This is a genomic window from Streptomyces sp. NBC_01450 (assembly GCF_036227505.1).
Classification (GTDB): Bacteria; Actinomycetota; Actinomycetes; order Streptomycetales; family Streptomycetaceae; genus Streptomyces.
Map to the genome: position 1 here is coordinate 2,744,674 of NZ_CP109480.1, position 230,686 is coordinate 2,975,359.

Below are 230,686 nucleotides of genomic sequence, written 5' to 3' on the forward strand. Positions count from 1 at the left end.
CCGCCATGAGCCGCTGCACCTGCTCCGCGACGAGCTCCGGGCCGGTTCCAAGGGGCATGTCCTCCGTGGGCCGACCACACCCCTGAATGGAGATCGGTCTCGAAGTCGTGCCGCTTCGGCCGGCCGGACCGTGCAGCGCGGCCGGCCCCGGAGTCGGATCCGCTGGTCAAGACCCTCGGATGCCGGAATGCCGGGGGAGGCGGGCACGGAGCCGGCCTCCCCCGCGCGGTCAGGAGCGAGGTGCGCGACGGTCCCGCCGCTGCTCGAGCTCCTCCGCGCTGACCGGGATGAGCATCGGCTGGCCGGGGGCGCAGAACATCGTCACGACGAACGCGGACTCGGCGTCGGCGAGGTTGTTGCCGTCCTGGTAGTGGATGACGTCGCCGCCCGGCTCCCAGAAGGTCTCGCCGGCCTTGAGGACGCGCGCCGGCTCACCCTCCAGTTCGAAGACCATCTCGCCCTTGAGGACATAGCCGTAGGCAGGGCCGGAGTGGCGGTGCGGCGGGGCGCCCTCACAGCCCGGCGGGAGGGTGACCAGGAGCGTCATCGCCTCGGCGCCCTCGGGTATCTGCGGTGCGCCGGGCACGGACCCGATCATGTCGATCTGGGGCGGCGGTGTGGTCGCGTTGGGGTTCTCGATGTGGTGGGAGTGTTCGGCGCTCACGGACTTCCTCATCGTTTGCGGTCGGTCGATTCTTCTTACATCAGTGAAGACAGAGTGGAGTCGCAATGTGTGACAGTCCTCGCCCTGTCGGACGGCGACGCCGACGGGGCGGCCGCACCTTTCTCGCGGCCGCCTATGATGCAGATCTCGCACCGACTCCCGCACTCTCCAGGAGATCGGGACCGGACCTACCCTGTTCGCCGATTCCTGAGCGGCTTACGATCACCCTGCACCTCGCCTCCGCTCCGTTGTAACGAAAGAACACCCCGGCCGGTCGAGCGTAAGAGGCATGGGCAGAATGTGAGTTGTGGAATCCGGCCGACGCAGGCAACTTCAGAGGGGGGAAGATCTCATACGTCGGCCGGACAGTATGGTGAGCAATGAGCCATCACCTCTCGGTACTGCGTCGCTCGCCCATGGTTGACGACATGTAATGGCGATCTGTGGACGCTTCGCCGTCCTCGGACGCGATAACTTCGTACATCCTGGGCGCCTCGTTCGCCGGGCACGCACACTCATGATCCAAGGATCATCAACTCCCCGTCGACACAGGGCAGTCAGGCTGGTCAGCGAGGTCGCAGAAGACCGCCCGATCCCGCCGCGGCCGGGCTCAAAACCAGGTCGCACAAGGAGTAGTCACACGCAATGTCAGCGAGTGGTCGAGGTCCTGGCTCTTCACGGTCGCCCGCAACCCGGTCATCGAGAGGTAGTTCACCAGACCTGCTTCCTCAGGCCGACCGTCGAGGAAGTCTCGCGGGCAATCGGCATTCCGCCCAGCACCGTGCGGCATGGTTCCCTCGGATTCACGAACGGCGTAGTGGCAGGTGAAAAGAGCCTTCCAGAAGCTCTTCTGCTCACAGCGCCGCTCGCGCATCCACGGGTAAGAAAAATCACCCCGAAAGTCAAGGAAACAAGTGAAGCCACGTTCCTTTGGTATCTCTCGTCGGCGCACGGTCGCGCTCGGCGCCGTAGTCGCCTCGGGCGCACTCGCCTTCGCGATGGCGTCGTCCGTGCCGGCATCCGCGGCGCCCCGGCACGTCGGATCGCTCGACTACGTCGCCCTGGGTGACTCCTACGCCGCCGCTCCGGGCGTCCCGGAGCAGATAGACCCCGCGTGCGCCCGCTCCAACAGCAACTACCCACACCTGGTGGCCGCGCGGAACAAGGCGGTTCTGACCGACGTGAGTTGTTCCGGGGCGACCACGGCGGACCTGGCCCTCGCCACGGGCACGGCTCCCGCCCCGTACGACGCCCTGTCCCGTAAGACCGACCTGGTGACCGTGACCATCGGCGGCAACGACATCGGTTTCACCTCCGTGCTCGGCCACTGCGCGAGCGTCGTCTCGAGCAACCCGGCCGGGAGCCCCTGCCGCGACGACCTCACTCAGGGCGGTACCGACCAGGTCGAGCAGAGCATCGCGGCCACGGCATCGAAGATCTCCCGGGTGATCGCCGAGATTCACCGCCGGGCCCCGCACGCCAGGGTGGCCATGGTGGGCTACCCCTCGCTCTTCCCGGACAGCGGAGTGGGTTGCACGAGTGCCAGTGTGCCCTTCGCCGCTGGCGACTTCGCCTACCTCCGGGACAAGACGAAGTCCCTCAACTCCATGATCGCTCATCAGGCCAAGCGCGGCGGAGCCACGTACGTGGACACGTACACGCCCACCATCGGCCACGACATGTGCCGGCCCGTCGGCGAGCGTTGGATCGAGAGCCTCGCTCCCCAGACGCCGGCGGCTCCCGCCCACCCGAACGCGCTGGGCGAGCAGGCGATGGCGACGGCCGTGACCAACGCGCTCGCCAAGTGCGGCGGAGCCCACCGCGCCTGACCCTCCCCCTCCTGGGTGTGAGAGCCGCGGCACGCCACCCGTCACCACCTCCGATGGTCCGCCTTCGCGGGCCATCGGAGTGAGCGGGTAGGTGCGGCGGGGTCACAAGCTCGGAAGCACCGCGCCCCCGGGCAGGCGACATCGCCTGCCCGGGGGCGCGGCCGTGCGGCCTGAAGAGTGTTACGAGGTACGGTCCTTGACGATGTGTACGCGCACCGGAATCGGCGGGACCCAGTACGGGGTGTCGCCGCGGAGGATCAAGGAAGCCGTCCAGTCACCGGGCCGGCCCATCTTGCCCGCCAGCAGCGTCACCGTGAACGAAGCGCTCTGCCCCGGCCGCAGTGTGAGCCGGTGCGGGGTCTCCGACAGCCAGGGCACGTCCGACTCGGTCTGGTCGTACCCCGGAAGCAGTGCCGCGGTGGCCGTCGGAATGTACCAGCGGGTGTCGGTGGTGCCGCCCACCCGATACAGGCCGAGTGCGCCGCCACCCCGGTAGACCGCGGTGGGGGCGTCGGGCAGCGCGCTCCAGGTGTTCGTGCCCGGGTCGTAGGCGTAGCCCTTCGGCGTGGCCACGCGGGCGGCGCCGACCAGTGTGGCGCCGCCGGACACCAGCAGCCGTCCGTCGGCGGCGGCGTAGGTGCTGCCGGCGAGCCCCATCGGCATGTCGGCCAGAGGCTGCCAGCTGTTGGACGCCGGGTCGTAGACGTAGGAGGCTGTGGTGGGGGCATAGTCGGGTCCGGAGCCGCCCGCGCAGTACAGCCTGCCGTTGATCGCGCCGCATGAGGCCCAGCCGATCGACTGGGGGTAGTCGGCGGCCCTGGACCACTTGCCGGAGCCCGGGTCGAAGACGTACACGCTGTTCGAGCACCCGGTGTTGGTGCATCCGCCGACCGCGTAGAGCCGCCCGTCGAGTACGGAGCTCGCCGCCCCGAAGCGCCCCTTGGGCATGCTGGGGCCCTTGGTCCAGGTGTTGTGGGCGGGGTCGTACACCTGCATGGTGCGGCTCACCGCCTCACCGGGTCCCTGGCCTCCCACGGTGTACAGCCGGCCGCCGATGAGGCCGTGAGCGGTGGCCATGCGGGCTTCGGGGGCACTGGTGCCGCGCGTCCAGGTGTGCGCCGACGGGTTGTAGACGTAGAGGCCGGCGACGGGTTCGTAGCCGTCCGACGATCCGAAAACGGAGTAGATCTTGCCCCGGTAGCTCTCCACCGCGTTGTCCATCACGACGACGGGCAGGTCGGGCAGCCCGCGCCAGGTGGTGCCCGGGGTGCCGGTGCCAGGTCTGGTTCCCGTGCGCTCGCCGATGCGCAGCGTCGCGGGAGCGGTGCCGGTGTTCCGTACGGTCACCTTCCGCACCACCGTGCCGTGCGGAGCGGTGGTCGCCGCGATCCGGGTGGTGCCGGCCGACAGGCGCCCGGCCTTGAGGACGAACGAGCCCTTGGTGACGTGGTTCTCAGCCGCGGCGACCGTGTGGGAAGCCGAACTGTAGGAAGGCTTGGACGCCACGAAGGTGTGACGGGCGCCGCCCCGGACGAACAGCCGGTAGAGGCCGTCGCCGACCCGCGGGTCACCGGTGGTGGCCACCGTCGGCGCCGAGGGCCCGCTCGTGGTACCCGTGCGCACCACGGCGCCCACCAGCCCGCGTCCGGTGTTGGCGTCGGTGACGGTGCCCGTGAGCACACCGCCGCGGACGGGCGTGACGACCCGCTCGGCGACCGTCACGTCGTCTACGGCCCAGAGCTTGCCCGGACCGGTGTAGTGGAAGCGCACCTGCACCGCGGCCTTCCCTGCATAGGCGGTCAACGGGATCTCCACCCGGTCGAACGACCAGGCGTCGTCCATGTGCCAGACCGTGGTCCAGGTCTTGCCGCCGTCGGCGGTGACCTGCACATCCCCGGTCTGTTCGGCGGATCCCTCGTAGTCGTTGCTGAACGCCAGCTCGGGGACTCCCTCGTGACGGAGGTCGTAGACCGGGCTGACCAGCAGGGTGTCGAGTGCCGTGTCCCAGCCGACGTGGTCGTTGTCGGCGACGGCGAAGCCGCCGGAACCTCCGGTGTTGTTGCCCCGGCCGCCCGGATCGTCGAATGCCCAGCCGTGCCCGGTGCCCGCGACGTCGACCACGCTCCAGCCCTTCGGAGCCTGGGCCGCGGAGTCGAAGGACTGGGTGTCCAGGGTGTTCACCTTCAGGGTGTAGGCCGGGTTGCCGCCCGCCCAGGTGTCGACAGGCAGCGCCAGCCCGAGGCTCTGGTCCGCGTCCTTCACCGCCACCTTCCGTACGAGGGACTGGTAGTGGGTGTCGTCACTGACGACCCGCAGGGTGTAGGTGTGGTTCTCGGGCAGGTCCAGGCGGTACGCCCCCGTGTAGGCGTCGGACCACACGGGCGCACCCGGCACCCCCTCCACAGTGATCTTCGCGTGGAGCGGCCAGCCGTGACCCGAGCCGTCGGTGACGGTGCCCGAGACACGGTGGACGGCGAGCTTGCGCAGTCCGAAGTCCCGGTTCACGGCGCCGCCGTCGATGATCTGGACGTCCGCCGCCTCGCCCGACGCATAGCCGTAGACGGTGACTTGGACGTCGTGGCTGCCCGCCGGCAGGGGCAGGGTGTAGCGGCCCTGGCTGTCGGTGGTCGCCGTGTAGACGCCCGCTGTCACCTCGGCCGCGGCGACCGGTGCGCCCGTGGCGGTGTCGGTGACCGTTCCCGAGAGCGTGCCGTGCGCTCCCATGCGGAAGCTTGACAGTCCGTCAGGGGTGCCGAGACCGGTGGGCCCGTCGTAGCCGGTGCCCGCGGTGCACAGATACGCCGGTGAGCACTTCCCGTTCGAACCCGTTGTCACATCGTGAAGTCCCGAGCCACCACCGGCGTACGGGTAGGCATCGGGGTATGTCCCGGCGACCGGGGTGCCGGCGTTCGCGTACACGCCCGCGATGATCGGTGCCGAGGCGCTGGTGCCGCCGGCCACGCCCCAGCCGCCGGACTCTCCGTAGCTGTCGTAGACGGCGACACCCGTGGCCGGGTCGGCCACGGCGGAGACATCGGCGACGGTACGCCCGGGGCAGCCGGTGTCCTTCTGGAAGGCCGGCTTGGGCTCGTACAGGGAGCAGCCGGAACCGGTGCCGCCACCGTCGTGGCTCCACACCGACTCGGACCAGCCGCGGGAAGCGGTGGAGTCCTTGGTGAGCGTGGTGCCGCCGACCGCCGTGACGTGCGGGGACGCCGCGGGATAGGAGACGCCGTAGCGGCTGTCGCCGGAGGAGGCGACGATCGCGACGCCCGGGTGGTCGTAGTGCGCGTCCGCCGACGACTCCGCGGGGTCCTCGGGGTAGAAGGCGTAGTTGGTGCCGTAGGAGTTGGAGACGTATGTGGCGCCGAGCGCCACCGCCTGGTCCACGGCGGACCCGAGATCGTCGGCGGTGGGCTCGTCGGCCTCGACCAGCAGGATCCGCGCGTTGGGGGCGACAGCGGAGACCATGTCCAGGTCGAGCGAGATCTCCGTGGCCCAGCCGGGGTCCGGGGCGGGATAAGTGGTTCCGCCGCGCTGGTCGACCTTGGTGAAGCAGCCGTCGGCGGTGGTGCAGGCGGGCAGCCCGTACTGTGCGCGGTAGACGGCTAGGTCGGCCTCGGCGTTCGGATTGTCGTAGGCGTCGACGATGGCGATGGTCTTGCCCGCCCCGCCGTTCGCGGGCAGACCGTAGGCGCTGAGCAGGTCGGCCGGACCGAATCCCTCAGGGGCGTCCTCGGCGGCCCGCAGACCCTTGTGCGCCTTGACATCAGTGCGCAGCAGGCCGAAGCAGGTGAGCTCGTGCGGCTTGGCCGGGCCGCAGAGCGGCGCGACATGGCCGGGCGGCTCATGGGTGGACGAAGACGGCTTCGCGGCCTTCTCAGGGACGTCGGCCTGGGCCTGGTCCTGGGCGCCGAGCACCGTCAGTAGGACGGCACTCAGCAGAGCGGCACCGACGGCCGACCCTCTCCGTCGGCGTGGCACGGGTCTGTGCGATATGGACAACACACCACTCCTTTGAACTTCTTGAAGGCAGAGGCTCACACCGCTCCCGACAGGTGAGTTGCGGATCCATCCGGAAAAGTTCACGGAGCCCACCGCTTTTTGATCCGACTTCTGGCCCTGCTCGCCCCCGTGCCCGCCGCCGAGCCCGCGCCGAACGCCATCGCGTCCTCGCCTTCCACGGCGGCACCCGCAGACCCGCCTCCCGAGCGTGACAGTCACCCGCGTGGCGCTCTCCGCCGGCCTGAACAATTCCGACAATTGAGGCACACGCTGACGATCCGCAGAACGGGAGTCCCCTCCATGACGCAGCTCGACCTCACCGGCTCGACCGCACTGGTGACCGGTTCCACGCAAGGCATCGGCGAGGCCATCGTCATCGGGCTGGCCCGGGCGGGCGCACGCGTGGCGGTGAACGGGCGGACCCCGGCGACCGTCACCGCGGCCGTCGAGCACATCCGCGCCACCGTGCCGGGCGCCGACGTCGTGCCCGTCGTGGCGGACGCCGCCTCCGACGACGGCGCCCAGCACATCAAGGACGCCCTGGAGAACGTCGACATCCTGGTCAACAACCTCGGCATCTTCGGCGCACGGCCCGCTCTGGAGATCACCGACGACGAATGGCGGCACTACTTCGAGGTGAACGTGCTCGCCGCTGTCCGGCTCACCCGCATGTACCTGCCCGGCATGATCGACCGCGGCTTCGGACGCGTCCAGTACATCGCCAGCGACTCCGCCGTCGTCACACCCGTCGAGATGATCCACTACGGAATGACCAAGACCGCGCTCCTCGCCGTCTCACGTGGCTTCGCCAAGCAGGCTTCCGGCAGCGGGGTGACCGTCAACTCCGTTCTCGCCGGGCCCACTCACACCAAGGGTGTGGAGGAATTCGTCTACCAACTCGTCGACGCCGGCCTCCCCTGGGACGAAGCCCAGCGCGCCTTCATGCGGGAGCACCGGCCGCAGTCCCTGCTCGAGAGGCTCATCGAGCCGGAAGAGATCGCCAACATGGTCGTCTACCTCAGCTCACCCCTGGCCTCCGCGACCACCGGTGGCGCCCTCCGCGTCGACGGCGGCTACATCGACTCCATCACCCCGTAGAGCCCCCATAGAGCCCCCGTAGAACCCGTCTCGCGCTACACGCGGGCCAGTGGGTTGGGCAGCGGCAGATAGCGGGCGTCGGCGCCGTCCGCGCCCGTCCAGCGGAGCAGGAGGTTCGTCTTGCCGGGGAGCCAGGGCGCGGCGAGCAGCTCCGTGATCTCGGCCGTGATCCCGGGGAGGCCGTGCCGGGTCAGCTCGGTCCGTACGGCGGGCCACGGATCCCAGCCCGGGTGGTCCTCGGCCAGCAGCGCGGCGAGTTCCGTCACGTTGTTGACGATCAGGCAGTAGACCAGCCGCTCCCATCCCGCCGCCCGGTCCACGTCCTGGAGCAGCTTCACTCCCTCCGCGTCCCGGAACAGAGCCTGTACGGGGATTCCGTCGGCGTCCACCGCGACCAGGGTGTTCTGCAGGTGCGCCTCGATGACGACACCGTGGCGCGCGAAGGCCTCGAGGACCGGCGGCACGACCTGACGCAGATACGCCGTCCACCAGGCGGACGGGTCGGTGAGACCGTCGAGGGGGCTGCCCTCGAAGCCCTCGACGAGTGCGGCGGCCAGGAGCGGGGTCGCGCCGGGGACGACGTGCTCGCGCAGGCCGTCGCGGACGAGGACGGCGAGTTCCTCGAAGGCGAAGTCGGCGGTGCGGTAGCTGCGGTCGCTCAGCCAGGCGGCGCCCGCGTCGGTCCGCCCGCCCGGGCTCGTGGTCGCGAAGGCGGCGGTTGTGGCCTCGTCCGTGCGGCGCAGTTTCAGCAGGTCGTGGCGCCACAGTCGACGGATGTCGTTGGTGATGCGCACGTCGAGGCTGAACTTGACGAAGACGTCGTCCTCGGGGGCGTACAGCGTGCGGATGGCGGCCGTCGGCCACAGCGGGCGCGCGGTGCGGCCCAGGCGGATCAGCCGGCCGTCCGCGAAGGCCTCCTGGATCTCCGGGCGGGCGCCGACCAGGTCGAGCTGCCAGGGGTGGGCCAAGAGCAGCCGGTAGCCCTCCGGGGCCGGTCCGAAGTCGTCGAGCGCCGAGGTGTCGCCCTCCTCGACGACCGCGTCCTCGCGCACGCCGAGCAGTTCCACCGGGAAGCCGGCGTACGCCTCGGGCGCGTACGGCAGCCAGTCGGCGACGGGGCCGCCACCGCGCGCCTTGGGAGCGGGGTGGTACGGGTGCCCGGTGATCAGGGACTGCTCGGAGCGGAGGTACGGGTCCGTGGGCGGCGTCGCGCGCAGTCGGGCGGCGAGCAGAGCGGCCACCGCGTCCCGGCTGTCGATCATCTCGGCGGGCAGCTCGGGGTTGGACAGACCGGTGAAGCCGCGCAGTTCCTCGCCGGTGAGCTTGACCAGCTCGGCGTGGGTGAGCCGGTGCCAGGACCCGTCGGCGTACACCTCGGGCGCCGCGGGCCGGCGCCTCCCCCGCACCCGCAGCAGCCGCCCACTGGAACGGAGCCGGAACACACCGGAGCCCTCGGCGGCCCGGCCGGGGTCCTCGGCGGGTTCCCCCACCTCCCGCAGCAGACAATTGAGCAGCGGCGCGGCGGCGTACGCGTCGGCGGCCTCTTCTATTTCACTGTCGCCCCTGACGAGCGGGGGGAGCATGGGGGGCATGGAGTCCACGCGATCCATTCATTCCATACGGTGCACTGGTGATCAGTATGTCTGTCGGCGCGGGCGACCGCGACGCACAGTCCCCGTACCCAAGGAGCCCGACCGTGCACCGTCCCCCCACGCCCGACGCCGAGGCAGCGCTCGCCGACGAGCTGAGCGCCGTACGCCCCGCCCTCTCGGCGCCGTACGCGGCCGGGCTCCCCGGCGCCCGGGCGGCCGTGCTGACACGTCTGTGGCGTGCGCTGGCGTATGAGCCGATGCCGTGGATCGCGCGCCGGGAGCCGGGGGCCGACGGGCTCACGCTCCACCTCGCCGACGGCCGGCGGCTGCACGGCCCGCGCCCGGACCCGTACGCGAGCGCCGCGTACGTCACCGAGGTCCGGCTGGACGACACGGCGTACGACCGTCCGGCGCTGCTCATGACGGCGCTCGCCGTCCCCCACGCCGCGGACTTCGCGGCCGAACTCGACCACAGCGTCGCCTCGTTGGCCCTCTCGCGCGCCGGCCAGCCCGCCACCGACCGGGAGCCCCTGACCGGCTGGGAGTGGGAGCAGCGAGTGGTCGACGGGCACCCGTACCACCCCAACTGCCGTTCGCGTCCCGGCTTCTCCGTGGCCGAGCAGCTCGCGTACGGGCCGGAGCACCGGCCGGTGGTGGAACTGGGCCTGGTGGCCGTCGACGACTGTCTCGTCCGGGGCGAGTGGCCCAAGTGGCTGCGGGACGAGGACCGTTTCCTGATCCCGGTCCACCCCTGGCAGACGGCGCACGTGCTGCGTACCGCGCCCCAGGACGTCGTCTCCGCGCACCCGTTGATGTCGCTGCGCACCCTCGCCCTGCCCGACGGGCCGCACGTCAAGACCGCGCTGAGTGCCCGGCTGACCTCGTCCGTGCGGGACATCTCGGTCTACTCGATCGAGACGTCGGCGACGGTGTCGGCGTTCGCGGAGGACATGGCGGCCCGCACGGACGGCCTGCTGCACGTCACCCGCACCCTGGGCGCCGTCACGGCTCGCTCCCCCGAGCTGGCGGCGGTGCTGCGCGAGTCCCCCGACGCGTACGCGAACCCGGGCGAGCGCGTCCTGCCGGTGGCCGCCCTCGTGACCACCGGACTGCCCCGATCGGCCGGCTGGCTGGCCGACTTCACCCGCCTCGCGCTCACCGTCTGTCTGCGGCTGCTCGACCAGGGGGTGGCGCTGGAGGCGCACGGCCAGAACCTCCTGGTCGTGCTGTCCGCCACCGGCGCCCCGGTCCGGCTCGTCTACCGCGATCTGGCCGACATCCGCGTGAGCCCGGCCCGGCTGGCCCGGCACGGCATCCCGGCGCCCGCACTGTCCGGACGGATCGTCACGGACGACGAGACCACCCTGCGCCGCAAGATGTTCGGCTCGCTGATCGGCGGCACGCTGGGCGCGACAGCGGGATCCTCGGTGGCGCTGCGGGAGGCCCTGGCGACGGCCGTACGGGACCTGCCGCGCACCCCGGACCTGACAGCGCTGCTCGAAGAACCGCTGCCGACCAAGGCATTGACCCTGATGCGGCTGTCTCCGGAGACCCCCGGGGACAGTTGGGCACGGCTTCCCAACCCGTTCACCGCGTCCTAGCCCTGGGTTCACCGTCCCCGGTTCGGAGTTCATCGTTCGAAGATCGTTTTGAAGCCCGGCACCTTTGATCAATAGGATCCGTCGATGATCACAAGACAACGGCTGGCGGCAGGAGTCTGCGCCCTGCTCGCCGCCCTGACGGCCGGGATCGCCTTCCCGACCGGAGCGGTCGCCGACGAAACGGCGGAGCAGGCCGCTCCCAAGGTCGAACTCGTGCTGGACGTCAGCGGTTCGATGCGGGCGCGCGACATCGACGGCGGGTCGCGCATGTCCGCGGCGAAGCAGGCGTTCAACGAGGTGCTCGACGCGACACCCGAGGAGGTCCAGCTCGGTATACGGACCCTCGGCGCCAACTACCGAGGCAACGACCGCAAGACAGGCTGCAAGGACACCGCCCAGCTCTACCCGGTGGGCACGCTCGACCGCACCGAGGCCAAGACCGCCGTCGCGACGCTCACGCCCACCGGCTGGACGCCGATCGGTCCCGCGCTGCTCAAGGCGGCCGACGACCTCGACGGCGGCAAGGGCACCCGGCGGATCGTGCTCATCAGCGACGGCGAGGACACCTGCCAGCCGCTCGACCCGTGCGAGGTGGCCCGCGAGATCGCCGCCAAGGGCATCGGGCTCACCATCGACACCCTCGGGCTCGTGCCCGACGCCAAGACCCGCGACCAGCTCAGCTGCATCGCGGACGCGACCGGCGGCACGTACACCTCGGTCCAGCACAAGGAAGAACTCACCGACCGCGTCGGTCAGTTGGTCGAGCGCGCCGCCGACCCGGTGGTGACCCCGGTCGCCGTGGAGGGCACCACCGCCTGCACGAGCGCCCCGGCGCTGAAGTCCGGGCTGTACACGGACCGTGAGGAGTTCGGGCAGCACCGCTTCTACCGCGTGGACGTCAAGCCCGGCCAGGAGCTGCGCGCCTCGGTGAGCGTCGCGGCCGACCGCGAGGTCAACCCCGACTACGGGGTGTTGCTGCGCGCGGTCACCGTGCACGGACGTGAGATCGTGCGCGGCGAGGCGGCGGGCAACGGCCGTACCGACGTCATCTCGACGGGTCTGCGCTATCCGAAGGCCGAGAGCGACGACGAGAACGCCCCCGCCGAGACCGTGTGTCTGCAGGTGTCCAACTCCTTCTCGGCGGCGAGCGGCGTGAAGACCACACCGGGCATGCCGGTGGAGCTGACGGTCGACGTCGTGGACGGGCCGGACCAGGCGAGCGACGTGGCCTCCTTCGGCCTCGGCCGCGGCTGGTGGCTGCTCGGCGCCCTCGTGCTCACCGGCTTCCTGGCGGGTGTGCTGTGGGGCTGGATCTCGCGCCTGCGGATCGCGGTCTGGAGGACCAACTGATGCGTATCAGAAGAGGTTTGAGCGCTGCCCTGCTGCTGCTCGGGATCGCCGCGGCGCCCGCCGCGGCCGACTCCTCGCCCTCCGCGAGTCCGTCGGACGGCAGCAGCGCGCCCACCCAGGCCGGTACGTCGTTCCGTACGGCGACCGAGATCAAGCAGGGCCAGCAGGCCACCGCCAGCGGGTCCACGGGCGACTACCTGTACTGGTCGTTCCCCGCGGACGCCGGGCAGCGGCCCACCGTGAAGGCGACGGTGAAGCTGCCGGAGGCCTCCACGCGGCACGCCGGCCAGACCTGGCAGCTCGACGTCTACGACGGACTGCGGCGCCGCCAGGCCTGCCAGTACGGGGCACAGACACGGACGGCGGCGCAGGACGCGGCCACCGTGGAGCTGGCCTGCACCCTGCGCACGGTCCGTTCCTGGTCGGAGACCTGGGCCAACGACCCACTGCCGGGCACGTACTACGTCCGGCTGACCGTCACCGGGCTCCAGGCCTCCGACCTGGGTCTGCCCGTCGACGCCGAGGTCGAGGTCGGCTCCAAGGACATCGGCGGTGCGGCGGCGGTGGACGGTTCGCTGGCGAAGCCGCTGGTGCCGGGCATCGCGACGAGCGCCGAGAAGTCCGACTCCGACTCCGGTTCGTCGACGGCCGCGCTGTCGTCCATCGAGCCCGACGACGGCTGGGCCTCCGGCTGGTGGTCCGACCGCTGGGTGTGGACCGCGATCGGCGGCATCCTCGCGGCGCTCGCGGGTATCGGCGGGTATGCGCTGACCCGGGGGTCGGGACGGCCTTCCCGGGTGCCGCCGGGTGTCTAGGCACACGTAGGCACACGTAGGCACACGTGACGGAGCCATGACGGCTCCTGATGGCGAAGGCCCGCCGTGCCCCCTCGGCACGGCGGGCCTCGTCCCCCGTCCGCGCACCGGCGTCACTCCCCGCGCAGCACCTTCGCGAGGGTGCTCTCCCCCGTGACCTCGATCCGTCCAGCGCGTACCGCATCCGGCACGGTCGAGATCCCGCGGCTCACCTCCGTGCAGGTCTCGGTGTCGAGGCGCAGCCGCACGTCCGGCTCCTGCGGGGCAGGCCCGTCCCCGTACACGGGCCCCTCCTCGGCGCCCAGCCACACATGGAACTCCCCCTCGTCCAGCCGGACTTCGACGAGCCCTTCGCCGCCCTCCCCCGCCAGGCCCCGCAGCAGCGGCAGCGCGAACCAGTGCGCCCGTACGGCGTCCGTGGCCCCGCGCTCGCCCAGCGAGGGCGCCCCCCACTCGCTCAGCGCCTGCAGCACGGGCAGCAACTCCCGGCCCCGGCCGGTGAGTTCGTAGACGTACGCGGCACCCGGCGGCGGCAGCCGGCGCCGGGTCGTCAGTCCGTCGCGTTCCATGTCCTTGAGCCGGGAGGCGAGGACGTCCGTGCTCACTCCCGGCAGATCCGCGTGCAGATCGGTGTAGCGGCGCGGGCCGCCGAGCAGCTCGCGGACGATCAGGAGGGTCCAGCGGTCACCGACGGCGTCGAGCGCGCGGGCCGCGGAACAGTACTGGTCGTAGCTTCGGCGAGGTGACATGCGACGCAGTCTAGACATGTTGTTGGACTTTCCAAGCACTCACTTGGTAAAACCAAGCAACACCACGAACCGGAGGACACGCATGGAGTTCCGGCAGTCGAGCAAGCTCAGCGAGGTCTGTTACGAGATCCGCGGCCCGGTGATCGAGCAGGCCGACGCACTGGAGGCGGCGGGCCACAGCGTGCTGCGTCTCAACACCGGAAACCCCGCGGCCTTCGGTTTCGAGGCGCCGGAGGAGATCCTCCAGGACATGATCCGGATGCTGCCGCAGGCGCACGGCTACACCGACTCGCGCGGCATCCTCTCCGCCCGCCGCGCCGTCGCCCAGCGCTACCAGGAACGAGGCCTGGAGGTCGACGTGGACGACGTCTTCCTCGGCAACGGCGTCTCCGAACTGGTCTCCATGGCGGTCCAGGCGCTGGTCGAGGACGGCGACGAAGTCCTCATCCCCGCCCCGGACTTCCCCCTCTGGACGGCCGTCACGACCCTCGCGGGCGGCAAGGCGGTCCACTACCTCTGCGACGAACAGTCCGACTGGTACCCGGACCTGGCCGACATGGAGTCGAAGATCACCGACCGCACCCGCGCGGTCGTCATCATCAACCCCAACAACCCGACCGGCGCGGTCTATCCCCAGGAGGTCATCGAGGGCATTCTCGACCTCGCCCGCCGGCACGGCCTGATGGTCTTCGCGGACGAGATCTACGACCAGATCCTGTACGACGACGCGGTCCACCACTCGGCCGCGGCGCTCGCCCCCGACCTGGTGGTCCTCACCTTCTGCGGCCTGTCCAAGACGTATCGCGTGGCGGGCTTCCGCTCGGGCTGGCTGGTGGTGACGGGCCCCAAGCAGCACGCCCGCAACTATCTGGAAGGCCTGACCATGCTGGCCTCCATGCGGCTGTGCCCCAACGCGCCCGCCCAGTACGCCATCCAGGCCGCGCTCGGCGGCCGCCAGTCCATCCACGAGCTGACCGCGCCCGGCGGCCGCCTCTATGAACAGCGCAACCGGGTCTGGGAGAAGCTCAACGAGATCCCGGGCGTCTCCTGCGTCAAGCCCAAGGGCGCGCTGTACGCCTTCCCGCGCATCGACCCCGAGGTCCACAAGATCCACGACGACGAGAAGTTCGTCCTGGACCTCCTCCTCCGCGAGAAGATCCAGGTCGTCCAGGGCACCGGCTTCAACTGGCCCCGCCCCGACCACTTCCGCATCCTCACCCTCCCGCACGCCGACGACCTGGACGCGGCGATCAGCCGGATCGGGCGGTTCCTGGGCGGGTATCGGCAGTAGAGCCGCCGTATGGCGCACTCCGACCTGCGGGCCGCCGGGGGCGATGACACCGTACGGAAGGAGTGACAGGACCGGAGAAGGGTGTCTGCGATGGGTGACCTGCTCCTCGTGCGGCACGGCGAGACCGAGTGGTCCCTGTCCGGGCGGCACACCGGGTCGACCGACATCCCGCTGACGGAGAACGGTCGCGAGCAGGCCGAGCGGCTGGCCCCGCTGATCGCCTCGCACCGCATCGCGGCGGCGTTCGTGAGCCCGATGCGGCGGGCCCTGGAGACGGCGCGGCTGGCCGGGGTCGAGGGGGCGCGGGTGGACGCGGACCTGTGCGAGTGGGACTACGGCGGGTACGAAGGCGTCACGACCGTGGCGATCCACCGGACCCGGCCCGACTGGTTCCTGTTCGACGACGGTGTCGCGCCGGGGCCGCCGGAGCATCCCGGGGAGAGCCCGGAGCAGATCGGAGCACGGGCGGAGCGGATGCTCGCCAAGGTCGACGCGGCGCTCGCCGAGGCGGAGGGCAGTGTCGTCCTCTTCTCCCACGGGCACTTTCTGCGGGTGCTGACCGCGCGGCGGCTGGGGCTGCGGGCTTCGGACGGCGCGTTGTTCCAGCTCGCCACCGGGACGGTGAGCCGGCTGAGCACCGAGCATCGGCGGCATGTCGTCGCGGGCTGGAATGTCAGACCCCCGTCGTAGTCTTCGACTGCGCGCTCGGCCACCGACAACCGGCGGCTGACGCACGGAGAGGGGAACCGTCATGACACGACCGCCGACCGTCGCGCAGCGGCGGGTCATCGATGCGGCGGATCCGGTGACCGGGCGGTTGAAGGGGACGGACGCACAGCTCACCGCGCTGGTGAAGCGGGGGCTGGCCTTCCGGCATCCGCGGCCGCCGCACGACCACTTTCTGACGCCCGCCGGGCACCGGACACGGGAGACGCCCGAGCCGCCGACGGCCCCTGAGACTCCCGCCGCCCCCTCCGACTCGGGCGTGTTCGCCGCGCGGATCGGTGGCGAGGAGGGCCCCGCCGGCGGACCCTCTCGGCTGCGGGAGGTGCACAGTGCCTGGCAAGGGCTGCTGGAGCTGCGGCGGATGACCAGCCGGGACGGGGCCGTGGACCGTCCGTGCGGGTGGGAGCGTACGCATCTGGTGCAGGCCGCCGCGCTCGCCCTGGAGGCCGCCGGGCACCGCCCCGCGGCGGCGGAAGGGCCCGGCTATCGGGTGCGGGCGACTCCGCAGCCGGAGGCCGTCGCCGTGCGCGAGCCGGACGCCGAGGCACTGCGGGCCTGTGCGGCCACGCTGGAGAAGGCGGGCTGGCAGGTCGGCGAGCACACGGAGCCGCGTACGGGAGCGCGGTATGTGCTCGCCTCACCCCGGCGGGCCTGACGGCCCTTCTCCGCGACCGCCGGCGGCATGATCCGTCGGACAGGCTCTAGGCGTCCAGAAGCTCCGGGCTGTGCTGGGCGTCGTAGGCCGCGCGTGACTCGGCGATCGTGACGCGGTGCCGCTCGGCCCAGTCCGTCAGCGACAGCAGGGTGGCATGCAACTCGTGGGCCACCGGGGTGAGTTCGTACTCGACCTTGGGCGGGACCGTCGGGTGGACGGTCCGGGTGAGAAGTCCGTCGCGCTCCAGATTGCGCAGCGTCAGGGTGAGCATGCGGCGGCTGATGCCGTCGATGCTGCGCTCCAGTTCGGTGAAGCGGATCGGGCCGTGTGCCGCGGCCACGATGATCTGCACACTCCATTTCCCGGCGACCCTGTCAAGAACCTCGCGGACCGGGCACGCCTGCGCGTGCACGACCTGCGGGGTAACACCGGTGTTCCCTTGGGACATTGAGTTGCCTCCTTATGCCGATCTCCATGGTTACTCACGATGTACCCCGTTACAAGTCGTGCACCTATGGAAACACATCGCCTACCTGGAGGTCGTCGTCATGCCGTCCCGGACCGAGTCACCGGCCGAGCCGCCGCTCCCCCGAACGTACTCCCGCTGGTCCTCGCTCGTGGTCCTGTGCGCGGGCACCCTGATGACGGTCCTGGACGGGAACATCGTCACCGTCGCGATGCCCGCGATCCAGCGTGATCTGGGGTTCTCGGGGCCCGGGCTCGCCTGGGTGGTGAACGCGTATCTGATCCCGTTCGGCGGACTGCTGCTGCTCGTGGGCCGGCTCGGTGACCTCGTGGGGCGCAGGCGGATGTTCACCGCCGGGCTCGCGGTGTTCACGGCGGCGTCCGTGCTGTGCGGGCTCGCCACCGGCCGGGGCCTGCTGGTCACGGCCCGCGCGCTGCAGGGTGTCGGCGGGGCGATGACCTCGGCCGTCGTCCTCGGCATGCTGGTCGCGCTCTTCCCCGAACCGCGTGAACAGGCCCGAGCCATCGCGGTGTTCAGCGCTGTCGGCGCGGCGGGCGGAGCGCTCGGCACGTTCCTCGGCGGGGCGCTGACCCAGACGGTCGGCTGGCACTGGATCTTTCTGATCAACCTGCCGATCGGAGTGGTGGCGTGGGTCGCCGCGATCCGGATCCTCGCCCCGGAGGAGGGCGCCGGGCTCGGCAAGGGCGCCGACTATCAGGGCGCGGCGCTGGTCACGGGTGCGCTGATGCTGACGGTGTACACGATCGTCGGTGCCGGCGACCGGGCTGTGGGTACCACGCTCACCCTGGCCGTGGTCGCTCTCGGCCTCTACGTCGGCTTCGTCCTGCGTCAGGCGCGGGCCGCGCGTCCGCTGCTGCGGTTGCGGCTCTTCCGCTCCCGCGCCCTGAGCGGTGCGAACGGGGTGCAGATCATGATGGTCGCGGGCATGTTCGGCTTCCAGTACATCGGCGCGCTCTACCTCCAACGCGTCCTCGGGTACAGCGAGTTGGCCACCGGCACCGCGTTCCTTCCGGCGCCGATCGCGATCGGGGTGCTGATGCTGACCTTGTCCGCGAGGACGATCGCCCGGTTCGGACCGTACCGCGTACTGCTCGCCGGGCTCGTTCTCATCACCGGCGGCATGGCCCTGCTGAGCCGGGTCCCGGCCGACGGCTCGTACGTCGCCGACGTACTGCCGGCGATGCTGCTGCTCGCCGTCGGCTTCGCGGCCGCGATGCCCGCGGTGACGGGGCTCGCCATGACGGGCACCCGGGAGGAGGACGCGGGGCTGGCCTCCGGGCTCTTCAACACCACGCAGGTGGTGGGTGGTTCGCTGGGGCTGGCCGTGCTGACGACGTTGGCGGCGAGTCGTACGGAGCGTCTGACCGGCGGGGGCGAGGGGGCCGTGGCGGCCACGGCGGAGGGTTACCGGCTGGCGTTCACGGTGGCCGCGGGGATCGCGATGGTGGCCCTGGTCCTGGCGGCGGCGATCCTGCGGCCGGAACGGGGACACGTCCCGCACGTCTCCACCGCTAGGCCCGAGCCCTCGATGACGCGCCTTTCCCCTCGTGACCGGTCCTGACCAGGACTGCCGGCCCAGCCCCTGCCCCAGGGGCACCCGGCAGCCATGGAGGGAGCGCCAACTCGGTCCCGTTGCACGGGTGTACGCCGACTGCAATCTCTGGTAGGAAACTTTCCTAACAGTAAGTGGACGCAACACTCCCCTCATCGGAGGTACCGTGCACACCCCCCACACAGGTCCCCAGCTCCACACCTCACGGCGCACACTGCTCACCCTGATCGGAGCCTCGCTGGTGGCAGGCCCGCTCCTCGCGACCCAGTCCCAGGCCGCCGCGGCCGGCGGTCTGGACGACCCGGCGAAGAAGGAGATCGCCATGAAGCTGGTCTCCAGCGCGGAGAACTCCTCACTGGACTGGAAGGCTCAGTACAAGTACATCGAGGACATCGGTGACGGGCGCGGCTACACGGCCGGCATCATCGGCTTCTGCTCGGGCACCGGCGACATGCTGGACCTGGTCGAGCTGTACACGCAGCGCAAGCCGGGCAATGTCCTCGCCAAGTACCTGCCCGCCCTGCGCCAGGTGAACGGCAGCGACTCGCACCAGGGCCTCGACCCCGGCTTCCCCGCCGACTGGCGCAAGGCCGCCCAGGACTCGGCGTTCCAGCAGGCCCAGAACGACGAGCGGGACCGGGTCTACTTCAACCCCGCCGTCGCCCAGGGCAAGACCGACGGCATCGGTGTCCTCGGCCAGTTCGCCTACTACGACGCCATCGTGATGCACGGCGACGGCACCGACAGCACCAGCTTCAGCAACATCCGCAGGCGCGCCCTGGCCAAGGCCAAGCCGCCGGCCCAGGGCGGCAACGAGGTGACGTATCTGAACGCCTTCCTCGACGCGCGCGTCTGGGCGATGAAGCAGGAGGAGGCCCACTCCGACACCACCCGGGTCGACACCGAGCAGCGGGTGTTCCTGCAGAAGCGGAACCTGAATCTGGATCCGCCACTGGACTGGAAGGTGTACGGGGACAGTTACCACATCGGCTGAGACCGAGACCCGGCCCCCGGGGTGCGGAGCCGGATCCGGTCCGCTACGCGCCCGTCGGCGCGGGGCCGGGACCGGTGTGCCGGTGCGCGATCTCCTCGCCCGGCTCCGTCGGGGCCGGGACCTCGTCGTCGTCCCGGCTGTCGTCCCGGCTGCGGATGCGCGTCATCGCGACCACCATGACGGAAGCCGTTCGAAGAGAGCGGAGACCGTTCCGGGGCGCGCACGTCCATGCACGCCCCGGAGACGGCCGCCATGGACCCCGCTCGGGTCCACGGCTACCGGCCGAGGGCCGTCCCCCTCGGCCGGAGATCAAGTGCCGGACGGGTCCAAGTGCCTTACGGCCCAAGGAGATCGCGTACGGCGGTCAGGCCTGCGCGGTGATCCGCGCGAGGCGCTGTGCCTCTTCCCGCGTGGCGCGGGCGATGGCGTCCTCGTCGACGTGCAGGAGCCGGCTGTTCTCCACCACCGGCTCGCCGTTGACGAGTGAGAGCGTGACCGGGGCCGCCGCGCCGAAGACCAGCGCGGTGACCGGGTCGGCGATCGAGGCGTGCGCGAGGGTGTCCAGCTTCCACAGCACGAGGTCGGCGAGTTTGCCCGGCTCCAGGGAGCCGATCTCCGCCGCCCTGCCCAGGACCTGGGCGCCGCCGTAGGTGCCCAGGCGCAGCGCCTGACGGGCGTTCAGGGCGGCTTCCCGGTGGGCGCCGAGGCGGTTGATGAGGAGGGCGTTGCGCAGTTCGGTGTGGAGTTCGCCGGACTCGTTCGAGGCGGTGCCGTCGACGCCGAGGCCGACCGGGACGCCGGCCGCGAGCATGTCGGGGACGCGGGCGATACCGGCCGCGAGGCGGGCGTTGGACGAGGGACAGTGGGCGACACCGGTCTTCGTACGGGCGAAGGCGGCGATGTCGGAGTCGTTCATGTGGACGCAGTGCGCCATCCACACGTCCTCGCCGAGCCAGCCGGTGGACTCGAAGTACTCGGTCGGGCCCATGCCGAACAGTTCCTTGCAGAACTGCTCCTCCTCCACGGTCTCCGAGCCGTGCGTGTGCAGCCGTACGCCCTTGCGGCGGGCCAACTCCGCGCCCTGTCGCATGAGTTCGGTGGAGACGGAGAAGGGCGAGCAGGGCGCGACGGCCACCTGGGTCATGGCGCCGAAGGAGGGGTCGTGGTGTTCGTCGACGGTCGCCTCGGTGGCGGCGAGGGCGCCTTCGAGGGTCTCGACGGCGAAGTCAGGCGGCAACCCGCCGTCCTTCTCGCTGCGGTCCATGGAGCCCCGGGCGAGGGTGAAGCGGACGCCCATCTCGCGGGCGGCCCGGATGATGGCGCCGGACAGGTCGCCGGAGCCCTCCGGGAAGACGTAGTGGTGGTCCATGGCGGCGGTGACACCGCCGCGGGCCATCATGGCGAGGGAGCCCTGCGCGGCGGCGGACACCATCGGCTCGTCGATGCGCGCCCAGGTCGGGTAGAGCGCGACGAGCCAGTTGAAGAGGTTGTGGTCGGTGGCCAGGCCCCGGGTGATCCACTGGTAGAAGTGGTGGTGGGTGTTGACCAGGCCGGGGGTCACCAGGTGGCCCGTGGCGTCGATACGGCGTACGACGTTCTCCAGGCCCTCCGGGGCCCTGCCCGCGCCGAGCGACTCGATGCGGTTGCCCGCGACGACGACATGCCCCGACGCGTACTCGGTGTCGCCCGCGTCCACCGTCGCGATCGCACAGTTCTCGATGACGATGCGCCGGTCTTCCGCCGATGCTGCCATGGTGCGTCCTTCTTCGTTTCGAGGGGTGGGCACGGCAGGACCCTGGGAGGTTTGAGTGCCGCGGCTGTCGACGCCACGGGTGCCGAAGGAGGGGACCTTCGCCAAGGCCTCAGGTGGGTTCGGAGGTTGGCTCGGAAGGTGGCTCAGCAGGTGGCTCAGAGGTTGGTGAGGTCCACCGGGATGTGCGGCTCGCAGCCGTCGCGCAGGATGGTGGCCTCGATCAGTCCGTAGGGGCGGTCGGCCGCGAAGTACACCTCATTGTCGTTCTCGAGCCCGAACGGCCCCAGGTCGACGAGGAAGTGGTGCTTGTTGGGGAGCGAGAAGCGGACCTCGTCGATCTCGCCGCGGTTGTCGATGATCCGCGAGCCCATCTGGTAGAGGGTCTGCTGCAGCGACAGGGAGTAGGTCTCCGCGAAGGCCTGGAGCATGTGCTTCCTGACCTGGTCGTAGGACTTCTCCCAGTCGGGCATCTTCTGCTCGTCGCCGGTCCAGTTGAAGCGCCAGCGGGCGGAGACCTGGGTGGCCAGGATGCGGTCGTACGCCTCGGGGAGCGTCGTGTACTTGTCCTTGGCATAGCCCCAGAACTCGGAGTTCGTCGAGTTCATCACGACGAGGTCCTTCAGCCCCGAGATGACCTCCCACGACGAGCCGTCATAGGTGATCTGGGTGACCCGGGTCTCCTGGCCCTTGCGTACGAAGGAGTGCCTGACGTCGTCGGCGCCGATGGACCCGGAGCCGGCGTCGGAGGTCTCGATGCGCCCCCAGGCGTACTCCTCGACGCGGATGCGCGCCGTCCCGATCGGCTCCTGCGAGGTCACGAAGTGCCGGGCGAGGTGGATGCCGAACTGTTCGGCGGACTCGATGCCGTACTCCTTGGCGAAGGCGTACACCGTGTTCTTGGTGGTGTCCGTCGGCAGGACGTTCGCGTTGGAGCCCGAGTAGTGGACCTCGTCCATGTCGCCGCTCAGCGCCACGGACACGTTCAGGTCCTTGATGTGGTGCGTGCCGCCGTCGCGGGTGATCCTCACGACGCGGTTCTCGGCCTTGCCGTACTGGTTCTGCCCCAGGATCACAGGGCGGCCGCTTCGGGAATTGTCGGTCATGTCTGCTAGCTCCCTCGGTAAACGGAGTAGCCGAACGGGTTGAGCAGCAGCGGTACGTGGTGGTGCTCGCCCGGCCTGACGGCGAAGGTGATCGTCACCTCGGGGAAGAACACTCCGCTCGCACCGCTGTCCCGATTCGCGGGGGCGTCCTGCTGCGCATCGGCTTGCTTCTTCTCGAAGTACGCCTCGACCTCGAAGTCGAGCCGTACGTGGGTCGTCCCCTCCGGCAGCGCCGGGAGGTCCTTGCACCGCCCGTCCGCGTCGGTCGCGGAGCCGCCGAGCTCCCGCCAGTCCGCCGTGCGGCCGCCGCGGGCCGCGAGCCTGACGGCGACGCCCTCGGCGGGGCGTCCGACGCTGGTGTCCAGGATGTGCGTGGACACGGATGCGGTGGTGTCGGTGCTCATGCGTTCTCCTCCTCCACGAGACGGGTCAGCCGGATGCGGTTGATCTTGCCCAGTTCGGAGCGGACGATCTCCCGCTCCCGCTCGGGCGATTTGCCGATCCGTTCCTTGACCGCGTCGCGCATCTGCTCACCGGTCCGGCCGGTGGCGCAGATCAGGAAGACATGGCCGAACCTCTCCTGGTACGCCAGGTTCAGTTCGAGCATCTCCTCCTTGAGCTGTGCGGAGGCGCCGGCCATGCCGCGCTGCTCCCTGGAGGAGGTCGGGTCCCCGGGCTTCGGCCGCCCGATCGGCGGGTGCCCTGCCATCGCCTCCGCCAGATCCGCGGCGGTCAGCTCGGCCATCGCGGCGTCGCTCGCGGCGAAGAGGTCGTCGGGGGTGGCGTACGGGCGGCGGGCGAGCAGGGCGCGCACCCAGGCCGTCGAGGCGCACGCCTCGTGGAGGGCGGCGTGGGCCGCGGGCTCCTCCAGGGCGTTGAACCGGGCGAGGCCGCCGGGTGTCGTACTCGAAGTCACGGGATGCCTCCGTGGCCTTGTGCTGGACGGGCTGCGGCCAGCTAACGCCTTCGAGAACACCACGTCAACACTTTGTTGAAAAATCGAGGTTACAACCGCCCCGCGCTCAGGCCTGCTTCTCCCGGTTCAGGTAGTTGTAGACGGTGAAGCGGCTGACACCCAGCGCGCTCGCCACCGTCTCCACCCCGTGCCGCACCGAGAAGGCGCCGCGGGCCTCCAGCACCCGCACGACCTCCTGCTTGGTCTTGCGGTCGAGGTCGGCCAGCGGCTTGCCGTGCTTGCGCTCCAGGGCGGCCAGGATGTGATCGAGCGAGTCGGCCAGCTGCGGCAGCCGTACGGCGACCACGTCCGCACCCTCCCAGGAGAGCACGACATCGTCGGGGCCGGCCTGGTCGGGCGCCACCATCTCGCCCCCCATGGCGTCGACCAGCGGCTTGACCGCCGCGACGAAGGGGTCGTCCCCGATACCGGTCACTTATCCCCCTCCCCGACCACGTTCACCTGCAGCGAGACCCTGGTGGCGCCCGCCTCCAGAGCCCGGCGCAGCAGTGCGTCGACCGCGGAGAGCACCGCGTCCGCGCCCCCCTCGGCGGTGTTGCCGAACGGGCCGACGTCCACGGCGTCCAGTTCGGCCGCCTCGATGACCTCACGGGCGACCAGCGCGTGCCGGGGCGCCTCGTCTAGGTCGAAGGGCTCGGTCGTGAACTCCACTCTCAATCGCACTGTTCCCCCAGAATGCGCCTCTGACCTGCACTTTTACCCGGACTGGGACGGAGTCGCTTCGTCCGCCACGAGGCGACCCTAACCGACCAGGACATCGCTCCGCCCCGCACGTCGCCAAGCCGCTCGCTCAGCCGTCGCAGTGCGCGGCGGCCACGGGGAGCGTGGTGACGGAGTCGCTGTCGTGGGAATCGGTGATCCGGACGAACCGGTAGCACTGCTGCTGTCCGGCGGCGTGCACGAGGGCGATGACGGTGACGGTGGTACCCCGGCGGGTCACGGTGGTCACGTCGTAGGCGTAGTGGTCGGCGGCGCTGCCGACCGGTGCGAGGAGTTGTTGGACCCGCGCGCGGGTGGCGGCCGGTCGGACGAGGGTGCGCAGGGCGTTCTGGGCGGCCTGGGCCGCGTCGGTGACCGGCTGCCGCCGCGCGCAGTCCGCGTCGGGCCGAGCGGTGACGGCGGCCCGCCAGGTGCCCGTGTCGCGCCGGAAGACCAAGGCGTAGCAGCGGGTCTCCGACTCCGTGCTGACGGCTCCCCACAGGGCGGGGCGCACCTCGTACACGCTGGAGAACGGTGTGACGGCGGTCAGCCTGCCCGTGGCCCGGTCGAATACGAGGTCCGGCGCCAGCGTGCCCCGGCCGGGGCCGGGGTCTCTCCCTTCGCGCAGCATGATGTCCTGCGCGGCCGTGCCGCTGACGGATGCCCGCGCCGCGGTCAGCGCCCGGACGGTCACCGACGCGGCCTGCCGGGCCTGCTGCTCCACCGCGGCCCGTGCTTCCGTACGGCGGTCCGCGTTGCCGGTGCCGGCCCGGTGGAACGCGTACGCCGTCCAGGCGAGGACGGCTGCGAGGACGAGGATCAAGGCGGCCAGTACGGCCAGGCAGCCGCCGGTCACGGCGCGGGCGCCCCGCCCCGTGACCGGCGTGGAACTGGAGGTGCGTATCACTGGCCGCCCGTGTATCCGATGTCGGCGAGGGTCTGGTCCATCACCGCGGAGTAGGCGGTGGTACCCCGGTCCTTGGGGTGGAACGACTCCAGGCTGGCGCAGATACCGGTGAGCGGAATGCACGGAATCGGATTGGCCGGATCGCCCGAGTGATAGTCGCCGTCGCCGTTCGGTCCGGCCACGATGCGGTTGATCCACTCGTCGCTGCCACAGATGCCATGGCCGTGGAAGGCGCTGATCGGGTCGGCGAACGCCACCTTGACCCCCTGGTTCTTCAGCTCGGCGACCTTGGCGGCCTGCTTGTCCCGCAGCTCGTCGGCGAGGGCGTTCAGCGTGTCGAAGTCGGCCGTCAGACAGGGATCGTCGGCGACGAGGTGAGGGTAGCCCATGAGGACGATCTGGGCGTGGGGAGCCTTCTGGCTGATCTCGTCGAGGAGTCTCCCGGTCGCGTCGACAGCCGTGTTCATCTTGGCCGTGTAGTCGTCCTTGTCGCACACGCCGACGAGATAGCACTTGGTGATGGCGTCGGTGAAGTTGCCGCCGTCGTTGCCGCCGATGGTGAGCATGACCAAGGTGGTGTCGTCGCTGAGGACGCCGGAGTCGATCTGTGCGATCTCGTGGAACTGGCCCTGAGTCTGCGGCTTGCTCGGGTCGTCCCAGGCGGAGGGGTGCACGTCCGCGTCGTTCTGCGTGATGTCCTTGCCCCGCACGTTCCAGGTGGACGCGCCGGAGCAACTGACGTTCTGCAGGTCGGCGACCGTGGAGTGGGCGTCGGAGAGGTCACCGAGGGATGTGGCCTGGAACGGCAGGAGGAGCTTGCGGCTCCAGCCGTTGGCGCCGCGTCGGCAGGCGTTCCACCCGGTGGTGCCGTGGGAGGTGTCGGACTCGCTGGAGTAGTCTCCCGAGCCCTCGCCCGAGGTGTAGGAGTCGCCCATGGCGACGACCATGTGCTGCGGCTTGCCCGGGAGCTTCTGGAAGGCGACCGAGGTGAACGCCACGTCATCGTCGCCGATGCCGTCGTCGGCGGTGTTCGAGAGCTCCACCTGGGGCGTCCCGGTGAAGTGATAGACGCCGAGTTCGGCCCAGGTGTTCGCGCCGTAGTGGGTGTTGAGATAACGGTCCCGGTCGCCGCCGTCCACCCCGTGGATGACGTAGTGGGCCTGCTGGGTACGGGCGCCGGTGTCGGGCACCTGCACGAACACCCGGGCCCAGCCGTCCAGGTTCTGGCCGAGGGTCCACGTCCCCTTGACCGTCATGAGCCCGTCGACCTTGTTCCCGTTGGAGTCGACCCCGTCCCCGAGGTGGGCTTCATTACGGGTGTGGGCGTACCAGAAGTGGCCGCCGTATCCGCCGCCTATCTGGTACAGGTCCCCCTTCGCCTCGTACTGCCCGAGACCGGGACCGGACGTGCCGTTGGAGTTGAACGTGAACGCGAAGCTCCCGTCGTCGGTGCCGGTCGAACCGCATGAACTGTAGGTGTTCGTGTTGTCGGGTACGGAGTTCACGAGCAGCGTGCCCGCGGGCAGACCCTCGTTGGTGCAGATCGGGGTGCCGTGCTGGAGCCGGGTGCCGCGGCCCGGTTCGGCGACCAGACTCAGGTACTTGATGTTCTCGAAGCCGCAGGTGGTGGCGCAGTCGCTCTTCCAGGTGACGTTGGACTCGTGCCACCAGTACTGGGTGTAGCAGGCCGCGTCGGGGCAGTCGGGCGGGTTGGCGGAGTCGCAGTTGTTCTTGGAGTTGCAGAACGTGTCGAGCGACGGCGTGGCGTGCGCACGGTTGTACTTCGCGCTGCCTGGGACGGTGTAGAGATCGGCCGTGCCGTTCCAGTAGGCGGGGCGGAATCCGGCGGACGAGAAACCGGACTCGCCCGGCCAGTCCTGCCGGCCGGAGGTGGCGTAGGAGTAGCCGGTGTCGATGGACCAGGAGGCCCAGCCCAGCGTCTTCTCCTCGTACGGCCAGTTCTGCGGATGCGCGGCGTCCTTGGCGGCGGTCGGGTCGATGTCGGTGTTCATGAAGGCCGACCGGGACGGGGGATACACGGGGTTGGCGGGGTTGTTGTACCAGCCCAGGCCCCAGTTGCCGTTGGTGCCCTCGTCCGCCTTCTTGTTGAAGCCGAGGTTGTAGTTCCACAGGGCGGCGAACCAGTTCTCGGGCTTGGCCGGGTTGTCGTTGTTGACGGTGATCGTCTGTCCCGACTCGTGGAGCTCGTTCCACTTGTCCGCGAGGATGTACAGCGAGGCGGCGACGTTCACGGTGTAGTCCAGGGCGACCGCGCGCTGGGTGGTCGCGGGCAGCGCGGTCTCGCCGGCCTTCTCGTGCCCCGCGAGCCGCATGCCGTCGGTGACCTGGCCGACGCCGTAACCGCAGTCGGACTTCGCCCAGTTGATCTGCCAGTAGCCGGCGGGGTCGTCGCCCGAGTGACCGTAGAAACCGGTGTAGGAGGCCAGCGGGTTGCCCATCTGGCCGGGGATCGAGCCCGGTTCGGCCTGCCACAGGTTCGATTCCTGCGCCATCACGCCGAGCAGCACGTTCGCCGGGATACGGCCGCCGCCGGTCAGCGAGGGGATGGGGAAGAGGCCCTGAGGGTCGATGGTGCCCAGCCCGATCTGGTCGCGCCAGCCGCCCTGGGTGATCCAGTTCGAGCGCAGATCGCCGCGTACGGCCATGTCGACGGCCCACTCGACCTGGTTCGGGGTGGGCTGCAGGGCCTGGGAGTCGACGTCGTTGCGGGGAACCGAGCACCAGCGGTCGGTGTCGACCGGGTCGTGGGCCCGGGAGTCGGTGTCGGTGGTGGTGAGGGGGGTGGAGGCGGCGGCGCCGGTGAGTGCGGGGGACACGGAGGTGCTTCCCCCGGCGGCGGTGGGCTCCGCCACCGACTGGGTGAGCTTGGCCTCGGTCGTGGTGGCCGTGGATGTCACGGTGGTCGGCTCGTCGCCGCCCATGGTGTCCGGCGCGCCCTCCACGGTGCCCTCCGGCCCCGGGCTGCTCTTCGTGAAGTTCTGGCCCGCGTCCTTGATCCGCGCCAGGCCGCGGCGGACGCCGGGGGTGAGCACGGGGTCGACCGCGAGGCGTCCCAGGGTGGAGACGTCCGTCTCCGCGGGCGCGTCGAGGAGTGTGACGTCCGTGTCCTTCAGGTCGGTGGCGGACGGTTCGCCGGTGAGGAACACCCGGCCCTCGGCACCCTGGCGCAGGTCCACGTCGCCGAGCTTGCCGGAGGCGATCACGGAGGGCTCGCCGCTCCCGGGCCAGAGTTTGGCGTGCGCGGTGGAGTCGCCCTTGTGGTCGAGGAAGGCGACGTGCCCGTTCGCGGTGGGCCGGATGTCGAACGGGACGCTGTCGGCGGTGGCGAGCGTCGTCACCTTGCCCGCCCTGTCGATGTGGACCAGGGCGTGCCCGCGTCCGCCGATCGAGCCGTCCTTGACCGGTATCGCGCCGGTGATCTCACCCGCCGTCGCCGCCGAACCGATCGTCCTGCCCGCCGTGTTGACGGTCACTACCCGGGTCTTCGTCTTCGCCGGGTCGTTCATGCCGCGGAAGGCGGTGAACGCGGCCGTGTGCTTGACCGTGTTGCAGGACGGGTCGAAGTAGGCGAGCGAAGCGGTGAACGGCAGTTTCACCACCTGGCCGGTGGTGGTGTCGACGATGGCGGCGAACGCGCCGCCCTGCATCAGGTCGGGCTCGTTCGTGAACGAGCGGGGCGCGTACACGGCGGCGATGTGATCGGCGTCCATCACGCACTGGTTGCCGATCCACGTGTCCGCCGACACCGTCGGCTCCGACAACGAGGCGACCGTCTTCCACGCGTAGGCCTTCGCGGAGTCGGCCACCAGGATCTTCAAGCCGTCGGTGTCGGCCGCGCTCGTGACCGCCCGGTCCTTGGACGTCTTCCAGCCTGTGCCGAGCTTCTTGCCCGGATTGTCGACCTGGGAGGGTGGCGCGGACGGGGTGGATGGTTCGGGGGTCGGTGCGGGTTGCGCCTCGGCGGCGAGTGCCGGCGCGGCCGCCGGTATCAGGCCGGTGACCACTAATGCGGCAGCCGTCAAAGCGATGGATGTGCGTGCCCTAGGTCTCAGTCTCAAGAGTTCTCCAAGGTCCGAAAGAGCGGTTCTCCGCACGAACTCCGCGGCCGCTCCGGCACAGGTGATGCCCGTTCAGGAGTGGAAAGGCGCGGCGGGCTGGACAGGGGTGGCGCGCCAGGCCGGGTAGGGGGCTGTCAAACGAACGGTGTGACGGGGTGGTTGGGGCTACTGACGTGCCGGCCGAGATCCCGGCCCGCTCCGGTACGCAGGCTTTTCGGGTCCGGCGGGGGTATGGCTCGGAGGTATTCGGGACGGTCCGGGCGCGGGGCGGTGGGGGCTTCCCGGGCTATTCGCTGGACGGCGCCGACACGGGTGGAGATGAGCATGTCCGCGCCGTCCATCGGCGGACCCCACAGCTGGTTGGCGGTACCGCGCGGGACGATCGCCGAGAGCGGCACACAAGCGCCTCTGCCGCAGCTGGGGTTCTGCCACCTGGAGGGATCCGGTAGAGGTGGCCACGACCTGGATCTGGCTGCCTACGCCAGTACTGGCGGCGGGGACGGAACCGACCTGCCGTTCCTTGCCGAGCCGCACGGGCCACAGCACGCCGACGTGCTCGACATCGTTGAGACGTTCGCCTGCTGGTCGGCGTCGTCGGGAAACGCGCCTGTCTCCATCTGCTGCGTCCTGCTGCGTCTCAACGTCGTGTCTCTCTCTACTGAAAAATCACAGATGACTTTCCGATAGCGAACCGCGTCAGCATAAACGGGGGTCAAGTTCCAACGGAAGACATGGATCGACGTCGGCGTCCGGTGAACCCGAGGGCCGTTCACCGATGGTGGCAGCGCATGTCGGACCGTAGGGGAAGTTGGGGGTTTCTGTGTCGGTCTCACTCTCCGTCCGATCTCACTCCCCGTACTGCAAGTGATGCGAATCACGCGGCTTTTCAAGGGAGTTGATGAAATCACCAAGCGAATTCCTTGGCCTCCCCTTGAGGAAGGCTTGGTTGTTCTTGACCGGGGACGGCGGCGCGTTGCACGGCGCCTCGGTGAATTCACCTCCGGCGCATGAGATTTCCCTTAATTCCTTTCGCGAAGCATGCTTCACACCTGAACGAAGACACCTCCCGTCCCGTTCACCCACCCTCGCCCGGACATGATCCGGCTCCCGATCGCCGCGCAGGCGCCCGCCAGGCGACGAGAGCAGGTGAAGGGTGTTTCCGCAGGTCGGCATGGATCGGCGACAACCCCCTCTTGACAAGCCTCGACACCCGACGGCAGTCTTCCATTAAGCAGAAATCAACTTCCGCAATGTGGAATTCAAAGTGGTCTCGATACGGAAGGGAGCGCCGAGCCACATGCCGGGTTCTGAATGGGGCACAGCCTCCGAGCAGCGCTTCAACGTCAACCTGTCGATCCTCTTCACGGAACTCCCGCTCCTGGAGCGCCCCGCGGCAGCGGCCGCCGCGGGCTTCACCGCGGTCGAGCTGTGGTGGCCCTGGGTCGACTCCCCCACCCCCGAGCGGTCCGAACTCGACGCCCTGAGGAAGGCGATCGAGGACGCGGGCGTCCAGCTCACGGGGCTGAACTTCTACGCCGGACAACTGCCCGGACCGGACCGGGGCGCACTGTCGATCCCCGGCGCGGAGTCGGAGAGGTTCCGCGCCAACATCGACGTGGTGACCGACTTCGCGCGGTCAGTGAACTGCAAGGCCCTCAACGCCCTGTACGGCAACCGCGTCGAGGGCGTGGACCCGGCCGAGCAGGACGCGCTCGCGCTGGAGAACCTGGTCCTCGCGGCCCGGGCCGCCGACCGGATCGGCGCGATCCTCCTGATCGAGACCCTCAACGGGCCCGAGTCACCCCTCTATCCCCTGGTGAGCGCCCCGGCGGGAGTCGCCGTCGTCGACAGGGTCAACGAGGCGACCGGACTCGGCAACGCCAGGTTCCTCATGGACCTGTACCACCTGTCCATGAACGGCGAGGACCTGCCGTCGGTGATCGAGCGGTACGCCGCGAAGACCGGCCACGTGCAGATCGCCGACAACCCCGGCCGCGGCGCCCCGGGCACCGGGACCCTCCCCCTGGAGGAGCTGCTCGGCCGACTGAGGAAGGCCGGTTACGAGGGCTGGGTCGGCCTGGAGTACAAGCCGGGCGAGCGTCCGAGCGCGGAGGCCTTCGACTGGCTGCCCGCCGAGGCCCGAGCCGCTCGCTGAGCGGCAACTCATCGACGTATCACAGCAGGACGTATCGCAGCAGGACGTATCACAGCAGTCAGAGAGGCACCCTGATGAGCAGCACCCCCGCAGATTCCTCCCACCCGACCCGCCCCTCGATCGCGTGGATCGGCCTCGGCATCATGGGCTCCCCCATGTCGGAGAACCTGGTCAAGGCCGGGTACGACGTCACCGGCTTCACGCTGGAGCAGGACAAGCTGGAGCGCCTGGCCGCGGCGGGCGGTACGGCCGCCGGTTCGATCGCCGAAGCTGTGCGGGACGCCGACGTGGTGATCACGATGGTGCCCGCCTCCCCGCAGGTCGAGGCCATCGCGTACGGCCCCGACGGCATCCTGGAGAACGTGAGGTCCGGCGCGCTGCTGATCGACATGTCGTCGATCACCCCGCAGACCTCCGTGGACCTCGCGAAGGCGGCCGCCGCGAAGGGGATCCGGGTTCTGGACGCGCCCGTGTCCGGGGGTGAGGCCGGAGCCATCGAGGCCGTGCTGTCGATCATGGTCGGCGGCGAGCAGGCCGACTTCGACGAGGCCGGGCCGATCTTCGAGGCGCTCGGCAGGACCATCGTGCTCTGCGGTCCGCACGGCTCCGGCCAGACCGTGAAGGCCGCGAACCAGCTGATCGTCGCCGTGAACATCCAGGCGTGCGCCGAGGCCGTCGTCTTCCTGGAGAAGTCCGGCGTGGACCTGAAGGCCGCGCTCGACGTCCTGGGCGGTGGCCTGGCCGGCTCCACCGTGCTGACGCGGAAGAAGGACAACTTCCTGAACCGCGACTTCAAGCCGGGCTTCCGCATCGACCTGCACCACAAGGACATGGGCATCGTCACGGACGCCGCCCGCACGGTCGGCGCCGCGCTGCCGGTGGGCTCCCTGGTCGCCCAGCTCGTCGCCTCACTGCGCGCCCAGGGCGACGGCGGCCTGGACCACTCGGCCCTGCTGCGTTCCGTGGACCGCCTCTCAGGCGCCCGGCTCTGAAACAGAGAACGCGGCACGGTCACATCGGGCGCGAGCCCACCCGCTCAGCGCGGCTCTGAGACTTCCGGGCGGTGTCGTCGCTGACACCTGCCCTGTCGCGCCCAAGCGGTGGCACCGCCCGGAACCCACTTCAACGAACTGTTGACGCCCTGGGCGGCGCGGAAGCGGTCCGCGCCGCCCGAAGACCGCCCCCGGACGGCGTCACCGGGCCAGACGGGAGGTCGGCCCGGTGACGCTCGGCCCGCGTGTCACCGGCGATCCCGAAGAGGGTGGTCGCCGGTGACCCGCGGGCACGACGAGGACCGCGGCGGATGCGAGCCAGTGCGGTGGTGAAGGTACCGGGACCCCCTTCTCGACCTGAGGGAAGGCCGGCCCCGGTTCCGTCGCGGCCGCCGCGGTCCCCGTCACACACCAGGCGAGGCGCCGGGTACGGACTCCGTACCCGGCGCCTCGGCGTGCCCCCCGGGGTGCGGAGTACGCCCGAGCACAGCAGCCTGAAGGCATGGACTATCCCACCATCGTCGTGCACGCCCCGGCTCTGGACGGCTCGCGAAGGGTCACCACGGGGGACGAGACACTCGGTGTCGCCTACCACCTCGACGACGTCGTCGAGATCCTGCGACGGGCCGAGGTCGACCTGGACGAGATCGAGGTCGACAAGACCGACATCATCGACTGGCAGGGCGGCGGCCCCGACCACTGGCCGGGATTCGAGGAGCTCGAGCTCCCTGAGGACTGAGAGCACGCCTCGGACACGTACTCCAGTGGACGTACGCCGGCTACGCAATCCTCAAATCCAGCTCTGAACACCGTCCCAGGGGCTTCAACTCACCCCGGTGACGGGAACATTCTCGGCACACGGGGCCCGCCGGCACGGGGGCGGCGGGCCCCGTAACGGGGACACGGGGGAACATCACGGGGGAACACACAGGGGCGGCTCACCCGAACGGTGAACCGCCCCTGGTACGTGAGGGATGCGCACCTCAGACCTTCAGCGTCCTGATGGACGTGGGCGCGTGGCCCGGCTCGGTCGCGATCTCCTCGAACTCCACGACGTTGCCGATGTCGTTCGTCGTGGACATCGAGATGTTGGTGACGCGCTCCAGGATCGCCTCGACGACGACCGGCACCCGGTACTCGGCGGCGAGCTTCTTGGCCTGCTCGAAGGCGGCGCCCAGCTCGGCCGGGTCGGTGACGCGGATCGCCTTGCAGCCCAGGCCCTCGACGACCTTGACGTGGTCGACACCGTAGACGCCGAGCTCGGGCGAGTTGATGTTCTCGAACTCCAGCTTGACCTGGAAGTCGATGTCGAAGGCCCGCTGCGCCTGGCGGATCAGGCCCAGGTAGGAGTTGTTGACCAGGACATGGACGTACGGGATCCGGTGCTGGGCGCCGACGGCCAGTTCCTCGATCATGAACTGGAAGTCGTAATCGCCGGAGAGTGCGACGACAAAGGCCTCCGGGTCGGCCTTGGCGACACCCAGCGCGGCCGGGATCGTCCAGCCGAGCGGGCCCGCCTGGCCGCAGTTGATCCAGTGCCGGGGCCGGTACACGTGCAGCATCTGGGCGCCCGCGATCTGCGAGAGGCCGATGGTGGAGACGTACCGGGTCTCCGGGCCGAAGGCCTTGTTCATCTCCTCGTAGACGCGCTGCGGCTTGATCGGGATGTCGTCGAAGTGCGTACGGCGCTGGAGGGTCGCCCTGCGCTCCTGGGCGGAGGCGGCCCACGCGGAGCGGTCCGGCAGCCGGCCCTCGGCCCTGAGTTCCTTCGCCACCCGGACGAACAGTTCGAGCGCGGCCTTCGCGTCGGAGGCGATGCCGTAGTCCGGGGCGAAGATCCTGCCGATCTGGGTGGGCTCGATGTCGACGTGGACGAAGGTGCGGCCCGCCGTGTAGACGTCCAGCCTGCCGGTGTGGCGGTTGGCCCAGCGGTTGCCGATGCCGAGGACGAAGTCGGACTCCAGGAAGGTCGCGTTGCCGTAGCGGTGCGAGGTCTGCAGGCCCACCATGCCGGCGTTCAGCTCGTGGTCGTCGGGCAGGACGCCCCAGCCCATCAGGGTCGGGACGACCGGGACGCCAGTCAACTCGGCGAATTCCACGAGGAGTTCACAGGCGTCGGCGTTGATGACACCGCCACCGGCGACGATCAGCGGCCGCTCGGACCCGTTCAGCAGCCCGATCGCCTTCTCGATCTGGGCGCGGGTGGCGGCGGGCTTGTACGCCTGGAGCGGCTCGTACGTCTCCGGGTCGAACTCCATCTCGGTGAGCTGGACGTCGACGGGCAGGTCGATGAGGACCGGGCCCGGACGGCCGGAGCGCATGAGGTGGAAGGCCTGCTGGAAGACGCCGGGGACCTGGGCCGCCTCCAGGACGGTGACCGCCATCTTGGTCACCGGCTTCGCGATCGAGGCGATGTCGACGGCCTGGAAGTCCTCTTTGTGGATCACGGCGGTCGGCGCCTGGCCCGTGATGCACAGGATCGGGATCGAGTCGCCGAGGGCGGAGTAGAGGCCGGTGATCATGTCGGTGCCGGCGGGTCCCGACGTACCGACGCAGACGCCGATATTGCCCGGGTGGGTACGGGTGTAGCCCTCCGCCATGTGCGAGGCGCCCTCGACATGGCGGGCGAGGGTGTGGCTGATCCCCCCGGAGGCCTCGAGGGCCGCGTAGAAGGGGTTGATCGCCGCGCCCGGAACGCCGAACGCGTTGCTGACGCCCTCGCGCTTGAGGATCTCGACTGCCGCGCGGGCAGCGGTCATACGAGCCATGGAGTACTCCTGCTTCGGCTGTCGGATGCGTGCTCCCGTCGCGCCCCGCGGAGAGCCGGCGATTCCTAGTGATTCCCGTTGATTCCGCATTGCGGAAATTAACTTCTACCATCTGGAATTAATGTAGGTGGCGTGCCGAAGAGCGTCAAGGGTGCGCACCCGGCTGGATCCGCCGGAAGGAGGGTGGGGTTGTCGGAGCGTTTCGCTGCCGCGGGCCCCCTGCCTGGAGGACGATGGACGGGCTGTCCCGACGTGACGTCCTGGAGTGGGCCATGGCCGAGAGCGTGCCGGTGCGGTGTCCGGCCTGCCGTCGCGAGCATCTCTTTGCCGCGCCGTCGTACCCGTGCGTGTGCGGCGCTCCCGTCACGCCCCCGCTCGACCGCCTCGCCGATCCCGCCCCGGTCACCCACCGCACCTGGGACGAGGACTGGGTCACGGTCCCCTGCGACACCTGCGGCCGCGCGGACCAGTGGCCCCATCCGGAACTGGGCTGCCCCTGCGGAGCGATGCTGCGCATTCCGGTACGAGGGGTACGGCGCCCCCTGCGCGCGGAGATCACGCCGGGCACCGGCGTCCCCGCGGACCTGGAGCCGGACCCGGAACCCGAGACGGCGCCGCACACCCCCGCGCAGCCGCCCTCCGGTACGGCAGCTGCCACGGCGGGAAGCCCCGTCATCCCCGACCACGTCCCGCTCCCCCGCACCACCCCGACACCGCGCCCGGTGTTCCAGCCGGTCACGATCCGCACCGCCCGGGACGCCGTGACAGCGGCCGCGCTGTATCTGCGGTGGCTCGGCTACCGCGACATCCGCCGGGCGGACCAGCGCCCCCCGTCGGGCATCGGACTGGCCGCCCGGGGCATGCTGGCGCAGGTGGACCCCACCGTCCGCCCGGCCTCACTGCGCGATGTCGAGTGCCTGTGGCTGACGGCCATGTCGGAGTCCACGGGCTGCGTCTACTTCTCCCTGGCCGGCTACGCGGAGGGCGCCCGCCGCCGCGCCGACGCCCTCGGGATCCCCCTCTTCGTCCTCGACCTCACGGGCACTCCCCAGCCGGTGAACACCCACGCCGACGAACTGGTCGCCACCGGGGCCTGAACCCCGGTGCGGCCAGGCCCTACTCGGCGTACGTCTGGCGCAGTTCGATCTTGCGGACCTTCCCCGACACCGTCATCGGGAAGGACTCCAGGACCTGAAGGCGGCTGGGGACCTTGTAGTGGGCCAACCGGCCCTCGCAGAAGGCGCGCAGTTCCTCCAGCGTCAGGGGGTCGGCCGGGTCGCGCGGGATGACACAGGCCAGCACCTCCTCGCCGTAGCGCTCATGGGGCACCCCGACCACCTGGACGTCGGCGATCTTCGGGTGGGCGTAGAGGAACTCCTCGATCTCGCGCGGGTAGATGTTCTCGCCACCGCGGATGATCATGTCCTTGATGCGGCCGACGATCTCGACATACCCGTCCTCACGCATCACGGCGAGGTCGCCCGTGTGCATCCAGCGCCCCGCGTCGATGGCCTCGGCGGTCTTCTCGGACTCGTTCCAGTAGCCGAGCATCACGCTGTAGCCGCGGGTGCACAGCTCTCCGGCGGTGCCGCGCGGCCGCGTCACCCCGTCCACCGGGTCGACGACCTTCACCTCCAGGTGCGGGAGCACCCGGCCGACGGTGCCGGTGCGGTGCTCCAGGTCGTCGTCCATGCGGGTCTGCAGGGACACGGGGGAGGTCTCGGTCATGCCGTAGCAGATGGAGACCTCCGCCATGTGCATCTCGGCGACCACCCGTTTCATCACCTCGACCGGGCACGGCGAGCCCGCCATGATGCCGGTGCGCAGCGAGGACAGGTCGTACGCCGCGAAGCCGGGGAGGTTCAACTCCGCGATGAACATGGTCGGTACGCCGTACAGCGAGGTGCAGCGCTCGTCCTGGACCGCGCGCAGCGTCGCCGCCGGATCGAAGGAGGGCGCGGGGATGACCATGCACGCGCCGTGCGAGGTCGCCGCGAGGTTGCCCATCACCATGCCGAAGCAGTGGTAGAAGGGCACGGGGATGCAGATCCGGTCCTGCTCGCCGTAGGCGATCAACTCACCCACGAAATAGCCGTTGTTGAGGATGTTGTGGTGGGAGAGGGTCGCCCCCTTGGGGAAGCCCGTCGTGCCGGAGGTGTACTGGATGTTGATGGGGTCGTCGCAGGACAACTCGCCCGCGCGCGAACGGAGTTCCTCGGCCCGACCGGGAGTCCCGCGCCCGATCAGGGCGTCCCAACTCGGGTCGCCGATGTAGACGGCCTCCCGCAACTGCGCACATCTGCCGCGCACTTCCTCGACCATCGCCCGGTAGTCGCTGGTCTTGTGGCTCAGGGAGGCGAAGAGCAGCGAGACGCCGGCCTGCTGGAGGACGTACTCGACCTCATGGGTGCGGTAGGCGGGGTTGATGTTCACCATGACCGCGCCGATGCGGGCGGTGGCGTACTGGACGAGCACCCACTCCGGGCAGTTGACCGCCCAGATGCCCACCCGGTCGCCCTTGGCGACCCCACTGGCGAGCAGCGCGTACGCCAACTGGTTCACGTCAGAGGCGAATTGGGCGTACGTCCAGCGCCGCCCGGACGGCACGTCGACGAGCGCCTCCCGGTCCGGCCAGGCCGCGACCGCCCGGTCCAGGTTGGCCCCGATGGTGTCGCCGAGCAGGGTCGTCGCACCGGTCCCGTGCGCGTAGGAAAGTGCGCTCACCGGAAGTCCTCCTCGCGGTACTCGGCGTCGGAGCCCGCGGCCGTGGCCTCGCGCAGCTCGATCCGGCGGATCTTGCCGGAGATGGTCTTGGGGAGTGTGCCGAACTCCAGACGGCGGATGCGCTTGTACGGCGCGAGCACCGTGCGCGAGTGCTCGAAGAGCACCTTCGCCAGATCCGGGCCGGGTTCGTGGCCCGCCGCGAGGACGACGTACGCCTTGGGGACGGCGAGCCGCAGCTCGTCGGGGGCCGGGACGACGGCCGCCTCCGCCACCGCCTCGTGCTCCAGCAGGGCGCTCTCCAGCTCGAAGGGCGAGATCTTGTAGTCGGAGGCCTTGAACACGTCGTCGGCGCGGCCGACGTAGGTGATGTATCCGTCCTCGTCCCGGGCGCCGATGTCACCGGTGCGGTAGTAGCCGCCCGCCATCGCCTCCGCCGTACGGTCGGCGTCGCCGTGGTAGCCGGTCATCACGCCCACCGGCCGCTCCGACAGATCGAGCGCGATCTCCCCCTCCGCCGCCCCGGGCGCGCCCGAGACCGGGTCGAGGAGTTCGACGCGGAAGCCGGGGCTGGGCCGTCCCATGGAGCCCGTCTTGAGCTGCTGGCCGGGGCTGTTGGAGACCTGGACGGCCGTCTCGGTCTGTCCGAAGCCGTCCCGGATGGTGACGCCCCAGGCGCGCCGCACCTGCTCGATGACCTCCGGGTTCAGCGGCTCACCGGCGGCGACGGCCTCGCGCGGCGGGGTGCGCAGCTGCGTGAGATCGGCCTGGATGAGCATCCGCCACACCGTGGGCGGGGCGCAGAAGGTGGTGACGCCCGCCCGGTCCATCTCCGCCATCAGCCGGCCCGCGTCGAAGCGCGTGTAGTTGTAGAGGAAGACGGTCGCCTCCGCGTTCCAGGGCGCGAAGAGGTTGGACCAGGCGTGCTTGGCCCAGCCGGGCGAGGAGATGTTCAGATGCACGTCGCCGGGCTCGAGCCCGATCCAGTACATCGTCGCCAGATGACCGATCGGGTAGGAGGTGTGGGTGTGCTCGACGAGCTTGGGGTGGGCGGTGGTGCCAGAGGTGAAGTAGAGCATCAGGGGGTCGTCCGCGTGGGTGACACCCTCGGGTTCGAAGTTCGCGTCGGCCGCGTACGCCTCCTCGTACGACTGCCAGCCGGGCCGCGCTCCTCCCACCGTGATCCGGGTGTAGCGACCGGGCACGTCGTCGAACTTCTCCGCGTCCTCGGCGCGCACGACCACATGCCGGACGCGGCCGCGCTCGACACGGTCGCGCAGGTCGGCGGGGCCCAGCAGGGTGGTCGCGGGGATGACCACGGCGCGCAGCTTCATCGCGGCGAGGGCCGTCTCCCACAACTCGACCTGGTTGCCGAGCATGACCAGGACACGGTCCTCGGCGCGTACACCCTGCGTGCGCAGCCAGTTGGCGACCCGGTTCGAGCGCTCGGAGAGCGCGGCGAAGGAGAACTCGGCGCGCTCGCCGTCCTCTTCGACGATGTGCAGGGCGGTGCGGTCGTTGCCCTGTGCGATGACGTCGAACCAGTCGAGCGCCCAGTTGAAGGACTCCGGGCGGGGCCACTCGAAGCCCTCGTACGCCGTGGCGTAGTCCGCACGGTGCTCCAACAGGAAGTCCCGCGCGGCGCGGAACTCGTCCGTCGCGCCGTTCGTCACCGTCATGTGTCCTCCTCGTTGCCGCACAGCCGCCTTCGACACAGGCCCTAGCATCGTGTATTCCGTGATGGAGGTCTCACCAGCCCCGAACGGGGGTACGCCGCGACGAAGGGGCGAACACGTGGCAGCAGACACGGCCGAGGCGGTGGAGATGCGCGGCGCGCTGGTACGACTGCGGCGCGCCACGGGACTGCCGGTCGCCTTCGGCGGCCTCGTCGAATCCGGTCGCGCCCAGGTACGTATCAGCGAACTCAGCGGTACGGCGACGCCCGCGCTCAGCGCCCTCGCCGTGTCCTCGGGCAACGGCCTGGGCGGCAAGGCGGTCGCGCTGGCCCGGCCCTGCGCGGTGACGGACTACTCCACCTCGCGGCAGATCAGCCACGAGTACGACGTGGCGGTCGCCACGGAGGGCCTGTGCTCCGTGATCGCCGTACCCGTCGTCGTACACCGCCGGGTGCGCGGGGTGTTGTACGGCGCCCTGCGGACGGCCCGGCCCCTGGGTGACCGCACACTCGGCGCGGCGGTGGCGGCGGCCCGGGATGTGGAGCAGGCGCTGGTCGTACGGGACGAGGCGCAGGGGCTGCTGAGCGTCGCCCGGGAGCCCGAACCGGCGGCCGGGAGCCCCGCGTGGGAAGAGGTCCGCGAGGCGCACGGGGCGCTGCGGGCGCTGGCGCCGCGCATCGTGGACCCGGCGCTGCGGGCCGAACTGCTCGACGTGTGCGGGCGGCTGGCCGGTGCGGCGGCGTCCGACGCCCGGTCGCCTCACGTCGGCCTCGCCCCGCGCGAGGTGGACGTTCTCGCCTGCGTCGCGGCCGGGGCCACCAACGGGGGTGCCGCCGAGCGGTTGGGGCTGCGGCCGGAGACGGTCAAGGGGTATCTGCGCTCGGCCATGCGCAAGCTTGGCGCGCACACTCGGCTGGAGGCGGTGGTCGCCGCGCGGCGTGCCGGATTGCTGCCGTAGCTTTCCGACCGCCCCGGCTTCGGCCGCTCTGCGGCCTTTTCCCCGTCGCCCCACGACGGTTTCCCACCCGACCGCCCCTTTTGACCGCTTCGCGGACCCCGATATCGACCGCCCCGCGGCCCCCATCTGGCGCTTTTCATTCAAGCGGGGGCACACTGAAATACCCCATGCGAACGCCCTGTTATTTCCCTCACCACCCTGAGACTCCGAAATTCAAAGAGTCGTTGCCTAATATTGGCTAGGACACGACATGCGAGGGGAGCGGTGACCGTGCGAGGGGACTTCAAGGAGCCTGCGAGACCCCGCCCCGACCTGGTCATCGGCCGGGAGGAGCTCTTCGCCGGCGCGCGCGAGCAGCTCTCCGGCGGAGGCAGTGTGCTGGTGCACGGCCCCGCGGGAATAGGAAAGTCCACCGTCCTGCGTGCGTTGGCCGCGGAATGCGCCGAATCGGCACGCACCGTGTTGCGCTGCTCGGCGACCGAGTCCGAATCCCATCTGCCCTTCCTCGCTCTGGCCGACCTCCTCGGCCTGGTGGTGGACGAGGTCTCCGACCGACTGCCCGCCCCGCAGCGCACCGCCCTGGAATCGGCCCTCACCGGCCGCGGGGAATCGACCCTGCAACGGGACGGCCTCGCCCTGCGCCTGGCGGTCCTCTCCGTGCTCCGCGCCCTGGCCGCCCAGGGCCCGGTCCTGATCGTCGCCGACGACCTCCAGTGGCTGGATCCGGCCAGCGCCGAACTGCTCGGCTTCGCCGCCCGCAGGCTCGGCGAGATGCCTGTGCGGATGCTGTGCGCGGTGCGCACCGACACCGAGCCACGGGACCAACAGCACGACCGCTATCTACGCGCGTCCCCGCCGGACACCCTCGCCGTGCGGCTCAACCCGCTCTCCCGCGCGCAGGTCGCCGAACTCCTCGGCCACCGCGGCTACACCGGCCTGCCCCGCACGACCGTCCGCGACATCCACCGCACCAGCGGCGGCAACCCGCTCTTCGCGCTGGAGCTCGGCCGCGCGCTCGCCGAGAATCCCGCCCGGCCGAGCCCCGGCGAACCGCTGCCCGTGCCGACCTCGTTGCGCGCGCTCGTCCTCAGCCGTCTGGAGATGCTCTCCGCCGAGGCCCGCCGCACCCTGCTCGTCGCGAGCGCGGGCGCCCGCCCCACGCTGGCGCTGCTGCACGCCGCCGGGCGTGAGAACGCCGAGGCGGAGACCGCGCACGCCGCCTCGCTCGGGCTGCTGGCGACCGAGCGTGAGACACCGGGCATCCGGTTCGCGCATCCGATGATCTCGGCCGCCCTGTACGCGGAGGCTAGCGCCCAGGAGCGGCGCGCCGCCCATGCCGCGCTCTCCACCGCGGCCTCCGACCCCATCGAGCGGGCCCGGCATCTCGCCCTGGCCACCACCGGTACCGATCCGCAGGTCGCCGCCCGGCTCGGGGAGGCGGCGGCCGCGGCCAGGGACCGGGGTGCGCCCTCGGTCGCCGCCGGGCTCGGACTGCTGGCGGCCCGGCACACTCCCCCGGAGACCGTGCCCGGCCCGGACGAGCGGCGGTTGCAGGCCGCCGAGGACGCGCTGACCGCCGGGGAGTCGGACCTCGCGCGGGACATCGCCCGCGAGGTGCTCAGCCGGGTGACCGCGCCCGCGGACCGCGTCCGCGCCTGGATGGTCGTGATCGACGCGGCGGGGCAGGCCATGGCCGAGATAGACGCGGTCTTCCCGCAGGCGCTCGCGGACGCGGGCGAGGACCCGCGACTGCTCGCGCTCGTGCGCTACCAACTCGCCTGGCGGGCCCTGCTGGTGGAGGGCGAGATGGCCAAGGGCCGCGAGGAGGCCGCGATCGCCGCGCAGCTCGCCGCCCGCGCCGGCGACCGGCCCACCGAACTCCTCGCGCTGGGCTTCCAGGCCCAGATGGAGACCCTGATGGGCCACCCGGGCGCACCCGCCACCATCCAGCGGGCGATGCGCGAGCCGCAGGACCCCCGGGTGGCCTGCGACCACAACGGCGCCGGCGCCGCCCGCTTCCGCTGGCTGATCATGGGCGACCAGCTCGCCGAGGCCCGCACCACGATCACCGCCCTGCTGCGTGAGGTGCGGCGGCGCGGGATGGTCGAGAGCGAGGTGCACTTCCTGCGCGGGCTCGCCGAGACCGAACTGCGCTCCGGGCACTGCGGGCGGGCGCTCGACCTGGCCCGGGAGAGCCTGCGGCTGGCCCGCGACACGGGCATCGGCGAGGCGGCCACCGCCATGTTCACCTCGCTCGCCGAGGCCGCGGGCGGCGATGTGGACCGGGCGCTGGCGCTGGCCCGGGAGGCCGTGGACCGCGCCGAGGAGGACGGCGACCTGGTCTATCTCTCGCGTGCCCTGGGCGCCCTCGGGCACGCCCAGCTGGTGGCGGGGGACTCGCTCGCGGTGGTGCAGTCCCTGCGGCGGGTACGGGAGCTGGAGGAGCGGCTCGGGGTCACGGACCCGGCCCGGGGGCGCTGGCACGGCGACCTCGCCGAGGCGCTGGTGCGGATCGGTGAGCCGGTCGAGGCGCAGGACGTCATCGACGCCACGCGGGTACGGGCGCTACGGCTCGGGCGGGAGAGCGTGCTCGCCGTGCTCGACCGGGCGGAGGCGCTGGTGCGGGCCGCGCGCGGCGAACAGGGGCCCGCGATACGTCAGCTGACGGCCGCTCAGGACCGGCTGGGCAAGCTGGGCTACGGCCTGGAGGAGGCCCGGGCCGCGTACGCCCTCGCGGGGCTGCGTACCCACCGGCCGGGGCCGACCTCCTACGACGAGGCGACCCGGTTGTTCCGCCGCTGCCGGGCGCTGCCGTGGCTGCGCCAGGTGGAGTCCGCGAGCGCGACCGGTCCGGCGGCGGCGACGGCCACGACGCCGTTGGCCCCCGCCGCGCTCGACAGTCTCGCCGCGACGGAGCGTCAGGTCGCGGCGCTGGTCATGGAGGGCGCCACCAATCGGGAGATCGCCGCGCGGCTGTTCATCAGCGTGAAGACCGTCGAGGCGACGCTCACTCGGGTGTACCGGAAGCTGGGGATTCGCTCGCGGGTGGACATCGTTCGGCTGGCTGCGGGGCGCCGGAGCGGGTGAATTTCGGTGCGGACACGGGGGACGACGGTTCCCCGCGCCCTGAAGAGGCGCGGGGAACCGCGCGACCGGTCCACGCTCACCCGCAGCCGAGGGTTCGGCGGACAGGTCCTTAAACCCCGCGTACCTCGAGCAAGGGTTTTCCCTCCCGCAACTCGCCTAGGGGCTTCCCCTCTTGGATGCGGAACGTTCCGCCTTCTAGCGTGAGCGTCGTGCCGCTCGCTCGGGCATACGGCGTCAGCCCACAGTCGCCGTGCCTCACCCCCCACACCCGCGCGTCCCCCCACCGGCAACTTCTGAGGAGATCCATGTTCGGGCTCAACCGCGCCAAGAAGACCGCCGCCCTCTGTACGGCGACCGCTGCCGCTGCCGCGACCGCTCTCCTGTGCGCACCCGGCGCCGTCGCCGCCCCCCAGCCGATCGTCGGCGGCACGACGACCACCACCACCGCGTACCCGTTCATGATGCAGATCACGGACGCCTCGCAGAACCAGTTCTGCGGTGGCACCCTGGTCGCGGCCAACAAGGTCGTCACCGCCGCCCACTGCATGGTCGGCGAGACCACGAGCAGCGTCCGCGTCGTCGGCGGCAGAACGTACCTCAACGGCACGAACGGCACCGTCAGCAAGGTCAGCAAGATCTGGATCAACCCCGACTACACCGACGCCACCAACGGCGACGACGTGGCCGTACTGACCCTGTCGACGTCGATGTCGTACACCCCGGCGTCCTACGTCGCCTCCACGGACACCGGCGTGTACGCGACGGGCGCCACCGCCCGCATCATCGGCTGGGGCACCACCTCGGAGAACGGCAGCTCCTCCAACCAGCTGCGCACCGCGACCGTTCCGATCGTGTCCAACACCAGCTGCGCCAGCTCCTACGGTTCCGACTTCGTCGCCAGCGACATGGTCTGCGCCGGATACACCTCCGGCGGCGTCGACACCTGCCAGGGCGACAGCGGCGGCCCGCTGCTCATCGGCGGCGTCCTGGCGGGCATCACGTCCTGGGGCGAGGGCTGCGCGGAGGCCGGCTACCCGGGCGTCTACACCCGCCTGACGACCTTCTCGAACCTGGTGAAGACGCAGATCAACTCGTAATCACCGTTCAGCGGACTCCGATGACTGTTCGTCAGCCACCGGCGCCGCGAGCTCCCTCGGTCTCCTGAGCATCCCTCAGGTGAAAGCCAGGGGGCGTTGCGAGCCTCCACGAGCGGCCCGCAACGCCCCCTATCCATTTCCTCCCCCGTTCTTCCCCTTACTTGTCGGCGGCCAGCTTCCCCGCACTGCCCCAACTGCCCGCCGGCACCTCGTGGACGAGTCGCCGCCGTTCCATGTCGGGACGGCAGCGATCAGGCGGGCGCTCGCGCACGGTCGGCGCACGGCGGTGATGACGGCGCTCGGCAATGTCGTCGAGCAGTTCGTGGACCACTCGGCGGGACGAGTCCCCGCGCAGATGCTGACGCTCGGTCTGATCCCGATCTCCATCGGGCTGGTCACCGACACGTTGTGGGGGCTGACGGCCTCCGCGGCCCGCTCCTGGTTCGCCGGCTCGGACCGTCGGCTGTCGCTGATCGGGGGTGCGGGCGGCTGCACCCTGATCGGGCTCGGGGTGACGGTGGCGGTGACGGGCCGCGCGGACTGAGTCCTCCGGTGACGTGACTTACGCGGCCACGGTCCCGAAGCGGATGTCGTACGACGTCGACGCGCCGGACACCGTCCGGAGCAGCCTCTCGGCCTCCTCCGTCACCTCGTCCCGCTGGGCCTTCGTGAGCCGGCCCAAGGTCTCGATGGTGAGCACCTCCCCCTCCTGCCGCCACAGGCCTGCCAGGAATCCGTCGACGAGCAGCGTGCAGTACGCCTGATTGCCCGCCCAGGTACGCCCCTTGAGGCCGGCGGGCACCACCCGGGAGCGGTCGGCGTGCGAGAGGAGCAGGTTGTCGAACTCCGGCAGGAAACGGGGTGGGGCCGGGGTGTCGGCGTCGGGGCGGGGCGCGTCGGGCAGGTCGAAGAGCTCGACGCCGTTCGCGTCGCGGAAGGTGAGAAGCCGCGGGCGCAGGCGTTCGAAGGCCTCGCGCAGCCGGGTCAGCCCCGCCCAGGTCTGCATGTCCTTGACGGAGGCGGGCCCGAACGCGGCGAGGTAGCGCAGCACGGCCGCGTCGGGGCCGGGGGACGGCTCGGTGGGGCGGCCCAGCCAGTGTTCGGCGGTGGTGAGCGCGACCTGGCCTCTTCGGCCCCACAGGCCGCGCGGGGTGACCTGCACGAGCGGCAGCCGGCAGCGGGCGGCGACCGAGAGCGCGAACGGGTCGGCGTCCGGCCAGTGGACGAGCAGTTCCTCGCGCAGCTGCTTCATCGTGCGCGGCTCGGTCTCCACCAGCTCCCGGCTGATCGCGGCGAGCCGGTCGAGGTCGACCCCCGCGAGTCCCTTGCGGAAGTGGTTCAACTCCCGGTCGCGGGCTCCCTGCACCAGCGGTCGCAGGGTGAGGGCGTCGTCGGCGGTGTGGGTGTGGATGGTGGAGCGCAGGGTCACGATGCGGACAACGGCCCGGTCCTCCATGGCCGTCGACAGCTCCTCGGGCCGGAACCCCTCCAGCCGGGCGGCGAGAGCGTAGTACGGCGGCTTCACGTTCTGCGCCTGAAGACCTACGAGGTGCCGGACGGCGTCCGTGGCACTGCGACCGGCGGACCGGCGCAGGAGGAGCTGACGGGCGAGGGTCGCGCGGTTGAGAGCGCGCGGGTCGAGCACGGGTGCGAGTGCCGGTCCCGGTACCGGTCCCGGTGCGGGTCCGGGAGCGGGTGCGGCGGGGTGGCCGCCGCCGCTCGTCTTCGTCGTCATGGTGTGCACGCTAACGAGCAATGCGGACACCTTCGGTCCGCGATCCACGGATCCCTCCCCACGGACGCCCGGACGACAAGCCCTCTTCCGCCCGCGACATTTGACCCGTATATCCTTCTCCGTGATCACAGCGACGTACCCGCGACATGGGAGGCAGCCGCAATGTCCGAGCGACGCCCCCGTCCGGCCGCCAGGAACGGCAAGAAGTCCGTCTGGCGGCGCGCCCTGAACGCGCCGGCCGCGACCGGCCCGACGCCCCCGGCGCCGCGCGCCGACCCGCCGGAGCCGGAACCCGCCGACGCCGACAGCGTCGTACAGGCGGCCCTGTACCGCGACGGGGTACGGGTCTCGACCCCCGCCTCCCTCGCCGACACCTTCCGAGAGCTGCGCGACCAGCCGTCCGGGATGGCATGGATCGGCCTGGCCCGTCCCACGGAGGCCGAACTCCTTTCCCTGGCCGCCGAGTTCGACCTGCATCCGCTCGCCGTCGAGGACGCGATGGAGGCACACCAGCGTCCGAAGCTGGAGCGCTACGGCGACACACTCTTCGTCGTCCTGCGCGCCGCGCGCTATCTGGACGCGCCGGAGGAGGTCGACTTCGGCGAGCTGCACGTGTTCGTGGGCCCCGACTTCGTGATCACCGTCAGGCACGGCGCGGCGCCGGACCTGTCGGCGGTGCGTCGTCGCATGGAGGACTCCCCGGAGCTGCTGAAGCTGGGCCCCGAAGCCGTCCTCTACGCGATCCTCGACTCGGTCGTCGACGGCTACGTCCCCGTCGTCTCCGGCGTCCAGAACGACATCGACGAGATCGAGACCGAGGTCTTCCGCGGCGACCCCGAGGTGTCCCGCCGCATCTACGAACTCTCCCGAGAAATGGTCGAGTTCCAGCGCGCGACCCGCCCCCTGGTGGGCATGCTGCACGCCCTGATGGCGGGTTTCGCCAAGTACGGCACCGACGAGGAACTCCAGCGCTACCTCCGCGACGTCGCCGACCACGTCACCCACACCAGCGAACGCGTCGACGGCTTCCGCCAGGCCCTCACCGACATCCTCACCGTCAACGCCACCCTCGTCACCCAGCAACAGAACGCCGAGATGCGAGCGCTGGCGGAGGCGGGCTTCGAACAGAACGAGGAGATCAAAAAGATCTCTTCATGGGCGGCTATTCTGTTCGCTCCGACGCTGGTCGGGACGATCTACGGGATGAACTTCGAGCACATGCCTGAGCTTGGGTGGACCTTCGGATACCCCTTCGCGATCGGTCTAATGGGGGTTGTTTGTGCCGGTTTGTACGTGATTTTCAAGCGGCGGGACTGGCTCTAGCCCCTCGCGCCACGCCCAGTTCCTGTTCACACTCTGCTCACGCATCTACTGCGGATCGAGCGAGGATCAGCCGTGGGGAGTCCCTGGGGAGAAGTGATGCGGGTGATCTCCTCGCCCTGTCATGACCGAGCCTCTGACCTGGCCTTTTAAGAACTTGTCGGCGCTGGGGAGAATCCGGGGAGAATCGAATGGCACTCTGCCCTTCCGTTCGGCGCAACGAAACCGCTTGGCTTCCCTGTTCGCCAGTCTCTGCCGAGCCGACTGACCCTGCGACACATCACATTCAGTGACACCAATGCCCGCCTCGACGCCCGCATCATGGGACGTATCACGACCACCAGGTCCTCACGAACACACCGCTCGGCGGAACCCTCCACGTCATGGTCAAGGACGGCGAATGGGCCTTCGGCTCCCTCCGCACCCACGAAGCCGTCTCGGTCGTCGCCCTCATTATGTTTTCCGCGGTCCTGCAAGAGGGCCGCTGGCCTCCGGGCCCGGCATGACTGTTGCCCCCTGCCGAAGGCATGACCTTGGTGGGTGGTGTCACCGGGCCGGGAGGTGCCGTCGGAGACGCTGATGAGTGCCTCTGTGTGTCAAGCGGCCGCGGCGAAGGTCGTGTGGCGGTCGCGCTTGAGGGGGCGGTAGACAACGTTCGAGAGGCGTCGTTTGAGGGCCTGCGGGCCTCCGCAGGCGGTCTTGCCTTCGGTGATTTTCCGCAGGTAGTAGTCCTGACCACGGCCGCCCTCACGAATCTGGCAAACCGCGATGATGTGCAGTACGGAGTTCAACGCGCGGTTACCTCCGGTGTTGAGGCGGTGGCGGGTGTTCTTGTCGCTGGAGGCGTCCAGGGGTGCTGTGCCGGTGTAGCTGGCGAAGTGGTGCTCAGTGGGAAAGCGTGTGACGTCGCCAACGTGTCCAAGGAGCTTGGCGGCGAGCACTGCGCAGGGTGGCCATGATCCACGGCGCAGTCCCGGTGCGTACGCGTGAGGCGTCCTCCGCATAGGTCACGTCCCGGACTTGGTGCAGGGCTTCCACCGACCGGTGTTCCTTTATGAGTTGGGCCAGTTGCCTGCTCGGGCGTGAGGCTCGTGACGGCGTAGACGGTCTTCTTCTCGACCTTGCCGGTCTTGCGGTGGGTGCGGCGGCGCTTGATCTCCATCGCCTGCACGGCGTGCGGGAACAGCAGGCCACAGCGGACGGTGCACTCCTTTCTTCTGATTGCCCTTCACCACCCGGGACGTAGTGGCCGCCCGGGGCGACGATCGTCTTGGCGTGGCCGTGCTGGGTGTGCATCGCGTCGGCGGTGACCACGATGCCGCGCAGGTGGACGGCGGCACCGTCGAGGCAGGAGCCGCGCACGGTCTTGCCATCCCGGGCCGGTCCGACCAGCGTGTCGCCGGGCTCCTCGACCGGGTCGGTGCAATAGCGGGCCGGCCAGACGCCGATCGCGTAGTCGACCTCGTTACCGTCCAGGCGGGCCGGCAGCCGCCCCAGAGTGGAAGCGTTCGGCGTGGCCCGGTGTGGCCCGAGCGCCGCGCGCAGGTCCGGTCCCCCGTCGGTGGTGAAGCGGGCGGTCTGAGTCAGGGAGCGTGCCCTGCCGACCACGGCGACCAGGCACAGTGCGAGCAGCGTGCCCAGCCGGTAGCCGCGGCCGCGCACCAGGCGACGATCGGGAACTGCGCTCAACACCACAAACAACGTGACCAGTTCCGACTCGGCGGCGGGCAGGAACGGCGGGTCGGCGTCCTCACAGTGGCGGACGAGGACGCCGATCAGGGAAGATGACACGCAGACGCGGCTCCAGCTCTTGATCTTCGGCCTCAGCAACCTTGATCATCTGGCGCCGCGTCCGCTGCTTCCAACCAGGCGAACCACCTGTCAGGCAGCACAACCAGGTGATCTGCTCATCTCGCCGAACGAGAACGCATCAGCCCTGGCAACGGGGGCCGCTGTCAACTCTCTTTGCGGGGCGCCCGGAAGTAGGAGGCAGTATTCGCAGTTCTCGCGCCGCTGAGATCGGACCGTCCGCGCATTGCATGGGACCCGCTGGAACCGTATCGGCGGGGTTACCATCGACCCCTGGTATTCAGTTACGTCTTGTCGGCTTCTGTCGGCCAGTCGGCACGACTCGGCGGCCTGACCAGACAGGCAATCACGGAATCCGCCGATTCATTCACCAGGAGAATCATCCTCCATCCATTGCCACGCGCGGCGAGTATTCCAACGGATTCCTTGGCCTCGTTCAACGCGTCAAAGAACTGGCGCCAGCCGAAATTTGCCTCGCGAAATTCTTTGATCGAATCGTGCCGATCGTGATATGTGGACCTGAACATAGCGGCCGATCCAATTCCAATGGGAACACTCTCGTCGAGGCCGTCGAGGATCGCCTCAAGAGTCTCACGAGGAACCATCCTTACGGCTTCGCAGCCAGACTTGCGAACGACTTCGCTTATTTTCCCTCTTGTAACTTCGAGCAACATGGCGGATTCCTCTTATTTAACTTCCCCCGGCGCCGGGCCAGACAGCGCGCGGAGTCCCGCGCATTTCCCCCTGGATGATGACCTCGAACTCGCCCCTAAGATCCGAATCTCCCCAAGGCTCATCGTTCGGGTGGACATGGAATCTGCCAGGAGGAACGGATCCCTTGAGGACAACTCCATTTCCGCCGCCCTTTGTAGCCGCTCTAATGGCAGCTGCTTCGGAGGTGGTCCAGCTCGTGTATTCGCTATCGGTGTGACCCAGATGGTGCAACTCAGGACTGGAGGTACCGCCACGCGGTCGAGCGATCCCCTCGACTGCGTCGTCGAAAGCAGGGTTCAGCTCGCCGGTCTCGCCGCTAATCTCCGCCACTCCTCGATAAACAGTGGTGCCGCCATTGCAGTTGTGTACGAGGACCGGCGTAGCCCCCGCCAGCACATAGTACGTGTGCTACGCAGACCCTCCCTATCTGCGTTTTCGCAGATCAGCGGCGGTTTCGGGTTCCGCTGGTGTCCGTGACTGTGCCCTGTAGTCCGTGCTTGTTGCCGTCAGCGCTGCCGTCAGAGGTGTAGACCGCTGGTCGGCTATGGCAGGAGTGTCAGCACGGGGACGTGGGCGGGCTTCACGACGCTGAAGTGCCGCCGGTCGAGAGTGGCCACCCGGTCCACGTCGAAGCGTTCGGCTACCGCGATGACCGAGGCGTCGACTCCGCCGAGCGGGAAGTCGGCGTACTGGAGGACCAGCTCACCCATGCGCGTCAGGTCGGTGGGAGTGAGGTGGACCAGCTCGAATGTTCCCCGTGCGACCTCGGCGAGGAACGCCGCTTCGACCTGGGGCCAGCGCTCCAGCAGCCAGCAGACCTCGGTCATGACCGGACTGGGCAGCAGACGGCGGCCGGTCAGCGACGTCAGCAGGGAGGCGCACTCCGGGTGACGCCGGTCGGCCGCGTTGAACGCCGCAGCCAGGGGTCCGGTGTCCAGGACCGTGGCAATCACGCCGAGTCGCCGAAGCGCTCGCGCATCCGCTCGCGGATGTAGTCGTCGTGCTGTTCAGCCAGATCCTCTGGGCCATTCACGCTGCCGATCAGGGCCAGCAGCCCGGCCGGGACCGACTCCTCGGCCTCGTTCGCATCGACTGCCGGCAGCGACTGGGCAACCTGTGACAGTTCCTCATCCTGGGTGACGAGCAGGCGCAGGCGTCTCACCTGGGTCGGGGTGAGCCGGTCCACCAGGTGGTGCATGTCCTCGTAGTCGTATGCAGCGGTCACGCCAGCAGTGTAGGACGGCCCCGCGGCCTCGGACAGCTGGATCGGCAGAGGTTCACCCCCGCCGGCGTGCGGGCAGTCGCCCGGGGATTGCCAGGAATTTGGTCGATGTCCCCGCGTGTGTTCCTGTCTGGCGCTTCCCCCGGCGGCCCGTTCGCCGGGGAGGGCGGTCCTCGGGCGTCGGGGCGGTGCCGGTGCCTCCGCCAGTGCGGCAGCGCGGAGGCCGGGTGGGGAGGGGTCCGCTGAGAAGGCGGGTCGCTGGGGGTATCGCTCCCCGCTGGAGGCGGTGCCGGCCACCGCCCTCGGTGAGCCCGGCGACGGATGTTGAAGGTCGGCCCCCTGGCTGGCCCTGTGCCTGCGATCCGGCCGTAGGACGGTCGTAGGCGACAACTTGCTGTGCGACGCGCAAGGGCTCACGCCCACAACTTGCTCCCGGAGGCACCAGGTTGGGCCCAGCTCGCGCCTGGGTCCGGCCGTCTGCCAGCACCTCGCGCGGGCGTCGGCTGCTCGCCCGATGGTGGGCCGGTCGGTGATATTCGGCCGGTTCAGACGGGCGGGGCCCGCTTGAACCTCGTAGAGAAAATCTGAACGCACGCCCCCGGGCCACCCGGCACGGCGGGTCAGTGGGCCCGCTTGCCGCCGCCCGTCTCCAGGGCTTCGACGCGGCCCCGGAGATCGGCGATCTGCTGAGCGGCCTCGGTCAGCGCTCGTTCCAGCTCCTCGACGCGGGCCGTCGTCCCGCCGATGGGTGCGGTCGCCTCCGGGCCGTCGAGGTCGTCGGGGTCATCGTGGTGGGCGACGAAGGCGCCCTTCCCGGGGCGGGAGACCGCCCACCCCTCCTGCTTCAGCAGAACCATGGCCTTCTGCACGGTCAGGCTCGCCGCCCCGAACTCCCGCATCAACACGGCCTGTGTCGGCAGCGCGTCTCCCGGCCGCAGCCCACCAGAGCGGATCCGCTCACGCAGAATCTCGGCGATCACCTCGAACGTCAGCGGCACCCTGCTGCCCGCCGGCCTCCGCCCGCGCCGCCCCACCACCACGCCGGTCACCCCGCTTTCCACGCCCTCTACCAGCACAATCCGGCCCGTCCAAACCGGGAAACCGGCCCCACACTACCCGCGTCCCACCACCCACCAGAAAGGAATCAGGAGGGATGCACTTGAATGCGCCGGTGAGGCGATGTTAACGTCACGCACCCGCCGGTGATCACCACCGCGCCCCGCCGACCAGACCCCTGGTCCGGCCCCCGCGCCCAACTTCGAGGCGCCCCCGTTCCCCTGTGAGCCGATCACTTCGGCCTGCCCACGCCGCACCGTTCCGCTTCCGCGCTCCCGCCGAAAGGCCCCTTCCCGCATGCCCGCACACCTCCAACTCCCATACTCCACAACCATTCCAGCCGCCTCGCATCCCTCGCCATCGGCGTTGACGACACCGACCTGGCCAGCGGCCGTCACCGCTTCTGCGGCGACAGGACGGTCGGCGCTGGAGCGCCGCGCCAGGCTCACCGCCAAGCTGGCGAAGCTCGCCGCCACCGGCCAACTCGCACCCCTCGCACGACAGATCAGCACGCTCGGCGGCTGCGCGCACCCGATCCGCCTCACCGGGCACCGCACCCGACTCGACAGCACGACCGGTGAGATTTTCGATCACTTCGACTCCGGCCGACTTCCGGCGGGCGAACTGCTGGTCCGCTGCGGCAACCGCCGCGCCACCCGCTGCCCCGGCTGCTCCACCGTCTACCGCTACGACACCTACCAACTCATCGCCGCCGGCCTGCGTGGCGGCAAGACCGTCCCCACCAGCGTCGCCGCGCACCCGCGCGTGTTCGCCACCCTCACCGCACCCGGCTTCGGCCCCGTCCACAACCAGCCCGACACCGGCCGCTGCCACTGCGGCCAGGTCCACCCCGACGACGACCCGCTCCTCGGCACCCCGCTCGACCCCGAGCACTACGACTACACCGGCGCGATCCTGTGGAACGCGCACGCCCCGGCCCTGTGGGCACGCTTCACCACCCACCTGCGACGGGAGATCGCCAAGGCCGCCGGGCTCACGCAGCGGGTCCTGCGCGATCACGCCACGCTCTCGTACGCCAAGGTCGCCGAGTACCAGAAACGGGGCCAGGTCCACTTCCACGCCGTCATCCGACTCGACGGACCCACCGGCCCCGGCAGCGCCCCGCCCGCCTGGGCCACCGTCCAACTCCTCGACCATGCCGTCCGCGCCGCCGCCACACGCACCCGCGTCGCGCATGACTGCCAGCCGCAGCAGCCTGCCGGGCACGCGCCCGGGGCCGGGGAGGTCGGCCAGGGCGATCGGCCGGTGTTCCGGTTCGGGCGGCAGACCGACGTCCGCGCGATCCGCGGCACGGACTTCACCGGTGACAGCCCGGTCACCGAGCGGCACGTCGCCGCCTACATCGCCAAGTACGCCACCAAGGGCGCCGAGACCACCACCGGCACCCTCGACCGCCGCCTCCGGCTCCTCGCCGAACTCGCCACCCACGACATCACCGACCACGCCCGCCGCCTGATCCACACCGCCTGGCACCTCGCCACCCAACCCCAGCACGCCCACCTCCGCCTGCGCCAATGGGCCCACATGCTCGGCTTCCGCGGCCACTTCTCCACCCGCACCCGCCACTACTCCACCGCCCTCGCCCACCTCCGCGCCGAACGCACCGCCTGGCGAACCGGTCAACCCGACCCCCAGACCCCAGCCCCAGCATCGGCTGAGACGCGGGCCGGTCAGACGGGCGGCAGTCCGGTCGGTGACCGCGCAGGACACACCACTGGCCTGGCCCCCGGTCTCCGCAACATCGCCGGTCAGCGCGTGGACTCGGACACGACGCTGGTCATCTCCCACTGGCAGTACGCCGGAACCGGCCTTCTGCCCGAACTCGAACACCTCGCCGACCTCCTGGCCACGACGCGGCAGACCCGACCCGAGCAACCGACCCGACCCCGGCGCTCGGACCGCTCCGGTGACCGCGCCGCTCACCCGGTCGGTCACTCCACCGATCGGCTGACCAGTGCCGTCCGGGCGGGGGCCGTCGCGTGACCGCCAGCACGGAACTCCTCACCGTCCCCCAGGTCATGGAACGCCTCCAACTCGGCCGCACCGCCGTCTACGACCTCATCCGCACCCGGCAACTCGCCTCCATCACCCTCGGCCGCGCCCGCCGCATCCCCACCCACGCCCTCACCGACTTCATCCACACCCGCCTCGACCAGGAAGCCGCCGCCTGATGACCACACCCCGCGACACCCCCGCCTCCCGCCGCACCCGTGCCAACGGCGACGGAACCGTCTACCAGCGCAAGGACAGCCGCTGGGAAGCCGCCGGATACGTACTCGCCCCCGGCAACACCCGCCGCCGCATCCGCGTCTACGGCAGCTCGCGCACGGAGGCGCTGGCCAAGCTCACCGAGAAGATCGCCAACAGCAACCGCGGCCTCGCCGCACCCTCCGCGCAGGGCAGCCTGGCTGCGCATCTGACGTACTGGCTGGAGGCCGTCGCCGTACACCAACTCCGCGAGAACACCCACACCCGCTACACCGCCTGCGTGAACAACTACCTCATCCCTGGCCTCGGACGGAAGAAGCTCGCCAAGCTCACCGCCAAGGACGTCCGCACCTGGCTCAACCAGCTCCGCACCACCTGCCAGTGCTGCACGCGCGGCCTCGATGGGGGCCGTAATGAACCCCGTTGCTGCGCCGCCGGGACGTGCTGCTCCAAACGGCTCTCCCCACTGACGCTGGCGTATATCCACTCCGTGCTCAAGTCCGCTTTGGAGCACGCCGTCCGAGAAGAGGAGATCCCCCGCAACGTCGCCCGCAACGTCCGCACCGGCACCCCACGGCCCCGACGCATCGAACCCCTCACCGCCGAGGAAGCCCGCCAGTTCCTCACCGCCGCCCAAGGCCACCGGCTGCATGCCCTGTTCGAACTCGCCCTCCACACCGGACTCCGCAAGGGCGAACTCCTCGGCCTGCACTGGGAAGACCTCGACCTTGACGCGGGCACCGCCGCGATCCGCCGAACCTTGCAGCGCAAGGCCGCAGGCGGGCTCACCACGCTGCCCACCAAGACCCGGGCCTCCGAACGCCGCATCGCCCTCCCTACCCGCTGCGTCCAGTCGCTGAAGCACCACCACGAACAGCAGCGGCACGAACGTGCGACCGCAGACACGGCGTGGCAGCACAGCGGGCACGTGTTCACCACAGCGCAGGGTCGACCGATCGACCCGACAAACCTGACCCGCACCTTCATCGCGCTCCTCCGCAAGGCCGGCCTCCGCCGCATCCGCTTCCACGACCTCCGCCACTCGACCGCCACCCTGCTCCTGGAACAGGGCGTCGAACTCGTCGTGATCAAGGAACTCCTCGGCCACGCCCACATCGGCGTCACCGCCACCGTCTACGCCCACGTCCGACTCCGCCTCCAGCGCGACGCCATCGACACCCTCAGCACCGCACTCGACAGCCCGGAGAACACCAAGACGGCACGCTCCGACGGCGACGAACCGCCACCCGGCGCCGCCCTCGTCCGCTGACGTTGCCGTCAACTACTGCCGTCACCCCACACAGACGCCTCGCCAGACACCGCCTGACGGAGCGTCAAATTCGCTTGCACACATCGAGAAGCAAATTGAAGTTCAACAAACAGCGACATCAACGCGAAATTCGCGCATAACCTTCATGATCGAGTAATGAATACCGTCTCACCGAAAGGGAGATTCCATCTTGCATGAAGCGCCACCGAGAACCTTCATCAGTGCAATGGGTGCCGTGTACCCGAATCTCTGCACCACGGATCCTGACAGTAGGAAGGTGGCACATCCGCCTGTCCATTCAGAGAGTGGTACGCGCCAAAGTCACCACGATCCCAGCAAATCGCCGTAGGCCTCTGACCGCTTCTTAGTTCGCAAAATTCCTCGACGGCCGCACGAATATCAGATACCGGCAGCGTATTGCGGGGCTCGAAGAGCCTCCAATCGCCCAAATCAGCAACAACGTTTTGATCCAACACCGGCGGTTCCGGATTCCTGGAGGTCCACACACTCCTCGCAATCTCCCGATCCACTCGAACTACGGAATCCTCGGGAACTTGCCACCTCAATGCGCCATATCCTGTAAGCGGATTTGTCGAGACCTGAAGACAGCTGTCAAAATACCGATCTGATTTCATCGGATCCCTATGTGGCGCCAAGAGCACAAACGTTGCAAGAATGCCACCCTTTGGCTGTCCAACCACATCTGGCCCTCGGTCGGGCCCGCCGGTCACCAACTCTCCAATCAAGCGCCTAAGAATAGCTCCCGACGCTGCATGATATGTCGTACCGCCAGTGAAAATAGTCAGAATCATTAATATCCTCCAACGTTCGCAGGTGAGGCGATGCGGAATACTGAAACTAGACCGGCCCCACCCCGGAGGATTCTACCCCAGGGCGGGGCCGGCCAGATATTACACCTCTTAAGATTAACCGCCGCCCAGCATAGTTACCCCGTGCCAGCCCTCTTCAGTGCGCCAAACGGATGTCAGGCTAGACCCTCTTGGTAGAATTGCAGACACCCCGGTCATGCATGAATAGGGACCAGAACAAACCCCGTCAGAATTATTGATTACGACTGTCGCCCTCTGAACGCCATTGCTTCTCATAGCCAAAGCGATCTTGGTTTCTACATGAGATGCGGCCGCGAACCCACCTGCAGCGTCGTGAGGCACGCCAGATTTTCTGAGCGCGTCCCTCACTTGCACGAATGAACCATTCTCACCGCTTGATACAGGAGCTCCGACTTTATTTCCAGCATCATCAACGACCTGACCAGTCGTAATCTTGCTGCCTGCCAACTCGTCCGCGATGCCGTCGAGCGGATTGCAGTTGTGAACAAGGACCGGCGTGGCCCCCGCCAGCACATAGTACGTGTGCAGGGTGCCGACTGTGAGGTCGTAGGTGGTGGTGTGCTGGTGGAAGTTGCGCACGCCGCGAATGACGACCGTGGTGCCGTCGGCCTGGCGGAGTTTGGTGCCTGGGGTGAGGTTGTGGGCGTCGGTCCAGTGGTGGTGGGTGGCGTCCCAGAAGGGGTGGTGCCACGTGGTGACCAGCTTGGCCTTGTGGCTCGACGGTGGTCCGCGCCTCGGCGCCGTGTCCACAGTGAGTTCGGTGAAGTCTTTGTCCGTCGTGGTGACGATGACGTTCTGGACCGGTTCTGGTGCTGTGACGCCGGTCTGCGGGTCAGTGGCCAGGACCGTGTCGCCGGCCTTGACGTTGCTGATCGGTTTGGATGAGCCGTCGGCGAGACGGACGGCGGTGCTGGGTATGAAGCTGTGCGCCACGCAGCCTGCCGCAGCTTCGGCCGCGTCGACCACGAAGCGTTCGGCCTTGACCGCGTCCTCGGCGACCTTGGCGGCTTCTTCCGCATCCTTGACCACGGTGTAGGCGCGGTCCAGTGCTCGCCAGACCTTGAATGCCTCGACGCCGACCTTGATGGCCTTGAAGATCTTGCCCCAGGGGACGGCTGTCAGGGCGGTGTTGACGCAGCCCATGACGTCGCCCTTGGTGAAGCAGTTGTAGGCGTCGGTGAGGCCGATGACGTCCGCGACCAGGCTGAGCAGGCGGTGTTTGAAGCCGGACGCCTGTCTCTTCGCTGCGGCCGCCGCCGCGTCCGCGGTGGCTTTCTGACGCTCCAGTGCCCGTTCCTCAGCCTGCGCGTGGGCGGTGCTGTTGCTGACGTCGGCCTTGTACTTCTTGGCGTAGGACTTGGTGTTGTTGGGGGTGCTGCCCGAGCCAGGATGGTCGTTCATGGCCCGCTGCATGGAGTCAGCATCGGTCGGTGTGCCGTTGATGCAGTAGGGACAGTTACGAGTGGGGCAGTCGGCGTCGGCGCAGGCGCCGGTGGGGTCGGAGGTGGTGATAGGGGTGTCGTCGGCGTAGTCGTAGGCGTTCCAGGATTGCGGTGAGCCTGGGTCGAGGAGGGGGTCGGGGCTGAGGAATCGGCCGATGGAGGGGTCGTATTCGCGGGCGCCGAGGTTGGTCAGACCGGTGTTGTCGTCCTGGGTACCGCCGACGTACCCGCGTTGCCCAGCTGTCCACGTGCCGGACTGGTCGCGGGTCTCACCGAAGGGTTTGTACTGGCGGCGGGTGACCTGCTGGGTCTGGGAGTCGATGGCCAGGGTGCCGGTGCCCTGGCGGTCAGGGATCAGGTAGGTGAAGTGGCCGTCGGAGGAGTGGGTGGCCACGGTCTCGCCGGCGATGGAGATGTAGCGGACGCCGTCGGCGCTCGTGGCGTCCTTCTTGAGGGTGATCTCCTCGTCACCGGCGTAGAGGGTGGTGGCGTCGGGGCTGTGGCGGAGCAGCAGGCTGCCGTCGGCGTTGTAGAGGTACTTCGTGTCGCCGCTGGAGCCGGTCGAGGCCAGTTCGGACAGGTTGCCCTCGTCGTCGTAGGTGAGGGTGTCGGTGCCTGCGCGGGTGGTCCGTGTCTGGACGTTGCCGTCGTCGTCGTAGGTGTAGCGGTTGGTGGTGTTGGCGGCCGGGTCTCCCGGCGTCACCTTGTCGACCTTGTCCACCGCGTGCGCCGGGTGGCCCTTGCCCGGAGTGGTGAAGGGTGCGTATGTGGCCGTCGTGTCGTGGGTGGTGTCGCCTGACGGGTCGTGGTCCACCTGCGTCGACCTGGCGCCCGTGTCGTCATAACTCCAGGACTGCCAGTACGGGGAGGGGCCGCCCACGGTGGTGGAGGCACCGGGGGCGGGGGTGGCCGCGCAGTCGTCGGCGGCCGTCCACGCGGTCTTCAGGCGCTGAGCCCAGTCGTAGTTGAAGCACTGGGTGTCACTCGTGCCGGTCTCCAGCTTGTCGGTGATCTTCGTGACGTTGCCGGACGGCTGGTAGGCGTAGCTGGTCTTGTCGGCGATCGCGGCGCCGGACTGGGTGGTCGTGGTGGAGTCGGTCAGGCGGTGGGTCTGGTCGTCGTAGTTGAGGGTCTGCTGGGCGAAGTTGCCATCGGTCCCGTAGATGAACTGGTACGGCTCGTCGAACTCCGTGTAGCTGAGCTTGTGGACGTATGCCCAGCTGTTGACGGAGCCGCCTACAGCTGTGGGGCGGTTGAAGGCGTCGTAGCTGTAGGAGACAGTCTCCTGCGGCAGCTTGACCGTGGCGGGCACGGCGTCGGTGTACGAGCCGAGCGTGCCGGTGAGGTTGTAGCTGTTCGAGGTCGTGTACGTGCCGGCAAGCGCGCCTTCCGCGGCCGGGATCACGAGCTGGGTGGACTGCACCCAGCCGTGACTGTCGTAACCGAAGACCTTCTGCGTGTAGGCCGTGCCGCTGGTGCCGCCCACGTAGCGGGTGGAGGAGGTGGGCTTGCCCTTCTTCAGCGTGTCGTACGTCCAGGAGGCCAGCTCGTTGCCGGCCGCGGGCGCCACGTTGCCCGTGGTGTCGTACTCGGCCTTCTTGCGGCCCATTTCGTCGTACTGATAGCTGATGGTCTTGTTACGGGCGTCGGTCGTGGTCAGCAGCTGCCCGGCGTTGTCGTAGGTGGAGCTGGAGGAGCCGGTGTCGGGGTCGGTCTGAGAGGTGCGGCGCCCGAGGAGGTCGTAGCTGCTGGACCAGGTGTGTCCCTGGCCGTCATCCTGGCCGGTCTGGTGGTCTGCCGCGTCGTAGGCGTAGGTGACGGTGTCGGCGGCGCCCGAGGGCGTGGTGCCGTGGTAGCGCAGCAGTTTGACCATCTGGCCGCGGGCGTTGGTGTAGGTGGTGGTGGGGGTGGCGCCGTCGGGCGGGGTGACGTCGACGCGGTCGGAGCCGGGGTAGGCGGTGGTGGTGCGCCAGGTCTCGGAGGCGAACGTGTAGGCGATCGAAGCGGTCACCCGGCCCGCACCGTCGTAGACCGTGCCGGTCTGAGACGGGGTCTTATTGTCGGGGGCGTCCACCAGCGTGCCCGTGGGAACGCCGGGGTTGTAGTACGCGTCGGAGGCGCTGACCGGCCAGCCGTGGGAGTCGTAGACGGTGTCGGTGATGGTGCGGCCGCCGTCCACGGTGGCCGTCTGTGTCTCGCGCGGGCGCAGCAGCGCGTCGTAGATCGAGATGGAGGTGCGGTAGGCGTTGTTGTCGTTGAGGGCCTGGGTGGTGACCGTCGACGGAGTGTTGGGGTTGAGGTCGTAGCTGAATTTGGTGTTGGGGTTGTTGTCGGTGGGGAAGCCCGGGTTCCAGACGGCGGTGAGGCGGCCGAGGGGGTCGTAGGTGCTGGTGGTGGAGTATCCGGCCGCGTCGGTGGTCTTGAGGTCCAGGCCGCGGGCCGGGTCGAGCGTGGTCGTGGTGGTGAAGCCGGCGGTCTGGCCGGTGACCTTCGGCTGGGTGACCTTGATAGAGGTCGGGGTGGCGCCGGTGGTGGGGGTGTAGACGGTCGTGGTGACGTGACCGTTGGCGTCGGTCTCGGTGAGCTCGCGGCCGTAGGAGTCGTAGGTGTTCTTCAGCGCGGTGATGTAGTGCGCGGTCCCGTCGGCGGCGACGGAGTCGGCCTTCTGCACCATCGTCACATCGCCCTTGGTGGGCGTGGCGGTGTTGTCGGTGGAGTTGTCGAAGAACGTCAGGTCGTCGCTGAGCAGGTCATCGGGGTAGGTCGGAGTGTCGGAGCATTTGACGGCGACTTCCTGGACGCGGCGCGGTGTCGGCAGCAGGTTGCCGGTGGCGTCGGTGGCGTACCAGGTGCGGGTGCACTTGTCGTCCTTGGAGGTCGAGACGTCACCCTGGTCGTCCATGGCTTTGGGCAGGCCGGTGGCATCGTCGAGGGTGTAGTCGATCTCGCTGGTGCGCGTGGTGCCGTCCGCTTTGGTGGTGGTGGTGCGGGCCCGCTTGATGTTGGTGCGGTGTGCGAGGAGCGGGTCCAGGCCCGCCTTCGTGCGCGCCTGGGTGGCGGTTGCCGCGGAGCTCCAGGGGTCGGTGACGCTGTCCGACAGGAGGGCGCCGCCGTCACCGTTGAAGGACTCCGTCTCGAAGGTCTGGCCGGCCAGCCAGTCGGAGTCCTTCTGCGGATCGTCGCCGGCGCGGTCGTTGAGGGGGACGCTGCGGGTACCGGTGGAGGTCTTGTCGCCGTCCATGCCGCGGAAGAACGTCTGCCGGGACAGTGTGATCTTCGCCGGGGATGTGCCGGTGCGGGTCTCGACCTGGCCGTAGCCTCGCCACTGGTTCCAGGTGCGGTACTTGGCCTGTGTCAGCGGGTCGTCGCTGAAGTGCCAGGCCGGATCACCGACGTACGTGTATGAGGTCTGGACGGGAAGGCCGCCGCCCGTCTGGTCCTGCTCCGTCACCGAGTTGACGACGAACTTGTTGAACCAGTCCAGCTGCGGTGACGTCTGGCCCGGCGGCGTCCAGTACTGCGGGTAGCAGCGGTAGGTGTTGCCGTCCTCGCTGGAGGGCAGCACCTGGGTGCCCGCGCGGTGACACTGGGGGCCGGTGTAGTTGACCGTGATCACTTCGCCGGACTCGGTGGTGATGGTGGTCAGCCGGTAGCGGGTAATCGGCTGGTAGCCGTCCAGTCCGTCGACCCGGTTGGCCAGCGCCTGGCCGGCGAACTTCACCGGTGGCAGGTCCAGGCTGCCGCCGTCCTTGCCGGTGTGCACGATCTGGCTCAGCCACAGCGACGGGGTGGTGGTGTCCCCGGTCGCCAGGAAGGTGTGGGTCAGCGCCCAGGCATCCACGTTCTGGTAGCCGGTGCCGACCAAGACCTGGGTGCGGATACCGGTCAGGCGCTGGGTGGTGAAGAACGCCGACCCGTGGTTGTTGCAGGTGCCCGAAGACGCGCACGTCTGGTCGACGGGAACGTCCGGCCAGTGCGAGGCGTTGGCGGTCGTCATCTTGGACGGCGCGCAGTCGAAGCTGGAGTCGGCCAGGCAGCGCTCGGAGGTGTCGAAGAACACCTGGGCGGCGGCCGGGGCGGTGCTGTCGTAGACCTTCCCCGCCAGCTGCCCGTACTGAATCTTGGAGAGGTAGCCGCCGCGGGTGTACTGGGTCGGCGTGGTGGCGTTGTCGCGGCCGTAGTAGCCGGTCTCAGGGGTGTACCAGTAGCTGACGGCGTTGTCGTGCGGGTCGACGACGTAGTCGAGGTTCCACCGGTATCCCTGCTGGCACCAGGAGGCGGCGAACGTGGAGGCATGGCACGGCTCGGTGGTGTCGTTGCCGTACACGGGCGTGGTGAACACCGAGTTGGTGGTCGCGTTGCCCGATGCCCAGCCGGGCAGCCGGTTCAGGCCGAAGTAGTACTTCGTGCCGTCGGCCGTGGTGACGATGAAGTACTCGTTGTCATTGTCACCATTGACCGTGTCGGTCTTGACCTCGATCTTCTCGCCGTTGTCGCCCTGCGGGTGCCAGGTGTTCGTGGCGTCGTCGTGGACGAGCGTGTTGGACGACCCGTTCAGCGACAGGGTGAGGGTGTCGACCGCGTCCGACCAGCAGGCGTCGGAGGTCTTGGGACTGCCGCCCGCGGTGTCGTCGGAACAGGAGGCGTAGCTGCGCTCGACGTAGCCGGGCGAGTAGTCCCAGCCGTCACCGATCCACGAGGACTGGGCGTTGGTCGAGGAGGTACGCCCGTCCACGCTCTGCGAGCTGTAGTCCAGGGACACGCTCGGGGCCAGACCGCCGGGGACGTCGGGCACGGAAATCGGATACGAGTAGCTGAAGGCTCCGCTCGAACTGCCCGCCGACCACTGGCCGGACGAGGCCAGGGAGGTCGCTGCGTAGCTGCCACCGCCGCCCGAGGCAGCTGCCACCGCCGCCAGCACCATCGGCTCGGCTTTGGTGTCCTGCTGTGCTGTGGCGTGGGTGGGCAGCGTGACATCGGCCGAGACCGTCTGTGTCTCGACATCGTTGGCGGAGGTCAGCGGGGTCTGCTTGCGGCAGGCAGCGGCGTGCGGGGTGGTCAGGGCACACGCCGGAAGCCGCACCATGCGCAGCCGCCCTGCCCAGTCACCGCCGTAGGCGTCTTTGAACGCCGCATAGTCCAGGCCCACTTGGGCGCTGCCGCCCGCAGTGCCGTTGTCCGGCTGCACGGCGAAGACCACTCCGCGGACACCAAGTTGCTGCGCGGCACTCTGGCCCGGCAGCGTCACGTGCACACCGGTCCCGGTGTGGGCCCGGTGTGAGCCCTTGGCCGCGCCGATGGACACCGGAAGGCCCGCGGCCCGCTCGGCAGCAGCGCCGTGCGCGGGTACCGCCAGGTCGGCCGTGCCCGCCGTGGGCCAGGTCTTGTGTGCGTGGGCGGCGCTCCAGTGGGCCATGTGCGGCACCTTCGCCGCCTTGCCCTTGACCGGCGAAACCGGTACCGGCTTTTCCTTCTTCGCCTTGATGAGGTAATCCGGACGATGCCCGGCGGCGACCGATTCCGCAGGCGTGAGGAGCCCCACGAGTAGGCCGAGCGCGGCGACTGCGACGATCCATAAAGCAGGAGTCCTGCGTATCCGCATGGTCTTTCTGTAAATCCGCCAACGCGAATTCCGACGCACTCCGGACCCCCATTCCAGCACGGCTACCGAAGACACATTGGAACAGTTCTAAGCCGCCCCTCACAGCCCCTTCACATACTCAAAAGGTATAGAGATCGTCATTGAACACTCCAGATTCAACCAAGAAGCACCAGAAAAAGGGCCAACTCACGCACGAAGCAGCGTTATTGATCAAGAAAAGCAACCAACTGGTGCTTCATGCAACAAAGTTGCACACATCGCCTTCACCGGCTGAGACTCCGACACCAGCCCCCCTTTCATGGACAGTTGTCGCCTTGATGCGATTACCGGTAGCCTCCCTGGCGCCCAATGGGGCTTTTCCACTCGGACTCGACTTGGGGGGCAGATGTCCGATCGCTTCCGCCAACATTCCACTGGCGGTCCATTCAGAAAAATCCCGCGAATACCACGCCGGTTTGTGGCCGCCGCTGCCGGTGCACTGTTTCTGTCTCTCGCGCCCGCTGTACCGGCCGCGGCAGACCCCGTCCCGGGTTCCGTCGAAAACGTGACCACCGGTCAGCCGGCCCTCACCCCGGCGCCCGACGAGCGGACGCAGCAGCCCGAGCCGACCGGCTCCTTGCGTCCCGCCGACGACAGTGATCTGACGACGTCGCGGCAGACTGCCCTCGCCTCCGCCCAGAAACGGGCCACGGCGTCCGGCACATCGGTCCGCGTCGACGCACTCACCACCGAGACCGCCACCACGACGGCCAACCCGTCGGGCACCCTGACCTACAACTCAAGCCTGCTGCCGGTACGAGTACACAAGGCCGGACGCTGGGTGCCAGTGGATTCCACCCTGCGGCGCAATGCAGACGGCACCTACAGCCCCAAGGCGGCAGCCGAGCCCCTCGTCCTCTCCGGAGGCGGTGCGGCTCCGCTTGCCACCATGAGCAAGGGCAAGACCTCTCTCGCTCTTTCCTGGCCCAAGCTCCTGCCCGCCCCGCACGTCTCCGGTGCCAGCCTGACCTATCCGGGCGTGCTGCCCGGCGTGGATTTGAGAGTCACCGCCGACACCCAGGGCGGCTGGTCCCAGGTCCTCATCGTCAAAGACGCAAAAGCCGCGGCCAACCCGGCTCTCGCCAACCTCTCCCTCACTACCCGTACCCACGGCGTCACCGTCACCGACGACGGCCATGGCAACCTCGCCGCCACCGCCCCCGACGGCCGGGTACTCTTCAGTGCCCCGCAGCCGGCGATGTGGGACTCCAGCGGCATCGGCGCACAGCACACCGCCCCGGAGAACGGGCCCGCCCCCAAGGCCCGGGTGGCCCGCGTCCAGGGTCGGCTGCACGGCCGGACACTCTCCCTCGTCCCCGACGCCAGGCTGCTCGGCGACGCGCACACCAGGTATCCCGTCTTCATCGACCCGACCTGGAACCCGCACTACGCCAGCGGCGCCAAGCAGCACTACGTCGAGACCCAGCAAGGCTGCCCCACGGCGAAGAACTACGACTCCACCCAGTACGGCGACCCCGGCGTCGGCTACAACAGCTGGTCCGGCTGCATCGGCGGTGAACGCTCCTACTTCCAGCTCGCCGTACCCTCCGCCATCGACGGCGCGCACGTCGTCTCGGCCACAGTGGACGTCAAGGAGAACTACTCCGCCAGCTGCAGCCTCTCCTCCGACATCTCCCTCTACTGGTCCGGCGCGATCAACTCGTCGACCACCTGGAACACCAAACCGTCCCTGACCAGCAAGCTCGCCACCAAGAACTTCGGCCCGGCCTGCACAAGCGAGCCCTCGGGCGGCTTCTCGGTGACCGACACGATCAAAAAGGGTGCCCAGGTGCCCTGGAAGAGCTGGACGTTCGCCCTGGTCAACAGCCAGAACGGCAGCGGCGACGGCAACTACTTCAAGCGCTTCGACAACAACCCCTCGATGTCCATCGAGTACAACCACGTGCCCAACAAGCCGGGCAACCTGGCCACCAAAGTCGGCTCCACCTCGCTCGGCTGCGGCACCACCACCCCGTATCCGATCGTCGGCAAGACCCTGGCCACCACCCCGCCCACGCTCAACGCCTCGGTCAGCGACGGAGACAAGGACGCCCTCTCCGCCACGTACTCGTACTGGGTCGGCAGCGGCTCGGCCACCACGACCACCAGCGCCACCGTTTCCAGCGGAGCCAACGCGCCCAAGCAACTGCCGTCATCCTTCATGAGCGGCCTGGCCGACGGCAGCCTGGTGAGCTGGAAGGTCACCTCCACGGACGGCGAGGACACCTCCGCCACCTCGGCAACCTGTCACTTCACCGTCGACCTGCATAGCCCCGCACAACCCACCGTCACGACCAAAGACAACCTCTACCCAGAAGACTCCGCGGGTGTCACCGCGGCGGGCACCACGGGCGAGTTCACCGTTTCCGTGAACCCAGGCGCCAACGGCAACAACGCGGCAAAGTTCCTCTACGGCCTGGACGCCGCCCCGCCCACCTCCAACACCCCCACCTCACAGTGGACGAAGGCGAACAACAACACCGCCAGCATCCGGGTGACCCCAGTAGCCCCCGGCACGCACACGCTCTACGTCTACGCCGTCGACTCGGTCGGCAACGTCTCCTCCCAGCAACAGTACGAGTTCACCGCACTGGGCCATGCCCCGGCCCCGCAGCCGTACACCAGCCTGCAGGAAGCCTTCAACAACACCGCCACCACCGACGACAGCAACCACGCCACCGGCGACGCCGACGGCGTCGGCGCCACACTCTCACTCCAGGACCTCAAAGCGGCAGGTTGGCAGCCCGGCGGCAAGGTCACCGTGGACGGCGCCACCTTCACCCTGCCCAACTTCGGCTCAGCAAGTGGCGACAACGTCATGGCCGCCAACCAGACCATCAAGATGAACGGCGCGAGGGGCCAGGCCCTGGTCTTCCTCGGCTTCTCCACCTACGGATCCGTCGGCTCCCGGCACCAGAACGGCGATAGCACCAGCCCCGTCGTCCCTGACAACACCAACACCTCCGCCACCAACTGCAGCCTGGGCAACGGCACCTACGAGGACTGCACCACCCCCATCGGATCCCTCACCTACGACGACGGCACCGCACAGCCCTACTACCTGACCATGCCCGACTGGATCTCCGGCTCGGACGCCCTGGCCGCCGTCACCCTGCTTCACCGCAACACCCCCAGCACCCACGAGACCCGAAACACCAACATCTACACCTTCGCCGTCCCCCTGAAAGCCGGCGCCACCCTCAACTCGGTGACACTGCCCGACGTGGCCGACGCAGCGCGCCGGTACGTACCCGGCATGCACATCATCGGCATGAGCGTCCGCGACACTGCCACCGCGCCCGGCGGCGCGACCTGGACCGGAACGTGGGGGGCGCCCACCGAGGAGCGCTTCCAGCTCTCCAGCATGGGCGCCTTCAGCAACCAGACCCTCCGCATGATTACCCAGACCAGCGCCGGCGGTGACAACGTGCGGCTTCGGCTGTCCAACGCCCTGGGAACGGACCCGCTCACCCTTGACCACGTCACCGTGGCCTACTACAGCAGCGGCGCGGTGACGACGTCCACACCGGTCGACGTCACCTTCAACGGCAGCAAGTCAGTGGTCATCCCCGAAGGCAGCGAACTCTACAGCGATCCCATCCCGATGCAGGTCGTACCGGGCGTCTCACTGACAACCAGCATGCATCTGGTCAACCAGGTGAACTACCTCGTCATGCACCCCTGGGCAGCACCGGACACCCTCGGCTACGTCAGCGCCGTCGGCAGTGGCGACCACACCAAGGACACGGCCGCCACGGCGTTCACCGGCACCGGAACCGCTTCGGGGCGCTTCTCCGACATCCTCACCGAAGTCGACGTCACCACCACCGATCACCGGCCAGCAGTCTCCGTACTCGGCGACGGCCTCATCAACACGCGCACCTCGGGCACCACAGCCGGCTACCAGACCCTGCGCTACAACAACGACCTCTCCATTCGTCTGCGCACCAACACCGAGGGCATACCGGTCTACGGGGTCGTGGCCTCCGGCATCGAAAACAACTACCTCGGCACCGACCAGGGAGCAGGCGCCGGCGGCCGTGCCGTCCTCACCCGCCTGGACCGGGACGTACTCTCGATCCCCGGCCTGCGCACCGTCGTGGTCACCCAAGGTCTTGAAGACATCGTCGCAGGCCACGACGACGTCGACATCGACAACGCGCTCGGACTGCTACGCGACCAACTCAGAGGCTGGGGGATCAGAGTCATCTTCACCACCCTTACCCCCTGCCACAGCTACAGCCCCTGCACCGCAGCAATAGACCAAAACCGCATCGACACCAACACCTGGATCACCGACCAATCCGACCCCATCAAACCCAGCCTCAGCAACATCGACGCCGAGTCGACCATCGCCATCCCGGACCCGGCCAGCACCACAGATCCGCCCGCACTGATGCTCGACGCGGACACCGCTCCCCTCGACTTCGACTCCGGCGACCACGTCAACCTCACCTCCGACGGATACCAGACCATCAGCAACGCCTTCAACCTGGCCTCACTCGGTCCTGACGCCTAAAGCACACACCGATCAAGCAGCCGCAGCCCCCGCAACGCTCCGTCCGCGCGGGGGCTGCAGCCTGCACACCTGCACCTCAGGGGAGACACCGCCCGACGTCAAGGCGTCCGCGCTGGTTGTCTCGTCCAACCGCAGGGCCAGCACGACCCGTGAGTCCTGCCAGAAGACGATGAGAGGCACTGTCACGTTGGCTGATGACGTGAGCCGGTCTTCAAGTTGATCACGTGCGGGAGGGGATCGCGCGTAGCGAGGACGCCGCCGTTGCACAAGGGGCACCGGCACCCGGTCGAGGTGATCTCCCACTCCGTGTGGCTGTACTTCCGCTTCCCGTGGCTCCTCCCACCGCCGCATGGACTCCTCGATCAGACAGTTGGCGTGGTCGCGCGCTACGGCCAGGAAGGATCGGCGTCGGGTCGTGGACAACGCGCTCATCCATCCAGGCGCCAGCGAACTTGCAAGACCGGGTGAAGCATTCACGCGGTATATGCATCCAAGGCTAGGACTACGCCGCGCACGACGTGATGGGACGGGACGACGGCGCGATACCGACGACCAATCGTCAGTTTCGGAGCCATTGAACCACCGGCGTCAGATCAGATGGTGGAGCGAAGTGCGCCCCGCGATCCGGTGAGGGTAGCGCCGAGAGCGTGAACGCGGTCGGCTCGACGGCTTGCACGGCTGCGACGGCGTCGGAGATCCGACCGCGTGTGAGGTGGAAGCCGTCACTGTCGATCAGATCGAACGCTTGGGGGTGACGCACAGCCTCTTGGCACTGGCGCGCCCTGGGCCGGGGAAGCCGGTTCATCAGAGATGGTGAGCAACGGCGGCATCCCGTGGCGCGGCGTCTCCCCGCCGATCCCGAGCTCCGCGGCCATCGCCGCGTATGTGGGTCTGCCACCGCCAGGTCGAACCTCGGGCCAAGATCCGGGCCATGCGCGGAATCGACCCACCTCTGGCCTCAATCCGCACTATTTCCGCAGTTCAGAGGCATGGAAGGTGTGTGTACCACCAGCAGGCCAAGAGCCTGCTGGTGCCCTGATGGCCCTGTCTGCGACGGTGACCCACCGTGCCTTTGGCAGTTCCACAGGCAATCCGACCTTCCAAGGACTCCCCGATCTCCCGGGGAGGGCATTCCTGGGGAGAATTTGGGGAGTATGCGTGGCGCTGGGGAGCCGGTGGGGAGAATCGACTGCGTAACGCGGTACGACCCTGAAAGCCGCTGAACGAGTCATCCGCGCAGGTCACATACGACTGGATCTGCATCGCCGCAGGTCAGCGCCACCAGGTAGACAACTTCAAGAAGATCTCGTCGTGGGCGGCGATTCTCTTCGCTCCCACACTCGTAGGAACCATTTACGGCATGAACTTCGAGCACATGCCTGAGCTTGGGTGGACCTTCGGATACCCCTTCGCGATCGGTCTGATGGGGGTTGTTTGCGCAAGTTTGTACGTGATTTTCAAACGGCGGGACTGGCTCTAGCCCCTCGCGCCACGCCCAGTTCCTGTTCACACTCTGCTCACGCATCTACTGCGGATCGCGCGAGGATCGGCCGTGGGGAGTCCCTGGGAAGAAGTGATGCGGGTGATCTCCTCGCCCTGTCATGACCGAGCCTCTGACCTGGCCTTTTAAGAACTTGTCAGCGTACGCGAAGCCGACGGTCGCAACGCCGAGCCTGGTGCGGGGTTGTTCGACTCCCAGTCCGTCAGCGGAACAGCCCTGGCAGGGATCCCGTGTAGGGAGGGGGCAGGCGTGATGCCCTCGCCGTGTCGGATGCGGTCGAGGAGGTTCTCGCGGTGGGCAGCCAGGCCATCGCTTGGCAGGGGGGCGGGGCTGCCGGTGAACGTGTACCACTCGTCGGCCCCGGTGCACTGGAGACCCCGTCGACTCGCATGATCGGCAGCCCAGCCAAGGATCTGCCGCCCGCCCCGGCGCCGTACGGAGACCCGGCAGCCGGGGCGAAGGGCACACGATCAGGCGGCGCGTGCGGCGCGACCGGCCACCCACGTGGCGGCGGCATCCGCGACGCGACGCCCCAGCGCCTCGGCGGTGGCAATGTCGCTGGCCGTCACACCTTCGGTTCCCTGATCCGCGTTGGACTGCGCGGCGGCACCCAGGAAGAAGCCCAGCCTGTTGAGATCGTCCTCGCTCCCCTGGGACGAGTTCCAGCCACCCGGCATGCCCAGCGCGATCCAGTGCATACCGTGCTGCGACGCCAGCGTCGCGAAGTACTGAAGAGTCGACTGCTTGTCGCCCGCCTTGGAAGCCGAGTTGGTGAATCCGGCCGCCAGCTTGTCCTTCCAAGCCTGCCCGAACCAACGCTCGGAGCTGGCCTCCGCGAAGCCGTGGAAAGCGGTGGCAGCGGTTCCCATGTAGGTGGGGGAACCGAAGATGATCGCATCCGAGGCGTCCAGCTGCCCCCACTGGGCGTCGGTGATCTCACCGACGGCGATCAGGTTCACGACGGCGCCGGCCTCCTTGGCGCCACGCTGGACAGCCTCGGCGATGACGGCGGTGTGGCCGAAGCCGGAGTGATAGGCGATGGACACGATGGGAGAAGTCACGAGTACCTCCTATGCTTGAAAATGAAAGCTTCGAGATTCAACTTATTGGCGTCCTCGCAGGTGAACCAGGTAGGAGGCTGACAGATCATGGTTAAAATCCGACACTTGGGTGTGACGGCTACTCCGGTTAGGCTGGCATCGGCCAGGTTCCCTGCGTGATGGTGGCTACTGGTGACGGTGAGAAAACGACAGGGCACATCGCGCGAGATCGCGGACATCGGCTTCGCTCCCGCCATCGGCACACCTGCCGGCATCGAAATCATCTCTCTGGCCGACCTTCGGGAGCGGGCCGCCGTCCACATGGGCGAAGGACGGCTGCAGGCTCCGCAGCGACCCACGTTCCACCACCTGATCACCCTCTCCGGCGGCTCGTTGTGGCACACGGTGGACTTCACCGGCTACGCCATCGAACCGGGCTCCTGGCTCTGGACCCGACCTGGTCAGGTGCAGCAGTGGGGTGATCTGGACGACGCCGAGGGCACCCTGGTCCTCTTCGAGGGCGACTTCCTGGATCCGGCCACCGTGGCCGCAGTGCGGATGGACGATCCGTACGCCCCCACGCTCCAGGTTCCCGGTCCCGAGGACCGTCACGCGCTGGAGATGGCTGTGGACCATCTGGCGCTGGAGTTCCAGGCGTTGCGTGGCATCTCCCTGGAGGCGCACGTGGCGGTGTTGCGCCACCTGCTGGCAGTTCTCGTGCTGCGCCTTTCGCAGCGCAACGCGCCCGTCGGCAGCCCGGCACCGGACCCAGGGGAGACATTCCTCCACTTCCGTGACGCGGTCGAACGCGACTTCACCCGCACCCGCCGCCTGGAGGACTACGCCCGGGCCCTGGGCTACTCACCGCGCACCCTCTCCAGGGCCGCGCTGACCGGAGCCGGGGTGGGGGCGAAGGAGTTCATCGACCGGCGGGTCGTCCTGGAAGCCAAGCGCCTCCTGGCGCACGGCAATCAATCAGCCGCCCGTGTCGCGGCGCAACTGGGCTTCACCAGCGCCACCAACTTCAGCAAGTTCTTCCACCAGCGCACCGGCCAGTCCCCGATCGCCTTCCGCGCGACCGTCCGCGGCCGTTCCTCGGAGGATGGCGGGAGCGAAGCGCCCGACGCCAGGCGACCTGGGCCGTGAGCGTCGCTCCCGCGAGCGGAGCCAAGAGACAGAGACCCACAGAGGCCGCCTACCGGCGGGCCGGTTCGCATCAGCAGCGGGGTGACGCCGAGGACCGCCGCTCAGGACACGGCTTCTGCGATGAACAACGCAGCGTCCGGCCAGGCAGGGGCGGACTCAACCGCGGCACAGTCGATCCGCCGCCGGTCCCCGCACGCGCCGGGCCAAGCGGCCACTGCCGACTACGAACCCAGCGAGCAGGGGCGATGTACAGGCCGAGGGTGGCGGCCGGATTGATGTCTCCGACTGAGTGACGACCCCATGGAGATGGCGGCGTCCACGCGAGCACCGCGCCGACGATCACCGCCACGGCCGCGAGCCGAAGATGCGGCTCCGGCAGGTCCCGGCCGAGTGGGGAACCCACCATCACCCAGCGGACGGTGGTGGCCGCGGCCAAGAAGGCACCGTCGGCCAGGACGAACTCCGCGGCGGTCGCACCCCGGGGGTGGTCACGGTGGTCCACCCCCCGGCGCAGGGGTCGTCGTGAGTATGGGTCAGCCCCAGTGCATCTCGCCGGTGGCGACCTTGGTGCCCAGGTCCAGAGCCACCGCCAGACCCAGGCCTTGGTAACGCTGGAGCATCGTGGACTCTCGAAGTCGTGGCCCTCGATGCTGACGTGGTCTCCTTGCAGCACCTCCGGGACGATCACCTCGGTGGGCAGGTTCTTGCCCAGGTGTGCCCAGGTCTTGAACTTGCCCTGCCAACTGCTCTTGATCCGCTCCACGGTGGTGGCGGAGGGGTTGTGTGAAGGTGGCTTCAGGCGGCCGTGGTGGCGGCCACGTGCTGGTCCAGGGCATGGGTGAGCGCGTCGGCCGAGGCGATCGGGCCGCCCAGGCGGTCGGCACCGTGGGCGGTATGCAGCAGCAGCGTCGGATAGGCATCGGCGCCCAGACGGCGCACCTCGAGGAAGTCGGCCTCCGCCTCGGCACGGACGGCGGGCGAAGCGAACGCGGCCGCCACCGCCTCGGCGTCCAGACTCAGCTCGGCCGCGAGCTCCCGGTACACTCCGGGAGCGGACAGGCTGCGGCCGTCACGGTACCAAGCACGCTGCATCGCGGCCGCCGCTTCCAGGGCGTTCACGCCTGGCTGCCTGCGCAGCGCGACCAGGCCGGTGGCGGCATCGGCGGAGTCCATCACCACGTTTCCGTCCGCCAGCGCGGCCCGGTAACCGTCGCCGAAAGTGACACCGGTCAGTTGGGTGATGCGCTCGTTGGCGCCGGGGATGTGCGGGTAGGACGACACCGGAAGTGCGCGCGAGCCGGTGAACAGACCGCCGGACAGCACGCGCAGCTCCAACCGGTCCGCGTTGGCGGCCGCGAACTCGTGCAAGGCGGGGCCGAAACCGTAGCACCAGCCGCAGTAGGCGTCGAAGGCATACGTCAGCCGAATGCGCTCCACAGAACTCATCGCGCTTCGTCCTTTCCGGAATCCGTCACCCGGCTCTCTGTATCGGTCGGGCCGACGCCGTTGAAACTATGCTCAGAAGCCCGTCGTTGCCGGATGCACAGACGACTCTTCATGGTCAAAATCCGACTGCCCGGCGATCCCCTCAGGGGAGAAGGGTGATATTTAGGGCGAAGTCGGCTGAATGTCATGCGGAGGCTACGCAAAACGCCCGGCCGGACGTCTCCGGCCGGGCGTTCCGTGGTTGCGACGCGGCAGCCCCACGTCTGCCCTGTCGCTGTGCGGCTAACGCTGTGCGGTGTTGCCTTCGTCGCCGACGACGACCGGGGCGCCCTTCACCGGCGTTGCCTCGCCGAGATCCCAGCCCTTCGGCTTCGCGCCGGGCACCTCGACGAGGGACGGCTCCTCGGCCGTGACGGGGCCGCCCTCGACGACCGTGAGGTCGCGCAGCTTCTTGGCGGTGCCCGGCTTGATGTGGTGCGGGTGCGGGTTGCCGGGCGCCTCGGAGACCGTGACGCCGCCGTGCTTGGTGGTGCTGCTGCCGGTCGAGGCCGCAGCGGCAACCCCGCCCGAGGCGAGCAGTACGGCCAGTGCGCCGGCCATCACGGCACCCTGACGACGCGAGATGCTGTTCGTACGCACCTTCATGCGTTCAACTCCTTAGCAGGTGGAGGGAGACAGGGATACCGGCACGCGTCCGGCCCTGTTTCCCTCGGGATCGAGAACGAGGCAACTCTCGCCCCTGCCGGCTGAAGATCCGCTGAACGTCCTGAAGATCCCCTTCAGCACCTGACGTCTCAGGCCCGATGCCTGGCGTCGAAGTCGACGGAGTGGGCGGTCGGCTTGCCAAGTAGCTCGACCAGCGTGCGGGTCTCGTCCTCGCTGAGGGCGTCCGCCCACTCCTGCTCCCCTGAACAGCTCCCTGATCCCTCCGCAGGTCAACCGGGCGGTAGCGGGCCGGCGGCAAGCGTTGGTTGCGATCGGGGCCACCGGGGGCGAGCCCTATGCGCTGCGCAGTCTCCTCGCATCGCGCTGCGGCCGAAGCCGGTCTCAGGTTCAGCTCTGCGCGTCCATGAGCGCGGTGGCCGTGAGCCACACGACCGCCCGGTTGAGGCGTTCGGGATGCAGGGAGCACATGGCATCGAAGAATTCGATCCGGCTCGTTGTCTCCTTCAGGAGCCGGTCCGCGTCACGGATGTACTGCCGAGTTTCCTCGATGGTGGCGGGACTGTCCGGAAGCGCCTTGTTCTTGTGCCCGGAGACGACGTGGCGCGGCGCGAGGCGCTCGACCGCGTCGAGTGCATGAAGCCACTCCGCACGCCCGCCATCCGCAGATTCGGAGAGGTACGCGTGCACGCCGTTGTAAACGACATCGCCGGCGACGACGAGCCCGATCGAGGGAACGTGCAGCACGGTGGTGCCGTCGGTATCGCTGTGTCCGACTTCGACGGAGCGCAGAACGTTGCCCTCCAGAAGAAATCCTTGCGGTGGTACGGGCTGCGCGAGCACGGGAGTCGGCGGGATCTGACCGGGGAACAGTTTGTCCCACTGGGCCCTTCTGAATTCCGCCGAGCTCTGCTGCCGCATGAGACGGATACTGTCCTCGCCGGCGAGTACCACGGCGCCGGGGAAGCGCTCGACCAGAGGGCCGGAGCCGAACCAATGGTCACCGTGGCCGTGCGTGATGAAAATGTGTTCAAGGCGCTTGCCCGACTGTTCGACCCAGTCACCCACCCTCCGGGCCTGCTCGATCGTCAGCGGTGGATCGACCAGCACCGCGTTGTTCTCCCCATAGATCAGTGTGGTCGACATCGGCGACCAGGAGAACAGTTCTCCGTTCGGAATGGGATCCGTGACGCTGGTGGGGATCGGATCCGAGATGAAGACTTCGTACGCCAAATCGGTCTGGGAGACCATCTCTACCACGCTCTTTTCCTTATGGTGATTGCCTGATGGTGATTGCCTGGTGGCACCTTGATGGGGCCGACAGCTCGGCCGCCCCTCTCACCTCGGGGCAATGACGTCCCAGTGCTCGACGGCTCGCCCGTCCGCCACCCGGAACAGGTCGTGGAACACGAGGTCGGCGCCCGCGAGGACGCCCACCGAACGGAAGTAGGCGAAGTTCCCGTCGGCGACGACGTCCAGTACGTCGGAGTACTTGAGGGACTGGCCGGACTTCGCCAACTCGCCCACCGCGGCCGCCAGCCCGCTGATGCCGTCGGCGAAGCGGGGATTGTGCTGGATGTAGGACTCGCCCGCCAGGTAGTGGTCCAGGTCGGAGAAGTCGTTGTCGACCAGAATCGTGCGCACCGTCTCTTCCGCCACCCTGCGCGTGGCGTCCGCGTCGGCCGTCGCGTCGATGACGGCGACGCCGTCGACCTGGGTGTGACCGTTGGCCGTCTGTTCCACGATCGGCTCCTGGTCACCCCAGTGCCCGGTGATCCGCCCATCCGCGATCTGCCAGAGATCGAAGGCTGCGGCCTGGCCGCCGTCGGGCAACGTGGTCGTGGCGTGAGTCACGACGAAGTCCCCCTGTGCCAGCACGCGGTGCACCTGGTTCTTGCGGCCAGTCGTGTCGTCGATGGCCGCGAGGACGACCTGCTTGTTGGCTTCGTTGCTCATGGCGTTCGCCTCTTGTCGTTCGTGAGCGGGGTTCGACTGTCGTAAGGCCGCACCGGACCCCGTGGAGGGCGGCGGCCGCACCCGCGAAGTGAGTACAGAAAATGTACTCACTGGCGGCGTTAACCTAGCACAGTGAGTACTGAATCTGCACCGACACCCCGTGTCTGTTCTGTGGCCGACGCGGTAGCCGTCGTCGGTGAACGCCATTCGCTGCTGATCGTGCGCGAGCTGCTGTACGGCAACCGGCGCTTCTCCGAGATCGCCGACGCCGTCGGGCTCTCCCGGACGCTGCTGTCCACACGGCTGCGCCGGCTGGAGACGGCCGGCGTCGTGGAGCGGCGGCGCTACAGCGCGCATCCGCCGCGCGACGAATACGTCCTCACGGAGGCGGGCCGGGCCCTGCTGCCCGTGCTCGCCGCCCTCAAGGAGTGGGGCGACACGTACTGCCGGGACGGCATCGCCACAACCGAGTTCCAGCACCGATGCGGTGCCGTCCTGCACACCCGAGCGGACTGCGCCGCCTGCGGCGAGGAGATCCGCTTCGAGGACCTGGCCGTGGTGGGAGGCACACACCCGCCGCAGATACGACCCTGAGCCGCCCCGTGTCTCGCACGCCCTCCGGCCCTGAACCTCGCGCCGACCGCCTCCGGGTGCCAGGGCGGGGTGGGCGGTGGCGGGGTCGACGCGATCACGTTCAAGTACCGGACCAGCCCGCTCCGCCGACCCAGGCCGACACCGAAGGCGACCTCGGCCGGATCGTCGCGGTGGGCTCCACTGTCGCCTGCGCTCACGAGCACACCGCCGGGCCCGTCAAAAGCAGCGCCGACCCCGCAGCCCACCGCGCGTTCACCAGCGCCGAGTCCAGTTGTCCGGTCCCCGGTCCGGGGTACCGTATCCGGCTTCGCACGGACACCGGTTCTGAATCCAGCGTCGACGACCCGCGCCCGATCTTCAGTCGCGCGGCCGCGAGGTGCTGCGTGGCTGGTCTTGCCTGGCGATGATCAGGAGCAGACGGGCACCCCCGTCGGTGGTCCGAGGCGATTCCGCGGTGAGCGTCCCCCCGTGGGCGGTCGCGATGTCGCGGGCGATAGCGAGGCCAAGACCGGTGCCTCCCTCGCTGCGGGTACGGGCGTTGTCCAGACGCGTGAAACGGTCGAAGACCCTCTCCCGGTCGGGTTCGGGGATGCCCCGACCGTCGTCGCTCACCTCGACGACCACTTCGTTCTCCGTGTGACGCACCTCCACCGTCACCGTGCTGTGCGCGTGGCGCAGAGCGTTGTCGAGGAGGTTCGTGAAGAGGCGGGCGAGTGCCGTACGACTGCCCAGAACCGCCTCGTCGGGGTCGGAGTCCGCCACGAGGACGACAGGTTGACCGGGGTAGCGCTCGGCGAGGGTCCGTCGCAAGAGGTCAGTCACGCGCAGGGGTTGGAGTTTCAGGGGCTGGCGGGCGTCCAGGCGGGCAAGGAGCAGCAGATCCGCGACGATGTCCTCAAGACGTGTGGTGTCGCGCAGCGCCTCGCTGCCGACCGCGGTCCATTCAGCCTGGTCGGGACGGGCCAGGGCCAGCTCGAGACGGGCCTTCAGGGTGGTGAGGGGGCCACGCAGTTCGTGCGAGGCATCCGAGGTGAAGGTCCGCAGACGGCCGACGGCACGCTGGAGTTGGTCGAGAGTGCCGTTCATCGTCTCCGCCAGCGAGGCGACCTCGTCGTCGGAGTCGGGGACGGGGACGCGCCGCTGGAGACTGTGGGCGGTGATGTCGGCGAACTCGGCACGGATGTTCTCCACCGGTCGCAGTGCCCGGCCCATGGCGTACCACGCCAGGTAGGCCACCAGCAGGACCAGCAGGGCGGTACAGGGGACCAGGGCCCAGGTCAGAGTGATGACGGCGGTGTGCGCGGGAGCACGGTTCGGAAACGCCTGCACCACGATCGGCCCCGTGGGCGTGCCCACACTGGCACTGGCACCCTGGTCCGCCGACGCGGTGGACGACGCATCGGCAGGGGGCGCGGTGTCCAGGATGATGTCCGGCAGGGCGGCCTGTACGTCGGCCGCAGGTGTTCCCGAGCCGAGTTGGTGGGCTGCCTTGTCGACGTGGTCACGAGCCGCGTTCTGGGCGGAGGTGACCAGGTTGGTGTGGACGGCGTAGAGCAGGACCACCGAGCAGGCGGCGAGGGCAAGGCTGGCGACCAGTGCGACGGCGGCGGTGGCACGGACGCGCACGCTCTGCGGCCGCAGCCACAGGCGCCGGCGGTATCCGCGGTCACGCTCCGTCGGAGCGGAGCCGGTAGGCCCCGCCGGGCACGGTTTCGATACTGGCCCGGCCGAAGGGCCGGTCGATCTTCCGGCGAAGAGCACTGACGTTGACCTCCACGATGTTCGGGCCGCCCTCGTACGCGCTGTCCCAGACCCGGTCCAGGATGGCGGCCTTGCTGATGGCGATGTCCGGCGTTGCCGCGAGCAGCGCGAGGACGTCGAACTCCCGAGGAGTAAGGGCGATGTCCGTGCCTGCGCGGCGGCAGCGGCGGGCTCCTGTGTCGATCTCCAGGTCCCCGAAGTGCTGGACGATCTGCCGCTCCGGGCGCGCGCGACGTATCAGGGCGTGCAGCCGGGCGGTGAGGACGACGAAGGAGAAGGGCTTCGTCAGATAGTCGTCGGCCCCGGTCTCCAGCCCTTCCGCTTCGTCGTACTCACCGTCTTTCGCCGTCAGCATCAGGATCGGGGTGTTGTCGCCGATCGAACGCAGGTGGGCGCACACCTTGTAGCCGTTCAGGCCCGGCATCATGACGTCCAGAATGATCACGTCGTAGGTGTCCGCCGCCGCCTTGGCGAGCCCGTCAAGGCCGTCGCTCGCGGCGTCCACCGCGAAACCCTCTGCGCGAAGGCCCTGTTGGAGCAGTTCCACGAGACGGGTGTCGTCGTCCATCACCAGCACACGCATGCCCTCTACCTTGCCCTACCGGTCGCGCCAGGCGCTGAAGAGGATCTTCAGGACGTTCAGCGGCGACGAGTTGATCGACCGGGTGGTGACCCCATCATCTACCGGGTCGTCTTCCCGCCCTGGACGCTGCCCGAGGTGGATGCGCGCACGTACGTCGACGAACTCTGCGACCGCTCCCTCGAGTGAATGCCCAGCTTGGCGAAGCTCGACCGGACGTGGGTGCCGATCGTGTTCGGCGACCGGCCCAGGTGTGGTGCGAGCCACCCCAGTGGTGGACGAAGACCAGGGACGGGCGCCGGTCGCTGAGGTGGTGGCCGGGCACCGGGGAGCCCGGCCCCCCACGGACGCTCAGGCGGCGGTACCGAGGGGGTTGAGGACGGCCATGCGCCAGGTGCCGTCCTGACCACGACGGGCGACATTGGCAGTGGTGCCGGTGGCCTTCTTCCGGTTGCCGTCAGGACCGGTGATCTCGAGGGTCCACTCCTCGCTGATCAACGCGATGTCGTCGCCGGCCACGACGCGCGACGGGCCGTTGGACAGCTGGGCGTTACCGGCGATCGACCCGGCCGTGTAGTCGCGCAGCGCCTGACCTGTGACGGTCTCACCGGTGACGGTACGCATGACGGCACCGGGCGCGAGCAGGCTCAGGACCTCGTCAAGATTCCCGGAGTTCATGGCCTTCTCGAAGGCCGGGGGGAGCTGCGCCGGGTCGGTGATGGGAGTCGACATGGTCGTTCCTCTCAGAATGGGATGTCGTGCAGATTGTTGAACAGTTGAAATGGCGGGTGATGAGACCCGCGTTTGAACGTCCGCCAGGATGCTCCGCGGGCACAGGACAGCAGCGCCGGACCGACCGCCGCCGCAGGTTCCACGCATGGGGGTGTGGGACCGTCAGGCATACCGGCGAAGGAAGCCGGCCAACGCCGGGTTGACGCGGTGGGGATGAGTGAGGTTCGGCGTGTGTCCGGCCCCGGTCACGGTGACCAACTCCTGGGCACCGGGGATCTTCTCGGCCAGTGCCTGGCCCAACGGGTACGGGATCGGCTGGTCCGCGTCGCCGTGGACGACCAAGGCCGGCACCGTGATCTCACCGAGCCGGTCGGTGATGTCATCAACCCCCATCAGTACCTGCACCGCGTCGGCGAGCCGTTCACTCGGCTGTGCCCTCCACTTCGCCAGCCACTGATCGTGGATCGCGGGTTGTCCCAGCAGCATCCCCAGCAGGACCGGGGCCACTGCCTCCGGACCCGCGCCGCGGAATCCCTCCGACACACCACGCATCTGCGCCAGCGCCTCGAGCGGCCAGGAGACCGACGTCGTGTCGATCAGCACCAGGGTCTTGACCCGCTCAGGCGCCAGCAAAGCGGCTCGCATCGACAGGAAGCCACCCTGCGAATGCCCCACCAGCGCCGCCTGCGGCACGCTCAGGTGATCCAGCAGCCCGATCAGGTCGGCAGCCGAGTCCCAGTAGGTGTAGGTCTTACCGTCGTCCTCGGTCCGGCCGTGCAGCCGCTCGTCCCACACGACGACCCGAAAGTCCCCGGCCAGGACCTGGATCTGATGGACCCACATGTCACGGTCCATGAGGTTGCCGTGGCTGAAGACCACGACCGGGCCCTCACCGCCACTGTCCTCGAAGTAGAGGCGGGCACCGTTGACGTCTGCGTACGGCATGGTTGTTTTCTCCTTTCCTCCCGGCCTCACCAGGCAATCAGAGGCTTGACCGGAAGCGGATAACGCGTTGACTGGCTGCTTAAACGATGCGCGATGCGATCGGCGCAGGCGAGGTTCGCAAGGGACGCGTCATGGTCGAAAATGGACTCGCCGATCGGCTCAAGGCGTGCGCCTCACAGAGCCCGGGCGCGGCGTGGTCTCCGCCCCACGGCCCGGATGCCTCTGGCCGCCCCAGCGGGCGGGCTGTCAGCGCTGCGTGGCGCGGAATGTCCCGGGAGTGGCACCCACCGTCCGCTCGAAGAACTTCCCGAAGTTGGTGGGCTCCGTGAAACCCAGCATGCGCCCGACGGACGCGACAGGAAGGCCGGTATGTACCAGCAGCCGCTTGGCTTCCAGAGCGACACGGTCGTCGATGAGATCCTTCGCGGTACGGCCCGTAGCGGCCAGACAGGCCCGCGTGAGCGTCCGCGGCGAGTAACCGAGGTGCGCGGCATACTCGGCAGCACGGCGCCTCGTGGCGAACGCGCGTTCCAGCTCGGCACGGAAGACCCGGAACACCTCGCCCCCCGCCGCAGGATTCCATTCACCAGGATGCGGCAGCCGGGCGATGCGTACCAGCAGCGCGGCAAGAAGCTGCCGCAGCAGTTCCACGGTGAGTTCCGCCTGCGAAGCGTCCCGCTCGGCCAGCGTGGCGTATTCCGCCGCTATCTCAGCCACCGCCACCGACATGGCCCGGTACTCCACCGCGGACAGTGAGAAAGCGGCAGGACTGAGCCCCTCGTCGATGACTGCTGCACTGGCAGGCACCGGCGGCGGGAAGGCAGGCGTGAACACCACCAAGGTCGCATCGAGATCCGCAATGCCCCCCTGAGGATCCGCAGGGAAACGCTGCACCTGACCAGGACGCACATGCAGCAGAGTCCCCGGAGCGCACGGGTAATCCACAAAGTCGATCAACGCGGTGCCCTCGCCGCGGGTGACCAGGGTCAGCTGATGGAAGTCCGGACGACTGGGCGCCGCCGCGACAGACGGCAGCAGCCGCTCACGCAGCGTCGCGAAGGACAAAACCTCCACGCCCAGTCGGGGCTGATCCGGATTGTCATAGCTGACGTCGACAACATCCGGGTTTCCAGTGCCAGCCATCCACCAATGATCGCAGCCGCGGCTGACCACACCGGCGACGAGCTTCCTCCGTCTTCGAGCCACTGACCACGATGCCGGCGCAAGCCTTCGCACGGCCGCCTTCCGCCTGCCGGTCGGCGGCCACGTCGGCACGGCGCACTCAACACCACGTCGAGCCGCACCGGGAACACAGCCCACCCGTCCGATGCGCCAACGTGCGTCACCGACCACGACCAGGTACCAGACGCCGTTCCGCGTGGGTAACGATGCCGCCGATGACCACCATGGGAACCAGCAGGGCCGAGCACGGCACCCCGGTGATCTGTGCGAGGGAGGCGCCGCCCAGGCTGTTGACGCAGATCACCGTGCCCGCAGCCAGACCGGCCACATGACCGGTGTCAGATTCCGCGGCGCGTCGATCTCTGCGTCGTCGAGGAGTGACAGCACTCGGCGGGGCGGCCTGGAAGCCAAACGTCTCCTGGCACACGGCGACCCGCCGGCCTCCCAAATCGCGGCGCAGCTTGGCTTCACCAGCTCCACCAACTTCTGCGAGTTCTTCCATCAGCTCATCGGCCACTCTCCGATCGCCTCTCGCGCGACCGTCCGCCGTCGCTCTTCGGAGGATGGACTGGGCGATATGCCTGGTACCGGGCGATCCCTCCGGTGAGGGCCGCGCCTGCAAGGGGTGCCACCAGATAGAGCCACAGATGTGACCAATCACCCGGCCGGTGGGCCCACAGCGCGGGGCCGAACTGGCGGGCGGGATTGGCGGACCCGCCAGTGAGGGTGCCGAGGGCAATCATGACCACAGCGGTAGCGGCGGGGCGAGCCAGCGGGATCCAACGCGTCCACGCGCGACGGGACATCAGCAGAAGGGTGACGGTGAGGACAGCGGCGGTAGACACGGCTTCGACGGTGAACAGCAAGGTCGGCGAGCAGGAAGGAGCGGGTTCAACCGCGGCGTAGGCCATCCGGTCCCCGAGGACCGGGCCCCACACGAGGCGGGCGAGGCCGGTACCCGCCACGGAACCGGTGAGCTGGGCAGCGAAGTACGCCGGAACCCGGCGCCCTGGGAAGGCACCGGTCAGCCACAGGCCGAGGGTCACCGCCGGGTTGAGATGTCCGCCGGAACAACGGCCCCATGGAGAGGACAGCGCCCCCGCGAGCGCCGCGCCGACGATCACCGCCACGACCGCAAGCTGAAGATACGGTTTTGGCAGGGCCCGGCTGAGTGGCGATGCCGTCACCCAGCGGACAGCGGTCACCACGACGAACAGGACACCGCCAGTAAGGGCGAACTCCGCGACCATCGCCGCCCGGGCTGTGGCACCAGTAGTCCGCCGCGCAGGTGGACAGGCAATCGTGGACACGGTCAGCCCCGGGCCATCACGCCGTTGGCGACCCTGGTGCCCAGGTCCAGAAACACCGGCAGGCCCGGATGGGGACACCGCTCGAGCATCGCTGCTTTCAGACGGTGATCCGGGTCGGCGGTCGTGCCCACCACGGTGGTCGGCTTCTTGCCGCTGTCGATGATGAACGCAAGGATCTGATGCTGCTCGGCAAGCGTGAACTGGCCGTCGAACAGGAGCGGCGCGTCGCGCTCGCCCGTGATCGGGACGGACGCATTGTTCAGGCCGGTGTCACCGGCGGCGTGGACGTTCTGGATCAGGGCGGGCATGAGTGCGCTTTCGTTCACAGAGTGCTGAAGGGGTGGCTTCAGGCGGCCGTGGTGGCGGCAGCGTGCTGCTCCGGGGCATGGGTGAGCGCGTCGGCCGAGGCGACCGGGCCGCCCAGGCGGTCGGTGCCGTGGGCGGTATGCAGCAGCAGCGTCGGACAGGCATCGACGCCCGGACGGCGCACCTCGAGGAAGTCGGCCTCCGCCTCGGCCCGGTCCGACGGGCGAAGCGAACGCGGCGCGGCCGAGGTCGCACCCCGCACGGTCCCCCTGTATTGACACAGCCATGAAAATCCCGGGCCGATGGCTACGGACCGAAGGACAGGACGACGAGACCAACAGGCTCGGACACCGCATGTTCGCGGCCGACCGCGAACTGCGTGCTTCCCGCATGACCGCCACCCTCGACGCAGCGGTGCAAGCCCTCGCCGAAGAACTCGGCGCCGCTCCCGACGGCATCGCTCCCCGCATCGCGACCGCCCTGGCTTTCCTTGAAGCCGGGATGCCGACGCTCAACGGCCCGGGACGCGATGCCGGGTCAACACAGGCGCGAAGCCAAGCACACGGGGTGCCCGGCTCCGCGGCTTCTTCGTCACGGCTGCCCGCCGCCAAACAGCCACGGCACCCCGACCGCAGCCACCGCGAGACGTCGTCAGTCCGGACGTACCGGGGCAGCGGCCAGCTCGTCCAGCCCGGGGAACGGATTGTCCGGCCGGTGCTTGCGATACACGATGTCGACGAATGACACCGGCGCCCACTTCGACGGCTGCTCGTCGATCTGATGGACCACCTGCGCATGGATCTTGTTCCGCAGATCCAGATACGGAAACGCCTCGTGCGCCGCGTCCAGTACCGCCCGGTCCACCTCCTCGACACCGAAAGCGAACATGTCGGCACCGATACCGAAATGCGCGAGAGCGCCGAGCAGATGCTTGTGGGGCGCGATCCCCGGCGAGGTGTGCAGCGCCACCGCATCCCAGATCTGGTCGGCGGCGACATCGGACAGCCCGTGCTCCCGGGCGAAGCGAGCGGCTCGGAACGCACCGTCCACCTCGAACCGGTTCGGACCCTGCCCCGCGTCGGTCAGACCGATGTCGTGCATCACCGTGGCGAGAAAGAGCGTCTCGTCGTCGTAGTCCTCCCCGGCGACGAGGTTCCTGGCGGTGGCGATACTACGCGCGTAGAAGTAGCTGCGGACAGTGTGGTTGAGCAGCCATTCCGGAGAGTGCTCGGCAGTGAAGGCAACCGCGGCCTCCGTAGCCGCCGTACGCGGCCACCCTCCGATCTCCTCCGGCAGATTCTCGAGCACGCTCACTTGACCTCAGCCTCCAGTGCCAGGTGCTCGGCGATGACCGCATCGGCCGGCCGCAGCTCACCCACGACGTTGGACTGCTCGAAGTAGGTGTACCAGCCGGAGTTCTCGACACCGGCCAGGAACACGTCGGCCACTTCCCTCGAAGGGGCCTGCCAGACCGCGAACCACTCATAGGACGCGGACTGCGCGGCCGGTTCCACCTTGCCCCAGCCGAGCGTCACGAATCCGATTTCCGCGAGCTGCTTCATGGCTTCCTGAATCCCTGCGAACAGGTCGTTCCGCGCCTTCTCGTCGGCGGCGAAGAACGCGGGCTTCGGTGTCCACGTCTCGACGACTACGTACATATTGCGCATCTCCTCACTAATCGTGATTGTCGTGATGCGCCCAGCCTAGGAAGACCGGGACCACGGTTACGATGGCCAGATGGACATTAATCCCAAAGATCCGGCCAAGGTCGCAGTGGTGGTGCAGCCGGACTACGTCCTGTTGGACGTAGCCGTTCCCCAGCAGGTGTTCGGCCGCTGGCCGGACTGGGTGACCGCCTGCTGGCCCGGCGGCGCCCCCTACGAGCTGACCTTGGTGAGTGCCGTTCCCGCGGAGAACTCGCTGGTGCCCCGCGAGGTCGAGCCGCTCGACCGGCTGGACACGGCGGACACCGTGATCGTCGCCGGAGTGCAAGACCCCACCGAGCCTCCGGACGCCGAGCTGGTCGAACGGCTGCGTGACGCATACGACCGGGGCAGCCGGATGGTGTCGATCTGCACGGGCACCTTCGCCCTGGCGGCGGCCGGGATCCTGGACGGCCGCAGCGCCACCACCCACTGGCGCTGGGCCGGCCTGCTGCGAGACCGCCACCCGTCGGTCAAGGTCCGCGAAGCGGAGCTCTACGTCGAGGACACCGGCGTCTTCACCTCCGCGGGTGTCCTCGCCGGAACCGACCTGTGCCTGCATCTCCTGCGGCTCGACCATGGTCAGGCCGCCGCGAACACGATGGCCCGCTTCCTGGTCAGCCCGCCCCACCGCGAAGGAGGACAGGCCCAGTTCATCGAGCACATCCCGCCCGACCGCGACTCCGAGATCACCGACGTGATCACCTGGATCCTGGAACACCTCGACGAGCCGCTCACCCTGGAGTCGGTCAGCCAACACAGCCACATGAGCACACGAACCCTGCGCCGCAGATTCCGAGCCGTGACCGGAACGAGCGTCATGAACTGGGTGGCCATGCAACGCGTGGCCCGCGCGCGTGAACTCCTCGAGACCACTCGCCTCGGCATCGACGACATCGCCCACCGATGCGGCTTCGGCTCCGCGGAGTCATTGCGAATCCACTTCACCGCGATGACCAGGACCAGCCCATCGAGCTATCGCCGCACCTTCGCTTCCTAATGCCGCGAGTTCGGGTCGTAGCGGACGCTGACCAGCGCGGAGGTGTAGAAGACGCGATGGAGCCTTCGGTGGTGGACCAGTGACCGGTGAGGGTTGCCGCTGACCTTGCCCGGACTGCCGCACAGGGCCGAGCTGCGCGACCATGCCCGATCGAGCCGTACGGATCACGAGCCTTCTCGACGCCCTACCGTGAGGCGGACTGTCCATGGTTTGCGGCCGGCTCCCGGAGCCCGGACCCTCCTCATCGGCACCGGGTCCCCGGCGAGTTCGGTAAGGCCCCGAGCGACGGTGTAGAGCCGACGACGGCGGGCCGGGGCGGTGCCATCTGGCTCAGTGGAATTGGTCCCGCACTGACGCTGAACGACACCAGCCTCACCACCAACACCGCCGACACCTATGGTGGGGCCATCGACAATGACAATGGCGCGGTGAGCGTCAACAGGAGCACGCTCCACAACAACAGGGCGAGTGCCGGCGGGGCCGTTTTCGTCAGCCCATTCGGAGGTTCCGGCACGGCGACCGTCGACAGAAGCAGGATCACCGGCAACCACGCAACCATCCTGGCCGGCGGGATCGCCGCCGCCGTCGGCACGACGGTGACGCTGACCCGCACCCGACTCACCGACAACGACGTCACCGGTACCAATGCGCAGGGCGGCGGCATCGCACAAGCCGGAACCATGACGCTGAAGAGAAGCGAGGTCATTGGCAACACCACCACCGGTTCTCATGCGCAGGGCGGCGGCCTCTTCGATACTTCCGGCACGGTGAAGCTCACCGACACCCCGGTCGCCGGCAACACGACCAACGGCACGAACTCCCGCGGTGGCGGCATCTTCGATACGGGCTCCGGCACGGTGGATCTCGCCCATAGCCTGGTAACCAACAACCGGGCGCTGGGAACGGATGCAGACGGTGGCGGCATCTTCAAGGCCAGCGGCACGGTGACGCGGATCGTCAGTCCCGTCGCCCGTAACCAACCCAACAACTGTGGTAACCCCAGCACCGTGTCCAGCTGCTCCTAGTACTCCAGCGGCAGCGGTTCGCTGTTCCAGGGTCCGAGTGTGATCGGGGATCTTGGAACTGGGCTGAGGGCGGCAGAACTTGCCCTCCAAGCGGGGGCCTATGGACACGATCGGCGGTGGAACCCCACGATGGGCCGCATGCTGAGCACCCTCCTCGCCTTTCTCGGCGCCTGCACCCTGATCGCGGCCTCGCCCGGACCGAGCACGATGCTGATCATCCGGCAGTCCCTGCGCAGCCGGCGTGCCGGTTTCCTCACTGTGCTGGGCAACGAGACTGGCGTCTTCATCTGGGGTGCCGTTGCCGCACTCGGGCTCACCGCACTGCTCGCGGCCTCCCAGTTGGCGTACGACATCATGCGGATCGCCGGTGCCGTGACTCTGGTCGCCTTCGGGATCAAGACGCTGCTGGACGCCCGCGGCGGGCATGGACAAGAGGAGAGCCAGGATGCACAGGCAGTGCGCTCGGGCTGGGCTTCGTACCGCTCGGGCCTGCTGCTGAACCTCGCCAACCCCAAGGCCGCGGTGTTCGCGATGTCCTTCCTGCCGCAGTTCGTGCCCGCAGGCGCCCCGCATCTGCCGACCATGATCGGCCTGGCGGCCGTCTGGGCCGTCTTCGAGGTCGGCTACTACGGACTGTATGTATGGTTCGTCGGCCGAATGAAGAAGATCATCTCCCGAGCCGAGGTACGCCGGCGCCTCGAGCGGGTCTCCGGCACCGTGCTGGTCCTTCTTGGTGTTCGGATGGCGATCGAGGGCTGACGACGGCTGACGCCGTGTTCGAGTCCGACCAGACCCGCGTGCGAGGTCGCATGGGGAATGTGCCGTGTCTCCGTGGTGCTGAGCCCCGTCGTAGTACCGCGTCCAGACGACGTCTTCGTCATCACGTGCGTCTGCGAAGACGTCGCCGGAGTGGCCCACGGCGGCAAGGGTCTCCTGCACCCTTTCCCTCGTGGCGACCCGCCCTTGGCCGTCGGACGGCAGCCAGGGCCTGTCCGGCGGATCAAGTCGCAGGAAACAGGCGGCGCCTCATCGACGCTGGTGAGCGGGGCTTGGTGCGTCCAGCTGCAAGGCGGAGGAGGGCGTCGACGCGATGGGGGTCCCCCCGCTCCGGGGGTAGCTCCCAGGCCCTTAAGGCACTGGGGGAGAAGCCGAGAGTGGAGGAGTCGGCAACCGACGACAACGCCGCTGGGGGTACCCCCTCTGGGGGAGGGCGTGCCAAGCCCCGCGTCTGCGGCATGATCCGCCGGACAGGCCCTAACCCTTCGAGTCCGGCTTCCAGTCCTGGACGAGGAGCCCGAGCAGCACCTCGTCCAGGAACTCGCCCAACACCCAGGCCGAGGAGCGCAGCACGCCCTCACGGACGAACCCGTTGCGCTCGGCGGAACGCAGCATCGCGGCGTTGTCCGACAACGTCTCGATCTGCAGCCGCTGCAGGCCGCGCACGACGAAACCGTAGTGACACAGCACCGCGACCACGTCGGTGCCGTAGCCCTTGCCGCGCGAGGACGGCAGCAGCCCCAACCCGATGTGCGCGGACCGGTTGTGATTGTCGATGCCCCACAGCGTCGCGGTACCGACCAGCGTGCCGCCTTCCAGCTCCACCACGGAGAACGGGACGTGCCCCTGCTCCTTGTCGTCCACTACGAGCCGCGAGTCCTTCGAACCTGGCGTGATCGGCCGCCACGGCCGGCCTTCGGCCCGCGAGCCGTTGACCACGTCGTCGTAGAGCTCGGTCCGCAGGAGCGGGATGTCGTCGTCGTGCCGGGCCCTCAGCCCGACCTTGCTGCCCTTTAGCATGCAAGCTTCCTATCCGACCGAGCCGGCCTGCGACAAACCAATTAAAGATCAGCTCAGTTGGTGTGGCGATCCGCCACTACCCCGTGACGTGCCACACCGCTCTCCTTGCCTCTGTCCTTGATGACTTGGTAGTCGCTGGACTTCATACGGCGCTGTCCAGACCGATGAACAGGTCCGCGATACGCCACTCGCTTTCGGCGTGCCGCAGCATGAACGTGTAGAAGCCGGTCGTCACCACGGTCGGGTTCCCGCCCGCGTTCGACGTCAGCGTCAGATAGGCCCACACCACTGCCATGTCGGCGTCCGCACGGCGGAAGACGATGTTGGTCAGGTGGTGCCTTCGCTGATCGGTCTGCGCTTCCGTCGCACCCCGTACGAAGTCGACAACCGCGGCGCGCCCGACGAACGGACCGATCTCCGTCTCGCCGGCGACCGTGGCCGTCCAGGTGGTGTCCTCGGTCAGGACGCCCTCCAGCGCCACCAGGTCTCCGTGGTCCAGGGCGAAGGCGTAGCGTGCCAGCGTCTGCCGGACGGCGAACTGTCCTGCGGGGTCGAGAGTCACCTCTCCCGCGGGCGTTGCGTCGAGGTGGTTGCTTCCCCAGCCGACAGCCGCAGTTGTCGTCATGTCATGCCTCTCTCGTGCTCGGTTGTCGGGTGGAAGATGGGGCGCGGTCAGCGCAAGCGACCACCCGGCGTGCGCTGGGACGGCGGAGCGCGCGGCGTCGCCAGGCATCAGGAATGCGACCGTCTCGGTGATCTCCCGCGGCGGACCGAGGACGACCGCCGGACGCGCCTGTGAAACGGCTCGTTCGTTACTGAGCGACCGTGAGCACGATCTTGCCCTGGATGTGCCCTCGGGCGGCCCGTTCGTGCGCCGCCCGGGCATCCGCGAGCGGAAACGTGCTGTCGATCGCGACACGGACCGTGCCCGCTTCGAGCAGGTGACCCACTTCGGCGAGCTGCGTGCCGTGCGAGCGGACCTGGGTGCCCGAGACCGTGACGCCCAGCTTCGCGGTCTCCGCGTCGTCGAACTCGCCGAAGAACACCGGGAACAGGGCGCCGCCGCGCCTGAGCGTGCGCAGGAAGCGGCTGCTGTCGCGGCCACCGACGGCGTCGAGAACGAGGTCGACGTCGTTGACGAGTTCCTCGGGACGACTCTTGGTGTAGTCGATGAACTCGTCGGCGCCGAGCTCGCGCAGGAACGGTTCATGCGCACCCGATGCCACCGCGATGACCCGTGCGCCCTTCCACTTCGCCAGCTGCAGCGCGAAGTGCCCCACGCCGCCCGCGGCGCCGTTGACGAGCACCGTCGTGCCGGCGTCGAGTGCCACCGGGCGATGCTGCGCCGCCTGGAAGGGCGAGGGGTGATCGTGTCCGAGCTCGATCAGGAACTGCCACGCCGTCAGCAGGGACATGGGCGCCCCGGCGGCGTGCACGTGGTCGATGCCGGCCGGCTTGCGTGCGAGGTCCGACGCGGGTGCGGCCACGTACTCGGCATATGTGCTGCCGTCGAAGCTGGGGAAGCGGAGGAGACCGAAGACCTCGTCACCGACGGAGAAGCCCTCCACGTCCGCGGCGACGGCCTCGACGACGCCCGACACATCCGTCCCCGGAATCACGGGCAGGTCGAACTTCGGCCTGACCTCCGGAGGGAGGTTGCTCAGCCCGTCGCGCAGGTACCAGTCCGGAGGATTGATGCCGACCGCGTGCACGCGGACCAGCACCTCACCCGGCCCCGGCACGGGAATCGGCACCTCGTCGTAACGCAGCACCTCAGGGCCGCCGTGCTCATGCAGCCGGATCGCCCTCATCGTGTGTGTCGTCATCGTTTCCTCCGGCCCGCGCCGCGGGATAGGCTTATTCGGATCAGTGACCCGCATATTCGGACCACTGATCCGAATATATGGACCACCGATCCGGATAGTCAAGTGGATCGCCGGTCCGGATAGCCGGGAGGGGCGCCGCTGCGTCGATGCGCGACATCGCACGCAGAGCCGACGTAGGGCTCGCGACGCTGCTCCGTCACCTTCCGACGCGTGAGGCGTCGTTCGACGCCTTGCTCCGTACGAGCTTCGACGAGCTGACCCGCCCGTCCTCCATCTAACGCAAATACTTAGCTTTTAGATGCGCGGACGTTGCGCTCCCGGGCGCGACTCCGGTCCGCTCAGCGCCGATCGAGTGCCGCGGCGACCAGGCCGTGCGTATATGCGACCGACAGATTCGAGGGACGGAACAGGATGCGGTACATCAGCGGGGCGACGACGGCGTCCAGCAGCGCCTCCACCCCGGGCACCGCCTCTCCGCGGCCGGCGGCCCGCACACCGATGGCAGTGAGCTGCTCGGCGGCGTAGTCGGAGCAACGGGCGGCGTTGCCCCGCTCGGGATCGCCCAGGAGGGCATCGCGGATGTAGGTGCGCCCCGCCGACGAGGACATCTCCTCCGCGAACTGCTCCACCCACGCCTCCAGATCGGCGCGCAGGCCGCCCTGATCGGCAGGGGCCGCGTCCGGGCGCAGCCGCTCCACCGCCACGTCGGACAGCAGCTCGCGCAGATCGCCCCAGCGCCGGTAGATCGTGGAAGGAGTGACCCCGGCCCGGGTGGCGATCAGGGGAACGGTCAGAGCGTCGCGGCCGTGTTCGGCCTCCAGGTCCCGTACGGCCTGATGGACGGACTGCTGGACGCGCGCACTGCGCCCGCCGGGGCGCACGGAGGCTCGGGGACTCACGACACCCAGCTTAACGCGAAGAAATTGCTTTCAGCTGTCGCGGCGTGCACTGTCGATGTGTGCACCGGTAGCGCGAGCACGAACGAGCGGGCCCGCAACCCGCTTCGGGCTGCCTGATCACGGCCTTGCGCCACACGCTTCAGGCTGTCTCTAGGATGCTCGCATAATCGGGACAAGCTGCCGTCGGCCGGGGCCACGCGGTCCAATTGTGCGGAGGTTCGGATGACGAAAGTCGTGTTGCGGGGCCGGACGGCGGAGATCACGTCAGGTCTCAAGCTGCTGCGGCGCACTGTACGCACCGACCAAGGCGGGGTTCTGTTCTTCCAGGGCCCGCCAGGCATCGGCAAGTCCGCCCTGCTGGCAGAGGTGATCAGCCAGGCGGCACGGATGGGCTTTCGCTGTGGGGTGAGCAAGGCCGATCAGATCACGGACATCTCACCCGCCGCTCCGTTGTTGCTCGCGCTGAGGAACGGATCCGGCCCACTGCTCACCGCCACCGATCTCGAGCGCCTGCACGACTGCGCCGGGGCTCCCCTGTTACTGCTGGACGAACTCACGGCTGCGCTGGAGCGCGAGGCGTCATCGGGTCCGGTCTTGATCGCGATCGATGATGCGCAGTGGATCGACTCCGCGAGCAGGCTCGTCCTGCGGTCGACGCCGCCTGGACCACGTATCGCGACATCGGCGCGAACGGCCCGATGACCGACCTGGAGGACCGCATGCGGCGGGCCGGCTTCCGACGCAAACAGTGGCAGGCCGTCGTGCCCCGGCCGACCGAGGGCTGGTCGGCGCTCACCCCGGCCGAAGCCAAGGTCGCCGGACTCATCGGCGCCGGCTACACCAACAAGGCCGCCGGCGAGGAACTGGGCGTCTCCGCCAACACCGTCCGCACACACCTGCGTTCGGTCTTCCGCAAGCTCGACGTGCACTCCCGCGTTCAGCTCAGCAACCTCATCAACCAGCGGGGTACCGACGCCGGCCCGGTGAACGGATCGGTCAGGAAGCCAGAGGCCTTGTGAAGGCTCTCCTCCTCGGCCCGGCTCTCACGCGTTCGGGTGATGCAGGCGTGCTGGTACCCCGCGCATGATGCCGCCTGCAGCAGCTGGGCCGCCGCACCTGCGGACTCTGCCAGTGACTCGGCGTCACTGCCCGGCAGTTGAAGACGCGAGAGGACGACAACCATGAGCTCGACCGACGGACTCACCTACGACGTATTCATCAACAACCCTCCGCCGCAGAACAACGGCCTCCTTCCGAACGGGGAACCGAAGCTCTTCTCCCCGGTCACCAGCACCTTGATCTCCGGCGCCGAAGACGCCGTGCTCACCGACCCGGGCTTCACGACCGAGCAGGCGCAGGCGTTGGGCGACTGGGTCGCCGGCAAGAACCGGAACGTGACAGACATCTTCATCACACACGGCCACGGCGATCATTGGTTCGCCGCCGGACTGCTGGCGGAGCGGTTCGGCGCACGCGTCGTGGCGTCCGAGGGAACGATCGGTCAGATGCACGCCAACAACGCCGGTCGTCCGTACGTCTGGGACAAGGTCTACTCGAACATTCCGCCCTCCCCGGTGACCGCGGTGACGGTGCCCGACAACCGCTTCGCCCTCGCGTCCTGCACGTGCCCGAGCTCGCACTCGTAGTGGCCGGTGACGTCATCTACAACGGCGCCCACCAATACGTCGGCGAAGCTGTGCTCGCGGGCCTCGACACATGGCGCCGGGCGATCGACCAGGTGGAGTCGCTCAGCCCTCGCTCCATCGTCGCCGGGCACAAGAACTCCGAGCTCGACGACGACGCGGCACGGACGATCACCGAGACCCGGGAGTACCTCGACACCGCCGAGGAGCTGATGCGCACCGAGAACAGCGCCGTCGACTTCTTCAACGCGATGATCGCGCGCTACCCGGACCGGATCGGGCGCACGGTCCTGTGGTCCATGTCCCAGGCCGTGTTCGGCATTCGCGACAACCCCGGGGAGGACCCCGTCCAGTTCATCGCCGGGGGCTGGCTCTGACCGTCGTCCCGGCCGTGTGCGTGGCGTCAGCGTTCCGCGGGCTCGGGCTCCTGGGCGAATGCGAGTGGCTGAGCGGCATACGTGATGCGGACGACGCCGTCGGGGTGTCGTTCCGTGGCGCCTCGTACGCCGAAGACGTCACGCAGGAGGTCCGGTGTCAGGACCTCCAGCACGGGGCCCGCCGCCACCACCGCGCCTTCGTGGAGCACGACGAGGTGGTCGCAGAGCCGGGCTGCCAGGTCGAGGTCGTGCAGGACCGCGAGGGTGGTGATCCCGGTGCTGCGGATCAGGTCCAGGAGCTCGAACCGGGCCCGGATGTCGAGGTGGTTGGTGAGTTCGTCCAGGACCAGGAGCCGGGGTCGTTGGGCGAGGGCGCGGGCCAGCAGGACGCGCTGGCGTTCGCCGCCGGAGAGGGTGGCGTAGTCGCGGTCCGCGAAGGGGCCGACTCCGCAGCGTTCGGCCGCCTCGGCCACGGCCTCGCGGTCCTCGGCGCCGTCCCGGCCCATCAGCCCGTGATGGGGCGTACGGCCCAGGGCGACGATCTCGGTCACGGTGAGGCCGGTCGTGGTGCCGGCTTCCTGGAGGACGGCCGCCGTGCGGCGGGCGGCGGTGCGCGCGGACAGCTCCCATACGTCGTCGCCGCCCACCCTGACCACGCCGTCGGCGGGCCGCAGCGAGCGGTAGACCGTGCGGAGCAGGGTGGACTTGCCGCTGCCGTTGGGGCCCACGAGCCCGACGACGTCGCCCTTGGCGGCCTCCAGGTGCACAGCGCGGAGGATCTGCTTGCGGTCCAGGGTGATGTGGAGCTGGTCCACGGTCAGTTTCATACGCCGTCCAGGCTCTTCATACGGTGTCCGGGCCCTCCATGCGGTGTCCAGCCCTTCATACGGTGTCCAGTCCCTTGTTGCGGCGCAGCAGCCACAGGAAGAACGGGGCGCCGAGCAGGGCGGTGAGGATGCCCAGCGGCAGTTCGTTGGGGCGGTTGACGGTGCGGGAGAGCAGGTCGACGAGGACGAGGTAGATGGCGCCCAGGAGTGCGGTCAGGGGCAGCAGTCTGCGGTGGTCAGCGCCGGTGGTGAGGCGGACCAGGTGGGGGATCATCAGGCCGACGAACCCGACGCCGCCGGCGACGGCGATGACCGTGCCGGTGAGCAGTGCGCTGATCACCAGCAGGACGGCGCGCAGCCGGTTGACGTCCACGCCGAGCGCGGTCGCGGACTCGTCACCGGCCAGCAGGGCGTTGAGGCGGCGGCCGAACAGGGTCAGCACGACGGTGCTCGTCAGGACCACCACCGTGACCGTGGGCAGTTGGCTCCACTGGGCGCCGGCGACGCTGCCGAGCATCCAGAACATCACCGTCCGCAGTTCGGTGGGCGTCGCCAGGAGCTGGACGAAGCTCGTCACCGACAGCAGGACATAGCCGACCGCGACCCCCGCCAGCACCAGCCGGGTCGGGGCCAGTCGGCCCTGGCGTTGTCCCAGGGCGAAGACGAGGGCTCCGGCCGCGAGGGCGCCGACGAACGCCGCGCCGGACACGCCGAGGCCGCCCAGCCCGCCGAGTGCGACGCCGCCGAGGGTGATGACCAGCACGGCGCCCAGGGAGGCACCGTAGGAGAAGCCCAGGACGACGGGGTCGGCGAGCGGGTTGGAGACCAGGGTCTGGAGCACCGCCCCGGCGACGGCCAGGCCCGCGCCGACCAGGGCAGCCAGGGCGACGCGGGGTGCCCGGAAGGTCCACACGATCTGGTCCAGCGCCGGGTCGCCGGTGGCTCCCCGGCCGGTGACGTGGTGCAGGAGGATTCCCCACACATCCGCCACCGGGATGTTCACCGCGCCGATGCTCACCGCCACTACCATCACGGCGCCGAGGACGACCAGCAGGCCGGCGAGCGCGAGCGGCAGCCGCAGGCGGCTCGGGCTCAGAACCTGTCGGGGTGCAGCATCCTGGCGACCTTCTCGACGGCCAGGTCGTTGCTGGGGCCGAGGTACATCGAGTCGGACAGGGCCACGTACTTGTTGTTCTTCGCGGCCGGCCACTGGGGGAACTCCTTCAGCAGTTTCCTGGCGTAGGCCGCCGGGTTCGGGTCGTTGTAGCCGATGACGACGAGCGCGTCGACATCGGTGGCGGCCACCTTCTCCTTGCTCAGGTCGGCGAAGGAGGTCTTGGATGCCGACGCGAAGACGTTGCTGCCGCCGGCCTTGGCGAGGATGTCGTTGTAGATGCCCTTGGCGACGACCGAGCTGAAGTCGTTGCCGCCCATGGCCATGTTGGAGAACAGGATCATGACCTTGGGCCGCTTCTCGCCCTTCACCTTCGCGGAGACGTCGGCGATGTTCTTCTCCGAGGCGGCGATCAGCTTCTCGGCGCGGTCGCCGACGTTGAAGATCTCGCCCATGTCGCGCAGCAGCGTGTAGCTGTCGGCGATGGTCATCTTGGAGGTGTCCTGGTCGCAGCCCTGCGGGGAGACGTAGGTGCCCGCGCCGACCTGCTGGAGCTGGTCGCGGGTGGCGAAGCCGTTCTTCTCGTCGAAGCCGTACGAAGTCGTGGACAGCACCAGGTCCGGCCGCAGCCCGATCATCGCCTCGCGCGGGATGTCGTACGCGTCGTTGAGCTTGACGTTGCCGGTCGGCAGGGCCTTGATGGCCTTGGCGCGGCCCGCGACCTCGGACATCCCGTAGCTCTGCTGGTTGGCGACGACGCGGTCGCCGACGCCGAGGGAGAGCAGTGTGGAGACCTCGGCCACCGAGGCGCCGTTCATCACGACCACCCGGCCGGGCTCCTTGGTGAACTTCTCGGACACCCCGCAGTTCTCGAGGGTCACCGGGTAACCGGACTTCGCCGCGGCCGCGGACGCCTTGCCGCCGGGGGCGGCGCCCTTGTCGGTCGACGATTCGGCGCATGCCGCCGTGACCAGACAGAGGGCGCCGGCCAGGGCGACGGCGACCGGCCGTTTCTTCGACATGCTGGCTCCTTGTTGCGGGGTGCTCTTGGTTGCGGGGCGCTCTTGGTTGCGGGGTGCTCTTGAGGCGTCGCGTTCTGTCGCAGTAGTCGGGGGGTGGAGCCCCTGAGTTCCCGGACAGGCCCAACTACCCTGCGGGCGGGGCGGGATGGAACTGTTTCCCGGCCGGGGCGGGCAGGGTTCCGGTGGTGACGCAGTGGTCGAGGTAGCGGAAGACGAGGTCGCGGTCGACGGGCGGGCAGGTGATGCCGCTGCCGCGCAGACCGTTCACGACGTTGTCGGCGCGGACGCGTCCCAGGCGCAGGTCGGGCCCGGTCGCGTCGCCGGTGTTCGCGTCCCAGGAGTCGAAGAAGGCGAGCGTGGTCGCCGCCACACCGGACCCACCGGACCCACCGGACCCACCGGACCCACCGGACCCACCGAGATCACCGGAGTCACCGGAGGAGCGCGGCAGTTCGGCACGCCACCGGGCCAGCGGCATGCGCCGCAGCGGGTAGCCGTACTCCTCCAGCCAGTCGTACACGGCACCCAACCTCACCAGGCCACCGGCGGCGTGGTTGAAGACGGTCGCGCCCGGCGCGGGCCGTCCGCGGCCGAGGCAGAGGTGGACGAGGGCCTGGGCGACATGGTCGACGGGTGTCCAGGTCTCCTCCTCGAACAGGTCGGGAACGATGCCCGCGGGAACCCCCGTGCGCAGCACGCTCCAGAGGAAGTCCCGCTCGTTCACGTAACCGGTGGCGTACGGGCCGACGATCCGGCCGAGCCGGTGCACGGTGACCGGCAGGCCCCTCTCCGCGGCCTGTTCCAGCAGCCGCTCGGCCGCCCACTTCGACTGCTGATAGCCGTAGCGCAGTCCGGGATGGGCCGGGAGGAACTCCTCCGGCACCTCCGGGGCGAGGCCGAGGGGCGGGGCGACGGAGAGGGTCGACACGAAGTGCAGAGGGACCGAGCGCACGGCCGCCATGCGCAGCAGGTCCCTGGTGGACTCGGTGTTGGCGGCGCGGAGCGTGGCGTAGTCGCGCATGATGCTGACGGTCGCCGCGTTGTGGACGATCGCGCCGCAGGTGCGGGCGAGTTCGGCGAAGAGGGCCTCGTCCAGGCCGAGTCGGGGGCGGGCGAGGTCCGCGGGGACCGCCGTGACGCGTTGGCGAGCCGCGTCCGGGAGGTGGATCAGGTGGGTTTCCAGGGCCTGGTGGATACGGGCGGTGGCCTCGGCGGAGCCGGCGGCGGCGCGGACGGTGCAGACGACCTCCACGCCGGTACTCGTCAGGAGTTCGGCCAGCAGGTGTATGCCCACGAAGCCGGTGGCGCCGGTGAGCAGGATTCTGTCCGGTGTGCCGCTCGCCCGGGGACCGTCGCCGGGGCGGATGTCCGGATCGAGGACGGTGTCGGCGAGCAGGGCCGCCGGAAGGCCGGAAGCGGCCGGTCGAGGCCGCTCCTGCTGCTCCTGCTGCTCCTGCTGCTCCTGCTGCCCCAGGAATCTCGCCAGCTCGGCCGGGGTCGGGTGCTGGAAGAGCCAGGCGACCTTCACGTCACGGTGCAGTTCGGCGCCGAGACGGTTGGCGACCTGGATGGCCTGGAGCGAGTGGGCTCCCAGGTCGAACACGTCGTCCCGCGCGGAGACGGCGGCCACACCGAGCGCCTGTTGCCAGACGGCGGCGATGGTGCGCTCCAGTGTGCTGTCGGAAGCGGCCTCGCGCACATCGGGGTCGGGGGCCGTCGCCGCGAGCGCGTTCCTGTCGATCTTCCCTGAGCTCGTCCGGGGCAGGTGGTCACGGAACTCGACGGCCGACGGGATCATCACCGCGGGCAGCGTCCTCCGAAGGTGGTCCCTGAGCAGGGCCACGGCCGGGGCGGGCCCGTCCGGGACGACGTACGCGACCAGGCTCCGCGTCCCGTCCTCCAGCACCTGCCCCACGACAGCCGCGTCACGGACTCCCGGGTGGCCGAGGAGGGCGCCCTCGACCTCGGCCGGGTGCACACGGTGTCCGCTGATCTTGAACTCGGTGTCCGACCGGCCCAGGTAGCGCAGTTGCCCGTCGTCGCCGATCCGTACGAGGTCGCCTGTGCGGTAGGCGCGGGGCGCTCCGGGGAGCTGGTCGAGAGGGGCGAAGCGGGAGGTGTCCGGTGGCCGGCTCCCGCGGTAGCCGAGGGCCAGGTTGTCGCCCAGGAGATGGAGTTCACCGTCGACGACCGCGGCTCGGACGCCGGGCAGTGGCAGGCCGATGGGGACGTCTCCCGGGGCCGGCGAGGGCTCGTGGAGGTCGGCGACGGTGGCGACCACGGTGGCCTCGGTCGGCCCATAGGTGTTCAGCAGCCGGACCGACGTGCCGATGGCCTTGCGCCAGCGGTCGACCCGTTCGGGGAGGGCCGCCTCACCGCCGATGACGACGGTACGCACCTCCGCGGGCAGGGTGACGGCGCCGGTCGAGACGGCGTAGGCCAGTTCGTGCCAGTACGCCGTGGGCAGGTCGAGGAAGCTGATCCGCAGCCGTGCGCAGGCGTCCAGGAACCCGTGGACCGAATCGGTCATGTCGTCGCCGCGGACGACGAGCGTGGCGCCCGCGCACAGCGTGAGGAAGATTTCCTCGACGCTGGTGTCGAAGTGCAGAGGGGCGAACTGCAGGACACGGTCCCGGTGGTGAAGGCCGTAGCGGTGCGTGGCGCCGGTGACGAAGCGCGCGAGGGCTCGGTGGCCGATCTCGACACCCTTGGGGCGCCCGGTGGAGCCCGAGGTGTGGAGGACGTAGGCGAGGTCCTCCGGCGTCGGCGGCGGTGCCGTCGGCCGGGCCGCTCCGGACTCGGGTTCCGGCTGGTCGTATCGCAGAACGACCCGGTCCCCGAAGTCGTCGGCGTAGGCGCTGGTGGTGAGGACCAGGACCGGTCGGGCGTCGTCCAGCAGGTCCGCCCTGCGGGCCTGGGGCGCCGCCGGGTCGAGCGGGCAGTAGGCGGCACCGGAGAGCAGGACGCCGAGGATGGCGGTGATCGCGTCGATGCCGCGGGGCAGGGCGACGGCCACCAGGTCGCCGTGGCCGACCCGGCGGGCAGCCAGTCGGCGGGCGAGTGCACGTGCCGATCGGAGGAGGTGGGCATACGTGATGGTGTTGCCGTCGTACTCGACGGCGACGGAGCCGCCGCGCCGGGCGGCCTGGTCGGCGATCAGGCCGAGGACCGGGCGCACGGGGCCGGGCAGCGGCCCGCCGTCCAGGACCGGGACGGGCTCGCGCGCACGGAGATCGCCGAGCGCCCGGTCGGGGGCGGCGACGGCCTCCCTGAGCAGGGACAGCAGTCCCTCCTGGAGTGCGGCGACGTCCGCCTCGTCGTAGAGGTCGGGGTTGGCGTCCACGGCGATGCGCAGTCCCCCGCCCTCGCAACGGTCGTAGACGTTCACGGACAGGTCGTCGACGGGGCCCGCTGAGACGTTGTGCACCGTGCTGCGGTGGCCGGCGAAGCGCAGGTCGTACGCGAAGGGCATGATGTTGACGCCGGGACCCGACAGTCTGCGCTGTCCGCCGACGAGCTTGAGGTCGCGCCGCAGTTGTTCGTAGCGGTAGCGCTGGTGCGGCAGTACGACGCGGAGCTCACGGGAGATCCGGGTGGCGAGGTCGCGCAGGCTGTCCGACGCGGTGACCGCGACGCGCAGGGGCAGGATGTTGCGCACCATGCAGGGAACGCGCAGCGATACGGAGCCCAGGCGTCCCATCGCCGGCAGGCTGAGGACGATCTCCGGTGCGCCGGTCGCGTGGTGGAGCTGCGCCACGGTCACGGCCAACAGCACTTCGGACCAGGTGAGTTGGAGGTCGCGGGCGACGGCGCGCAGGGCCTTCGTCCGCGTCGCGTCGAGGTCCGCCACCCGCCGGTGGAACGTGCGCGCGGGCAGGGCCGTACGGCCGGCGGGTGTCGCCACGGGCGGCCGGTCCGCGAACCGGTCCGCCCAGTAGGCGCGGGCCTTGGCGAAGCGGGGCGACTCCTGGTAGGCGCGTTCCTCTTCGCGCACCGCGGCCAGGGTGCCGAAGCCGCTGTCCTCCACCGGCTCGCCCGCCGTCAGGGCCGTGTAGACCTGGGCGACCCGGTGGGCGACCAGCGACAGGCCGAAGCCGTCGAGGGCGATGTGGTGCACGCGGTGGTACCAGAGGTACTGCTCCGGTGCGATGCGCAGCAGGGCGTGGCCGAAGACGGGGCCGCGCGCGAGGTCGACGGGGCGGGCCATGTCCTCGTCCATCCAGGCCACGGCCGCGGCGTGCGGGTCGGGCTCGGTGGTGAGGTCGGCCGTGTGCAGGCACCAGTCGCCGGCGGGGGCGTCGGTCTGCCAGGGGCGGCCCCGGTCGTCGACGACGAAGGCGACGTTCAGGGCCTCCGTCTCCGCGACCACGTGCTGCAGGGCCGCGTCGAAGAGGGCCGTGTCCACCGGTCCGTCGATGAGCACGTACTCGGCCGTGTTGTACGCGGGGCTGCCCGGGTCGAGCTGCTGGCCGGTCCAGATGCCTTCCTGGGCGGCCAGCAACGGATGACGCCGCGCTGTGTCATCCATGTCGCTGTCATGCGTCGGCATGGTCCGCTCCCCTCCGCCGTGCGCAGAGCAGCTGCCACCACTGGGCGAACGAGGTGCACTCGGCGAGTTCGACGAAGGTCACCTCCACCCCTGTCTCCCGCCACCGTTCGAGGAGGGTGACGATGCGCAGGGAGTCCAGTCCGGCGTCCATGGGGCTTTCTTCGAGGTCGACTTCGTCGGGCCGCTGGTACAGGAACTCCGCCAGGTCGGCGCGGAAGCCCTCCAGCGTGAGGGGAGCAGGCATGTCGTTCTCTCTCGATCGGGCCTGGTGGAAGGTCAGTTGACCTTGCGTGCGGAGTCGCCCCAGAAACGGTCGCGCAGCTCGCGGCGCAGGATCTTTCCGCTGGGGTTGCGCGGGACGCTGTCGATGAACTCGTAGCGGGCGGGCAGTTTGAAGCTCGCGAGCCTCGGGACGAGGAAGGTGTGCAGGTCCCGGGGGCTGGGCGGCTGCCCGGGCGCGGGGACGACGAAGGCGTGCACGTACTCGCCCCAGCGTTCGTCGGGGGCGCCCACGACGACGGCCTCCGCGACGCCGGGGTGGTGCTCCAGTACGTTCTCGATCTCGGCGGGGTAGACGTTCTCGCCGGCGACGAGGATGGCGTCCTTGATGCGGTCGCGGATGAAGATGTAGCCGTCCTCGTCGATGTATCCGGCGTCCCCGGTGTGGATCCAGCCGTCGACGAGGGTCTCGGCGGTCTTGTCGGGCAGTCCCCAGTACTCGATCATGTGGGCCGGTGTGGCCAGGCAGACCTCTCCGACCGCGCCCGGCGGGAGTTCGCGCCCCTCGCCGTCGATCACCTTGCTGCCCACCCCCGGATACGGCCGCCCTGCCGCCTGCATGAGGGATCCGCCGGGGACATGGGCGGCCGGGGGCAGGCAGACGGCGGTGTTGCCGGTCTCGGTGAGGCCGTAGATCTGGGCGAACTCGCAGTCGAGGACGGCGAGGCTCTCCTCCAGCAGTGCCTCGGAGATGGGGGAGCCGCCGTAGACGGTCTTGCGCAGGGTGGTGAAGTCCTTGGCGCCGACGTCGGGTTCGGTCAGCATCATGCGGAGCATGGCCGGGACGACGCAAGCGGTGGTGATGCCGAGGTCGCGGATGAGGTCGACGGCCTGGCGGGCGGCGAAGGCCCGCATCGCGACGATCGTCGTCCCGGCGTTGAAGTTCTGCGTGGCCCACCACAGGCCGCCGATGTGGAATCCGGGGATGCCGATCAGCGCGATGTCACCGGCGCGCCAGTCGATCCAGTCCAGCCCCTCGCTCGCCAGCGCGTCACGGATCGCGAAGAAGCTGCGGTGGGCGAGCACGACGCCCTTGGGCAGTCCGGTGGTGCCGCTGGTGTAGAGCTGGGCGACGGGGGTGTCGGGGGTGACAAGCAGTGCCGGGTCGGTGTCGGGGTGGGATGCCTTCCAGACGGCGAAGGGCTCTCCGAGCTCGACGACCGTGTCGGGGGGCGCGGTCGGCATCTTCTCGACGATCGGCCCGAACTCCTCCTCCAGGAAGAGCAGTCGGGTCCCGGAGTCCCGCAGGATGTGGCTGACCTCGGGCGCGGCGAGCCGCCAGTTGACGGGGACGAGCACCGTGCCGCTCTTGGCGCAGCCGAAGAGGATCTCGTAGTAGTGCTCGGACTCCTTGCCGAGGTACGCGACCCGGTCGCCCGGCGTGAGTCCGGCGGCCTGGATGGCGTGGGCGATGCGGTTGCTCTCGCGGTGCAGTTGCTCGTACGTCACCGTGCGGCCCTCGAAGACAACCGCGGGGGTCGTGGGCTGGTGGTGTGCGTGGAAGCTCGTGGTCTGGACGAGTGTCTGGAGCTCCGGGTGGTGGAGCCTGTCCGTGGTCATGGGTGACTCGCCTCAGGTCAGGGGATGTTGACGATCGCCAGGGTCGCCTCGCCGTCGCAGCGGCCCGAGTCGGCGTCCCAGTAGCGGAAGACGGTCTCGGCGCGCAGGAAGGGGCTGCCGCCGGCCGGGGCGCGCCGGGTGACGGACCCGAACTCCATCTGCCCGGAGAATGCCCGGGGGTTGACGGGCCGCCGGAAATTCGACGCGAAACGTGCGATGAGAATGTCCGGGAGCTGGTGCGTGAAGAAGTCGTCCAGCGTCCAGTCGGGGAAACCCGTGCCCAGCCCGTCCTTCACGGACTTGGCGACGAGGTAGTACATCATCTGGTTGTAGCAGATGTTCACCTCGACGGAATTCAGATGGCCGGTGTCGTCGATGTAGCACGACTCGGATATCGCGAACTCGCAATGGGCCCTGGCCCGTCCGTCCGCCTCCGTCACGACGGCCGAACGCAGGTATTTGCAGTGGTCCTTGTAGGGCGTCAGCACCCGGACCAGCAGAGCCTCGTCCGTCATGCCGCCTTGATCCCGTCGTGGAGCTTGCGTTCGTCATGCACGGTGACGCGGTAGGAGACGGTCGGCTCGGGGGTGGTCGTGTGCCGGGCGCGGTGGATGAGGCTGCGGTTGTCCCACACCAGCAGGTCGCCCTGTTCGAAACTCTGCAGGTGGATGTTGTCGTGCTCGAAGGTCTCGTCGAGCTGGCCGGTGGCCTCGAACAGGCGCCCCAGCAGCTCGTCGTCGAGCGGCTTGCCGTCCTGGTCCTCGATGCCGACGGTGAAGCCCTCGCTGATGTAGAGGACCGTCTCCCCGGTCATGGGGTGGGTGAACGTGGTCGGCTGGAGGACGGCCGGGGTCTTCCGCTCGACCTCTTCGATGATCTCGGAGATCGGCCGGTAGACGTCGTGGGGCCGGATCTTGAAGTACTTGCGCACCGAGTGCCGGGAGTACGTTTTGCCGATCTCCTTCTTGAGTTCCTCGGGCAGCCTGCCGTACGCGCGCCCCATGTCGATGAAATACGTGCCTCGGTTCTTCTCGGGAATGACCTGGGGGTAGATCAGGGTGATTCCGAAGGGGTCCGGCATGAACTGGTAGTCGGCGTGCCAGAACTTTCCGGTCTTCGGTACGCCTATCTGCTTTCCGTTCTCCGGCACGTTGGACGAGACGAATATCTCCGTGACCTCCGGGTGGTGGTACATCGGCTCGTAGTAGGTCTCCGGGCGGCCCAGCCGCTCGCCGAGTTCGAGGAACTCCTGGGGAGAGAGGTCCTGGCCCTTCAGAACGGCGATCTTCTTGGTGTAGACGGTGCTTTTGAGCGCGTCGATGTCGGCGGCCGAGGCGGTGGCGTGGTCGAAACCCTCGACCGTCGCGCCGATCGCGGTGCCGGGCTGTTCCTTGATGTGCATGGGAGCTGCCTTTCGTGAAGTGGGGAGAGGAGGGCGGAGTGGGTCAGACGGCGGCTTGACGGGCGTCGAGGAGTCCGGCGAGGGCACCGAGGCTGAGGTCGGGCCGGAGTTCGTCGTCGCCGACGGCGACACCGAGGTCGCGCTCGATGCGGATGCTGATCTCGACCGTCGTCAGCGAGTCGACGTCCAGTTCGGCGAAGGTCGCCTCGGGGCTGATCCGGTCGGCCGGGGCGTCGTGCAGCCTCGCGAGGATCTCGACCAGTTGGTCGTAGGTGGTGCTCATGACGTCGTCCGTTCTCCTTGGTCGTACGGATGGGGCGGTTCGTCCTACGGACGGGGCGATTCCTCGTACTGACGGGACGGTTGATCGTGCGGATGGGCCGGCGCGGGGAGCATGGGCCAGGTCAGGAGGCAGGAGCCCCAGGTGAGGCCGCCTCCGAAGGCGGTGAGCAGGAGCCGGTCGCCGGGCCGGAGCGCCTGGCGGGCAGCCGCGTCGGCGAGGGCGAGCGGGATGGACGCGGCGCCCGTGTTGCCGACGGACTCGACATGGCTCACGCACCGCTCGCGAGGCAGACCGAGGTCGTCGGCCACCGAGTGCAGGATCCGCAGATTGGCCTGGTGGGGTACGAAGTGGTCGACGTCGTCGATCTTGCAGCCGGCCCGCGACAGCGTGACGCGCGCCGACTGGGCCATGCGCGTCACGGCGTGCCGGTAGACCTCCTTGCCCCGCATGGCGAAGTGCCGGTCCTGGCGGCTGGGTTCGCCCGGTCGGGAGCGCTGTCGGGAGCCCCCGGCCGCGACCTTGATCAGGTCCTCGTGGGCGCCGTCGCTGCCGAGGTCGAAGTGGCCGACCGCGCCGGGCTCGTCGGGGTGACCGGCGCGCAGGACGACGGCTCCCGCGCCGTCGCCGAAGATGATCGCGTTGGCCCGGTCGAGGGGGTCCACGATCGTGGAGTAGGTGTCCGCCCCGATGAGCAGGACCCGTTCGGCCACGCCGGCCGCGATGAGCCCGGCGGCCGAGGCGAGGCCGTAGACGAACCCGGTGCACACGGCGCCGATGTCGAAGGCGGCCGCGCCCGTCAGACCGAGCCGTGCGGCGACCGCGGGCGCGGTGGCCGGGCAGGTGTGGTCCGGGGTCGTCGTGGCGACGACGACGGCGTCGACCCTGTCCGTCGCGGCGGCGGCGAGTGCCCGGCGGCCGGCTTCGACGGCCAGGTCGGACGTCGACTGTCCGGGGTCGACGACGTGCCGTCGGCGGATCCCGGTCCGGGTGCGGATCCATGCGTCGTCGGTGTCGAGCCGTCGCGCGAGGTGCTCGTTGGTCACCACGCGGGACGGCACCCGTCCGGCCAGCCCGCACAGGACGGCGGCCGGAGGAGCGTAAGGACCGGCGGCGGTAGGGGACATGGGGATTCTCCTGGCATGACGGAGGACGGACCGGAGGCCCGGACACAGGAATGGGAGGCGAAGAGGGTTTCTAAGGACCGGTACGGGTGGCCCCGCGAAGGGCGAGGAGCGCGAGCGCGCCGCAGCCGATGCCGGCCGCTATCGCGAACACTGCGGTACGGATGCCGTCGAGGAGCCCTGGCCCGGAGGCGTTCTGTCCGACGCCACCGGCGACCGCGACCAGTACGGCGAGGCCCACCGCGCCGCCCACCTGCAGGGTGGTCGACGCCAGTCCCGAGGCGACGCCCTGGTCACCGGGGGCCACCCCGGCGGACGCGGCGATCCACATCCCCGTCCACGCGGCTCCCTGGCCGAGGCCCAGCAGCACGATTCCCGGCAGGAGGCCGGGATACGAGCCGTCCGAGGTGAGGGCCAGGCCGAGTGCCGCGGCTCCGACGGCGCCCAGTGTCATGCCGCCCACCAGCATGCGGCGCGTACCGAAGGCGGACACGGCCCGTTCGCCGGCCTGCGTACCGACGGCCACCACCACGGCGGGCACGAGGAACGCCAGCCCGGTCGCGACCGCGCGGTACCCGTGGACCGTCTGGAAGTAGAGCGTCAGGAAGTACGGCACCGAACTGAACGTCGCGCTGAACAGGGCGGTCACCCCCATCGCCGCGAGCAGGCCGCGGTGGGCGAACAGCCTTGCCGGTACGAGCGGATCACGGGACCGGCGCTCCACGACGACGAAGAGCGTCAGCAGGCAGACCGACAGCACCGCGCTCGCGAGGGCCGCGGGCGTGCCCCAGCCCTCCGCGGGAGCCCGCACCAGCAGGAACACCAGGAGCGTGATCCCGCCCGTGGCGGTCAGCGCACCCGCCACGTCGAAGTGCCGTGAGCGGTCCCTCGGACCGTCCGCGGGGAAGAGCGACCGCCCGGCCACCGCGAGGGCTCCCGCCACAGGGACGTTGACGAAGAACACCGACGGCCAGCCGAACGCCTCCACCAGGACCCCGCCGAGGAGGGACCCGAAGCAGAGCCCACCGGCTCCCGCGGCACCCCACACCGCCAGGGCCCGGTTCCGGTCGGGCCCTTCGTCGTACAGGGTGGTGATCAGGGACAGCGTCGCCGGGAACAGCAGGGAGCCGCCGATGCCCTGGACCGCCCTGACGGCGACCAGGACGCCGGGCGTCTGAGCCAGGCCGCCCACGAGGGACGACCCCGCGTACAGCAGCGCCGCGACGACGAACATCCGACGCCGGCCGAGCAGGTCGGCGGCCCGTCCGCCCAGCAGCAGGAAGCCTCCGGTGGCCACGACGTAGGCGCTCACCACCCACTGCAGGTCGTGGTCGGAGAATCCCAGCCCGGCGCCGATGTCGGGCAGGGCGACGTACACGATGTTGTAGTCGAGCGAGATGACGAGCTGCCCCGACGCCAGAACAAGCAGCGGGAGTCCGATTGTCTTTCGGAGCGGATCCTTGGCCGACTCTGTCGTGGACATCATCGATCACCCCCTCGGGATCACAGTATTCGGAATTCCCACGGAATGAATTTCCGGCAGACCGACGGGTTTTCGTCACCGTAGCAGTCCGATTCGGACTTTGGAATGGGCGACTTCTCGACACTCATTGTGTATTCACGGAATGTCAGGGCAGCGCTGGGAACCGGCAGTCGGAAACCGCCGGGTCGACGAGAACAGGTAATTCTCCGAACGAATTCTTTACCCCGCGTCAGTCCTCCCCCATGAGCCGACGGATCTCGGTGATGAGGGCGACCAGCGCCCGGCGCTCCGGAACGGTTGTTTCCGGATGCCAGAGGTCGATGAGCAGGCAGGTCCGTGGGCGGGTGCCCGCGTTGCGTGCCTCGTGCTCGAAGGAGTAGTCGAAGAGCAGGCACTTGCCCTCTTCCCAGGAACGCGTCTCCCCGGCGACCGTGATGCTGCACCCGTCGGGGATGTCCACGGCGAGATGCAGGTTGATGCTGAAGTTCCACAGGTCGCAATGGGGTTCGATGGCGGCGCCCGGCAACAGGGTGGAGAAATGACATTCCAGGAGAGGGCATATTTTGCCCGTGTCGACGGCGACGTCTTTCAGTACCTGATAAGCGGTGGGAGTCGTGACGGCCGACTCCTCGGCGAGACTTCCTCTACGGAAGAGGTAGAGGGCCTGCCAGTCCTCCTGGCGTTTCAGATAGTGCTCGTAGTCCGAGAACACCTCCCTCCGTGCCGCCCATGCGGCGTTCAGCTCTTTCTTGATCGCCTGATGACCGGCCTCCAGTTCACGGACGACGGGGGCCAGTTCGGGGTAGGCGTACGGGTCGTGCCAGGGAGTGGGCGAGAGCCCCGGCATGATCCACTTGGCCGCCTTCTGCAGCGGATGCCGTTCGCTCCCGCCCGGCTCCAGCATCCGCTCGACCCGAGTGATCGATTCCGCACCGAACTCGGCCCTGATCGCGGAGAAGGCGTTCTCCATCTCTGGTGTCATGCGGTTCTCCGGGGTTCGGCGGTCAGCGCGTGGTGAGCTGCGCTGTCGAACGAGTAGTCGGCCGCGAGTGGGCTCGAGTTCCCGCGTTCTCTCAGCCGATTTCCCTTGCTGTGGCGACACTTGGAGACACCTGGGGACACACCACCGCCGTATCGTCGGCCTCGACCAGGAGCTCGACGAGGGTCGCCCGGGCTCGTGCCACCCGCGAGCGGATCGTCCCGATGGGACAACCGCTGGCCTCGGCGGCCTCCTCGTAAGGAAGACCCGTCAGCTGGGTGAGGACGAACGCCTCACGGCGCTCGGCGGGCAGCGCGTCCAGGAGGTCGAGCAGCGCCACACCGTCGTCGAAGCCGGGCAGACCGCTCGGCTGGGCCCGCTCGGCCCACATCGTCCAGTCGTCCGTGTCGGCCAGCCGGGGCCGCGTGGCGGCGTACCGCCAGTTGTCGACCACCGTGCGACGCGCGATGGCCAGCAGCCACGTACGCGCCGACGAGCGCCCCTCGAACCGGTGCAGGCTGCCGAGCGCCCGTAGGAACGTGTCCTGCGTCAGATCGTCGGCGAGCTGGCGGTCGGAGGAGAGGTACGTGATGTAGCGGACGACGTCGGGGTGCAGGGCCCGCACGAATCGGTCGACGGCGTCGGGGTCACCGGAGCGGGCGGCGAGGGCCCAGGCGGTGGCCGGATCGTCGGGCGATGCCGTCGCGCCGGGCCGATCCGCCGCCTTGTGCCCCGCGTCGCGCTTCGCGCGCGACGCGGGGCGGACAGGAGTGATCACCTGATGTCCTTCTCGGTTGTCCGGGATCCGGCACGGCGGCACGGCGGCACGCGCGAGCGCGCGCGGGTACGCCGGGCGTGAGTTCGCCGCTGCGGAAACATCCCGGGACGGGAGGTGGGAGGGGGCCGTACGACATGAACGGCCCATGCCCGAAGCCCTGGCACCGACGACGCGGCGCCCATGGGGGCGGCTTCGGGAAACCAGCTGTCTCAGACGACAGCGATCCCGGCCGGAGGCCCCCGAGAAATGATCGTGTGCGCGAGCGGCAGCCGCGGCACCCGCTCCGAACGTTCGCGCGTCGGCCGTAGGCGCGGTCGGCGCGGCGGGACGGGCAGGGCGAGCGACAGCCGCAGCGGAGCCGCGAGCCATCCCGCGACGGCCCGCAGCACGCGGAACGCGGCCCTCTCGCCGTAGGCCAGCCACAGCCCGCTCAGCACAGCGGCCAGGGCGTGGGCGGCGAGCATGCCGAACGACGACGTGCCGCCCATGCCGTGAACCAGCTGACCGAGGTGCCCCACGTGCTCCGAACGCTCCATGGGGTCCATGGGCATGGACCCCATGGAGCCCAAGGACCCCATGTCCATCGCGTCCATGGACATGGAACCCATGGCCATGCCGCTCATGTCGTGGGCGCCGGAGCCCGTGCCGGCGCCCGATACCGCCGACTGGGCCAGCGAGAAGGCCGAGTGGAGCGCCCCCTGCGCGACGACCGCGGCGGGCACCACCAGCGCGAGCCCGCGCTCACGGCCCGCCAGACACCAGCCGACGCCGGTCGTGGCGGCGAACCCGGCGGCCATCGTCCACCAGGGCACGGTGGAGCCCGACATCAGTACGTGACCGAGGGCGGCGAGCAGCACGCAGACGGCCGCGAACACCGCGGCCCGCACCGTGCGCGCACCCGACCCAGCAGTCATGACGGCCTCATCATCGCATCCGGGCTTCGCTCGTCGCGGGTGAGTACGCACGGCACCCGCGCCCGCCGAGCTGGGCACCGCGGCCGGTCGCGGTACCGGCCTACTCGGCCCGGGATCCCGCGGAGCGGCTGCGCAGGACCGCGAACACGGCCGCGGCCAGCCCCAGCACGCCCACGACCAACCCGCCGATGCCGAGCCCGCGAGCCGTCGAATCGCTGCTCGACGCGGTCGACTTGGAGCTGCTGGAGCTCTTCGGGGCCGCCGAGGAGGCGGTCGAGGGGCCGCTGTCCCCGTCCTCCGCGTCCTGCGCGTCCTGCGCGTCCTGCGCGTTCTTGGCCGTGAGCTTGAGGAGCGGCGCCGGGTTCTCCGGCTCCTCGCCGCCGGACGCCTCCTCGATCCAGCGAACGGTCTTGCCGTCGGAGTACGTCTGCAGTGTCTTGAAGCTCAACTGGTCGGCGTCTTCGGGTAGTTGACCGAAGGCGACGTTGAAGTCCTCGTACTGGCCCGCCCCGATCTTGCCGCCGGTCCAAGTGATCTCGGAGGCGGCTTCGGTGATGGTGCCGTCGTCGGTCTTGACGGGCGTCTTGAGCTTCGTGGTCGTCACCTTGGCGGTCCAGCCGTCCTGCGGGGTGACGAGCACGCCGAGGACCGGGTGGTCGGTGGGCAGGAAGACCTGGACCTTGGTGGTGCCGGCCGTGTTCTCCTCGTTGGGGACGCGGAAGGAGAGGACGCCGTCGGTGGCGCCCTTGGCATAGCTCTCGGGGTGGACGGTGACATGCGCGGAGGCGACACCGGCGGCGGTCAGGACCCCGGCGGCGGCGAGAGCGGTGACGAGGCCGGCGCGGCGCAGGGTGGTGCGTGTCGTGGACATGGGTGAGTGGATCTCCGTACTGAGGAAGGGATGTCGAGAGTCAGATCGCGTACGACATCCCCGTCGGCGGTCCGCGCCGGTGTACGGCGTACCGCAGCCGCACCCGCCGCGGTGACCACGTCCCGTCGACAGCCCGGCGCGCCGGTTCCGGCGTACTCGATACGCCCCGGAACCCTCGTACCACCTGCCACCAGGCAGCCAGCCCCGGTACGAGCACGACCGCCCGCCGCAGCAGCGACCACAGCGCGGCCTCGCCGCGCCGCAGCCACCAGGTCAGCACGAGGGCCGCCGCGACGTGGGCGGCGGTGGCGTGCGGCGTCAGCGCGTGGGAGTGGGGGTGCACATGGGACATGCGCATCCCGTGCATGACCATCACGGCGTGGGGCCGACTGGCGTCGAACGCCAGGTGCAGCCCTCCCTGGGCAGCGAGCGTCCCACCGCCGATACCGACCAGCGAACGCTCTCGCCCGCCCAGCAGACAGCCGACCACGAAGACCGGCACGGCACCGGCGACCTGCACCCACACGGCCGGCACCACGCCCATGGCCAGCACATGTCCCCCTGCGGCGAGCAGTACGCACAGCACGGCGAACACGGCCGCGCGCAGACTCCGTACCGTCAGGGACACGCTCACGTCACCCGATGCCGACATGCGGCCGGAGGATCTCCCCCCTTCACCGCGCATACGCATCACCGCCACGTCCTACCTGGTCAGACCTGCCTCCCTTTACGAGTCGGACGCGGACACCGTTCAGTTCCCGGCTCGGCGAAGGGCCGCCCGCGGGGGCAGCCCGGTGTGGAGAGACCGAGTCGGCCGGCGACGGCGAGGGCGGGCGCCCACGCGCGGGCGGCAAGCGAAAGGGCTCCCGCAAGTCATCTCCTTGCGGGAGCCCTTCTTCCTGCCGCCTGCTACATGAAGGGTGAGAAGACGATCACGAGCAGGACATCATGGGTGCGCCGGGCCGTCAGGGCGCGAGCAGCAGGCTGTCGCCGCGCTCCTTGGCGGCGGCGTAGCGCTTGGCCACGTCCCGCCAGTTGACGACGGCCCACATGGCGTCGATGAAGTCGACCTTCTGGTTCTTGTACTGGAGGTAGAAGGCGTGCTCCCAGGCGTCGAAGACGAGGACCGGGGTCGAGCCCTGGCCGACGTTGCCCTGGTGGTCGTAGACCTGCTCGACGATGAGGCGACCGCTGAGCGGCTCGTAGGCGAGGACGCCCCAGCCGGAACCCTGGGTGGTCGCGGCGGCCTTGGTGAGCTGGGTCTTGAACTTGGCGAAGGAGCCGAAGGATTCGGCGATCGCGTCCGCGAGCTCGCCGACGCCGTCCTTGTCGAGGGGCTCGCCGCCGCCGTCGCCCGTCATGTTGTGCCAGTAGATGGAGTGCAGGATGTGGCCCGAGAGGTGGAAGGCCAGATTCTTCTCCAGGCCGTTGATCGACCCCCACGACTCCTTGTCACGCGCCTCCTCGAGCTGCTCCAGGGTGTCGTTCGCGCCCTTCACGTACGCCGCGTGGTGCTTGTCGTGGTGCAGCTCGATGATCTGCGGGCTGATGACCGGTTCGAGCGCCGCGTAGTCGTACGGAAGCTCCGGGAGCGTGTAAACCGCCATGGCCGATGTCCTCCGGCTTCATTATTGCCACTCATGTGCAGTTGCACGCTACCAGCAAGAGAAGCGGGGCCCCGCAGTTGGCACGAGGATCGGAGGGTCACCCAGTGATGCGGCACCAAGGGGGGCCGCACATGAGCCCGTCGGGCGGCGTAGCCGAACGGTGCTGATGTCCGGTCCGGGCCGTCAGTGTTCGCCGAAGAGGAGTTCCTTGACCTCGCGCAGCGCGTAGTAGACCAGCACGTACCCGGCGGCCGGATCCGCCCACCACAGGCCGGCCAGCGAGTTGAGCAGCAGGCCGAGCAGCACGGCGGCGGCCAGCAGACCGTCGATCAGGGTGACCCGGCCCTCGGTCTTCAGCACCGGGTTGTCCAGCGCGGTGCCGGTGCGGGTCTTACCGGCGGCGAGGGTGAACATCACCGCGGCGGTCACCGCGGTCCAACCGATACCCAGGGGCGAGTGGTGTGGCCGCAGGCCCGTGGCCAGCGCCCCGGTGGACTGTACGAGCAGGTACACCGCCAGGAGCGCGAAGCCGACACCGATCAGCTTCAGGGCACGGCGCCGGCGTTCCTCGCCGGTACCGGACAGCTCCCAGATCACCACGGTGGAGGCGCCGATCTCGATCAGTGAATCCAGGCCGAACCCGGCCAGCGCAACGGACCTTGCCGAGACCGCGGCGACGGCGAGCACCACCATGCCGATCACGTTCCAGCCGAGCGTGGCGTACTCCAGGACGAAGCCGCGGCGGAGAAGCGTCTGTCGGGTGGCGTCATCGGTGCCGGTCACCTTGAGATCCTTCCAGACCTGCCTACCGACCCGGAACGCGCCTGAGGCAGTGATCCCGTCCGCACCGTCGTCGAGCCTCGGCTGCCCAGGTGGCGCATGTTCGCGGCGGCGACCGCGTGCGGTGGTCAGAGGGCCCAGCGGGCCAACGCCTCGCCCCACTCGGCCACCGGCCCCAGCAGCCGTGGAAGGCCCAAGCCGATCACGGCCACCGGGATCAACAGCAGGAGGGAGCAGCCCATCACCCCGTCGGCAGCGGTCACCCCGGCTCTGTTCCTGCCGAGGCCGGCGAGCAGGACGAACCCCGCATAGAGCAGCGCGGCCATGCCGAACACCTCCCCGTAGGCGAACACGTTGAGGCCGACGGTCCCGGAGTCGTGCCCCCAGGCGTAGCGGAAGGCGGACGCGGCGATCGCCACGGCCAGGAGCAGAGACGTGCACACCAGCACGGTGACCCCAAGGAGTACCGCCGCGGAGGGGGTCTCGACGGAGGAGGGCAGCGTCGGCAGCGGGGCACTTTCGGCCGGCGCGGCCGGCGCGGGCTGCGCATCGCCCCGGCGGGGGCCCGGAGACGCGGTGCCCTCGTGCGGCGCCGGGCCGCTGTCCCCCGCCAACTCGTCCCGGGGCTCCTCAGTTGTGGACACAAGCGTCTCCCCCGTCGGTCCGGTGGCCGCGAACGGCGCCTTCTGCAACGGTACGCAGCCGCGGGCCGCCCGTCAGCGTGGCCGACGAGGGGAAACGGTCAGCCCTGTCATCCCGGCGCCCCGACCTGGGAGGTGACGCCGCGTCGACCCGAGATCTACTCGGCTCCCTGTTCGGCGGGCTGGGCCAGTCCCGCCGTCCACTTCTCCTCGATCCGGCCGAACTTCCACACCAGCAGGGCGACGGCCCAGGTGGCGAAGAACAGGCCGACGATGACATAGCCGATGACGTTGAGGTCCAGGCCGGAGACCCAGTCCCAGAAGGCGCCGTGCAGGGCGGCCTTCTCGGCGATCAGGCCGAGGAGTTCGACGGTGCCGATGATGAGGGCGACGGCGACGGACAGGCCGGTGATGGTGAGGTTGTAGTAGACCTTGCGGACGGGCTTGGAGAAGGCCCAGCCGTACGCGAAGTTCATGAACGAGCCGTCGATCGTGTCGAGCAGCGACATGCCCGCGGCGAACAGGACGGGCAGGCACAGGATCGCGTACCAGGGCAGTCCGGACGCCGCGCCGGATCCGGCGAGCACCAGCAGGGCGATCTCGGTGGCCGTGTCGAAACCGAGGCCGAAGAGCAGGCCCAGCGGGTACATCTGCCACGGCTTGGTGATCGACTTCATCAGCCGGCCGAGGAGACGGTTCATGAACCCGCGTTTGTTGAGCTGTTCCTCCAGCGCGGCCTCGTCGAAGTGGCCGGAGCGCATCTGCCGGAAGACCTTCCAGATCCCCGCCATGATCACCAGGTTGATGATCGCGATGACGTAGAGGAACGTCCCGGAGACGGTCGTGCCGATCCAGCCGGTGACGCTGTGCAGCGTGGAGTCGTCGTTCTCGACCGGTCCGGCCAGCGCCTTGACGCCGAGGGAGAGCAGGAAGGCGAGCGCGAAGACGATGCTGGAGTGGCCGAGCGAGAACCAGAAGCCGACCGACAGCGGCCGCTGATCCTCGTTCATCAGCTTCCGTGTCGTGTTGTCGATGGCGGCGATGTGGTCGGCGTCGAAGGCGTGCCGCATACCCAGGGTGTAGGCGGTGATGCCGATGCCGATCCCGAAGGTCTTGCTGCCCAGGCTGTAGTGCTCGGGGGCCACGATCGCCACGAGGATGAACCAGCCGATGACGTGGAGCGCCAGGATGAACCCGGCCATCCCGCCGAGGCTCATCCACTCCTTGCGCGTCATCGACGTACGGAAACGGTGCCAGCGGGATCCGCTCGGCGGGACCGTGCCGGCCGGGGAGGCGGCAGGGGAATCAGGAGCGGCGGTCATCGGGGAGGGCGACCTCTTTCGAGCGTGCGAGGGACAAAGCAGCCTCCACTTTTATGCGACTAAGCAGTACTTGCAATGGATGCGCATTAAAGCTCCAGGTAGAACTTGGTCATCATCGGGAAAAGCTCAAGCCACGCGTTCGCGTGATCCACTGGGCCGCAGCACGTTCCACTCCGTCATCCCGGAGTTGGCATGCGGGCGTGCGCCGCTCAGCTGCCGGGCCACGGGTGGTCCGCCCTGCTCGAACCCGGCCGGCCAGTCCACTTTGTCGTAACTGGCCATGTGCTCACGACACGGGCGCCCGCTGAGATGGAGTTGCTTCCGCCGACGCGTGAACACGCGGCATCCGCCGCAGCCGCTACCGAAAGGCCGTGATGACCATGTCGCGCACACGCTCGTTCGTACAGGTCGACGTGTTTTCCACGAGCCCCTATCGCGGCAACCCGGTCGCGGTCGTCCTCGACGGGGCGGACCTGACCGACGAGGAGATGCAGCGCCTGGCGCGTTGGACCAACCTGTCCGAGACCACGTTCGTGCTGCCCCCCACTCTCCCGGAGGCGGACTACCGGCTACGGATCTTCACGCCGCAGAATGAGCTGCCGTTCGCCGGGCACCCCACCCTCGGCTCCGCTCGCGCCTGGCTGGACGGCGGCGGAGTGCCGCGGCACGCCGACCGCATCGTGCAGGAGTGCGCCGCGGGCCTGGTCACCGTGCGCCGCGGCGACGGCGTTCTGTCGTTCGCCGCCCCGCCGCTGGTCCGCGACGGCGCGTACCTGAAGCAGATCGTCGCCGCGTTCGGCATCGGCCGTGACCGTGTCCTCGCCCACCAGTGGGTCGACAACGGACCGGGCTGGGCCGTGCTCCAACTGGCCACGGCCGACGAGGTCCTCGCCCTCGAACCCGACCTCTCCCTCATCCCGACCGCGATGGTCGGCGCGATCGGGGCCTACCCCCACGGTTCCCGGCACGACTTCGAGATGCGCACCTTCGCTCCCCGCTGCGGAGTGGCCGAGGATCCCGCCTGCGGGAGCATGAGCGCCGCCGTCGGACAGTGGCTCACCAGCACCGGCGCCGCCCCCTCCGCCTACCGGGTCTCCCAGGGGGCGAGGCTGGGACGGGCCGCGACCATCGAGATCACCGCCGGTACGGACGGCACCGTCTGGGTGAGTGGTGCCACGACCGTCTGCATCCGCGGCACCATCGCCGTGTGAGCACAAGATTGCGCGATTCCATCCCCTAGCACAATCCAGCATCCGATCCTGGCGCAACATGCTGCGAACGTCCTGAACGGCCCCGGGCTCACTCGGTGTGGGTGGAGAGCGTCTTCATGGTGACGTAGCTGCTCACCGTGGCGACGCCGGGAAGGTCGGCCAGCCGGTTGGCGTGGAAGTCCTCATAGGCGGGCAGGTCGGCGACCTCGACCTGAAGCAGGTAGTCGTAGTTGCCGGTGACGTGATGGACATGAACCACCTCGGGCAGTTGGACGACCGCGCGTTCGAAGGCGGCCACGTCGCCGCGGTTGTGCCTCATGAGCCGGACACCGGCGAACACGCGGAGGCCGCGGCCGAGGGCCGCGGGGTCGATCTCCGCCCGGTAGCCGCGGATCACTCCGGCTTCCTCGAGCCGGTTCACGCGCCGCAGGCAGGGTGACGGCGAGAGGCCCACCCGGGCGGCGAGCTCGGCATTGCTGATCCGCCCGTGCTTTTCGAGCACGGCGAGGATGGACCGATCCACATCATCCATAAGGGCAGACTATTGCTCAATCCCCTCGTGTACCACAACCTTATGCCCTGCTCCGGCGCAATTTACTGCCAAAGTTGCCGAGATCGGCCTACATCGACGCGCTGATCAGCGAAGCTGGACCGAGTCATCAACCAGGACGAACAACCCTTTTTCGTGGAGGAGTTTTCAGATGAGGACCCTGCTCACCGGCGGCACCGTGGTCAGCATGGACCCGGCTGTCGGCGATCTCGAACGCGGTGACGTACTGATCGAGGACGGCGTGATCGTCGAGGTGGCCGAGGCGATCGAGGCCCCGGACGCCGAGGTGATCGACGCGACCGACCGGATCGTCATGCCCGGCTTCGTCGACACCCACCGGCACACCTGGCAGACCGCGTTCCGCGGCATCGGCGCGGACTGGACGTTCCCCGAGTGGGCGGTGGCGATGCACCGAACGCTGAAGCCCCGGTACCGGCCCGAGGACGTCTACCTGGGCACCCTGCTCGGCCGGCTGGAGGCCCTGCACTCCGGGGTGACCACGATGCTGGACTGGTTCCACTGCGCGCAGAGCCCCGAGCACGCGGACGCCGCCGTGGCGGCGCTGCGTGACACGGCCGGACGGTCGGTCTTCTGCCACGGCGCGGGATGGGGCACCACCGGATCGGTCGACGCCGAGATCCGCCGCGTCCGCTCCGCGCTTCCCGGGGACGCCGGCCTGGTCACCATGTCGTTCGGGCTGCGCGGTGCGGAGGACACCTCCTTCGACACCGTCGCCGAGGAGCTGAAGCTGGCGGCCGAACTCGGCCTGCGGACCAGCCTGCACGTCGAGTCCGAAGGGGTCCGGCGCCCGGTCGCCGACCTCCATGAGCACGGCCTGCTGCGGGACACCACGACGTTCGTGCACGCCAACGGGATCGGCGACGACGAGCTGCGGATGCTCGCGGACGCCGGCGCCTCGGTGTCCATCAGCCCGGACGTCGAGCTGAAGATGGGGTTCGGCTGGCCGATGACCGGCCGGATGCTGGCCGCCGGCCTGCGCCCGACACTCTCCATCGACGACGTCCCCTCCGTCGGCGGCGACATGTTCTCCACCATGCGCACGACCTACGTGGTGCAGCGCGGCCTGGACGGCGGCCTGGGCTCCCGGGACCTGCTGGAGTTCGCCACCGTCGACGGCGCCCACGCCCTGGGGCTCGCGACCCGGACGGGCAGCCTCACACCCGGCAAGGACGCCGACGTGATCCTGCTGCGCACCGACGACCTGACCGTCTTCCCGGTCACCGACCCCGCCGGCACGATCGTCGCCGCCGGCCACCCCGGCCTGGTCGACACGGTCCTCGTCGCCGGCCGCGTGGTCAAGCGCGACGGCGTACTGGTGGACGTGGACCTGCGGGCGCTCAGGACCCGCCTGCTGGAGTCGCGCGACCGGGTCGCGGCGGCCGCCGGTGTCCCGCTCGACGGCACCTGGCGTCCGCGGCCGAAGGCGGCGTAACCGCACAACATCGTCGGCCGCGGCGGGCGATGACGGCCAGGGCGCCTGTCATGATCGTCATCATGGGGATACACATCGCATCGGCCGGGGTGGCCGACTTCCACCAGGTCCTGACTGATCACCCCCGTTACTGGGGCGAACGCGACCTTCGGTCGCTGCACCTTCTGGCACTGGTGCAGGAGTTCGGTTCCACCTGCTTCGTCGCCCGAGCCGAGGACGGAATCCGTGGGTACGTCTTCGGGTTCGTCACCCCGGACGGCACCGGGTACGTACATCTGATCGCCACGCGGGACGACGCCCGTGGCACCGGTCTCGGGCGTCGTCTGTATACGGCGTTCGCCGAAGCGGCGGAACGTCACGGTGCACGACGGTTGAAGGCGATCACGTCGATCGAGAACACCGGCTCGATCGCCTTCCATCGCAGCCTCGGCTTCGATACGAAGATCGTCGACGACTACAACGGCCCCGGCCGGGCCATGGCCGTCTTCCACCGAGATCTGCCGCTCGACGTCTCGTGGCCCTGAGCATCATCGAGATCCCCCCTGAGGGACTCACCTGTTCCGCACGTGGTCAGGAAGCCTCCTGGGACGTGACCGAGTCGCCCACTCGGACCGTCCCCGCTTCAAGAACGTCCAGGTACACGCCGAGGCACGAAAGCCGACCCAGGTCGAACACCGGTATGCGGTGGTCACGGGCAACGGCACGCATGATGCCGGGGTCCGGCGGCAGTTCGTCATGGCCGAGCGTGGGTATCACGCAGCGAGGCGTGGGCACCACGACCCGGAACAGCGCCTCCCCCACGCGCAACCGTGACCCCAGCCAGGCGTCCTCGGGGAAACCCGGCCCTCCATGGGTGTCCACGACCAGGTTCGGCCTGAAGCGGCGCGCGTCGAAGTCCCCGGCGGGGTACACGGTTCGCATCCGGGCCAGGGCCGCGGTGGTGACGAGGTGGACCTGGCCGAAATCGAAGAACGTCCCGGGTGCGACGCTGCCCGTCGTGATGCTCTCTCCGGTGTCGTCGACGGCTGCCGACTCCCGCACGACCTCCGGGACACCGCCTTCGTACGCGGGCACGGCGCGCTCCAGCCTGCCGTGCTCCGGTACGGCGGCCGAGACGAACACCTGGCGGCCCAGCAACTTGGACAGCCGCAGATCCAGGTCGGGGTCCTCCACCGACACGGCAGTGCCGTCCGGCAGCACGACCCGGACCACGCCGGATTCATCCAGTCGGCTCCGACAGCGCAGCAACGCCCCCCACTTCCGCGGGTGTTTGGCGCTGCCCACGGCGCCCGTCCCGTCGAGCACGGCGTACACCCGGTCCCCGGACAGCCCGCCCTCCGTGACCGCCACGGCGATCACGGCCTCGCCCAGCATCGACTTCACCGGATACCGGTACAACGCTGTCACAGTCCCCATGGATCAATGATGACGGCCCGTCCCGCGGAACCTCATCGCATTCCGGGTCGCCGACCCGCGCTGCGCGAGCGGCCCCACGTCCAGCGGGCACGAGTGGTACGGGATCCCCGCCGCCACCGGCTTCCTGACCTGCCCCCGGGAAAAGGCGGTTGCCGATCCGGTGCCCGTCATGAACGATCTCCGACCATGATGACGAGCACCGGCGCCCCGACTGCCCGCCCGCTCGCCCTGATCACCGGGGTGGGACGCACCGTCGGCATCGGTGCGGGCATCGCCCGTCGGCTGGCGGCGTCCGGCTGGGACATCGCCTTCACCTACTGGACTCCCTACGACGAGCGCATGCCCTGGGGCCCCGAGTCCGGTGCGGCCTCAGCCATCACCGACCTCCTCGCCGAGCAGGGTGCCGCCACCACGGCCGTCGAGGCGGACCTTGCCGACCCGGACGCTCCGGCCCGTGTCTTCGACGAGGTCGAACGCGGCCTGGGCCCCGTGACGGCCTTGGTGATGTGTCATTGCGAGTCGGTCGACTCCGGGCTGCTCGACACCACCGTCGAAAGCTTCGACCGGCACTTCGCGGTCAACGCCCGCGCCACCTGGCTGCTGATCCGCGAGTACGGCCGACGGTTCACCGCCGCCCCCGGCAGCGGCCGGATCATCGGCCTCACCAGCGACCACACCGTCGGCAACCTCCCCTACGGCGCGAGCAAGGGCGCTCTGGACCGCATCACCCTGGCCGCCACGCACGAGTTCGCCCACCTCCGCATCACGGCCAACGTCATCAACCCAGGGCCGGTGGACACCGGATGGATGACGGACGAAGGGCGCGCACACATGCTCAGCCGGACGCCCCTCGACCGCCTCGGCACCCCGCAGGACACCGCCCACCTCGTCGACTTCCTCTGCTCACCGGAGGGTCAGTGGATCAACGGCCAACTCCTCTTCAGCAACGGCGGATTCGCGTAGTGGGCCGGCGCGCGCTCACCGCCCTGCCGGGGTCGGCCGGGAAGTGTTGGGGCCGCGCCGACAGCGGCTGCCGCGACGTTCAGACCGCGGGAAGAGCCGTTGCGTGCCCGTCAGGCCCGGTGTCGGCGCCGCCGCCCGAAGATCACGGCACGTACGCTCGTATGCATGGTTCAGCATCGCATGGTTGACGCGAACGGCGTTCGGCTGCACATCGCCGAGCAAGGCGACGGCCCCCTGGTCGTGCTCCTGCACGGCTTCCCCGAGTCATGGCACTCCTGGCACCACCAGTTCGGCCCTCTGGCCGACGCGGGCTTCCGAGTGGTCGCCCCCGACCAGCGTGGATACGGGCGCAGCGACCATCCCGACGACGTCGACGCGTACACCATCCTCCACCTGGTCGGCGACGTCGTCGGACTGATCCAGGCCCTGGGCGAGGAGAAGGCGTACGTCGTCGGGCACGACTGGGGCGCGCCGGTCGCCTGGCACACCGCGCTGCTGCGACCGGACATGGTGCTCGGGGTGGCCGGTCTGAGCGTGCCGCCCCCGTTCCGGGGGACGGAGCCTCCGCTGGCCGCCATGGAGAAGAGGTACGAAGGCCGCTTCTACTGGAACTACTTCAACCGTCCCGGTGTCGCCGACGCCGAGTTCGCCAAGGACACCCGCACCGCGTTGCGGAAGTTCTTCTATTCGGCCTCCGGCGACGCTCCGGTCGCCCGCGAGCGCAAGCAGCCGCTGGTCGACCCCGAGCGGGGCTGGCTCGCGGCCATGCCGGACCCCGAGGTACTGCCCGAGTGGTTCACCGAGGACGATCTCGACGCGCTCACGGAGAGTTTCTCCAAGGGCTTCACCGGCGCTCTCAACTGGTACCGCAACCTCGACCGCAACTGGGAACTGACCGCTCCGTGGCACGGCGCCGTCGTCACCCCGCCCGCCCTGTACGTCTACGGCGACCGCGACGCCGTCCCCGCCTTCCCCGGCACACCCGAGCTCATCGCACGCCTCCCCGACCTCATGCCCAACCTGTGGCGCAAGCCCCTCGAACTGGCCGGCTGCGGGCACTGGACCCAGCAGGAACGCCCGGACGAGGTGAACGCGGCGCTCATCGAATTCCTCAGAGGCTGCGCCTGAGCCCGGCCGCCGAGACCTCCCCGCGGTGCGGCCGTGAATCCCGGTAGCGTCAAGGGTGGGAAGGGGGAGTTCGACGACGTGATGCGGTTCGAGGTGCTGGGCCCGTTGCGGGTCCGGCGGGCGGAGCGGGACCTCGATCTGGGGTTCCCCCAGCAGCGCGCCCTGCTGGGGCTGCTCATGGTGCGGGCGGGTCGGCCGGTGCAGGTGAGCGAGATCGTCGATGTGCTGTGGGCGGGCCGTCCGCCGGTCAGCGCTCCGAACGTGGTGCGCCGTTATGTCGGTGCGCTGCGGCGGCTGCTCGAACCGGGGCTGCCGCCCCGCGCACCCGGCCGTCGTCTGCCGCGCCGCACCGGTGCCTACCTCCTGGACGCGGAGCCGGACGAGATCGATCTGCTGCGGTTCCGCGAGCTCACCCGGCAGGGCAAGCGGGCCGTCGCCACCGGCCGGCCCGAGGTGGCGGTACGGCAGTTCGTCGGGGCCCTCGGCGAGTGGCGCGGGCCGGTGGCGATGGGGCTCCCCGCGTCGGCCCGGGAGCACGCCCTGTTCCGCGCCGTGGAACACGAACTGGTGCTCACCACACGGATGGCGGCCGACGCGGCTCTGCTGTGCGGCACGGCGGGCCTCGTACTGCCGAGCCTGCGCCGGGCCGTCGAACTGGAGCCCCTCGACGAGCCCCTGCACGCCCGGCTGGTGATGGTGCTGGCGGCCTGCGGCCTGCAGGCCGAGGCGCTGACGACGTACGAGGAGATACGGCGCCGGCTGGCCGCGGAGTTGCGGGTCGCCCCGGGTGTCGAGCTGAGCGAGGCCCACACCCGGGTCCTCCGGCAGGAGCTGCGGGCGTCCGCGCCCCCGGCGCACCGACCGGTCAGGACACCGCTGTCCCAACCGGTGAGACTTCTCGCCCGGCCGGCCCAGTTGCCGCCCGGCCTGACGGTCTTCGCCGGCCGGGGCGAGGAGCTCGGGAAGCTGACCGCCCTCGCCGGGGCGGCGGCGTCCTCCGGGGCGCCCGGAACGATCCTCGTCAGCGGAATGGCGGGCATCGGGAAGACCGCGTCGGCCGTGCACTGGGCCCACCAGGTCGCGCATCGGTTCCCGGACGGTCAGCTCTACGTCGAGCTGCGCGGCCACGACCCGGCCGCCAGACCCGCGACGAAAACCGTGGAGGCGCTGCGTGGGTTGGTGGTGGCGCTCGGAGCACCGCCTCGACAGCTCCCGCCCGACACGGCCGCGCTCACGGACCTCTATCGCGAGCTGCTGAGGGACCGACGCGTCCTCGTCGTGCTCGACGGCGCGGCCGACACCGACCACGTACGCCCGCTGCTGCCCACCGCCCCGGGCTGTCTGGCCGTGGTCACCAGCCGTGACCGGCTGCCCGGTCTGATCGCCTCCGGGGCCCGGCCGCTGTGTCTGGAACTGCCGTCCACCACCGACGCCCACGCCGCGCTGGCCCTGCGCGTCGGCCCCGAGCGGTTGGCCGCCGAACCCGAGGCGACCGAGGAGATCATCGAGCGCTGCGGCCGGCTGCCGCTGGCCCTGGCCATCGTGGCCGCGCGCGCCGTCAGCCGCCCGGACTTCCCGCTGGCCGCCCTCGCCGCCGAACTCCGCGCCGCGCGCGGGAGCCTCGACGCCTTCGCGGGCGTCGGCGGGACGGCCGACGCCCGCGCCTCGTTCGCCGCGTCCCACCGGTCGCTGGCGGCCGCCGACGCCCGGCTCCTGCGCCTCGTGGCGCCGCACCCCGGCCCCGACATCACCGCGGACACCGCCGCCGGCCTCACCGGTCTGTCGCCCCGCGAGACCGGGCCGATCCTCGACCGCCTCGCCGACGCCCATCTCGTGTGCGAACACGCTCCGGGCCGCTACACCGTGCACGTCCTGCTGCGCGCGTTCGCCACCGAGCTCGCCGAGGCCGCTGAAGCCGCTGAAGCCGCCGTGACGGAGCCCCTGTCACTCCCGCGTCACTCTTTTTGAACTCCGCCCGACCTATTCTCCGAGCGGAGTGGACGATCGGCCCGCGAGGCGGCGCCGCTCCTCTCGACAGTTCGGCAGGGCTCGGAGGCAACGGCGGATGACGTCCAGTTTCAGCACCATGGGGACCGGCCGCGGTGAGACGGGTGAGACCGGTAGGTGTCGCATGCCCATGGGCCTCGACATCGTCGTCTCGGGCGCGGCACCCACGGAGCTGCCCGGGGCGGGCCGACCCCAACCGGCCCGGCGGGCACACCGGTTGGTCGCCCGGGACAGCGGCGAGTACCTCTTCGTGGGCATACGAGGTGCGGCAGGCGTACGAAGTGCGGCGAGCGTGCGAGGGGGGAGCGGCGCGCACAGTCCGCGGCAGCCCGAGGACGTCTTCCTCACGCCGGGAGACATCTGCTTCTACGACGCGCACGATCCCGCGGCGCTCGACTTCCCCGAGTGTTTCCGTACGAAGGTGTTCCTCGTGCCGTACGAGTCGCTCGGGCTCTGCGAGACGGACGTGCGCCGGCTCGCGGGGACGTCGGTTCCCCGTATGTCCCGGCTGGGCAGCCTGCTGTCACCGTTTCTGTCCGAACTCGCGGACACGGCCTCCTCGTCCCGGCCGCCGGTCGGCGAGCTGCTCGCCTGGAACGCCGTGAACGTGCTGGCCACCCTCGCCACCGAGCGGCTGGGCCGGGACGCGACCGGCACGCCCGACGCCCGGACACCGATGATGGCCCGGATCCTGGAGTTCATCGACCTGCACCTGACCGACGAGGACCTCTCCCCCGAGACGATCGCCGGGGCCCATCACATCTCCGCGCGCTATCTGCACCGGCTCTTCCAGGACGAGGGCACCACGGTCGGCCGGTGGATCCAGCGGCGTCGGCTCGAGGAGTGCCGCCGGGACCTGATGATCCGCGTCCGGGGCGGTCGGACCATCGCGGCGGTGGCCAACCGCTGGGGGTTCATGAGCGCCACCCACTTCAGCCGGGTCTTCCGCGCCGCGTACGGCATGTCACCCAGCGAATGGCGGGACACCGTCGGCCGCCGCTGAGGCGTCTTTCGTGCGCTGTGAGTTCAACGGCGGTGCGCTGATGGACCATTCACACCCGCACCGTGTCTCTAGCGTGGGTGCGAGGCCGGAACATCGCCCGGCGTACCCAGGAACAACGCTTCAGGAGATTCCCATGTCCGACGCCGTAGAGCCGGTCAAGCCTGTACTGGAACCGGCGGCCGCCGCTTTCGCGGAAGCCACCGCCAATCCGCCGTACCTGTTCGACCTCGCCCCGGCGGAGGGCCGCAAGGCCGTCGACGAGGTGCAGTCCGGCGAGATCGAGATGCCGGACATCGACGAGGAGTGGATCACCGTCCCGGGCGGTCCGACGGGCAGTGTCCGCGCCCGGATCGTGAAGCCCGCCGGCGTCGAGGGCACCCTTCCGGTGATCCTCTACATCCACGGCGCGGGCTGGGTGTTCGGCAACGCCCACACCCATGACCGCCTCGTGCGGGAGCTGGCCGTGGGCGCCGAGGCCGCCGTGGTCTTCCCCGAGTACGACCTCTCGCCCGAGGCCCGCTACCCGGTCGCCATCGAGCAGAACTACACCGTCGCGCAGTGGGTCGTGCGGCAGGGTGCGTCCAAGGGGCTGGACGGCACCCGCCTCGCGGTGGCCGGCGACTCCGTCGGCGGCAACATGACCGCCGCGCTGACCCTGATGGCCAAGGAGCGCGGCGATGTCCCGCTGCTCCAGCAGGTGCTGTTCTACCCGGTCACCGACGCGAGCTTCGACACCGGCTCCTACCACCAGTTCGCCACCGGCTACTTCCTGCGCCGCGACGGCATGCAGTGGTTCTGGGACCAGTACACGACCGACGAGGCCGAGCGCGCCCAGATCACCGCCTCCCCGCTGCGCGCCACCACCGAGCAGCTCACCGGCCTGCCCCCGGCCCTGGTCATCACCGGCGAGGCCGACGTCCTGCGCGACGAGGGCGAGGCCTACGCCAACAAGCTGCGCGAGGCCAAAGTGCCTGTCACCGCCGTGCGCTTCCAGGGCATCATCCACGACTTCGTGATGCTCAACGCCCTGCGCGGCACCCACGCCGCCGAGGCCGCCCTGACGATGGCCACCCGTACGCTGCACACCGCGCTGCACGCGGGCTGACCAGGTCCACAAGACCGACGCTGATCAGGTCCACAAGACCGACAAGGAGAGACAGTCATGTCCGGGAACACCACTCCCACCGCCCTGCTCGTGCACGGCGCGTTCGCCGACGCCGCCAGCTGGTCCGGCGTCATCGCGGAACTGCAGAACCACGGCATCCCCGTCGTCGCGCCGCCGAACCCGCTGCGCTCTCTCGCCTCCGACGCCGCGTACATCGCCTCGGTGGCCGCGCAGATCGACGGCCCCGTCGTGCTGGTCGGTCACTCCTACGGCGGCGCGATCATCACCGTCGCCGGTACCGCGGAGAACGTGGTCGGGCTGGTCTTCGTCGCGGCGTACGTCCTCGAGGAGGGCGAGAGCCTCGGCGAGTTGCAGGGGCGCTTCCCCGACTCACCGCTGGGCAGCAGCCTGAAGCAGACCACGTATCCCGTCGAGGGCGACGACCCGGCCGTCGAGGTCACCGTCCTCCCCGAGGCGTTCCCGTCCGTCTTCGCCGCGGACGTCCCCGCCGACGTCACCAAGGTGCTGGCGGTCGCCCAGCGTCCGCTCGCCGCCGGGGCGTTCACGGAGACGGCGAGCGCCGCCGCGTGGAAGACCAAGCCCTCCTGGGCCCTGGTCGCCGCCGCGGACCAGGCGATCAACCCCGAGGTCGAGCGCTTCGGCGCGAAGCGTGCGGGAGCGACGATCCTGGAGGTCGAGGGCGCCTCGCACGCCGTCGCGGTGTCCCAGCCGCGGGTGGTCGCCGAGCTGATCCGCGACGCGGTCCGCGCGACCGGCTGAGGCACCGGCTGAGCGAACCGACGGCGGCTGCGTGGACGTACTCCCCCGTAGTCACGGGAGCGCGCGCGGGAGCGGGAGGCGGATCGTGAACGCCGTGGAGCCGGGGCGGCTGTTCAGTTCGATGGTGCCGCCGTGGGCCCGGACCAGTGAGCGGGCGACCGCGAGGCCCAGCCCGCTGCCGCCGCGGTCACGGCTACGGGCCTTGTCGACGCGGTAGAAACGGTCGAAGACCCGCTCCTGGTCGGCGGGCGGAATCCCGGGCCCGGAGTCGGTGACCCGCACGACCGCCGTGCCGGACGAGCCGACGCGCCCCGGCTGCCCCGCCTCCGTGGCCGACACCTCCAGGCACACCTTCGTGCCCGCCGGGGTGTGCATGGCGGCGTTGGTGAGCAGGTTGTCGAGGACCTGTCGGATGCGCAGGGGGTCCAGGCGCAGGCGCACCGGGTCGGGGCCGGCCGTCACGGACAGCGCGTGCTCCCCTCGTCCGGCACGGAAGGCGTCCGCCGCCTCTCGCGCCAGTTCCACCAGGTCCGCGTCCTCCAGCCGCAGCGGTGTCTCCACCTCGGCGGCGTCCAGTCGGGCGAGGAGGAGCAGGTCGTCGAGGAGTACGCCCATCCTGGCGGCCTCGGCGCGCAGCCGGGCCAGGTGCTTCTCGCGTTCCTCGGGCTCGTTGGCGGCGGCGTACTGGAAGAGGTCCGCGTAGCCGCGTACCGACATCAGGGGCGTACGCAGTTCGTGCGAGGCGTCCGCGACGAACCGGCGCAGTCGCTGTTCGGCCTCGGTGCGGACGGCGAGCGCGTCGTCGATGTGCTCCAGCATGGTGTTGAACGCGGTGCGCAGTTCCTCGACCTCTGGTCCGCCGCGCCCGCCCCCGGCCCGCACCTCCAGCCGCGCCGAGCCGGTGAGGTTGTGCGAGGTGATGCCGCGGGCGGTGTGCGCCATGTCGCTGAACGGTCTCAGCCCGCGCCGCAGTACGGTCCGGCCGAGCACGACGAGCCCGAGCAGGGCGAGCGCGAAGGTGACGACCTGGACCGTGATCAGCTGCCGCACGGTGGCCTGCATGTCCTGCATGGGCGCCGCGGTGACGAGGACGACGCCGGGGTCGACCTCGCAGGCGCGCAGCTTGTACATGCCCTCGCCCTCGATGTGCGCGGTGCGCAGCAGGTGCGCGTCGCCCCCGTCCGGCAACGCCTGGGCGGCGGCGGTGAGTTCGGCGGTGTCGGCGGGGACGTCGGCGGGCTTGCGCAGGACCGCCGTACGGCCCTTGACGTCGTACACGGCGGTGAACCAGCCGTAGTACGGCCGCCGCTGGACGGTGCCGTGCGCCTGGGCGTCCTTGGACTGGGTGACCTGGACGAGCTTCATCTGCTCGCCGAGCTGACGTTCCAGGTAGTCCTTCATGTACGTCGTCAGGGCCGTGCCGACGACGGCGAACACGACGAGGGACAGCACGCCGATGCCGAGGGCCAGCCGGGTGCCCAGGCGTGTCCGGCGGTAGGCGCCCCGGAGGCGGGCAAGCACTCCGCCGGCCTGGGGGCCGCTCACTCGGCGACCTGTCGCACCACGTATCCGACGCCCCGCACGGTGTGGATGAGCGACTCGCCGCTGTCGGACTCGCCGCTGCCGTCGAGCTTGCGGCGCAGCCGGCTGACGACGAGTTCCACCACGTTGGAGCGGCCGCCGAAGCCGTACTCCCACACGTGGTCGAGGATCTGGGCCTTCGTGAGGACGGTGGGCGACTTGCGCATGAGGTAGCGCAGGACCTCGTACTCGGTCGGGGTGAGCGTGAGCAGCCGGTCGGCGCGCCGCACCTCCCGGGTGTCCTCGTCCATCGTCAGGTCGGCGACCTGGAGCACGGAGCGCTGGAAGCCGGGGCCCGCGGCGCGCCGCAGCACGGTCCGCAGCCGCGCCATGAGCTCCTCGACCGCGAACGGTTTGACGAGGTAGTCGTCGCCGCCGCGGGTGAGGCCCGCGACCCGGTCCGCGACGCCGTCGCGGGCGGTGAGGAAGACCACGGGCACCATCGTCCCGGACTGCCGCAGCCGGTCGAGGACGGCGAACCCGTCGAGGCCGGGCAGCATCAGGTCGAGCACCACGATGTCGGGGCGGAACTCGGCTGCCCGGCGCAGCGCGTCCTCGCCGGAGTACGCGGTCATCGCCTCCCAGCCCTCGTAGCGGGCGACCGTCGCGACGAGGTCGGCGATGGGAGGGTCGTCGTCCACGACCAGGAGGCGCACTTTTTCCACCTCCTCATAGTGCGTGACGTGGCCGTCGACGCCATAGCCGCCGACGTCTCTGATCCACATCGATAAATACTTGAAAGTTGAGCGACAGTAAAACGACAGCTCCCACCGGCAGGCTCGATATCCCCACACCCGAACGAGGAGCTGCTCTCCGTGACCACTGTCGAACGTGTCCAGCCGCCCCCGACGGCGATACGCCCGAAGGTGGTGGCCCGCACCGGGCTGTACGCCCTGCTGGCCGCGAACGCGGCCGTCGTGACCGTGTTCTTCGTCCAGGCCGGGCCCGGTTCGGACACGCTGATCATGCTCGGCCGGCTGGCGGGCCTGTACGGGGCGCTCCTGATGGCCTTCCAACTGCTCCTGGTCGCCCGCCTGCCGTGGCTCGACCACCGGATCGGCATGGACCGGCTGACCTCCTGGCACCGCTGGGTCGGCTTCGGCCTGCTGTGGACGCTGCTGTCGCACGCGCTGCTCATCACCCTCGGCTACGCCGGGGCGGCGTCGGCGTCCTTCTGGGACGAGCTGGTGGAGCTGGCCACGACGACCGAGGGCGTGCTGCGGGCGGTCGTCGCGCTGGCCCTGATCCTCGTGATCGGCGGGGTGTCGGCGCGCTTCGCGCGACGCCGGCTGGCCTACGAGACCTGGCACTTCATCCACCTCTACACGTATGTGGCGGTGGTGCTGGCCTTCACGCACCAGGTCGCGGTGGGCACCACCTTCACCACCTCGTCCGCGGCCACCGCCTACTGGTGGAGCCTGTGGGGCGTGGCACTCGGATCGGTGTTCCTGGGCCGGGTGGTCCTTCCGGTCCGGCGGAACCTGCGCCACCGGCTGCGGGTCTCGGCCGTCGTCCCCGAGTCCGACAACGTCGTCTCGGTCTACGTCACCGGGCGCGACCTCGACCTGCTGCCCGCGCGGGCCGGACAGTTCTTCCTGTGGCGGTTCCTGACCAAGGACCGCTGGTGGCAGGCGAACCCGTTCTCCCTGTCGGCCGCCCCGGACGGCAACCGGCTGCGGCTGACCGCGAAGACGGCCGGCGACGGCACCGCGGCCCTGCGGCACCTGAAGGTGGGCACGCGGGTCTTCGCCGAGGGGCCCTACGGCGCCTTCACCACCCTGCACCGCACCCGCTCGGAGACCCTGCTCGTCGCGGGCGGTGTTGGCATCACCCCGATCCGGGCCCTGCTGGAGGACCTGCACGGCCATGTGGTGCTCATCTACCGGGTGGCCACGGACCGGGACGCGGTGCTCCTCGACGAACTGCGGGAGCTCGCGTACGCCAAAGGCGCCGAGCTGCACGTGGTGACCGGTCCGGCCACGCCGGACAAGCTGGCGCCGCGCGAGCTCGCGCGGCTCGTGCCGGACGTCGCCGAACGGGACGTCTTCGTGTGCGGGCCGCCCGCCATGACGAGCGCGGTGCTGCGCACCCTGCGCGACCTGGGCGTGCCGGGGCCGCAGATCCACTTCGAGCGTTTCAGCCTGGCGGGATGAGAGAGACACCGTGAAACGAGCACTGCCTGTACTGGCCCTGTCCATCGCCGGTCTGATCCCGCTGTGGCGCTACGCACCGTCGAGCGGTACGACGACGACCACCGAGGTCGCCGCGCCCGCCTCGACTCCGTCTTCATCGTCGTCATCGTCTTCGTCGCCTTCGTCGCCCTCCTCGTCCTCGTCCGCGTCGTCCTCGGCCTCCCAGGTCGTCCAGGGCTCCACCGTCAACACCTCCAAGGGCGCCGTACAGGTGGAGGTGACCTTCGAGGGCGACAGGATCAGTTCGGTGCGGATGCTCCAGCAGCCGAACCACCCGCAGACCACGGCGGCCGTGCCGAAGCTGATCCAGGAGACGCTCCAGGCGCAGAGCGCCGACATCGACTCGGTGTCCGGCGCCACGATCACCAGCGAGGGATACGTCACGTCGCTCCAGGCCGCCCTCGACGCGAAGGGATAGCGGGATGCGGCGCGTCGAACAGGTCATGGGGTTCCCGGTCTCGCTGCGGATCGACGACGAGAACGCGTCCGAGGAGAGCGCGGATCCCGTGTTCGCGTGGCTGCGCGAGGTCGACGCCCGCTTCAGCCCGTTCCGTGCGGACAGCGAGGTGTCCCGGCTGGACCGGGGTGAGCTCACCCCCCACGAGCTCAGCCCGGACCTGGCCGAGGTCCTCGGTCTGTGCGAGGAGTACCGGGTCGCGACCGGCGGCGCGTTCGACGTGCGGCTGCCCGGCCGCGGCCTGGACCCCTGCGCGATGGTGAAGGGCTGGTCGGTGCAGCGGGCCGCCAACCTGCTCACCGAGCGGGGCACTTCCCGGTTCTGTCTGAACGCCGGTGGTGACGTGGTGGCCGCGGGCGGTCCCTGGCGGGTGGGCGTACGTCATCCCGAGCGGGCCGACCGGCTGTGCACGGTGTTGGAGATCACCGACGGCGCGGTGGCGACCTCCGCTCGCTACGAACGCGGGGACCACATCCTCGACGGGCGCACCGGCCGTCCGGCCACCGGGCTGCTCAGCATCAGCGTCGTGGCGCCGTCGCTGACCGAGGCGGACGCGACGGCCACGGCGGCGTTCGCGATGGGCGCGGAGGGCGTCGAGTGGGCCGCGGCGCGCGAGGGCTGCGAGGTGTTCGCGGTCGACGCCGAGCGCAGGGTCCTGCGTACCGCGGGGCTTCCGGTGGCCGGATGACCGCCCCTGTGTGACACCCACCGGATCCAGCCACGGCCCGGCCGCTCCCGCGGCCGGGCCGTGTTGTTGAAACGAGCCAACTTACTGGCGAGTACGAATCGCGGCTATTCGCACCCAAGTGCCGAATCACACCCTTTTGCCCATCATGAATTTTGATTATGAAGAGGGGAACTAATAAAGGTTTCAATTTACAGCGAGGGAAACAGTTCGTTTCCGCAAGATCGAAGTGGACCCCATGTTCGACACTACGTCAGCAAGCATTGCCGCAGGCCGAATCAGGGGCGCGGAGCGCGCCGACCGACAGTGACCAGCCCCGACAACTCCCCACAGTCAGGCCTCTGTTGTCACACACACAGGGCTCCGAGGCGACTGTGTCAACCGTGTTACTTCCGGTAATGACAGCCTCCTTGAGAGTTTGACTTTCACGGGGATGCGCAATAAGCATGAGCGTGCTTCGCATCGGCTGTCGGCTCGTTGTGAAGCGCAAGCGCTCTCCGCTCTCCCCCACCGATGATCACCCTCGTGCGATTTTGGAGCGTTCGCGTGCCTGTGCCGAATTTCGATACTTCCGGCCCGTTTGCCGTAGAGGACATCGTCATCGCCCTGAACCCGTTCGCCGTCCCCTCGGCACGGGTCACCGCGGCCGCCGTACGGGCGGGCGGTCTCGGGGTACTCGACCTCACCGCGGGTGGGCGCCGGGCGGCGGCGGAACTCGCGCTGGCCGAGGAATGGTCGGCCGCCGGTTTCGGCGTACGGCTCCGCGACAACGATGCCTTTCCCGCGCGGGACCTTCCCACCTGTGTGCACACCGTCCTGCTGACCACCGACGCCTCCTGCACGCCCGCCGACTTCCCCAGCCACCGCGTACTCGTCGAGGTGACCGGCCGCGCACAGGCCTTACGGGCCGCCGCGGCCGGGGCGCACGGACTGGTCGCCCGGGGCCACGAGGCAGGCGGCCCCGTGGGCGAACTGAGCACCTTCGTACTGCTCCAACAGCTCCTTGCCGAAGACGAGTTGGACCTGCCCGTCTGGGCCTGCGGCGGCGCGGGCCCGCACACCGCGGCGGCCGTCGTCGCGGGCGGCGGCGCCGGTGTCGTCCTGGACACCCAGCTCGCCCTGCTCGCCGAGGCCGAGGCCGAACTCCCCGCCGGGACCGCGGCACTGCTCGTCGGACTCGACGGCTCCGAGACCACCGTGGAGGACGGCCGCCGAGTCCTACGGCGCAGGGGCGCCCCAGAGGGCACGCCGGCCCCCGAGATCGGTCAGGACGGCTTCCTCGCCGCCCGCTTCCAGGAGCGCTGGGGCACCGTCCACGCGGCGGTGCGGGGCGTACGGGACGCCGTCCTCGACTCGTTGAAGAGCGCGGGCCCCGGCCTCGACTCGTCGAAGAGCGCGGGCCCCTCCCGTGGCCGCGACGAAACGGGCATCCGCCCCTTCGGGAGCGAACTGCCCGTCGCCCAGGGGCCGATGACCCGGGTGAGTGACCAGGCCGCGTTCGCCGCCGAGGTCGGCGGCCACGGCGGACTGCCCTTCATCGCGCTCGCGCTCTCCGGCGCCGACCAGACCCGCGCCGTCCTGGAGCGGACCAGGGAAGCGCTCGGCGACGCGCCCTGGGGCGTCGGCGTCCTCGGCTTCGCCGCCGAGGAGATCAAAGCCGCCCAGCTGGAGGTCGTACGGGAGATCCGCCCGTCCCACGCGATCATCGCGGGCGGGCGTCCCGCGCAGGCCGCCGCGCTGGAGGAGGTGGGCATCTCCACCTTCCTGCACGTGCCGTCGCCGGGGCTGCTGAAGCAGTTCCTGGAGGCGGGCGCGCGCAAGTTCGTCTTCGAGGGCGCCGAGTGCGGCGGCCATGTAGGACCGAGAGGCAGCTTCCCGCTGTGGGAGGCACAGCTCGGCGTGCTCGACGACTTCCTGGCGGGCGCGAAGAACGGCACCGCGGGCGAACTCCGGCTGTTCTTCGCGGGCGGGGTGCACGACGAACGCTCCGCCGCCATGGTCACCGCGCTCACCGCGCCGCTGAGCGCCCGAGGTGCCGCCGTGGGCGTGCTGATGGGCACGGCGTACCTGTTCACCGAGGAGGCCGTGAGCGCGGGCGCGGTGCTGCCCCTGTTCCAGCGTCAGGTGATCGACGCCGAGCGCACCGACCTCCTGGAGACCGCGCCCGGACACGCCACCCGCTGTGTGCACAGCCCGTTCACCGACGAGTTCGCCGCCGTCAAGGAGGACCTCGCCGCCCGCGGGACACCCGGCCGCGAGGCCTGGGAACAGCTGGAGCAACTCAACGTGGGGCGGCTGCGGCTGGCCAGCAAGGGCATCGAGCGGGTCGACGACGTGCTGAGCGCGGTCGGCGAGGACAGACAGCTCGCCGAGGGCATGTTCATGGCCGGTGAGGTCGCCGTGCTGCGCTCCGCCGTCACCACCGTCGCCGCTCTGCACGCCTCGGTCACCACCGGCGCGGCCGGCTTCCTGGCGGCACGCCGGGAGGCCCTCGGCATCGGGGAAGGCGCCGCCGAACCCTCCCCCGAACCGCTGGACATCGCGATCGTCGGCATGGCCTGCATGTTCCCCGGCGCTCCCGACCTCGCCACCTTCTGGGCGAACGTGCTGGCGGGCGAGGACGCCGTCACCGAGGTGCCCGCGACCCGCTGGGACGCCGAGCTGTACCACGATCTGGAGGGCGCCGGGGAGAAGACCCCGTCCCGCTGGGGCGGCTTCCTCCCCGAGATCCCCTTCGAGCCGCTGCGGTACGGCATTCCGCCCGCCTCGCTGCCCGCGATCGAGCCGGTGCAGCTGCTGGCCCTGGAGGCGGCGCGCCGCGCCCTGGAGGACTCCGGCTACGGCAGCCGGTCCTTCGACCGGTCCCGCGCGTCGGTCGTGTTCGGCGCGGAGGCGGGCAGCGACCTCTCCAACGCGATGACCCTGCGCTCCGTCCTGCCCGCCTACCTGGGCAGCCTGCCGCCCGCGCTGGACGAGCAGCTGCCCCACCTCACGGAGGACTCCTTCCCGGGCGTCCTGGCCAACGTCATCGCGGGCCGGATCGCCAACCGCCTCGACCTCGGCGGCGCCAACTACACCGTGGACGCCGCCTGTGCCTCCTCCCTGACCGCCGTCGACGTGGCATGCAAGGAGCTGGTGAGCGGAACCAGCGACCTGGTGCTGTGCGGCGGGGCCGATCTGCACAACGGCATCAACGACTACCTGCTCTTCGCCTCCGCGCACGCCCTCTCGCCCTCGGGCCGCTCCGCTCCCTTCGACAGCGCCGCCGACGGCATCGCGCTCGGCGAGGGCGTCGGCTGTGTGGTCCTCAAGCGGCTCGCGGACGCCGAGCGGGACGGCGACCGGGTGTACGCGGTGATCAAGGGTGTCGGCAGCGCCAGCGACGGGCGGGCGCTCGGCCTGACCGCGCCCCGGCCCGAGGGCCAGTACAACGCGCTGACCAGGGCCTACCGCAACGCGGGCGTCTCGCCTGCCGAGGTGGGGCTCGTCGAGGCGCACGGCACCGGCACCGTCGTCGGCGACCGCACCGAACTCGGCTCCCTCACCCGGGTGTTCGAGGAGGCCGGGGCGCCGCCCGGGGCCTGCGCGCTCGGCTCGGTCAAGTCGCAGATCGGGCACACCAAGTGCGCGGCCGGACTCGCCGGACTGATCAAGACCTCGCTCGCCCTGCACACCGGCGTGAAGCCGCCGACCCTGCACCTCACCGAGCCGAACCCGGCGTGGGACGCGCAGAGCAGCCCCTTCGCCTTCCACACCGAGGCACGCCCCTGGTCCGCCGCCCCGGCCGAACGGGTCGCCGGGGTCAGCGCCTTCGGCTTCGGCGGCACCAACTTCCACGTCGTCCTGCGGGCCTACGAGGACGGGCCACCGCCGGTCACCTCGGCCCAGCAGTGGCCCGCCGAGCTCTTCACGTTCCGGGGCGCGGACCGGGCGGCGGCGGTACGGGCCGCCACCGAGCTGCTCGCCCTCGTGGAGGCGGAGTCCGGACCGTACGCACCGTGGCGGCTGCGGGACTTCGCGCTCGCCGCGTCCCGGCGGTCCGAGGCCGCCGGGACCCGGGGCGCCCGAAGCGCCCGGACCTGGATCGCCCTCGTCGCCGGGTCGACCGAGGAGCTGACGGCGCTGCTGCGCCGGGCTATCGCCGGTGAACACGCCCCGAAGGAGGGGCTGTTCACCGCCGACGACAACGGGACGGGCGACAGCGAGCCGGACGACATCGCGCTGCTCTTCCCCGGGCAGGGCAGCCAACGGCCCGGAATGTTCGCCGAACTCTTCGTCGCCTTCCCCGAACTCCAGCGCCACCTGCGACTCGACGAGACGACGGCCCGCGTCCTCTACCCGCCGACCGCCTTCGACGAGGCGGGCCGCAAGGAGCAGCAGGAGCGGATCACCGACACGACCGTCGCGCAGCCCGCGCTCGGTCTGACCGGACTCGCCGCGTTCCAGCTCCTGACCAGGGCCGGCGTACGCCCGGCGATGGCCGCGGGCCACAGCTACGGAGAACTGGCCGCGCTGGCCGCGGCGGGCGCCCTCACCCCCGACGCCCTGCTGCGCACCAGTCGTGAACGGGCCGCCGCCATCCTGCGCGCCACCGGCGAGGGCGATCCCGGCACCATGGCCGCCGTCTCCGCGGGCGAGCCGGAGGTCGCGGCGGCCCTGACGGCCGCGGGCCTGGCCGACTCGGTGGTGACGGCGAACCGCAACTCGCCCCGTCAGACGGTCATCTCGGGCCCCACCGAGGACGTTCTCACGGCCGTGGAACGGCTGCGCGCCCAGGGGCTCGCCGCACAGCGCATCCCGGTCGCCTGCGCGTTCCACAGCCCGCTGGTCGCGGCGGCCGGCGGGACCTTCGCCGAGGTGCTCGCCGGAGTTCCGTTCACGTCGACCGACTTCCCTGTCTGGTCGAACCGTACGGCCGCCCGTTACCCGCGGGACCCCGAAGCGGTCCGGGCCGAACTCGTTGCCCAGATCGGCTCACCCGTCCGCTTCGCCGACCAGATCGAGGCGATGTACGAGGCCGGGGCCCGGGTCTTCGTCGAGGCCGGGCCCGGCTCGGTGCTGACCCGGCTGGTGGGCACGGTCCTCGGCGACCGACCGCACCGCACGGTCGCCCTGGAGGACGGCCGACGTGCCGGGCGCACGGGTCTCGTCGGGTTCCTCGCGGCGCTCGCCCAACTGGCCGTCGCCGGTGTGGACATCAGGACCTCGTGGCTCTTCCAGGGCCGGGACGCGGTCCCCGCCGACGTCCGCGCCCCGCGTCCCAGACGCGCCGCCTGGACGGTCGACGGCCATCTGATCCGTACGGCGGACGGCGCGATCCCCGCCACCGCACTCCACCCCGCCGAGCGTGTACCGGAGGCCCTCGTGACCCACAGCAGCCCCGTCGGACCGGCGGCGGTCTCCGGATCCGAGGCCCTGATCAGCGAGTTCCTGCGGACGAGCCGGGAGATGATCGCGGCGCAGCGGGATGTGATGCTGGGGTATCTGGGAGCGGATCCGGGGGTACGTCCCCCCGCCCCCGCCCCGGTCACGTACGCCGACGCTCCGGTCACGGTGACCGCGCTGCCCGCCGCCGCGCCGGTCGCAGTGGCCGTACCGGCAGGTGGGTCGGTGCTGTCGGTCGTTCTCGAGGTGATCGGCGAGCGCACCGGCTACCCCGTCGACATGATCGAACCCGACCTCGACCTCGAAGCCGACCTCAGCGTCGACTCCATCAAACGCGCCGAAATCGCGGGCGAACTGGCGACCCGGCTCGGGCTGACCGCGACCGGCGACACCGACGTGGAGGAGCTGGCCAAGGCGCGTACCGCCGCGAGCATCGCCGCGCTGGTCGAGCGGGCGAGCGGAGCGAAGGCGACCCCGGCTCCCGCCGGTGCGGGTGCCGGAGCCTCCGTGAGCGCCGCGCCGACCGCCGAGTCCGTCCTCGCGCTCGTCCTCGACGTGATCGGCGAGCGCACCGGCTACCCCGTCGACATGATCGAACCCGACCTCGACCTCGAAGCCGACCTCAGCGTCGACTCCATCAAACGCGCCGAAATCGCGGGCGAACTGGCGACCCGGCTCGGGCTGACCGCGACCGGCGACACCGATGTGGAGGAACTGGCCAAGGCGCGTACCGCCGCCGCGATCACGGCGCTGGTCGAGCGGGCGAGCGGAGCGGAGGCGACCCCGGCTCCCGCCGGTGCGGGTGCCGGAGCCTCCGTGAGCGCCGCGCCGACCGCCGAGTCCGTCCTCGCGCTCGTCCTCGACGTGATCGGCGAGCGCACCGGCTACCCCGTCGACATGATCGAACCCGACCTCGACCTCGAAGCCGACCTCAGCGTCGACTCCATCAAACGCGCCGAAATCGCGGGCGAACTGGCGACCCGGCTCGGGCTGACCGCGACCGGCGACACCGACGTGGAGGAGCTGGCCAAGGCGCGTACCGCCGCGAGCATCGCCGCGCTGGTGGCGGGAGCCCGGGGCGAGGTGGCCGAGCCCGAGAGACCGGAGGCCGGCCCGGCCGGCCCCGAACCCGTAGTCGTGGCACCCCGGCGCCTCGTGATGCGGGAGTTCGACCTCGCCCCCGCCGACCCGGCGCCCACCAGCGACCTGCTGATCGGCCGCAGTTTCCTGTTGCTCGGCTCCGGACCGGTGGCCGAGGCGCTGACCGCACGCCTCACCGTGCACGGCGCCCACGCGCTGACCGCCGAAGAGCCCCCGGCCGACCGAGAGTTCGACGGGATCGTCCACCTCGTCGCACCGGACGCCCCGCCCGTGCTGCCGGACGTCTTCCCCGCCTATCAGCGGGTGCTGGCGGGCAACCCGCGCTGGGTGCTGGCCGCGGGCGCCTCCGCCGGTCTGCGCGGCTTCTTCCGCTCCCTCGCGCGGGAGTACCCCGACACGGTCGCCCGGGTCGTCGAGCACGCGCCCGGCACCGCGCCCGAGGACATCGCCGCGGAGCTCGTCGCCGAGCTCACCGCGCCCGACCGTGAGCCGGTCGTCCTGCGCTCCCCCGGCACACGGCGCGGACTGCGCATGGCCGAGGAGGGGCTCGGTCTGCTCGGCAGTACGGGTGCGGGCCCGGCCGGGGACGGGGCCGCCGAGGCCGCCGCGCTCGGCCTGGACTCCGATACGGTCGTCCTGCTGGTGGGCGGCGCCCGGGGGATCACCGCGCGGTTCGCCGCGACCCTGGCCGCCGCGAGCCGCTGCCGGATCGAACTGTTCGGCCGCACCGCCCTGCCCGGGGACGGGGAGGGGGAGGGGGAGGGGGAGGACCCCGCCCTCGCCGCCGCGGGCACCGCCGGTGAACTGCGGACCGCGCTCATCGCGGGCGGGTTGCGCGTCCCCGCCGAGATCGAGCGGGCGATCGGCCGGATCCAGGCCGAACGCGAGGTGCGAGCCACCTTGCGCGGACTCGTCGCGCTCGGCTCCGAGGTGCGCTACCGCACCGTGGACGCGCTGGACGGCGACACCGTGCGCCGGGCCGTGAAGGAGATCCACGCCGAGCACGGCCGACTCGACGGCGTCGTGTACGCGGCCGGTGTGATCGAGGACAAGCTGATCGCGGAGAAGAGCCCCCGGTCGTACGACCGGGTGTTCCGTACGAAGGTCGACGGCGCGCGCGAACTGCTGGACGCGCTGGGCGAGTTGCCGGACGGGGAAGGCCCCCGGTTCGCCGTGCTGTTCGGCAGCGTCGCCGCCGCTCTCGGCAACCGCGGCCAGTCCGACTACGCCGCCGCCAACGACGCCCTGGAGACCCTCGGCGCCCGCTGGGCGGACTCCGGCACCGGCCGCCGCGGCCTGACCGTCCACTGGGGTCCATGGGCACCGACCGGAGACGGCAACCACGGCATGGTCACCCCCGAGCTGATGCGGCACTACGCGGGCCGCGGCATCCAGCTCATCGACCCCGACGAGGGCACCATGAGCCTGCTGCGCGAGCTGGCCTGGGGGCCCGAGGGCGACACCGCCGTGGTCTACACGGCGTCGGGCTGGTGACCGGGATGACCGGCGCCCGCGCCGAACCGGTCGCCATCGTCGGCATGTCGGTGCTCTTCCCGGGCGCCCCCGACCTCGCCACGTACTGGCACAACCTGGTCTCCGGCGTCGACGCCATCACCGAGGTGCCGCCGGGCCGCTGGGACGCCGACGAGTACTACGCGCCCGGCGCCGAGCGCCGCGCCGACCGGGTCTACTGCCGGCGCGGCGGTTTCGTGGACGAACTGGCCGAGGTGGACGTCACCGAGTTCGGGATCATGCCCGCCGCGGTCCCGGCCACCGAGCCCGACCAGCTGATCGCGCTGCGGGTGGCCGCGGCCGCCCTGGCCGACGCGGGCGGCCCGGACCGGCTGCCCGCCGACCGGCACCGGGTCGGTGTGGTGCTCGGCCGGGGCGGCTATCTCACCCCCGGCCTGGTCCGGCTCGACCAGCGGGTACGGACCGCGAGCCAGCTCGTGCGCACCCTGGGCGAGCTGCTTCCGGACCTCGACGCCGGCCAACTCGAGGCGGTGCGCGAGGCGTTCACCGACCGGCTCGGGCCCGAGGCACCGGAGTCCTCGATCGGTCTTGTGCCCAACCTCGCCGCGTCCCGGCTGGCCGGCCGGCTCGACCTGCGCGGGCCCGCCTACACCGTGGACGCCGCCTGCGCCTCCTCGCTCATCGCCGTCGACCACGCCGTGCGCGAGCTCGGCAGCGGGCGCTGTGACGTGATGCTGGCGGGCGGGGTGCACCACTGCCACGACATCACCTTCTGGAGTGTGTTCAGCCAGCTCGGCGCGCTCTCCCCGAGCGAGCGCATCCGGCCGTTCGACCGGGGCGCGGACGGGGTGCTGATCGGTGAGGGCACCGGTGTCGTCGTCCTCAAGCGGCTCGCCGACGCCGAGCGGGACGGCGACCGGATCTATGCCGCGATCACCGGCACCGGCGTCGCCTCCGACGGACGGACGACCAGTCTGATGGCGCCCGATTCCGGCGGCCAGGTCCGTGCGGTCCGCCAGGCCTGGGAGGCCGCCGGGCTCGACCCGGCCGCCCCCGGCTCGATCGGGCTCCTGGAGGCGCACGGCACCGCCACCCCGGCGGGCGACGGCACCGAACTCACCACGCTCGCCGAGGTGTTCGGGCCGCCGCCGACGGACCCGTCCGGGGACGCGCCGGCCGCCGTCATCGGCTCGGTGAAGTCGATGATCGGGCACACCATGCCCGCGGCGGGCGTCGCCGGGCTGATCAAGGCCGCGCTCGCCGTCCACCACGGGGTGCTCCCGCCGACCCTGCACTGCGACGACCCGCACCCGGCGCTCGCCCGCACCCGTTTCACCCCCATCGCCGCCGCCCTCCCCTGGCGGACCGACGACCGGCAGCCGGTGCGCCGGGCCGCCGTCAACGCCTTCGGGTTCGGCGGCATCAACGCCCACGTGGTACTCGAAGAGGTCACGGTCGCGCGGCGGGCGGCCGAGGTGTACGAGCCGGAGCCGGTGCTGCGGCTGACCGCGCCGACACCCGAGGCGATGGCCGCGCTCCTTGACCGCTCCGACTCCGAGATCCTCGCCTCAGGTCTCGACGAACGCGCCCCCGCCGCCGATCCGGTGCGGCTCGCCGTCGTCGGGCCGACGGCCAAGCGGCTGGCGCTGGCCCGCAAGGCGGTCGCCAAGGGGAAGGGGTGGCGGGGCCGGGGCGACGTGTGGTTCGTGCCGCGTCCGCTGCTGGGGCCCGGCGGCGGCCGGCTCGCGTTCGTCTTCCCGGGCCTGGAGGCCGAGTTCGCGCCCAACTCCGGAGACATCGCACGGCACTTCCGGCTGCCCTGGTCGCGCGCCGTCACCGACGCCACCGTGGGTGACGTGGGCCGGCAGGGCACCGGCGTCTTCGAGCTCGGCCGGCTCCTCGACACCGCGCTGCGGCGGCTCGGCGTCGTCCCGGACGCGCTCGCCGGACACAGCCTCGGCGAGTGGACCGCGATGGCCGCCGCGGGGATCCACTCCCCGGAGGAGATCGACGCCTTCCTCGCCGGATTCGACCCCGACGCGCTGAGCGTCCCCGGGCTGGCCTTCGCCGCGATCGGCGCCCCCGCCGAGGTGGTGCTGACCGAACTGGACAGCCGCGGGGACGTGGTCCTCTCCCACGACAACGCGCCCAACCAGTCGATGATCTGCGGCCCCGAGCCCGCCGTCGCCGCGCTGGTCGAGGTGTTCAGGGCCCGGGCGGTGATCTCGCAGATCCTGCCGTTCCGCTCCGGCTTCCACACTCCGATGCTGGAGCCCTACCTCGGCCCGATCAGAAAGGCCGCCGAGGCCTACACCCTGCATCCGGCCGCGCTGCCCCTGTGGTCCGCGACGACCGTCGCCCCCTACCCGGACGAACCGGCGGCGATCCGTGAGCTGTTCATCCGCCATCTGCTGGAGCCGGTCCGCTTCCGGCCCCTGGTGGAGACGATGTACGCGGCGGGCTTCCGCGCGTTCGTCCAGCTCGGCGCGGGACAGCTCGGCTCGCTCATCGGCGACACCCTGCACGGCCGGGACCACCTCGTGGTCCCCGCCCACTCCCCGCACCGCTCGGGCCTCCCCCAACTCCACCGCGTGGCGAGCGCGTTGTGGGCGGACGGGGCCACGCCTGACCTCGCCCCACTGCTGGGCGGGGCACAGGCCGCCGCACCGGCCCGTACGGGACGCCGTCCGGGCCGGCCGGTCCGGCTGGACCTCGGCGGCGCGAACGTGTCCCTGGACGCGGAGACCCGCGACCGGGTGAGCGCCGCGCTGTCCCGGCCGCGGCACACCGCGCCGCACGATGCGGGCGCCCTGGACCAACAGGGCCCGCTGGGAGCGGAGTTGTCGGCGCTGCTGCGGGACGCGACGGTGTTCGCCTCGGACGTGGTGGCGGCGGGGCGACACGGACGCGGGGCCCCGCGCGACGGCCGCGCGCCGGCCCCTCGTACGGCCGCGCCCCCCACACCCGCCGCACCCGGGCCCCGCCCCCTCCAGCCCCTCGAAACCGCCCTCCACGTCTCCGTCGACACCATGCCCTACCTCCTGGACCACTGCTTCTTCCGGCAGCCCGCCCAGGCCGACCCCGCCGACCGCTGGCCCGTGGTCCCGGGCACCACCGTGATCGCCCACCTCATGGAGTTCGCCGAACGGGCGGCGCCCGGTCGGCGCGCGGTGGCCGTCCACGACGTACGGCTGCACCAGTGGATCACCGCCACTCCGGCCGTCGACATCCCCGTACGGATCGTCCCCGAGGGCCCGGACCGGGTCACCGCCTCGCTCGGCCCGTACGCCCGGGCCGTGGTCGAACTCGCCCCGGATCAGACGCGGTTCACGCCTCCCGCGCCCTGGACCTTTCCCGCCACGCTGGAGGAGAGGCCCGAGCTGACCGCGGCGGAGTTGTACTCGCGCCGCTGGATGTTCCACGGCCCGCGCTTCCAGGGCCTGTGCGAACTGACCGCGGTCGGCGACCGGCACGTACGCGGGGTGCTCGTCACCCCGCCCGCGCCGGGCGCCCTGCTGGACAACGTGGGACAGCTCCTCGGCTACTGGATCATGGCCCGGCAGCCGGTGCGGACGACGGTGTTCCCGGTCGGCATGAAGGAGATCCGCTTCCACGGCCCGCACCCCGCGCCCGGCGAGCGCCTGGAATGCCTGATCCGGATCACCTCCGTCACCGACGCCACGCTCGAAGCGGACATGCAGCTGGTCCATCGCGGGCGGGTGTGGGCGGAGTTCAGCGGCTGGCAGGACCGCAGGTTCGACAGCAATCCGCGCATCCGCGAGGTGGACCGGGAGCCCGAGCGGTACACGCTGTCCCGGATGCAGCCCGGCGGCTGGGCGCTGGTCCACGAGGAGTGGCCCGATCTGGCCACCCGCGAGCTGATCATGCGCAACATCCTGGCGGGCGAGGAACGCGAACGGTACGCGGCGCACGCCCCGCGCGGCCGACGGCAGTGGCTGCTCGGCCGGATCGCCGCCAAGGACGCCGTACGCAACGTGCTGTGGGACGCCGGGGCGGGCCCCGTCTACCCGGCCGAGGTCAGGGTCGGCAACGACCCGGCCGGCCGGCCCTTCGTGACCGGCGGCTACGGCAGGACCCTGCCCGCGCTGCACGTCTCCCTCGCCCACCGCGGCGAGACGGCCGTGGCGATGGCCAGGACCGAGGGTCCCTGCGGCATCGACATCGAGGAGGTCACCGACCGGCCCGAGGGCACCCTCGCCGTGGCCCTCACCACCGCCGAACGCGAGCTGCTCACCTCACTCGCCCACCGGCCGCGAGGAGCCCCCGAACGGCTCTGGTTCACCCGTTTCTGGGCCGCCAAGGAAGCCGTCGCGAAGGCGCGCGGCACCGGACTGGGCGGCGAGCCGAAGCGGTTCGAGATCACCGCGGCCGACGGCGAGAGGCTGACCGTCCGTGCCGCGGGCGAGGAGTACCGCGTGCGGCACCGCGCGCTGACCACCCCCCGGCCGTCCGCGGGGCCCGCCAAGGAGTACGTCGTGGCCTGGACGGCAGTCAACGATCAGGAGAACGAAGATGACCACTGAACTCGACCGCCCCGCGGGCCAGTCGGACAGAGCACAGACCTCGGCGCCCGACGCGGCGACCGCGCTCGCGGACATCTCGGCCATCCTGCGCACCGTGCTGGAGGAGTACGGGCTCGACGACTGCGAGATCACCCTCGACACGTCCTTCCACGACGACCTGGAGCTGGAGAGCATCGACCTGGTCACCCTCTCAGCCCAGTTGCGCGAGTTCTACGGCGAGCGGGTCAACTTCGCCGCGTTCATAGCCGACCGCGGGCTGGAGGAGATCATCGCGCTCACCGTCGGCGATCTCGTCGGCTACGTCGTGGACTCACTGGCCGTCGCGGAGGTGGCCTGACCATGGCGACGACGCGGGTGAACGGCATCGACGTACACGTCCAGCGGCTGGGTCACGACAGCGGCTCCCCGCGCCCCGTCGTGGTCCTCATCCACGGCCTGCTCATCGACACTCTCGCCAGCTACTACTTCAGCCTCGCGCCGCGCCTCGCCGAGGAGGGCCTGGACGTCGTCATGTACGACCTGCGCGGGCACGGCAAGACCTCCCGGCCGCCGACCGGTTACCGGATGGAGGACTTCGTCGCCGACCTCGACGCACTGCTCGACGCGCTGGCGATCGACCGCCCGGTGCACCTGGTCGGCAACTCCTTCGGCGGCGCCGTCGCGTACGCCATGGCCGCCGCCCGCCCCGAGCGGGTCGCCAGTGTCATCGCCATCGAGGCCGAACCGCCCGCCCGGACCTGGGCCGAGACCATGTCCGCGGGCCTGGTCGGCGAGGGGGGCGGCCTGGTGGTCCAGGAAGTCATCCAGTGGCTGCGGGAGAACCCCGGCCGGCACAACGAGCGGCCGTTCCGGGCCGCGGGCCGGGTGCTCGACGAGACCGCGCTCGCCCAGGAGCTCCCGCTCAGCGCTCTGATCGACGAGGACCTGTCGGCGATCCGCTGCCCGGTCTTCGCCATCTTCGGCGGCGCGTCGTACCTCTCCGCCCAGACCGGGATGCTGGAGGCCTCGCTCGCCGACTGCCGCACGGTCGTGCTGCCCGACCGCGGTCACTCGGTACTGGTGGAGGCCACCACGGACACCTACGCCCTGGTCCGCGACTGGCTGCTCCGCCAGGAGGCGCACACCCTGCGGGAGGCGCTCTAGATGGGCAGGTTCCTGCTCGTGGTGCCGCCACTGGTCGGACACGTCAACCCGGCCGTGGGCACCGCGGCGGCGCTCGCCGGGCGCGGGCACGAGATCGTGTGGGCGGGCCACCCCGAACTCGTCCACGCCCTCGTCGGATCCGACGCCGTCGTCTTCCCCTGTGCCCTCCCCGAGGACGGACTCTCCCGGCCCGCCGGTCTGAAGGGACCGGCCGCGTTCCAGTTCCTCTGGGAGAGCTTCCTCGTTCCACTGGCGGACGCGATGGCGCCCGGGGTACGGACGGCGATCGAGGCGTACGACCCCGATGTCGTCGTCTGCGACCAGCAGGCGGTGGCGGGTGCGCTGGTCGCCGAATCGCTCGGGCGCCTCTGGGTGACCTCCGCCACCACCTCCGCCGAACTGGTCGACCCGCTGGCCGGCATGCCGAAGGTCACGGCGTGGCTGGAGGGGCTGCTGGCGGGGTTGCGGAACCGGATCTGCGACGGTTTCGGCTCGGCGGACCCCCGCTTCTCCCCGCACGGCGTCCTGGCGTACACCACCCGCGCGCTGCTCGGTCCGGCCGAACTGCCCGACCGGGTGTGGCTGGTGGGCCCCTCCGTCGCCGCCCGCACCGCGAGTGGCGACGACTTCCCCTGGGACTGGCTGGACGCATCACCTCTGCCCGTCGTCCTGGTCAGTCTCGGCACGGCCAACAACGACGCCGGGGCCCGTTTTCTGAACGCGGCCGCGCAGGGGCTGGGCGAACTGACGGGCCGAGTACGGGCGGTGCTCGTGGATCCCGGCGGGCTGGTCGAGGCGCCGGTCCCCGACAACGTCCTCCTGCGCCCCCACGTCCCCCAACTCGCCCTCCTCCCACGCCTCGACGCGGTCGTCTGTCACGCCGGGCACAACACCGTGTGCGAGGCGCTGTGGCACGGTGTCCCGCTCGTCGTGGCGCCGATCCGGGACGATCAGCCCATCGTCGCCGGGCAGGTCGTGGACGCGGGTGCGGGGGTACGGCTGCGGTTCGGCCGCGCGGACGCGGCCAGGATCCGCGCGGCGGTCGAGACGGTCCTCGACCCGGCCGAGGGCCACCGGAAGGCGGCCGAGGCCGTCGGGGAGTCCTTCCGCGCCGCGGGCGGCAGCGCCTCCGCCGCCGCCCGTCTCGAAGCGCTGGCGGCCGGTTCGGACATGACGGGAGGACGAGGCGACGCATGAGCGACAACGGCACGCCCGAGCACCGGCCGACAGCCGACCGCCCTCGTCCCGACCCGGACCAGGACCAGGACCAGGAGCACGTTCCGACAGCGCCCGCGTCGCCGTGGCCCGACCCGACCGACGCCTCACCAGAACCCGAACCGGCCACCCCGGACCCGCCCACCGGCTCGCTCGTCGCTCTCGTCGCCTACGCCTGGCCCCACTGGCGCGTGCTGCTCCTCTCCCTCGTGCTCACTCTCCTGGCCAGTGTGTCGGGGCTGGTGCAGCCGAAGTTCGCGCAGGCGATCCTGGACCGGCTGGACGGCGGCGGCAGCGTGGTCGCGCCGGTCGCGCTGCTGGCCGTGTTCCTGGTCGCGGGCGCCCTGCTCACCGGTCTCAACGCCTGGCTCCAGCAACGGACTTCGGAGCGGGTGGTGCGAGAGGTGCGGCGCGGTCTCGTGCACCGTCTGATCCGGCTGCGGGTCGCCGAGCTGGACCGGCGGGCCCCCGGCGACCTGATAGCCCGCGTCACCTCCGACAGCACGCTGCTCAAGAGCGCCGCCACCGAGGGCCTGATCATGACGGTCAACGGCGTCCTGACCTTCGCCGGGGCACTGTTCATGATGGCGACGCTCGACGCGCGTCTGCTCGGCGTCACGCTGCTGGTGCTGACGATGGTCGGTGTCGTGATCACCGTCGTCCTGCCCCGCATCAAGGCCGCCGTGGCCCGCTCCCAGGCGTCCGTCGGAGCGGTCGGCGCCGTCCTCGACCGCACCCTCGGCGCGGCCCGCACGGTCAAGGCCAACGGCGCCGAGGGCCGCGAGACGCGCACCGCCGAGGACGCGGTCGACGAGGCGTACGCCGCCGGGCTGGTCGGCGCCCGCTACAGCGCCCTCGTCACCATGGTCGGCGGCGCCGCCATCCAGACCGCGTTCCTGGTGGTGCTCGGCGTGGGCGGCACCTTCGTCGCCCACCACTCGATGTCGGTCTCCGAACTGATCGCCTTCCTCCTGTACGTCTTCTTCCTGGCGAGCCCGGTGTCACAGCTGGTCGGCGGCGCGGCCCAACTCCAGCAGGGGCTGGGCGCGGTGGGCAGGATCCAGGAGGCGGGCGCGCTGCCGGTCGAGGACGACATCGACACGGCCGAACCCGCGCACACGCCCGCCGACGCCGCACCACCGGCCGTCGAACTGACCGGGGTCGAGTTCACCTATCCCGGCCGCGCCCCGGCCCTGCGCGGCGTGAGCTTCACCGTTCCCGGGGGCACCCGGACCGCGCTGGTCGGTCTGTCGGGCGCGGGCAAGACCACCCTCTTCTCCCTCCTCCAGCGCTTCTACGAGCCGACCGCGGGCACGATCAGGATCGGCGGCCAGGACATCGCGGCCCTGCCGCGCGCCGAGGTCCGGCGCCGGATCGCGTACGTCGAGCAGGACTCCCCCGTGATGGCCGGCACCCTCCGCGACAACCTGCTGTACGCGGCGCCGTCGGCGACCGGGGAGCAGCTGGCCGAGGCCCTGGCCGTCACCCGCCTCGACGGCCTCCTCGCCCGCCTGCCCCAGGGCCTGGACACGCCCGTGGGCCCGCGCGGAGTCACCCTGTCCGGCGGCGAACGCCAGCGGCTCGCCATCGCCCGCGCCCTGCTGCGCCGGCCCCAGGTGCTCCTCCTCGACGAGGCGACGGCCCAGCTCGACGCCCGCAACGAACAGGCCCTCGGCGAACTCGTCGCCCGCACCGCGGGCCGCTGCACGGTCCTGCTGATCGCCCACCGGCTGTCCACGGTCACCGACGCCGACCAGATCGTGGTCCTGGAACACGGCGACGTCCGCGCCGTGGGCACCCACCGCTCGCTGGTCGACGACGACGACCTCTACCGCGAACTGGCCGCCACCCAACTCCTGGCCGCCGAACCGGCGGAGCACCCCGTCAGCGCAGCGTCAACCGGTACGTCAGCGGTGAGCGCCCCGTGATCAGGACCCGCACCCCGTCCGGGGTCAGGGAGCCGCTCAGCCACGCGTAGCGCTCGCCCGGGTCGACCACCGCCGGCTGGCGGCCGCCCTTGCCGTTGCCGGGGCCGAAGGTGATGTGGTCGGTGCCGACGGTGTAGGTGGCCTCGCCGGAGACGAGTTGGAAGGTGTCCGGGGAGCCGGGGACGGGTTCGAGGCCGTCCCCGGTCAGGGTGCCGCCGGGGCGGAAACAGAGTTCGAGGGCGAGCGGGCTCGCGCAGCCCTCGCCGGAGAGGTCGAAGGAGATGTCCCAGGCTCCGGTGCCGACCTCACGGACCAGGACTTCGGTGCGGAGTGTGCGGTACTCCTTCGGGCGGTGCGGGAAGTCCATCGCGGACCAGAAGCGGCTGTCGTCGCTGAGGGCGTAGGCGCCGTCGGGGCGGCGGTGCTCGGGCGGCAGCGGGTGGTGGAAGGCGCCGCGCACCTCGGCGTGCAGCCGCCAGCCGTCGTCCGTGCGTTCCAGTCCCTCCGACCGGAAGTGGCCGAGCGCGAAGAACCGCGGGGCCAGCCGGAGCGAGTCGAGGATCGCGGCGCCCTTGCGCATCTTGAAGAAGGTCGGGTTGGTGGACAGACCGGACGAGATGGCGTGCAGTTCCGGGAAGTCGGTACCGCCGAAGATGCTCGCCGTGTGCGTCCCGCGGCGCACCCGGACCAGGCGGCTGCTGTCGTCGTGGTGCTCGAAGCCGTCGGGCAGGGAGGTCACTTCGGGCAGCGGGGCGGCGAGTTCCGGCTGGTCCAGGACCTGGGCGAGGCGTTCGCCGGCCGGGGTCTCGCCGAAGGTCTGGCCGGTGCCGCGCTCCTGGAGCAGCGCGGCCACCGCCGCGAACCGTCCGTCGCCGTCGCGCAGCGCCATCTCCCGGTACTGGAGCCAGAGCTCGGGCAGATGCTGGACCCTCGTCTGGTCCTGGCGGCGTGAATGGACCGTCTCCACCTCGCCGTTGGGCTCGATGACGTACAGGTTGGCGGCCAGGTTGTCGCGTACGTTCGTGTAGAGGTCCGTACGTCCGTAGTGGCGGGCCAGCACGAGCAGCGCCGGATTGGTCACCACGGCCGAGTAGATGGGGCTGCGTTCGCTGTACTCGCCGCCGGGCAGCTGGTCGATGCCCTCGGCGAGCCAGCTCTCGATGCGCTCGGGGTAGGCAGGGTCGGGCCAGCGGGCGTGGATGCGGGCGAGGGCCGCGCAGACCAGCCATCGGTGGTTGGCGGTGTGCACGCCCCCGGTGGCGAGGGAGGGGCCCGCGAGGCGCAGGATCCGCTCGATCGTCGCGCGCAGCCCGGTGGTCGGCTCGTGGGCGTCCTCGTCGAGCAGGTGATGAATCAGGTTGAGGTCGACGACCGAGAAGGCGGTGTCCGCCGGGTTGCCGTCCGCCCCGTGCTCCCACAGTCCGTTGTCGTACTGCTCCTCGGCGAGCGCGTCGGCGAGTTCGGCGGCGGGGCCGAGGAGCGCGGCGGAGTGGTGGTAGGCCGAGCCCTCGTGCACGTACACCGAGACGAGCGTGCGCAGTGAACGGGTGGCAGCGCGGGCCTCGCCGCCGTCACGGAGTTCGACGAGAGCGGCGGCGTACCCGTCGAGGACGGCCTTGGCGCTGGTCTCGGCGGTCGCGGTGAGGAACTCGACGAACGCGGTGTCGAGGGGGACGCCGGCGTCCGCGAGGGCGGCGAGGAAGGTCTTGCGGGGTGTCACTGGGGCTCCTCCCCCTACAGAAAGCGCTTGCACACGGAGTGACCCTACTTAATGTGTGGATGTCACTACAAGCCCCGTCCGGGTGTGAGCGCTACTGGGCGTCCGACCGGGGATTTCTCCGGAACCCGGACGTCACGGGAACCCCTATACATGCGGTGTATACACCAGATGTAGAGTCTGCGCATGCCTTCGCTGACCATGAAGATGAGAAGACCGGGGACCAGGTTGCGTTCGACGGCCGCCTTTCTGGCGGCCGTTTCGCTTGCCCTGCCGCTGACGGGCTGCACGACCCTCCACACCACCGCGCCGGCCGCCGCCCGCGCGCAGGCCGCCGCCGGCACCCCGGCGAAGTTCGGGACCGTGGACTGCCGCCAGGCCAAGTGCATCGCGCTGACCTTCGACGCCGGGCCGAGCGAGAACTCGGCCAAGCTCCTCGACGTACTCAAGGAGAAGCAGGTCCCGGCGACCTTCTTCCTGTTGGGCAAGCGGCACATCGAGAAGTATCCGGAGCTCGTCAAGCGGATGGCCGCCGAGGGACACGAGGTCGCCAGTCACACCTGGGACCACAAGATCCTGACGGAGATCAAGCCGGCGGAGATACGCGAGGAGTTGGAGAAGCCCGACGACGCGATAGAGAAGCTCACCGGAAAGCGGCCGACGCTCATGCGCCCGCCGCAGGGGCGGACCGACGACACCGTGCACAAGATCTGCCGCGAGCTCGGCCTCTCGGAGGTCCTGTGGAGCGTGACGGCCAAGGACTACAAGACGTACGACCCCAAGGTCATACAGGAGCGCGTGCTGAAGCAGTCGACCCGGGACGGGATCATCCTGCTGCACGACCTCTACCCGGGCACCGTGCCCGCGGTGCCCGGGATCATCGACGCGCTCAAGGAGCGGGGGTACGTGTTCGTGACCGTGCCGCAGCTGCTGGCGCCGGGGAAGGCGAAGCCCGGTACCGTCTACCGCCCCTGACGGCCGCGTGTCAGCTCAGCCGCACCGGCAGCACCCGGTAGCCGTGGCCGATGAAGGACTCGGCGAGGCGGGCCGGACCCTGCGTGTCGTCGAGGCCCAGGCCCGGGAAACGGGCGAAGAGCGCGGGGAGCGCGAGGGACGCCTCCAGGCGGGCCAGTGGGGCGCCGATGCAGTAGTGGGCGCCGTGGCCGAAGGCGAGGTGCTCCTTGTCCGTGCGGGTCAGGTCGAAGCGGCCCGCGCTCTCGCCGTGCCGCAGGGGATCGCGGCCGGCCGCCGCGTACGTCGCCAGGATCGCGTCGCCCCGCGCGATCAGCGTGCCGTCCGGGAGCTTGATGTCCTCGACGGCGTACCGCAGCGGGAGGTTGGCGATGGAGGGGGCCCAGCGGAGGGTCTCCTCGATCACCTCGCTCCAGGGGATCTCGCCGTTCTGTACGCGGAGCAACTGCTCGGGGTGGGTCAGCAGGGCGTGCACCGCGTTGCCGATCAGGTTGACGGTGGTCTCGTGGCCCGCGCCGATGACGAGGAGGAGGGTGTCGATCAGTTCGCTCTCGGCGAGTTGCGAACCCTCCTCGTCCCGGGCCGCGATCAGAGCGGTGGTCAGGTCGTCGCCCGGCCGCTCGCGCTTGGCGGCGACCAGTCCGGCGAGCAGTTCATGGACTTCCCGGTAGGTGGCCATGGCCTGTTCGGGGGTGATGGTGGTGTCCATGTTGGCCTCGATGAGGCGTGCGATATCGGCGCGCCGGTCCTCGGGCAGGCCGAACAGCTCGCAGATCACCTGCATCGGAAGCGGGTGCGCGTAGGCGGACCGCAGGTCGACCCGCCCGTCGGGCGCCTCGGCCATCCGGTCGAGCAGCGTGGCGGCGAGTTCCTCGATGCGGGGCTTGAGCGCGTCCGTGCGGCGTTTGGTGAACGCGGGCGAGACGAGTTTGCGCAGCCTGCGGTGGTCGGCGCCGTACGCGGTGAACATGTTGGTGACGCCGACCCACAGGGTGATCCAGCTCTCGCGGTACTCACCCTCGATCCAGGCGGGCCAGTGCTGGTTGGGATCCTTGGACACCCGGTCGTCGGCGAGGAGTTGCCTGAGGGTCTCGTACCGGGTGGGCGCCCAGGCCCGTATGCCGCCCGGCAGTTCGATGAGGGCCGCGGCGCCGCGGCCGCGCAGCAGATCCGCCTCGCCGTGGAGGTCGGCGCCCGCGGGGTCGATGACGTAGGGCTGGTCCGGCACGTGAACTCCTGCTCTCTGGACCGGTCGGCCGTCGGGGTCCCCGGCACCTCGGGCGACCGCTGGATCATGGGGGACACACAGCAAACGGGGGGCGCTCCCCGGATAGCCTGGTGGCTGGCGGACGGCATGTCAACAGCGTTGGAATGAACGGGAGTTACCCGCGACCGAGCCGGACTGACCCGCGGGATCGTGGGTGGGTCGGGGCCGTGCCGGTACGTCGAGCCCGTCGCCGCCGGATCAGACGTCGCCCCGCGGGGAGCCACTTCCGGACCCGAACGTAGGCGACGGGCTTGCGACGTACCGGCACGGCCCCTTCCGTGCGTCGGCCGCCTACGATCGGCCCGTGGCCCTCTTCCAACTGGAGCGCGTGTCCTCCTGCCCCGTCGAGGAGAGCTGGCGTCGCCTCACCGACTGGCCCCGGCACGCCGCCGTCGTCCCGCTGACCCGGGTCACCGTGCGCACCCCGCCGCCGACCGGTGAGGGCACGGTGTTCGTCGCCCGGTCGGGGGTGGCTCCGGTGGCCTTCGACGACCCCATGGAGGTCGTCACCTGGCGACCGCCCCTGGACGGGAGCGCGGGAAGGTGCCGGCTGGTCAAGCGCGGCACGTTCGTCACGGGGTGGGCCGAGATCGAGGTCCGTCCGGTGACCGGCGGGGGCTCACGGGTGCTCTGGCGGGAGGATCTGAACGTGCGGTGGCTGCCGCGATTCCTCGACCGGCCACTGGGGTGGGCGGGGCGGTGGATGTTCGGACGAGCGGTGGAAGGGCTGCTGCGGCCGGGGGCCGCCTGACGACGCCCCGTCTCCGGTCTCGGCCGCACCGCCCGGGACTCCGACGCTCCGTGCCCGGGACGGATCACACACCACTGTATGAAACGGGATAATTGTAGGCTTTGCGTCATGAATGCACGGCTGGCTCTGCTCAGCGCAGTGGAACCCGGTGTCGTGGAGAGTGAAGTCTTCCGGCTGGCGCTCCAGCACACGGTGGGGGAGCTGGGCGCCCTGGGGGGCATGATCCATCTACGGGGTCCCATGTCCGCGCTGCGCCTGGTGTCGGCGGCCGGTCTTCCCGCCGCCCTCACCCGGCCCTGGGAGATCATCGACCAGGAAGGCCCGCTGGCCCCGGCCCGGGTCCTGCACCAGGGACGGGGCGTGTGGGCTCCGGCGGAATCCGGCGAACAGCCCGTCTCCGCCGGATCCGGCGCGGTCTCATGGCCCGGGACCGGGCTGGCGTCGGTGCCGGTGTTCTACGGTGACCGCGGTATCGGCGCGCTCACCGTGGTGATGGGCGACCAGGGGGAGCCGACCGCCGAGCAGTGGGGTTTCCTCCAGGCCGTGATCGCCTGGACCGAGGAGCGCATCCGCCAGGCACCGCCCCCCGCTCGGCACCTCCGGGAGGAACTGAGCGGTGACCTGCTGCGGCAGGCTCTGAAGGAGGTCCCGGTCGGCTCGTGGGACTGGAACGTCCAGACCGGCGAGCTGGTCTGGGACGAGGCCGCCCTGGAGCTCTACCGCACCAGTCCGGCCGATTTCACCGGCAGGATCGAGGACTGGATGAGGATCGTCCACCCCGACGACCTGGCGCCGACCCTGAGAGCGGCGGACAGAGCCCTCCGGCACCGTACGGTGTTCGAGGCCGAGTACCGGGTGCGCCGCCAGGACGGCACCTACGGATGGACCCAGACCCGCGCCCGGGCGACCTACGACGCTCAGGGCGAACCCGTACGAATGATCGGCATGGGATGGGAGAGCAACGAGTCCCGCTCCGCCCTCGACGCGCTCAGCCGGGCTCTTCGCCACATGAGTGACGGCTTCCTCGCCGTGGACGACCGCTGGCGGATCCTCTTCCTGAACCTGGCGGCGGAGCACATGCTGGGCTCCTCCGAGGAGGAGGTGTTCGGCCGCGTTCTGTGGGAGCTTCCCTCCGTCCAGCAGGTCCCCGGCCTGGAGAGGCGCTGCCGGGAGGCCGCCGCCGCGCAGCGGCCCGCCGGCTTCGACATGGAGGCTCCGGACACCGGGCGCCTCCTCCACCTGCGGCTGGTCCCGGGACCCGACGGCCTCACCCTCTACTTCACCGACGTCACCGAAAAGCGGCGGCACGAGGCCGAACGGGCCGCCGCCGCGCACGCCGCCACCGAGCGCGCCGCCCGGATCGCCGAGCTGACCGCCTCCCTCGCCAAGGCGACGACCTCTCGGGACGTGGTGGAGGCGGTCGCGCGGCGCGTGCTGCCGCCGTTCGGCGCCTCCGGTCTTCTGGTGCAGATCATCGAAGGCGACCGGCTGTACAACGTCGGGGCCGTCGGCTATCCACGCGCCTTCCTCGACTCGATCAACGGCGTCCCGCGGGTGGTCCACGACCCGTTCTGGGACACGATCACGTCCGGCACGCCGCTGTTCCTCTGCTCGCGTGCCGAGTACACGACCCGCTACCCCAAGCTCGCCGCCCGGCCGACCCAGGGGCGCAAGCAGGCCTGGGCGTTCATGCCGCTGGCCGCGTCCGGCCACACGTTCGGGGTGTGTGTGGTCTCCTTCGACCAGCCGCGCCGTCTCACCGACGAGGAGCGCACCCTGCTGGCCACGATCAGTGCCCTCGTCGCGCAGGCCCTGGAGCGGGCCCGGCTCTACGACGCCGAGCACACCCGTTCCCAGGAACTCCAGCGCAGCCTGCTCCCCAGCGGCCTGCCCGCACTGCCCGCGTGCACCGCTGCCGCCCGCTACCTCCCCGCCGGGCAGGGCATGGACGTCGGCGGCGACTGGTACGACATCATCCCCCTGTCCGGCGGTCAGGTCGCCCTGGTCGTCGGAGACGTGATGGGCCACGGGCTGCCCGAGGCGGCCACCATGGGGCGGCTGCGCACAGCCGTGCACACCCTGGCCGACCTCGAACTTCCCCCCGACGAGATCATGAGCCACCTCAACGACATCGTCGGCGGCATGGCCGAGGAGTCCTACGCCACCTGCCTGTACGCGCTCTACGACTCCACCACCCAGGTCTGCTCCATCGCCCGCGCCGGGCACCCGCCGCCCGCCCTGGTCCATCCCGACGGCAGTGTGCACTTCCCGGAACTCACCCCCGATCCGCCGCTCGGCGCGGCGGAGCCGCCCTTCGAGACCTTCGAGATGACCGTGCCGGACGGGAGCCTCCTCGTCCTGTACACCGACGGCCTGGTCGAGTCGGCCACCCGCGAGATCGACGACGGCATGGCCGAACTCGCCCGGCTGCTGCGGGCCGCGCACGAGGGTTCCGGCGAAGTGGCCGCCGACCTGGAGTGCCTCTGCGACACCGTCACCGCCGGACTGCTGCCCGCCGAGGACTCCACCGCCGACGACGCGGCCCTCCTCGTCGCCCGCCTCCACGCGCTGACCGACGACGACATGGCTTCCTGGCTGCTCCCCGAGGACCCGCGAGCGGCCGGGGAGGCCCGCTGTCACGTCCGCGAGCAGCTCCACACCTGGGGCCTGGACAACCTGACGCCCACGACGGAACTCCTCGTCAGCGAGCTGGTCGGCAACGTCGTGCGCCATGCGAAGGGACCGGTGCGGCTGCGCCTCCTGCGCGGCCCCGAGCTGGTCTGCGAGGTCTTCGACGGGAGTCTGACCATGCCGCGCATCCGCCGGGCGTCGGAGACCGACGAAGGCGGACGCGGACTGCAACTCATCACCGCGCTCTCCCGCCGCTGGGGCACCCGCTACACGGCGAACGGAAAGTGCATCTGGACCGAGCAGCCGCTGCTCGGCCCGGACAGCCCGGCAGGCCTGTCGGCCGACGTCCTGGACCTGCCGCTGCTGGACTGCGAGGAGTTCGCCCGAGACCTGGAAGAGCTCACTTCCGACGACCGGGAACTGCCCGGCTCGGCCCCCCAGTAGCCGCCCCGCGCCGCTCCCCGGACCCGGCTCAGGCCACCGACCCGATCCGCCGCGCCGCAGCCGACGTCGCGTCGTGGTGGATCGGTGTGTGCGCCCCGGTGAGCGACACCCCGCTTCCCCCGCGCCGGTCGGCCACGATCTCCGAGGCGATGGACAGAGCCGTCTCCTCCGGGGTGCGGGCGCCCAGGTCGAGGCCGATGGGGGACCTGAGGCGCGCCAACTCCAGCTCGGTGACACCGACTTCGCGCAGGCGGTCGTTGCGGTCCAGGTGCGTGCGCCGGGAGCCCATCGCGCCGACGTACGCGACCGGAAGCCGCAGGGCGAGGCGCAGCAGCGGTACGTCGAACTTGGCGTCGTGGGTGAGGACGCACAGGACGGTCCGGGCGTCCACCTCCGTGCGTTCCAGGTACGTGTGGGGCCACTCGACGACGATCTCGTCGGCGTCGGGGAAGCGGGTGGCGGTCGCGAAGACCGGGCGGGCGTCGCACACCGTGACGTGAAATCCCAGGAACTTGCCCATGCGGACCAGCGCCGACGCGAAGTCGATCGCGCCGAACACGATCATGCGCGGGGGCGGCACGGACGACTCGACCAGAACGGTGAGCGGTGCTCCGCAACGGGAGCCCTGCTCTCCGATCTCCAGGCTGCCGGTGCGGCCCGCGTCCAGGAAGGCGCCCGCCTCGCCGGCCACCGTGCGGTCCAGCTCGGGATGGGCGCCGAAGCCACCCTCGTACGAGCCGTCGGGGCGGACGAGCAGCGCGCGGCCCCGCAGTTCGGCGGGTCCGCTGACGATCCGCGCGAGGGCCGCCGCCTCCCCCGTCGCGGCGGCGGCCAGCGCGGAGCCGAGCACCGGCCGGGCGGGGTCCCCCGCCCGGACCGGAGTGACGAGGATGTCGATGATGCCGCCGCAGGTCAGACCGACGGCGAAGGCGTCCTCGTCGCTGTATCCGAAGCGCTCCAGGACGGTCTCGCCGTCCTGGAGCGCCTGCCGGCACAGTTCGTAGACCGCGCCCTCCACGCACCCGCCGGAGACCGAGCCGATCGCCGTGCCGTCGGAGTCGACGGCGAGTGCGGCGCCGGGCCGGCGGGGCGCGCTGCCGCCGACGGCCACCACGGTGGCCACGGCGAAGTCGCGTCCCTGCTCGACCCACCGGTGCAGCTCTTCGGCGATGTCCAGCATGTCTCGGTCTCCTTAACAGGGGGGTGCGTGGAGGGTCGTCGACCGGAAGGGGTGGGTCAGTGCACGCCCATCCAGCTCTCGATCGGGTTCAGGTTGAAGAAGACGAGGAAGATCGCCGTCAGGCTCCACATGAATGCCCCGATCTCCCGGGCCTTGCCCTGGGCGATCTTGATGGCGACGTACGACAGCACTCCGGCCGCGACGCCCGCGGTGATGGAGTACGTGAACGGCATGACGACGACGGTCAGGAAGACCGGGATCGCGGTGGCGCGGTCGGCCCAGTCCACATGGCGGGCGTTCATCATCATCATGGCGCCGATGACGACCAGCGCCGCCGCCGCGACCTCGCCGGGGACGATCGCCGTCAGCGGGGTGAAGAAGAGGCAGGCCGCGAAGAACAGGCCCGTGACGACGGAGGACAGGCCCGTACGGGCGCCCTCGCCGACCCCCGTGGCCGACTCGACGAAGACCGTCTGGCCCGACGCGCCGGCGACACCGCCGACCGCTCCGCCCGCGCCGTCGATGAACAGCGCCTTGGCCAGACCCGGCATCCGGCCCTTCGCGTCGGCCAGTCCGGCCTCCGTGCCGACGCCGATGATGGTGGCCATCGCGTCGAAGAACCCGGCGAGGACGAGCGTGAAGACGATCATGCCGACCGTCATCACGCCGACATCGCCCCAGCCGCCGAACTCGACCTTGCCGAAGAGTGAGAAGTCCGGCATCGAGACCGCGCCGCCGTGCAGTTCGGGGGCGCCGCTCGCCCACTGCTTGCCGGCGATGACGCCGAGGGCGTTGAGGACCACGGCGAGTACGGTGCCGCCGACGATGCCGATCAGGATCGCGCCGGGAATGCCGCGCGCCTGGAGCATGAAGATGGCGAGCAGGGTGGCGGCGAAGAGCAGGACCGGCCAGCCGGCGAGTTCACCGGCCGGGCCGAGGGTGACCGGGGTGGACTTCCCCTGGTGCACGAATCCGGCCTTGTAGAAGCCGATCAGCGCGACGAACAGGCCGATGCCCATGGTGATGGCGTGCTTCAGCGCCAGCGGGATCGCGTTCATGATCATCTCGCGCAGGCCGGTGACGACCAGGAGCATGATGACCACTCCGTAGATCACACACATGCCCATGGCCTGCGGCCAGGTCATCTGGGGGGCTACCTGCGAGGAGAGCACTCCGGAGACGGAGAGTCCGGCGGCGAGGGCCAACGGCACCTTGCCGAAGAAGCCCATCAGAAGGGTGCTGAAGGCCGCCGCGAACGCGGTCGCGGTGATCAGCGCGTTCTGGCCGAGCGTGTGCCCCGCCGCGTCCTTGCCGGACAGGATCAGGGGGTTCAGCAGGAGGATGTACGCCATCGCCATGAAGGTGGTGACGCCGCCGCGCACCTCACGCGCGACGGTGGATCCCCGCTGGGATATGTGGAAGTAACGGTCGAGCCAGGACCGCCCGGCCGGGACGCGGGTTCCCGCACCCGCGTCGTCGGCGACGGTCCTGGGCTCCACTGACTGCTGGGTCATGGTGCCATCTCCCAAGGTTCACAGGGGCACCCGCGTCAGCGACCACGGTGGTCGCTGCGGGATTTGGGATGGTGCACGACCCGGGGGACGGCCCGAGACGAACAGAGGGTTACTTTCCGGTCAGGTGCTCGGGACGTACCGGCGTCCTGTTGAGCTCCAGACCCGTCGCGTTCCGGATCGCCGCGAGGACGGCCGGGGTGGACGACAGGGTCGGGGCCTCGCCGATGCCACGGAGCCCGTACGGGGCGTGGTCGTCGGCGAGTTCGAGCACGTCGACCGGGATGGTCGGCGTGTCGAGAATCGTGGGGATCAGATAGTCCGTGAAGGAGGGGTTCTTCACCTTCGCGGTCTTGGGGTCGACGATGATCTCCTCCATGACCGCGATGCCCAGACCCTGGGTGGTGCCACCCTGGATCTGGCCGACGACGGACAGCGGGTTGAGCGCCTTGCCGACGTCCTGGGCGCAGGCCAGCTCGATGACCTTGACCAGCCCGAGTTCGGTGTCGACCTCGACGACCGCGCGGTGCGCGGCGAACGTGTACTGGACGTGGCCGAAGCCCTGTCCGGTGCGCAGGTCGAAGGCCTCGGTCGGGCGGTGGCGCCACTCGGCCTCGATCTCGACGGACTCGTCGCCGAGCACGTCCACCAGGTCGGCGAGCACCTCGCCGCCGTCGGTGACGACCTTGCCGCTCTCCAGGAGCAGCTCCGCCGTCGACCAAGCGGGGTGGTACGTGCCGAACTTGCGGCGGCCCAGCTCCAGGACCTTCTCGCGGACGAGCTCGCAGGAGTTCTTGACGGCGCCACCGGTGACGTACGTCTGCCGCGACGCGGACGTCGAACCGGCGCTGCCCACCTGGGTGTCGGCCGGCTGGATGGTCACCTGGGCGATGCCCAGCTCGGTGCGGGCGATCTGCGCGTGGACGGTGACACCGCCCTGGCCGACCTCGGCCATCGCGGTGTGCACGGTGGCGACCGGCTCGCCGCCGACGACCTCCATGCGGACCTTGGCCGTCGAGTAGTCGTCGAAGCCTTCGGAGAAGCCGACGTTCTTGATGCCGACCGCGTAGCCGATGCCCCGTACGACGCCCTCGCCGTGCGTGGTGTTGGAGAGGCCGCCCGGCAGCTGCCGTACGTCGGCCGCCTCGCCGGCGGTGAGCCACTGCTGCTCCGGCGGCAGCGGCATCGCCTTGACCCGGCGCAGGAGTTCGGCGACCGGGGCCGGTGAGTCGACGACCTGCCCGGTCGGCATGACGGTCCCCTGCTCCATCGCGTTGAGCTGGCGGAAGGCCACCCGGTCCATGCCCACCTTGTCGGCGAGCTTGTCCATCTGGGCCTCGTAGGCGAAGCAGGCCTGTACCGCGCCGAAGCCGCGCATGGCGCCGCAGGGCGGGTTGTTGGTGTAGAGGGCGATGGCCTCGATGTCGACGTCGTCGACGACGTACGGGCCCGCGCCCAGCGAGGAGGCGTTGCCGACGACCGCCGGGGAGGCGGAGGCGTAGGCGCCGCCGTCCAGCACGATCCGCGCCTTCAGATGGGTGAGCTTGCCGTCCTTGGTCGCCCCGTGCTCGTAGGAGAGCTTCGCGGGGTGGCGGTGGACGTGCCCGAAGAAGGACTCGAAGCGGTTGTAGACGATCTTCACGGGCTTGCCGGTACGCAGGGCGAGCAGGCACGCGTGGATCTGCATCGACAGGTCCTCACGGCCGCCGAACGCGCCGCCGACACCCGAGAGCGTCATCCGGACCTTGTCCTCGGGCAGGCCCAGGACCGGGGCGATCTGACGCAGGTCGGAGTGCAGCCACTGGGTGGCGATGTAGAGGTCGACGCCACCGTCCTCGGCGGGCACGGCGAGACCGGACTCCGGGCCGAGGAACGCCTGGTCCTGCATGCCGAAGGTGTACTCGCCCTTGACGATGAAGTCGGCCCTCTTGGCTGCCTCGTCGGCGTTGCCGCGGACGATCGGCTGGCGGTGCACGATGTTCGGGTGCGGGACGTGGCCGATGTGGTGGTCGGTGCGGCCCTCGTGGACCAGGACCGCGTCCGGCGCGGTCGCGGACGCCTCGTCCGTGATGACCGGCAGCTCGCGGTACTCGACCTTGATCTTCGCGGCGGCGCGGCGCGCGGTCTCCGGGTGGTCGGCGGCGACGATCGCGACCGGCTCACCGTGGTGGCGGACCTTGCCGTGCGCGAGGACCGGGGTGTCCTGGATCTCCAGGCCGTAGTTCTTCACGTCCGTCGGCAGGTCGTCGTACGTCATGACGGCGTAGACGCCGGGCTGCGCGAGAGCCTCGCCGGTGTCGATGGAGACGATCTCGGCGTGGGCGACCGTGGAGCGCAGGATCTGACCCCACAGCATGTCCTCGTGCCACATGTCGGACGAGTACGCGAACTCGCCGGTGACCTTGAGGATGCCGTCCGGGCGGAGCGTCGACTCGCCGATGCCGCCCCTGGTCTTGGAGCCCTGCGTGAGGTTGGTGGGTGTACCGGTGGTTCCCATGGTCAGACCGCCTCGGACTGCCGGGCGGCCGCGAGGCGGACCGCGTCCATGATCTTCTCGTAGCCGGTGCACCGGCACAGGTTGCCGGAGAGCGCCTCGCGGATGTCCGCGTCGGTCGGCGTGGGGTTGCGTTCCAGCATCTCGTCGGCGGCGACCAGCAGACCCGGGGTGCAGAAGCCGCACTGGACGGCGCCGGCGTCGATGAACGCCTGCTGGATCGGCGAGAGTTGTCCGCCCTCGCCGGTGTGGGAGTCCTGAGGCCTGGACTCCCAGCGCCTGGCCTCGTCCAGCGAGGTGCCGCAGGAGCCGGTTTCGCAACCGCCGTGCTCCGCACGCTGTTTGGCGAACTCCGCGAGGCCCTCGACCGTGACGACCTCGCGGCCCTCGACCTGACCGGCCGCGACCAGACACGAACACACCGGTACGCCGTCCAGGCGGACCGTGCAGGAACCGCACTCGCCCTGCTCGCAGGCGTTCTTGGAGCCGGGCAGACCCAGGCGCTCGCGCAGCACGTACAGGAGGGACTCGCCCTCCCACACGTCGTCGGCTTCCTGGGGACGGCCGTTGACCGTGAAATTGACGCGCATCACGCGACTCCCTCCGTGTGGGCGGCGGCGCCGCGGTACGACTCCCAGGTCCAGGTCAGGGTGCGGCGGGCCATGATGCCGACCGCGTGGCGGCGGTAGCTCGCGGTGCCCCGGACGTCGTCGATCGGGTTGCAGGCGGCGGAGCAGAGGTCCGCGAACTGCTTGGTCACCGACGGGGTGATGATCTTGCCGTTGTCCCAGAAGCCGCCCTCCTCGAGCGCCGCGTTCAGGAACTCCTCGGCGACCTTGGCGCGGACCGGGGTGGGCGCGGCCGAGCCGATGCCGGTGCGGACCGTACGCGTCTCGGGGTGCAGGGCCAGACCGAAGGCGCAGACCGCGATCACCATCGCGTTGCGGGTGCCGACCTTGGAGTACTGCTGAGGGCCGTCGGCCTTCTTGATGTGGACGGCGCGGATCAGCTCGTCGGGCGCGAGCGCGTTGCGCTTCACGCCGGCGTAGAACGCGTCGATCGGGATCAGCCGCGTTCCCCGTACGGACTCGGCCTCGACCTCGGCGCCCGCCGCGAGGAGGGCGGGGTGGGCGTCACCGGCCGGGGAGGCGGTGCCGAGGTTGCCGCCGACGCCGCCGCGGTTGCGGATCTGCGGGGAGGCCACGGTGTGGGAGGCCAGGGCCAGGCCGGGGAGTTCGCCGCGCAGGTTCTCCATGATCCGGGTGTACGGAACGGAGGCGCCCAGGCGCACGCTCTCCTCGCCGACCTCCCACTCGCTCAGCTCTCCGACGCGGTTCAGATCGAGGAGGTACTCGGGCCTGCGGTGATCGAAGTTGATCTCGACCATCACATCGGTGCCACCCGCAATCGGCACAGCGGTGGGGTGCTCGGCCTTCGCGGCGAGCGCCTCCTCCCAGCTGGCGGGGCGAAGGAAGTCCATGAGTGGCTCTCTTCTTCGTATCGTGGGTCGTTCTGATCAAGCCAGATCGTGTGCGGCGGCCCGGGCTCGTTCATGAGGTGTTCACGTGGAGTGAGGTCAGTACACAGCTCTGTGCTCCACCGGGGTCAGTCACCGAAACCATGAAGGAGTTGGCTGGCCAGGGCGCTCATCTTGTAGATTCGTATGAACGGAGGTCATCAGTAACCTCCTCGTTTTCCTCTGGAAACTTCCGATACAGCCCTTTGGAAACGACAGGAGACATCCAGCACACGCTGGGACCAGGGAGTACGGCTCGCGGACCCGCTCGCCCATTGCTCACCTTCAGATCCATCGTAGATTTCGAGACAAGAACGGCGGCGACGAGAATGCGGCTGCGCGCACTGCTGGACACCGACGCGCTGGGCCTGCGGCTGCTCGGCGGCGAGGACGAGCTGGACCGCACCGTACGCGGTGTGATGACCACGGACCTCAAGGACCCCAGCCGCTATCTTTCCGGCGGCGAGCTGGTCCTCACCGGCCTCGCCTGGCGGCACGGCGTCGCGGACTCCGAGCCCTTCGTACGGATCCTCGCGGCCGCCGGGGTCGCGGCCCTCGCCGCCGGTGAGGCGGAGCTCGGCGACATCCCGGAGGACCTCGTCCTGGCCTGCGTCCGGCACCGGCTGCCGCTGTTCGCCGTGCACGAGTCGGTGGCGTTCGCGACGATCACCGAGCATGTCGTACGACAGGTCTCGGGCGAGCGCGCCGGGGACCTGGCGGCCGTGGTGGACCGGCACCGGCGGATGATGACCTCCGGCCCGGCGGGCGGCGGCCCCGACGTGGTCCTCGACCTGCTCGGCACCGACCTGGACCTGCGGGCCTGGGTGCTCTCCCCCACCGGACGCCCGATCGCCGGTTCGAAGCTCGCGGGGGCCGCGCTGCCCGCCGACGTGTCCGCGCGGCTGGCGGGCGAGCACCTCGCGGCGGCCCGCACCGGGCGGCGCGGGCCGCACCGGGTGATGGTGGGCACGACGACGTACTCCCTCTTCCCGATCCGCTCCTCCGGGCGCTCCGCGGGCGCCTCCCGCGATGTGCGCGAGACGGTGCTCTCCGACTGGCTGCTCGCGGTCGAGGCGGACGCCGGGGACTGGCCCGCGGAGCGGCTCGACCTGCTCCAGGGCGTCACCCAGCTGATCGCGGTCGAGCGGGACCGGCGGGACGCGGCGCGCACCGTACGGCGCCGGCTCGCGCAGGAGGTCCTCGAGCTGGTGCAGTCGGGGGCCGCGCCCGCGGAGATCGCGGCCCGGCTGCGCGTCGCCGCGCCGGTGCTGCTGCCCGGGCTCGGCGCCGCACCGCACTGGCAGGTGGTGGTGGCCCGCGTCGAGTGGGACGACGGCCTGATCGAAGGCGGGCCGGTCGCCCAGTCGCTCCTGGAGGAGATCCTCGTCGACCCGCTGACCAGCGGCCCCGAGCACTCCGACCGGATCGCCGTCGCCCATACGGGTGAGGAGGCGATCGCGCTCGTACCCCTTCCGGCGGTTTCCTCGGAGCACGACGGCTCCGAGTCGGGCGTCCTCGCGGACGCGCTCCTGGAGGCCGTACGTGACCCGCTGTCGGCCGGTCTGAACGACGACGGGCGGCTCACGCTCGGCGTCAGCGCCGCCGTGCACTCGGCCGAGGGGCTGCGCGGCGCCCTGGAGGAGGCCCGGCACGCGCGCCGGGTCGCCGCCGCCCGCCCCGGCCGCGTCTGCGCGGCCGGACACCAGGAGCTGGCCTCGCACGTCCTCCTGCTGCCCTTCGTCCCGGACGACGTACGCCGCGCCTTCACCGCGCGGCTCCTGGACCCCCTGCGGGAGTACGACCGCCGCCACCGCGCCGAACTCATCCCCACCCTGGAGGCGTTCCTCGAGTGCGACGGCTCCTGGACGCGCTGCGCCACACGGCTCCACCTGCACGTCAACACACTGCGCTACCGGGTGGGCCGCATCGAGCAGTTGACGGGCCGGGACCTCTCCCGCCTCGAGGACAAGCTCGACTTCTTCCTGGCGTTGCGCATGAGCTGAGGTCATGGGTCCGTGCGGCGCGTGTCAGCAAGTGACGCACCAGTCCCACGACTTTGTGAAATCCTTCACCCACCCTCTTGGCCGGGTGCCGTGATCCGTGCTGAGATGCCACCACTCAACAGCTCGATGGCGTGCTCGGGGAGGGCAACGTGGCGCATTCCGCCATGTCTGGTTCCGGAACGAACGCAGGGGACGATCCACTCCAGACCGCGGTATGGCGGCTGCGCTCACGCGCCTGCTGGGTCGACGCGGCCGCACTGCTCCAGCCCGGGACGGCGGGGCCGGCGCTGCAGAGAGCCTCGCTCCTCGTCGAGCGGTGCCTGTACACCGAGCAGGGCTGGCCCGAGGCCGAGGACGCGCTGCGGACGGCGGAGGCGGTGGCCCAGAGCGACGACGAGCGCGGGGCGGCGGCCTGTGAGCGCGGGCAGCTCGCGTACGCGGCCACGCTGCTCGGGGTGCGCGACCGGGCGGACGAGGCGCGGGCCGCGCTCGGACGGGCCGCGGCGCTGATCGCCCCGGGGGCACCGGGGCGGGCGCTGCTCGACTTCCGGCGCGGGCTGCTCGCCGAGAACCTCGCGCAGTCGCCGCAGGCCGCGCGGGCCGCGTACCGGCGTGCCCACGCCGGTGCTGTCGCCCAGGGCGACCCCCTCCTGCTCTCCTTCACCTGGCGGCACCTTGCCGGACTCGCCCTGCGGGACGGGGAGTTGGCCGAGGCGCGGCACGGATTCGGTGAATCCCTGCGGATTCGGGAGGAGTTGGGGTACCTGGTGGGGACGGCTCCGGCGTTGGCCTCGCTCGCTGATGCCGAGGTAGAGCCGGAGGCGTCTCGGTTGCGGGCGGAGGCGGGACGGTTGTTCCGGTTGCTCGGGGGTGTGCCGACGTGGCTGGCGCGGCAACTCACTCCACCTGCCGCAACAGCGTGACCGCTCCGCTCGAGGGGCAGTTACGCCCCTAGAGTCAGTTGCTCTGGACGTGTGCCAAGAGGTTGCGGGCGAAGTGCTCCACCGTGGTGCGGAGTTCGGGGTCGTGGGCGACGTAGACCACGACCCCGACGAGGACGATCAGGGCCAGGACTCCGCGCAGGCCGCCGCCCCGGGCGCCGGTGTGCGGCGCGGGACGGTGCGTGTGCGGTGCGCCGGCGTGACGGGCGTGGGCCCGGGCCATGTCGTGCGCCTCGCGGTGGTGACGTACGTGGTTCTGGTGGATCTGCTGGGCCTGCTGTGCCTGTTGCATCGCCTGCCAGGACGGGTCGGGCATCGTGGTCTCCCCCGGTTCGCTGCTGCTACCGAGGGGCACGCGTGCGGGGCCGTTCGGGTTCCCGTCGGCGCGGCCTGTTGCCCCGCGCGTACGGAGCCGTGACCTCCGTCGGAGGAAGGGGACGTACGCGGCACTAGTGCCGCGGCAGGCAACGTTTGCCCGTCAAGGAGCGGCGTCCGGTGCGTGCTCTGGGGGTCCCCCCGGCCGAAGGCTGGGGGGAGTGCCGTCCGGAAGACCCCGTCGACGGACCGGACGTACTTGGGCTTTCGGCCGGTGCGGCGAGTGGGGGCACCGCCCACGCCCTTGAGGCAGTGGGGGAGCGTGCCGGGCGTCGCGACGGGGCGAACGTTGCCTGTCGCGGCACTAGCTGCCGGCGAAGTGCTCTCGTGCGAGGGACTGGACGACCGCGAGGTCCTGGGCGATCAGGGCTTCCAGGAGGGCGGTGTGCTCGGCGGCGTCGGCCATGAGGTCCGCTCGGCCGCGCGAGACGGGGCCGCCGACCAGGGGCCACTGGGCGCGGCGGTGCAGGTCGTCGGCTATCTGCACGAGCTGATGGTTGCCGGCGAGGGCGAGGATCGCGTGGTGGAAGGAGCGGTCGCACTCGGCATAGGTGGCACGAGAGCCCGCGGACGCGGCGCGCGTCGTCGCCTCGGCGAGCGGACGCAGTTCGGCCCAGCGCGCGGCGGGCACCGTACGGGCGAGGCGCAGCAGCACCGGGACTTCGATGAGGGCGCGGATCTCGGCGAGTTCGGCCAGCTCGCGCGTCCCGCGCCGGACGACCCTGAAGCCCCGGTTCGGTACGACCTCGACGGCGCCCTCGACGGCCAGTTGCTGCATCGCCTCGCGTACGGGGGTGGCGGAGACCCCGAAGCGCTCGCCGAGCACGGGAGCCGAGTACACCTGTCCGGGAGCGAGCTCGCCCGCGACGAGGGCGGTGCGCAGGGCGTCGAGGATCTGCCCGCGCACCGAGGCCCGCTGGATCACGGGGCGCGCGTTCTCCGCGCCGGGGCGCGCGCTCCCGGCGGGCGGGGGCGGGCTCTCCACGCCGGGGTGCGGCATGGGCGGCTCGCTGTGGGTGTGCTCGCCGCGGGCCCCTGGGGCGGACCGGGACTCGTCCGCGGCGACGCCCCGCTCCGGCTCCCGCTCGATGTCCGCCGCCCGCGACTGTGCGGGCACCCGAACGGACGCCGTACGGATGTCCGGGGTCGCCGACCCGGTGGAACCGCGCGCGCTCAGCGAACCGGCCTGCTCCACGGGGTCCTCCTCCGGGCTTGGTGGTACTTGGGGGTCATTGCGGCGGTTGTCACCCGTCCGTCAAGCACCATAGGCGCACATGGCCCCAGTTCAAACATCCAGTATTCCGGGTAAGGTAAGCCTTACCTGCCAACGACCGTGAAGCGGAGGCCCCCGTATGTCCGCTCCCGCCCTGACCACAGGCGCCCTGGGCCTCACCGACGCCCACCCCGCCCGCTCGGCCGTCGCGGACGCGTACACCCGGCTGACCGAGGTCTTTCCGGACCTGAGCGTGCGGGAACTGGATCGCGGGGAGGCGGCACCGGAGGGCGACGGCTGGGTCGGCGCCGCCGGACTCGCGGCGGGCGGGGCCGACCTGGACACGTTCCTCGCCTGGGACGAGGCGCAGGTCATCAGGGACTACGGACAGCGGGCGCGCCCGGACGTGGTGGCGAGCTTCGGACTGCACCGGTACGCCTGGCCGGCCTGCCTGCTGATCACCGTCCCGTGGTTCCTGCTGCGCCGGGTGCCCCGCCTCTCTGTGGAGCGCGTCACATTCCAGCGCACACTCGGCCTGATGGCGGTCCGGGTCGAGGAATTCGCCTGCCTGCCGGGCGACCCGGCGGCCGGGCTGCCCGGCGCCCGGGTCGTCCCGGACGAGGAGGCGCTGCGGGCCGAGGTGCGGGCCGCGACGACCGAGCACCTGGAGCCGGTCCTCGGCGGCTTCGGCCCGCGCATGCGACGCCGCGGCCGGGCCCTGTGGGGCATGGCGACCGACGAGGTCGTCGAGAGCCTCTGGTACATCGCGGAGCTGCTCGGCGAGGAGCGGCGCGCGCGGCGCGAGCTGGAGCTGCTGCTGCCGGGGGCCACCCGGCCGTACGTGGGATCCGCCGCGTTCCGTGAACTGAGCGGCCCGAACGGGGAGTCCCTGCCCACCCGCGACCGGGCCAGCTGCTGCTTCTTCTACACCCTTCGCCCCGAGGACACCTGCGTCAACTGCCCGCGCACCTGCGACGCGGACCGCATCGCCAAGCTGACGGCCGCTCCGACGGATTGAGCACCGGCCCCGCCGTACGGACGGACCCCCCGGATGCTCTAAGATCAACTCCGATTGAGACCCCCGACGGGTGCCCGACAGATGACAGGCACTTCACAACTTCCTCACTTGTCGCAGGAACTTTCCGTAGAACCATCCGTACGGGTAATCTTATTCGCACTCAACTCCCGTCCCTCGCGCGGCAGTTCGAGCAGAATGTCGCCCTGCGCATCCCCTTGCACTCCCTTGGCGGCCTCTTGCCCCGAAACCCCCTGAGGGGCGACGGGCGTGGGCCAATATGGCGGGCGTTACGCCCTATCCCAATGCAAGGGACCCCAGATGAGATTGACCGACATATCGCTGAACTGGCTCCTTCCGGGCGCCGTTTTGCTCCTGGGACTGCTGGCGGCGGTGGCGGTGCTCGCGCGCAGCAAGCGGTCCGGGGAGAACGCGAGCAGCAACAGCGACGACTCGTGGGAGCGCAGCGAGGAGCGTCGCAGGCGTAAGGAAGCCGTCTACGGCACCGCCTCCTATGTGCTGCTGTTCTGCTGCGCCGCGGTCGCCGCGGCGCTGTCGTTCCACGGCCTCGTCGGCTTCGGCCAGCAGAACCTCGGACTCACCGACGGCTGGGAGTACCTCGTCCCGTTCGGTCTGGACGGCGCGGCCATGTTCTGCTCCGTCCTCGCCGTGCGCGAGGCCAGCCACGGTGACGCGGCGCTCGGCTCCCGGATACTCGTGTGGACCTTCGCCGGTGCCGCCGCCTGGTTCAACTGGGTGCACGCTCCGCGGGGTGTGGACCACTCGGGCGCTCCCCAGTTCTTCGCGGGCATGTCCCTGTCGGCCGCCGTGCTGTTCGACCGGGCGCTGAAGCAGACCCGCCGTGCCGCGCTGCGTGAGCAGGGCCTGGTCCCGCGTCCGCTGCCGCAGATCCGTATCGTCCGCTGGCTGCGCGCGCCCCGTGAGACCTACAGCGCCTGGTCGCTGATGCTCCTGGAGAACGTCCGCACGCTGGACGAGGCGGTGGAGGAGGTCCGCGAGGACAAGCGCCAGAAGGAGCAGAACCGCCTGCGCCGGCGCAACGAGGAGCGGGTCGAGCGGGCGCACCTCAAGGCGCTCAGCCGCGGTCACCGGGGCCTGCCCGGCCGTGGTGGCGGCGGCGGTGGCCGGCAGCAGTTGGAGACGACCGTGGAGCGTGCTCCCGCGCAGGCCACCGCGGAGCCTGCCATAGCGCCGGAGCTGCCCGTACGCTCACGGCCCTCCCTTCAGCCCGTCCGCAAGAGTGGTGACCCGATCACCGTCGATCTCACCGCGGAGGACGACACGATGGCCCTGCCGCGGCTCGACTCCCTGGAGCGCAAGCTCAAGGACCTGGAGCAGCAGTTCGGCTGAGACACCGGGGTGGTCCGGCCGTTGAACGGCCGGACCCCGGACAGGAATTACGGCGGCGCGGTGACTACACCGCGCCGCCGTCCAGTTCGAACCACACCGACTTGCCCACGCCGTGGGGGCGTACCCCCCAGGCGTCCGCGAGGGACTGGACGAGGACGAGACCTCTGCCGTGCGTACCGTCGTCGGCGATCGGTACCCGCAGCCTGGGCCTGCGTCCCACGAAGTCCCGTACCTCCACGCGGAGTCCGCGGGGGCCGACGGTGGCCGTCAGGACCGCGTCATGGTCGGTGTGGATGAGGGCGTTGGTGACGAGTTCGCTGGTCAGCAACTCGGCTATCTCGGACTTCTCCGGTTTCCCCCAGTGCCGTAAGAGTTCCCTCAGCGCTCTGCGGGCCTCTGGCACCGCCCGCAGATCAGCCCTGGCCAGACGCCGCCTGAGCTGTGCGGCGGCCGGCTGGCCCCGTGCGTCGTCGGTCGCTTCTTCCTCCACTGCCTGTGCCGAGGAGGCCCCGATGGCCACGGGACCGCCCCCTCGTACCTGCCTCTTCATGACCCCCGCCTGCATGCCGATGTCGGGTTCCCCTCCTGATCGAACATGTTCACGGGAATCCATGCCCCATCGGCGACGCGGCAGTCATGTCGAATGGTCAACCACCAGCCATTCCCGAGCGGAAGCACGGCGTCGCGTCGAAACGGTGGCCCGTGGGGCGCCGCAACCCGCACGCCAGGACTCTCCGGGACCGGCTCGCGCGACGGTGCCCCGTCCCGTGGAAAGCCCTGTTTGCCCTGTTCAACGCCTGCTTGAGGCGCACGGTACGGCCGGGGACCACCCCTTCCCCGGGTCCGCGAGGGGCAGGCGAGCCGGTGCGGCCCCCGCGCACAACGACGGTGCACCCGGCAGGCCCGCACCACCCGGCGCCTCCCCCTCCCGGTCGACGTGCTGACCGCGAGCGCTCGGTCCGTCTACCGACTCTCGGCTGCGGCTATGGCCGTACTCGACGAGGAGTCGGTCAAGGACGCGGCACGTTGCGCAGGTTGGAGCGGGCCATCTGCACCATCCGGCCGACGCCCCCGTCCAGGACCATCTTCGACGCCGACAGGGCGAACCCGGTCACCATCTCCGCGCTGATCTTCGGCGGGATGGACAGCGCGTTGGGGTCGGTGACGACGTCGACGAGGGCCGGGCCCTTGTGCTTGAAGGCGGCCTTCAGCGCGCCGGCGAGCTCCTTGGGCTTCTCGACGCGCACGCCGTACGCCCCGCATGCCCGCGCGACGGCCGCGAAGTCGGGGTTCTTGTTCGTGGTCCCGTACGACGGCAGCCCGGCGACCAGCATCTCCAACTCGACCATGCTCAGAGAGGAGTTGTTGAAGAGGACGACCTTCACGGGCAGGTCGTACTGGACGAGGGTGAGGAAGTCGCCCATCAGCATGGAGAATCCGCCGTCTCCGGACATCGAGACGACCTGCCGTTCCCGGTCGGTGAACTGGGCGCCGATCGCCATCGGCAGCGCGTTCGCCATCGAACCGTGCGAGAACGAACCGATGACCCGGCGACGGCCGTTGGGCGAGATGTAGCGGGCCGCCCACACATTGCACATCCCGGTGTCGACCGTGAACACCGCGTCCTCGTCGGCGAGTTCGTCGAGAACGGAGGCCACGTACTCGGGGTGGACCGGAACGTGCTTCTCGACCTTGCGCGTGTACGCCTTGATGACACCCTCGAGCGCGTCCGCGTGCTTCTTCAGTATCTTGTCGAGGAAGCGGCGGTTCCCCTTGGGCTTCACCCGGGGCGTCAGACAGCGCAGGGTCTCCTTCACATCCCCCCACACCGCCAGGTCCAGCTTGGAGCGGCGCCCCAGGCGCTCGGGCCGGACGTCGACCTGAGCGATCTTGACGTCGTCCGGGAGGAAGGCGCTGTACGGGAAGTCGGTGCCGAGCAGGATCAGCAGGTCGCACTCGTGGGTGGCCTCGTAGGCGGCTCCGTAGCCGAGCAGACCGCTCATCCCGACGTCGTACGGGTTGTCGTACTGGATCCACTCCTTGCCCCGCAGCGCGTGTCCGACCGGCGACTTGACCTTCTCCGCGAACTCCATGACCTCGGCGTGCGCGCCCGCCGTGCCGCTGCCGCAGAAGAGCGTGATCTTGTCGGCCTCGTCGATCAGCGCGACGAGCTTGTCGATCTCGGTGTCGCCGGGGCGGACGGTGGGCCGGGAGGTGACGAGGGCGGTCTCGAGGGCCTTGTCCGGGGCGGGCTCGGAGGCGATGTCACCGGGGAGGGAGACGACGCTGACGCCCGACTGGCCCACCGCGTGCTGGATGGCGGTCTGCAGCAGCCTCGGCATCTGCTTCGGGTTGGAGATCATCTCGTTGTAGTGACTGCACTCGCGGAAGAGCTGGTCCGGGTGGGTCTCCTGGAAGTAGCCGAGGCCGATCTCGCTGGAGGGGATGTGCGAGGCCAGGGCGAGGACCGGCGCCATGGAGCGGTGCGCGTCGTACAGACCGTTGATGAGGTGGAGGTTGCCCGGGCCGCAGGAGCCGGCGCAGGCGGCGAGCTTGCCGGTGATCTGGGCCTCGGCGCCCGCGGCGAAGGCAGCCGTCTCCTCGTGCCGGACATGGATCCAGTCGATCGCCGCGTTGCGCCGGATCGCGTCCACCACCGGATTGAGACTGTCGCCGACGACGCCGTACAGGCGCTTGACGCCCGCGCGGACGAGGATGTCGACGAACTGCTCGGCGACGTTCTGCTTGGCCATGCTGCACGCACCCCTTTGTGATCCATGGATCCCGCGGGTCCCTTGGTTCGTCCCTTGGGTCCATGAATTCACACGGTGCGCCGTTACGCCTCCCAAACGGCCGCGACGGTGCGGTCGTCGGCATACCCCTTGACCCGTACCTGGGTGTCGGCGAGGAACGCGGCGAGACCGGGCGGCTCGCCCGCCGACCACCGCTGCGTCAGGTGCTCGCAGAACTGCGGCTCCCCGCGCAGGGGCTCCGCGAGGCCACCGGTGCACAGCAGGAGTGTGTCACCCGGTCGGGCGACGGAGGCACGGAACCGGAAGGGTTCGCGGGGCGGTTCGGGGGCCGGCTCGTACGGGCTCGGGGGTGTCGTGATGCCCAGGTCCATGGTGAGCCGGTCGCCCTCGGGCGTCTCGTGCGGCAGCGATCCGAAGCCGACCACGGCCTCGCCGGTGGTCTCGGCGACCCGTGGCTCGATGTCCTGCCACTCGCCGTCCCGCAGCCGGAACAGACCGCCCGCGCCGACTCCGAAGAAGACGCGCGTACGGCACTCGGGATCCGCGGTGAGCAGCAGGCAGCGCAGGCCGGCGGTGTACTCCTCGGGCTCGACGCCCTGTTCGGCGGCGCTCGCGCGCAGCTTGCCGAGGCTGCGGTCGGTGAGCCGGTGCAGGCCCGACTTCAGGTCGCCGCGACGAGCCGCCCTTATGTCCTCGGCCAGCCGTACGTGGCTGCGGCCCACGGCCCGCCCGATCCAGTGGCACGCCTCGGCGGCCGCCCGGTGCGCGCCGGGGGTGGCCCGGGCGCCGGTCGCCATCGCCACCAGCACCAGCGCGTGCTCGCCCGCTCCGAAGCGGGCGGTGAGCAGGGAGTCGCGGCGGGGCTCGCCCCTGAAGCGCGCGGAGTCGCCGCGCACGGAGGCCGCGCGCAGCGTGCTGGTTCCATAGCGCGCCCCGTCCAGGACGGTGTCGGCGACCAGGCCGTCCAGGTCGTCCGGGTCGGCGGGCGGGAGGGCGGTGGGCTCGGCGTCGTAGGTGGGCGGGCCCGATCCGACGTAGTCGACGGGGGGTGGCTCGTGGGGGACGGTGAGGACCGGCTCGGGCGGCGGCGGGGCGGGACGGTCGGGGACGGCGTCCACGGGGGCGACTGCGCCGGGCGGGGCAGGGTCCGGGGGTGCGGTGGGGCGCGGCGCCACGCTGGGCCGCGGGGGCATGTCGGCCGACATCGTCGTCGGCGCCGCCACGTCGGGCGACTCCTTGGACGTACGGCCGCGGAGCGACTCGGCATGGAAACCGGGCGGCGTCGGCCCCGGCGGGAAGGTCGCGGGGGCCGACGGTTCGGCGGGCGGAGGGTCCCACGGAGCCGGCTGCCGCCCGAACCCGCCACCCACCGCGTCGGGGCTCCGCCCGGGACCCTTCTCACGCTCCCACGATCCCGGCGCCGACCCCGGACCCTCACCACCCCGAGCGAAGCCCACACCCGCGTCACTCCGCGAGGGCCCCTCGGCCGCGTCACTCCACGCGGAACCCGGATCCGGCTCGCTCCACGCGGAACCCGGATCCGGCTCGCTCCACGAGGATCGCGCGGGCTCGTCGCTCCGGGCAGGGCCCGCGGTCTCGCCGCTCGGTGCGAGGCCCGGGGGCTTGTCACTCCACCAAGGGCCGGGCTCCGCATCAGCCGGCGAAGGGCCGGAGTCCTCCCCGCGCCCCGAGGGGTCCAGGTCCTCCCCGGTCCACGTCGGGTCGAGAAGGCGGTCCGATGGGGTGGCCGGGGGCGTGCGGTCCGGTGGGTCGGCCGGGGGCATACGGTCCGGCTGGTCCCAGCGGGTGAGGCGCCGGCCCAGGGCGTCGCCGCGCGGCGTGGCGCCGGGCCGGGGGCCGGAGAAGCCGCCGCCTCGTTGCTCGGGCACCGCGGGAGGCCCGTCCGGCCCCGGCGGGATCTCGCGTTCGTCCGGCGCGGCCCTGGGCGCGGACCCCGATCCCACCGTCCCCGCGGCCGACGCGAAGCGGTCGTCGAGGGAATCGGCCACGGGCGTGGGCCCCGTGTCCCCGGTGGAGTCGTCGTACAGCTGCCCCCACCAGTCGTCCTCGTGACCGGTGGGCCTCTCCCCCTGCTGGCTCATGCCCCTAATTGTCCACCGCGAGAGCAGGATGAAAACGGGGCATCCGGAAAAACCGGCCACGGGACTGGTAGTCGAACGGCGTGCCGGGTGGACTGTCGAACGGCCGTATGAGTGCGAAGGGTTGAAGAGGTGTCGGACGCCGGGGCACAAGCCGCCGGACGATCCCACCCCCCACGGGAGAATCGCCCGGCGGCGTCCTGAGTGTGGTCCCCTTCCCTGAGGTTCCCCTGTGACGCGCGCTGTCGCGCTCCCCAAGGTGCCACTCCCAAGATCACTCCGCCCGTGTCCGTGCAGGTCGATCCGACCCAAGTCCGGCATTGCGGGCGGCGTTCACTGCCGCGATGGCGTGAGCTTGGCAGAGTTACGGGTGCCGCGGCGATGATGTACCGAGGCGGGTTTGCGCCGTGGCCGATTTCCGCCAGGCCGCGGTCGGCATGGAACTTGGGGAGGGCATCGCCGCATGCTGGGAGCGATAGGTCTGGACGAGACGCACGAGTCGGCGTACCGGGCGCTGGTGTCCGTGGGCGCCGCCGACGTGCCCGATCTCGCACGGCGGCTCACGCTCGGCGAGCACGACACCGAGCGCGCCCTGCGCCGGCTGGAGCGGCACGGTCTCGCGGCCCAGTCCTCGGGCCGCCCGGGACGCTGGGTCGCGGCGCCGCCCGGGGTCGCCCTCGGCGCACTGCTCACCCAGCAGCGGCACGAGCTGGAGAAGGCGGAACTGGCGGCCGCCCTGCTCGCCGAGGAGTACCGCGCCCAGGCCACGGAACCCGCCGTGCACGACCTGGTCGAGGTGGTGATCGGCGCGGCGGCGGTCACCCAGCGGTTCCTGCAGCTCCAGCTCGGCGCGACCACGGAGGTCTGCGCGTTGGTCACCGGGAACCCGATGGTGGTCTCCGGGACGGACAACGACGCGGAGGAGAAGGCCGCGGGGCGGGGCGTCGGCTACCGCGTGGTGCTCGAGCGCGCCGTCCTCGACCAGCCCACCGGCCTCACGGAGCTGTCCGCCGCGCTCGGCCGCGACGAACAGGTGCGGGTCGTGGACACGGTGCCGACCAAGCTGGTGATCGCCGACCGGACGCTCGCGATGGTGCCGCTCACCTCGCACACCGCGGAGCCCGCCGCTCTCGTCGTGCACGCGAGCGGGCTGCTGGAGCTGCTGTCGGGCCTGTTCGAGTCGGTGTGGCGGGACGCGCTGCCGCTGCGGCTCGGCAGCCGGGGCGTCATGGAGCAGGAGCCGGACGGCCCCGACGTCATCGACCTGGAGATCCTCTCCCTGCTGCTCGCCGGGCTGACCGACGCCAGCGTGGCCAAACAGCTCGACCTGGGCCTCAGGACCGTACAGCGCCGGGTGAAGCGGCTGATGGAGCTGACGGGTGTCACGACCCGGCTCCAGCTGGGCTGGCACTCCTACGAGAAGGGCTGGGTGGCTCGCGACTGACCTGCGCTTCCGCCCTCACTCAGTCACCCTGGGCAGATGGGAGCGTGGGAACTCCTACTGGTCGGCGTGGTGGTCGTGCTCGGCCTGTGCGGAGTACTGGTGCCCGGCGTGCCGGGATCGTGGCTGGTCTGGGCCGCGGTCCTGTGGTGGGCCCTGTCCGACCCACGGACCCTCACCTGGGGCGTCCTGGTGGGCGCGACCCTGGTCCTGCTGCTGGCCCAGGCGGTCCGCTGGGCGCTGCCTCCCCGAAGGCTCCGGGAGGCCGGCGCCACTCCCCGGATGCGCGTGTACGCCGGGGGCGGGGCGCTGCTCGGTTTCCTTGTGCTGCCGGTGGTCGGCGCGATCGCGGGCTTCCTCGCCGGGATCTATCTCTATGAGCGGCCGCGGCAGGGCGGCCACGGTCCGGCGAAGGCGGCGGTGGGGGCGGTCATGCGTTCGGGCGGCTGGAACGTGCTGACGGAGCTGTTCGCCTGCCTGCTGGTCACGGCCGCGTGGCTGGCCGCGGTGATCTGGGGCTGAGCGTTCCCGAGCGAACGGGGCGAGCACCGTCAACGGAACCAACACATCGGATCTCTCTCTTCATATTGACGAGCTGAAGTCACTTCTCTACGTTGCATCGCGGGATAGCTCCGATGAATCGCCTGAAATGCAGTCGCTCGAGCCGCCTGGAGGCACCCGCATGCCCAGCCCGTCCAGACGTACCGTCCTCGCCACCGGATCCGCCGTCGGCGGCGCCCTGCTCGCCGGAGGCATGCCCGCCCAGGCCCGGGCGGCCGATCACGCCGACACCTCCGACTCCGACCCCTGGCGCACCGTTCTCGACGACGCCGATCTGGTCTGGCAGCGGATGCCGAAGACCTGGTACGAGGGCCCGTACCTCGGCAACGGCTTCCTCGGCTCCGGTATCTACGCCGAACCGGGCGCGGAGACCAAGGCGGTGCGCTTCAACGTCCAGCACTCGGAGGTGCAGGACCACCGTCCCGAGTTCGGCTCCCTCTTCGGCCTCGCCCGCCTGCCCATCGGCTGGTTCACGCTGGAGCCGGTGGGCGCGATCACGGGCCTGGACTGGCGGCTCGGGCTGCGCGACGCCGAGCTGACCGGCACGCTCACCACCGACAAGGGCACGCTCACGCTCCGCGCCCTGGTGCACAACTCCCGCTCGGTCCTCGCCGTCGAGGTGACCCCCAGCGAGGGCGAGCGCGACTTCCGCTGGGTCTTCCACCCGGCGGACGCGATCAGCCCGCGCGCCGATTTCAAGCCCCTCCCGGACGGCTACCAGGGCAACCCGCCCGCCGAGGTCGCCGAGCACGACGGCGTCTCCACCGCCGTACAGCCCCTGCTGTCGGGCGGACAGCACGTGACCGCGTGGCGGGAGCGGACGCGGGGCGGAACACGGTGCCTGTACGTGCATGTCGCGCACTCGTACCCGAAGTCCACGGCGCTCGGCCGGGCGCTCACCACCGTACGCGGGGCGTCGGCGCTGCCGTACGACCGGCTGGCGGGAACCCATCGCGCCTGGTGGCACGCCTACTACCGCAAGAGCTTCCTCTCCCTCCCCGACGCGCGGATCCAGCGCTTCTACTGGATCCAGCTCTACAAGACGGCGTCGGCGGCCCGCCGGGACGCGCCCGTGATGGCGACCAGCGGCCCCTGGCTGGAGTCCACACCTTGGCCCAACACCTGGTGGAACCTGAACGTCCAGCTGGAGTACTGGCTGATCCACGGCTCGAACCACCTCGAACTCGACGCCGTGACCAGGGCGTTGAGCGAGTTCCGGGGCAACCTGTCGAAGGAGGTGTCGGACCGCTACCGCGCCGACTCGCTCGGCATCCCACGCACCACGGACCCGCACCTCGTCAACGGCGCGGCGGGCACCCTCACCGGATACGGCGTCGGCATCCCCGGCCAGGACCCGCCCACTCCCGAGGTCGGCAACCTCACCTGGGCCCTGCACAACGTCTGGCTCAGCTACCGCCACACCATGGACGAGTCGATCCTGCGGGACGTCCTCTTCCCCCTGCTGCGCAAGGCGATCAACTACTACCTGCACTTCCTGGAGCCGGGCGCGGACGGCAAGTTGCACCTGCCCGCCACCTTCTCCCCCGAGTACGGCGGCAACTCGCGCGACTGCAACTACGACCTGATGCTGCTGACCTGGGGCTGCCGCACCCTGCTGGAGTCGGCCGAACTCCTGGGCATCAAGGACGCGTTGGCGCCGCGCTGGCGCGAGGTGCTGGCCCAGCGGGCGCCGTACCCGACAGACGCCAACGGCTTCATGATCGGCGCGGACATCCCCTTCGCGAAGTCGCACCGGCACTACTCGCATCTGCTCGCGGTGTACCCGCTGTACGAGCTGACCGGCCGCACGCCCGACGAACTCGCTCTGATCGAGAAGTCGTTGGCGCACTGGGTGGGCTTCGAGGGGGCCCTTCAGGGCTACACCTTCACGGGCGCCGCGTCGATGTCCGCGCTGCTCGGCAAGGGCGAGGACGCCCTCACGTACCTCGGCCAGCTCATGACCCGCTTCATCCAGCCCAACACCATGTACAAGGAGTCGGGCCCGGTCATCGAGACCCCGCTGTCGGCCGCCCAGTCCCTGCACGACATGGTCTGCCAGTCCTGGGGCGGCGTCGTCCGGGTCTTCCCCGCCCTGCCCGCGGCCTGGGCGGACCTGACGGTCCACGACTTCCGCACCCAGGGCGCCTTTCTGCTCAGCGCGGTGCGCGGGGGCGGGGTGACCCGCTGGGTGCGGCTGGTCAGCGAGGCGGGCGCGCCCTGCGTCGTACGGCACGGCATCGCGGGCGCGATCGACGTACGGGACGGGCGGGGCCGGCCGCTGCGGTACCGGGCCGTCAGCGACGGGACGATCCAAGTCGCCCTGCGCGAAGACGAGTCGGTGCTGATCACGGCGAGGGGCGAGCGCCCGGACCTGACCATCGCGCCGGTACGGCCGAACGCGGACGCTCCCCGGTGGGGTCTGCCCGCCTAGGGCCTGTCCGGCGGATCATGCCGGACAGGCCCTAGCCGAGGAGCGTGCCCAGGTCGATGCCGTCGGCCAGCGCCCGCATCCCCGTGTCGTTGAAGTGGAGGTGGTCACCGGGGTCGTAGGCGGGGCGGATGCGGTGCGGGTCGGCCGGGTCGCGGACGACGGCGTCGAAGTCCACGACCGCGTCGAAGAGGGCGCCGTTGCGGATGAAGGCGTTGACCGTCAGCCGGACCGCCTCGCGGGACTCCGTATAGGCGCCGTATCCGCCGTACGGGGTGATCGTGGCGCCGACGACCCGGATCCCGCGGGCGTGGGCGCGCGCCACGATCCGGCGGTACGCGTCCTCGATGGCGAGCGGATCCCTCTGCTCGGGCGTGCCCTTGATGTCGTTGATGCCCTCCAGCACGATCATCGTGCGCACCCCGGCGCGGGAGAGCGCGTCGGCGTCGAGGCGGGCCAGGGCGCTCGGGCCGCCGCCGGCCTCCAGCAGGAGGCGGTTTCCGGAGATCCCCGCGTTGAGGACACCGAGCCGAAGGTGCGCGGGGAGCGTGCGGAGACGGGCGGCGAGCAGGTCGGGCCAGCGGCGGTTGGCGCTGGACGTCGAGCCGGTGCCGTCGGTGAGGGAGTCCCCGAACGCGACCACGCTGCCCGCGGCGGGGGCGTCGAGCACGTCGACACCGGTCACGTAGTACCAGTTGCCGAGGGTGACGGTGTACGCGGTGCCGGGCTCGTCGGCGGTCCGGTTTCCCTGCCGGGCAAGGAAGTTGGCCTGGAACGCGGAGCGGTGGTAGGTCGCCGGGCCCGAGTCGGCCGGAGTGTGGACGGAGACCAGGAGGTTGGCGTCGGCGGGGATCGGGAGGTCGACGGGGTCACTGACCATGTCCTGCCCCACCGGGATCGTCACGGATCGGCGGCCGGCGAACGTGGCGACGCGCAGCGACCCCGGGGCGGCGTTCGGGCTCGTGGGTCTGCCCCATTCCTGCAACGCGACCGTGACGGCGTCCAGTTGGAGGGGTGCGGTGCCGAGCCGGTTGGAGACGCGGACACGGGCGGCGCTGCCGCCGACGCTGGTGTGCACGACGTTGCGGATCGAGGCGCCGGGCAGGGCGGGGGCGGTTCCGGAGGGGGCGGTCTCCCAGGTGCCTGTCCACTGGGCCCCGCCGTCGTGGCCGTGGCCGGTGAGGAGGGTGGACCCCGCATCGGCGCTCGCGGCCGGCGGGACGAGCGCCAGAACGGTCACCAGGGCGGTGAAGAGATGACGAGCCTTGATCACGCGGGCCATGCGGGTCAACCGGGTCATGCGGGATCGCTTCCCTGCCCCCGGCCCGGTCAACGAAAGGTCACACCGTTGGCCGCCTCGCCTCACCCACAACAACGATTCGTAGGACCGCAGATCGCGACCGCTTCGGCCGTTCGGCATCCACCGTCCGACGTCCACCGCCCGACATCCACTTCGGGACAGGAGACCTAGGACCAGGACCCGATGCGATCGGTGCACAGGCGTGTTTGGCTGTTGCCATGACCGGATTCAGCGAGGCGGAGCGCACGTACCTCACCACACAGCGGCTGGGACGGCTGGCCACCGTCGACGCCCACGGGCAGCCGCAGGCGAACCCCGTCGGCTTCTTCCCGCAGGACGACGGGACGATCCTGATCGGCGGTTACGCGATGGGCACCACGAAGAAGTGGCGCAATCTGCGGAAGAACCCGAAGGTGGCGCTCGTCGTCGACGACATCGTCAGCCACCAGCCGTGGAAGGTGCGCGGCATCGACATCCGCGGCGAGGCGGAACTCCTCACCGGCCCGCACGAATTGGGGCCGCACTTCAGTCAGGAGCTGATCCGTATCCATCCCCGGCGCATCCACAGCTGGGGCCTGGAGGACTGACCGGAGCCCCGACGGCCTTTGACAGGGTCACCGACCATGACCGCCGGGGCTTCACTCCAACTCCCCTGCCACCATGAGGTGTTGAACGGCGTACGACCGCCACGGGCGCCACGCGTCCGGCACATCCACCCCCGGGGGCGCCACATCGGGGTCGCCAAGGGCGCGCGTACGGATGACGGCGGCGGTGCGGCCGTCCAGTCCCGGCAACGCCAGCAGCGCCTCCTGCGCCTCATCGCGCTCCGCGCCCGCGTCCAGCCGCAGGGTGCCGTCGGCGAGGGCGGCAGTGAGCGTGCCGAGGCGGCCGTCCGGCTCGGCCTCCGCGAGGACCGCCGGCTCCGGGAACACATGGGTGAGCGTGCCGCTCGGGGCGTCCAGCGCCTTCCCGTACCGCCGCACCAGCCGCTCGGCCTCCGCTCGCCCCACCAGCGCGCGCACGGCGAGCTCGTCCGGATCGGCGGCACCGGGTGACCGCAGGCCGGGGCGCGCGGCGACCAGCGGGGCCAGCCGGGGATCGGCGCCCAGCCGCTCGTCGACCGCGTACGGATCGGCGTCGAGGTCGAACAGCCGGCGCAGGCGTTGGACGGCGGTGGTGAGGTCGCGCAGGTCGGTGAGGTGGAGCCGCGCGTCGAGCCAGCCGCGCGAGCGTTCGTCCACCGCGACGATTCCGGTGCCGTAGGGGAGGCGGAGGGTGCGGCGGTACGTACGGCGGCCGGGGGGGCCGCCGATGTCCTCCACCCCCAAGACCGCCTCGCGGGCGAGGAGGTCGAAGACGGCGGTGGACCGGTACGGGCCTCGATGGGCGAGACGCAGCGGGATCCCGGCGGTGGGGGTGACGGCGCGCCGGGCTCCGGTCGCGCCCCTCGGTACGGCGGCCGCGCGCAGTTCGCTCGGTGTCGAGGCGTACACCGCGCGGATCGTGTCGTTGAACTGCCGGACGCTGGCGAACCCGGCCGCGAAGGCGATCTCCGTGATCGGCAGGCCGGTGGTCTGGAGCAGGACGCGGGCGGTGTGGGCGCGCTGGGCGCGGGCGAGGGCGACGGGGCCCGCGCCGACCTCCGCGGTGAGCTGCCGCTGCACCTGGCGGGCGCTGTACCCGAGCCGTACGGCGAGCCCTCCGACCCCCTCCCGGTCGACCACGCCGTCCCCGATGAGTCGCATGGCGCGTCCTACGACGTCGGCCCGCACATTCCACTCCGCGGAGCCGGGTACGGCGTCCGGTCGGCATCTGCGGCAGGCCCTGAAGCCCGAGCTCTGCGCCGCGGCGGCCGTCGTGTAGAACCGCACGTTCTGCCGCTTCGGCGTCACCGCCGGGCAGCTGGGCCGGCAGTAGATCCCGGTCGTCTCCACCGCGAAGAAGAACTCCCCGTCAAACCGGGCGTCCCTGCTCCGCACCGCCTCATACCTGGTCTCCGCGTCAATCACACCTACCAGTCTGCGCCGCCGCGCACCCCACGACTGGCGGCTTTCAGACACGACACTCGAACCCGAACCCGGACCAGCGGGAGCCGGGGCGCAGCCCCGCCCAGGGGGCGCGAGGAACTGCGCGACCAGCCCCCACCCACCCGCAGCCGAAGAACCCGCCCGGGGGCCGGGGCGCAGCCCCGGACCCCGTTTCGGCGCAGGCTCAGTGCCAACGACCCCGTTTCCGCTCAGGCTCAGTGCCAACGACCCCGTTTGGCGTCCATCGCGGCCCTCCCCTCCGCGCCCTTCCGCTTCCATTCCCGCCGGATCTCCGCCCGTGCCCGCGCATCCGTCTTGGCGACGATCCGCTGGTTCTCCCGCAGCAGCTTGCGGTAGCTGTCGAGGCGGCGTTCGGGAAGGGCCCCGGAGTCGACGGCGGCGAGAACCGCGCAGCCGGGCTCCGCGACATGCGCGCAGTCGTGGAAGCGACAGTCGGCGGCGAGTTCCTCGATCTCGGAGAAGACCTGCCCGACGCCGGTCTCGGCGTCCCAGAGGCCGACCCCGCGCAGTCCGGGCGTGTCGATGAGAACGCCCCCGCCGGGGAGGACGAGAAGGTTGCGGGTCGTCGTGGTGTGGCGGCCCTTGCCGTCCACGTCACGCGCGGCCCGTACGTCCATCACGTCCTCGCCGACCAGGACGTTGGCGAGGGTCGACTTGCCCGCGCCGGACTGTCCGAGGAGGACGGACGTACCACCCGACAGCACCGCCGCGAGTACGTCCAGGCCTTCCCCGGCGCTGGAACTGACCGGCAGCACCGACACCCCGGGGGCCGCCCTCTCGACGTCCTGGACGAGGTGCCCGAGCGTCGCCGTGTCCGGCACGAGGTCGGCCTTGGTGAGGACGACCAGGGGCCGCGCGCCGGACTCCCAGGAGAGTGCCGACGTGTGCAGCAGTGCCTCACCGGTCGAACTGGACATCGCGAGCGCGAGGAACCGCTCGATCCGCCCGAGGTCGAGTTCGAGCGCGAGCGACACACAGATGACGATGTAATCGATGTTGGTGGCCAGCACCTGGCCCTCGGAACGCTTCGACGAGGTCGACCGCACGAAGGCGGTGCGCCGGGGCAGCAACGTCCGCACATACCGCGGATCGTCACCTTCGGGGTCGACGGCGACCCAGTCACCCGTGCACACGACCTTCATCGGGTCACGGGGCACGACGAACTCGGTGTCGGCACGGATGACGCCTGCCGGAGTGACGACATCGCACTGCCCGCGGTCGACACGTACGACACGGCCGGGCAGCAGCCCCTGCGCCGCGTACGGGGCGAACTCGGCCTCCCATTCCCCATCCCAGCCGTACAGGGCGAGAGGATGCGCAGGAGGAAGCCGAAAGGAAGAGAAAGACAAGGGGTGACCCTTCACAAGGGTGGCCCCGGCACCGCGCGCACTGGCGCGGGAAGAGAGAGGTCAGCCGGAGGCCACGGAGGTGGACTTGATGAACTTCCGGATGCGGGCAGCGCCCATCTCAAAGACAGCCATCGGTCACACCTCCCCGGCCAAGCCAAGTCAAGTCAAGTCACCCGCGGCAACCCCTGGTCGCCGCTCGAACACAACGAACCTTAGAGGCACACGGGCCGCGTCGCCATCGAATTACCGCGCACCGAGTCTTGAGACACGCTTTACGCGACGCGTGCAACTGTGGGCCACCCCGTCGCTGTCTGACAGGGAGTCGGGCCCATCAGGGCCGAGGGGCGAGAGAGCGGGGCAGGTCGTGGGACGGCGCAAGGGCAGCATAGGGATCGCACTCCTCACAGGTGTGATGCTGGTGGGCGCGAGTGCCTGCGGCGGGGGCAACAGTGACAAGGCGAGCGGGGACGACGCGAAGGCGTCGGGAAAGCCGAGTGCGAGCGCCTCTCCGTCACCGACGAAGCCCGCGGGCCCGCCGATGCTGCTGGACACGATCACGCCGCAGACGGGAACCACGGTCGGCGTGGCCATGCCGATCTCGGTGATCTTCACCAACCCGGTGGCGGCCAAGGCACGGGCCACGGTGGAGAAGCACATGAAGGTGAGCGCCTCGCAGCCGGTGGCCGGCGCCTGGCACTGGTTCGGCGACAAGCGCGCCGACTGGCGCCCGAAGACGTACTGGCCCTCCGGCACGACAGTGAAGATCGACGCCGACATGAACGGCGTCAGCAACGGCAACGGGCGCTACGGCGTGCACAGCTACACGCACACCTTCAAGATCGGTGACGACGTGCGGGCAGAGGTGTCGGTGACCGGCCACACCATGAAGGTGACGCGAAACGGCAGCGCGGTGCGCACCCTGTCGATCAACGCGGGCAGCGCCCAGTATCCGACGTGGAACGGCACGATGGCCGTCATCGACAAGCAGGAGAAGGTCCACATGACCTCCTGCAGCGTTGGCATCAGCTGCGAAAAGGGCAGCCCCAACTACTACGACCTGACGCTGCCCTGGGACGTCCACCTGACCCAGTCCGGCACGTACGTGCACTACTCGACCGGTGACCCGAATCCGGGCAGCGGCAGCGCCCGCGGCTCGCACGGCTGCGTCCACCTGTCCATGTCGGACGCCAAGTGGTTCTACGGCCAGGTCAAGCAGGGCGACCCCGTCACCATCACCGGCTCGCCCCGTGCCAAGGCCCCGGCCGACAACGGCTACGCCGCCTTCAACCTGGGTTGGGACCAGTGGCTCGCGGGCAGCGCGTCCGGGGAGGGGACGACCGCGACGCTGTGACGCGCCGCGGTGGCGGCGCCGGTCAGAACCAGTGCAGGCAGTGCGGGGAGCGCTCGGCGCGGAAGAGGGCGTCGGCGAGGGCGGCCGCACCCGGGCGGTGGGCCCGGATGTGTCCGGCACGTACGAGTGTGCTCGGGGCGGTGCCGCCGAGGTAGACCGAGCCCAGGTCGCTCACGCCCAGGGACAGGTCGGGCTCCCGGTCCGTCGGGACGCAGTCGGCCTTGCCGTCCCGGACGGTCAGCAGGTAGCGGCCGTGCTCGCCGAGGAACGGGTCGTCGACGTCGAGGACGAGCTCGCCGTCCATGAACCAGCCGCGCGCGGTCAGCGCACGCGGGACGTCCAGCAGCCGCACCCAGAGCCAGTCGGTGTCGTCGTTCACCTGTGCGGCGCGGAAGTCCGCGAGCTGCCAGCGCAGCGGGTGGTCGGGCGCGACGTGCTTGAACACGACCTCATTGACCAGGTCGTGTCCCAGCACGAACCGGGCCAGGGCCGTGTGGGCGGCGTCGTCGGTGGCGATGGTCTCGTCGACCGTCAAGGTCCGGGACTCGCCGACGGAGTAGCTGGCGTACCCGTCCGGGACGCCGTCGACGTCCCGGTGGACGGCGACGTGGCGCGGCGCCGGAGAGATCGGGGGCTGCCCCGCGCGCAAGGCCCACCAGCGGTGCGGCCGGGACAGCGCGCCGGGCTGTGCGCGGCGGTACCGGTCGTAGACCTCTTCCATGATCTCGCCGCAGTCGGCACGCCGTAGCAGCTCGACGGTGCCGGTGTCCGAGCCGGTCTGCGGGGCGTCGGCCGTTCCGCGCGCCCGGGGGACGGCGAGGGTGCCCTGGTGGCGCGGAATCTTCAGCCGCCGTGTGTAGGTCGCCGGTCCGTAGCCGAACCTGCGGTAGATCAGGGCCTCGGAGGCCAGCAGCACGGAGAGGAACTCCCCTCGGGCCCGCAGTTGCGCGAGCTGATGCCGCATCATCGCGCTGAGCACGCCCTGGCGTCGGTGCGAGGGCAGGACGCCGACGGCGGTCACCCCGCTGACCGGGGTGGGGATCTCACCGGGCAGGGTGAGCTCGAAGGAGTACGCACCGGCGGTGCCGACGGGCCGTCCGTCCGCCGTGACGGCGAGCAGGTTGCGGTCCATCTCGAACGCCGCCCACCAGACCCCGCCGCCGTCCTCGGCCGGGGTGTCCGGGAAGAGCCCGAACGCGGCATGGAGTGTGTCGACGAAGACGTCAAGGTCCTGGTCGGTCGTGGGACGGATCTCCATCACTGCCGCTGCCTCCCCGGGATACCGGCACCACGGCTCGTGGTGTCCCGCCACAGTGCAGCGTTGACCCGTGGCCAGGTCAAGCGAATTGCGGCCGGGCCCACGGCCGGTCACGGAACTCCCGCCCCGCGCACGCGACTTCCAGGTTGCCTCGTCTCATCGGCTCCAGTGGGCCAGGGCACGTTCCGCTCCGGGGAGGGCCCGGTGGCTGGACGACTTCACGCGGAGGGCGTCGACCAGAGCGGACAGCAGGGCCGCGGCCTGCTCGGGGGATCCGGCGGCACCGGTCATGACGGCGTGGTTGCGGCGGACGTCGATGCTGAAGTCCTCGAGCGGGCCCAGGACTTCGGCCGCGTCCCTCGCCAGGTCGGCCAGAACGTGGACCAGTTGCGGCAGGCTCGCCGGGTCGGGCACGGGGGTGTCGGGTGACGGCTCGGTGAGTTTCTTGAGCCGCTGGGCGAAGGCGCCTCGGGCACGCAGTCCCGCCGGTGTCCGCTGGGTGCCGTGAGCCGGGTTGGCCGCCAGCGCGATGTGGCCCGAGCCGTCGACGGTCTGCTGGTGGGGCGCGGGGTATCCGGTGGGGAAGATACCCGTCCGCGGTGCCGGGGTGGTCGGCAGGACCACCGCCAGCCGGTCGTAGAGGGCGGAGAGGCCGAGATGGCGGGGCCCGTCGGGTATGCCCTCGTCGAGGATCCTGAGCAGTTCCCCGGTGAAGCCGGTCAGTGTTCCCTCGGGCGGGAACAGGGCCTTCTGGGTGCGGCCGCACGCGGTGAGCAGGTGGATGCCGTGGCCGTCCGGGCCGAGGGCGCGGCCGGAGAAGCAGCAGTCGAGGATCGCGACCTTGTGCCTCGCCGGCGACTCCCGCATCAGACTGGCGACTTCGGTGAACGGCAGGGACGGGCTCGGATCACCCCCGCCGCCGTACTGGCTGGAGGGGGTGAGCGCCAGGCAGAGACGGTCGTCCCGACCGAGCAGTCCGTGGCCGCAGTAGGAGAAGAGCAGCAGGTCGACGTCCGGTTCCCGGACCATACGGCGCAGGGGGTCCAGCACCTGACGTGTGTCGGCGGGCTCCGCGACCACCGTGGTCCGCCGCACGTCGAACACCCCCTTTTCGCCGCTGAGGGCAGCCCCGAGGGCCCGGACCGCGGTCACGGCCTGGGGTATGCGGGACAGAGAGCTGGGGCGGACGTGCCGACCGGTACCGACGAGCAGCGCGCACGCGGCGCCGGGGGCGGGGCGCCACACGGCCCAGGTCATTCATCCGCTCCGGGCGGGGCGACGGCGAACCCGGACAGTTGGGCCATGACCGCGGGCAGTTGGTCCTCGTCGTCGACCGCGCCACTGATCCGGGTGCCGTCGGGCCGCTCCACCTCGAACTCGATCCGCCGGTAGGTCGGCCGCCGTTGCTGCAGCCAGAGGAAGAACGCGTTGGTGACCGCGGCGATCACCGCCGCGGAGGCGTTCATGATGTCCATGGCAACGGCGACGTCGCCTTGTTCGCCGGGGGCGGGTGGCGCGGTGCGCAGGATCGCCCTGCCGCCCAGTTGGTCGGTGGCGTTGATCCACTCCGTCAGGTCCCGGTTCAGGGCGTCGGCTTGCGCCTGCGACCCCGGGAAGGTGAAGGTCAGAGCGTTCTCCGGCGCCTGGGACGCGGGTGCTTCGGGCATGTCCAGTGGCTCCTGTTCGTCGGTCGGATCGTCGCGGGACCGGGATTCGGCGGTCAGACACCGGGGCCGAAGTCGGTCCAGCCGCCGTCGGTGCTGCCCGCGGGTGCTCCGTTGCGGGGAGTGCTCGGCGCTCGTCGCTTCAGCGCGAAGAGTTCGGGCTCGCCGGGCTCCTCGTGGGGCAGACGGAAGACGGCGGCCGCCTCGTCGGCGTCCACGAGATCGGCGAGGGCCGTCACCGTGCCCGGATCGCTCAGCCACAGTTGTCCCCCGGACGGTGTCCGCAGGAACGCGGGGACTCCCTGCCAGTAGGCCTCGCGCTGCCAGTCCCGGTTGACGCCCAGCAGGTTGCCGCAGGCCACTTGGTGTTCCTGCCGGCCCTGCGGGCGCACGACGACCGCTCCGGAGCTCGTCGGCGCCACGCTGTGGCTGATGAGACCGGTCAGGAGGTCGGACACCGGGGCCTCGCCCTCGACGGCGACCGAGACGCGCGCCCGGTGCAGCCGCCCGGTGTAACGTCGCGAGGCCGCGTCGTACAGACGGTGTGCCTCCTGGGCGAAGGGGTCGCCCGGCACGGGACCCCCGTACAAGGGGTCGGGTGGTCCCGGCACCGCGAGTGTCCCGAACGCCTGGGCTCTCATCGTCAGGCCCTCGGCGAGTCCGGGCGGAGCGGAGCACGGTTCGAGGCACACGCTGACCACCGTCCGCCGCGGCTCCGCGGCCAGGTGGGTCCAAATCCGGTCCCAGGAAGGGTCATGGGCGTCGAATCGGGAGACCGCGGTCGCGATGCGTTCCACTCCCCAGAGGCGGGTCAGTGTTCGGCAGGTGATGCGTTTGCGGATCTCGGCGATCGCGCCCCACCCCGGTACGAACGGGGCGAGCAGACGCGCGATCTCCGCGGTGTCCTCGATCCGGGTTCCCGTCACATGCGCCGGGAACCGCGCCAGGCTGGGAAGCGCGTCCCGCGCGGCCCGGACCGCGGCTGCCGGGTCGGCGCCGTACAACTGGGCGATGACGACGGTCTCGATCCGTCCGCTCGACGGATCGCTGATGAACCGCAGATCCCAGCGGGCGGTGGTGCGATCCGTCCAGAGAGCCGCGAGCCACGTCCGCTCGGCGGCCACCCGGTCGGCTCTGCGCCGGGCTTCGGAGAACTCCGGGTAGAGGCCCCCGGGCAGCGGGACGGGACTCAGCGAGAAGGCGACGTAGGCCCAGCTCTCCCCACTGGGGGCACCGCGCAGCAGCACGCCCCGCGCGCCCTCCGAAACGGCTTCGGCCATCCGCTCTTCCCTCCCGGGCCCTCCATGACCGGCCGCCGGCTCGTACCGCACGTGGCGGAGCGAGCCGGCGAGCCGGGGCGCCTCAAGTCCAAGGTTGCGCACCGCCCGCCTGGGTGCCCCCCGCGGGCGGGCCCCAGGCGCCGGTGGAGTTGAAGCCCGGCGTCGGCGCGGACCTCGTATGGTCCGCCTGCACCGGAGGCAGTAGTCCTTGTGGGAAGGCGTAGGTGATGGGCACCACGACCTGGTCCACCGCCGTGGCCAGTCCCTCCCGGCACGCCGCGTGCACCGCCTCCCGCATGGCCCGCACGCCCTCGGTGCGCATCATGATCCGCTCGGGGCTCACGCGGCCCAGCATGGACGCGATCAGGTCCGCAACGAACCTGCCGATCAGGGCGTACCCGCGGCGCGAGCGCCACATCTGCCACCCCAGGTAGAGGCTCGTACCGTAGGAGAAGACCGAGACGTAGGCCTGGCAACTGCCCTCCGTCAGCACCAGGCGACTGCGGACCTGGTCCCGGCCCAGTCCGGTGGCGATGACTCGTTCGGCGCGGCCGATGGGGATGTAGCGACGCGCGAGCGTACCCGCGATGGAGACGTACGCCGAGTCGAGAGATCCGCTCCGGTCCGCCAGCAGGACCTGCCATTCGGCGATCGGTTCGACCAGGCGCATCCCGAGCAGGGACACCCAGAAGACGACGCCCGAGGCGATGTACGCCAGCACGATCATGGCGGCGAATCCCTTGGCACTTCCTCCGGCGAGGAGGATGAGCCCGAAGAAGAAGAACGGCAGGAACGCCAGGAACGAGGCGAGGAAGGCGGAGACGATCAGCCGGAGCAGCAACTGCCAGCGGACCGTGTCGTTGAGGTAGGTCTCCACCGGGATGTGCTTCAGGTTCTTGTCGAGATAGGCGGCGTTGGCGTCGCCGCCTCTCCATCCCGGCGGGCTCGTGTATCCGTTGTCGTTCATGTGTCCCCCTAGGCGGTCACGAATCCGAGGTAGCGAGGATTACCCACCGTCGATGGATGGTCACACACTTCCAAAGGTCTCGAAATTGCGACAATCCAACTACATGGCACGAGTGCGGATTTGAGCGGGAAGTCTTGAAGTGTCTCGTCGGGCATACGGTCCCGGGCATGGGAGATAGGCCGGGTCCCGGGCATGGGAGATGGGGCGGGGTCTCTGGAAACCGCCGCCGCATTCCGAAGGCAGCGGATTCGCGCTGGTCACCCGGCCGCGACGCTGAGGGCCGGCCCGGCGATGGACATGTCGCCGCTGAGCTGGGCGACCTGTGAAACGGTCACGTTCTCGAAGGTGATCGTGCGGGTGGGAACCGCGGGGTGGGAGAGCCACGTGGGCAGCGCGTCGGGTGTGACGGTGACGCGGCGGTCCGCCGGGAGCGGAGCGTCGCCCAGTCCGACGAGCGTGCCGGACAGCTTCTGGGCGTACAGGGTCACCACGTCCTTGCCCTTGAGCGTGGATGTGGTCGCGGGCTTGGCCCGCAGACGCACCGCCGCGCGGCCGCGGCCCGCCGTCAGGTCGAGGTCGCCGAAGTCCAGCGACCGTGCGGTGAACTTCAGCACCCGCTTGGACCCGGCCGCGGTCCGGACGGTGACCACGCCGCGGAAGGTGCTGCCGTGGAGTACGAGTCTGTCGGCACGCAGCACCCAGGGGACGTTCGCCGGACGGGCCGGCAGTCGGTCGACCGGCGTGCCGGCACCTGCCGGTGCCTTGGACGTGCGGATGCCGCCAGGGGCGAGCAACGTGTTCGAGGCCGCTGGTGTGGCGTGCTGCACGGCCAACGACAGGGCGGCCACTGCCGGCACCCAGACGAGAGGACACAGCAGTTGGCCGGTAAAGCGGCTCTTCGCCGCACTGCTCGGACGGCAGGGCTCGGGCTCCGGCCCGCTTGCCGCACAACCGGTCAGGTCGTCACTCGCCACCATGGTCCTCACCCGCGGGAATGGTCGTCGGAGGAATCCAGGCACAGGCCAGGGATCCGCCGATCAGGCCGGAGATCAATCCGAGGAGGAGGCCCCCGAAATTGGCGACGGGAAACGAGATGAGGGCGAGCAGAATGACCGTGATTCCCGCGAATACGCGCGCCTGCCGGTGGAACCAGAGGGAGATGGCCAGGGCCACGAGCAGAACCCCGATGATCAGCGACCCCGCGCCGGCCGAGGTCGACAGTGCCAGGGGGATGGCGCCGAACTTCAAGTGCGCGTACGGAAAGTAGATGATGGGCAAGCTCGCCGCGAAGGTGAAAAGGCCTGCCCAGAAGGGCCGTTCGTTCCGCCAGGTTCTGAATCCTCGTCGGGCGTCGGTGGCGGCGTCACGCAAGTTCCGGCGTCTGCCGAATAGTTCGAAGAACACGTGGACTTTCCGTGATGTTCGGCGGGCGGGAGTACGCGGCGAGCGGGGGCGAAGGGGGCGTGCTTCGTAACGATGGGTCAGAAGCACTCGTGGTGGCCTTGCCTGAGCCGCACATCGAGGTCCGGAACGTTGAACGTGGCGGCCGAGACCGCGACCGTGGTGAAGTGCACATCGCTCAGGGAGGCCGAATCCGCCTGCTGGGCAAAGCCGTTGGGATCGAAGAACCGGGAGTTCCTGTCCCCTCGACTGATCGGGCCCTTGCTGACCGCTCCCGCCGCCACACCGATGTCGAGGTCGTCGAAATTCGCCTGTGAGCTCGACAGGGATGTCGCGTCGAGGAACAAGTTCCTCGCCTCGACCCGGCGCCGTTCGCCGCCGGTGACCCTCAGTGTGTACGGGCCCAGGACCGGGATCGGGACCACCACGGACTGGCACAGCCCGCTGATCTCCGCACGGCTGGCGCCGGTGACCACGACCGGTACGAGGGCGCCCTTCCTGGTCACGTCCACCATGCCGTAGATGCTCAGACCACGGACGTCCAGAGTGTCCAGGGCCACCTGGAACTTCTGGCCGGAGATGAGGAACGACGCGGCCAGCGCTCCTTGCGCCATGCCGATACCGAGGGCCGCGGCGGCCACGACACCCGGGACGAGAACGGCGGCAAAGCGCTTCCAGGAGGTCCTGCCGGCGCGGTGCAGCATCCCGTCTCCTCCGGTCATGAGGTGGGCTCGCCGATGTCAGACACGGGTAGGCGACGTCCCTGTCTCTAGTGGCGGATCCTAGGCTTCCGGGCGGGGTGGCCGACGGCATGCCAGGTCGGCCAGATGGGTGATGCGGTTTCCGTTACGGCATCCGGATGACACGGGGCGCGGGATCGCGGTCTCAGCCGACGGCTACGTTCCCGGGCCGGGTCGGCCGGTGACTCGTGGCAGGGCCTGTTCGGCCCAGATCACCTTGCCCTGGGGGGTGTACCGGGTGCCCCAGCGCTCGGCCATCTGCGAGACCAGGAACAGGCCCCGGCCTCCCTCGTCCATGGTCGCGGCGTAGCGCAGATGCGGTGAGGTGCTGCTGCTGTCGGACACCTCGCAGATGAGCGTACGGTCGCGGATCAGCCGTACGTGGATCGGCTCGGAGCCGTAGCGGATCGCGTTGGTGATGAGCTCGCTCAGGATGAGCTCCATGCTGAAGCCGAGCTCGGACAGGCCCCACTCGTCGAGCTTCCGGGACACGGTGTCGCGCATCCCGGCTACGGCGGCCGGGTCGAGCGGCACGTCCCAGTCGGCGATCCGGTCGGACGGCAGCCCCCGGGTGCGGGCGATGAGCAGGGCGACGTCGTCCTTGGGGCGCCCGGGCAGCAGTTCGTCCAGTACGGCCTGGCAGCTCGCCTCGGGCGACCGGTCGGGGTGCCCCGCCAGCGCGTCGCGCAGCAGTTCCATTCCCACGTCCAGGTCGCGTCTGCGGTCCTCGATGAGGCCGTCGGTGTACAGGACGAGCTGGGCGCCCTCCGCGATGTCCAGTTCGGCGGTCTGGAACGGCAGGCCGCCCAGGCCGAGGGGAGGCCCGGTCGGCACGTCCACGAACGTGACTGTTCCGTCGGGATGGACCAGCGCGGGCGCCAGGTGCCCCGCACGTCCCATGACGCAGCGGCGCGTCACGGGGTCGTAGATCGCGTACAGACAGGTGGCGCCCACGACGCCCGCGGCACCATCCGTGTCCCGTTCGTCCTGGTCGATCCGGCCGACCAGGTCGTCCAGATGGCTCAGCAGCTCGTCGGGGGGTAGATCGAGGGTGGCGAAGTTGTGCACCGCGGTCCGCAGCCGCCCCATCGTGGCGGCGGCGTGCAGCCCGTGGCCGACCACGTCGCCGACGGCCAGCGCCACCCGGCTGCCCGGCAGGGGAATCACATCGAACCAGTCCCCGCTCACGCCCGACTGGGCGGGCAGGTAGCGGTAGCCGACGTCGAGGGCGCTCTGCTCGGGCAGGGCCCGCGGCAGCAGGCTGCGCTGGAGGGTGACCGCCACCGCGTGCTCGCGGGTGTAGCGGCGGGCGTTGTCGATGCTGACCGCGGCACGGGCCACCAGTTCCTCCGCCAGTGACAGCTCCTCCTCGTCGAAGGGCTCGTGCTGCTTGTCGCGCCAGAAGTTGGCCATGCCCAGTACGACGCCGCGGGCCTGGATGGGCGCGGCGATGAGGGAGTGGATGCCGTAGTCGATGATCGCCTTGGTGCGCTCCGGGTCCTGCGCGTGCCAGCCCGTGGCGGTCGACAGGTCTGTCACCAGTTCCGAGCGACCCGTGCCGTAGCCGCGCGCCTGGGGCGTGGAGGGCAGAAAGTCGATCAGCCGGCCCTTTTCGTAGAGCGGATGGTCGTTGCGGATGCCGAACACGGCGGTGCGTCGCATGCCGGTCGCCGTGGGGGCGGGCTCGTCGCCGTGCAGCACGGCGTCGGCCAGGTCGACGGTGACGAAATCGGCGAAGCGGGGTACGGCGACCCGCGCCAGCTCGTCGGCGGTGCGCCGCACGTCCAGGGTGGTGCCGACGCCGAGTCCGGCGTCGTACAGCAGCTTGAGCCGCTCCCGTGCGACCTCCGCCCTGCCGGTGACCGCCTGGAGCTCGGTGGAGTCGCGCAGCGTCACCACCGTTCCCTCGATGCCTCCGTCGCGCCCCGTGGGCCGCTGGTTGACGGCCAGCAGCCGCTCCCCGGAGAAGTGCACCTCGTCGGTGGCCTCACGCCCGGAGACGAGCAGCTCCACCGTCCCGGCGTCGAGGTTCGACAGCTCCGACACCAGTCGTCCCTCGGCGTCGGGGGGCAGCTCCAGCAGCCGTCTGGCCTCGTCGTTCGCCAGCAGCAGCCGCCCGTCGCCGGCGATGATGAGCACTCCCTCGCGCACGGAGTGCAGCACCGTGTCATGGTGGTCGTACATGCGGGTCATCTCGTCCGGGGCCAGGCTGTGGGTCTGCCGTCGCAGCCGTCTGCTCATCAGTGCCGTCCCACCGGTGGCCACCACGAGCGCCCCGGCCCCGGCGCCCAGGATGATCGGTAGTTGCCGGTACACCTGATTGGTCACGTTCTTGACCTTCAGCCCCGCCGACACCAGGCCCACCACCTTGCCCCCGGCGTCCTTGACGGGGACGGTGGCCTGTACCTCCTGGCCGAGCGGGCCGTGGACGCTTTCCATGTAGACCTTCCCCGCCAGCGACGGCCCGATGGTGCCCACGAACCGTTTTCCGATCAGGCCCGGCAGGGGGTGGGTGTAGCGGATGCCCTTGGTGTTCATGACCACGATGAAGTCGACGCCTGCGGCCTTGCGGGCCGCCTCGGTGAGCGGCTGGAGAATCTTGGACGGTTCGGGGCTCTCCAGTGCCGCCACGATCCCGGGAGAGTGCGCGAAGGTCTCCGCCGTGGCCACGGAGCGGCGCTTGGCCTCGGCGGTGGTGTCCCGCTCCGACTGCAGGGCGAGGGCCAACACACCACAGGCCACGAGCAGCACGACCAGGGCCACCTGAAGAACGAACACCTGCCCGGCTACGCTTCGCGGGCTCCTGCTGACCAGTGGCCTGAGTGAAAGACGTCGAAAAGCGGCGAAACGATTCGCCATGTGACCTTTCTAGCACTGGTGATCCTGAGCGGCCACGGCCCAGCCGTGACCCGTGATCACCCGGGGACGCGCCCACCCGCCTAGGGCCTGTCCGGCGGATCATGCCGCAGACGCGGGGCCTGGCACGAGCCCGACCGGTGGCATCCCTCCGCTGTACCGTCTCCGGAGACGATCACCGGGAGGGGCGGGATGACGAATGATCTCCGGTTCGGTTGGGAACTGAGCGGCACCGGTTGGGCGACCTGCCGCATCGCGGACGGCTCTTCGGAGCGGCAGGACACCGTCAGCTACTGCACCGATGCCCTGGCCGACCTGCTCCATGGCGTCGCGGGTCTCTACGGCACCTTCGCCGTCCAACGCTTCTCCTTCGACCTCGAACCGGCCGAAGTGAGGTGGGTCCTGCGACGCAGGGGCTCGGACGTCGACATCACGATCTACCGGTTTCCCGACATGTCCACGAGCCTCGACGCGCCCGACCGAGAAGGCACACGCTCCTGGACCTCCACGCAGACCCGCGGCCTCCTCGGGCACGTCGTCATGGAGGCCGCGCAATCGGTGCTCCGGCTCCACGGTGAGGACGGCTATCTGGCGAAGTGGGTCGAGCACCCGTTTCCCGTCGCCGCCCTTCAGGACCTCCGTCGACTGCACCTCCAGCACGACGGATGTGAACGCGAGCACGATGCGGCGTTTCCCTAGGGCCTGTCCGGCGGATCAAGTCGCAGGAAACAGGCGGCGCCTCATCGACGCTGGTGAGCGGGGCTTGGTGCGTGCAGCTGCAAGGCGGAGGAGGGAGTCGACGCGGAGCGTCGGCGAGTGACGACAACGCCGCAGATGTGCGTGCCAAGCCCCGCGTCTGCGGCATGATCCGCCGGACAAGCCCTAGCCTGGACATGCCTGGGGTTCACAAGGCGATCAGGACGATGGTGATGAGCACGGCGATCACGCCGAAGCCGGCTCCCATCACGCAGCCGGGGTTGTTCGCCAGGTCGGAGAGGCGGGCCATGAGGGTGGGGGGTCTCGGCGGGCCGGCGGAGGGGTCCGGGGCCGTCACGGGCGCTGGGACGGTGTAGGGCGACTGGGAGGCGGAGGGGACTCGCTCGCTCCGGCTGAGCACGTCGCGCAGGAGCTGCTGCCACAGGACCGGCGGCAGGTCGGGGACCCCGCCGTCCGCCGGGGCGACGATGCTCTGCCGGAGCCAGTTGCCCCCGGTGGGATGGCTGTCCCGGGCCATACGGTGCAGCAGCTCCTGCAGATCGCGCAGATAGCGTTCGTCCCGGGCCAGCGGGGCGACCGCCCAGGTGAAGAGGTCGGCCGCCCGGGTGACCATGGCCGTCCGGGAAACGGGTTCCGGGGCCTGCCCGTACGGCGTGAAGTACAGGCCGTTGTGGAGCACCTCCGCGCACAGTTCGTGCCGCATCTCCGGCCGGCGCCCCTGGACGCGGTGAGCGTTCCCCAGCTCGTCCAGCAGGAGTTCCACCGACTCCGTCGGCAGATCGCCGGAGCGCAGCTCGCCGAGGAGCGACTCGTCGGGCAGGCCGCGCAGTCGCGCCACCAGGAGACTGCGTCGCATGTGGTCCCCGCGCTGATGGCCACGGAGGTCCTCGTGGAGTCCGTACACCTCGTCGGCGTCCGGCGGAAGGCCGCCGACGGGCGCGACCGCCCCGTGGACGGGCGTATGGAGGGGCCGCGGAGGAGCCATCGAACCAGGACCCGCGGGAGCAGGACCCGCGGGAGCCGGGTCCACATGAGAATCCGGATACGGATCCGCGTACGGGCCCGGATTCGCGTACGGGTCCGGGTAGGAGTTCGGATGCGAGTCCGGATACGGATCCAGGTACGGGTCCGGATACGCGTACGGCTTCGAGGGCGGCGGAGACGTCACCTCGACCCGCTCCCGGTCCTCGCCCCCTTTCCGGACCGGGCCCGGCTCCGCGGAGCGCGGCGCGGGCGCGTCGGCGCGCGGGCCGGGTCGGCGGTCGGTGCTGAGGATCTCGTTCAGCAGGACGCGCCGCCGCGCCCACTCCAGCTCCGCGCCGCCGCCGAGCTCCTTGACCAGCTGGGGCACACCGGGGCCGGCCTCGGGGTGCGCGAGGAGCTGGTCCACCAGTCGGGCCGCCGCCTTGTGCTCGAACCGGGGGGTGACCCTACGGCCCATGACCCGGGCCAGCGGACCGGCCCCGCCCGCGTCCGGCTCCCAGCGCGGGACGCACGTCAGACGCAGTTGATGGGTGTCCACCGTGTCGTGGGTGGCGAACGTCCACTCGTGGCCCAGCCAGGACCCGAAGAGCAGGAACAGCCCCAGATACACCACCGGCACGGCGTCCTGGTCCGGCCAGCCGGGCTGCCCCTTCTCCTCCGCGAGCAGCGACACCCGCTGCGCCGGATCGCGCAGCCACTCCGCGGCGACCAGGGTCAACGCGTGCTTGACCGTCGGCAGCAGCTCCACCATGGTCTGGAGCCGCTTCCGTGCCAGCGCCTCGAGCTGCTCGCACTCGATCACGCGCTGGCGTCCGGAGGCCTTCTCCGCGGACTCGCGGCTGCCCCAGCCGCCGTAGGAGAGGCCGAGGCACTGGCGGATCTTCAGGGTCGCGGGGTCACCGATCAGGACATGGCTGATCGTGCTGGGCCGGCCGCCCCGGTCGGTGGTGGGCCAGCGCTGGACGAGCATGACGGCACCGTCGCCGGACAGGGTGCGTACGACGCTCGGCCGCGAGGGTGACGTACCGGACACCCACAGCAAGGGGCCGAGCTCCCGGCCCAGTTCCTCGGCGCGCTCGGCCGAGCAGGAGTGAGCGACGGCCTTCATGCCGGTGCCCTGGCGGCCCTGGTTGCCGTCCCACCGGAAGACGACCTGGTGCACCGAGCCCCCGGCGCCGCCACCGCCCGGCCCGTGCGCGCCGGCCTGTTCCCCGTGGGCGCCCGGACTCCTCCGATCCCCGAAGTCACTCACTTCGTCTCCCTCACAGTTCCCACCGCTCCCCCGGTTCGTCCGGCCCTCCCCGACGGCACCGCTTCGAACGCGGGTGCCTCGCCCACGGCGAACGCCTCGGCGCCGCCCGGCACGTCGACCATCCCGTGCAGCGCCAGTAGCGCGAGCAGCGGCTCCAGCACCCGCCGGGGACCCGCCCCCGCCGGATAGCGGCCCTGCTCCTCCTGGCCACCGGTGGCCGACGCGACGTGCAGGGTGCACCGGCGGATCGCGTCGAAGGGGCGCAGCCAGGCCGGGCCCGCGTGCCCGCGCAGCAGCCCGTACACGTCCCGGCTCTCCTCACGCATCCGTTCGGGGTCGAGGGAGGTGGCCGGTGCCTGGCCGAGCCACCGGTCCACGGGCGGCTGGAAGCGCAGGAGGTCCGCCTTGCCGAGCACCATCGCGGCGGCCACGTCCAGATACGGTCCGTTCTTCGGCAGCCGGTCCAGGACGGTGCCGAAGGCCAGGTCGCCGTCCCGGTTCACCTCGACACCCCAGCGTTCCCTCGCGTGGTCCAGGTGTGGCAGCGGAAGAGCGAGCGCGGGGTCGACGACGAAGATCAGGGCGTCGATCCCGAGCAGGAAGCGCAGCGCGGCGTCGGTCCGTACGAGGTCCTCGCCGCCGAGGTCGAAGAAGGCGACCGGACGTACCTGCCCGTGGGCGTCGGTGATGAGGAGGGACTCCACGAAGCGGGCGAAGCCGTCCAGGCCGAGGGCGCCGGTGTGGTCGAGGACCTTGCCGTTGCGCAGCGGCTGCACCCGTTCCCGTACGAACCGCGCGTGCTGCTCCGGGTTGACGGACTGCCATTTCAGGCCGAACGGCTCCAGGCCGCCGTCGGTGATCTCCGCGATCATCTGGGTCAGCAGATGGCTCTTGCCGGTGGACGACTGGCCGACCATCGCGACGGTCAGCGGACGGCCGTAGGTGAGGTAGGGCACCGGGATGAAGTGCTCGGGGAAGTCCCGGTCCGCCGTGCACTTCTGGACGGCGCCGCGCATGACGTCCTGGCGGCGCAGGGCGTTGCCGATCGTCGAGACGTCCAGCGGCTGGTACTGCATCCTGCTGTCGGTGACGAAGAGCGAGCCGAGGTCGAGCTGGATGTTCTCCAGGCAGTACGGGCACAGCACCTGACCGTCGCTGCTGCGCCCGGCCGGTGTCCCGGACCCCTGGTGGGCGACGGGTGCCTGCCGTTTGAGGTGCAGCGCCTGCTCGAACGCCTCCCGGTGCGCGCGCGTGTCGTCGGCGGGCACGGTGAGCGTGACGCGCCGGGCGGCCCCCGGCGCCAGCAGGTCGAGCAGTTGGGCGGGGGTCGGCCGGTCGGCCGCGAGCGGGGCGAAGGCGCCCCGTAACGTCTCCGCGAGCACCCGGTGTTCGCCGAGGTCGGTGGGTGCCCGGTCGCCGGGGCCGGGCCGGCCGGTCACCAGCTGGTAGAGCACCTGGGCGGCGCTCCACACCGCGTCCCGGGAGTCGACGAGCCCCTCGCCCCGGCGTTGTTCCGGTGAGCAGTAGGGTGCCCGTCCCCACCGGGTCCTCGGCTGTCCGGTACGGGCCGCTCCCTCCAGCCCCCAGAGCTGGACCGAGGCGCCGTCCCAGAGCACGGTGGCGGGCGAGATGCCGCGCAGCACCAGACCCTGGCTGTCCAGCAGGCACAGGGCGAGCATCAGGTCACGGGTGAGGACCCGTTGGTCGGTCGCGGACATCACATGGGTGCGCGCGATGGCGGCGCCGCGCGGCGCGGCGTACAGCAGGAACGGCTCGGCCCCGTCCAGTTCGTAGCCGAGGATCCTCGGGAAGAGTGCCGCGTACTCCGTTTCGTCGAGCGCCCGGCGCAGTTGCAGGGCGGTGCCCGCCTCCGCGTCGAGCAGGGCGCGCGCGGCCGGGTTCGCCGCGTCGGAGGCGTTCAGGCGGACCTGGACGCACTGGTGCCCCTCGTCGTCGAGCAGTCCGTTGCGGATCAGTTGGGGCAGCAGCGGATCGCGGCGGGACTCGGGGCCGAAGCGGACGGGGGCGACCCGGCGCCGGCCCGAGGGGACGGCGAACGCGAGCGTCTTCCACCGCGGACCGTCCGGCTCCGCCAGGTGGGGGTGCGAGGTGCTGGTCACCAGCGGTTGCCGTCCTCTCGGTCGTACGGGTGCACCGGGCGGGGATGCGGGGTGCGGGTCACCAGCTGTCGCCGTCCTCGTGGTCGTACGGGTCGAGGCCGTCGGCCGGGGAGCTCTGGCGGGAGCGGACGGTGTCCACCACGCCCATCCGCAGCGGGGTGAGCCGGACCAGCCCGGCGTACCGTCCCGACGAGGTCCACAGCGTCTGCTCCGGCGGTACGCAGCCGCTGGTCCGCCAGGTCTTCTCGACCTCGTCGCGCACGGCCTCCGGTGCGAACCTGATCCACACCGCGGCCGCCGGGTCCCGGCTGAGCACCGTTCCCTGTTCGGGTGAGGACAGCTGGACCACGGCCTGCCGGTCCGCCTCCGTGCCGACCAGGTCGGCCACCCGGCGCGGGTCGGTGCCCAGCAGGTTCGCCGAGCCCGCGCGGGTGCGGTGGTCGGCGGCGAACGGGGGCGGGGCCAGTACGCCGTTGTGCTGGAGGTGGCGGCGGGCCGTCGAGAGCAGGTCGCGGACCCGTTCCTCGGTGCGCCGGACGGCGAGGGCGCCGGCCTGGCCGCGCTCGACGGCACCCCAGTAGGGCTCCATCGCCACCATGGCGGCGTCCGTCAGATCACCGGCCAGGGCGGCGACGAGCTCCGGTCCGCCCTCCCCGTTCTCGCGCTCCAGCCAGCGCGGAACCCCCGCGGTGCGGTCCGCCCACGGGTCGGCGGCGCCACCGGACTCCGCGGACTCGACGGGCTCGGTCCAGGAGGCCCCGTCCTGCCAGGCGTACGCGCTCGCCCAGTCGCTGTCCCCGTCGTCGGGCACGGCGAACGTGTCCGTCTCCAGGACCGAGGCACTGGTCAGCCAGTCGTCCGCGTCGAGCGGCTCGGTGCCAAAGGCGCCGGTGACCGTGGGGCGTTCGGGCTCGGGCACCGCCTCGGCGGCCGCGGCGGCCGCCGTCGCCCGCAGCATGCCGGCCACGGACCGGGCCGCGTCGGCGCAGTGCAGGCGCTCCTCGACGGCCCAGTGCTCACGGACCGCCTCGGCCAGCAGCGCGTCCAACCCCTCCAGGGCCCCCCGCAGCGCGGTGGTGGCGCGGAAGGCCGCCCAGGAGTCGATCGCGGTACGCCACAGTCGGCGTGCCGTCTCCACCGCGACACCGAGACCCACCAGGAGACCGACGGCGCTCAGCCAGAGCGGGGGCTCGACCGCGTACGCCACCGCCACACCGACCGCGGCGCCGCCGAGTGCCGCGGCCCGGGGGCCCCAGCCCCAGGGGCCGGGACCTCCCGCGCCCCGCAGCCGGGACGCGCCGAGCAGCGCCACCGCGAGGAAGACCAGCGGGACGGCGATCGCCAGCGCCGCGAAAGGCCCCCGCCACAGCGCGCCGAGCAGTCCCGCCAGGGCCGCGGCGGGCAACGCGCCACGCCCCGTGGCCACGGGGCCACTGCCCATGGCCGGCCGTCGGGACACCGCTTCGGTGGAGTGGTCGGCGAGCTTGCGCACCAGTGCCGAACCCGGTACAGGCTCCACCCGTCCGGCCAGCCCGGTGAAGCGCTGGGCCACGGACCGCAGGGCGAGCCCCTGTCCCAGCAGCTTTCCGGCGAACTCGCGCAGTCCCTCGCCGATCCGCTCCCCCATGCCCTCGGCCGAGGGCACCCGCAGTCCGAGGGCCGAGAGCCGGGCCGCCGCCTCGGCGGCCGACGGTGCCATGCCTGAGCCGCCGCCGCGCAGAGCCGTGCCGACGAGGTCCCGGTACTCGCCGAGCGCCTGGTGCGCCTGGTCGAGGTCCGTCTCGAACGTCTGCCTGCGGGAGGCCCACAACAGCCCGGGCAGGGACCGCAGTGCGGCCAGTGCGTCCTCGGCGTAGTCGAGGGCCTCGGCGCAGGCGAGGTACGTGCTGTCCGCCACGCCGCCCGGCTCCCGGTGCCGTTGGTCGCGGCCGCCCCGGCCCGCGACCAGGCTCCGCAGCGGCTCCGGCAGATCGGCGCCGGAGGAGGCGGTCGCCAGCAGGTCGGGGGCGAGTTCGGTGTCCTCGCCCGCGAACCTGAGGAGCGCGTCGCGCCAGGCCCGGTCGCGCACCTCCAGCGGCAGGTCCTGCTCCAGCAGCCGTACTCCGGGCGCGGCGACGGCGTCGGGCAGCGCTCCGAGGTCGTCGAGGACCTTCAGGTACACGTCCGGGACCGACAGCACGTCCACCAGGACGGCGAGGGCCTCCGGGGCGTCGGGCTCGGGCTGTTCGAGCGCCGTGCGCGCGGAGCGCAGATCGCCCGCCCACAGCAGGGCGGTGCCCGAGGCCCGCAGCACCGCGGGCCGCACCAGGCGCCGGTCCGGCTGGAAGGCCTCGTCCTCTCCGGCGTACGAACCGGGCGCGCTGCCCACCAGCAGGACCAGGATCCTGATCTCGCCCACGGCCCGGTAGGCGGTGAGCAGTTCGTACTGCCGCTGGTGGTCGGTCAGCCCGGCCGGGGTGTCGACCACCAGGAACAGCGGGTCGTCGGGTTCGGGCAGCCCGGCCCGCCCCAACTGCCGGGCGACACTGGTCCGCAGGGCCCCCGCGGTGTCGAGTTCCGCCGCGCCGCTGCGCAGGTCGAGCTGGATGACGGTGCCGAGGTCTTCGGACGTCTTCACTCCGGGTCACCGTCCCAGGGGTTGCGGCGGGAGCGTTCGCCGTCGTCGCCGTACGGGCCTGTGTCACCGGGCTCGTCCCAGGGCACCGTGGGCCGGTCGGCGCCGCCGGGGCGCCCGTCGACACGGTCGCCCCGGTCACCCCGATCCACGCGGTCACCCCGATCACCGCGGTCGGCGCCGTACCCGTCGTACCCGTCGTCGTAGTCGTCCACGGACGCGCGGCGCGGACGTTCCTCGGTGCCGCTCGGGTACTTGTCGAAGGAGGTGCGCGGTGCGGTGCCCCAGTCGTCGTCATCGGGCACGGCACGCCGGGGTTCGGGGAACTCCTTGCGGACGCGCGGCTCGGGAGTTCCGCCGCGTACGTGCTCCAGCAGCGTGCGCAGGGTCGGCTGGACGGCGCGCTGGTCCCCGAACTCGGTGTCCAGAGCGGCCGGCAGTGTCTTCGCCCAGAACTCCCACAGCGGGCGCACCCATCCCTCGACCCGCTCGCCGCCGCGCTCCCGGCGATCGGCCAGCAGCTCCAGCTGACGCGGGGCGGTCTTCTCGACGAGTTCGACGAAGAGCGGATGCGGTTCGCTCGCGCTCCTGGCGAGACCCAGCGGCTGAGCCCCCATCAGTTCACGGCAGTAGTCCTCCACGGTCCGTTCGTCGTCGAGGACGGTCCAGCGTTCGTAACTGCGCAGCAGCTCCGCCCAGCTCGACACCCCGCCGGGGAAGTCCCCCAGCCGCAGCCGGACGCCGGGCACATGGGCGCCCTTCTCGGGGAACAGCCGCAGCCGCAGCCGTTCCGGCGACGCCGACTCGCCGTCCACCACGTCGACCTGGCCGTTCCACATGCAGCACAGCAGCCGGTGCAGGATGACGCGGCGGTCCTCCTCGCTGCTCACCATCCAGCTGTCCCGGTAGCCGAGCCGCTGCCGCCAGCGCAGCACGTCCTGGGCCTGCTCGGAGTCCTTCGCCCTGGCCCACTGGCGCAGCACCTTGCGGGCTTCGGGCACCTGGGTGAGGCTCATCTCGCTACGGAAGAGGACCACGGTGACGGAGTCGCTCTCCACTCCCCGGTACTCCACGGAGTTCTTGGCGTCGGACGGCAGCCGCAGCGCCTTGCCGAGGTACTCCTGCACCTCTTCCACGGCCTGCACGCGCGGGTGGGTGACCAGGACCCGCAGCGGTCCTGTCCCCTCCGGGGTGAAGCCCACCGGCAGCAGCCCGGTCAGCTTGCGGCCGAACAGGTCGAGCGCCTCCTTGCTGACCTGGTCGGCGGCGTCCGCGTCGCCCGCCGCGGCGGCCAGCAGGGTCCCCATGGCAGGCAGCAGCGGGCGTTCCTCCAGGTGTTCGCCGCTCTCCGCGAACAGTCGGGTGATGCGGCCCTCGAGCTGTGCCTTGACGACCGCGACCGCGTTGTCCGGATTGCGGCGGCTGAGTGTGTGGACCTCGCGCCAGGTGTCCCCGTCGATCATCCTGAGCAGGAGCGCGGCCTCGTCGTCGTTCTCGCGCATTCCCTCCCAGCGGATCAGCCGGGTGACCAGGTCCTCGTAGAAGTGGTTGAGGGTGCGCTGCGGCGGCAGCAGATACGAGATCCCGGTGCGGTCCTCGTACAGTTCGAGGCCCTTCTGCGCCGAGACCTTGCGTTCCTGGTCGGAGTGTTTGCGGAAGGCGTTGACCAGGCGTCCGAGGTCGGCCCCGGCGGTGCCGGCCGGGGGCTGCCACTGCTGCTGCTGTTCCCGCCAGGCCTCGTGCCACACGGTCCGGCTGCGCCACTGGTACCAGAGGTCCTGCTCCTGGAGCGCCGCCTGCACGTCGTCGTCGCCCCAGCGGGCCGGTGACATGCCGGCCAGCCGGCCCTTGATCCTGGGGGTCTTGGGCGGCTGATCGGTCACGCCCTGCGGGCGCTGGGGGGCACGGGAGCGGCTGTCGAGCATGCCGAGGAAGCCGAGCCGGGCGATCGGTTCGTCGCTGCCCGGGACGCCTCTGACGATGCGTTCGGCGAGGAAGGGGTCGACGGTCTGGAGGAGTTTGTCGATGGCGGGGCGCGGGGCGAAACGGTCGGCCATCGAGGCGGCCTGGCGGTCGGCGATGGACTGGAGGTCGGACAGCAGCCGCTGCATGTCCGTGATCCGTTCGCCGAGCGCCTGCTCGATGGCCTTGCCGCCGCGCGGCAGCGGATCGGGTTCCGGGACGGCCAACTGGGCGCGTTCCCACAGCTCTTCGAGGTGGGAGTCGGCGAACAGCTGGCGGATCAACGGCACCGCGCCGTCCCGCAGCACGGCACGCGGCCGCTCCACGAGATCGGTGACCGCCTCCCGCAGCAGCCGACCCGCCACCAGGTCGGCCAGTTGGTCCATGGGTGCGGTCATGGAGGCGACCAGGCTGGTGGAGACGCCCTGTCGGCCGATGCCGGTGGGGGACACGGCGCTGCGGTGCACGCCCCGGTTGATGAAGCTCGCGGCGAAGGTCTGGAAGTCGTCGTCGGTCGCCGTCGCCCGGCCCCGGGGGCGGCTGTCGCCCAGTTCGGTGCCGATCAGCGACATCACCAGGGAGACGATGGAGCGGCGCAGGTCGTCCTGGCGGATGCCCGCGGTCGGGCTGAACAGGAAGGCCGTGGGCAGGATGCCGGTGCGCAGGCGGATCGGTGTCGTGCCCGGGTAGCGGATGCCGAGCCCGGAGTCGAGGTCGAGGTCGAGGTCGCCGATCTCCGTTCCCTCGCTCGGCGCGTTCTGCGCGTCGACCAGCCGGAACAGATCGACCAGCGCCCGGGCCGCGTTGAGCTCCGCCTCCCGTCCGCCGCCGCCCGCCGAGGAGAACGAGGACGGCATCACGACCAGCGGGTAGATCTTCACGCCGTCGAAGCGGCGCAGCTGGAAGGCGTGGTTGATCAGGTGCAGATAGTCGAGGAAGATCCCCGCTCCGGTGCCGCCGGCCACCGAGAAGGCGACGAACACGTCGCAGCCGTTGACCTTGCCGCCGCCGAGCTCGGCCAGTTCACCGGCCGACTTGGCGATCGCGTCGATCGCCTGGAGCAGCGGTTCGAGGACGGGGGCGAGGCTGTGCCGGAGCGTGGCGAAGAGGGCGGCGCGTCCGACGGTGGGCAGTTGGCCCGCGCCGTTGTGGAGCGGGGTGACCTTCGGTTCGTCGATGCGCGGCGGCAGCCAGTCGGCGACCTCGTCGCGCAGGCTCGCCCGGAGCATCTTGGTCAGTTCCGGTGACGCGTCGAAGTTCGGCAGCAGGTTGTGGGTGGCCCGGGAGGTACGGGCGTAGGCGGCCCGCAGCGAGGGGTCCACATTGAACTGGGGCAGCCGCTGAAGGTCGGACTCGCTGTAGTCCGCGTACACGAACTGGAGGCAGTCGGGCAGCTGGTAGGGGGCGTGTCCGCTCAGGTGGCTGAGCGCGACGCCGTCCGGTCCGCACAGCTCGGCGCGGAGTTTGCGTTCGAGTTCGGCGCCGACCAGGCCACCGGTGCCGCCCAGGCCGACGAAGAGCATCGGCTGGAAGATCTTCATGGGTTTCCTCCCCGCTTGCGGCCGTCGCGGCGGCCGGTTCGTGCTCGGTACGTCCGTGGAGTGCGCGCGGTACGGCGGCCGCGCTGCGGTGCGGTGCGGTGCGGTGCGCGGGGGCGGCCCGGTGGCACCTCGGGCCGCCCCCGGCGTCACAGGTACGACCCGTACGAGCTCCCGCTCTCGCCGGTACCGGTCGCGGAGGTGGTGGAGCTCGCGGTCGAGCGGGTGGAGGGCCGCGGTCGGCGGACCTTCGAGGCACGGGTGTCCTCGCCGAGGGCGAGGCTCAGCGTCTCGGTCAACTGGACCTGGCCGCGGGCGGGCAGCGCGGTCCGGCCGCCGCCCTGCTTGCGCAGGACCGCCCCGCCCTCGGGGCTGCGCTGGACGGCGTACGGGCCGTGGGCGCGCCGCTCGATGCGTGGGCTGCGGTGGGGTTCGACGACGGCGAACTCGTACCACTGCTTGTGTCCGTGTCCGGCGAGGTGCTCGCCGAGGACGTCGCCCTCCGCGGAGACCAGCCGCAGCACCAGGCCGAACGGGTCCCTGCGGGTGCGGCGCTGGCGCAGCCAGGCGAGGACCGCCGCGGTGATCAGCGCGATCAGCGCGACGGCGGACACGAACGCCCACCAGTACTTCGCCCAGATGCCGGGCTCGGGTGTGACCCGCACCGAGAGCGGGGTGCGCAGCAGCGTCCGGTCGTGGTCGGTGGTGTCGACGACGGTGACGGTGCCGCCGAGTCGCAGCCCGCCGTCGCCGAGGCGGTCGCCGAAGAGGTCGCGGGGGGCGACTTCGACCGTGACCTTCCGGGTTCCGGACTCGCCGGGCTTCACCTGGATCTCGGCCGGGGTGACCGTGAGCAGCCCGGCCTTGAGGTCGGCGACGGACAGCCGAAGGGTGTGCGGGCTGTCGCTGGTGTTGTGGAGGGCCAGCGTGCCGGTGACCGTGGAGCCGGGGTGGGTGTTCGCGGTGGGCAGGTCGAGCGTGGTGGTGACGGGCAGTGTTCCGGGCGCGATCTGGCCGCTCTCGCTGCGGGTGTCGGCGCTCAGCCCCGAGGCCGTCAGCGTGCCGCTCACCTTCAGCGCCCCGTCGGCGCTCTGGGGGATCTCGACGGAACCGGTGAAGGAGCCGTCGCTCGCCTTGGAGTCGGACCCCTGGCCGTCGTCGGTGAGGCGCAGCGCCTCCGGGTCGAAACCGTGGCCGGTCAGTTCACTGCTGACGCGCAGCCCCTCGTAGTCGCGTGCGTCCTTGATCTCGTAACCCTCGCGGGTCTGCAGACGCATGGTCACCGTGACCTTGTCGCCGGCCTGCGGGGACGGCGGGTCCATGGTGATGGCGCCGCGCAACTCCCCCTGCCACAGCACGCTGACGGCGACGGGCCGGGAGCGGTGGCCCTCCGGGGCCTCGGCCTTCACGCGCCAGGTGCCGGGCACCGGGTCGACGATCTTCAGGGCCTCGACGGTGCCGCTGCCGCCCGCCAGCTCGAAGCTCGACCTGCGGTACGTCCCCGTGGTGGGGACCTGGTGGCCGTTGGGGTCGAGGTAGGTGATCTTCACCTGGGGGTCGCCCTTGTCGACGACGATGCTGCCCACGGTCGCCAGCGGCGAGATGCCGATCTCCAGCGTGGCCGGCGGCCGCTTGCTGGGGCCCTCTTCGTGGCGCAGGCAGTGGGCGGCGGCGAAGATCTTCTCCAGCATGGGGCCGACGTCCTTCGCCCCGGAGACCTTGCCCGCGGTGGGGCGGGCGGAGGGCAGTTCGACGCAGCCCTTCTGGTATCCGCCGGCGGCGATCCGTTCGAGCTGCGCCTTGTCGGGGTCGGACCCGAAGCCGAGCGGCCAGATCTGGACGTGCTGGGCGGCGGCGTTCTCGAGCTCCTGCGTCAGCTGGCGTTCGCCCTCGTCCTTGCGGTGCGCGGGGTCGCCGTACTTGGGGCTGTCCTGGACGTCCAGCTTCCCGTCGGTGAGGAGGAACAGCACGCGGGGCCCGGACGGGTCGGTGCCGGTGGTGAGGTCGTGCACTCCCTGGCGTATCGCGCTCGGGAAGTCGGTGCCGGTGCCCTCGTTCTTCGTGCGGCTGCGCAGTTTGCCGACGCAGGCGCCGATGGTCTCGCGGCCCGCTGCGTCGAGCGTGGTCCGCGGGCACACCGGGTCCACCGCGCGCTGGGAGTCGGACTCGGCGGCGGCGAAACCGAAGACCGTGGCGTGGGAGGACGAGGAGACGTCGCCCAGCGCGATCCGCGCGGCGGCGGCCTTCTCGGCCTTCATGTCCTCGGGTGTGAGGCTGGCGGACTCGTCCACGGCGATGGAGTAGTTGACCGCCGGGAAGGCGGGTGCGGAAGCCGCCGCCGGCACCTGATCATGACCGGCGGGTGCCAGCAGGGACACGAGCACCGCCATGCCGCCGAGCGCGTGGCCCGCGGCGCGCCGCGCCCGCCCCCTCCCTGCCTGCCGTCTTCCCGTGATGCTTCCCACGGCCGTCCCCCAGCTTCTTGGTTCGTCTCTGCGTCGAGTGCGTGCGGTGTGTCGAGCGGTGTGCCGCGTGTCAGCGGGCGGTCAGACTCCAGGCCAGGGCCAGCACCGTCGAAGGGGCGAGCGAGCCCACTCCCCAGCGGATGGCCCGGTACTTGGCGGACAGGATCGAGCTGACGTCCACGGCCTGGACGAGCAGCCATCCGGCGGGATCGCGTCCCGCCTCGGTGACCCCGGCGGACAGCCCCGCGAGATCGCGGGGAGCCAGCAGGTCGCCGAAGAACGTCACCCCGTCCCGGCCGCGGACCGTGCGGGTACGTGGCATGAGCGCCCCGACCAGCGCGGTCACCGCGACCACCCAGAGCACACCGGCGAGGATCAGCGGCACGTCGGCGAGCCCGCGCCAGTCGAGTGGGCCGTGCCGCCCGATCAGGAACGCGGGCAGCGCCAGCGTTCCTGAGAGCAGTACGGCCGCCTTCGCGTCGGCCCGGCCGAGGTCCTCCCTGACCGTGCTCAGCAGTCGTTCGGCGATGCGCTCCCCCCGGTCGGACCCGTGCGGACCCCCGTCCTGCACGGGCCCGACCGGGTCGCAGGAGGTGCGCGCCGGGCCGTCGCCGGTCACCGGTCCTCCTCCGCCCAGGACCATCCGTCGTCCCGGGAGCGTGTGCGGCGGCGCGGCGGTTCGGTTTCGGCGTCCTCGGGGTCGCCTGGGTAGGGCTCTCTCGCGCGTGGTCCCCGGTCCGCCCGGGAGGGCGGTTCGTCCGCCACCCAGTCCGGGGTGAACGGCTCGTCGACGGCCGGGGCCAGCTGCGGGGTCTCGCGGCGGGCGGGCAGCGAGCCGATGGGACCCTGGAGGGGGTGGCGGCCCTGGTTGAGGAGGTTGAGGGCCTGTGTCTCCATGTCGTTGGACTGGATCTGGCCGCTGGCGACCATGGCGAAGAGCCGGTCGACGCGTTCCTTCTCGTCCTGCCGCCCCTCCTGGCGGATCTTCTCCAGGAAGTCCTTGGCCGCCTCGGGCTCGGCCGCCAGCATGTAGCTGAGCTGTTCCAGCTCACCGCCCTGCAGCATCTTGCGGAACGCGGCCTGATGCACCCGGGTCACCTCCGCCGAGGCGTGCGCGTCCCGGATGCCGTCCATGTGCTCGATGGTCCGGTCGTCCACCCGCAGGCGGACGTACAGCCGTACCCGCAGGCCGAGTTCAGTGCCCAGCTCGGCCCAGCGCGCGCCGGCGCACTCCAGGGTGATGGCGCGGTCGGCCTGTTCGGCCTGGGTCACCCGGTAGGCCGAGGACACCTCGCGCAGCCGCTCCAGCACCGGGGCGGTGAGCCGCTGGGCGACATCGGTGACGACCTCGGTGGCGACCAGATGGGGATCGGTCACGGTCCAGTGGATGTCCACCTCGGCCTTGAAGAAGGTGGTGCCGCCGGCGGCGGGCAGCTCCATCTGAAGTGTGGTCACGAAGGTGCCGAGCGCGATCTCGCAGATGGTGTACGGCCGCGCCAGCGCCCGCTTGTCGACGTGCTGGACACCGGAGACGGTGACCACGCTGTAGCCGCCGTTGCGGTAGAACAGCACCGAGGCCTTCTGGGCGCTCACCTGCGGGAACCCGCCGGTCGGCGTGTACTCCCGCAGGAACGGGCCCGCGGGCCCCGCGGCCGCCTTGCGCGCCCTCAGCCGCTCCCTCGCCTTCGCCCTCGCGTCCTGGTCCTCAGCCATGGCTGTCCTCCTCGCCCGTCCTCTCCTTCGGCGGGACGGCGAGCCACCACAGGGAGCGCGCCTGCGCGTCGGGGAGCGGATTGTCCGGATCGTTCATCATTCGGCGCAGCAGCCAGTCCAGCCGCCGTCGGTCGTTCTCCTTGGTCACCAGCGCGGGCAGCAGGGCCGCCAGCCCCGGCCGGGTCCCTTCGGTGCCGTCCTTGCGCACCCCCGAACGCAGCAGGGACTCCAGCGCGTCCAGGGCCACGTCCTTCGACCGCGCCGTGCTCAGCGCGCTCCACATCAAGTCGGCCATGGGGAGTACGAGTTCGGGGCGGATGACGGCGAGGGCGAGCGGCAGCGGCCAGTCGGCGCGGTCCGCCAGCGGGGAGTCGGGCTCGTCGGGCAGCACCTCGTCCACCGAGGTGAGGGCGAGCCGGACGGTGGTCACCAGACCGAGGTCCTGGTACTCCGCGCGCTTGTGGTGGGTCCAGTCGGCCATCCGCCGCAGCACCGTGGCACCGTCCGGGAGCGCCAGCAGCCGTACGGCGTTGAACGAGGCGACCGCCAGATGCTCCCCGTCGTCACGGACCCCGATCCGGGCCAGGGCGTCCAGGGCGTCGTCCGTCGTGTCCGCGGCGTTCCCGTACCCCAGTGCCATCGCCGCGGTCCAGCGCAGCGACTTCGTCCCGTACCTGCTCCAGTCGTCGACCAGCTTGAGCACCGCCTTGCGGTGCGACGCGTGACCGGCCGCCTGGTCCAGCGTGGTGGCCGCGAAGATCCTCCGGCGGGGCGTGGCCGCCTCGGCGAGCGGCCTGATCAGCTCCGCGTATCCGTGGTCGAAGTCCCGTGCGCACAGCTCCCCGGCGGCCACCGCGGCGCGCATCCACACCTGGGGGCGCGGGTCGTCGGCGAGCAGCCGCAGCCAGCGCACGATCGGCGCCCGGACGGGGAAGTGCCGGTCCCAGATCTCGGTCAGCACCGCGGAGGGCAGCGCGGAACCCCGGTACCAGATCAGCCGGGCCGGAACCTCGGTGCCGGCCACCTCGATCCGGCCGTCGGTCAGTTCGGCGCGTGAGAGCGCGAGATCGGCTTCCGGGTCGTCGCAGAACAGGGGGCGGGCCGGGGTGTGGTCCGGATCGCACTGTACGGACAGCTCCCAGGTCAGCAGATGGGCGGCAGCGGCCACCGCGCTGTGCGAGGCCCCGCCCAGTACGGCGAGGGCGATACGGAACGCCACCGGGTGGAACAGGGCCGCCGTACCCGGCCGGCCCGCGCCGCCCTCCGGCTCGGCGGGAGGCGCCGTCAGCGCCCGGTCCACTCCGGCGAACCACTCCTGGGCCTGGTCGGCGGCGAGGCTGCGGCAACCGGCCAGCAGCTCGTCCCGGGAGACCTCGCCCAGTTGGTGTCCGGCCAGCAGCGAGGCGAGCAACTCGGCCTCGGCGGGGCGTAGATCCTTCAGTCCGACCGCGTCCTTGACGTCCTGGCGGAGCGCCAGTTCCTCCGCCCCGGCGAGCAGGTCCTCCAGCCGGACACCGCCGTCCGGGGCGGCGGCGACATGCTCCTCCAGCCGTTCCCGTAACCGGGTGGTGAGCAGTTCCTTGGTGGGCGCGGGCGGGCAGAGCCTGCCGTACCGACCGGCCAGCAGCGGGTTCGCCGCCGCCCCGACCGTGACGACGACCACCGCGTACGCCTCGCACCCGGCCAGGGCCGCGGCGAGGCCGTCCAGATCCATCTCGTCCGGGGGCGGCGCGACAAGTCCGGTGAGGGGGAGTTCCAGCAGGTACCCGGTGCCGCGCCGTGCCTCCTCGCCCTCGCCGGCCAGGGAGTGCGTCAACTGCCGTACGCCGCCGTCCGGATCGACCCGGCGCACCCGGGATCCGGCTGCGGGCTCCGTGCCCGTGGCGTCCGCCGAGGGGCCGGTGACCTCGTCGAGGAGCGAGAGCGCGGTGCTGGTGCGTCCGGTGCCGGGGGCGGCGCCGAGCACCAGCAGCCGACGGGTGTTGAGGGCCTTGCGCAGCTGTACGTATCCCTGCGGTTCCACGTGGACGCGGCGCAGCCTGCGCAGTTCCTCGTCGGGCACGGGGCCGCCGCGCATCCCCGCGCCGGAGTGGCGGGCGTCCATCCGCAGATGGATGTCGCCGATGTGGGCGCTCTGGAAGAACGAGCGGTCGAAGCTGTTCAGGTCCCGGCCGGTGTCGAACAGCATCCGGGTGGCGCGGCGGGCCCGCGAGGCGGCGGCGAGGTCGGTGGTCCCGTCCTCGCCCTGCTCCTCGGCGAGCGGGTCGCGGGTGTGCTCCTTGAACCGCCCCGCGGCGCGCTCGTGTTCCGCCTTCTGGTCCTGCTCGACGTCGCCCTCTTCCGGGGCGTCGTTCCCGGCGGCGACCTCGTCGCCGTCGGCCTTGTCCCCGTCGGCACGGGGCGGTTCGTTCCTGGCCTTCCCGTCGGCCTCGGGCGAACGGGCCTCGGCCCTCTTCTGGGGTGCGGGCTCGGCGGCGCCGCCCGCCTGCTGATCGTCGGTCACTGCGATCAGCCCTTCCGTCGGCCGGCGTCGCCGGTGATCCGCCCGATGTGCACGGGCTGCTGGTAGACGTTGTCGTGGTGCTGCGACATGTCGCCGTGGACGGTGTACCGGGCGCCGGGGGCGTCGGCCGGGTCGTCACCCTGGGCGTCCTGGAAGTCCGAGAACTCCTGGACTTCCTGGACTTCCTGGACTTCCTCGACGTCATCGGCGTCATCGGCGTGACCGGCGGCCGTGTCCGCGGTGGGTGGCGGATCGCCGGCCGGTGCGGCAGGAGGTACCGGTGCGGCGGGGATCTCCGGAGCGGGCCGGCCGGGAAGGTGGAACCAGGCGGTGACCTCGCCCTCCTTGAGCTCCAGGCGGGCGGAGGAGTAGTGCGCGGGCTCGATGAACTTGCCGCCGCTGCTGACCACGTCCTCGTACAGCGACTGGGAGGTCACCAGCACGAGATCGGCCCGCTCGGCGTCCAGCAGCCGCCGGGCGAGGGGAGCGTCGGCCAGTCGGCAGGCGAGGTCGACCGCGCGCCCGCTGATGCCCCGGACGTCGTGCCGGACAGGCCCGACGTGCATGCCCACCCGAAGCCCCAGGGGGACGCGCAGGCCGCGGTTCTCGTCCCGCAGCGTCTCGTGCACCTCGATCATCCACAGGCCGAGCAGCCGGGTCACCGCGATCCGGCCGGCCACCGACAGCAGCACACCGTCGCCCCGGTCCTCCATGTGTACGGCGTCCCGCGCCACCTTGGCGTGGGTGAAAGCCGTTTCCAGCACCCGGTAGATCCGCTCGCGCATGCGCTGCTTGTCGACGTCGTCGTACTCCCCGGAACGCCGGGCGTCGACGCTGATCACCAACTCGTAGCGTGCTTCGGTGAGATCCATCGCGTCGTGGTCCACCCGTGCCCCCTTGTTCTCTCCACTTGCCGTCCCCCTCAGCGTCGGGCCCGGGACGAAGGCCGTCTGTAGCCGTTTACACACGACAAGGCGTGGGTTTACTCCTGATGGCCGTCCGCGAGGAGGGCGAGCAGTCCGGGGTCGAGGATTTCCACCATCCGGTTGCCGGTGCGCACCACGTGCTGTGTCCGCAGCAGCTTCAGTGCCTTGGCGACGGCTTCCCGGGTCGCGCCGATGGTGGCGGCCAGCTCGTCCTGGGCCAGTTGGACGACGGTGCCGGCGCCGGTGTGTGTGGTGCCCGGTACAGCCGGGTTGTAGGGGCCGGACGGCTCGGCTCTCGACAGTTCGGTGAGCCGACTGGCCAGCCGTTGCAGCACGGTGAGCGAGGCGAGCGCGGACCGCTCCTGGTCGGCGCTGCGCAGCCGGAAGGTGAGCTGGCGTATCACCAGACCGCTGACGCGGGGGTGCAGGGCGAGGAAACGGCGGAAGGCGTCCCCGGATATGACCTGGACCTCGGTCGGACCCAGCGCGCGTACGGTGGCGCTGCGGGGATGCGGATCCAGGGCGGCCATCTCGCCGAGCAGTTCACCGGGACCGCGCAGGCCGAGTATCAGCCGGGTGGCACCCCGGTCCGTCGCCACGGAGACGGTCACCCAGCCCTGAATGACGATCAGGACGTGACTGGACCGGTCGCCCTCCGTCAGAAGATGGGCATCGGCCGCATAGTGCTTCCGGCTGCCGAGAGCCATCACGCTCTCGCGCTCCTGAGCGGTCAGAGCGCGCGCGAAAGCCAGCTCATTGCCGAGCAGCCCCATGGCCACGCCCCCCGCCGCAATCGTGCCGCCTGACTTTTCAGAGGCGTTGATGGTGACAGAGCGAGGCATTGAGACGAGTGAATTACGCCAGATCGGCAGTACTGGCCGGTAAGTGCCGAAGTGCCAGGTGGGTCGCTCGGGGGAGGCCGCCCCTCGTGACGCCGCCACGGCCGTGCCCGCGGCCGAACCGTCCATCCCGGCTTCCGCCCCACCGACGACCTTGAGGTCAGGACCGGTACGCGAACGGCCGGCCCCCACGATGCGGGGACCGGCCGGAGCGGCGGACTTGGCGAAAAATCAGGTTTCCGCCGCCAAAGGGGTGGTGGCGAGGTGGTGACCGAGTGAGGGGACGGTGTCGGCGTCTCCGAGCGTCACACCGGTCGGCCGAAGGCTCAGCCGACGGTCGCGCAACTGGCCTTGTTGAGGGTGAAGTCGCGCGCGGCCGAGTTGGAGCCGCTCCAGGAGCCGAGGAAGCCGAAGGTGAAGGTGGCGTTCGCGGCGACCGTCTTGTTGTAGTCGGCGGCGGTGGCCGTGACGTGGGAGTCGTCCTGGACGAAGGTGCCGTCCCACATCTGACTCACGTGCTGACCGTCCTTGAAGGTCCAGCCGAGGCTCCAGGTGGCGAGGGCCTTGGTGGAGGTGACGGTGACCGTGGCCTGGAAACCGTCCGGCCACTGGCCGACGATCTCGTACTTCACCTGACAGTCGGGCGGGGCGCTCTTCGTGGAGCCGGTCACCCCGCCCTGCTGACCGGCGGGCGACGAGGACTCGCCCTGGGCCTCCTGATCGGAGTTGCCCGCCGGCCGTGAGGTCGAGTCCGCCACCGTGGGCGAGCCCGACGACCCCGACTCCGACCCCGACCCCGACCCCGACTTCGGATTCGATCCCGAAGCCGAAGCCGACCCCAAGGGGAAGGAGGGGCCCGGGTCCACCACGGTCTGCCCGTCCGTCGACTCGTCCTGCGCGGCGGTCGCGCCACCGGCCTTCGAACCGCCGAAGGGCATCAGCGAGACCGTGAGCGCCAGCCCGGACACGAGGACGGCCGCGACCAGGATCCCGGTCCGGCCGATCCGGGGCCGGACCGGCTTGCCCTCGTTCAGCCCCGTGTCCACGGCCGCGTCCGTGCGACCGCCGATCATGCCGGCCTCGGCGGCCCGGCGCCGCCGTTCCAGATACGCGAGGCCGCCCCAGCCGATCACACCGCTCGAGAGCGCCGCGGGCAGTCCGCCGCCGTGCAGCCGCAGACAGGCGGCCGCCTCCGCGCACTCGACGCAGCGCGCCATGTGCCGGGAGAGGTCGTCGGGCGTCTCGGCGGTGGGTGAGCGGGTCACCGCGTCGAGGAGCCGCGCGTAGCTGCGGCAGTGGGCGTCCATCGGGGTGTCGAGGTGGTTTCGGTGGCAGCGGTCCCGGAACAGCGCCCGCACCTGGGCGAGTTCGATGGACGCGGCCGCCGGGTCGAGACCGAGCCGACGGGCCACCGCGGGCAGCGGCAGCGACTCGACCTCGGCCAGCCACAGCAGCACGGCGTCCGGCTCCTGCATGTCCATGAGGCCGCGCAGCGCGAGCGGACGGTGCAGCGGCGGTCCGATGTAGCGGGCGGCCTTGTCCGAGTGGAGCCACAGGCGCAGGTCGGGATCGAGCCGGTGACCGAGCCCGTTCGCCTCCCAGGTGGCGGCCACGAAACGGACCGAGGCGAGCAGCAGCGGAATACGGGGCAGCCTGAGCGCCCTGCGTCCGGTGCCGGTAATCTTCGATGCCGCGGTGGCGGCGCGCAGCTCGCCGATGCCGTGCGTGAACGCCTCGGTCGCCAGCTGTGTGGCCGCGGCCGAACCGGACGTGCACAGATCGGCGTAGGACAGGACCGCGTCCCAGCATTCCGAGAGCAGTGCGGCCTCGGCGGCGTTCTGGGGGGTCGGCAGGTCGGGCATGGGGGGCTCCTGCATCAACTGCTTCCAGGTGCAACGTCAAGAAACGTCTGACAACGTGACCGTCAACTCACGCTCTGTACAAGGGAGTTGAGCGCCGTCGCAACGACGGGGCCCGAGCCTTTCACGCTTTCCACACAACTGACAAGCGAGGTATTCAATTAGCGCGGCAAGCGGTTGCGGCGCCCGTTCGTCCGAGCGCGCGCAGCCTCCCTCCCGCCGCATGGAAGGTGATACGGAAGGGAGGCCGATACGTATCATCGCGGCCGACTTTTTCTGAACCTTCGGCCCCCGGTGCCACGGAACCCTCAACCCCCGGCCCCCTGCGGAACCTTCGTTCCCCGGCCCTACGGAGCCTTCGTTCCGGCCGCTTCCGCCACCGCGGGGTCCCGCGCCGGGAGGCTGTCCATGAAGGAGCTCACCGAGAAGACCGCGTGGCCGGGTCCGGGCGGCCCGTATCCAGGCGGGGAGGACAGGCCGAAGTCCTCCATGGTGGAGCGGTAGGCCTCCAGCAGCCGGATGTGGTACTCCAGCGGCGCGCCCTGGGGGTTGGCCTTGCCGAGCGGCGTCGTGGGCTCCGGGCACCAGGTGGTGAAGCGGGGCGTGATGCCGTGCGACATGAAGAAGCGCAGCCCCTCGGTGGTGGAGGCGATGGCCTCGTCGACGGTCGTGAAGCCGAACGGCTCCGCCATCTCCACGCCGGCCACGAAGTTGGGGATCACGTTGCGCGCGCCGAAGACCTCCGCGGAGTCGAGGATGCGCTTGTGCCACTCGTCGCGGCCGACATAACGCTCCTTGCCCGGGCAGTACAGCTCGAAGAGCCGCCGGTCCCACACCTCGTAGTTGGGGTGGTAGATCTGCACCCCGTAGTCCTTGAACCGCTGCACGTCGTCGCGCGGCAGCGCCTGCGCGACGACCTTGCCGATCCACCGCCCCGGGAAGCGCTCCTCGATGGCCTTGGCGTAGTGCCCGTAGAAGTCGGCCTCGTCGCGCCCCTGCAGCTTCGAGGTGATCGCACCGCCGGTGAGGGTGTACGCGGTGGAGGCCTTCGCCGTGTCGTACCGGTCGATGATCTCGAGGGCTTCGAGGACCTCCTCGACGTCCTTCACCCCGGTGTACGGGCGCCCCGCCGCCTTGTGCTGGCGCCAGTTGTGGTTGATGTCGCAGTACTGGCACTCCTCCTTGGCGCCGAAGTACTGGCAGACGCGGAAGACGGTGAGGTAGATCAGATAGCCCCACTGGATAGTGGGAGCGACCTCCATCACGGACTTCCCGTTGGAGAGCGTGTGCCGGTAGTACTCGGGCATCGGCGGCACGCCGACGTCGGCGATGCGCTTCCCGTCGAGGTAGAGCCCGAGCACCCCCTCTTCGTCGGCGGCGACGCGATAGGGCGAGGCGGGGTTGACGCGTACGGACACCACCGTGCGCCGCAGGTCGTACGGCCCGCCCGTGAGGATGATCTCCTCGGGCGGGCGTCGCAGCGCGGCCTCGCCGAGCTCGGGCAGGGTGCCGTGGTCGAAGGAGAAGATGAAGTACGACTTCGGCTTGACGTCACCGTCCTCGTTGTCGGAGAGCGCCGACTCGTCGAAGGCCACACCTCCGCGGAGCAGGTCCTCTTTGAAGACGGCCTCCCGCGGTACGTGCGGGAACCGCTCCATCAGATCCTCGACCAACGCGGTGCGGCTGCCGGCCATCCCGTTCTCCTCGCTCCCGACCTGTTCCCGACTCGTTCAAGTCTCCGTGCTCGACTCCTCACGGTATGCCCCTGCCTGCGCGCCGGCCGTGCCGGGTCCCCTCGCGCCGCGCGAGGCCTACGGGAGGAGCCACGCCCGGCGGCAGCGTCGGGCCGGGTCCGGGGACGGCCGACAGGCAGACGGGAATGTGACGGCAGGGCCTAGTGCCGCGGCAGGCAACGTTTGCCCGTCAAGGAGCGGCGTCCGGTGCGTGCCGGGCGTCGCGACGGGGCGAACGTTGCCTGTCGCGGCACTAGATCACCAGCGTGGCCAGGTAGTCGAGTACGGCCCCGGTGGCGTCCGCCGGTGCGGTCAGCGCGACGTGCCGGTCAGGGCGGACCAGCACCACGGCGTCCCCGGTGACTCCGTACGCCCTGCGCGCATGCCCCTCGTGGTCGCTCAGCCCGTCTGGGACGTCCGCGATCAGACACGGCTGCACGGTGTCGCCGTACTTCGCCGCGATGATCCGCAGGACACCGGCGGTGCCCGCCCCGAAGCCGAGCAGGGTGAAGCGCGGTCGGGCGAAGAGGTCGAAGAGCCGGATGGCCGCGCCATCGGCATCCAGGCAGGGGGCGTCGGGAGCGCGGTCGCCGGCCCTCAGCAGGCCGTCGTCCGTCGCACGTTCGTCACCAGCGCCTTCACCACCGCCGACTGCGTCCTCGCTCCCCCGACCGTCGAGCTCGAGGGCGAGTGAACTCCAGCGGTAACCGAGCCCGAGGGCCAGAGTCTCCGGCCTGATCACGTCCTCGGTCCCGCGTCCGGCCTCCTTGACGCTCTGCTGGACGCTGCGCCACCGCTCACCGCTGGTGTCCAGCGTCCAGGCGGCGATAGGCAGCCGCTCCTCCTCGTACGTGTCGAGCAGGGCGGGACGTGCCGTCCCCGCGACCACCATGGCGAGCTTCCACCCGAGGTTGAAGGCGTCCTGAACACCCGTGTTCATCCCGAGGCCGCCCGCGATCGAGTGAACGTGCGCGGCGTCGCCGGCCAGCAGCACCCGGCCGACCCGGTAGCGGTCGGCCATCCGCTCGTTGACCCGGAACGTCGAGATCCAGGTCGGGTTCGCCAGCCGTATGCCCGGCATCCCCGAGTGCCGGTCGAAGATCCGCTGGAAGGTCTCCAGCGACGGCGCGACCGGCTGCCCCAACTCGTCACGCTCCGGAAGCGCCTGGAGCTGGAAGGACCGCTCACCCAGCGGGCAGAGCAGAATCGCACCGTCCGCGTCTATCCACTGGTGCCAGTGGTCGCGGCTCAGCCCTTCGGCCTCGACGTCGCCGAGGATCATCATCCGGCCTTCCTCCGTACGGCCGTCGAAGGTCACGGGCAGCGACTTACGGATGGTGCTGCGCCCGCCGTCACAGGCCACCAGATACTCCGCCGCCATCCGCTTCCCCGCGGCCGTGGTGGCGACCACGCTCTTCCCGGTCTGCTCGAAGCCGGTCAGCTCGGTACCGAGCTCGACGGTCACGCCCCACTCCGCGAGCCGTGTCCGCAGGATCTCCTCGACCTGCCACTGGGCGATGAACAGCCCCCGTACGTAGGGAGCCCACGGTGTCGGCTCCAGCACGGAGAAGGGGTCGGTGTCGGTGACGATCTCGCCGTCGCGGTACTTGCGCAGCAGCAGGTCCGTACGCCCGTGGGCGAGCAGTTCGGGGAGGACGCCGAGGCTCTCGAACACCTCCAGGCTCCGGGGGTTGAGCGTCTTGCCGCGTGAACCGCTGTGGAATTCCGGGGACTTCTCGATGATCCGCACGGCCGTACCACGCCGGGCCAGTTCGCAGGCCAGGGTCAGTCCGGTCGGCCCCGCTCCCACAATCAGCACCCCGGTCCTCTCGGCGGTCGACTCGGTGGTCACTTCGCTGCTGATCATCTCGCTGCCCTCTCCGTCTGCGCTGCGACCACCATGAAAAAGCAACTTGGTCATAAATGCAACCCGGTAACTTTAGAGACCCGGTTCGGATTTGTTAGTGTGTGCACCATGGACGAGCGACAGAGTCAGCGGCCCGGCCAGGGACACGGTCGAAGCGAGGCACCGCACACCGGGCTGCGGGAACTCAAGAAGGAGCGCACGCGCCAGGCCATCTCCGCCACGGCGATCGAGATGTTCCTGGAGCGGTCCTTCGACCAGGTGTCCGTCGCCGAGATCGCAGCCGCGGCCGAGGTCTCCAAGTCGACGCTCTTCCGCTACTTCCCCACCAAGGAAGACCTGGTGCTGCACCGCTTCGCCGACCACCAGGGCGAGTTCGCCCGGGTCGTGCGCGACCGACTCCCCGGCGAAACACCCCTGACGGCACTCCACCGCCATGACCGCGCCGCCCTGGATCGGCACGACCCCGTCACGGGCCTCGACGACAACCCGGACGCCATGACCTTCCACGGGCTTGTGCACTCCGCCGCAAGTCTGGTCGCGCGCCTGACGCAGTACACCGCCCACGACCAGGACGCGCTGGCGGACGCCCTGTACGAAGCCGCCCCGGACGCACCGCCGAGCGTGACCCCTCGAATCGCCGCCGCCCAGATCGTCACCGTGCACCAGCTCCTGGCCGAGACGAACTGGCGGAAACTCTCGGCCGGCCGCAGCGCCGCCGAGGTCCACCCCGAGGCGGTGACAGACCTCGACCAGGCCTTTGCCCTGCTGGGCGGCGGGCTGGCCGCCCACTACGGCTGATCCGGCCTGATCCCGAAGAAACAAGCAACAGCAGGCGACGGCGCGTGCCGGCGAGCGCTCTCTCCCGTAACCGCGGCTCTCACCGCGCGACGGAGGCCGTAATCGGGACCGACACGATGGGCGCGGCCGGGGCCGGAACACCGTACCGACCGACTCCGAGGTAGTTTCCAGCGGTGGCCACCGCACGGCGGCGCACGGCGACTACCCGGGGAAGGACCGCAGGGATGACAGAGACCCTGACCAACTGGGCCGGCAACATCACGTACACCGCCAAGGAACTGCACCGCCCGCACACGCCCGAGGCCCTCGCGGCGCTGGTCGCGCAGAGCGCGCGCGTCCGCGTCCTCGGCAGCGGGCACTCGTTCAACGAGATCGCCGAGCCCGGCGACCAGGGCGTACTGGTCTCGCTCACCGCGCTGCCCCCGGCCGTGGACGTCGACTCGACCGCCCGTACCGTACGGGTCGCGGGCGGTGTCCGGTACGCCGAACTCGCCCGCCGGGTCCACGAGCACGGGTTCGCCCTGCACAACATGGCCTCCCTCCCGCACATCTCCGTGGCGGGCTCGGTGGCGACCGGCACCCACGGCTCGGGCGTCACGAACGGCTCCCTCGCCTCCGCCGTGCGCGAGGTCGAGATCGTGACGGCGGACGGCTCGACCGTCACGATCGGCCGCGACGAGGAACGCTTCGACGGCGCCGTGACCTCCCTCGGCGCACTCGGTGTCGTCACCGCCCTCACCCTCGACCTGGAGCCGGACTTCGAGGTGAGTCAGCACGTCTTCACCGAACTCCCCCTGGTGGGGCTCGACTTCGAGAAGGTGGCGGCGACGGCGTACAGCGTGAGTCTCTTCACCGACTGGGGACGTCCGGGCTTCCGGCAGGTGTGGCTCAAGCGCCGCACCGACCAGCCACTGCCCGACTTCCCCTGGGCCGCGCCCGCCACCGAGGCGATGCACCCCGTGCCGGGCATGCCCGCCGAGAACTGCACCCAGCAGTTCGGCGTTCCCGGACCGTGGCACGAGCGATTGCCGCACTTCCGGGCCGAGTTCACCCCGAGCAGCGGGGCCGAGCTGCAGTCCGAGTACCTGCTGCCGCGCCCGCACGCGCTCGCGGCGCTGGGCGCCCTCGACGCGATCCGCGAGCACATCGCGCCGCTGCTGCAGATCTGCGAGGTGCGCACCGTCGCCGCCGACCGGCAGTGGCTGAGCCCCGCGTACGGCCGGGACACCGTGGCCCTGCACTTCACCTGGGTCGAGGACACGGCGGCCGTCCTGCCGGTGGTGCGGCGGGTCGAGGAGGCGCTGGAGCCGTTCGACCCCCGGCCGCACTGGGGCAAGGTGTTCACCACGCCCGGAGAGGTGCTGCGCGGGCGCTATCCACGACTGGACGACTTCAGGGCCCTGGCCGAAAGCATGGATCCGGCGGGCAAGTTCACCAACACCTTCGTGCGGGACTTTGTTCACCCCCTTTCCTAACCCCTTGTCGAAAGTCCTCGCCAGGCCATAGCCTTGCGGCGCGCCGGGACCGAGCCCCGCTGTGCGGTACGGAGGACCGAGGTGGCAAAGCAGGCGAAGCGGACATCGCGCGACATCCGCACCGCGAACCGCTATGAGGTGCTGCGTCAGATCATCGCCGCCTCTCCCACCTCACGACAGGAGTTGGCGGCGGCCACCGGGCTGAGCCTCGCCACGGTCGCCACGCTCGTCGGTGAACTGCTCGACCTCGGGATGCTGACCGAGGTCGGGTTCGAGGACTCCGCGGGGGGCCGACCCCGGGGACTCGTGGCCGTCAACGCGTCGGGGGGCGCGTTGATCGGCGTGGACATCGCGGAGACATACGTCCGCGTGGAGCTGTTCGACCTCGCGCTGAACGTGCTCGCCCGCGCCACCGAGGACATGCGCCCCGGCGAGAGCCGCCCGGAGCAGGTCGTCGGGCATGTGGCCGTGGCCGTCGGCTCGGTGGTCGCGCAGGCCGGGATCGAGGGCGCGCGCGTCCTGGGCGTCGGGGTCAGCGTGCCGGGCCAGGTGGACCGCGACACCGGCATCTCCGAGTACGCGCCGAACTGGGACTGGCACGACGTACCGCTGCTCGACCTGCTGGCCGAGCACATCGCCTATCCCCTCTACCTCGACAACCCGCTGCGCGCCTGCGCGGTCGCCGAGCTGTGGTTCGGCGCGGCCCGTGGACGCGGGGACGCCGTCGTCGTCAATCTGGGCACGGGGGTCGGCGCCGGGCTCGCGCTCGGCGGCGGGCTGCACCGGGGGGTGAGCAACAGCGCGGGCGAATGGGGCCATACGACGCTGGTGCTTGACGGGCGGCCGTGCCACTGCGGCAACCACGGCTGCGTGGAGACGTACGTCGGGGCGCCCGGAATCATGCTGAATCTGCGGGAGTCCAGTCCGGACAGCCCGCTGCTGCACCCCGACGACCAGACCGCCACCATCGACGCCCTGTCCCGCGGGGTCGCCGCCGGAGACCCGGTGGCGCTCCAGGTCGTCCGCGACACCGCCCGCTATCTCGGCGCGAGCATCGCGGACCTGGTCAATCTCCTCAACCCCGAAGTCGTCGTGCTCAGCAGCTGGGTGGCCGCCACGCTCGGCGAGCCGCTGCTGCGCGAGGTCCGCGAGGCCGTCGCCCGGCACGCGCTGAGGCGGCCGCTGGCCGCCACCGAGATCGTCCTCTCCCCCATCCCCACCGACCCGGTCTGCCTGGGCGCCGCGACCTTCGCCCTGGAGGGCGCCCTGAGTTCGGTGGGCCAGAAGCCCGCCGGCGGCAGGACCGTCCCCCGCCGCACCGCCTTCTAGGAGACCGCGGGCCGCCGGATCGACGGTCCGCCAACTCACCCGGGCCACAACCCCGTTCGGCCTGCCGAACCGCTCACAACACTTCGAACAGACTTCGTCCAACCCCTTGCCGAAGCCTTAACGGAAGGTTAGCGTCCCGCCACCGCACAGCGATTTCGAGCCGTAGCCGTACAAGAGACAAGGACGTCACCATGTCGGCAATGAGCAGCAACTGGGACCGTCGCTCCGTCCTGCGGGCCGCCGCGGGGCTGGCCGCGCTGGGACCGCTGGCCGCCTGTGGAAGCAACAACGGGCGCTCCGGGGGCGGGAGTTCGGGCAAGTCCATCAAGCAGTACTTCCACGCGTACGGGGAGGCCGGCGTCGAGGACGCCCTCAAGCGGTACGCGAAGGGCTACGACAAGGCCGCGGTGAGCACGCAGTGGATCACCAGCGCGGACTACGAGAGCAAGCTCTTCTCCGCGCTGCTCACCGACAACGCCCCCGACGTGTTCGAGTTCCACCCGCAGATCCAGCTCATCAAGAGCGGTCAGGTTGCGGACCTCAGCGACATCATCGATCCGGTCAAGTCCGACTTCAACCCGGCCGACATCGCCTCGCACACGGTGGACGGGAAGATATACGGCGTCCGGATGATCGACGACCCGCAGTTCTTCTTCTACCGCAAGTCCGTGCTGGAGAAGGCGAAGATCCAGCCGCCGACCACGCTGGACGAGCTGATCGAGGCCGCGGCGAAGCTCACCACCGGCAAGGTCAAGGGCCTGTTCATCGGCAACGACCTGCACGCCGTCATCAACCCGCTGATCTGGTCGTCCGGCGCCGACACCCTCGACGCGAAGAACCAGATCGCGTACCACACGGAGGGCGTTAAGGAGGGCATCAAGAAGATGCGTCAGCTGTTCACCAGCGGCCACCTTCTCCTCGACGCCCCGACCGACTACTGGGACCCCTCCGCCATCGTGCAGGGCCTGACCCCCATCCAGTTCTGCGGTATGTGGGCCATGCCGGTCATGCAGAAGGCACTCGGCGACGACCTCGGGGTCTTCCCCTTCCCGAAGGTCACGGACAGCGGCAAGCAGTCCGTGACCAACGGCGGCTGGTCGATGTTCGTCAACGCCAAGGGCAAGAACGCCGACCTGGCCAAGGAGTACGTGAAGTGGCTGTGGATCGAGCAGAAGAAGTACCAGGAGGACTTCGCGCTCTCGTACGGCTTCCACATCCCGCCGCGCGCCTCGATCGCCGCGTCCGCCACCAAGCTCAAGACGGGCCTGCCCGCCGAGGGCGTCAAGCTCTTCAACGACTTCGGGCACTTCGACAACATCGGCTGGACCCAGGCCATGATCACCGCGCTGGAGGACGTGTTCGCCAACTGCGTCCGCAAGAACGGTGACCCGGAGGCCGAGCTCTCCAAGGCCGACACCACCGTCAACCGCGAGCTCAAGAAGCTCTTCGGATAGGCCGGGACGGAGACAGACGGACGGGTTTCGACATGTCGACCACCACCACGCGCGGTGTCGCGCGCCCCGCCTCGGCCAAGGCCTCACCGGCCAGGCCGCGGCGGGGGCTGCGGGGCAGCAGCACCTTCAACTTCTGGCTCTTCACGAGCCCCTTCCTCATCGGCCTGACGGTCTTCGTCTATGTACCGATCGGCTGGAGCCTCTGGCTGAGCTTCTTCGAGGCACGCTTCACGGTGACGCCGAGCAAGTTCGTCGGTTTCGACAACTACTGGCAGATGCTGCAGGACAGCAAGTTCACCGGTTCGCTCGTCACCTTCACCGTGTTCGCCGCCTTCATCGTCCCCGCCACCTGGGCGCTGTCGCTGGGACTCGCCCTGCTGGTGAACCGGCTGCGTTTCATGAAGGCGTTCTTCCGGTCCGTCTTCTTCCTGCCGACCGCGTGCAGTTATGTCGCCGCCGCGCTGGTCTGGAAGATGTCGATGTTCAGCGGGGTCCGCTTCGGCCTGATGAACACGATCCTCGGCTGGTTCGGCGTCGAGAACATCGCCTGGCTCGCCAACCCCGATCCGCCCTGGTACTGGCTGGTCATCGTGACGCTGCGGCTGTGGCTGCAGGCCGGTTTCTACATGATCCTGTTCCTCGCGGCGCTCCAGAACATCCCGCCCGAGCTGTACGAGGCCGCCGCCATCGACGGCGCCAAGCCCGGCTGGCAGACCTTCCGTTACATCACCCTGCCGCAGCTGCGGGCCACCTCGACCGCGGTGATCCTCCTGCTGGTCATCGCCGCCTACCAGGCCTTCGACGAGTTCTACAACCTCCTGGCGAAGACGACCTGGGGCCGTCCGCCGCTCGTCGAGCTGTACTACACCGCGCTCGGCGAGAGCCAGGACTACGGCGAGGGCAGCGCGGGCGCGGTGATCCTCACCCTGCTGATCCTCATCGTGACACTGGCGCAGGGCAAGTTCCTGGGCTTCGGAAGGGGTGACGACAAGTGACCGCCACCGTGCCTCCAGTCACTCCGGTCGACAAGCCACGCCGTATCAAGCGCGGCAGCGTCATCGGCAACACCGGCCTGTACGTCTCCATCGGCGTCGCCGCCCTGCTCTTCCTGGTCCCCTTCTATCTGATCGTCCGCAACGCGCTGTCGACGGACCCCGAAATCACCGGCGAGAACTGGAAGTTCTTCCCCTCGAACCCCCAGTGGAGCAACTTCACCGAGCTGTTCCACGACACGACGGTCGACTTCGGCCGGTCCCTGTTCAACTCCGCGGTCGTCGCCGTCCTGATCACGGTGGGCACCCTGCTGGTCTGCTCGCTCGCCGGTTACGGCCTGGCCCGTATCCCGTACAAGCACGCCAACAAGATCTTCTACATGGTCCTCGGGACCCTGATGGTGCCGCCCGCCGTCACCTTCGTCCCGAGCTTCGTGCTGGTCTCCTCGCTGGGCTGGGTGGACAGCTACCGGGGTCTCGTCATTCCGGTGCTCTTCAGTGGTTTCGCCTGCTTCCTCTTCCGGCAGTACTTCCTGGGGTTCCCCAAGGAGCTGGAGGAGGCGGCGCGCGTGGACGGGCTCGGCTACTGGGGCGCGTACTGGCGCATCGTCGTACCGAACTCGCTGAACTTCTTCGCCGCGATCGCGACCATCACCTTCATCAGCGGCTGGAACGCCTTCCTGTGGCCGCTGGTCATCGGCCAGGACCCGAGCGCCTGGACGGTGCAGATCGCGCTCTCCTCGTACATGACCAACCAGGTCGTCAACTTCCATCTGATCTTCATGGCGACCGCCATTTCCATCCTGCCCCTGGTGTTCGTGTTCCTCTTCCTCCAGCGCTGGCTGGTGCAGGGGGTCGCGCAGACGGGCATCAAGGGCTGATCGACAAGCTCGACGGGCACCAAGGGACGATCAAGGAGACCGATGTCTTTCCGCACCACTACCGCCACTGACTACGTCGAGGACGTCTCACCCGGCTCCGGGTCGCTGCCACCACGGACCTGGTACGCATCCTCGGACGCCAAGACCTTGTCACTGAACGGCAGTTGGCGCTTCCGTCTGTCCCCCACCGCCGACGCCGAGGACGACTCCTTCGCGGCGGAGGGGTACGACGCCGGGGACTGGACCGAGGTGTCCGTCCCCGGCCACTGGGTCCTCCAGGGACACGGCTCACCGATCTACACCAACCACCTCTACCCGTTCCCGGTCGACCCTCCGCACGTGCCGACCGGGAACCCGACCGGCGATCATCTGCACACCTTCGACCTGCCGTCCGACTGGCCCTCGGACGGCGGGGCGGTGCTGCGCTTCGACGGGGTCGAGTCCTGTGCCCGGGTCTGGCTGAACGGCACGGACATCGGGGAGTTCAAGGGGTCCCGGCTGCCGCACGAGTTCGCGGTCGGCCATCTGCTGAGGCCGGGCGGCAATGTGCTGGCGGTCCGGGTCCACCAGTGGTCGGCGGGCTCGTACCTGGAGGACCAGGACCAGTGGTGGCTGCCGGGCATCTTCCGTGACGTCACCCTGCTGTACCGCCCGGCGGGCGGCGTCCTCGACTTCTTCGCGCACGCCTCGTACGACCACGTCGAAGGCCTCGGGACCCTGCGTGTCGACTCCGACGTCGACGGCCGGGTCACCGTGCCCGCACTCGACATCGATGTCGCGACCGGCGAGTCGGTCACCGTCCCGGTGCGGCCGTGGACGGCCGAGACACCCCACCTGTACGACGGTGTGCTCACGACCGAGGGTGAGCGCGTCCCGCTGCGCGTCGGCTTCCGCACGGTCGCCCTGGAGGACGGCCTGATCAAGGTCAACGGCACGCCCCTCCTCTTCAAGGGTGTCAACCGGCACGAATGGCACCCGGAGCGGGGCCGCGCCCTCGATCTGGCGACCATGCGCGAGGACGTGCTGCTCATGAAGCGGCACAACATCAACGCGGTGCGCACCTCGCACTACCCGCCGCACCCCGCCTTCCTCGACCTGTGCGACGAGTACGGCCTGTGGGTCGTCGACGAGTGCGACCTCGAGACACACGGCTTCACCGAGCAGGCCTGGCGCGACAACCCCGTCGACGACGACCGCTGGACCCCGGCCCTGCTCGACCGCGCGGCCCGTATGGTCGAGCGCGACAAGAACCACCCGTCCGTCGTCATCTGGTCCCTCGGCAACGAGGCCGGCACCGGGCGGGGACTGACCGCGATGGCCGAGTGGATCCGCGGCCGGGACGGCTCACGCCTCATCCACTACGAGGGTGACATCGACTGCCGTGACACGGACGTCTACTCACGGATGTACGCCGACCACGCCGAGGTCGAGAAGATAGGCCGCGGCCTGGACGGCGGCACCCACAAGCGCCGCGGACTCCCGTTCATCCTCTGCGAGTACGGACACGCCATGGGCAACGGGCCCGGCGGGATCGCCGACTACCAGCACCTGTTCGAGTCGTACGACCGCATCCAGGGCGGCTTCATCTGGGAGTGGATCGACCACGGCATCAAGGACGAGCGGTACGGGTTCGCGTACGGCGGCGACTTCGGCGAGGAACTGCACGACGGGAACTTCGTCTGCGACGGGCTGCTCTTCCCGGACCGGACCCCGTCCCCCGGCCTGATCGAGTACAAGAAGGTGCTCGAGCCGGTCCGTATCGTCGGTGACGGCGCGGACGGGACCGTGCGGGTCACCAACGCGTACGACTTCGCCGATCTGTCCGCGCTGGCCTTCGAGTGGTCGTACCAGGTCGACGGGGAGACCGTCGCGTCGGGCGTCCTGTCGGTGCCGGAGCTCGCCCCGGGCGCGTCGGCGGACGTGAAGCTGCCGGACCCGCCGGCCGACGCACCGGGCGGGGAGACCCAGTGGACGGTACGGGCGACGCTCGCGGCCGACACCGCGTGGGGGCCGAAGGACCACCTGGTGGCCTGGGCGCAGTTCCCGCTCTCGCCACGGCCCTTCACCGCCGTGGCGCAGAGCGACGGTCCGGTCCTCGGCGAGCGGCAGATCACCCTGGGCCCGGCCGCCTTCGACGCGCGTACGGGTGCGCTGCGGTCGATCGGCGGGGTCGAAGTCGGGGGACTGCGTCTTGACGTGTGGCGTGCGCCGACCGACAACGACAACGGGGCGCCCTGGCAGCCGGATCTGCGCTACGGCCCGCTCTGGCGCGAGCTGGGCCTGCACCGGATGCAACACCGGTTGGAGTCGGTGGAGTTGGGCGAGGACGCACTGACCGTACGGACCCGGGTGGCGCCCGCCGCCCGCGAGGTGGCCCTGCGCACGGTCTACCGGTGGACGTCCGACGGAACGCGGCTGCGGCTGACCGTGTCCGTGGCACCCGAGGGCGACTGGACGCTGCCGCTGCCCCGGCTCGGGATCCGGCTGGGCCTCCCGGGCTCGGCGGACAGGGCGAGGTGGTTCGGCGGCGGTCCCGGCGAGGCCTACCCGGACACCAAGTCCGCTTCCATCGTGGGCCGTTGGGAATCGACGATCGACGCACTCCAGACACCGTACGTCCGTCCGCAGGAGAACGGCGCTCGGGCCGATGTCCGCTGGGTGGAGATCGGCGGGCTGCGCGTCGAGGGCGAGCCGGAGTTCTGGTTCACCGCGCGCCGCTGGACCACTGAGCAACTCGACGCGGCCGAGCACCTGAACGATCTGCGGGCCGGTGACACGGTCTGGGTCAATCTCGACCACGGGCAGCAGGGCATCGGCTCCCAGTCGTGCGGTCCGGGCGCGCTTCCGCAGTACCAACTGCGGCCCGCGCCCGCCGAATTCACGTTCCTCTTCTCGGAGATCCATGGCTGACACCCTCACGAGCACCGCGGCCGGTCGGCAGCTTTTCAGCCGACCGGCCGCGGTCGCGTCGTGTATCGGATTCGTCCTCATCGGCATGCTGCAAGCGCTCTACGGCCCGGCGGTCCCGGGCCTGCGCGCGGAGTACGGCCTCTCCCCCTCGGCGGCGGGCCTCGGTCTGAGCCTGCACTTCACCGGTGGTGTCGCGGGCGTCCTCGCCTTCAACACGATCCACTCCCGGATCTCCAACCGGGCACTGCTGACGACGAGTTACGCCTTGATGGCGGCGGGCGGCGCGGGCTTCGCACTCGCCCCCGACTGGCCGCTCGCGCTCGCCTCCGCCTTCCTCGGCGGCCTCGGCTTCGGCGGTATCGACTACGGCCTCAACCAGTTGTTCGC

180 protein-coding genes and 4 pseudogenes (1 of these 184 cut by a window edge) are annotated in these 230,686 nt (G+C 70.5%); 75 read left to right on the forward strand and 109 right to left on the reverse strand.

Features of this window, described 5'->3' with window-relative positions; all coding sequences use genetic code 11:
* Window positions 1-229: 229 nt before the first annotated feature.
* Together OG568_RS12560 and OG568_RS12565 are read right to left on the reverse strand one after the other, a co-directional pair.
* A complete protein-coding gene (locus tag OG568_RS12560; RefSeq protein ID WP_329536339.1) occupies window positions 230-598 on the reverse strand; it encodes a cupin domain-containing protein in 369 nt (122 codons plus the stop codon).
* Window positions 599-1,274: 676 nt separating this feature from the next.
* Window positions 1,275-1,538, reverse strand: a complete 264-nt coding sequence (locus tag OG568_RS12565; RefSeq protein ID WP_329531534.1) for a hypothetical protein — start codon at window positions 1,536-1,538, stop codon at window positions 1,275-1,277.
* 124 nt (window positions 1,539-1,662) lie between these two features.
* Between OG568_RS12565 and OG568_RS12570 the strand changes: the two genes are divergently transcribed.
* Window positions 1,663-2,493 (forward strand): SGNH/GDSL hydrolase family protein, encoded by an 831-nt coding sequence (locus OG568_RS12570; RefSeq protein WP_443077861.1) that lies wholly within the window; start codon window positions 1,663-1,665, stop codon window positions 2,491-2,493.
* A gap of 180 nt (window positions 2,494-2,673) precedes the next feature.
* Here the strand turns inward: OG568_RS12570 and OG568_RS12575 are convergent, their stop codons facing one another.
* Window positions 2,674-6,477 (reverse strand): kelch repeat-containing protein, encoded by a 3,804-nt coding sequence (locus tag OG568_RS12575; RefSeq protein WP_329531536.1) that lies wholly within the window; start codon window positions 6,475-6,477, stop codon window positions 2,674-2,676.
* Between the two features lie 321 nt (window positions 6,478-6,798).
* Here OG568_RS12575 and OG568_RS12580 point away from each other — a divergent pair, with 321 nt between their 5' ends.
* Window positions 6,799-7,596, forward strand: coding sequence for an SDR family NAD(P)-dependent oxidoreductase (locus OG568_RS12580; RefSeq protein WP_329531537.1), 798 nt, complete (start codon window positions 6,799-6,801; stop codon window positions 7,594-7,596).
* 35 nt (window positions 7,597-7,631) lie between these two features.
* Here OG568_RS12580 and OG568_RS12585 read toward each other — a convergent pair whose 3' ends face one another.
* On the reverse strand, window positions 7,632-9,206 hold the full coding sequence (locus OG568_RS12585; protein ID WP_443077625.1) for an IucA/IucC family protein: 1,575 nt from the start codon (window positions 9,204-9,206) through the stop codon (window positions 7,632-7,634).
* An 86-nt stretch (window positions 9,207-9,292) separates the two neighbouring features.
* Between OG568_RS12585 and OG568_RS12590 the strand changes: the two genes are divergently transcribed.
* The 3 genes from OG568_RS12590 (at window position 9,293) to OG568_RS12600 (ending at window position 12,954) form a co-directional block, all read left to right on the forward strand.
* Window positions 9,293-10,789: an IucA/IucC family protein gene (locus OG568_RS12590; protein ID WP_329531539.1), complete on the forward strand. Its 1,497-nt coding sequence runs from the start codon at window positions 9,293-9,295 to the stop codon at window positions 10,787-10,789.
* Window positions 10,790-10,873: 84 nt separating this feature from the next.
* The gene (locus tag OG568_RS12595; protein WP_266429021.1) at window positions 10,874-12,139 is read left to right on the forward strand and encodes a VWA domain-containing protein; all 1,266 of its coding nucleotides are present in this window, start codon (window positions 10,874-10,876) and stop codon (window positions 12,137-12,139) included.
* The gene (locus OG568_RS12600) at window positions 12,139-12,954 is read left to right on the forward strand and encodes a hypothetical protein (RefSeq protein WP_329531540.1); all 816 of its coding nucleotides are present in this window, start codon (window positions 12,139-12,141) and stop codon (window positions 12,952-12,954) included. Before OG568_RS12595 ends, OG568_RS12600 begins: the two co-directional genes overlap by 1 nt.
* 113 nt (window positions 12,955-13,067) lie before the next feature.
* On the opposite strand, the gene OG568_RS12605 is transcribed toward OG568_RS12600, so the two are convergent.
* Complete coding sequence (locus OG568_RS12605) at window positions 13,068-13,703, reverse strand: winged helix-turn-helix transcriptional regulator (RefSeq protein WP_329531541.1); 636 nt, start codon at window positions 13,701-13,703, stop codon at window positions 13,068-13,070.
* 82 nt (window positions 13,704-13,785) lie between these two features.
* Here OG568_RS12605 and OG568_RS12610 point away from each other — a divergent pair, with 82 nt between their 5' ends.
* From OG568_RS12610 to OG568_RS12620, 3 genes are all read left to right on the forward strand, one after another.
* A complete protein-coding gene (locus OG568_RS12610; protein ID WP_329531542.1) occupies window positions 13,786-14,994 on the forward strand; it encodes a pyridoxal phosphate-dependent aminotransferase in 1,209 nt (402 codons plus the stop codon).
* A 90-nt stretch (window positions 14,995-15,084) separates the two neighbouring features.
* Window positions 15,085-15,684, forward strand: a complete 600-nt coding sequence (locus OG568_RS12615) for a histidine phosphatase family protein (RefSeq protein WP_329531543.1) — start codon at window positions 15,085-15,087, stop codon at window positions 15,682-15,684.
* Window positions 15,685-15,745: 61 nt separating this feature from the next.
* Complete coding sequence (locus OG568_RS12620; RefSeq protein ID WP_329531544.1) at window positions 15,746-16,375, forward strand: hypothetical protein; 630 nt, start codon at window positions 15,746-15,748, stop codon at window positions 16,373-16,375.
* A 46-nt stretch (window positions 16,376-16,421) separates the two neighbouring features.
* On the opposite strand, the gene OG568_RS12625 is transcribed toward OG568_RS12620, so the two are convergent.
* On the reverse strand, window positions 16,422-16,823 hold the full coding sequence (locus tag OG568_RS12625) for a winged helix-turn-helix transcriptional regulator (protein WP_266587228.1): 402 nt from the start codon (window positions 16,821-16,823) through the stop codon (window positions 16,422-16,424).
* 193 nt (window positions 16,824-17,016) lie between these two features.
* On the opposite strand from OG568_RS12625, the gene OG568_RS12630 reads away from it, so the two are divergent.
* Together OG568_RS12630 and OG568_RS12635 are read left to right on the forward strand one after the other, a co-directional pair.
* Complete coding sequence (locus OG568_RS12630; RefSeq protein WP_329536340.1) at window positions 17,017-18,423, forward strand: MFS transporter; 1,407 nt, start codon at window positions 17,017-17,019, stop codon at window positions 18,421-18,423.
* Window positions 18,424-18,580: 157 nt separating this feature from the next.
* On the forward strand, window positions 18,581-19,408 hold the full coding sequence (locus OG568_RS12635; RefSeq protein ID WP_266429041.1) for a chitosanase: 828 nt from the start codon (window positions 18,581-18,583) through the stop codon (window positions 19,406-19,408).
* A gap of 43 nt (window positions 19,409-19,451) precedes the next feature.
* Here OG568_RS12635 and OG568_RS12640 read toward each other — a convergent pair whose 3' ends face one another.
* The 9 genes from OG568_RS12640 to OG568_RS12680 all read right to left on the reverse strand — a co-directional run bounded on the left by OG568_RS12640 (window position 19,452) and on the right by OG568_RS12680 (window position 28,889).
* The gene (locus OG568_RS12640) at window positions 19,452-19,574 is read right to left on the reverse strand and encodes a hypothetical protein (protein WP_329531545.1); all 123 of its coding nucleotides are present in this window, start codon (window positions 19,572-19,574) and stop codon (window positions 19,452-19,454) included.
* A gap of 198 nt (window positions 19,575-19,772) precedes the next feature.
* Window positions 19,773-21,161 carry an 8-oxoguanine deaminase gene (locus tag OG568_RS12645; RefSeq protein ID WP_329531546.1) on the reverse strand — a complete coding sequence of 463 codons (1,389 nt, stop codon included), beginning with the start codon at window positions 21,159-21,161 and terminating at the stop codon, window positions 19,773-19,775.
* Window positions 21,162-21,316: 155 nt separating this feature from the next.
* Window positions 21,317-22,264, reverse strand: coding sequence for a factor-independent urate hydroxylase (gene pucL / locus OG568_RS12650; protein ID WP_329531547.1), 948 nt, complete (start codon window positions 22,262-22,264; stop codon window positions 21,317-21,319).
* 5 nt (window positions 22,265-22,269) lie between these two features.
* Window positions 22,270-22,668: a hydroxyisourate hydrolase gene (gene uraH / locus OG568_RS12655; protein ID WP_329531548.1), complete on the reverse strand. Its 399-nt coding sequence runs from the start codon at window positions 22,666-22,668 to the stop codon at window positions 22,270-22,272.
* Window positions 22,665-23,180 (reverse strand): 2-oxo-4-hydroxy-4-carboxy-5-ureidoimidazoline decarboxylase, encoded by a 516-nt coding sequence (gene uraD / locus OG568_RS12660; RefSeq protein WP_329531549.1) that lies wholly within the window; start codon window positions 23,178-23,180, stop codon window positions 22,665-22,667. Before uraD ends, uraH begins: the two co-directional genes overlap by 4 nt.
* 106 nt (window positions 23,181-23,286) lie before the next feature.
* The gene (locus tag OG568_RS12665; protein ID WP_266429055.1) at window positions 23,287-23,655 is read right to left on the reverse strand and encodes a helix-turn-helix domain-containing protein; all 369 of its coding nucleotides are present in this window, start codon (window positions 23,653-23,655) and stop codon (window positions 23,287-23,289) included.
* Window positions 23,652-23,903, reverse strand: a complete 252-nt coding sequence (locus OG568_RS12670; RefSeq protein WP_266429057.1) for a hypothetical protein — start codon at window positions 23,901-23,903, stop codon at window positions 23,652-23,654. Before OG568_RS12670 ends, OG568_RS12665 begins: the two co-directional genes overlap by 4 nt.
* Window positions 23,904-24,030: 127 nt before the next feature.
* On the reverse strand, window positions 24,031-24,846 hold the full coding sequence (locus OG568_RS12675) for a hypothetical protein (RefSeq protein ID WP_329531550.1): 816 nt from the start codon (window positions 24,844-24,846) through the stop codon (window positions 24,031-24,033).
* Window positions 24,843-28,889: an SGNH/GDSL hydrolase family protein gene (locus tag OG568_RS12680; protein WP_329531551.1), complete on the reverse strand. Its 4,047-nt coding sequence runs from the start codon at window positions 28,887-28,889 to the stop codon at window positions 24,843-24,845. Before OG568_RS12680 ends, OG568_RS12675 begins: the two co-directional genes overlap by 4 nt.
* 360 nt (window positions 28,890-29,249) lie before the next feature.
* On the opposite strand from OG568_RS12680, the gene OG568_RS12685 reads away from it, so the two are divergent.
* The 4 genes from OG568_RS12685 (at window position 29,250) to OG568_RS12700 (ending at window position 32,811) form a co-directional block, all read left to right on the forward strand.
* Complete coding sequence (locus OG568_RS12685) at window positions 29,250-29,612, forward strand: hypothetical protein (RefSeq protein WP_329531552.1); 363 nt, start codon at window positions 29,250-29,252, stop codon at window positions 29,610-29,612.
* A 610-nt stretch (window positions 29,613-30,222) separates the two neighbouring features.
* On the forward strand, window positions 30,223-31,080 hold the full coding sequence (locus OG568_RS12690; RefSeq protein WP_329531553.1) for a TIM barrel protein: 858 nt from the start codon (window positions 30,223-30,225) through the stop codon (window positions 31,078-31,080).
* Window positions 31,081-31,154: 74 nt separating this feature from the next.
* Entirely contained in the window at window positions 31,155-32,072 is a 918-nt protein-coding gene (locus OG568_RS12695; RefSeq protein ID WP_329531554.1) for a 2-hydroxy-3-oxopropionate reductase, read from the forward strand.
* Between the two features lie 502 nt (window positions 32,073-32,574).
* Window positions 32,575-32,811, forward strand: coding sequence for a hypothetical protein (locus tag OG568_RS12700; RefSeq protein WP_266429076.1), 237 nt, complete (start codon window positions 32,575-32,577; stop codon window positions 32,809-32,811).
* A 244-nt stretch (window positions 32,812-33,055) separates the two neighbouring features.
* Here OG568_RS12700 and gcl read toward each other — a convergent pair whose 3' ends face one another.
* Window positions 33,056-34,840 (reverse strand): glyoxylate carboligase, encoded by a 1,785-nt coding sequence (gcl, locus tag OG568_RS12705; RefSeq protein WP_329531555.1) that lies wholly within the window; start codon window positions 34,838-34,840, stop codon window positions 33,056-33,058.
* A gap of 233 nt (window positions 34,841-35,073) precedes the next feature.
* On the opposite strand from gcl, the gene OG568_RS12710 reads away from it, so the two are divergent.
* Window positions 35,074-35,937 carry a hypothetical protein gene (locus OG568_RS12710; RefSeq protein WP_443077628.1) on the forward strand — a complete coding sequence of 288 codons (864 nt, stop codon included), beginning with the start codon at window positions 35,074-35,076 and terminating at the stop codon, window positions 35,935-35,937.
* Window positions 35,938-35,956: 19 nt separating this feature from the next.
* On the opposite strand, the gene OG568_RS12715 is transcribed toward OG568_RS12710, so the two are convergent.
* Together OG568_RS12715 and OG568_RS12720 are read right to left on the reverse strand one after the other, a co-directional pair.
* Window positions 35,957-37,564 (reverse strand): AMP-binding protein, encoded by a 1,608-nt coding sequence (locus OG568_RS12715; protein ID WP_329531556.1) that lies wholly within the window; start codon window positions 37,562-37,564, stop codon window positions 35,957-35,959.
* Window positions 37,561-39,240 (reverse strand): AMP-binding protein, encoded by a 1,680-nt coding sequence (locus tag OG568_RS12720; RefSeq protein WP_329531557.1) that lies wholly within the window; start codon window positions 39,238-39,240, stop codon window positions 37,561-37,563. The genes OG568_RS12715 and OG568_RS12720 overlap by 4 nt, the downstream gene beginning before the upstream one ends.
* A 115-nt stretch (window positions 39,241-39,355) precedes the next feature.
* On the opposite strand from OG568_RS12720, the gene OG568_RS12725 reads away from it, so the two are divergent.
* The 4 genes and pseudogenes from OG568_RS12725 to OG568_RS12740 all read left to right on the forward strand — a co-directional run.
* Entirely contained in the window at window positions 39,356-40,195 is an 840-nt protein-coding gene (locus OG568_RS12725) for a helix-turn-helix transcriptional regulator (RefSeq protein ID WP_329531558.1), read from the forward strand.
* A 264-nt stretch (window positions 40,196-40,459) separates the two neighbouring features.
* Window positions 40,460-43,282: a helix-turn-helix transcriptional regulator gene (locus OG568_RS12730; protein ID WP_329531559.1), complete on the forward strand. Its 2,823-nt coding sequence runs from the start codon at window positions 40,460-40,462 to the stop codon at window positions 43,280-43,282.
* A gap of 305 nt (window positions 43,283-43,587) precedes the next feature.
* Window positions 43,588-44,379, forward strand: coding sequence for a S1 family peptidase (locus OG568_RS12735; RefSeq protein ID WP_329531560.1), 792 nt, complete (start codon window positions 43,588-43,590; stop codon window positions 44,377-44,379).
* Between the two features lie 307 nt (window positions 44,380-44,686).
* Window positions 44,687-44,923: pseudogene (locus OG568_RS12740) on the forward strand (LysE family translocator); the annotation flags it as partial.
* An 18-nt stretch (window positions 44,924-44,941) separates the two neighbouring features.
* Here the strand turns inward: OG568_RS12740 and OG568_RS12745 are convergent.
* Window positions 44,942-46,114 (reverse strand): winged helix DNA-binding domain-containing protein, encoded by a 1,173-nt coding sequence (locus OG568_RS12745; RefSeq protein WP_329531561.1) that lies wholly within the window; start codon window positions 46,112-46,114, stop codon window positions 44,942-44,944.
* 162 nt (window positions 46,115-46,276) lie between these two features.
* On the opposite strand from OG568_RS12745, the gene OG568_RS12750 reads away from it, so the two are divergent.
* A complete protein-coding gene (locus tag OG568_RS12750; RefSeq protein ID WP_329531562.1) occupies window positions 46,277-47,437 on the forward strand; it encodes a magnesium and cobalt transport protein CorA in 1,161 nt (386 codons plus the stop codon).
* A gap of 593 nt (window positions 47,438-48,030) precedes the next feature.
* On the opposite strand, the gene OG568_RS12755 is transcribed toward OG568_RS12750, so the two are convergent.
* The 6 genes from OG568_RS12755 to OG568_RS12780 form a co-directional block, all read right to left on the reverse strand.
* On the reverse strand, window positions 48,031-48,375 hold the full coding sequence (locus OG568_RS12755) for an IS110 family transposase (RefSeq protein WP_329531563.1): 345 nt from the start codon (window positions 48,373-48,375) through the stop codon (window positions 48,031-48,033).
* Window positions 48,320-49,225, reverse strand: coding sequence for a transposase family protein (locus OG568_RS12760; RefSeq protein ID WP_329531564.1), 906 nt, complete (start codon window positions 49,223-49,225; stop codon window positions 48,320-48,322). The genes OG568_RS12755 and OG568_RS12760 overlap by 56 nt, the downstream gene beginning before the upstream one ends.
* A gap of 302 nt (window positions 49,226-49,527) precedes the next feature.
* A complete protein-coding gene (locus OG568_RS12765) occupies window positions 49,528-49,917 on the reverse strand; it encodes a hypothetical protein (RefSeq protein ID WP_329531565.1) in 390 nt (129 codons plus the stop codon).
* Between the two features lie 582 nt (window positions 49,918-50,499).
* Entirely contained in the window at window positions 50,500-50,910 is a 411-nt protein-coding gene (locus OG568_RS12770; RefSeq protein WP_329531566.1) for a type II toxin-antitoxin system VapC family toxin, read from the reverse strand.
* Entirely contained in the window at window positions 50,907-51,182 is a 276-nt protein-coding gene (locus OG568_RS12775; protein ID WP_329531567.1) for a hypothetical protein, read from the reverse strand. Before OG568_RS12775 ends, OG568_RS12770 begins: the two co-directional genes overlap by 4 nt.
* Window positions 51,183-51,799: 617 nt before the next feature.
* Window positions 51,800-52,228, reverse strand: a complete 429-nt coding sequence (locus tag OG568_RS12780) for a winged helix-turn-helix domain-containing protein (protein ID WP_329531568.1) — start codon at window positions 52,226-52,228, stop codon at window positions 51,800-51,802.
* Window positions 52,229-52,532: 304 nt separating this feature from the next.
* Between OG568_RS12780 and OG568_RS12785 the strand changes: the two genes are divergently transcribed.
* The 3 genes from OG568_RS12785 to OG568_RS12795 are packed head-to-tail and all read left to right on the forward strand — an operon-like array spanning window position 52,533 to window position 55,734.
* Window positions 52,533-54,239: a replication initiator gene (locus tag OG568_RS12785; protein WP_329531569.1), complete on the forward strand. Its 1,707-nt coding sequence runs from the start codon at window positions 52,533-52,535 to the stop codon at window positions 54,237-54,239.
* Window positions 54,236-54,427 (forward strand): helix-turn-helix domain-containing protein, encoded by a 192-nt coding sequence (locus OG568_RS12790; protein ID WP_329531570.1) that lies wholly within the window; start codon window positions 54,236-54,238, stop codon window positions 54,425-54,427. Before OG568_RS12785 ends, OG568_RS12790 begins: the two co-directional genes overlap by 4 nt.
* Complete coding sequence (locus OG568_RS12795) at window positions 54,427-55,734, forward strand: tyrosine-type recombinase/integrase (RefSeq protein WP_329531571.1); 1,308 nt, start codon at window positions 54,427-54,429, stop codon at window positions 55,732-55,734. The genes OG568_RS12790 and OG568_RS12795 overlap by 1 nt, the downstream gene beginning before the upstream one ends.
* A 218-nt stretch (window positions 55,735-55,952) precedes the next feature.
* On the opposite strand, the gene OG568_RS61430 is transcribed toward OG568_RS12795, so the two are convergent.
* The gene (locus OG568_RS61430; protein ID WP_358763173.1) at window positions 55,953-56,546 is read right to left on the reverse strand and encodes an Imm1 family immunity protein; all 594 of its coding nucleotides are present in this window, start codon (window positions 56,544-56,546) and stop codon (window positions 55,953-55,955) included.
* Between the two features lie 114 nt (window positions 56,547-56,660).
* Window positions 56,661-63,629: a DddA-like double-stranded DNA deaminase toxin gene (locus tag OG568_RS12800; RefSeq protein WP_329531572.1), complete on the reverse strand. Its 6,969-nt coding sequence runs from the start codon at window positions 63,627-63,629 to the stop codon at window positions 56,661-56,663.
* Between the two features lie 544 nt (window positions 63,630-64,173).
* Here OG568_RS12800 and OG568_RS12805 point away from each other — a divergent pair.
* Both OG568_RS12805 and OG568_RS12810 read left to right on the forward strand, forming a co-directional pair.
* Window positions 64,174-68,187 carry a hypothetical protein gene (locus tag OG568_RS12805; protein ID WP_329531573.1) on the forward strand — a complete coding sequence of 1,338 codons (4,014 nt, stop codon included), beginning with the start codon at window positions 64,174-64,176 and terminating at the stop codon, window positions 68,185-68,187.
* Between the two features lie 1,282 nt (window positions 68,188-69,469).
* Window positions 69,470-69,667, forward strand: a pseudogene (locus OG568_RS12810) (CorA family divalent cation transporter); the annotation flags it as partial.
* Between the two features lie 491 nt (window positions 69,668-70,158).
* Here OG568_RS12810 and OG568_RS12815 read toward each other — a convergent pair.
* Window positions 70,159-70,749 carry a flavodoxin family protein gene (locus tag OG568_RS12815; RefSeq protein ID WP_329531574.1) on the reverse strand — a complete coding sequence of 197 codons (591 nt, stop codon included), beginning with the start codon at window positions 70,747-70,749 and terminating at the stop codon, window positions 70,159-70,161.
* Between the two features lie 171 nt (window positions 70,750-70,920).
* On the opposite strand from OG568_RS12815, the gene OG568_RS12820 reads away from it, so the two are divergent.
* On the forward strand, window positions 70,921-71,874 hold the full coding sequence (locus OG568_RS12820; RefSeq protein ID WP_329531575.1) for a helix-turn-helix domain-containing protein: 954 nt from the start codon (window positions 70,921-70,923) through the stop codon (window positions 71,872-71,874).
* A gap of 795 nt (window positions 71,875-72,669) precedes the next feature.
* Here the strand turns inward: OG568_RS12820 and OG568_RS12825 are convergent.
* The 4 genes from OG568_RS12825 to OG568_RS12840 form a co-directional block, all read right to left on the reverse strand.
* Window positions 72,670-73,320 (reverse strand): DsbA family protein, encoded by a 651-nt coding sequence (locus OG568_RS12825; protein ID WP_329531576.1) that lies wholly within the window; start codon window positions 73,318-73,320, stop codon window positions 72,670-72,672.
* A gap of 282 nt (window positions 73,321-73,602) precedes the next feature.
* The gene (locus OG568_RS12830; RefSeq protein ID WP_329531577.1) at window positions 73,603-73,965 is read right to left on the reverse strand and encodes a hypothetical protein; all 363 of its coding nucleotides are present in this window, start codon (window positions 73,963-73,965) and stop codon (window positions 73,603-73,605) included.
* A gap of 408 nt (window positions 73,966-74,373) precedes the next feature.
* Entirely contained in the window at window positions 74,374-75,234 is an 861-nt protein-coding gene (locus OG568_RS12835) for an MBL fold metallo-hydrolase (protein WP_329536343.1), read from the reverse strand.
* Between the two features lie 87 nt (window positions 75,235-75,321).
* Entirely contained in the window at window positions 75,322-75,939 is a 618-nt protein-coding gene (locus tag OG568_RS12840; RefSeq protein ID WP_329531578.1) for a hypothetical protein, read from the reverse strand.
* 132 nt (window positions 75,940-76,071) lie between these two features.
* Between OG568_RS12840 and OG568_RS12845 the strand changes: the two genes are divergently transcribed.
* Window positions 76,072-76,533, forward strand: a complete 462-nt coding sequence (locus OG568_RS12845) for a winged helix-turn-helix transcriptional regulator (protein ID WP_329531579.1) — start codon at window positions 76,072-76,074, stop codon at window positions 76,531-76,533.
* Window positions 76,534-76,890: 357 nt separating this feature from the next.
* On the opposite strand, the gene OG568_RS12850 is transcribed toward OG568_RS12845, so the two are convergent.
* The 6 genes from OG568_RS12850 to OG568_RS12875 form a co-directional block, all read right to left on the reverse strand.
* Entirely contained in the window at window positions 76,891-78,159 is a 1,269-nt protein-coding gene (locus OG568_RS12850; RefSeq protein ID WP_329531580.1) for a sensor histidine kinase, read from the reverse strand.
* 40 nt (window positions 78,160-78,199) lie between these two features.
* Entirely contained in the window at window positions 78,200-78,877 is a 678-nt protein-coding gene (locus OG568_RS12855; protein ID WP_329531581.1) for a response regulator transcription factor, read from the reverse strand.
* A 348-nt stretch (window positions 78,878-79,225) separates the two neighbouring features.
* Window positions 79,226-79,606 carry a YybH family protein gene (locus tag OG568_RS12860; RefSeq protein WP_168488385.1) on the reverse strand — a complete coding sequence of 127 codons (381 nt, stop codon included), beginning with the start codon at window positions 79,604-79,606 and terminating at the stop codon, window positions 79,226-79,228.
* A gap of 162 nt (window positions 79,607-79,768) precedes the next feature.
* A complete protein-coding gene (locus tag OG568_RS12865; RefSeq protein ID WP_329531582.1) occupies window positions 79,769-80,551 on the reverse strand; it encodes an alpha/beta fold hydrolase in 783 nt (260 codons plus the stop codon).
* Between the two features lie 246 nt (window positions 80,552-80,797).
* Window positions 80,798-81,694, reverse strand: coding sequence for an AraC family transcriptional regulator (locus tag OG568_RS12870; RefSeq protein WP_329531583.1), 897 nt, complete (start codon window positions 81,692-81,694; stop codon window positions 80,798-80,800).
* Window positions 81,695-81,893: 199 nt separating this feature from the next.
* On the reverse strand, window positions 81,894-82,250 hold the full coding sequence (locus OG568_RS12875; protein WP_329531584.1) for a hypothetical protein: 357 nt from the start codon (window positions 82,248-82,250) through the stop codon (window positions 81,894-81,896).
* Between OG568_RS12875 and OG568_RS61435 the strand changes: the two genes are divergently transcribed.
* Entirely contained in the window at window positions 82,182-82,340 is a 159-nt protein-coding gene (locus OG568_RS61435; protein ID WP_443077862.1) for a hypothetical protein, read from the forward strand. The genes OG568_RS12875 and OG568_RS61435 overlap by 69 nt on opposite strands.
* Window positions 82,341-82,344: 4 nt before the next feature.
* Here OG568_RS61435 and OG568_RS12880 read toward each other — a convergent pair.
* The 5 genes and pseudogenes from OG568_RS12880 to OG568_RS12900 all read right to left on the reverse strand — a co-directional run.
* A pseudogene (locus OG568_RS12880) lies at window positions 82,345-82,983 on the reverse strand (MIP/aquaporin family protein); the annotation flags it as partial.
* Window positions 82,984-83,045: 62 nt separating this feature from the next.
* The gene (locus OG568_RS12885) at window positions 83,046-83,351 is read right to left on the reverse strand and encodes a hypothetical protein (RefSeq protein ID WP_329531586.1); all 306 of its coding nucleotides are present in this window, start codon (window positions 83,349-83,351) and stop codon (window positions 83,046-83,048) included.
* Between the two features lie 38 nt (window positions 83,352-83,389).
* Complete coding sequence (locus OG568_RS12890) at window positions 83,390-83,611, reverse strand: hypothetical protein (protein ID WP_329531587.1); 222 nt, start codon at window positions 83,609-83,611, stop codon at window positions 83,390-83,392.
* Between the two features lie 389 nt (window positions 83,612-84,000).
* Complete coding sequence (locus OG568_RS12895; protein WP_329531588.1) at window positions 84,001-84,663, reverse strand: HD domain-containing protein; 663 nt, start codon at window positions 84,661-84,663, stop codon at window positions 84,001-84,003.
* Window positions 84,660-85,007, reverse strand: a complete 348-nt coding sequence (locus tag OG568_RS12900; protein WP_329531589.1) for a DUF6616 family protein — start codon at window positions 85,005-85,007, stop codon at window positions 84,660-84,662. Before OG568_RS12900 ends, OG568_RS12895 begins: the two co-directional genes overlap by 4 nt.
* A gap of 79 nt (window positions 85,008-85,086) precedes the next feature.
* Between OG568_RS12900 and OG568_RS12905 the strand changes: the two genes are divergently transcribed.
* From OG568_RS12905 to OG568_RS12915, 3 genes are all read left to right on the forward strand, one after another.
* Window positions 85,087-86,052 (forward strand): GlxA family transcriptional regulator, encoded by a 966-nt coding sequence (locus tag OG568_RS12905; protein WP_329531590.1) that lies wholly within the window; start codon window positions 85,087-85,089, stop codon window positions 86,050-86,052.
* A gap of 428 nt (window positions 86,053-86,480) precedes the next feature.
* Complete coding sequence (locus OG568_RS12910) at window positions 86,481-87,077, forward strand: hypothetical protein (protein ID WP_329531591.1); 597 nt, start codon at window positions 86,481-86,483, stop codon at window positions 87,075-87,077.
* Between the two features lie 138 nt (window positions 87,078-87,215).
* Window positions 87,216-87,836 (forward strand): LysE family translocator, encoded by a 621-nt coding sequence (locus tag OG568_RS12915; RefSeq protein ID WP_329531592.1) that lies wholly within the window; start codon window positions 87,216-87,218, stop codon window positions 87,834-87,836.
* A gap of 495 nt (window positions 87,837-88,331) precedes the next feature.
* Here the strand turns inward: OG568_RS12915 and OG568_RS12920 are convergent, their stop codons facing one another.
* The 3 genes from OG568_RS12920 to OG568_RS12930 form a co-directional block, all read right to left on the reverse strand.
* Window positions 88,332-88,874: a GNAT family N-acetyltransferase gene (locus tag OG568_RS12920; protein ID WP_329531593.1), complete on the reverse strand. Its 543-nt coding sequence runs from the start codon at window positions 88,872-88,874 to the stop codon at window positions 88,332-88,334.
* A gap of 142 nt (window positions 88,875-89,016) precedes the next feature.
* Complete coding sequence (locus OG568_RS12925) at window positions 89,017-89,499, reverse strand: nuclear transport factor 2 family protein (RefSeq protein WP_329531594.1); 483 nt, start codon at window positions 89,497-89,499, stop codon at window positions 89,017-89,019.
* 187 nt (window positions 89,500-89,686) lie between these two features.
* Window positions 89,687-90,700, reverse strand: coding sequence for an NADP-dependent oxidoreductase (locus OG568_RS12930; protein WP_329531595.1), 1,014 nt, complete (start codon window positions 90,698-90,700; stop codon window positions 89,687-89,689).
* A 119-nt stretch (window positions 90,701-90,819) separates the two neighbouring features.
* On the opposite strand from OG568_RS12930, the pseudogene OG568_RS12935 reads away from it, so the two are divergent.
* Window positions 90,820-90,960: pseudogene (locus OG568_RS12935) on the forward strand (TetR family transcriptional regulator); the annotation flags it as partial.
* Window positions 90,961-91,038: 78 nt separating this feature from the next.
* On the opposite strand, the gene OG568_RS12940 reads toward OG568_RS12935, so the two are convergent.
* Complete coding sequence (locus tag OG568_RS12940) at window positions 91,039-91,599, reverse strand: TetR/AcrR family transcriptional regulator (protein WP_329531596.1); 561 nt, start codon at window positions 91,597-91,599, stop codon at window positions 91,039-91,041.
* Window positions 91,600-91,821: 222 nt separating this feature from the next.
* On the opposite strand from OG568_RS12940, the gene OG568_RS12945 reads away from it, so the two are divergent.
* The 4 genes from OG568_RS12945 (at window position 91,822) to OG568_RS12960 (ending at window position 93,619) form a co-directional block, all read left to right on the forward strand.
* Window positions 91,822-92,301, forward strand: a complete 480-nt coding sequence (locus tag OG568_RS12945; protein WP_329531597.1) for an ATP-binding protein — start codon at window positions 91,822-91,824, stop codon at window positions 92,299-92,301.
* Window positions 92,298-92,618 carry a response regulator transcription factor gene (locus tag OG568_RS12950; RefSeq protein WP_329531598.1) on the forward strand — a complete coding sequence of 107 codons (321 nt, stop codon included), beginning with the start codon at window positions 92,298-92,300 and terminating at the stop codon, window positions 92,616-92,618. The genes OG568_RS12945 and OG568_RS12950 overlap by 4 nt, the downstream gene beginning before the upstream one ends.
* A gap of 162 nt (window positions 92,619-92,780) precedes the next feature.
* Window positions 92,781-93,245, forward strand: a complete 465-nt coding sequence (locus OG568_RS12955) for an MBL fold metallo-hydrolase (protein ID WP_329531599.1) — start codon at window positions 92,781-92,783, stop codon at window positions 93,243-93,245.
* Entirely contained in the window at window positions 93,224-93,619 is a 396-nt protein-coding gene (locus tag OG568_RS12960; protein ID WP_329531600.1) for a hypothetical protein, read from the forward strand. The genes OG568_RS12955 and OG568_RS12960 overlap by 22 nt, the downstream gene beginning before the upstream one ends.
* A 26-nt stretch (window positions 93,620-93,645) precedes the next feature.
* Here OG568_RS12960 and OG568_RS12965 read toward each other — a convergent pair whose 3' ends face one another.
* From OG568_RS12965 to OG568_RS13065, 21 genes are all read right to left on the reverse strand, one after another.
* Window positions 93,646-94,446: an ABC transporter ATP-binding protein gene (locus tag OG568_RS12965; protein ID WP_329531601.1), complete on the reverse strand. Its 801-nt coding sequence runs from the start codon at window positions 94,444-94,446 to the stop codon at window positions 93,646-93,648.
* A gap of 55 nt (window positions 94,447-94,501) precedes the next feature.
* The gene (locus OG568_RS12970) at window positions 94,502-95,476 is read right to left on the reverse strand and encodes a FecCD family ABC transporter permease (protein WP_329536344.1); all 975 of its coding nucleotides are present in this window, start codon (window positions 95,474-95,476) and stop codon (window positions 94,502-94,504) included.
* Window positions 95,477-95,538: 62 nt separating this feature from the next.
* On the reverse strand, window positions 95,539-96,582 hold the full coding sequence (locus OG568_RS12975) for an ABC transporter substrate-binding protein (protein WP_329531602.1): 1,044 nt from the start codon (window positions 96,580-96,582) through the stop codon (window positions 95,539-95,541).
* Between the two features lie 124 nt (window positions 96,583-96,706).
* Window positions 96,707-101,131, reverse strand: a complete 4,425-nt coding sequence (locus OG568_RS12980) for an amino acid adenylation domain-containing protein (RefSeq protein WP_329531603.1) — start codon at window positions 101,129-101,131, stop codon at window positions 96,707-96,709.
* Window positions 101,118-101,375, reverse strand: a complete 258-nt coding sequence (locus OG568_RS12985; RefSeq protein WP_329531604.1) for a phosphopantetheine-binding protein — start codon at window positions 101,373-101,375, stop codon at window positions 101,118-101,120. Before OG568_RS12985 ends, OG568_RS12980 begins: the two co-directional genes overlap by 14 nt.
* 32 nt (window positions 101,376-101,407) lie before the next feature.
* Complete coding sequence (locus tag OG568_RS12990) at window positions 101,408-102,970, reverse strand: fatty acid--CoA ligase (RefSeq protein WP_329531605.1); 1,563 nt, start codon at window positions 102,968-102,970, stop codon at window positions 101,408-101,410.
* Between the two features lie 17 nt (window positions 102,971-102,987).
* Window positions 102,988-103,485 carry a (2E)-enoyl-ACP glycyltransferase gene (gene scoD / locus OG568_RS12995; protein ID WP_329531606.1) on the reverse strand — a complete coding sequence of 166 codons (498 nt, stop codon included), beginning with the start codon at window positions 103,483-103,485 and terminating at the stop codon, window positions 102,988-102,990.
* The gene (gene scoE / locus OG568_RS13000) at window positions 103,482-104,372 is read right to left on the reverse strand and encodes a (3R)-3-[(carboxymethyl)amino]fatty acid oxygenase/decarboxylase (RefSeq protein ID WP_266587122.1); all 891 of its coding nucleotides are present in this window, start codon (window positions 104,370-104,372) and stop codon (window positions 103,482-103,484) included. The genes scoD and scoE overlap by 4 nt, the downstream gene beginning before the upstream one ends.
* A gap of 43 nt (window positions 104,373-104,415) precedes the next feature.
* Entirely contained in the window at window positions 104,416-104,655 is a 240-nt protein-coding gene (locus tag OG568_RS13005) for an acyl carrier protein (RefSeq protein ID WP_329531607.1), read from the reverse strand.
* A 44-nt stretch (window positions 104,656-104,699) separates the two neighbouring features.
* Entirely contained in the window at window positions 104,700-105,779 is a 1,080-nt protein-coding gene (locus OG568_RS13010; RefSeq protein ID WP_329531608.1) for a beta-ketoacyl-ACP synthase III, read from the reverse strand.
* A 70-nt stretch (window positions 105,780-105,849) separates the two neighbouring features.
* Window positions 105,850-107,259, reverse strand: a complete 1,410-nt coding sequence (locus tag OG568_RS13015; RefSeq protein ID WP_443077863.1) for an MFS transporter — start codon at window positions 107,257-107,259, stop codon at window positions 105,850-105,852.
* 229 nt (window positions 107,260-107,488) lie between these two features.
* Entirely contained in the window at window positions 107,489-108,241 is a 753-nt protein-coding gene (locus OG568_RS13020) for an aspartyl/asparaginyl beta-hydroxylase domain-containing protein (RefSeq protein ID WP_329531610.1), read from the reverse strand.
* A 91-nt stretch (window positions 108,242-108,332) separates the two neighbouring features.
* Window positions 108,333-109,016, reverse strand: a complete 684-nt coding sequence (locus OG568_RS13025; protein ID WP_329531611.1) for a sigma-70 family RNA polymerase sigma factor — start codon at window positions 109,014-109,016, stop codon at window positions 108,333-108,335.
* A 209-nt stretch (window positions 109,017-109,225) separates the two neighbouring features.
* Window positions 109,226-109,930: a hypothetical protein gene (locus OG568_RS13030; RefSeq protein WP_329531612.1), complete on the reverse strand. Its 705-nt coding sequence runs from the start codon at window positions 109,928-109,930 to the stop codon at window positions 109,226-109,228.
* Between the two features lie 100 nt (window positions 109,931-110,030).
* Window positions 110,031-110,801 carry a YcnI family copper-binding membrane protein gene (locus OG568_RS13035; protein ID WP_329531613.1) on the reverse strand — a complete coding sequence of 257 codons (771 nt, stop codon included), beginning with the start codon at window positions 110,799-110,801 and terminating at the stop codon, window positions 110,031-110,033.
* A gap of 40 nt (window positions 110,802-110,841) precedes the next feature.
* Entirely contained in the window at window positions 110,842-111,453 is a 612-nt protein-coding gene (locus OG568_RS13040) for a hypothetical protein (RefSeq protein ID WP_329531614.1), read from the reverse strand.
* A gap of 313 nt (window positions 111,454-111,766) precedes the next feature.
* Window positions 111,767-112,408, reverse strand: a complete 642-nt coding sequence (locus OG568_RS13045) for a superoxide dismutase (protein WP_329531615.1) — start codon at window positions 112,406-112,408, stop codon at window positions 111,767-111,769.
* 183 nt (window positions 112,409-112,591) lie between these two features.
* Window positions 112,592-113,191, reverse strand: coding sequence for a cation transporter (locus tag OG568_RS13050; protein WP_329531616.1), 600 nt, complete (start codon window positions 113,189-113,191; stop codon window positions 112,592-112,594).
* Between the two features lie 125 nt (window positions 113,192-113,316).
* Complete coding sequence (locus tag OG568_RS13055; protein WP_329531617.1) at window positions 113,317-113,832, reverse strand: hypothetical protein; 516 nt, start codon at window positions 113,830-113,832, stop codon at window positions 113,317-113,319.
* A 155-nt stretch (window positions 113,833-113,987) separates the two neighbouring features.
* Window positions 113,988-115,151, reverse strand: coding sequence for a HoxN/HupN/NixA family nickel/cobalt transporter (locus OG568_RS13060; protein ID WP_329531618.1), 1,164 nt, complete (start codon window positions 115,149-115,151; stop codon window positions 113,988-113,990).
* Window positions 115,152-115,277: 126 nt separating this feature from the next.
* Window positions 115,278-115,433, reverse strand: a complete 156-nt coding sequence (locus OG568_RS13065) for a hypothetical protein (RefSeq protein ID WP_329531619.1) — start codon at window positions 115,431-115,433, stop codon at window positions 115,278-115,280.
* Window positions 115,434-115,531: 98 nt separating this feature from the next.
* On the opposite strand from OG568_RS13065, the gene OG568_RS13070 reads away from it, so the two are divergent.
* On the forward strand, window positions 115,532-116,362 hold the full coding sequence (locus OG568_RS13070; RefSeq protein ID WP_329531620.1) for a PhzF family phenazine biosynthesis protein: 831 nt from the start codon (window positions 115,532-115,534) through the stop codon (window positions 116,360-116,362).
* 88 nt (window positions 116,363-116,450) lie between these two features.
* On the opposite strand, the gene OG568_RS13075 is transcribed toward OG568_RS13070, so the two are convergent.
* Entirely contained in the window at window positions 116,451-116,894 is a 444-nt protein-coding gene (locus OG568_RS13075) for an Lrp/AsnC family transcriptional regulator (RefSeq protein WP_329531621.1), read from the reverse strand.
* A gap of 169 nt (window positions 116,895-117,063) precedes the next feature.
* Here OG568_RS13075 and OG568_RS13080 point away from each other — a divergent pair, with 169 nt between their 5' ends.
* Window positions 117,064-118,365, forward strand: a complete 1,302-nt coding sequence (locus OG568_RS13080; protein WP_329531622.1) for an amidohydrolase family protein — start codon at window positions 117,064-117,066, stop codon at window positions 118,363-118,365.
* 50 nt (window positions 118,366-118,415) lie between these two features.
* Window positions 118,416-118,889 (forward strand): GNAT family N-acetyltransferase, encoded by a 474-nt coding sequence (locus tag OG568_RS13085; protein WP_329531623.1) that lies wholly within the window; start codon window positions 118,416-118,418, stop codon window positions 118,887-118,889.
* A 46-nt stretch (window positions 118,890-118,935) separates the two neighbouring features.
* Here OG568_RS13085 and OG568_RS13090 read toward each other — a convergent pair whose 3' ends face one another.
* Entirely contained in the window at window positions 118,936-119,781 is an 846-nt protein-coding gene (locus OG568_RS13090; protein WP_329531624.1) for an MOSC domain-containing protein, read from the reverse strand.
* Between the two features lie 186 nt (window positions 119,782-119,967).
* Between OG568_RS13090 and OG568_RS13095 the strand changes: the two genes are divergently transcribed.
* The 6 genes from OG568_RS13095 to OG568_RS13120 all read left to right on the forward strand — a co-directional run bounded on the left by OG568_RS13095 (window position 119,968) and on the right by OG568_RS13120 (window position 126,767).
* A complete protein-coding gene (locus tag OG568_RS13095) occupies window positions 119,968-120,744 on the forward strand; it encodes an SDR family oxidoreductase (RefSeq protein WP_329531625.1) in 777 nt (258 codons plus the stop codon).
* Window positions 120,745-120,909: 165 nt separating this feature from the next.
* Window positions 120,910-121,872, forward strand: coding sequence for an alpha/beta fold hydrolase (locus OG568_RS13100; RefSeq protein ID WP_266587092.1), 963 nt, complete (start codon window positions 120,910-120,912; stop codon window positions 121,870-121,872).
* A gap of 33 nt (window positions 121,873-121,905) precedes the next feature.
* Complete coding sequence (locus OG568_RS13105) at window positions 121,906-123,840, forward strand: AfsR/SARP family transcriptional regulator (RefSeq protein ID WP_329531626.1); 1,935 nt, start codon at window positions 121,906-121,908, stop codon at window positions 123,838-123,840.
* A gap of 163 nt (window positions 123,841-124,003) precedes the next feature.
* Window positions 124,004-124,882 (forward strand): helix-turn-helix domain-containing protein, encoded by an 879-nt coding sequence (locus OG568_RS13110; protein ID WP_329531627.1) that lies wholly within the window; start codon window positions 124,004-124,006, stop codon window positions 124,880-124,882.
* Window positions 124,883-125,015: 133 nt separating this feature from the next.
* Window positions 125,016-125,987 carry an alpha/beta hydrolase gene (locus tag OG568_RS13115; protein ID WP_329531628.1) on the forward strand — a complete coding sequence of 324 codons (972 nt, stop codon included), beginning with the start codon at window positions 125,016-125,018 and terminating at the stop codon, window positions 125,985-125,987.
* Window positions 125,988-126,044: 57 nt separating this feature from the next.
* A complete protein-coding gene (locus tag OG568_RS13120; protein WP_329531629.1) occupies window positions 126,045-126,767 on the forward strand; it encodes an alpha/beta fold hydrolase in 723 nt (240 codons plus the stop codon).
* A gap of 51 nt (window positions 126,768-126,818) precedes the next feature.
* On the opposite strand, the gene OG568_RS13125 is transcribed toward OG568_RS13120, so the two are convergent.
* Together OG568_RS13125 and OG568_RS13130 are read right to left on the reverse strand one after the other, a co-directional pair.
* The gene (locus OG568_RS13125; protein WP_329536345.1) at window positions 126,819-128,288 is read right to left on the reverse strand and encodes a sensor histidine kinase; all 1,470 of its coding nucleotides are present in this window, start codon (window positions 128,286-128,288) and stop codon (window positions 126,819-126,821) included.
* Window positions 128,289-128,308: 20 nt separating this feature from the next.
* A complete protein-coding gene (locus OG568_RS13130; RefSeq protein WP_329531630.1) occupies window positions 128,309-129,073 on the reverse strand; it encodes a response regulator transcription factor in 765 nt (254 codons plus the stop codon).
* A 90-nt stretch (window positions 129,074-129,163) separates the two neighbouring features.
* On the opposite strand from OG568_RS13130, the gene OG568_RS13135 reads away from it, so the two are divergent.
* The 9 genes from OG568_RS13135 (at window position 129,164) to OG568_RS13175 (ending at window position 148,471) form a co-directional block, all read left to right on the forward strand.
* Window positions 129,164-130,501 carry a ferredoxin reductase family protein gene (locus OG568_RS13135; protein WP_329531631.1) on the forward strand — a complete coding sequence of 446 codons (1,338 nt, stop codon included), beginning with the start codon at window positions 129,164-129,166 and terminating at the stop codon, window positions 130,499-130,501.
* Between the two features lie 10 nt (window positions 130,502-130,511).
* Window positions 130,512-130,958, forward strand: a complete 447-nt coding sequence (locus OG568_RS13140) for an FMN-binding protein (protein ID WP_329531632.1) — start codon at window positions 130,512-130,514, stop codon at window positions 130,956-130,958.
* A gap of 4 nt (window positions 130,959-130,962) precedes the next feature.
* Entirely contained in the window at window positions 130,963-131,685 is a 723-nt protein-coding gene (locus OG568_RS13145; RefSeq protein WP_329531633.1) for an FAD:protein FMN transferase, read from the forward strand.
* Window positions 131,686-132,228: 543 nt separating this feature from the next.
* Window positions 132,229-139,662, forward strand: a complete 7,434-nt coding sequence (locus OG568_RS13150) for an SDR family NAD(P)-dependent oxidoreductase (protein ID WP_329531634.1) — start codon at window positions 132,229-132,231, stop codon at window positions 139,660-139,662.
* A 5-nt stretch (window positions 139,663-139,667) separates the two neighbouring features.
* Window positions 139,668-144,185: a polyketide synthase gene (locus tag OG568_RS13155; RefSeq protein ID WP_329531635.1), complete on the forward strand. Its 4,518-nt coding sequence runs from the start codon at window positions 139,668-139,670 to the stop codon at window positions 144,183-144,185.
* Entirely contained in the window at window positions 144,175-144,522 is a 348-nt protein-coding gene (locus tag OG568_RS13160; RefSeq protein WP_266429249.1) for an acyl carrier protein, read from the forward strand. Before OG568_RS13155 ends, OG568_RS13160 begins: the two co-directional genes overlap by 11 nt.
* Window positions 144,523-144,524: 2 nt before the next feature.
* The gene (locus tag OG568_RS13165) at window positions 144,525-145,328 is read left to right on the forward strand and encodes an alpha/beta fold hydrolase (protein ID WP_266587072.1); all 804 of its coding nucleotides are present in this window, start codon (window positions 144,525-144,527) and stop codon (window positions 145,326-145,328) included.
* Window positions 145,329-146,525, forward strand: coding sequence for a glycosyltransferase (locus tag OG568_RS13170; RefSeq protein ID WP_329531636.1), 1,197 nt, complete (start codon window positions 145,329-145,331; stop codon window positions 146,523-146,525).
* Complete coding sequence (locus tag OG568_RS13175; RefSeq protein WP_329531637.1) at window positions 146,522-148,471, forward strand: ABC transporter ATP-binding protein; 1,950 nt, start codon at window positions 146,522-146,524, stop codon at window positions 148,469-148,471. Before OG568_RS13170 ends, OG568_RS13175 begins: the two co-directional genes overlap by 4 nt.
* On the opposite strand, the gene OG568_RS13180 is transcribed toward OG568_RS13175, so the two are convergent.
* A complete protein-coding gene (locus OG568_RS13180) occupies window positions 148,428-150,191 on the reverse strand; it encodes a hypothetical protein (protein ID WP_329531638.1) in 1,764 nt (587 codons plus the stop codon). The two genes, OG568_RS13175 and OG568_RS13180, sit on opposite strands and share 44 nt — an antisense overlap.
* A 204-nt stretch (window positions 150,192-150,395) precedes the next feature.
* Between OG568_RS13180 and OG568_RS13185 the strand changes: the two genes are divergently transcribed.
* The gene (locus OG568_RS13185) at window positions 150,396-151,163 is read left to right on the forward strand and encodes a polysaccharide deacetylase family protein (protein WP_443077864.1); all 768 of its coding nucleotides are present in this window, start codon (window positions 150,396-150,398) and stop codon (window positions 151,161-151,163) included.
* 10 nt (window positions 151,164-151,173) lie between these two features.
* On the opposite strand, the gene OG568_RS13190 is transcribed toward OG568_RS13185, so the two are convergent.
* Window positions 151,174-152,388 (reverse strand): cytochrome P450 family protein, encoded by a 1,215-nt coding sequence (locus OG568_RS13190; protein ID WP_329531640.1) that lies wholly within the window; start codon window positions 152,386-152,388, stop codon window positions 151,174-151,176.
* A 343-nt stretch (window positions 152,389-152,731) separates the two neighbouring features.
* Between OG568_RS13190 and OG568_RS13195 the strand changes: the two genes are divergently transcribed.
* Window positions 152,732-153,178, forward strand: a complete 447-nt coding sequence (locus OG568_RS13195) for an SRPBCC family protein (RefSeq protein ID WP_329531641.1) — start codon at window positions 152,732-152,734, stop codon at window positions 153,176-153,178.
* A 108-nt stretch (window positions 153,179-153,286) separates the two neighbouring features.
* Complete coding sequence (locus OG568_RS13200; RefSeq protein WP_329531642.1) at window positions 153,287-156,253, forward strand: SpoIIE family protein phosphatase; 2,967 nt, start codon at window positions 153,287-153,289, stop codon at window positions 156,251-156,253.
* A gap of 28 nt (window positions 156,254-156,281) precedes the next feature.
* On the opposite strand, the gene OG568_RS13205 is transcribed toward OG568_RS13200, so the two are convergent.
* The 5 genes from OG568_RS13205 to OG568_RS13225 form a co-directional block, all read right to left on the reverse strand.
* Window positions 156,282-157,433: an XdhC family protein gene (locus OG568_RS13205; protein WP_329531643.1), complete on the reverse strand. Its 1,152-nt coding sequence runs from the start codon at window positions 157,431-157,433 to the stop codon at window positions 156,282-156,284.
* Window positions 157,434-157,489: 56 nt separating this feature from the next.
* Window positions 157,490-158,947, reverse strand: a complete 1,458-nt coding sequence (locus tag OG568_RS13210) for an NCS2 family permease (RefSeq protein ID WP_329531644.1) — start codon at window positions 158,945-158,947, stop codon at window positions 157,490-157,492.
* 109 nt (window positions 158,948-159,056) lie between these two features.
* A complete protein-coding gene (locus OG568_RS13215) occupies window positions 159,057-161,441 on the reverse strand; it encodes a xanthine dehydrogenase family protein molybdopterin-binding subunit (protein ID WP_329531645.1) in 2,385 nt (794 codons plus the stop codon).
* A gap of 2 nt (window positions 161,442-161,443) precedes the next feature.
* Complete coding sequence (locus OG568_RS13220; RefSeq protein WP_329531646.1) at window positions 161,444-162,028, reverse strand: (2Fe-2S)-binding protein; 585 nt, start codon at window positions 162,026-162,028, stop codon at window positions 161,444-161,446.
* Window positions 162,028-162,918, reverse strand: a complete 891-nt coding sequence (locus OG568_RS13225) for an FAD binding domain-containing protein (RefSeq protein WP_329531647.1) — start codon at window positions 162,916-162,918, stop codon at window positions 162,028-162,030. Before OG568_RS13225 ends, OG568_RS13220 begins: the two co-directional genes overlap by 1 nt.
* A 365-nt stretch (window positions 162,919-163,283) precedes the next feature.
* Between OG568_RS13225 and OG568_RS13230 the strand changes: the two genes are divergently transcribed.
* Window positions 163,284-164,957 (forward strand): PucR family transcriptional regulator, encoded by a 1,674-nt coding sequence (locus tag OG568_RS13230; RefSeq protein ID WP_329531648.1) that lies wholly within the window; start codon window positions 163,284-163,286, stop codon window positions 164,955-164,957.
* 149 nt (window positions 164,958-165,106) lie between these two features.
* Entirely contained in the window at window positions 165,107-165,880 is a 774-nt protein-coding gene (locus OG568_RS13235; RefSeq protein ID WP_266587046.1) for a hypothetical protein, read from the forward strand.
* A 34-nt stretch (window positions 165,881-165,914) separates the two neighbouring features.
* Here OG568_RS13235 and OG568_RS13240 read toward each other — a convergent pair whose 3' ends face one another.
* Together OG568_RS13240 and OG568_RS13245 are read right to left on the reverse strand one after the other, a co-directional pair.
* Window positions 165,915-166,214, reverse strand: coding sequence for a hypothetical protein (locus tag OG568_RS13240; RefSeq protein WP_329531649.1), 300 nt, complete (start codon window positions 166,212-166,214; stop codon window positions 165,915-165,917).
* A 363-nt stretch (window positions 166,215-166,577) separates the two neighbouring features.
* A complete protein-coding gene (locus OG568_RS13245; protein ID WP_443077633.1) occupies window positions 166,578-167,468 on the reverse strand; it encodes a GntR family transcriptional regulator in 891 nt (296 codons plus the stop codon).
* A 157-nt stretch (window positions 167,469-167,625) separates the two neighbouring features.
* Between OG568_RS13245 and OG568_RS13250 the strand changes: the two genes are divergently transcribed.
* Both OG568_RS13250 and OG568_RS13255 read left to right on the forward strand, forming a co-directional pair.
* On the forward strand, window positions 167,626-168,504 hold the full coding sequence (locus OG568_RS13250) for a (2Fe-2S)-binding protein (protein WP_329531650.1): 879 nt from the start codon (window positions 167,626-167,628) through the stop codon (window positions 168,502-168,504).
* A gap of 318 nt (window positions 168,505-168,822) precedes the next feature.
* The gene (locus OG568_RS13255; RefSeq protein ID WP_266429280.1) at window positions 168,823-169,872 is read left to right on the forward strand and encodes a DUF2637 domain-containing protein; all 1,050 of its coding nucleotides are present in this window, start codon (window positions 168,823-168,825) and stop codon (window positions 169,870-169,872) included.
* A 64-nt stretch (window positions 169,873-169,936) separates the two neighbouring features.
* On the opposite strand, the gene OG568_RS13260 is transcribed toward OG568_RS13255, so the two are convergent.
* The 3 genes from OG568_RS13260 to OG568_RS13270 form a co-directional block, all read right to left on the reverse strand.
* Complete coding sequence (locus OG568_RS13260) at window positions 169,937-170,422, reverse strand: ATP-binding protein (protein ID WP_266429282.1); 486 nt, start codon at window positions 170,420-170,422, stop codon at window positions 169,937-169,939.
* A 460-nt stretch (window positions 170,423-170,882) separates the two neighbouring features.
* Window positions 170,883-172,625, reverse strand: a complete 1,743-nt coding sequence (locus OG568_RS13265) for a pyruvate dehydrogenase (protein ID WP_329531651.1) — start codon at window positions 172,623-172,625, stop codon at window positions 170,883-170,885.
* 83 nt (window positions 172,626-172,708) lie between these two features.
* Entirely contained in the window at window positions 172,709-174,727 is a 2,019-nt protein-coding gene (locus OG568_RS13270) for a protein phosphatase 2C domain-containing protein (RefSeq protein ID WP_329531652.1), read from the reverse strand.
* Between the two features lie 460 nt (window positions 174,728-175,187).
* Here OG568_RS13270 and OG568_RS13275 point away from each other — a divergent pair, with 460 nt between their 5' ends.
* The 3 genes from OG568_RS13275 (at window position 175,188) to OG568_RS13285 (ending at window position 179,157) form a co-directional block, all read left to right on the forward strand.
* Window positions 175,188-176,168 carry a helix-turn-helix domain-containing protein gene (locus OG568_RS13275; protein ID WP_329531653.1) on the forward strand — a complete coding sequence of 327 codons (981 nt, stop codon included), beginning with the start codon at window positions 175,188-175,190 and terminating at the stop codon, window positions 176,166-176,168.
* Window positions 176,169-176,204: 36 nt separating this feature from the next.
* Window positions 176,205-176,687 carry a DUF456 domain-containing protein gene (locus OG568_RS13280; protein WP_329531654.1) on the forward strand — a complete coding sequence of 161 codons (483 nt, stop codon included), beginning with the start codon at window positions 176,205-176,207 and terminating at the stop codon, window positions 176,685-176,687.
* Window positions 176,688-176,847: 160 nt separating this feature from the next.
* Window positions 176,848-179,157: a glycosyl hydrolase family 95 catalytic domain-containing protein gene (locus tag OG568_RS13285; RefSeq protein WP_329531655.1), complete on the forward strand. Its 2,310-nt coding sequence runs from the start codon at window positions 176,848-176,850 to the stop codon at window positions 179,155-179,157.
* A gap of 31 nt (window positions 179,158-179,188) precedes the next feature.
* Here OG568_RS13285 and OG568_RS13290 read toward each other — a convergent pair whose 3' ends face one another.
* Window positions 179,189-180,454: an SGNH/GDSL hydrolase family protein gene (locus OG568_RS13290; protein WP_329531656.1), complete on the reverse strand. Its 1,266-nt coding sequence runs from the start codon at window positions 180,452-180,454 to the stop codon at window positions 179,189-179,191.
* Between the two features lie 218 nt (window positions 180,455-180,672).
* Between OG568_RS13290 and OG568_RS13295 the strand changes: the two genes are divergently transcribed.
* The gene (locus tag OG568_RS13295) at window positions 180,673-181,041 is read left to right on the forward strand and encodes a PPOX class F420-dependent oxidoreductase (protein ID WP_266429302.1); all 369 of its coding nucleotides are present in this window, start codon (window positions 180,673-180,675) and stop codon (window positions 181,039-181,041) included.
* A 51-nt stretch (window positions 181,042-181,092) separates the two neighbouring features.
* On the opposite strand, the gene OG568_RS13300 is transcribed toward OG568_RS13295, so the two are convergent.
* Both OG568_RS13300 and rsgA read right to left on the reverse strand, forming a co-directional pair.
* Complete coding sequence (locus OG568_RS13300) at window positions 181,093-182,460, reverse strand: bifunctional transcriptional activator/DNA repair enzyme AdaA (RefSeq protein ID WP_329536347.1); 1,368 nt, start codon at window positions 182,458-182,460, stop codon at window positions 181,093-181,095.
* Window positions 182,461-182,696: 236 nt separating this feature from the next.
* Complete coding sequence (gene rsgA, locus OG568_RS13305; protein WP_329531657.1) at window positions 182,697-183,851, reverse strand: ribosome small subunit-dependent GTPase A; 1,155 nt, start codon at window positions 183,849-183,851, stop codon at window positions 182,697-182,699.
* Between the two features lie 412 nt (window positions 183,852-184,263).
* Here rsgA and OG568_RS13310 point away from each other — a divergent pair, with 412 nt between their 5' ends.
* Window positions 184,264-185,202 (forward strand): L,D-transpeptidase, encoded by a 939-nt coding sequence (locus OG568_RS13310; protein WP_329536348.1) that lies wholly within the window; start codon window positions 184,264-184,266, stop codon window positions 185,200-185,202.
* A gap of 22 nt (window positions 185,203-185,224) precedes the next feature.
* Here the strand turns inward: OG568_RS13310 and OG568_RS13315 are convergent, their stop codons facing one another.
* From OG568_RS13315 to OG568_RS13355, 9 genes are all read right to left on the reverse strand, one after another.
* On the reverse strand, window positions 185,225-186,460 hold the full coding sequence (locus tag OG568_RS13315) for a GNAT family N-acetyltransferase (protein ID WP_329531658.1): 1,236 nt from the start codon (window positions 186,458-186,460) through the stop codon (window positions 185,225-185,227).
* A 156-nt stretch (window positions 186,461-186,616) separates the two neighbouring features.
* Window positions 186,617-187,717, reverse strand: coding sequence for a caspase, EACC1-associated type (locus OG568_RS13320; protein WP_329531659.1), 1,101 nt, complete (start codon window positions 187,715-187,717; stop codon window positions 186,617-186,619).
* Window positions 187,714-188,127: an effector-associated constant component EACC1 gene (locus OG568_RS13325; RefSeq protein WP_329531660.1), complete on the reverse strand. Its 414-nt coding sequence runs from the start codon at window positions 188,125-188,127 to the stop codon at window positions 187,714-187,716. The genes OG568_RS13320 and OG568_RS13325 overlap by 4 nt, the downstream gene beginning before the upstream one ends.
* 53 nt (window positions 188,128-188,180) lie before the next feature.
* On the reverse strand, window positions 188,181-189,404 hold the full coding sequence (locus OG568_RS13330) for a hypothetical protein (RefSeq protein WP_329531661.1): 1,224 nt from the start codon (window positions 189,402-189,404) through the stop codon (window positions 188,181-188,183).
* An 82-nt stretch (window positions 189,405-189,486) separates the two neighbouring features.
* Window positions 189,487-190,371, reverse strand: coding sequence for a hypothetical protein (locus OG568_RS13335; RefSeq protein WP_329531662.1), 885 nt, complete (start codon window positions 190,369-190,371; stop codon window positions 189,487-189,489).
* Between the two features lie 257 nt (window positions 190,372-190,628).
* On the reverse strand, window positions 190,629-191,228 hold the full coding sequence (locus tag OG568_RS13340; RefSeq protein WP_329531663.1) for a hypothetical protein: 600 nt from the start codon (window positions 191,226-191,228) through the stop codon (window positions 190,629-190,631).
* A 106-nt stretch (window positions 191,229-191,334) separates the two neighbouring features.
* Window positions 191,335-191,742 carry a DUF6114 domain-containing protein gene (locus OG568_RS13345; protein WP_443077634.1) on the reverse strand — a complete coding sequence of 136 codons (408 nt, stop codon included), beginning with the start codon at window positions 191,740-191,742 and terminating at the stop codon, window positions 191,335-191,337.
* 110 nt (window positions 191,743-191,852) lie between these two features.
* Window positions 191,853-192,476, reverse strand: coding sequence for a DUF6230 family protein (locus OG568_RS13350; RefSeq protein WP_329531664.1), 624 nt, complete (start codon window positions 192,474-192,476; stop codon window positions 191,853-191,855).
* Between the two features lie 192 nt (window positions 192,477-192,668).
* Window positions 192,669-195,371: a SpoIIE family protein phosphatase gene (locus OG568_RS13355; protein ID WP_329531665.1), complete on the reverse strand. Its 2,703-nt coding sequence runs from the start codon at window positions 195,369-195,371 to the stop codon at window positions 192,669-192,671.
* A gap of 189 nt (window positions 195,372-195,560) precedes the next feature.
* Between OG568_RS13355 and OG568_RS13360 the strand changes: the two genes are divergently transcribed.
* Window positions 195,561-196,067, forward strand: a complete 507-nt coding sequence (locus OG568_RS13360; protein WP_329531666.1) for a hypothetical protein — start codon at window positions 195,561-195,563, stop codon at window positions 196,065-196,067.
* 205 nt (window positions 196,068-196,272) lie between these two features.
* On the opposite strand, the gene OG568_RS13365 is transcribed toward OG568_RS13360, so the two are convergent.
* The 13 genes from OG568_RS13365 to OG568_RS13425 all read right to left on the reverse strand — a co-directional run bounded on the left by OG568_RS13365 (window position 196,273) and on the right by OG568_RS13425 (window position 220,460).
* Window positions 196,273-198,321: a hypothetical protein gene (locus OG568_RS13365; RefSeq protein ID WP_329531667.1), complete on the reverse strand. Its 2,049-nt coding sequence runs from the start codon at window positions 198,319-198,321 to the stop codon at window positions 196,273-196,275.
* Window positions 198,318-200,441: a hypothetical protein gene (locus tag OG568_RS13370; protein WP_329531668.1), complete on the reverse strand. Its 2,124-nt coding sequence runs from the start codon at window positions 200,439-200,441 to the stop codon at window positions 198,318-198,320. Before OG568_RS13370 ends, OG568_RS13365 begins: the two co-directional genes overlap by 4 nt.
* A 58-nt stretch (window positions 200,442-200,499) precedes the next feature.
* Window positions 200,500-203,058: a hypothetical protein gene (locus OG568_RS13375; protein WP_329531669.1), complete on the reverse strand. Its 2,559-nt coding sequence runs from the start codon at window positions 203,056-203,058 to the stop codon at window positions 200,500-200,502.
* Window positions 203,055-206,558: a tubulin-like doman-containing protein gene (locus OG568_RS13380; protein WP_329531670.1), complete on the reverse strand. Its 3,504-nt coding sequence runs from the start codon at window positions 206,556-206,558 to the stop codon at window positions 203,055-203,057. Before OG568_RS13380 ends, OG568_RS13375 begins: the two co-directional genes overlap by 4 nt.
* A gap of 146 nt (window positions 206,559-206,704) precedes the next feature.
* Window positions 206,705-209,020 carry a VWA domain-containing protein gene (locus OG568_RS13385; protein WP_329531671.1) on the reverse strand — a complete coding sequence of 772 codons (2,316 nt, stop codon included), beginning with the start codon at window positions 209,018-209,020 and terminating at the stop codon, window positions 206,705-206,707.
* Window positions 209,021-209,090: 70 nt separating this feature from the next.
* A complete protein-coding gene (locus tag OG568_RS13390; protein ID WP_329531672.1) occupies window positions 209,091-209,639 on the reverse strand; it encodes a Pycsar system effector family protein in 549 nt (182 codons plus the stop codon).
* Window positions 209,636-210,733 (reverse strand): hypothetical protein, encoded by a 1,098-nt coding sequence (locus OG568_RS13395; RefSeq protein WP_329531673.1) that lies wholly within the window; start codon window positions 210,731-210,733, stop codon window positions 209,636-209,638. Before OG568_RS13395 ends, OG568_RS13390 begins: the two co-directional genes overlap by 4 nt.
* Window positions 210,726-213,236, reverse strand: a complete 2,511-nt coding sequence (locus OG568_RS13400; RefSeq protein WP_329531674.1) for a hypothetical protein — start codon at window positions 213,234-213,236, stop codon at window positions 210,726-210,728. The genes OG568_RS13395 and OG568_RS13400 overlap by 8 nt, the downstream gene beginning before the upstream one ends.
* Before the next feature lie 5 nt (window positions 213,237-213,241).
* Complete coding sequence (locus tag OG568_RS13405) at window positions 213,242-214,123, reverse strand: hypothetical protein (protein WP_329531675.1); 882 nt, start codon at window positions 214,121-214,123, stop codon at window positions 213,242-213,244.
* Window positions 214,124-214,218: 95 nt separating this feature from the next.
* Window positions 214,219-214,935, reverse strand: coding sequence for a Crp/Fnr family transcriptional regulator (locus tag OG568_RS13410; protein WP_329536349.1), 717 nt, complete (start codon window positions 214,933-214,935; stop codon window positions 214,219-214,221).
* 392 nt (window positions 214,936-215,327) lie between these two features.
* Window positions 215,328-216,863 (reverse strand): cellulose-binding domain-containing protein, encoded by a 1,536-nt coding sequence (locus tag OG568_RS13415; RefSeq protein WP_329531676.1) that lies wholly within the window; start codon window positions 216,861-216,863, stop codon window positions 215,328-215,330.
* A gap of 344 nt (window positions 216,864-217,207) precedes the next feature.
* Window positions 217,208-218,554: a radical SAM protein gene (locus OG568_RS13420; protein ID WP_329531677.1), complete on the reverse strand. Its 1,347-nt coding sequence runs from the start codon at window positions 218,552-218,554 to the stop codon at window positions 217,208-217,210.
* Between the two features lie 292 nt (window positions 218,555-218,846).
* Entirely contained in the window at window positions 218,847-220,460 is a 1,614-nt protein-coding gene (locus tag OG568_RS13425) for an FAD-dependent oxidoreductase (RefSeq protein WP_329531678.1), read from the reverse strand.
* 108 nt (window positions 220,461-220,568) lie between these two features.
* Here OG568_RS13425 and OG568_RS13430 point away from each other — a divergent pair, with 108 nt between their 5' ends.
* From OG568_RS13430 to OG568_RS13465, 8 genes are all read left to right on the forward strand, one after another.
* Window positions 220,569-221,258: a TetR/AcrR family transcriptional regulator gene (locus tag OG568_RS13430; protein WP_329531679.1), complete on the forward strand. Its 690-nt coding sequence runs from the start codon at window positions 220,569-220,571 to the stop codon at window positions 221,256-221,258.
* A 224-nt stretch (window positions 221,259-221,482) separates the two neighbouring features.
* Window positions 221,483-222,733 carry an FAD-binding protein gene (locus OG568_RS13435; protein WP_329531680.1) on the forward strand — a complete coding sequence of 417 codons (1,251 nt, stop codon included), beginning with the start codon at window positions 221,483-221,485 and terminating at the stop codon, window positions 222,731-222,733.
* 81 nt (window positions 222,734-222,814) lie between these two features.
* Window positions 222,815-224,062, forward strand: coding sequence for an ROK family transcriptional regulator (locus OG568_RS13440; RefSeq protein ID WP_329531681.1), 1,248 nt, complete (start codon window positions 222,815-222,817; stop codon window positions 224,060-224,062).
* 191 nt (window positions 224,063-224,253) lie between these two features.
* On the forward strand, window positions 224,254-225,516 hold the full coding sequence (locus OG568_RS13445; RefSeq protein WP_329531682.1) for an ABC transporter substrate-binding protein: 1,263 nt from the start codon (window positions 224,254-224,256) through the stop codon (window positions 225,514-225,516).
* 32 nt (window positions 225,517-225,548) lie between these two features.
* Window positions 225,549-226,511, forward strand: coding sequence for a carbohydrate ABC transporter permease (locus OG568_RS13450; protein ID WP_329531683.1), 963 nt, complete (start codon window positions 225,549-225,551; stop codon window positions 226,509-226,511).
* A complete protein-coding gene (locus tag OG568_RS13455; RefSeq protein WP_329531684.1) occupies window positions 226,508-227,389 on the forward strand; it encodes a carbohydrate ABC transporter permease in 882 nt (293 codons plus the stop codon). The genes OG568_RS13450 and OG568_RS13455 overlap by 4 nt, the downstream gene beginning before the upstream one ends.
* A gap of 42 nt (window positions 227,390-227,431) precedes the next feature.
* Entirely contained in the window at window positions 227,432-230,299 is a 2,868-nt protein-coding gene (locus tag OG568_RS13460; RefSeq protein WP_329531685.1) for a glycoside hydrolase family 2 TIM barrel-domain containing protein, read from the forward strand.
* Window positions 230,292-230,686 carry the beginning of an MFS transporter gene (locus OG568_RS13465; RefSeq protein ID WP_329531686.1) on the forward strand. It continues 778 nt past the right edge of the window, so the window shows 395 of its 1,173 coding nt (coding positions 1-395); it begins with the start codon at window positions 230,292-230,294; the stop codon falls past the right edge of the window. Before OG568_RS13460 ends, OG568_RS13465 begins: the two co-directional genes overlap by 8 nt.

Coding starts and splice junctions, on each gene's coding strand:
- OG568_RS12560 (WP_329536339.1), bottom strand. CDS start 598: ATGATCGGGTCCGTGCCCGGCGCACCGCAGATACCCGAGGGCGCCGAG.
- OG568_RS12565 (WP_329531534.1), bottom strand. CDS start 1,538: ATGCGCGAGCGGCGCTGTGAGCAGAAGAGCTTCTGGAAGGCTCTTTTC.
- OG568_RS12570 (WP_443077861.1), top strand. CDS start 1,663: ATGGCGTCGTCCGTGCCGGCATCCGCGGCGCCCCGGCACGTCGGATCG.
- OG568_RS12580 (WP_329531537.1), top strand. CDS start 6,799: ATGACGCAGCTCGACCTCACCGGCTCGACCGCACTGGTGACCGGTTCC.
- OG568_RS12585 (WP_443077625.1), bottom strand. CDS start 9,206: ATGGATCGCGTGGACTCCATGCCCCCCATGCTCCCCCCGCTCGTCAGG.
- OG568_RS12595 (WP_266429021.1), top strand. CDS start 10,874: ATGATCACAAGACAACGGCTGGCGGCAGGAGTCTGCGCCCTGCTCGCC.
- OG568_RS12600 (WP_329531540.1), top strand. CDS start 12,139: ATGCGTATCAGAAGAGGTTTGAGCGCTGCCCTGCTGCTGCTCGGGATC.
- OG568_RS12605 (WP_329531541.1), bottom strand. CDS start 13,703: ATGTCACCTCGCCGAAGCTACGACCAGTACTGTTCCGCGGCCCGCGCG.
- OG568_RS12610 (WP_329531542.1), top strand. CDS start 13,786: ATGGAGTTCCGGCAGTCGAGCAAGCTCAGCGAGGTCTGTTACGAGATC.
- OG568_RS12615 (WP_329531543.1), top strand. CDS start 15,085: ATGGGTGACCTGCTCCTCGTGCGGCACGGCGAGACCGAGTGGTCCCTG.
- OG568_RS12620 (WP_329531544.1), top strand. CDS start 15,746: ATGACACGACCGCCGACCGTCGCGCAGCGGCGGGTCATCGATGCGGCG.
- OG568_RS12625 (WP_266587228.1), bottom strand. CDS start 16,823: ATGTCCCAAGGGAACACCGGTGTTACCCCGCAGGTCGTGCACGCGCAG.
- OG568_RS12630 (WP_329536340.1), top strand. CDS start 17,017: ATGACGGTCCTGGACGGGAACATCGTCACCGTCGCGATGCCCGCGATC.
- OG568_RS12640 (WP_329531545.1), bottom strand. CDS start 19,574: ATGACGCGCATCCGCAGCCGGGACGACAGCCGGGACGACGACGAGGTC.
- OG568_RS12645 (WP_329531546.1), bottom strand. CDS start 21,161: ATGGCAGCATCGGCGGAAGACCGGCGCATCGTCATCGAGAACTGTGCG.
- pucL (WP_329531547.1), bottom strand. CDS start 22,264: ATGACCGACAATTCCCGAAGCGGCCGCCCTGTGATCCTGGGGCAGAAC.
- uraH (WP_329531548.1), bottom strand. CDS start 22,668: ATGAGCACCGACACCACCGCATCCGTGTCCACGCACATCCTGGACACC.
- OG568_RS12685 (WP_329531552.1), top strand. CDS start 29,250: ATGTCCGCGCCGTCCATCGGCGGACCCCACAGCTGGTTGGCGGTACCG.
- OG568_RS12690 (WP_329531553.1), top strand. CDS start 30,223: ATGCCGGGTTCTGAATGGGGCACAGCCTCCGAGCAGCGCTTCAACGTC.
- OG568_RS12695 (WP_329531554.1), top strand. CDS start 31,155: ATGAGCAGCACCCCCGCAGATTCCTCCCACCCGACCCGCCCCTCGATC.
- OG568_RS12700 (WP_266429076.1), top strand. CDS start 32,575: ATGGACTATCCCACCATCGTCGTGCACGCCCCGGCTCTGGACGGCTCG.
- gcl (WP_329531555.1), bottom strand. CDS start 34,840: ATGGCTCGTATGACCGCTGCCCGCGCGGCAGTCGAGATCCTCAAGCGC.
- OG568_RS12710 (WP_443077628.1), top strand. CDS start 35,074: ATGGACGGGCTGTCCCGACGTGACGTCCTGGAGTGGGCCATGGCCGAG.
- OG568_RS12720 (WP_329531557.1), bottom strand. CDS start 39,240: ATGACGGTGACGAACGGCGCGACGGACGAGTTCCGCGCCGCGCGGGAC.
- OG568_RS12735 (WP_329531560.1), top strand. CDS start 43,588: ATGTTCGGGCTCAACCGCGCCAAGAAGACCGCCGCCCTCTGTACGGCG.
- OG568_RS12745 (WP_329531561.1), bottom strand. CDS start 46,114: ATGACGACGAAGACGAGCGGCGGCGGCCACCCCGCCGCACCCGCTCCC.
- OG568_RS12750 (WP_329531562.1), top strand. CDS start 46,277: ATGTCCGAGCGACGCCCCCGTCCGGCCGCCAGGAACGGCAAGAAGTCC.
- OG568_RS12765 (WP_329531565.1), bottom strand. CDS start 49,917: ATGTTGCTCGAAGTTACAAGAGGGAAAATAAGCGAAGTCGTTCGCAAG.
- OG568_RS12785 (WP_329531569.1), top strand. CDS start 52,533: ATGCCCGCACACCTCCAACTCCCATACTCCACAACCATTCCAGCCGCC.
- OG568_RS12795 (WP_329531571.1), top strand. CDS start 54,427: ATGACCACACCCCGCGACACCCCCGCCTCCCGCCGCACCCGTGCCAAC.
- OG568_RS61430 (WP_358763173.1), bottom strand. CDS start 56,546: ATGATTCTGACTATTTTCACTGGCGGTACGACATATCATGCAGCGTCG.
- OG568_RS12800 (WP_329531572.1), bottom strand. CDS start 63,629: ATGCGGATACGCAGGACTCCTGCTTTATGGATCGTCGCAGTCGCCGCG.
- OG568_RS12825 (WP_329531576.1), bottom strand. CDS start 73,320: ATGAGTTCTGTGGAGCGCATTCGGCTGACGTATGCCTTCGACGCCTAC.
- OG568_RS12830 (WP_329531577.1), bottom strand. CDS start 73,965: ATGAAGGTGCGTACGAACAGCATCTCGCGTCGTCAGGGTGCCGTGATG.
- OG568_RS12835 (WP_329536343.1), bottom strand. CDS start 75,234: ATGGTCTCCCAGACCGATTTGGCGTACGAAGTCTTCATCTCGGATCCG.
- OG568_RS12840 (WP_329531578.1), bottom strand. CDS start 75,939: ATGAGCAACGAAGCCAACAAGCAGGTCGTCCTCGCGGCCATCGACGAC.
- OG568_RS12855 (WP_329531581.1), bottom strand. CDS start 78,877: ATGCGTGTGCTGGTGATGGACGACGACACCCGTCTCGTGGAACTGCTC.
- OG568_RS12860 (WP_168488385.1), bottom strand. CDS start 79,606: ATGTCGACTCCCATCACCGACCCGGCGCAGCTCCCCCCGGCCTTCGAG.
- OG568_RS12865 (WP_329531582.1), bottom strand. CDS start 80,551: ATGCCGTACGCAGACGTCAACGGTGCCCGCCTCTACTTCGAGGACAGT.
- OG568_RS12870 (WP_329531583.1), bottom strand. CDS start 81,694: ATGGCTGGCACTGGAAACCCGGATGTTGTCGACGTCAGCTATGACAAT.
- OG568_RS12885 (WP_329531586.1), bottom strand. CDS start 83,351: ATGCCCGCCCTGATCCAGAACGTCCACGCCGCCGGTGACACCGGCCTG.
- OG568_RS12900 (WP_329531589.1), bottom strand. CDS start 85,007: ATGTACGTAGTCGTCGAGACGTGGACACCGAAGCCCGCGTTCTTCGCC.
- OG568_RS12905 (WP_329531590.1), top strand. CDS start 85,087: ATGGACATTAATCCCAAAGATCCGGCCAAGGTCGCAGTGGTGGTGCAG.
- OG568_RS12915 (WP_329531592.1), top strand. CDS start 87,216: ATGCTGAGCACCCTCCTCGCCTTTCTCGGCGCCTGCACCCTGATCGCG.
- OG568_RS12920 (WP_329531593.1), bottom strand. CDS start 88,874: ATGCTAAAGGGCAGCAAGGTCGGGCTGAGGGCCCGGCACGACGACGAC.
- OG568_RS12925 (WP_329531594.1), bottom strand. CDS start 89,499: ATGACGACAACTGCGGCTGTCGGCTGGGGAAGCAACCACCTCGACGCA.
- OG568_RS12930 (WP_329531595.1), bottom strand. CDS start 90,700: ATGACGACACACACGATGAGGGCGATCCGGCTGCATGAGCACGGCGGC.
- OG568_RS12945 (WP_329531597.1), top strand. CDS start 91,822: ATGACGAAAGTCGTGTTGCGGGGCCGGACGGCGGAGATCACGTCAGGT.
- OG568_RS12950 (WP_329531598.1), top strand. CDS start 92,298: ATGACCGACCTGGAGGACCGCATGCGGCGGGCCGGCTTCCGACGCAAA.
- OG568_RS12955 (WP_329531599.1), top strand. CDS start 92,781: ATGAGCTCGACCGACGGACTCACCTACGACGTATTCATCAACAACCCT.
- OG568_RS12965 (WP_329531601.1), bottom strand. CDS start 94,446: ATGAAACTGACCGTGGACCAGCTCCACATCACCCTGGACCGCAAGCAG.
- OG568_RS12970 (WP_329536344.1), bottom strand. CDS start 95,476: ATGGTAGTGGCGGTGAGCATCGGCGCGGTGAACATCCCGGTGGCGGAT.
- OG568_RS12975 (WP_329531602.1), bottom strand. CDS start 96,582: ATGTCGAAGAAACGGCCGGTCGCCGTCGCCCTGGCCGGCGCCCTCTGT.
- OG568_RS12980 (WP_329531603.1), bottom strand. CDS start 101,131: ATGCCGACGCATGACAGCGACATGGATGACACAGCGCGGCGTCATCCG.
- OG568_RS12985 (WP_329531604.1), bottom strand. CDS start 101,375: ATGCCTGCTCCCCTCACGCTGGAGGGCTTCCGCGCCGACCTGGCGGAG.
- OG568_RS12990 (WP_329531605.1), bottom strand. CDS start 102,970: ATGACCACGGACAGGCTCCACCACCCGGAGCTCCAGACACTCGTCCAG.
- scoD (WP_329531606.1), bottom strand. CDS start 103,485: ATGACGGACGAGGCTCTGCTGGTCCGGGTGCTGACGCCCTACAAGGAC.
- scoE (WP_266587122.1), bottom strand. CDS start 104,372: ATGCACATCAAGGAACAGCCCGGCACCGCGATCGGCGCGACGGTCGAG.
- OG568_RS13005 (WP_329531607.1), bottom strand. CDS start 104,655: ATGAGCACCACCTACGACCAACTGGTCGAGATCCTCGCGAGGCTGCAC.
- OG568_RS13010 (WP_329531608.1), bottom strand. CDS start 105,779: ATGTCCCCTACCGCCGCCGGTCCTTACGCTCCTCCGGCCGCCGTCCTG.
- OG568_RS13015 (WP_443077863.1), bottom strand. CDS start 107,259: ATGTCCACGACAGAGTCGGCCAAGGATCCGCTCCGAAAGACAATCGGA.
- OG568_RS13020 (WP_329531610.1), bottom strand. CDS start 108,241: ATGACACCAGAGATGGAGAACGCCTTCTCCGCGATCAGGGCCGAGTTC.
- OG568_RS13030 (WP_329531612.1), bottom strand. CDS start 109,930: ATGACTGCTGGGTCGGGTGCGCGCACGGTGCGGGCCGCGGTGTTCGCG.
- OG568_RS13035 (WP_329531613.1), bottom strand. CDS start 110,801: ATGTCCACGACACGCACCACCCTGCGCCGCGCCGGCCTCGTCACCGCT.
- OG568_RS13040 (WP_329531614.1), bottom strand. CDS start 111,453: ATGTCGGCATCGGGTGACGTGAGCGTGTCCCTGACGGTACGGAGTCTG.
- OG568_RS13045 (WP_329531615.1), bottom strand. CDS start 112,408: ATGGCGGTTTACACGCTCCCGGAGCTTCCGTACGACTACGCGGCGCTC.
- OG568_RS13060 (WP_329531618.1), bottom strand. CDS start 115,151: ATGACCGCCGCTCCTGATTCCCCTGCCGCCTCCCCGGCCGGCACGGTC.
- OG568_RS13065 (WP_329531619.1), bottom strand. CDS start 115,433: ATGGCCAGTTACGACAAAGTGGACTGGCCGGCCGGGTTCGAGCAGGGC.
- OG568_RS13070 (WP_329531620.1), top strand. CDS start 115,532: ATGTCGCGCACACGCTCGTTCGTACAGGTCGACGTGTTTTCCACGAGC.
- OG568_RS13075 (WP_329531621.1), bottom strand. CDS start 116,894: ATGGATGATGTGGATCGGTCCATCCTCGCCGTGCTCGAAAAGCACGGG.
- OG568_RS13080 (WP_329531622.1), top strand. CDS start 117,064: ATGAGGACCCTGCTCACCGGCGGCACCGTGGTCAGCATGGACCCGGCT.
- OG568_RS13085 (WP_329531623.1), top strand. CDS start 118,416: ATGATCGTCATCATGGGGATACACATCGCATCGGCCGGGGTGGCCGAC.
- OG568_RS13090 (WP_329531624.1), bottom strand. CDS start 119,781: ATGGGGACTGTGACAGCGTTGTACCGGTATCCGGTGAAGTCGATGCTG.
- OG568_RS13095 (WP_329531625.1), top strand. CDS start 119,968: ATGATGACGAGCACCGGCGCCCCGACTGCCCGCCCGCTCGCCCTGATC.
- OG568_RS13100 (WP_266587092.1), top strand. CDS start 120,910: ATGGTTCAGCATCGCATGGTTGACGCGAACGGCGTTCGGCTGCACATC.
- OG568_RS13110 (WP_329531627.1), top strand. CDS start 124,004: ATGCCCATGGGCCTCGACATCGTCGTCTCGGGCGCGGCACCCACGGAG.
- OG568_RS13115 (WP_329531628.1), top strand. CDS start 125,016: ATGTCCGACGCCGTAGAGCCGGTCAAGCCTGTACTGGAACCGGCGGCC.
- OG568_RS13120 (WP_329531629.1), top strand. CDS start 126,045: ATGTCCGGGAACACCACTCCCACCGCCCTGCTCGTGCACGGCGCGTTC.
- OG568_RS13130 (WP_329531630.1), bottom strand. CDS start 129,073: ATGTGGATCAGAGACGTCGGCGGCTATGGCGTCGACGGCCACGTCACG.
- OG568_RS13145 (WP_329531633.1), top strand. CDS start 130,963: ATGCGGCGCGTCGAACAGGTCATGGGGTTCCCGGTCTCGCTGCGGATC.
- OG568_RS13155 (WP_329531635.1), top strand. CDS start 139,668: ATGACCGGCGCCCGCGCCGAACCGGTCGCCATCGTCGGCATGTCGGTG.
- OG568_RS13160 (WP_266429249.1), top strand. CDS start 144,175: ATGACCACTGAACTCGACCGCCCCGCGGGCCAGTCGGACAGAGCACAG.
- OG568_RS13165 (WP_266587072.1), top strand. CDS start 144,525: ATGGCGACGACGCGGGTGAACGGCATCGACGTACACGTCCAGCGGCTG.
- OG568_RS13170 (WP_329531636.1), top strand. CDS start 145,329: ATGGGCAGGTTCCTGCTCGTGGTGCCGCCACTGGTCGGACACGTCAAC.
- OG568_RS13175 (WP_329531637.1), top strand. CDS start 146,522: ATGAGCGACAACGGCACGCCCGAGCACCGGCCGACAGCCGACCGCCCT.
- OG568_RS13185 (WP_443077864.1), top strand. CDS start 150,396: ATGAGAAGACCGGGGACCAGGTTGCGTTCGACGGCCGCCTTTCTGGCG.
- OG568_RS13200 (WP_329531642.1), top strand. CDS start 153,287: ATGAATGCACGGCTGGCTCTGCTCAGCGCAGTGGAACCCGGTGTCGTG.
- OG568_RS13205 (WP_329531643.1), bottom strand. CDS start 157,433: ATGCTGGACATCGCCGAAGAGCTGCACCGGTGGGTCGAGCAGGGACGC.
- OG568_RS13210 (WP_329531644.1), bottom strand. CDS start 158,947: ATGACCCAGCAGTCAGTGGAGCCCAGGACCGTCGCCGACGACGCGGGT.
- OG568_RS13215 (WP_329531645.1), bottom strand. CDS start 161,441: ATGGGAACCACCGGTACACCCACCAACCTCACGCAGGGCTCCAAGACC.
- OG568_RS13220 (WP_329531646.1), bottom strand. CDS start 162,028: ATGCGCGTCAATTTCACGGTCAACGGCCGTCCCCAGGAAGCCGACGAC.
- OG568_RS13225 (WP_329531647.1), bottom strand. CDS start 162,918: ATGGACTTCCTTCGCCCCGCCAGCTGGGAGGAGGCGCTCGCCGCGAAG.
- OG568_RS13230 (WP_329531648.1), top strand. CDS start 163,284: ATGCGGCTGCGCGCACTGCTGGACACCGACGCGCTGGGCCTGCGGCTG.
- OG568_RS13240 (WP_329531649.1), bottom strand. CDS start 166,214: ATGCCCGACCCGTCCTGGCAGGCGATGCAACAGGCACAGCAGGCCCAG.
- OG568_RS13250 (WP_329531650.1), top strand. CDS start 167,626: ATGTCCGCTCCCGCCCTGACCACAGGCGCCCTGGGCCTCACCGACGCC.
- OG568_RS13255 (WP_266429280.1), top strand. CDS start 168,823: ATGAGATTGACCGACATATCGCTGAACTGGCTCCTTCCGGGCGCCGTT.
- OG568_RS13260 (WP_266429282.1), bottom strand. CDS start 170,422: ATGAAGAGGCAGGTACGAGGGGGCGGTCCCGTGGCCATCGGGGCCTCC.
- OG568_RS13265 (WP_329531651.1), bottom strand. CDS start 172,625: ATGGCCAAGCAGAACGTCGCCGAGCAGTTCGTCGACATCCTCGTCCGC.
- OG568_RS13270 (WP_329531652.1), bottom strand. CDS start 174,727: ATGAGCCAGCAGGGGGAGAGGCCCACCGGTCACGAGGACGACTGGTGG.
- OG568_RS13275 (WP_329531653.1), top strand. CDS start 175,188: ATGCTGGGAGCGATAGGTCTGGACGAGACGCACGAGTCGGCGTACCGG.
- OG568_RS13280 (WP_329531654.1), top strand. CDS start 176,205: ATGGGAGCGTGGGAACTCCTACTGGTCGGCGTGGTGGTCGTGCTCGGC.
- OG568_RS13285 (WP_329531655.1), top strand. CDS start 176,848: ATGCCCAGCCCGTCCAGACGTACCGTCCTCGCCACCGGATCCGCCGTC.
- OG568_RS13290 (WP_329531656.1), bottom strand. CDS start 180,454: ATGACCCGGTTGACCCGCATGGCCCGCGTGATCAAGGCTCGTCATCTC.
- OG568_RS13295 (WP_266429302.1), top strand. CDS start 180,673: ATGACCGGATTCAGCGAGGCGGAGCGCACGTACCTCACCACACAGCGG.
- OG568_RS13310 (WP_329536348.1), top strand. CDS start 184,264: ATGCTGGTGGGCGCGAGTGCCTGCGGCGGGGGCAACAGTGACAAGGCG.
- OG568_RS13315 (WP_329531658.1), bottom strand. CDS start 186,460: ATGGAGATCCGTCCCACGACCGACCAGGACCTTGACGTCTTCGTCGAC.
- OG568_RS13320 (WP_329531659.1), bottom strand. CDS start 187,717: ATGACCTGGGCCGTGTGGCGCCCCGCCCCCGGCGCCGCGTGCGCGCTG.
- OG568_RS13325 (WP_329531660.1), bottom strand. CDS start 188,127: ATGCCCGAAGCACCCGCGTCCCAGGCGCCGGAGAACGCTCTGACCTTC.
- OG568_RS13330 (WP_329531661.1), bottom strand. CDS start 189,404: ATGGCCGAAGCCGTTTCGGAGGGCGCGCGGGGCGTGCTGCTGCGCGGT.
- OG568_RS13335 (WP_329531662.1), bottom strand. CDS start 190,371: ATGAACGACAACGGATACACGAGCCCGCCGGGATGGAGAGGCGGCGAC.
- OG568_RS13350 (WP_329531664.1), bottom strand. CDS start 192,476: ATGCTGCACCGCGCCGGCAGGACCTCCTGGAAGCGCTTTGCCGCCGTT.
- OG568_RS13355 (WP_329531665.1), bottom strand. CDS start 195,371: ATGGCGAATCGTTTCGCCGCTTTTCGACGTCTTTCACTCAGGCCACTG.
- OG568_RS13360 (WP_329531666.1), top strand. CDS start 195,561: ATGACGAATGATCTCCGGTTCGGTTGGGAACTGAGCGGCACCGGTTGG.
- OG568_RS13380 (WP_329531670.1), bottom strand. CDS start 206,558: ATGAAGATCTTCCAGCCGATGCTCTTCGTCGGCCTGGGCGGCACCGGT.
- OG568_RS13395 (WP_329531673.1), bottom strand. CDS start 210,733: ATGGCTGAGGACCAGGACGCGAGGGCGAAGGCGAGGGAGCGGCTGAGG.
- OG568_RS13410 (WP_329536349.1), bottom strand. CDS start 214,935: ATGGGGCTGCTCGGCAATGAGCTGGCTTTCGCGCGCGCTCTGACCGCT.
- OG568_RS13415 (WP_329531676.1), bottom strand. CDS start 216,863: ATGCCCGACCTGCCGACCCCCCAGAACGCCGCCGAGGCCGCACTGCTC.
- OG568_RS13420 (WP_329531677.1), bottom strand. CDS start 218,554: ATGGCCGGCAGCCGCACCGCGTTGGTCGAGGATCTGATGGAGCGGTTC.
- OG568_RS13425 (WP_329531678.1), bottom strand. CDS start 220,460: ATGATCAGCAGCGAAGTGACCACCGAGTCGACCGCCGAGAGGACCGGG.
- OG568_RS13430 (WP_329531679.1), top strand. CDS start 220,569: ATGGACGAGCGACAGAGTCAGCGGCCCGGCCAGGGACACGGTCGAAGC.
- OG568_RS13435 (WP_329531680.1), top strand. CDS start 221,483: ATGACAGAGACCCTGACCAACTGGGCCGGCAACATCACGTACACCGCC.
- OG568_RS13445 (WP_329531682.1), top strand. CDS start 224,254: ATGTCGGCAATGAGCAGCAACTGGGACCGTCGCTCCGTCCTGCGGGCC.
- OG568_RS13450 (WP_329531683.1), top strand. CDS start 225,549: ATGTCGACCACCACCACGCGCGGTGTCGCGCGCCCCGCCTCGGCCAAG.
- OG568_RS13460 (WP_329531685.1), top strand. CDS start 227,432: ATGTCTTTCCGCACCACTACCGCCACTGACTACGTCGAGGACGTCTCA.